Origin of the sequence: Chelativorans alearensis, from assembly GCF_010993735.1 — a bacterium.
In the GTDB taxonomy this organism is placed as follows: Bacteria; Pseudomonadota; Alphaproteobacteria; order Rhizobiales; family Rhizobiaceae; genus Chelativorans; species Chelativorans alearense.
Genome location: NZ_WQNI01000010.1, coordinates 1 through 230,686, shown reverse-complemented (window position 1 = coordinate 230,686; position 230,686 = coordinate 1). Strand labels below are relative to the sequence as shown.

Here is a 230,686-nt window from a genome sequence, read left to right as displayed (position 1 = left end):
TGCGGTTTTGACCAATGCAGCGGACGGCGCCACGCGCGCCGTCCGGGTGGTAGGGCATTTTGCAGCCTGGAGCGGGCTGGCGCTCGTGCTGGTCGTCGCCGGCAACGTGCTTGGCCGCTATCTGTTCGGACTTAGCAGTGTGGCGATGCAGGAAATGGAATGGCACCTGATGGCGGTCGGCGCGCTGTTCGGCATGGCTTACGGGCTCAACCAGGGCAGCGAGGTGCGCGTGGATGTATTCTACGACCGGTTCGACGCGCGGACAAAAGGCATCATCGACACGCTCTCGGCGCTCCTCTTGGCGCTTTCGGCGCTGGCGCTCGCCTGGCTGTCGATCGGATATGTCGAGCAGAGTTTTTCCATCAACGAGGGATCGCCCGATCCTGGCGGCCTTGCCTATCGCTACATCCTCAAGGCCGCTCTGCCAGTGGCTTTCATGCTGCTTTCACTACAGGCTGCGGCCCTTTTCCTGAAGCACATTGCCGGTCTGCTCGCGATCCCCACCGACGAAGCCCCCGCCTCCTCGGTCGAATCGGAATAGCCTGATGCCTTATACAGAGCTTCTGGCGCTGTGTATGATCGGCGCATTCTTCGTCATGCTCCTCGCGGGCATTCCGGTCGCTGTCTGCCTTGGTATGACGGGCTTCGTCTTTGGCTATTTGGGCTTCGGTACGAGCCTGTTCGGCCTTCTGCCGGCCCGCGTCTTCGGTGTGGTGACCAACTACACGCTTCTTGCCCTGCCGCTTTTCATCTTCATGGGGCTGATGCTTGAGAAATCGAAGATCGCCGAAGACCTGCTCGAAGTGATCGGTCTTGCCATGGGCGGGTTGCGCGGCGGCATGGCACTGGCCATCATCCTGGTCGGTGTGCTGATGGGGGCGGCCTCCGGCGTCGTCGGCGCCACGGTGGTCACGCTCGGCCTCATCGCGCTCGGGCCGATCGTCAACCGCGGCTACGACCGTGGTATCGCGAGCGGCGTCATCTGCGCTTCCGGCACGCTGGGGCAGATCATCCCGCCAAGCCTGGTCCTGATCCTGCTTGCAGACATCATGGGCGAGTCGGTCGGCACACTCTTTGCCGCCGCCCTCGTTCCAGGCCTCATCCTCGCGCTGATCTTCATCGCCTATGTTCTGGTGCTAGGCTTCGTTTCCCCGGACACGATGCCGGCCATCCCCAAGCAGGAGCGCGATCTGGTGTCGGGTCGTGCGCTTGCGGGCAAGCTTCTCAGGGTCGTCTTTCCGCCCCTTGCCCTCATCTTCCTGGTGTTGGGCTCCATCATCGGAGGTGTCGCCGCTCCGACCGAGGCCGCTTCCATGGGTGCACTCGGCAGCATCGTCCTGGCGCTCCTCGCAGGCCGCCTCGACTTTACGACCATGCGCGATGTCGTGCGATCGAGCTTTGCGACGAGCGCCATGGTATTTCTCATTCTTATCTTCTCCCAACCATTCGCGCTCGCCTTTCGGGGCCTGGGCGGCGAGCGTCTCGTGCAAGATGCCTTCGCGCTTGTGCCAGGCGGCCTCGACGGCCAGATCCTCTTCCTTATGCTCCTGATCTTCGTGCTCGGCTTCTTCCTCGAATGGATCGAGATTTCCTACATTGCCCTGCCGCTTTTCCTGCCGATCTTCTCCCAGTCGGGCGTCGACATGGCATGGATCGCCATTCTGGTGGCGGTCAATCTGCAGACATCCTTCCTGACGCCACCTTTCGGCTGGGCCCTGTTCTTCCTCAAGGGCGTGGCGCCGGCGGAGGTCAGGACAAGCGACATATACCGCGGCGTCGTTCCATTCATCGGCCTCCAGGCCGCAACTCTCGTCCTCGTATACTCCTTTCCCTCTCTGGCGCTCTGGCTGCCGGAGGCTATCGGCTGGTAAATTGCATGATTCACACCGCACTGGGCTACAACGGCAGCATTTCCGCCCCTCATCGCGCTGCGGCGCTCGCCGGCCGGGACATTCTCGAAAGCGGCGGAACGGCGATCGAGGCGATGGTCGCCGCGGCGGCGGCGGTGGCGGTCGTCTATCCGCATATGAACGGCATCGGCGGCGACGGCTTCTGGATCATCCAACGCGCCGGCGAAGCGCCGGTCGGCATATCGGGCTGCGGGCGTGCGGCAGAACTTGCAACCGCCGACTGGTATGCGCATCGCGGCCATACCCATACAATTCCGCCTCGGGGGGCCGGGGCCGCCCTGACAGTGCCCGGCACGCTGAGTGGCTGGCAGCGTGCGCTCGATATGGTTCCACAAGCCCGGCGCATTCCCCTTGCCGACCTCTTGTCCGCAGCCGTCGGCTATGCGCGCGGGGGGACGGCCGTCACCGGCAACCAGTCCGGCTGCACGCGCGACAAGCTGGAATCGCTCGCCGGCGTGCCAGGTTTCGCGGACGCCTTTCTCGTGGATGGCAATCCGCCTGAAGCCGGTTACAGGCTGCGGCAGGCCGCGCTGGGGCGGACGCTGGAGACTCTCGCCTCAGAAGGGATTGAGGCGTTCTATCGTGGCGACATCGCCGCCGAGCATGCCCTCTTCCTTGAGGAGCATGGCAGCCCGCTGCGTTTCGGCGACTTCGCCCAGTTCACGGCTGAGACGGTCGAGCCGCTGTCTGCCACGACGTCCGACGGCGTTCTGTACAATATGACCCCGCCCACGCAGGGAATCTCGTCTTTGATGATCCTGGCGCTCTTCGACAGGCTCGACGTCACACAGGGCGAGGGGTTCGACCATGTTCACGGCCTCGTCGAGGCCACGAAGCAGGCTTTTCTCATCCGCAACAGCACGCTTGGCGATCCCGACACCATGGAGGAGCCGGCGGCCGCCTGGCTGGCGGCGAACCGGCTCGATGACCTCGCGGCAAGGATCGACCGCCGAAAAGCCCTCCCCTGGCCTCACCCGCCGAAGGACGGCGACACGGTCTGGATGGGAGCCGTGGACCGCGAGGCCATGGTCGTGAGCTTCATCCAAAGCGTGTTCTGGGAGTTCGGCTCCGGCTTCACGTGCCCTGCCACGGGTGTCGTTTTTCAGAACCGGGGCGCTGGATTCTCGCTCAAGCCGGGACCGAACCAGCTTGCGCCCGGTAAGCGCCCCTTCCACACGCTGAACCCGGCGCTGGCGAGGCTCGCCGACGGGCGGGTGATGGCCTACGGCACGATGGGTGGCGAAGGGCAGCCGCAGACGCAGGCCGCTGTCTTCACCCGCTATGCCCGGTTCAAACAGGATCTGCAGCAGGCAATCTCCATGCCGCGCTGGCTGCTCGGGAAAACATGGGGAGACACCACCACGACCCTCAAGCTCGAAAGCCGGTTCGACCCCTCGCTGGTTTCCGCGCTCAAGGCTGCCGGCAATGAAGTGGAGCTCATCGAACCATATTCGGACCTTGCCGGCCACGCCGGCGCCGTCGTCCTCCACGAAAGCGGCCTGATGGAAGCGGCAAGCGACCCGCGTTCCGACGGCGCGGCGCTCGCCTATTAGCCGTTACCGGGACAAAAGCCATTGTACACTGCATTGACGACCACCGAAATCATTGCCCTTACGGCCGGTATGGGACGCCTAGATCGACGTGAGGAAACGAGCGTTGCGTCGTCAGGCTTTTGAGCGGCCGGTGAGCACTGCCTTTGCGGCGCTCGTCAAGTGTCGCCGCAAAGCACGCTCGGCTTCCTTGGCGTTGCGATCCAGTATCGCAGAGATGATCGTCTCATGCTCAGCATCAGAGCGGCCGACACGCTCGGCCTGCCGAAGCTGCGAGCTTCGGAACGGCGCCAGCTTCAACCGCATCATCTCGGCGATTTCCATCAGATCTGCGTTATGCGTCCCGGCATAGATGGCCGCGTGGAACTTCGTGTTCACCTCGTCGTAGCTCCGGAAATCGCCGAGTTCGGCCATGCGCCTCATCTGCTGGTGCAGCATTTCCAGTTCAGTTCGCTCCGACATAGTCATACGCGTGGCGGCCAACCGCCCGCAGGTCGCCTCGATTTCGCCCATGGCCTCGAACATCTGGTCGATGCGCTCGCGCCCGACATCGACGACCACGACACCCTTGTAGGGAACACGCTGCGCCAGCGAACGCGAGACGACAATATGCAAGGCTTCGCGTATCGGCGTGCGCGATACACCAAAGCGTTTGGCAAGCGCGCTTTCGTCAAGCTTCGCTCCCACGGGCCAAAGCTGGTCGATGATCTCGCGCTCCAGCTGGGCGGCGATAAATTCGCTGTGGACCGTTCTCACATGTCCGCTCATGCGATGCCCCGCGAACCCGCCATCATCACTTCCGCCCGCGCCGTCACCATGCAACTTTGTATTCCGTACAGTCCCTTTGCTGGCGAACTGTATACACGGCGAGCATCACGGAAACCACGGGTTATGTCAGCCGCAAGGGATATATCGGAGTTCAAGGCAGCAGCCCCATGCCGTAAAGCCCGTACCAATTGCTCACAGCAATGGCACCCGACGACTCCCGCCATCCAGCGCGTGTTCGACGCCGGCGCCCGCTTCGTCGGCAAGACGCATACGGACGAACTGGCCTGGTCGCTCTACGGCATGAACCCGCATTTCGGCACGCCGGTGAACCCCGCCGCGCCAGACCGGATCCCGGGCGGCTCGTCTTCCGGGTCCGCCGTTGCCGCCGGCATCGCGGATATCGGCATCGGCACGGACACGGGCGGGTCGGTGCGCGCACCGGCCAGCTTCTGCGGCATCTGGGGCCTGCGGCCGACCCATGGCCGCATCCCCCTCAAAGGCTGCATGGAGCTTGCCGCCAGCCTCGACACTTGCGGCTTCTTTGCCCGCGATGCGGCCACCATGGAAGCGGGGCGCGGTGATGTTCGGAGAGGACACAGCCGTACTGCCGGAAGAGCCGCGCCTTCTGCTGGCCCTGGACATGGCCGAAAGGCTGGCGCCTGAGCCGAGAGCCGTATTCGACGCCGCCTTTGCACATCTGGGTACCGAATCCGCTACCGTCTATCCCAAGGGCGGCGCGGATGCGCTCTACGAGGCATTCCGCGACATCCAGTCGGCGGACTGCAACCGCTCGGTCGTGCCCTGGATGACGGCGGCCCGCATCCCGCTGGCGCGCGGGCTCGACCAGCGCTACGCCTATGCGCGTGCCATGACGGCGGAAAAAGAAGCCGCCGCCGACAGATTCCGTCAAAGGCTGCGGCGGAAACTGGACACACTTCTCGGCACTGACGGCGTCCTGCTTGCACCGGCGGTCCACGATGCACCATTCCGCCTGGATGCACCCGATGCCGTCTTCAACGGCTACCGGCACGAGGCAATGAAACTCCTGTGCGTTGCCGGCCTGGCCGGTCCGCCGCAGCTCGTGCTGCCCGCCGGTCGGGTCGATGATGCGCCTTTCGGCGTCTCGCTGATCGGGCCGCGCGGGTCGGACCGTTCGCTCATTGCGGCAGCGGCGCGCCTGATGCACGCTCGCCAATCAGAGAGCTGATGCGCCTTGCCGCGGCGGGAACCGGCTCGATGATGGGGATGGCGGAAACTCCGTGCAATTGAACCGCCGCCCTTGCCAGAGGGCCGCCACCAATAATGACGGCCTCGGCGCCTGAGCGCGCGGCGCGCTCTACCGCCACCTTCAGAAGTACGATCAGGCGTGCCTCTTCGGCGACGGCCAAAACGGGATCCGCCTCCGTGAAAACCGTGCCGGCGAACTGCGCAGCAAGGCCCGCCCGCGCCACCCGGGCGGCAATCGCATCTTCCAGTGCGGGTGTCGTCGTCGCCACGGCGAAACGCCGGCCACCGGCGGCGGCCTCATGGAAGCTGGCCTCGCCGATCCCGCAGACCGGCACAGTGAGGCGCCGCCGCGCCTCGTCGAGCCCAGGGTCTCCGAAGGCCGCGATGATGACGCCTTCCAAAGGTTCCCGCCGCGCGAACGCTTCCTCGAGCAGCGTCAAGACCGCCCTGGCGCCGGTGGCAAGCGCTTCCGGTACAGTGATCATGGATACACCGAAAGGCGCGGTGCGACCGGCGAAGTCCAGGCCGGTTCCCGCGGAAAGCGCGATCTCGACCATTGCTGCGGTTGTCGAACTGTTGGTGTTGGGATTGACGAGAAGCACGCTCATTCGGCGGCCCTAGTATTCACCGGAAGTTTTCCAAAATCCCTCATGCACGTGCGCCGTCTCCTCTTCGAGCAGCGGCCCGACCACCTCAACCTTTCGCTGACCGGCGGCGAAGACCTCCCGGCAGGGCAGATCCATCGTCAGGTTCTCCGGGTCCGGCCCGATCAACGCCTTCAACGCCTTTTCGCTCAACCCGTGCACCACGCGGCCCACGCCCGCCCAATAGGCAGAGCCAGCACACATGGCGCAGGGTTCGGCACTCGCATACATGGTGCATTCGGCCAAGAATTCGGACCCGTATTTCCGCGAAGCCTCGGTCATGAGATTGCGCTCCGCGTGGCCGGTGCGGTCTCCGACTGTTCCGCAGGTGTTCATCGCTTCCAGGAGAACGTTGCCCTCCGTATCCGCCAACAGCGCACCGAAGGGATGGTCGCCACGCGCCCGGGATGCCTCGGCGAGTTCGATCGTGCGGCGGAGGAGCGCGAGATCGTCTTCATGGTTCATGGTCATCTCGTACCTCGTGGAGATCGCTGCTGGCTGATGACTATCGGCTCCGCGCAAAAATTAGGCAAGCCGCGACAATGCATATTTTGTAGGCAGAGAGAGATGATCCCTTGCGCTTTTGCAAGGCGTGCCATGGTCAGGTTTGCGGCAAAAGCCCGGAATTTCAAAGCTTCGGGCAAATGGCACGCTTCCTGCATAACAAATGAAGAGTAGAAGCGGTCAGGGCAACAAGGCCCGGGACATTGCTCGGCACAAAGGATCTTCTTCAGGAGGCGCCAATGCCGAAGCCCTACTCACGAACATCCTCCCAAGATGGTCGTCAGCCCGCCGGTCCGAAAGGACCGGCGGGTTGCGATGTCCCTGGCCTGTTTAGAGGGAACACAAGAATGATAAGGAAAGTAGCATCGAGCCTGTTGGGCGTGGTGGTGGCGACGGGTGCGGCGGTCGCAACCGCCGAAGCCGCCGACAAAGTGGTTTATCAGCTCGACTGGCTGCCCGGCGGCGACAAGGCGCCGATCTATGTCTGCATCCAAAAGGGGTTCTGCGCCGACGCCGGCCTGGACGTGACGATCGAATCCGGGCGGGGCTCGTCGGAAGCCATCACTAAACTCGCCACCGGCAATTCTGACATCGGCTCGGCGGGGCTGGGAGCGGTCATGGCGGCGAAGGCAACCGAGGACGTGCCCGTGACCGCCGTCATGTCGATCTTCAACAAGGGCCCGCACGCCTTCTACACGCTCGCTGGCAATGGGATGGAAGAGATAGCGAACGTCAAGGGCAAAACCGTCGCCACCTCGCCCTTCACCGAATCCAACGTCTACCTGCCGCTGGTGCTTAAGGATCTCGGCCTGTCGGAGAGCGACATCACGCTCACCAAAGCCGATCCAGGCGCACTGGGCCCCATGCTGATGACCGGGGCCAGCGACGTTATCATCGCCTGGCTGACGGATCTCTCGCGCTACCAGGGGCAGGCGAGCCAGGCCGGCAAGGAACTCGTCGTGCTCCCCTGGTCGGCGGCGGGCCTCGACCTTTATTCCGCGTCGCTGGTGGCTTCCGACAAATTTCTCGAAGAACGGCCTGAGGTCGCAAAGCGCTTCATCGCCGCTTTCAGGAAATCGGTCGAGTTCTCGAGGGAAAATCCTGCGGAAGCCGCCGAGGCCGTCGCTGCCATGGTGCCCGAGTTGCAGGTAGAGAATGTGCAGGGCTCGCTCCGGGATACGCTCGTCCTCATCTTCAACGAAGTGACGGAGAAGGACGGGCTGGGCACCATCGAGCCGGAACGGCTCAAGGCTACATGGGAGCGCGTGGCCCAGGCTCAGGGCTTCGATCCGGCTGCGCTCGATCCCGAGACGGCGGTCGACCGCAGCTTCCTGCCGGAGAACTGATCGATGGCGAGTGGTGTCGCGGCCATCCGTTTTTCCGGCGTGGGGCAGGTGTTCGCAACCGGTGCCGGCACTCTTGAAGCCCTGTGCGGAGTGGAGACGAGCATCGCCCGGCACGAATTCGTGGCGGTGCTCGGCCCTTCGGGCTGTGGCAAGTCCACGCTGCTCAGGCTCGTGGCCGGGCTCCTCCGGCCAACGCGTGGCGCTGTGGAGGTGTTCGGCCTCAAGGTGACGGAACCGCGCGACGACATCGGCATCGTCTTCCAGAAGCCGACGCTGCTTCCCTGGGCGAATGTGGAGGACAACATCGTCTTCCCACTCCGCCATAAGATGGGCCGCGTGGGCGCACAGGACCGGGAGCGCGCCCGCGCTCTCCTTGCCAAGGTTGGGCTCGCGGGCTTCGAGGAGCGCCTTCCGGCGGAGCTTTCGGGCGGCATGCAGCAGCGCGTCGGCATCGGCCGGGCGCTGCTTATGAATCCCGACATCCTGCTCATGGACGAGCCCTTCTCCGCCCTCGACGCGCTGACGCGCGAAGACATGGGCTTCGAGTTGCTTCGTATCTGGGAGGCGCAGCCCAAGACCGTGCTCTTCATTACCCATTCGATCAGCGAGGCGGTGCTTCTGGCCGATCGCGTGCTGGTGATGAGCGAGCGCCCGGGCCGGGTGATCGAGGACTTGGCGATAGAGATCGACCGCCCGCGGGGCATCGATACGAGCAATGAAAAGATGATGCATGACTATGTCGGACACCTCCGAAGCCTCCTCCTCAAGCGCGCAGCGTGAGGTGGAGCTCACCTGGCGGCTGGCCGCAAGGCGGGCGCTCCACGCGCCCGGCCTGCTTCCGGCCACCACTTTCATCCTCCTCCTTCTCGTGTGGGAGGCTTCCTGCCGGCTCTTCGAAATCCCGACTTTCGTCCTGCCGGCGCCGAGCCGCATCCTCGGCGGCTTCGACAGCATCGCCGTCACGCGCTGGGTCGACCATGTCTGGGCGACGCTCCGCGTGGCCCTGATCGGCTACATTGCTTCCATTGCCATCGCCCTGCCGATCGCGGTCCTGCTCGCCCGGTCGGAGATCATGTCGCGGGCGATCTACCCTATCCTGGTGGTGGTCCAATCGACTCCGGTGGTAGCGGTGGCGCCGATCATCATCGTGGCTCTCGGCTCCGGCGACCTGCCGCGCGTCGTCATCACCTGTCTCATCACCTTTTTCCCGCTGGTGGTCTCCACGACGACAGGGTTGATGGCCACGCCTCCCGAACTGATCGAACTGTCGCGCAGCCTGCGCGCGCCGGTCATCCGCGAGATCACGCAGATCCGCTTTCCTTATGCCGTGCCCTATATCTTCTCCGCGCTCAGGATATCGGTGACGCTTGCCGTCATCGGGGCCGTCGTCGCCGAGTTTGTCGCCGCCGAAAAGGGCATCGGGTACTTCATCCAATTTTCCACTTCCATGTTCCAGGTGCAGCAGGCTTGGGCGGGGCTCGTGGTCCTCGTCCTTCTGTCGCTCATCCTGTTCCAGATCGTCACGCTGGCCCAGCGCATCTGGTTTCCCTGGAGCCTGCCGAAGGAGCGGACATGACCGACTTCCTCATCAAAGGCGCGCTCGGCATCCTGACCGGCCGATCGGGCGCGGCGGCACGTGCCGAAGGCGACATCCGCGTGCGTGGCGGCATGATCGCGGAGATCGGAAGCCTTGCCGCGCGTCCCGGTGAGCGCGTTGTCGATGCCTCAGGCGCGGTGGTCACTCCCGGCCTCGTCAACACCCACCACCACCTTTTCCAGAGCGTGCTCAAGGCCGTGCCTGCCGGCATGAACGAGGCGCTGGCGGCGTGGCTCCGGCTAGTGCCTTACACCTTTTGGGATCGCATCGACGAAGAGGCGCTGCGCGTGTCTGCCACGATCGGCCTTGCCGAACTTGCGCTTTCGGGCGCCACAACCGTCGCCGACCACCACTACTTCTTCTCCGACCGTTACGACTTCGATCCCGTCAATGTGCTGTTTGAGGCTGCCGAACGCTTCGGCGTGCGCTTCTTGCTGGCACGGGGCGGCGCCACCAAGGGGCGGTCCTTCGATGCCGACCAGACGGCACAGCTTCCCGTCGAGCCGCTCGACCGGATGATCGCGTCCGTCGAAGCTGCGGCAAAGCGATGGCACGACCCCTCCCCCGCATCCATGCGGCGCGTCGCCTTTGCCCCCACCACGCCGACCTTCTCGCTCAACGAGCCGGAGCTGAAGGAGGTCGCCGCGGCTGCCCGCGCCATGGGCCTCAGGCTCCATTCGCACTTATCCGAGAACATGGACTATGTGGATCACACGCTGGCTCACCACGGCAAGCGTCCGGTCCACTGGCTGGCCGAGCATGACTGGCTTGGCCCGGATGTCTGGTTCGCGCATCTGGTGGAAAGCGATGAGGACGAACTGTGCCTCCTCGCCGACACCGGCACGGCCATGGCCCACTGTCCGCAGGCCAATGCACGCCTTGGATCGGGCATCGCGCCCGCCGACCGGCTCCACGGACTTGGCGGTACTGTCTCGCTCGCCGTCGATGGTGCTGCGGCAAACGAAGCGGCCGACATGGTCTCCGCGCTCTACGCCGCCTTCTCGCTGCACCGTGCGCATAAGGGTGTCGGCGCCGCAGACGCCGAGACCATCCTCCACTGGGCGACCGCCGGCGGAGCCCGCGCGCTCGGCTTCGAGACGATCGGCACCTTAGAGCCAGGCAAGCAGGCCGATATCGCCATCTTCGACCTGAGCGCCCCGCGCTATCTCGGCCAGCACGACCGCGCGCTCGGCCTCATCGTCTCCGGCGGGCAGGCGCATGTCCGCGCAAGCTTCGTCGCTGGGCGCCAGATCGTGGAGAACGGCCGCCTGCCCTGGCTCGACATGGATGAGCTCGCCGCCGATGCGGCCCGCGTCGTGGCGCGCATCACAGCACCGCGGGAGGAAAGGAGGCTCCGGGCAAGTATGTGAGGGAGCGCCCGTCCCGCGACAGTTCGGGAGTAGAAGCAGTCAACGCCCAGAGCATTCTGCAGCCAGGTGGCAAGCACCCGGCGTCGCGCAAAATGCGGCAAAGCAGAGAGGCGCCGGTCATTGCTCCTTTTGGAAACTTGCGGCGTGGGCCGCGCTTCAACAAACGGAGTTGTCATGCAGACCACAGCAAAAGCCGACTACGGCCTTGCCGAGCTGAACAAGGAAACCACCTTCGGCGGCGAAGGGCGCGAAAAACCGCGCCATGTGCCGAAGATCGACATGAGCGACTACGAAGCCCGCAAGCTGGAGATCGCAGACGCGCTCTGGACGGCGGCAACGGAGATCGGTTTCTTCCAGCTCGTCAATCACGGCATCCCGCAGGCGCAGGTCGACGACGCCTTCGAAATGTCCGAACGCTTCTTCGCCCTGCCGGCGGAAGTGAAGGAAAAATATCCGCTCGCCGGCGGCACCAATGCCGGCTGGGAATACAAGGCGCAGGTGCGCCCATCTACGGGCACCGCCGACCACAAGGAATCCTACCAGATCACCCTGCCGCGCATGGGCGCGCTCTGGCCGAGTGGTGCAGAGCTTTCCGGTTTCAAGGCGGTGATGCTCGCCTTCGAGCGGGCGAACTGGGCGCTCGGCATGAAGGTGCTCGACTGCTTCCGCCTGAAACTCGGCTTCGCGCCGGACTTCTTCACCGACTGTCATGACCCGCAGTCGCCGGAATACCAGAGCACGCTCCGCCTCCTGCACTATCTCGGCATGGAGAACGCCAAGCCCGACGATTTCAAGATGTGGCGGGCAGGCGCGCACACCGATTTCGACTGCCTCACCCTGCTCCACCAGCGCCCCGGCCAGGGAGGGCTGCAGCTTTGCCCCGGCAAAGAAGCCGGTGAGCTCGAATGGACCGACGTCGAGCCCGCCCCCGGCGTCGTCACCTGCAACATCGGCGACATGCTGATGCGCTGGAGCGACGACAAGCTGCTCTCCACCTTGCACCGCGTCCGCATGCCCAAGCAGCATGAGAGCAAAGGCTCGCGCTATTCCATGGCCTTCTTCTGCCAGGCCAACAAGGACGCTATCATCCAGGGGCCGGAGAAACGCTACGACCCGATCACCGCGCACGAATACCTGCAGCAGCGCATTGCTGCAAACTTCGCTAAGCATTGAACGGTAGTGACGCCGAAGGCCGCCAGACCAGCGGCCTTCGGCGGCAGAAAACCCGCACTGCATTCAATCTTGGCACAGGCGTATCAGGCCTGATCGCGGCGACCGTCCGCCAGCGCTTTGGCCGCGATCGCTCCCGGTCGCATCCTCTGCTCATTGGCCCTTCCTGAGCGGTCCGGCCGAGAATTAACAAGCACCTCCATCCTGTTCGCCTGGTGGAATGAAGGCGTCCGCGGACGATCCGTTTTTCTGCCGGCCTCGAAGATATGGGGCTCACATGGGCGGATGTCGCGCAGGCGCTTTCGACAGCACGGCGATGATCAGGGCTTTGCCCGGATGGCTCGTGTGATGCGCTGCGAACTGTAATCGAAAAAACTTGACAAATTTCAGAAGCTTTATAGTTGGTTGCAGCGCGGCAGCCAGACGGAATGATCCAGCCCCCGCTCTTTTCCACGCAATGGGGGCATCTATGGCGATTGCTGACAGGAGCGGGCCACACTTCCAAATTTCCGCGAGAGCGGCATTCCTGCTGACAGCGAGCGCGCTTTCCACGGTTGCCCTCGGCGTACAGGCCATGCCGGCGGCGGCGCAGACTCCCGAGGAGCGCACGACGCGCCTGGAGCGGCTGGAAGTGCGCGGCCAGACGGGTGAAGCGGAGGACGAAGACAACGACACCGTCGCTCCCAAGGAAGCCAGATCGGCCACCAAGACGGAAACGCCGCTTGCCGAGACGCCGCGCTCGGTCTCGGTCGTGACGCGAAAGGAGATGGAGGAGCGAGGGGTCCAGGACATCATCCAGGCGGTGCGCTATTCGGCGGGCGTCACCACGGGCAGCTTCGGCTTCGATCCCCGTTTCGACCAGATCTATATCCGCGGCTTTAACCTCACGACGCTCGGCGACTACCGCGACGGTTTGCGCCAGCCTTACATGAACTACGGCACCTTCCGCACCGAGCCTTACAGCCTCGAGCGCATGGAGATCCTGAAGGGGCCGGCCTCGACACTCTATGGCGGCGGCACCCCCGGCGGGCTCGTCAACAAGATTTCCAAGCGGCCGACGGGCGGGGACCACCGTGAGGTCGAGCTGCAATACGGAACGGTCGACCGCTATCAAGCCGCCTTCGACGTCGGCGGCGCGCTCAACAAGGACCGCACGCTCCTCTACCGGATTGTCGGCGTGGCGCGCGATGCGGACACCAATTTCGACATGCATGACGACCGCCTGATGCTGATGCCTTCGCTGACATGGCGGCCGGACGACACCACGTCTCTGACCGTCTATGCACTTGGCCAGAAGGACAAGACGTCAGCCTCGGCCGCGGCGCTAAACCGCAACGGCGTGGCGCTCGACATACGGGCGAGCGATCCCGAATACGACCACCAGAAAGTGGAGCAGTACCAGGTGGGCTACGAGTTCGAGCACACCTTCGACAATGACGTGACCTTCAACCAGCACGTCCGCTACTCCTATCTGGACCTCGACGCCCGATATCTCTCCGGGGCATGGGACGCCGTCGACCCCAATATCTATCGCCGCGGCGCCCATGCCATCGCCGACCGGATGAACGTCTTCCAGACGGACAACCGCTTGTCGAGGGCATTCGAACTCGGAGGCCTGATGCATAATGTGCTGGCCGGCCTCGATTTCACCGATGTGGGGTCGGAGTTCAGCTACCGCACCGATGGCCTCAACCCGGACTACGACCTCGACATCCGTGACCCGGTGTCAGGCATCAGCGGGCCGACGCCTCAGACGCTCGTCCTCCACAGCGCCGCCGACATGCGCCAGATCGGCCTTTACGCGCAGGACCAGATCGAGGCTGGCCGCTGGCGCTTCACCCTGGGCGGGCGCCACGACTGGGTGAAGCAGAAGAATAGAAACCACATGACCGGAGCCGTGACCGTCAATGAAACGAACAGCGCGTTTTCCGGGCAGGTCGGTGCCCTCTACCGCTTCGACAACGGGTTCTCCCCCTATGCGAGCTTCGCAACCTCCTTTCTGCCGGTCACGGAGAAAGGCGCTAACGGAACAGTGCTCGATCCGCAGACGGCAAGGCAGTTCGAGGTCGGCGTGAAATACCAGCCGGAGGGATCGCCTTTCTCTATCGCCGCTGCCTTCTATCACATCACCGAAACCGACAGGCCGGAGTTCGTAGGCATCGAGAACGGCCTGTTCATTTACGCTCCGGTCGGCGAGGTGACGACGAAGGGCGTGGAGATCGAGGCGCGCGCCTCGCTGGCCGCGGGCTTCGACGTGGTTGCCGCCTACACCTATAACGATGCCGAGATCACGGGCGCTGCCGACACCAGCCTCGTGGGCAACCGCCCCGCCGTCACCCCGGAGCATGTCGCATCCCTGTGGGGCTACTATACCTTCGACGAGAACACGCCGCTTGCCGGCCTCTCGCTCGGTGCCGGCGTGCGCTATCTGAGCGAGACCTTCACCAGCAGCGCCAACACCTCGAAGAACGAGGCCGTCACCTATCTCGACACGTCAGTCGCCTATGATTTCGGCAAGGGGCGGCCCGAGTGGGACGGGCTCTCGCTCTCCGTCTCCGCGACCAACCTGACGGACGAGCGACCGGCGGTCTGCAACGAGGGCTATTGCTATCTGGGGCAAGGGCGCAGCGTGGTCGGATCGCTGAAATACAGGTGGTAGACGATGACAGCGGCCGCAGCACTTTTCGAGCGCAGCAAGGCCGGGACCGACGAGCGGCCGCCGTCCCCCGGCTTCGCTGTCGAAAGGGCGGTGGTCCGCGCCGAGGGGCGCACGCTTCTCGACATTGAGGGTCTGTCTTTCCGCCCTGGAGAACTGTGCGGTCTCATCGGGCACAACGGCTCGGGCAAGACAACGCTCCTGAAGCTCCTGGCAAGGCAGATCAAGGCGGACGAGGGGACGATCCTCTACGGCGGACAGGCGCTTTCCGATTTCGGCGCGCGGGAATATGCCTGCCAGGTGGCCTGGCTTCCCCAGGCGCTGCCGGCGGCAGAGAGCCTGACGGTGGCCGAGTTGGTGGCACTCGGCCGCTATCCCTGGCACGGAGCGCTGGGGCGCTTTTCGGCGGAGCATCAACGGGCCTGCGACAAGGCCATTGCAGCGACAGGTATCGAGCCCTTCGCCGACCGGCTGGTCGATACGCTTTCGGGCGGCGAGCGGCAGCGGGCATGGCTGGCCATGCTGATAGCCCAGCAGCCGGAATGCATGCTTCTCGACGAGCCGATCGCGGCTCTGGACCTCGTTCACCAGGTCAGTGTGATGGAGCTCGTACATTCGTGCGCGCGCGAGCGCGGCATGGCCGTTGTCGTCGTCCTGCATGATGTAAACATCGCCGCACGCTTCTGCGACCGCATTGTCGCCCTCAGGGGCGGCCGTGTCATCCAGGACTGCGCCCCCGCCGAACTGATGACGCCGCAAGTGCTGGAGGAGGTTTACGGCCTCCCCATGCGCGTGGTCACGCATCCCGACAGCGGCGCTCCGTTGGGCTTTGCTCGCTGATGAAGCTTCGCGGCCTTCATAGCGGGCTGTCGCGGCGCACTTTTCTCACCGCCGCCGCGTCCGCCTGGCTGCCGCATGTTTCGGCCGCCGCCGTCCCGCGAGTTGTCTCCCTCGACTACGCCGTGGCCTCCACCATGATCGAGATGGGCGTGCCCCCCGTTGCCGTTCCCAGCACGCCCGATTGGGATGTCTGGGTGGTGGAGCCGCGCCTGCCGCCTGAGACGGTCAATCTCGGCTCCATGAACGAGGTGAATTTCGAGGTACTGCAGAGCCTTTCGCCGGATATCATCTTCTCTTCCCCCTATCTGGAGGCTCTTCGGCCACATCTGGAACGCATCGCGCCGGTAAAGAGCTTTGCCGTCCACAACACTGGCTCTTCGCCCTTTCCCGAGATCGTCAAGGCGACGCGGGAGATCAGCCAATTGCTGGGCAAGGACGCGGCGGCCGACACGCTGATCGAACGCACGCACGAAACCTTCAAAACCGCGGCGGCGCGCGGCGGCGCGCTCCGCGACCGCCGCCTCTTCTTCGTCAGCTTCATGGATCCTTATCATGTCCGCGTCTATGGCCGGAACGGCATCTTTCAGGACGTAATGGACCGGATGGGGCTCACCAATGCGTGGGATCGCCCCACCAATGGCTGGGGTTTCGCAACCATCGGCGTGGAGCAACTGGCGGGCGTCGAGAACAGTCATCTTTTCTACTTGGACCCGGTGCCGCCGGACGTTCTCGAAAGTCTCGGGCGTAGCCCGCTGTGGCAGCAAATGCCCTTCGTGCGCAGCGGGCGGATCGATCGCTTTCCCTCTGTCCTCATGTTCGGCGCCTTGCCGGCCATGAGCCGCTTCGCCAACCTTTTGGCCGAGTTCGGAGAACGCGATGCAGCCTAGGTTTCGCCTGGCATCGATTTCACTGCTTCTGTTCATGCTTTTAGGCGGCCTGCTGGCGACCGTCGTGGCAGGTTACCTCTCCTCGGGCGGTTATTGGGAAGCGCTTGTCGCGCCAGATCCTTCCTCGGCAAGCGAGATGCGGGTGCACTACAGTGTACTGCCACGGCTTGCCGTCAGCCTGCAGGCGGGCGCGGCGCTGGGGCTTGCCGGTGCGCTGCTGCAGCAGGTCTTGCGCAATCCCCTGGCATCGCCCTCCACACTCGGCATATCGGCCGGCGCCCAGTTTGCGCTGTCGCTGGCATTGCTGTGGGCACCCTCGCTCATCGAGGCGGGGCGTGATTTGGCCGCGGTCGCCGGCGGAGCGGCGGCCGCAGGCATCGTGCTGGCGCTCTCCTGGCGGCGCGGGCTGGAGCCTTTCTCCGTCGTGCTTGCAGGGCTGGTGGTCGGGCTTACCCTTTCGGCTGCGAGTGCCGCGCTCGTTTTGCACAACGAGCGCTATCTCGAAGGGCTGTTCCTGTGGGGCAGCGGCGCGCTGACCCAATATGACTGGCATATAGCGGGCGTGCTGTGGCCGCGCCTGCTTCTCGCCTGTTTCTGCGCAGTCCTCATGCTGCGCCCGCTCGCCATGCTCGATGTCGATACGGTCGCTGGCGCGCTCGGCGTCAATCTCCTTCTCACGCGCCTTGCCGCGCTTGCCGTCGCCGTTGCGCTGACGGCGGTCGTGGCAGCCCATCTCGGCGTCATTGGGTTCGTGGGGCTGGCTGCACCCGCCTTCGTGCGTGCTGCTGGCGCGAGACGCTTTTGGGAGAGGCTCGTATGGGCGCCCATTGCCGGCGCGCTGCTCCTGACGGTGACGGATCTCGTTGTGCAACTCCTCTCGGATCGCATCGGCGTCTTCCTGCCGACGGGTGCTGTTACCGCCTTCCTCGGGGCGCCGGTGCTCTTGTGGCTCCTTCGGGACTTCAAGGCGCGGGGCATTCCTCCGACGGCAAGCCGTGCTCCCGGCCGCCGAGCGATTGCCGGATCGTCGGTGCGAATCGCACTTATGCTGACGGCCTTCGGCCTTATGGCCTGGCTCGCGCTTTCCCTTGGCCGCACGCCTGACGGCGGGTGGGAGCTTGCCAGGGGGCTGCTCTGGAACGAGCTTCTGCCATGGCGCTGGCCGCGTGTTCTCGGCTCCACCTCCGCCGGCGCCATGCTGGCGCTCGCCGGCGTTATCCTGCAGCGCTACACGGGCAATCCTATGGCTAGCCCGGAAGTCCTCGGCATCACGTCGGGTGCCGGTCTCGGCCTTGTCGCTGCACTCTTTGTTACTGCGGAGGCTGGCTTTGTATCGCAGACGCTGTTCGCTGTTCTTGGAGCCGGGCTCTCTCTGGTGCTTATCCTTTGGCTCTCCAGCGGTGCCCGGCGCAGCCCTTCGCAGTTTCTGCTCGTCGGTGTCGCTCTCACAGCTTTTCTCTCCACCCTTTTTGCCGTGCTGATGGCGACGGGCGACCCACGCATGCTGCGGCTTCTCGCCTGGATGTCGGGTTCCACCTACGACGTACTGCCGCAGGAAGCGGTGCTTGCGTCGGCTGCCGCCGTCTTTTTCCTCTTCGTCACGCCGTTTGTCGCGCGCTGGCTCGACATCCTCCCTCTCGGTGCGGAGGCCGCGCAGAGCCTGGGGTTGCATCTCCAGGCAAGCCGCATCGTCCTGCTCGTGCTTGCGGCAGCCATGACGGCGGCGGCGACCTTGCTGGTCGGTCCGCTTACCTTTGTCGGCTTGATGGCTCCGCATCTTGCGCGGCAGATGGGCTTCGTCCATGCGCGCCCGCAGCTTCTGGCGGCGGCGGTCCTCGCGGCGATGATGATGCTTGCGGCCGACTGGCTGGGGCGCACGATCGACTTTCCTTGGCAGTTGCCGGCGGGGCTCATCGCCACGCTGCTGGCCAGCCCCCCGCTCATGTGGCTGCTTGCGAGGCGGACGGAATGAGCGGCACGTCTTCCGTATATCATCGGCAGGTCCATGACCCGCTGTTTGCAGCCCTGCCGGCGCACACTAGGGACAAGTTCTCGTATTGCAGCGAACGCATCTTTTCGCAGCAGCCCGCCGGGACCATCTCCATGACGGGAATGGATCTGACCGATGCCAGGTGCTTCGACGGGATCCTCGCGCCTTTTGCAGCCGCCTATCCCGACGCTGACCGGCGCGCAGTCATCTCGATGTGGAGCCTTTATTATTTCAGCACCCTGGTCATACCGGCGACCGTCTTCGCGCTGGTGCTGGGGATGCGCCCGCCTCTTGCGCTCGATGAGACACGCATCGTCTTCGATGTGGCGAAGGGCACGCCGAAAAGCTTCATTATGTCCGATACGCCACGCGCCGGCGGAACCACCGGCATCCACGACCGCATGTGCCCGGTGATACGGGGCCATGCACAAGTTCTCATCGACTTCCTACAGGGGCACGCAGGGCTGAGCCCGAAACTTCTGTGGAGCAACGTCGCCTCCTATCTCTCGTGGGCGGTCGAAGAAGCCGGCCGGCACGTGGACGGGCGCCTAGAGGCGGAAGGGCGGGTGCTGCTCGATGAGCCGCACCTTGCCGATGGCAGCGTCAACCCACTGTCCGGACTTCTGTGCAACGTCGAAAGCCAGGGACACATCCACCGGCGGCGACGCCTGTGCTGCCTGCGTTACATGCTGCCCGGCGTCGGTGGTTGCGGCGTACTCTGCCCCGTTCCTGAGGAACGTCTGGCGCGGGAGAGGCAACGCGCAGCGAAAGCACTGTAGATGGCAGCTCCGTCGAAGATGCCTGTGATTTTTCCTGGAATAAGGACCCCGTTTTCGTCCTAAAAAGCCCCCGCGACACAGGGCATCAGACTGCATCCGACCACGGATGCCTGAGAAAAACTGCTTGCCGCGCTGCGTCCCGGTTTCGGGCAGATCGACGCGCGAGGGTCACGCACCGGCGCATGGCTTTGCTGCGATGGCGCGGATCATGAAAAGCAGTCCGCCTCCCACCGCGTTGTTCGCCTCGACCGACTCGCTCGCCGTCGGCGCGCTCCACTGGTGCCGGGAAAACAGCGTGGCCGTACCCGGCGATTTGGCAATCGTCGGCTACGACAACACGGAAATTTCCCGGTACGGCACGCTGCCGCTGACGGCCGTCAACTATGCCGCGGACGAGATCAGCCGGATCGGCGTCGACCGGATCCTGAAGCATATCGGAAGCCGCGAATCCGGACACGCTCCCGATGTTAGACTGATCGAGCCAGAGCTTGTCATACGTGAGAGTGCGTAGACCACTTTAGATCAGTAACTCCCCGAGGCGATCACGTACTGAACATCCCTAGACTTCTTATGAGGAGCCGGTGCTTTCACCGCAGCTTTCGGGCTTAGCGCCAGCACCTCGGGCGTCTGTAAAGTCGTCCACTGCAGTCCAACCGAGGAAGGTGGCTTCGCGGGCGGCTTGATTACGCCTCGATCTCAGTCGCGGTAACTTTTGATTTCAGCTTCCATTTCCGCATAACCAATTGATGAAAAATGCATTTCCCCCAGATTATTGAATTTCCAAGGGATCGCGTTCCCTTCGAAACGCTTCAGAGATTTACCAGTTGTTAACCATTTCCTCGATACCACCGTGGCAACGAAAAATTTACGAAGATGACCGACGTGTTAACCCAACCCCGGCCGATCCGCCTGAAGGGGCGATCCTTTCTTGCGCTCGCACTGACCCCGGAGCCGCCCTTCGATGACTGGCTGGCGCGGCTCGACGATCTCGCTGCCCGTTCCGCTGGATTTTTCCTGCGCCGACCCGTAGTGCTCGATGTCGAAGGACTGGACATCGACCGTTCGCAACTTCGCAAACTCGTCGATCAGCTCGGCACCCGCAGTGTGCGGATCATGGGCATCGAAGGCGCGCGCCCATCGTTGCTCTGTTCCGACCTGCCGCCCGCGATGACCGACGGGCGCCCGGCCTCAGACTTCGAAGCGCCAATCGCGGAGCAGGATGATGAAGTCGATGCTGCCGAGAGCGTCGTGCCTTCCGACCCGCTGCCGACCAAAGCCACGCCTTCGATCATCGTCACACGGCCCGTGCGCTCGGGGCAGTCGCTCTTCGTGCCCGAAGGGGACGTGACGGTCGTCGGTTCGGTGGCATCGGGCGCGGAAGTCGTCGCCGGCGGATCGATCCACATCTACGGCACGCTGCGGGGAAGAGCGATGGCTGGCACGACAGGCGGTGCCTCGGCACGCATCTTCTGCCGCAAGCTCGAAGCGGAGCTGATCGCCATCGACGGTTTCTATAAGACGGCCGAGGAAATGGAGCCCGATCTGCGCGGGAAGGCCGTCCAGATATGGCTCGAAGGCGAAACGATCAAATTGGGAACACTCGGCTGAGCCGAGGGCGTGTCCGTACAAAGAGGAGAGGTCAATGGGCAAGGTAATCGTGGTTACATCGGGCAAGGGTGGGGTCGGCAAGACGACGTCTTCCGCCGCACTGGGCGCCGCCCTTGCACAAAATGGCGAGAAGGTCGTGGTCGTGGATTTCGACGTCGGTCTGCGCAATCTCGACCTCGTCATGGGCGCTGAAAGACGGGTGGTCTACGATCTCGTCAACGTGATCCAGGGCGAAGCCAAGCTGACTCAGGCGCTGATCCGCGACAAGCGGTTGGAGACGCTCTACCTGCTGCCGGCTTCGCAGACACGCGACAAGGACAATCTCACACCGGAGGGTGTCGAGAAGGTCATTACCGCCCTGAAGAGGGCCTTCGACTGGGTCATCTGCGACAGCCCGGCGGGCATCGAGCGCGGCGCGACGCTTGCTATGCGCCATGCGGACGTGGCCATCGTCGTGACGAATCCGGAAGTCTCCTCGGTGCGCGATTCCGACCGCATCATCGGCCTGCTCGATTCCAAGACGCTCAAGGCCGAGAACGGCGAGTGCATGGAGAAGCATCTGCTTCTCACGCGCTACGACCCGGCTCGCGCCGAGCGCGGCGACATGCTGAACGTGGACGATGTTCTCGAAATCCTGTCGATCCCGCTGCTCGGTATCGTACCGGAAAGCATGGACGTGTTGCGCGCATCCAATGTGGGCTCACCCGTCACACTGGCGGATGGCCACAGCGCGCCGGCGATCGCCTATTTCGATGCCGCACGCAGGCTCAAAGGCGAGAACCTGCCGGTCGCCATCCCGGGGGAAAAGCGAGGCTTCTTCGGCAAGATCTTCGGGAGGAAAGCGGCATGAACTTCTTTCGCCTCTTCTCTCGCCCCCAATCGGCCCCGGCCGCGCGTGAGCGCTTGCAAGTGCTGCTCGCCCATGAGCGTGCTTCGGCGGGCGATTCGGATCTCGTAACCAAGCTGCGCGACGAAATCCTGCGTGTCATCTCCAAGCATATGCAGATCGATGACGAGAAGGTCAGCGTCAAGATGGAGCGCGGCGCTCAGGTCACGACGCTGGCAGTCGACATCGAGATCCCGTTCGAGGCGGGCAAGAAGGCGGCCTGACAGCCGCCGCTCGTTGGAACGCCGTATGTCCCTGTGCGGACGTCGGTCTAACGCTTTGAATGAGCGTGGCGATCCGAAACCGGCTTCGTTTTTGGGTACGCGGGCCTTCAGTTCGGTCCGATGCTCTGAATGACCACTCCCCGATCAGCAAAGGAGGGATATCGTGACCCGACTCGCACTTCTGGAAAGGCTGAAGGAAGTCCAGCAGATGCCCAGATATCAGGGGCGTGACATCACCACCATCAGCGCGGTCTTGTCAAACCAAGCACTGGCGAGGCATGTGGAACTCTGCGAGGAAGCTGCGGGCGCTACGCCGCGGTTCGCCGGACAGGCCGGCAGCAAGGCGGAGCAGGTGCACACGGGCAGGGCTTGAGGCAACTTACCTGCTCCTTAGTAGCACCCCTGAAGCACGGAAACGTTGGCATAGGCGGCTAGATTGGCTTTCGCGCAGACGGCAAGGTCCAGCGAGAGCTCGATCGCCGTGACACATCCCAAATTCGTTGTCATTGTTCTTGATGATCTGCGACCGGACCTTACCTTGTTGCGGTCCAGCTTATGCCCCCTAACGGAGTACTTTCCTGGGAACTGCTGTACGGACTGAGCGACGTTGCCTTTCTGACGGCGAGGCCAATATTCCAAGGGGAAACTTCGCGCGAGAAAGGGACCCAGACAATGCGCATGGCACTCTTCGCCGCAAGCGCGGCATTGGTACTGGTCGGCTGTACGACAACAGAGCGGGATGTTGGTGTGGGGGCTGCCGCAGGCGCAATCATCGGCGGTATAGCAGGCGATACCGAAGGCGCGCTCGTAGGTGCCGGAGCCGGCGCGCTGGGCGGCCTGCTCGTTAGAAACCTTAGAAACGGCTATTGTCAGTATCGCGACCGCAACGGCCGCCTCTACACGGCTCGGTGTTGAATGTTGCCGTTTGCCGCCTGCCAGAAGGTCCGCGCCTGGCGGGCACAGGTCGAAGAAGGCCAACGCCGAGCGCTCAGATCAGCGATTTTCCGAATGGTGCTTGAGTGGCGACGATGACGTTGGCTGAACTGATGAAAACGCCTGTCCGGGAGCTGCTCGTCGGCGCGCTTCCCCAAGCCGGGAAACGATTTCTTCGCGTATCTGCTGGCAGACAAGATGCTGGCCTTAGGTAGCGCTCGTCGATGTGTACACCCACCTCACCGCGTCCGGACAGTTGTGTTTAGCAAGCAGGTAGCAGCGCGATTCTTCAAATCGGTATCCATCTTTGATCGTCCGCCTCACAAATGCGTGCTCGCTGGCGCTGTTCTCAACGCAGCCGGGCCAAAGCCGCCGCTGTCCAGAAGCCAATGCACAAGACGAGCGCGCCCACACCCACCGCGATCAGAACCGCGTCATATCCCCCCGTGGCTGACCATAGCCAGGCGGCCGCCAGCGGCGAGACCGCCTGCATGAGGTTCATCGGCGCGACCAGGATCCCGTTGATCGAGCCATAGGCTTCCCGGCTCACCATTTCCGGCACCGCCAGCCCACGCACGATGGTGATCATGCCGTTCGCCGCGCCGTAGCAGGCGGCGATGGCCGCGATAACGATCACTTCCGGCGGCGCCCAGGCGAAACCGATGACGGCGAGCGGAAAAATGATGACGATCATGGAACCGATGGAGCGGACGGGAGCGTGCGGGGCGAAGACCCAGATCAGGATACGGCCCGCGACCTGGGCGGGACCGATCACCGCCATCACGGTAACGACGCCGGCGGCGCTGAGCCCGCGCTCCAGAAATAACGGGTAGAGGTGGAAGGTCAGGGTGGAGAAAGCCGCGGCATAGGCGACGAAGGCCAGCATTAGCGCCCAGAAGACCGGACGGCGGACCGTCCATGCGACAGCTTTGCGCCCGGTCAGTGGCAATGGCTCGTGCGGCTCGCGAACGGGAACCGGATGGTCCTTCCTCGGGTCGATGGCGAAGAAGTAAAGGCCGCCGCAGACGATGATGTTGATGGCGCCCAACGTCATCAGCGCGCCACGCCAACCGAACACGTCGATCAGCAACTGGATGAGCGGGATGAAGACAGTGGAAGCAAAACCGCCCCAGAGCGTCAGGGCGGTAATGCCGCGCCGCGCCCCGCCCGCGCCCACGCGCCGGGTGATCACGGCGAAGGCCGGCTCGTAAAGATTGGCTGCCTGAAGGCAGCCGATCCCTGCCAGGATGACATAGAACAGGAGGATGTTCGAAACCTGCGACCAAGCGGCCAGTAGGAGGCCGGCCGCGACCGCCGCCGCGCCCATCACATAACGCCCCTGGCCACGATCGATCGCCGCACCGACCGGATAGGCAGCCAGCCCCGCCAGCGCCATGCCCAGCGTCGCCGCGCCATAGATCTGCGGCTTGGACCAGCCAAGGTCGGGACGCATCGCTTCGGCCAGCAGCGGAAAGCTGTAGTACAGCGAACCCCAGGAGCAGATCTGGGCGATACCGAGCGCCGTGATCAGCCAGCCGATCTTGGCATCGCGTGTTCGGGATTGGCCTTCGATGGCGCTTGTTGTCACGCGGCACTCCGGCAACAGGCGGCCCGAGGCGCCGATGCGCTCTCGGTCGGGGCCACATTTGTAGCGCAGCCGCGCCCCTCTTCGCCATGGGCCTTGGCGCCGGCATTCTTGGCACAGCATGCGTCCACGCCTTGTGAGAAGACGCGGCCATGGCCACAGTCCTGCACGGAAGCTCCACGCTCGAAGACGAGAGAGCGCAGACCACGCTGCACGAGATGGGCAACGGCGACAAGACCGACCGGCCCCGCATGGATGACGGCAATCGGATGATCTTGATGGGCCATGCTGTTCGCTTCTCGATACTTCCAGAATATTCGAATTATCAAAGCAAAAAAACTGGGCTTCAGGATGCTCCTGCGCGTGCAATGGTAGCGGGCGGGCAGGTTCCGTCCGCACAGCACTCGTCGGCAAGATAGCCTAACAGCGCTTGCATCGCGGCGTAGTTCGCCCGGCAGATAAGCGTCGTCGCCTGCCGCTCCTGCGTTACCAGCCCGGTCTCGCACAAGCGCTTGCAATGATGCGACAATGTTGAGGCAGGGATGCCGAGCTTCCCCTGAACCTGCCCAACGGACATCCCCTCCCCTCCGGCCCGCACCAGGATGCGGTAGATCTTGAGCCGGGTCGGGTTGCCCAGCGCTTCGAGTTGCTCGGCGGCTTCTTCGTATTTCATGGAAATAGCTTATGTGAGCGTTTTCGGCAGGTCAATCGAATTTCCATAAGCATGGAAATTGTAACGCTGGTCTGATTGTTGTTACTGTGATCGTTGGTTCACTCGAGTTGAAACCTCCTCCACGCTTTCTACCCGCTCAGAGTAGCGGTCCGTCAGGTAGCTGGTGCAGTCGCGCAGAAGCAGCGTGAACTTCATCAACTCCTCCATCACGTCGACGATGCGGTTGTAATAGGGCGACGTCTTCATCCGCCCCGCCTCGTCGAACTCCGCGAAAGCCTTGGCGACCGAAGACTGGTTGGGAATGGTGAACATGCGCATCCAGCGGCCGAGCACGCGAAGCTGGTTGACGGCGTTGAAACTCTGCGAGCCGCCGCAAACCTGCATGACGGCGAGCGTGCGCCCCTGGGTTGGCCGGACGCCACCCATGGAGAGCGGCAGCCAATCAATCTGCGCCTTCATGATGCCGGTCATCGAGCCGTGACGCTCCGGCGAGCACCAGACCTGCCCTTCCGACCATAGCGACAGCTCACGTAGTTCCTTCACCTTTGGATGATCGGCCGAGGTGGAGTCCGGCAGTGGCAAGCCGGCGGGATTGAAGATGCGCACCTCCGCCCCCAGGCGCCGAAGGATTCGCGCGGCTTCTTCCGTCGCTAAGCGTGAATAGGAGCGCTCACGCAATGAGCCGTAGAGCATGAGAATGCGCGGCGCATGCGTCGAACGGGGCGCGCCGAACAATGCCGCTGGATCGATTTGCCGGAACTTCTCGTCAACGATGTTGGGGAACGTATCCATGGGAAGAGTGGATTCGGTCATGCTTGTCCTTCTGGGCGCACGCATCGGGTGCACATTATCCATATTTCGACTTTTGTCGAATTATGGATAATGCCGCAAGGGTGCGCGGTCAACCCTATTTCGACAAGAGTCGAAGTTGTGTTTCAGCGCACCCGCCGCCCTTCCGCATCGATGACCACCTCACCGTCGTCCTTCGTGAAAGGACCGATGTCCGGATTTGGCAGGATGTCCAGGACGACCTCGGAAGGCCGGCACAGCCTGGTACCCAGCGGCGTGGCGACGATCGGACGGTTGATCAGGATCGGATGCGCCATCATGAAATCGATGAGTTCGTCATCCGACCATTTCGGGTCGCCAAGCCCAAGATCGCGATAAGGCGTGCCCTTCTCGCGCAGCAAGTCGCGCGGCGTGCCCCCCATTGCCGCAATCAGTTCGACGAGCCTTTCACGAGACGGCGGCGTCTTCAGATATTCGATGATCTCCGGCTCCTCGCCCGACTGGCGGATCATGGCCAGCGTATTGCGGGAGGTTCCGCAGTTCGGATTGTGATAGATGGTGATGGTCAATTGGCTTCCTTGCTATTTCAGGTATGGATTCTCATCAACGACTCCCTACTCCCCAGCCTTGTGCCGAGAAGGGAGCCAAGGATTGCCGCAGAGTTCCCAGCAGCACTGCATAACCGTAGCTTGCGAGATCGTGTGCCTCGTACTCCAAAGCCAGCCCCGCACCAAACAGCGTCGCCGACTGAAGATCCCGACCAAGGCGCGATCCATGAAAATGCCTAACCAGATCATCGGCACTCTGGTCGAACGGCCCTCTCCCCAGGACGAAGATCTCAGGTCGCCATATCATAGCGCCGTTGCAGAAGAATGCCCGCAGCGCTAACCAAACCACATCCGCCGCTTGTGTGGAAGAAGGCCGCGTAGCTTTCCGCGACGGCCATGACCGAAGATTAGATGTCCTTGAGAAGGCGGAGCGCATCATAGATTGCCGCATGCGTGTTGCGCGCAGATACGGCATCCCCGATCCGGAAAAGCTGGAACTCGCCTTGCGGGTTGCGAACGATCGACTGTGGAACACCGGCTATCAGCTGCTCGTGCGACATCTCGCCGAGGTTTGTGGAGGCGGGCTTGAGCTCGAAGTAAAGCTCATCCAGGGGGATCGTGCCGTGGTTGATCACCACCTGATCGAAGGTGCGCTGCTTCGCAACACCCCCATAGTCGCTGCCGACATGGGCTATCAATTGATTGCCGTCCTTCTCGACCGCTTCGAGGCGGTATGTAACCGTGAAGGTTACATCCAGCTTTTGAAGCGAGCGCATGTAAGGCACGAGGTTCATGGCCATGACCTCGGGCGCGAACGATCGATCAGGCGTCATGACCTCGACCTCCGCCCCGGCATTGGCGAGGAATTCGGCAGCCTGCAGCCCGGCATGATCACCAGCGTCATCAAACACAAGAACATTGCTGCCGGGCTTCACGTCGCCAGAAATGATATCCCAGGAAGAAACGACGAACTCGTTGCCCTTCGACAGCACCTCGGTGTGCGGCAGACCGCCCGTCGCTACGATCACGACATCAGGCGCTTCCGCTTGAACGGTCTCGACTTCGGCCCACGTGTTGAAGTGAAAGACGACGCTGAGGCTTTCGCACTGCGCCATGCGCCAATCGATGATACTGATCATCTCCCTGCGGCGTTCACTCTGCGCGGTCAGGCGAATTTGGCCGCCGGGGTCGTTTGCGGCTTCGAAGACGACCACCTCGTGGCCGCGCTCTCCAGCGACACGGGCGGCCTCCATGCCGGCCGGTCCTGCGCCAACAATGACAATTTTCTTTTTTACATCGGCCTTGGGTATCTCATGGGGCATGGTGATTTCGCGCCCCGTCGCCGCGTTGTGAATACAGTAGGCGGCACCGCCCTGATAGATGCGGTCGAGACAGTAGTTCGCGCCGACACAGGGCCGGATGTCGTCCTCGCGTTTCTCGATGATTTTCCGCACGATGTGCGGATCGGTCATATGAGCGCGGGTCATGCCGACCATGTCGAGTTTGCCCGAGGCGATCGCGTGGCGCGCAGTCGCCACGTCCGGAATCTTCGCCGCATGGAAGGTTGGGAAATTGGTGGCCGCGCGAATCTCGCCCGCGAAATCGAGATGCGGCGAATTGGCCATGCCCTGGATCGGAATGACATCGGTCAGCCCGGCATCGGTATCGATATGCCCCCTGACAACGTTCAGGAAGTCGACCATGCCGCTGTCCTTGAGGCGCTTGGAGATTTCCAGGCCATCCCCTTTGGCAAGGCCACCTTCGAGCATCTCGTCGCCCGTATAGCGAACACCGACGATGAAGTCGGGACCGACGCGATTGCGGATCTCTCTCAAGACCTCGAAGGTGAAGCGCAACCTGTTGTCGAGTGAGCCGCCATAGGGACTGTCGAGCTCGTTCGTCAGGGGAGACCAGAACTGGTCCATGAGGTGGCCGTAAGCCTGCAACTCAATGCCGTCCATGCCGCCGGCCTTCATGCGTTCGGCGGCGTCGGCGTAATCCTTGATGATCCGCTCGATATCCCACTCTTCCATCTTCTTGGGAAATGCACGGTGCGACGCCTCGCGGTGATGCGATGGTGAGACGACCGGCAGCCAGAATTCCTTATCCCAGCGCGTCCGGCGGCCAAGGTGGGTCAGCTGGATCATCACCGCGGCACCCTCTTCGTGCACCGCATCTGTCAGGTCCTTCATCCACGGCACTACCTCGTCCTTGTAGACGAGGAGATTGTTGAAGACCGGCGGGCTGTCTTTCGAGACAGCGGCGGAGCCGGCCGTCATCGTCATCGCGACCCCGCCCTTGGCGCGCTCCACATGGTAGGTCCGGTAACGCTCCTTGGGCATGCCGTCCTCCGGATAGGCCGGCTCATGCGACGTAATGATGATGCGATTGCGCAACGTGAGGTGCTTGAGCTGAAAGGGCTGAAGGAGTGGGTCGTTCGACATCTGCCTGGCTCCCGATTTAGACACTTATCGGCAGCATAATTTGAAATGTACACTAGTGTCAATCAGATGGTCATCTAAGTACCTTTCATTGACATAAGTGTACACACCCGATAGAAGGTAACTCATGGAGCAGAGATTGAACGATGGCGGCTGGCGCGGCTCTTCGGACCTTTGGCTGGGGGCGGCATACGAGACCCTGCTTGAATCCGGCGTCGACGCGGTCAAGATCATGCCGTTGGCAAAGAAGCTCAATTTGTCGCGAACGAGCTTCTACTGGTTCTTCAAGGACCGCGAGGAATTGCTTGGTGCCCTGGTCTCGCGGTGGCGCGAGAAGAACACGGGTAACCTTGTCAAGCAGGCAGGTGCATACGCAGAGACGATTGCCGAGGCGATGCTGAACGTCTTTGACTGCTGGCTAGACAGCAAGCTCTTTGACTCGAAATTCGAGTTTGCGGTCAGGAGTTGGGCTCTTCAGTCGCCGGAAATCCTGGTCGAGGTCCAGGAGGCGGATCAGCAACGCCTCGATGCTCTGATGCGCATGTTCGTGGGGTTTGGACAAAATGAAAGCCGGGCCGATGTCCGGGCACGCACGATCTATCTGGTGCAGATCGGATACATCTCGATGCAGACGGAGGAAGACATCTCCGTGCGCATGAAACGTATCCCGGAATATGTGGAAATTTTCACCGGGCAGGCGCCCGAGCAAAGAGAGTTGGACCGCTTTTTTGCGCGGCATGGCTATTCCGGATAGCGGGGCGAGGATGAGCGAGGATATGAAGATTGGGGTGATTGGCGCAGGCGGGTGGCTTGGTGGAGCCATCGTCGCGTCGATCCTCGATACCGGGCTGCCATCGCCAGAAAAACTCGCATTGTCGTATCGACGCGAACAGCCGGCTCGCTTTCCCGCGGGCCTTGCCGAGGCGCTCAAGCAGTCGGTGGACATGAGGCAGGGGTCCTGACCGTCCAAAGAGTCGGCTCGCGACGTCTGCCTCCATGGCATACGCCGTGAGCCTGTACCTCTATGCGTCAACTTTCACACGGCCGATCGGGTTGGAACAACAGGCCAGGATGTAGCCGTCATCGATGTCCTCGTCGGTGATGCCGCCATTGTGCACCATGTGCACCTGGCCCTCCGTTTTGAGAATCTTGCAGGTCCCGCATATCCCCATCGTGCAACCCGAGGGGATCACCAGACCCGCCGCGCGGGCGGCGGCCAGGATTGTGTCGGCCTCCGTGCAATTTGCCGTGATGCCGGAGGAGGCAAACTCCACAACAGCTTCGCTCGTCTCGTCCGGGAACTGGTCATCGGGAACAAGCTCTGTTTCCGGCAGCGGCGCGTGAAAGCTCTCCTGATGGTAGCGGTCCATGTCGTAGCCGAGACCGGCCAGCGCCTCGCGCACGGCCTGCATGAAGGGTTCGGGCCCGCAGCAGAAGACCTCGCGCTCGAGATAGTCCTGCGCCATGAGGCCCAGCATCAGCTGGTTGAACATGCCCTGATAGCCGGTCCACGGCCTGTAGAGGTCGGTCTCCTCGACCGCCCATTTCAGATCGATGCCGGTTACGCGCGAGGCTATGTGTTCGAGCCGTTCGCGGAAGATGATCTCGGAGGGGCGGCGCGCGCAGTTGACGAAGACGATATCCGGATCGCGCCCGGAATCGTAGAGGTAGATGGCCATGGACATCATCGGCGTGATGCCCGAGCCAGCCGAGATAAAAAGATACTTCTCGGCCGGGTGGTGCACGATGGAGAACCTCCCCCCTGGGCCCACCGCCCGTAGGCGCATGCCCGGGCGCAGATGGTCGAACATCCACCGCGTCCCGATAGAGTCGGCCTGCGCCTTCACAGTGACCGTCAAGGACGTCGGCCGCGAGGGAGACGAGGAGATCGTGTAGGTCCGGTAGATCGGCCCGCCCGGGACGGGCAGCTCCAATGTGAGGAACTGCCCCGGATCATAGCTGAACAGCGCCCCGGATGGCGACTGGAAGCAAAACGTCATGACATTCGGCGCCTCCGGAAGAAAGGAGACGCATTCGAGTTCCTCTGCGTCGGTCCAGAAGGCAAGCTTGGGCCTCGCGATCGCGTTCATCCCTCACTCCGCAGCAATTCGAACAGGGGTCAGGGAACGCTCGAGCCAGTGCGCATACCAGTCGATGAATTGCGACACGCCGCTTTCCTGAGCCGGCGAATACGGCCCGGGGACATAGGCGGGGGAGAATATCCCCAGCTGGTTGGTTTCGACGATCTCGCGATCCTCGTCGTTGGTTGCGATCCAGACCTCCGTCAGGCGCTTGAGATCGTAATCGACGCCTTCGACGGCATCCTTGTTCACGAGCCAGGTGGTGGTGACCTCGGTTTCGGTCGGGCTGATCGGCGTCACCCGGAAGGTCAGGGAATGGTCCGGCAGGAAGTGGTTCCAGGTCGTGGGGTAGTGGAAAACGAGCAGCGAGCCCGCATCGGGAGGAGCGACCCGACCGAGGTTCTTGCGAACTGCTGGCTTGCCGTCGAGCGTGTAGCTCACGGCGTTTTCCAGCAGCGGCATCCGCGCCAGGCGGAACTGGCCCTCACCGGCGAGCAGAAACCGTGCAGGCGCGCCGGCGGCTTCGCAACGATCGAAATGCGCCTGAAGGGATGGTGACGCCCCGCCATCCGCGGTCACGCCTCCTACTTCCGGGTCGACCGGGAAGGAACGGCAGAGCGACGGGTGGTTGCTGGAGCAGTGATAGCACTCGCGGTTGTTCTCCCACACGAGCTTCCAATTGGCCTTTTCGACAATCGTCAAGGTGTAGGCGACCTTCGCATTGCTGAGGTCATGGACCTCGAGATAGGGGCGCGCCTTCTCAGCGTAGTGCTCGAAATCCGGCGGCGTGTCGGACAGGCAGATGTAGATCAGGCCCTCGAGATTGCGCAGGTTTACAGGCTTCAGGCCATGCTTCGACGCGTCGAAGTCCGGCCCCATGTCATTCGCCCACAGCAGCCTGCCGTCGAGTTCGTAGGTCCACTGGTGGTAGGGGCAGACGAGCTTGGCCACGTGGCCTTCGCGCACCTTGCAGATCAGTGAGCCGCGGTGGCGGCAGGAATTGTGGAAGGCGCGGATTTCGCCATCGCGACCGCGAACGATGATCACCTCATAGGCGCCAACGCGCATCGTGACGTAGCTGCCCGCTTTCGCAAGTTGGCAGGCCGGAATCGCGTAGAGCCACTCCTTATGGAAGATGTGCGTCAGATCGAGTTCGTAGATTGCAGGCGAGGTGTAAAATGGTTGCTCGAGCGAGTAACCGGGGACGCGGCGCGCAAGCAGCTCCTGGATGGAGGGCGAGGAAACTGTCATAGGAGGAATCCATGCTCAGCATGTTCAACTGAGCTAAAATTGTCTTTCGCTCAAACCCCTTTGACAATAGCATCTTTTTTCATCCAGATTTATCTGAGCTAATCTCAGATCCACCCTGGGCACATCCCCGTGGCACAGAAAACGTCTGCGAAGAGGCGACGATGGCAAGACCGTACGATCTCTCCTCGATGACCGCCCTCATCTGCTTCGAGGCGGCCGCCCGGAATGCGAGCTTCAAGAAGGCCGCACAGGAAATGAACGTGACGCCTGCGGCCGTCAGCCATCAAATCAAGGCGCTCGAGACCGATCTTGGATGCAGCCTCTTCCTGCGTCGCAGCCGCGGCGTCGAGCTGACGGAGAAAGGGGCGTTCCTGTTCCTCGCGATACAGCGCGGATTTGAGGCAATTTCGGAAGCCGTTACCCAGATACGCGATCGCCCGGAAACGGTTGACGTGACCATCCGGACGACTACGGCGATCAGCTCTTTATGGCTCACACCGAAGATTGCAGCCTTCTGGAAGATCCACCCCGCCATCACCGTCTCGCAGATCGTCAGCGACGTATCCGGAATGACCAATCGTTGCGATTTGAGCATCCATTACGGCAATCCTCAGGAGCATGGCGTCGAATATCGCGACCTCTTTCAGGACCGCATCGTCGCCTTGGGAACACCAGGCTTCGCCGCCGAACACAGCATTGCTCGGGTGGAGGATCTTCTCAAGGTGCCGTTGATCCATTCCAGTAACGAGGAAGCCGACTGGACGACCTGGGCCGACTGGTTTCTGGCGCTTGGACGGCCGGCCCCAAAGGGCCGCAGCTTTTATGTGAACAACTACATGATCGCGCTTCAGGCCGCTCAGGACGATGTCGGAGCGGTGCTGGGCTGGGATGGGCTGGTTGAAAGCCTGATGCAAGAGGGGCGGCTCGTCCAACTCGTGCCTGACAGTATCCCCTCGCCCATGGCGTTTTATCTGAATATCCACAAGCGGGCCACGTCGAAGGCGCGCCTGTTTGCGGACTGGCTCGTCAAAAGCTCTTAGACTGGGACCTCGGCGGCTACGCCTGCCACCTTTTTTCGGAGTGCGGATCATTCCGTCTGTTGATTTCGCCTGTCGCGGGGATGGATGCCGTAGGCCAGTGGCGAGGTGGCAGAGATCACCCAGCATACCTGCAATCCCGTGAACTCGATCTGCATTGGCGGCGCAATGTCGTTTTCGCGCATCATGACTACGGAAAACGCACGGCAAGAACACGATGCAAACGGCGTAGTGACGTTGGTCCATCATCGGTTTGACGAATTGCCTCCTTGTGACGGCTGTTCGTCCTGTCCGGCATCAACATGCAACGCAAGGACACATGCAGCCTACTGGCCGCCTTGCGCCGCGAACGCTCCCGCGGAACCCGGATCGGCGCGCTGTGCTCGGGCGCCTATTCTGGCCAAGGCTGGCTTTCTCGATGGAATGCAGGCTGCAATTCACTGGGAATACCATGATAGTTTCATGGAAGAGTTTCCCGACGTGAACCTGGTGCGCAACGTGTTCGTCGCGGATACGAAGTTCATTACCGCATCAGGCGGCACGGCCACCGCCGATCTGATGCTTCACCTGATCGAGCGTGATCATAGCTATGACCTGTCGGTCGCGGTGGCCGACCAGATGGTTTACAATGCCGTGCGGAACGCCACGGCTGAACAGCGTGTCTCCCTTCAGTCCCGGAATGGCATACGCAACAAGCATCTCGCCAAGGCGATCGAGATCATGCGCAACCGGGTCGACAATCCGATTTCTTCATCGGTAATCGCGCAAGAACTCGGAATATCGACCCGCCAGATAGAGCGCTTGTTCGAACGATACCTTAATGCCTCACCCAAGAAGTACTTTACGGAGATGCGCCTGGAGCGGGCGCGCCATCTGTTGCTGCAGACCGAATCCGCAGTCACAGAGGTGGCACTTGCTTGCGGCTTTGAAAATTTTGGACATTTTTCCCGCCTCTACCGTGCCACCTATGGCGTATCACCGATGATGCAACGCGGACGCTTGACCTGATGCATGCATTTCGCGGGGGTAAGCAATACTGCTGCTTCTTCGCCTATGGGCGGTTCATTCTGCGGCCAGTTCGGCGCAGCCGGTTTTAAGAAGCGCAATCACATGCGGCGCGAAGGAGTGCCACATATCGAGGCGGAAGTCTTGCGCGCCGTCACGCCACAGCACGACTGTCGCACCGTCCATCAGGGTCCGGCGGCCTTCGCCCTCAGGGAGCGGGTCGATGTCGCGCGGGCAGCCGAGCGTCAGCAGCTCCGCCGCCTTCGAGCCTTCGATGCGCACCGTGATCTCTCGATCCGATATCTCGGTCAGGCTATGCGGCGCCTTCTCGTAGACGGATGCGGATTGTTTGATCAGCCGGGGCGCTTCGGCCTCGGCAACCAGGACCTGCCACTCGTCGGGGCCGAGGCACAGGACTTCGGTCGTGCCGGCACTTGCGCGGCCGCCGATCCTGCGCGGAAGGTCGACACCGATAGCTTTGGAAAGCGCGGGCAAATCCGCTTCGCGCGCGCGAAGCGAGAGCCGGCCGACGGGGGCTAGAAGCGTGACCGTCACCGCGCTACTTGCGGCGAGCGGGCCGGGCTTGAATGCATACATGTGAGCCGTCATCGCATCGTCTCCGCTTCTAGAGTTTCAGCCGTTCGCCTTGCGCGTCGTAGAACACGGTGCCCGTGATCTCGGCTTCTATCACCCGATCGGGCATTGGAACGAAGACGGTCTCGCCCGTCCGGTTGTGCCCATCTTCGACCAGCGCCAAAGCGATCGGTCTGCCGGCGGCAACACTGTTGTAGGATGAGGTGACGTGGCCCACCATCTTCATGGGCTTGGGCTGTTTTGGGTCGAGTACGATCTGCGCCCCTTCTTCCAGCCGGGTCTTGCCGTCCTCGGTCAAGAGGCCAACGAGTTGCTTGCGTCCCTGCGCGACAAGATCGGGGCGTGCAAGCCCGCGCTTGCCGACGAAATCCGGCTTGTTCTTGCCGACTGCCCAGCCCATTGCCGTGTCATAGGGTGTCACGGTGCCGTCGGTATCCTGCCCGACAATGATGAAGCCCTTTTCGGCCCTGAGCACGTGCATGGTCTCGGTGCCATAGGCGCAAATGTCGTATTGCTGTCCGGCCGCCCAGAGCTTTTCCCAGAGCGCGCGGCCATAGCGCGTCGGAACGTTCACCTCGAAGCCGAGCTCACCGGTGAAGCTCACGCGGAAGAGCCGCGCTGGGAAACCCGCCACAGTGCATTCCGCGATGGACATGTGCGGAAATGCCTCGTCCGAGATATCCAGGCCCTCGACGAAAGGTGCCAACAGGTTGCGCGCGTTGGGGCCGTTGAGAGCGATGGTGGACCATTGTTCGGTGATCGAGGTTAGCCAGACCTTGAGGTCGGGCCATTCGGTCTGGAGGTAGTCCTCCATCATGTTCAGCACACGGGCCGCGCCACCGGTGGTGGTGGTGACGTGGAACCGATCCTTCGACAGGCGCCCGATCACGCCGTCGTCGCGGATGAAACCGTCGTCGCCCAGAAGCAGCCCGTAGCGGGTGCGGCCCGGTGCCAGCTTGGTCCAGGGATTGGTGTACATGCGGTTCATGAACTCTACCGCATCTGGGCCCACGACCTCGATCTTTCCGAGCGTCGAGGCGTCGAAGATGCCGAGGCTCTTTCGCGTCGCCCGGCATTCGCGCGCAACGGCCGCGTCCATATCCTCGCCCGACTTGGGGAAATACCAGGCGCGGCGCCACAGGCTGACCGGTTCGAATACAGCGCCGTTTTCCTCGGCCCAACTGTCGATCGGCGTCTTGCGGGTAACCTCGAAATGCCCGCCTCGATGATAGCCGGCAAACGTGCCGAACGTCGTCGGTGTATAGGGCGGACGGAAGGTGGTCAGTCCGACCTCGGGCTGGCGCTTTCCGAGCGCATCGGAAGCAATGTTGAGCCCGTTGATGTTGGACATCTTGCCCTGATCGGTGGCCATGCCATTGGTCGTGTAGCGCTTGACATGCTCGATAGAGCGCATGCCTTCGCGCACGGCGAGGCGCAGGTCCTTGGCGGTCACATCGTTCTGGTAATCCACGAAAGCACGTGCCCGGCTTGGGGTTCGGTCGGTGGGCAGTTCCTTATGACTAGTGCCGGTGCCTGTGCGATCATTGGTGACGGCATAACGGACCGCTGCGGGATTCTTGCCCAGCTCACGAACAGCCGTGGCGCCCATCTCGGCACCGTCGTTCAGCGCCGCTTCGATTCCCCAGAGGCCACGGCCGGCTCCAGCGAGCTGGCACGCCTCGGTCTTGCAGTCAGGCAGGAAGGTCTGCTTCTCGTCGTCCCAGGCGAGCGTCCCCTTAGTATGTGAGAAGAGGTGCAGTGACGGCGTCCAGCCACCCGACATCAACAGGCAATCGCAGGCGAGCGAGCGGGCGGGTCCGACCCTGCCCCCCTGCACCGGATTGACCCGAACCGACTTGATACGCAGACGGCCCGTCGTGCCGGTGACCGTGTGGCCCGTTAGCACAGCGATTCCGCGTGCCTTTGCTTCGGCGAGCAAACCGGCTTGCGGCTCAACGCGGGTATCGACAATAGCTTCGATCTTCGTGCCCGCATCGGCAAGGTCAAAGGCTGCGTACCAGGCGCTGTCATGGCTGGTAACCACGACGGCCCGGTTGCCGACCCGCACGCCGAAGCGGTTGAGATAGGTTTGGGCTGACCCCGCCAGCATGACGCCTGGCCGGTCGTTACCGTCGAACACCAGCGGCTTTTCCAGCGCACCCTGCGCCAGGATCACTTGCCCGGCCCGTACCCGCCACAACCTCTCGCGCGGCGTGTCCGGGGGGGGTGACTGCAGATGGTCAGTCAGCTTCTGGCAAAGCCCCACCATGTTCTGGTGGTAGTAGCCGATGGCCGTGGTACGGGTCATGACACGCACACCGAGCGACTGCAGTTTCGCCAGCATGGCCGAAAGCCAGTCCCATGCAGGGACGCCGTCGATCACCGCCTGCGGCTCGCTCAGAAGCGTTCCGCCGGCTTCCGCACTCTCATCGACCAGCGTTACCTTAAGGCCCGACCGGGCCGCGCTCAGCGCGGCGGCCAGACCAGCCGGCCCGGCCCCCACGACCAGCACGTCCGTGTGCAGGTACCGCGAAGCGTAGGTGTCCGGATCTGCCTCTTTCGGCGAAACGCCAAGTCCGGCGGCGGCGCGGATGAAAGGCTCATAAACCTTGTCCCAGAAGCTCTTCGGCCACATGAAGGTCTTATAGTAGAACCCGGCCGAGAACAGCATGTAGGCGCGGTCGTTCACGGCGCCGATGTCGAATTTGAGGCTCGGGTATTTGTTCTGGCTGGTGGTCTCCAGACCGTTCCAGATCTCCTGCATGGTGGCACGGGTATTGGGCTCGAAGCGGCCCTTGCCGCGGCTGGTACCGATGAGCGCGTTCGGCTCTTCGGACCCGGCCGAAACGGCACCGCGCGGCCGGTGATACTTGAACGACCGGCCCATCAGATGCACGCCGTTGGCAAGCAGCGCCGAGGCGACCGTATCGCCAGCGCGGCCTTCGATCGTCCTACCGTCGAAGGTGAATGTCACCGGCCGGTTGTGATCGACCCGGCCACGCCCGGGAACGCGGAAGGCGCTCATTCCGCAGTCTCCTTGATAGAGGAAAGATCAGGACGCGGCTCGCCCGCCTTGTAGGTCGTCAGGAATCGGTCAGTGACCGTGTCCCGCACGGCGTTGAAGAAACGGCCGCAGCCATGCGCATGCCGCCAGCGTTCGTAATGTGGACCCCGGACATTGCTGCGTATGAACAGATAATCCCGCCATTCACCATCACTCATGGCGGAGGGATCGGCAGGCCGGGCGATATGCGCCTCGCCAGCATACGTGAACTCCAGTTCCGGCAAGATCTCTTCGCAGTAGGGGCAATGGATCAGAAGCATGTCCGTGTTCCTCAGTGCGCAACGGCGGCCGCGGCGGCTTCGTCGATCAAGCGGCCGGTCGTGAACCTCTCGAGGGTGAAAGGCGCGTTGGCCGGGTGCGGATCGTCCTTGGCGACGGTCCAGGCAAGTGTGTGGGCGGCGCCCGGGGTGGCCTTGAACCCGCCGGTACCCCAGCCGCAATTGACGTAGAGCCCCGGCACCGGGGTTTTGCCGACGATCGCCGAGCGATCCGGCGTCACATCGACGACGCCTCCCCATTTGCGCAGCATCCGCATGCGGTTGAAGATCGGGAAGATCTCGCAGATCGCCGCAACCGTATGCTCGATCAGCGGCAGACCGCCACGCTGCGAATAGCTGGTATACTGATCGGTGCCCGAACCGATGACCAGCTCGCCCTTGTCGGACTGACTGATATAGGCGTGCACCGTGTTCGACATCACCACGCAGGGGAAGATCGGCTTGACCGGTTCGGACACCAAAGCCTGAAGCGGGAAGCTTTCAAGCGGCAGGCGGACGCCGGCGCTATCCATAACGACCGTGGTGTTGCCGGCAGCCGACACGGCGACCTTCTTCGCCCGGATGAACCCCTTTGCGGTCTCGACACCGGTAACGCGGCCGTCAGAGCCACGGCGGATTGCCGTGACCGGGCAGTTTTGGATGATGTCCACACCGCGTGAGGCGGCGGCGCGAGCATAGCCCCAGGCCACGGCGTCGTGACGGGCGGTTCCCGCCCGTTTCTGCAGCGCGGCACCCATGACCGGGTAACGCGCCCTCGGCGAGATGTTGAGCGGCGGGCAGAACGCCTGCGCTTCCTGGGCCGTGAGCCAGCGGTTGTCGACCCCATTGAGGCGATTGGCGTGAATGTGGCGCTGGAAGCTCTGCACATCGTGCACGTTATGCGCCAACATCATGACGCCGCGCTTGGAGTACATGACGTTGTAGTTCAGCTCCTGGCTCAGACCGTCCCACAAATCAAGCGCGTGGTCGTAAAGCCGGGCACTTTCGTCGTAGAGGTAGTTGGACCGGATGATCGTCGTGTTGCGGCCGGTATTGCCGCCGCCGAGCCAACCCTTGTCGATCACCGCGACATTGGTGATGCCATGCTCCTTGGCAAGGTAGTAGGCCGCGCCCAGCCCGTGCCCGCCGGCGCCAACGATGACGACGTCGTATTCGGCTTTCGGTTGACTTTCGGGCCATTGCGGCGTCCAGCTCCTGTGGCCCGTGAGGGCGTTTTTCAAGAGCGACAGCGCGGAAAAATGCGTCATGTGAGGCCAGCTCCGACAGGTCCGGTTTCCGGCGTTCTAGTCGGACGGGAGCAGAGAAGACTGGAACAATGCGACGGCGGCATTGTATGACTGCGCCATGACATCCGTGCCTTCAGCCAACAGATCTAGCAAGAAGCGCCTGCGCGTCGCCTTCCTGCTTGCAGACCGCTTCACCCTGCCCGCCTTTGCCAATTTCGTCGACGTTTTGCGGCTTGCCGCCGACGAGGCGGACCGCTCGCCGTGTCGCCGCCACGAAGAGCCTGAGCATCATGATCATCGACGAGGCGATGGCCGGGGACGAACCTCAGCCCGGCTTTCGCAGCGATCTGACCGCGCGCGATCCGATGGTGCGCAAAGCGCTGATCCGAATGCAGCACAACATCGGCAACCCTGAGACGGTCGGGAAACTGGCGCAGGGTCTTGGCATCGGGCGGCGGCAACTCGAGCGCAAATTCCAGTCGGACCTGGGTCTTTCCCCTTCACGGGCGGAGCTTCGGTTGCGCCTCGATGCCGCGCGCCGGATGTTGGAGACCACCGTGCGGACCGTGACGCAGGTCGCTCATGCCACCGGGTTCTGCGATGCCTCGCATCTCATCAACACATTCAGGGCCGAGTGACGGCACTGTAGGAAGAAGTCCCCTTCCTCTCCGATCACAAGACTCCAAGCTTTTGTGGATTGCTCGGATTGAATCTATGCTCCTTGCTGGTGATTCGCGCCGACGTTGTGCAATAGAAGTCGGACTGACCGGCGCGTGACGCATTCCAGGAAGGAGATGACATGAAGCGAGGCTTGTACGGTGCTGCTGGACTTGCCGCCGTTGTAGCGGCGGCGGGTGTCTTGCTGCTCAGATACGGGCCGCTCTCTGCGCAGGAAGGCAGCCTGCAGACTCCTCCAGTGGATATCGCGATCAAGGAAAGCTTTGACCTGCCGGCTGTCGATGCAAAGACGGAGTCCATCGTCGCAGCGGCGGACGCGTTCCTCAACGGGTTGGGCGACCAACAGAGAGAGGCCGCAGTGTACCCGTTCTCCGACAACACTCAACGCTCTAATTGGTCCAACTTCCCGGACGGTCCCGTTCAGCGCGGCGGCGTGATGCGCGGCAACCTCTCCGACGAGCAGAACGCCGCCCTTAACGCCCTCCTAGGCGAGGTCCTGAGCGAGGATGGTGTGCGTAATATCGCCTATCAGCTGGCAGCGGAGGACATGCTGGATAGCGGCATCGGCGGCCCCAATTTCGGCAGCGATTTCTACTATGCCTCCTTCCTGGGCGAACCTTCGACATCCAAGCCGTGGATGTTTCAATTCGGCGGCCACCACCTTGCAATCAATGTTACGGTCTTCGGATCGGAGATTTCCTTCTCGCCGATGCTGACCGGCGGAGAGCCGCTGAACACTACCTATGAAGGACAGGACGTCTACATCACGGAAGCGGAGACCGCGGCCGCGCAAGCCCTCATGGACGCCCTCACGGCCGATCAGAAGGAAGCGGCCATCATTGACGACCAAGCGATCAACCTACTGCTAGGCCCCGGGGAATTCGGTACTGTGCTCGCACCGGAGGGAGTGAAGGGCAGCGACCTGACCGATGACCAGAAGTTGCTGCTTCTGGATGTCATCGAAGCGCGGCTCGGTTTCATCAACGACGACGATTTCGCGGCCAAAATGGAAACAGTCCGGAGCGAAATTGACGACACCTACTTCGGCTGGTGGGGACCTGTGGGGACCCTGGGCGCAGCTTATTTCCGCGTCACGGCGCCGTCGCTGGTCATGGAATACGCACCGCAAGACATGGATGGCGATCCCACCGATCACGCGCACAACATGTACCGCGATCCCAAAAACGACTATGGCGTGGCATGGATCGGGTCCCATTGATACGCGGGCTTTTCATCGCGGCGCTCGTTACGGTTCCCGTTGCGGCTGCTGCGCATCCGCACAGTTATACCGACCAGCAGGTGCAGCTTTCCGTTGGTCTCGAGGTCGTTGACTTGAGCGTTGTGATCGTACCGTCAACGGGAGACGGCGCCGCCATATTCTCCCACATCGATCTTGATGGGGATGGGGCAGTCTCGGACGAGGAAGCGCAGGCGTTTGGCGCGGACGTTCTTGCGACCGCTGAACTGACGGTCGACAGGCGGGTATTCGCCTTCACGAATGCTGCTGTTGCGGTCCCGAGCGCCGAAGAGGCCGCCAGAGGCACGGGTGCGATCATCGTCAAGGCGTCGACCCCAATCAGCCTCTCGGAGACCGAAGCGCATCAAGTGGATTTCGGTATTAGCTACGGGGCGTTCTCTCACGACTGGTTCATCCAACCGTTTTTCCATCCCGACCTGATCGAGAAAACGTCCTCGCGCTCAGTGGATCGGACGAAGGCCAGCGGCGACCTCATCATTCGTTTCAACAGAAAGCGTGTCGCAATCTGCATGCGCCGGAGCGTCAGACACTGCATCGGGCGTGACGCACGACATGGGTGAAGAGCGCTACCGCGACGTGCAAGCACTGCGAGCCGTGCTAGGCGCCGCATTACGGCTCGGTGCCACGCACCTCGCGCGCCACCCTTGCTGAGAGGTAGGCCGGGATCGCTGCCGCGACGGCGGCGAGGACAGCCAGTACGGTCCAGGCCACACCGAAACCATGGACTGACACTGTCCAGCCGAAGCCCAGCGAACCGATGACGGCGCCGATGAACAGCCCCGACTGCACAATGCCCGAGGCCCGCCCGGGGCCGCGGGATTGCCGCGAATAATGGCAAGGACCGACAGTCCGGCCCATCCCCATCCCATGCCGAAGGCAAGCGTCGTGGCCAGGACCAGCACCATCCAGCCGCCTCCCTGTGCGAAGAGCCAATAGGCCACCGCACCGCCAAGCATAAGCACGCTGACGGCCAGCAGAAGCGGCAGAGCGAACCTATCGGCGGCCGCACCCGGCAGGATCCGCACGGCGATCGACACCCCCGCCGCCAAGCGCTATGATGAACCCGCCTTGCCAACCGGGATACCTTGCGCCTCGACTGAGGTCACAAGAAAGGCCGCCATGGAATTCGCAGATCCGGCGCCAACACCGGACATGATCCCTAGCAGAACCAGAGTGCCCTGCGACCATCCCGGTTGCGGATTGCGCGGTTGCACCGCGGCGGGCGAAAAGGGGTGGCGAGGCAGGCCCAGAACCAGCGCTGACGGCAGCAAGGCCGCGACCACATAGGCAGTCCGCCACCCGCCGCTAAGCGCGATCATCGGAACGGCGAGGCCCGCCAGAAGCGAAGCCAACGGCACCGACGCCTGCTTGAGCCCGAAGGCAAAGCCCTGCCGCCCGGGCGACACCGCCCGCGACAACGCGACGTTGGTCGCGGGCTGGATGCTGCCGTTGGCCAGCCCCGCCAGCACCATGATGGGCAGAAAAAGCACGACAGACGGCACGAAAGGCACGATCAGGCAAAGCACGGCGGTTACCACCTGGGCAGCGCGCGCCACGGGCCATGGTCCGAACCGGTCGGAATGGCTCGCCAGCGCTCCCGAACCGAGCGCCGAGGCGGCGAAGAAGACGGCGAAGCTATAACCAAGGCTTGCCTCGCTCATGCCCAGATCGGCCCTCAGAAGCGGAAACAGTGTGCCCAGCAGAAAGACGGGCAGCATCGTCGCGATTTGTGCCGCCAAAGCGAAGCCAACGGCAGCAACGGGCGATCCGGATCGCGAGCCACTCATGAGTGCACCCCTCGCAGCGCCGATACCGGTCTGATCCGTCGCATCATCCGAACATTTGCCCAGCCAGCCCCTCCGGCGTCAGCGGCACCCGCAGACTGTCGAGCCCGAAGAGCCGCCGCACCGCCGCAGCCAGCGCCCCGGCAACCGGCCCCTGCGCGATTTCCCCCGCGCCGAGCGGCGGGTCGCGAGGATCGCCGGTCAACACCACCTCAATCTCGGGAATCTCGGAAAAGCGCAGGATCGGATAATGCTCCCAATCCGGGACGTCCGGCGCGCCGCCGACGATCGGCACTTCCTCTTTTAGGCTCCAGCTCAACGCCTGAATGGCGCCGCCTTCGACCTGCCCCAGAACGCCCTCACGGTCGATGACCTCGCCCACATCCGCCGCCGCCCATAGCCGGGGCACGGCCAACATCTCACCCGCGCTGACTTTCACCACCACGGCACAGTAGCCTGCCTTGTTCTTGTACCGGGCAAAGCCAAGGCCCATGGCAGTTTCGCCATCGGTGTCGGTGGTAAAGGCCGAGATCTCGCAGGCCTTTTCGATAACGCATCGAGCGCGCGCATCGTCGAGGTGGCGCAGGCGGAATCCTATCGGGTCCTCGCCGAGTTCGTCGGCCGCGGCCTCCATTGCCAACTCGATCGCAGCGATATTTGCATAGGCCCCCAGGGCCCGCATGGCAGAGGTGCGCAGCGGGACATCATATGCGATCCGCCGCGTGACTTTGAGAGCGCCGGTCCTATAAAGCTGCACCGCGTTGCGGTCGGCACCGCCGCCATTCGCGGGCAGAGGCTCCGTCGCCGGGGCAAGCGCCACGGCATCAGCCAGAAGAGGACCGGAGGCAAAATTCGGTTTGCCGGGGCCGGACCGGCGCTGGTGTGGTGCGCTGAGAATATCAAGCGACATCGCCGCGATCTCCCCGTCCTCTGAAAGCGTGACTTCGGCCCAGCTCGTCATCGCGGGGGCCAGCGCTCCGCGAGTCAGTTCATCCACTCTTCGCCAAGCAAGCCGCACCGGGCGACCAGAGCACGCCCGGGCCAGCAAGGCGGCCTCGAAAGCTACGTCATCCGCACCGTTATGGCCGTAGCAGCCGGCTGCTGGTTTATGAATCACTTCGATGGCCGTTTCGTCGAGATTCAGAGCTTGCGCCAGACCCGCGCGCAACTGGTAGGGTCCCTGAGCATGGTTCCACACGGTCAGGGTGCCGTCCTGCCACAGCGCCAGGGCACAGCATGTTCCAATCAAGGCATGGGCGAGAAACGGGCGCGAGAATTCCGCCGCGACCTTGCGATTCCCAGCCTTGGTCGGATCGCCAGTCTCCACCATCGTCTCAAGCTCAATGGCGCTGGCCAGAAGGTCTTCGGGCTTCTGAATGCCGCCGCCCGGCATTTCCCAGTTCGCCGTGGAATCTGCCCGCGCAACGGCGGACATGGCTTGCGCCTACATAGAAAATACGTCGATTGCGATTGCCTCACGGAGGAACGAATTCCAGTGCCGCGGCCAGAGAATCGATAACCGTGAGACGCTCGTGCACCATATCGTTGCGAGGTGCAAAAAAGAGCACGAAGGGAGGATTCAAGATGCCAGATGAAGCTGCTTTCATGAATCGCAGGGGCTTCTTCAAGATCGCTGGGAGCGTTGTTGCCGCATCGGCGATCGGTGGCGCGGCCGGCCAAGTTATCGCAGCCAACTATCCCAGCAGGACATTCGACGTCATCGTTCCCACCCGAGAGGGCGGAGGGGCGGATGGCCTGTCCCGCGCCTTCATCAATAGCTGGAAGGACAAGATCGGACAAGATTTCGAGCGTCAGTTCAGCCCTGGCGCGGCCGGGCAAGTGGGCTATGAACTGTACTTCAAGCAACGTGAAATGGACGGCAGCAATTTGCTCTTCGGCAATGTGAGCGCGGAGATGATCATGTACGCGCTGCAGAAGCCCGATTTCAGATTCCCCGAGGACATTTATTACTTCTGCGGGATCGATACGGACCCCTGCGGCATATGGGTTTCGGGTGAAAGCCCGTTCACGTCGGTGGAAGAGGTTGTCGAGACGGCCATGAAGCGGCCGGTGAGCATCGCCGTCAGCCGGTTGCCGCACCCGGGCACGATCGGGCTTCTGGCCTTGGCCGAAGCCACAGGGGCGCAGTTCAACATCGTCCCCTATGGCGGGGGCAATCCCCAGGTGGTGGCGGTGTTGAATGGGGAGGCTGAATGCGGCGGCGGTGGCACTGCAGGGTATATAGAGGGGGCGCGTATCCTGGGTGTCTTCGACCGCGAAGAGTTCGTGCTGGCCGAGACGCGCGGTGACGTGCCGCTGATCAACGAAGTTTTTGGGACCGATATTCCCAGCCTTTACTCGACCCGCTCCTGGGCGGTTCACCGCAGCTGGGCTGATGCCAACCCGGACGACTACAAGGTGCTCCAGGATACCTCGGCGGCCGTATTCGACGATCCCAGGTTCAAGGAAGAGATCGTTCAGAGCGGAGTGACGCCTTGGGACGGTGTCCGTTTTCGCGATCAGTCCACTTGCATGGCGCTTGCGCAGAGCATGGTGGAACTGGCCACGAAGTATGGAGATCAGCTGACCGCCGGTTAGGTGGCCAGCTGATGGCCGAGATCGCATATGGATAACCGTCAATCGCGCGAGACGAGCCCCAGCGCCCGGAGACAGGCGTCGGGTGCCGATCTGCTGATCCCTATCTTTGCGGGGCTTTTCGCGCTCTATTTCTTTTGGGACACGTGGGGCCTGAAGTGGGAAGCCCGCATCAACGGGATTCTCATCGGCGTTCCCCTTCTGGGCCTTATCGTGCTCAAGATCGCCTCCACGGTGATTGCGGTCGCCGAGGGAAAGGCTTCGATGCGCCTCGGGACTATCATCGCCTGGTCGCCTGATCAGCGGCAGCGCCTCCTCCTCTTCGCTGTGTTTACCGGTTTCGCGGTGCTGATCGGGTGGCTCGGCGTCACCCTGTCGCTATTCCTGGCTCTGCTTGCCAGCCTCCGGATTCTCGACGTTCGCAGCCCCGCCGTCCTGGCGCTTCTTCCAGCCGGTACGTCTGCGCTGGTCTACATTCTGTTTATCGCAGTCCTCGACAAGAGAATGCCCTACGGCCCGGTTGAAAACATGCTTGCACCTCTGCTGACTGGCGGAGGCATGTGATGTTGTCAGGCTGGGAGAACTACGGGACGCTGTTTATTGCATCCTTCACCCACCTTTGGATCATCATTCCTGCAGTTGTCCTGGGCATTCTCGTCGGCGCCATTCCGGGGTTCAGCGCCCAAAACACACTGCTTATCCTGCTGCCCCTCACCTTGGTCATGGATATCGACACCTCCATGGCATTCATGGTCTCGGTCTACTGCGCATCGCATATGGGTGCCGGCATTCCGGCAATTTTGATCAACATGCCCGGCACGGGAGGACACGCGGCAACCTGCCTGGACGGCTTCGCCATGACGAAGCAGGGACGCTCACAAGAGGCTCTCGCGATCTCGGCATTCGCCTCGGTTGTCGGCGGCCTCTTCACCACCATCCTGGCCATCGCGTTTCTGCCCCTTCTCTCCAGGATGGGCCTTTACCTGCACAGCGTAGACATGGTTGTGATCATGGTCTTTGGCCTTTGCCTGATCGCAATGATCGCCACCGACGACCTCGTGAAGGGGCTGATCGCCGGCTTCTTCGGCCTGCTTATGGGAGTGGTCGGAACGGACTTCATCTACGGCACACCCCGTGCCACGTTCGGGTTCATCGAGTTGTACGAGGGCGTGCCGCTGGTCCCTGCGCTTATCGGCCTCCTCGCCATCTCCGAAGCTATGGTGATGTTCGAGCGGGAGTCGGTTGCCTTGAGTTCGCAGGAGGCTCGTCAGAAGGTTTCGGGGTGGACCGGGACATTCGAGGGAATTCGTCAATGTATCCGGCAATGGTGGATTCTGGCGTGGACCTCCTTCATCGGCCTCTTGATCGGCATCGTTCCGGGCGCTGGAGCCTCGATCGCCTCGTTCGTCGCCTACGCGCAGGCGCGTCTGTTCTCAAGCGATCCGCAAAGTTTCGGCCGCGGCAGCCCGACGGGCCTGATCGCGGCCGAAAGCTCGAATAACGGCGTGACCTCGGGGACGCTGGTCCCGTTGCTCGCGATCGGTGTGCCCGGCGGCACGACCGCTGCGGTCATGGCTGTGGTGCTCCAGTACAACGGGGTCCTTCTGGGCCCGCGCCTTTTCACGGACCGTCCCGAAACGGCCTACGGCATCTTCTTTTCGATGCTCGCGGCCTACATCGTGATGGTCTTCCTTGTGCTGCCGCTCGCGCGCTATGTGGGCACCATCGTTCTCGTACCGACGCGCGTGCTCGTTCCGCTGATCCTGTCGCTGACCGTCGTCGCCTCCCTCGCCAACCGGGGCTACGTCTTCGACATTTATGTCGCGCTCGTCTTCGGCGTCATCGGCTACATCTGCCGCCGCACCGGCTACAATGTCATTGCCGTACTGATCGGCGTCCTCCTGGGACCGCTTTTCGAGCAATACCTCCTGCGCTCGCTCCGGTTGGGTCAGGGCGATCTCCAAATTCTGTTCTCATCGTCCATAGGCAACACGCTGTGGGGGCTGCTTGCGCTGTCCCTCGCGCTGCAGTGGTGGAAGGGGCGGAAGATGCGGCGGGCACTTCGCGACGGGCCTGCCGCCAAGGAAACTATCAATCCCTATTGAGCTATCATGCCAAACCAAACACAATCTAAGAACTTCAAGCATTTGGCCAGGCTGGATATCCCGGGCGGCGGGCAGGTGACGGTTGGGAACGGCTACGCTTTTGTCGGCCACATGAATGCTCCGCACGGGACCAGCATCATCGATGTCCGGGATCCAAGGCGGCCGAAACTTGTCCACACGATCATGCTGCCCGATGATCTGTCACACACCCACAAGGTGCGGGTGATCGGTGATCTAATGTTCGTCAACGTCGAACAGGCTGCCCGCCACCAGACGCGGCAGGCGGGCACGGCGATCGAAGCTGATCCGAATGCGACGGACGCCGAGATCGCAGTGCGCACCGGGCTGCCCGCTAAGATAGTCGCCAGCGCACGCTTCTACACATCCCGGCCCTACGATCTCGGCGGCTGCAAAATCTACGACATCTCGGACAAGGCACGTCCACGCGAGATCGCGTATATACGCACGCATGGGTTCGGTGCCCACCGCTTCGATGTGGACGAGAGATATCTTTACCTCTCAACCGAAATGGAAGGATATATCGGCAACATCCTCGTCATCTACGATCTTGCCGATCCGTCCCGGCCGAAGGAGGTCAGCCGATGGTGGATGCCGGGCCAGCACGTCGCGGGCGGCGAGACGCCTTCCTGGCAAGGATACGGCCACCGCTTGCACCACGCGTTGCGATCCGGGAATCGGCTCTGGGCCGCCTGCATGAAGGCCGGCGTGTATGTGATCGACTGCTCCGACATCACGCGCCCGCGGACACTAGGGAGTTACAATTACCATCCGCCCTTTCCGTCTCCCACGCACACCGTTATGCCGATCCGGGCACGGCACAATGGACGCCAGGTCGCGGTGGCGGTTGACGAAGAACATGATTTTGCCCCCGGAGAACCCCATGCGGGACTGTGGTTCCTCGATGTGGAGGACCCGGCGGACATACGGCCGATCTCGGTGTTTCATCTTCAGGAGCGCGCGAGCCCCCATGCCCTTTCCGGCCTTACCTTCGGCGCGCATCAGTACAACGAAACCATGCACAGCGACACGCTGTTCGTGACCTGGTTCAGCGGGGGGCTGCGCGCCGTCGACACGTCGAAACCGGCGCACCCGCGTGAAACCGGCCACTTTCTTCCACAGCCGCCGGACGGCTATCCGGCACCGATGAGCAACGACGTTTGCGCCGACGCTTCGGGCATCGTTTATTTGTGCGACCGCAATCGCGGCCTCGACATTCTTCAATTCGAGGGCGGGTGAGAACGGTGGCAACCCAGAGGCGCATTTTTTCCGGCCCCGGCGTAGCCGAGGCCGAGACACGGTCGGGCCGCGTATCGGGATTCATTGCCGAGGATGTCTATACCTTCCTCGGAATCCCCTATGGCGCCGATACTGGAGGCGTAAACAGGTTTCTCCCTCCACGGCCGCCGGCGTCCTGGGTTGGTGCGCGGCCCTGCCTGACGTTCGGGCCCGTATCCCCGCAACCGCCCCGTGCCGGGCCCGAGAATATGACTCGCGCGTACCAGGAGGAAGGCTTCCTTCTGCAATGGCGTGATGGCGTGCAGAGCGAGGACTGTCTCAACCTCAACATCTGGACGCCGACACTCGACCGCAAAGCCCGGCTTCCGGTTATGGTCTGGCTTCACGGCGGCCATTTCTCTTTCGGCTCGAGTGGGGAACTCCCGGCGACCCATGGAGAGGAACTCAGCCGACGCGGCGAGGTGATCGTCGTCAGCGTCAATCACCGGCTCAATATCTTTGGCTACATGCCGGCCCTCCCCTTGGGAGAAAATTACGCCAGCACGGGCAATGCCGGGATGCTCGACATCGTCCTGGCGCTTGAATGGGTTCGCGACAATATCGAGGCGTTCGGCGGCGATCCGGGCTGCGTGACGATCTTCGGGCAGTCCGGCGGCGGCGCGAAGGTAACGACGCTGATGGGAATGCCCGCAGCACGCGGCCTGTTCCACCGCGCAATCGTCCAGAGTAATATCGCGCTGCGTCAGTGCGGGGCCGAGCAGGCGGACCGTGTCCGCGCGGCCATTCGTGCCGAAATCGGTGGGGTAGATGCCGAACGACGGTTGCTGGAAATGCAGTCGGAGCGCTTGATGCGCTTCGGAATGACAGTGATGCAGCGTGTCGCGATTCCTGAGAACCCGGCCCGCCGAAACCGCCGTGTCCGGTGGGAGCCCGTGGTCGACGGCATCAACCTTCCTGGTCATGCATTCGATCCCGAGGCGCCCGAGTTCAGCGCGGAGGTGCCGCTGCTTGTCGGCACGACGCTTCACGAGTTCTCAAGCGGGATCGGCGTTCCCGATCCCGAAGGACTTACTGATCGTGCCGTGGCAGAAGAGTTTTCCCGCACCTTCGGCGAGCAAGGCCCTGCTGTGCTAGCTCTGTTCCGCTCCAAGTATCCCGACATTACGCCGTTCGAGCTTCGATCCCGCGCCTATGGCGCTACCGTTCGGGAATGTGCGGTCATCCAGGCCCGACGCAAGGCATGCCAAGGCCAGGCGCCTGCCTATCTCTACTGGTTCCGCTGGCGCACGCCGGCACTCGGTGGACGGCCGGGTGTATTCCACAATGCAGAATTGCCCTTTGTCTTCGCCAACGCCCACCGCTGTGTCGAGTGGACCACCGGCAGCCCGGAGGCGATCGGGCTGGCAGCCCGCGTCGCGGACGCATGGATTGGATTTGCCCGCAGCGGCGATCCGAACCACTCCGGCCTGCCCGAATGGCTGCCCGTTTCCGCGGCCGGATGCGAGACGATGATCCTCGACACTGATTGCACCCTGGATTTCGGTTCGGACCAAGACGAGCGGAATTTGGCCGGTCCTGCCTGAGACCGATTGGAATTCCTTCCGATATGCTATGATGCTTATCCAGGAAGAAATTCGGGGTTGGTTCCGCCGGTGACGCTATCGGTTCTCGAGCGCACAAAACATATCAGCATCCGGCATTTCCGCGCCTTCGAGGCAGCCGGCCGGTTGGGCAGCCTGAATCAGGCGGGCGACGAAGTCCACATGTCGCAATCGACCATGACCTATGCGTTGCGCCAGGTCGAGGAGATGTTCCGCGTCCGATTGATGGAGCGTGATGCGCGCGGCAGCCGCCTGACGCCGGAAGGGGAAGTCGTCCATGCCCGCATGGTGGCTTTTTTCGAGCTTCTCAACGATACAGTGGTTGCGGCGCTCCGCCCGCTCGGGAAACGCGCCGAGGCGGATCTAGGTCGTATAGTCGCTTCTATCTCTTGGCTCCACATCCTTGCCGTCGCAGCATTTGCCCGCCTCGGCGACGTCGATGCGGCAGCGCAAAAGCTTGGAATTTCTCAGGCCTCTCTGTTGCGGCGGTTGCGTGAAGTGGGCCGGTGCCTGGGATGCGATCTGCTCGTGCGGAACGCGGAGCGCCTTGTCCTGAACCGAACCGGAGAGGCATTTGCCATGGGCCTCAGCCTTGCGGCCAAGGAGCTCGACTATGCCGTCGACGAGTTGGCTTCATTGGACGAGAGCCATGTCAGCACCATCGCCCTGGGCTGCCTTGGCCTGGCGCGCACGGCACTGATCCCCAAGACACTGTCATGCTACCTGTCGCATCGCCCCACGGTCCGTGTCCGACTTGTTGACGACTCCTTCGATGTGGCTTTCGCGAAGCTCTGCAATGGTGAGCTCGACTACCTGATTTGTGCAAAGCGCGACGACATGGCAGCGCATGGCATTGTGGGAGACGAGCTGTTCAGCGCAAATTATGCCATCGCATGCCGGGCTGGCCATCCGTTGACCCGCGTGGACAAGGTTACGATCGCCGACCTCCTGAGGCACGATTGGCTGCTGCCGATCGAAGGTACTCCGCTGCGCCGAGCCTGCGAGCGGATCTTCGAAGGTGTCAGCCTTCCAAGCCATTCGGTGATCGAGACCCAGTCGGCGATGACGTCCTTCGCCATCCTTCGTTCCAGCGACCGGCTGATGATCTCTTCGTGGCACGACATCGTCTCGAACGGTCAGGACGAGTATCTTTCCGTCCTGCCCTATCCGCTGCCGATTGCTGCGCGCTCGATCTATCTCTATCGACGGCAGAGTTTTCGTCCGCCCCCGCTTCATTCCGAACTCGCCGCGCGCCTGAGACGCCGCGCGGCCAAGTTCCACGAAATCAGCTCTCCGTTGCCGGAGCTGCGACCGTTGTAAAAAGGCCGCAGCTCGTTTTTTACCTGACGAAGAGATCGCAGTTATGATCCGCGAGGTACTGGTCCTCGGGGACAATGCTGGTCTCGCCACCTGCGGAAAAGACAATGCGTTGCCGGCTGTCCGGCGTATAGACCGGCCATACGGCCTGGCCGGATACGGCCATGCCCTGAGGATTCGTTAGGCCGATCCAAGAAGCACGCATCAGTTCGGCCAGTTTCCGCTGCTCAGTGGTAAGCCCGTTCGGGACCGTGTCCTCACCCCAAAGATAAGGCAGCTCGGCACTGTGCGGAACACCAAGATCGAAGGACGATGGCACGCTTGCATAGGAGCGGATCGGCGCGGTCTCATCAGCGAACTCGTAGGCATAGGTCGGTGTCCATTTGCCCAGGGCGTCAATCGCCTTGTGAGTGCCGCAGATATATCGCTGATCCGTGTCGAAATCGCCCAGCGCCATGCCAGGGGCGGTTTCCTCCGCCTCCTTATACGCCGCAAGAACGACTTCGGCCTTGTCGCCCATGCGCTCCCGCACCGTCGATTCATACTTCGCGCGCGTAACCGGCTGCTTCTGCAGGTCGTTGCCCTCATAGATGAAGACGCGCGTCTCGTTGCGGGTGTTGCCGATGATGACGGGGACGCGGTTGAATTCGCCTGACCGGAAAGCTTCCAGCGGCGGCTTCGGTAACGCATAACCGCCATGGGTCGTCGGGAAACCAAGCCCCGAATCCGCCTGCGCGTTCAACACCTCGGCTGGCGACTTGGAGCGAAGGCAAGCGAGTGTGTTCTCGGCATCCGCGCAGCCGATCGACTCGACAAATTTGCTGCCCGCCTCGACCTGGTCCGCGTTTGAGGTGCTCGGGCATTCGCGCCCACTCTCCATCACCGCGCCGTGGAACAAGCCTGCTGCCTCGGGCGAGGCGAGAAGGAAACACACACCGCGCGCGCCGGCCGATTGGCCCGCTATGGTCACGCAGTCAGGATTCCCTCTGAAAGCCGAGATATTCTCCTTGACCCAGCGCAGCACCTGAACCTTGTCCAGATCGCCGTAATTGCCGCTGCTCAGGCCGTCCTTCGATTCGGCATTCAACGATTCGAGCGCCAGGTACCCCATCGCCCCCAGGCGATAGTTCGCCGTAACGACTACAGATCCGGCCTGCGCCAGCTCGCGCGGATCCCAGTCGGTCTTGGAGCCGTTGACGGAGCCTCCTCCGTGGAAACCGACGAAGACCGGCAGACTGTCTCCCCGATCGGCCGGCACATAAACGGTGAGCGACAGGCAGTCCTCGGTCCAACTTGCAGGACGGTCCGGACGCCAGAAGGTCGCAAACTGCACGCATTCATTGCCCGAACCCGTCGCCTCGAATGGCTCGGTGAACGGAGCTTTCGGCTGCGGAGGGCCCCAACGGAGATCGCCTACGGGAGCCTCGGCATATGGAATACCCTGGTAGACATGAAGTTCGCCGCTGCTGGTCCCATGGATGTCGCCGGCGGGCGCGGTCACCGTCTGAGCACCCGCTGGCGTGGCGGCCAACAGGCCTGCCGCGACAGCGAAACCCAGTTGCCGACTGAGCTGGTATAGGGTCGGTCGAAAACTCATATGTCTTCTCCTTGCAGGCTTGGAGGACGAGGGCGTTGAACCCTCATCCTCACAATGCGCCGTATTTACTGGGAAAGGTCGCCTTCGCTTACCTCGAACCGGTCGAACACTGCTTTGCGGTTCAGAGCATCACGGCTCGGATACGGCGTTGATTCCACGGCTTGGGCATAGCCGTCGGCGAACCGCATGAAGGCCGGCCCATCCATCGGCTGGGGCCACTCCGGCAGGTTTTCGCCGTTCGGATCGCCTGTCTTGATGAAGTTCGCCAGATAGGACGAGATGGTGTCGGCCATACGGTAATCCGCGTCGGTCCAGTGCCGCTGACCGGGCCACTCCCGCAGTGAGTTGAAGAAGTACCACAGGTCCGCCGAGTGGTATGCGCCGTAGAATTCGGAGTCCCGGCCAGGCGGCACCTGGTTGAAATAGTAGGCGAAGACATTGCTGTCGTTGTGTGCCTTCGCGTACTGGGCTGAAATGAGCGCCTTCTGGAACTCGAAGTCGGTGTCGGCCCTGAGCGACATCCGATATGCCTCCCGCGGATCAGACGGCTCATATATCTCCGCGTAGGCGTCGTTGCCGTAAATCTTCGTCATCGCAGCATCGAATTCGTCGTCCGTGAAGGTGCGGTCCGGACCGCCTCGTTGCGAGGTGCGTTCGTCGGAAGTTCCGCCGATCATGATATCGATGCCGTCGAGCGCGCCCGGACGCAGCAGGTCGATCGACTCCTGCGTCAGCGAGTAGCCGTCGATGATGTATTCACCGATCGCCCGGTCGAGTGCTTTGTAGAGGATATCATCTCCCACCATCTTCTGAGTAAACTCGGTTGTCGGTAACGCTCGGAGATCCCCAAGGCTCATCGGCTTCCCGAATATCTCCTCCAGCGCCGCGGCGTTGTCGGCTTCTGCCTGTTCCAGCGTCTTGAAGTCCAAAGGCAGAATGCCACCGAAGCCGCTTTGAATGACGGCACGGTGGAACAGTCCCTTCGCCAGCGGGCTCTTGAGCAAGGTGATGCTGTTTCGCCCGCCCGCCGACTGGCCTCCTATCGTCACGCGGTTCGGGTCGCCGCCGAAGCCTTGGATGTTGTCTTGCACCCATTGAAGTGTCGCAACGAGGTCGAGCAGGGCGTAGTTACCGGACGCGCCGTTCGGGCTTTCCTTGCTCAGTTCGTCAAGCGCAAGGAAACCAAGCGGACCAACGCGGTATTGCGTCTGAACAACGATGACCCCCTTTTCGGCCAGTTTCGATGCCCAGAATTCGATTTCCGAGGCATAGCCGTGATCGTTGCCACCGCCGTGAATCCAGACATAGACGGGCAGGTTGTCGTCTGTGCTTGCGGCGGGGGTATAGAGATTGAGCTTCAGACTGTCTTCGCTGGCCGGGGGTAGGAACTCACGATCGTAATAGAACTCGTCGCCCCAGAACTTTCCAACCGGATTGAGGTTGATGTCCTGAACCACCTGATCGGGCCATCTGTCTGCAACCGTGACCCCTTCCCAGGGCTCGACGGGTTGCGGAGGCTTCCAGCGGTTCGCCCCGGATGTTTGGGCGGCGAAGGGAATGCCCTTGAAGAGTTGGATGCCCGGCACATCCGTTTCGACGCCCTTCACTTTGCCGCCAGCGATCTCGACCACATCAACCGGGTCAGCAAGAGCGGCTGGTACGGCAGTGCTCAAAAGCAGACAGCCGGCCAACAGACTCCACGCCAATGACCGGCAGGTCGATGCCTTGCTAGTTACCATTTTCTCCTCCTCCTTTGATATCCCACCCCATCGGGCGGAAAGGCTGGGCCGCTCCTCCACCGACCAAGACGATGTCCGGCCAGCAAATTTCGGCTGTTCCTCGTTCAGTGCGCCGGCGTAATGCCGCCGGCACACTTCGTTGCTTGGTTGGAAGACAGGATCAGATCACGCCCGCGGCTTCGAGCAGCGGGGTATCGTGATGGAAGCGGACCTCGCTCTCATTGTCGAAGATCATCGTCGCTCCGTCCTCGACCGTGTAGGCAGGCCACTCGGGCAGGCCCCCATGGTTGGGGTTGCCCGTACGGGCGAAGGCGATCCAGGCATTGCTCACCCGCTCGGACATGGCAATTGCATCCGGTCCCCCGCCGGTGGCCGTATTGACGAGTTCAGCGTTCGCGAAGACATGCGGGATTTCCGCGCAATGCCAGGCCATGCCTATCCCCTCCAGCACCGGAGATTCCCAGCTGAACATGTAGGTGTAGACCGGTGCGCCGCCCTGTTCCGCCTTCATCTTGGCGTTGCGCAGGGTGCCTGGGCGCGAGCGCAGATCGACAAAGTAGGCATCGGCCAGCTTCTTGTCCGGGTATGCGGCTAAGAAGGCCTCCGTCACAGCATCAGCCTTGTCGCCAAATCGCTCGGTCAGCTTCTCCCGGGCATATTCCTCGGCCCATTGGTTCTTGTTGTCCGCCAGAAGGTCGGCGGGTTTGTTACGGATGACCGTCTCGCTTTCGTTCAGCACGTTGCCGATCAGAAGTGGGATGTCGCGCCCCTGGTCGACCCAGCCGTCGCCGCCGTTCTCGTCCTGCAGGACCTGGGCACCGTCGATGACGGCCCGCCAACCTGTGACGCCGGGAAAAGTACCTTCCTGTGACAGCGTCTCGAAAGCCTGGCTCCCCGCAGCGAGCAGGTCTTCGTATGAAACCTCGCGAATCTTGTCAGCCGTCTCCGCGGTTAGGCCCAGATTCCCAAGCGTGAGTTCGGCCACACGGCTCGCCGCTTCCTTCGGCATGCCTACCGCATTGGTGGCGCCGCTCTGGACGATAGCCTTGTGGAACAGGCCGTCCGCCGCCGGCATGCGCATCAGCGCACGCACCTTGCCGCCGCCGCCGGACTGCCCGAAGATCGTGACGTTGTCCGGATCGCCGCCAAACGCCTCGATATTGTCACGCACCCATTCAAGGGCAGCCACGATGTCCATCAGGCCTAGATTGGGCGTATCTGCATAGTCCGGCCCGTATGCCGAAAGATCGAGAAAGCCCAGAATGTTCAGCCGGTGGTTCAGCGTTACGACGACGACATCTCCCTTTCTTGCAAGATTTTCGCCGTCATAGGCCACCTGCTCGATCGCCGATCCATTAGTGAAGCCGCCGCCGTGCAGCCAGACCATCACGGGCCGATTGCCTCCGTCGTTCACCCCAGGTGTCCAGATGTTGAGGAACTGGCAGTTCTCGCTCATAGGAAGATAACGATGCGGATTGAAAAGTTCATCGTTGGCGACCTCGCTCATCGGCGGAATGAGACAGTTGTTGCCATAGGTCACGGCCGGGCGGATACCTTCCCAGGACTCCACCTTTTGCGGCACCATGAACCGCTCGGCAGTGGCGTACTGCACGCCAAGATACTGCAAGACGTCGTTGCGCTCGGCACCCAGCAGCTTGCCGGAGTCCGTAGCAACCAGCGCGCGGTCCGTGGCTGTGACATATTCCGATGCCTGAGTTCCGACCGCTGGCATGAACGTCGCGCCGATCATCGCCATCATGGGAATTGCGGCCAGGCCTGCGGACCGCGCAAGGCCCGACAGCGTGAGCCGTCTCGAGTTGGACATTCGTTCCTCCTCCTCCAACTGTCACTTCGAAATGGCCGGGCCTGAGGAAAGTCGAAAACCCGGCTTCCGCTGGCACGAGAGTACCTGCGGATTACAGGAGGATAGTTGGCCGTAAACTTTGAGGGTTATCGAGTTTGCAGTAAGCGCTATCAAAAAGCCGCCTTGCTTTCCGCTGGAAACCGATCGGACAGCCCGCAAGGAGCAAGCTATGCTAGCTTAATTGCATGTCCGAAAAACCGGCAGCAGGTCAAAAGATGCGTAATTCATCAAAGCTTTTCAGGTTGCGGGTGTACCTCAGATCGTTTGCGCGGCCCTAGCCAAACATAGAGCAGGCAAGCGGTCGCGATCAAAGCAGCCGCACTGACGGGCCGGGTGATGAAGACGGAAAAATCCATGTCGCTGACCGTCAGGGCGTTGCGCAGGTTCTTCTCAAGAATCGGCCCCAGCACGATTCCCAGCACGGCAGGCGCGGTGGGAAACTCCAGACGCACCATCAGGTAGCCGATCAAACCGAAGATCAGCACCAGCCGCACGTCAAAGGCATTGTTGCTGATCGAAAAGACGCCAATCGCCGCCATCATGCAGATTGTTGGGACAAGAATACCCGGAGGAATCTGCAGAACCTTCGCCGCGACCTTCCGGGCGCTCAGCCCGACCGCGACCATGAGTATATTCGATAGAAAAAGGAGCAGTAGGATAGAGACAAAAAGAGAGCCGTTTTGCTGAATAAGAAAAGGCCCGACGTGAACCCCCTGGATCATGAGAGCGCCAATCAGGATCGCTGTCACCGGATCGCCAGGAATACCGAGCGTAAGCAGGGGGACCATGGCCCCACCGGTGACTGCGTTGTTCGAGACCTCGCAAGCGATCACCCCTTTGACCTCACCCTGCCCGAATTTGTCATCAGGCTTTGCGGCACGCAGCGCATCGCTATAGCTGATCCATGAGGCGATGGCCGGTCCGGTCCCGGGCAGTACGCCGATCAGGCTGCCGATTACGGCGGATTTGAAGGTCACCCAGCGGTACCGCCACAGATCACGGAGCACCGCCAACTGAGACGCGGCTTTCTGCGTCGGAAGCACAATTTGATCCTGAGTGTCCTTTTTGGAAAGTAGCAACATTTGCGAGATTGCAAACAGGCCGATCAGCGCGGTGGTCTGTGGGATGCCGCCCATCAGGTTCGGCTCGCCGAACATGAAGCGCCCGACGCCGCTCACTGGATCGATCCCGACCGTGCTGACGAGAATACCGAAAAGCGCCGCAGCAAATCCCTTGGTTAAGGAACCCCGCGATATCCCCGCAACACAGACAATTCCTATGAGCGCGAAGGAAAAATATTCAACCGAGGTAAACGTCAGGGCGAACCGCGCCAATAGCGGTGCGATCGTCATCAGCAGGAGGAGCGAGAACAGACCACCGATGAGCGATCCCCATATGGCCGTCGAGAGCGCCCTGTCTCCCTCGCCGGCACGGGCCATGGCGAAGCCATCCAACGCGGTGGCCGCTGAACTTGGCGCACCAGGCGTATTGATGAGGATCGCGGGGATTGAGCCCGCGAAATAACCTGCGCAGTAGATGCCCATCAAGAGCGCCATTGAGGAAGTCGGCCCCATAGCATAGGTCACTGGCAGGAACAGTGCGATGGCGGCCGGTGCGGTCAGCCCGGGCGCTGCCCCAAATATCATCCCGATGACCACGCCGACGATCAAGAAGAAGACAATCCAAGGATTGGCGACCTGCACCGCGCCCTGCAGGATATCGGAAAACGCAATCAGATCCATGTCGGAAGTACCACCCTAAAACCCCAGCTGAAGGACAGATACAGGATAGCTGAGAGCGCGACCGGATAGAGGATCAGCATCAGCGGGGCACGTATGCCGAAGGCGAGCATGGTGGCGAGGGTGAAAGCCCAGACGCCGAAGCGGACATCGATCGCGTGAAAGAACCAGAGGTAGAAGACCAAGGCGATCATCACTATCGCGATTCGGCGGTCCAATATGGCGGGCATCCCCCCTTCCGCGCGCAACCCGCGCAGCAAGAGGAACGCGCCGCTGACCACGAGGCCCGCGGCACAGATTAGCGGCACGAAACTCGGCGTCAGAGTCTCGCCTCCCGCACCGGTGCCCATGTCAAGCGACATGGACACCACCAGCGCTGCAAGCGCGAGAAGGGCAGCCCCCGAAACGGTATCCTTATGCAGTATATTCATGACGGCCTCTTTGAGACGCGAGCAGCGTGCGGGAACGGGGTCAGTTTTTTAACAGCCCAATCTCCGCAAGGACGGGACGCACATTCTGCATGTCTTCCTTCACCAGCGCGTCCATCTCCGTTGGGCCGAGATAGGCGGCGTTGAAAAAGAACCCTTCGAGCCGCTGCGAGAACTCGGGGGTTTCGACCATAGCCTTGATCTTGCTGGAGAGCTCATCAACGATCTCCTGCGGAGCACCCGCAGGGGCCACTAGGCCGAACCACTGCGAATTCACATAATCGAAGCCTTGCTCGCGATAGGTCGGCACGTCCGGCATAAAGGGCCAGCGCTCCTCGGCGGCAAGGCCAAGGACGCGGATGTCACTTTGACCATCCTCGCCAAAGAGCGCAGGAAAGTTCGACCCGCCACCTGTCAGGAAATCGACCTCACCAGAGAGCAGCTTGACCAAACCGTCCTGGTTGGAGTCGGAGTTGACGAATGTCGCCTGTACCCTTTGCTGTGCGAGGAAGACCGCCATTGCAAGGTGCGGTCCGGAGGCAACGCCCGAGCCCGAATAGGCGAGGCGCCCGGTCTTGAGGGCCTGGACGAGATCATTCAGCGTCTCATAGGGGCTGTCCGCGCGCACGGCCACCCCGGAAGGGATCTGGACGAGCCGCGCGATCATCGTGAAGCTGTCGGCATCATACCCGGTTTCAGACATCAAAGGTCGTGCGCCAAGAGTCGAGTCCGAGCCGATCGCAACCGTATAGCCGTCGGGTCGTGCCTTGGTAAGATTTGACAGGCCGATCGCGCCGCCGGCGCCGGGTTGGTTTATGATGACAACCGGTTGACCAAGCGCTTCTTCAAGCGGCGCGGCCATCAATCGCGCAACCTGATCAGTTGCACCGCCCTGGCCAAATGGCACGATCATCTGGATGGGCTTTACAGGATATTCCTGTGCGGCGGCAGGACCGCCAATCATGGCCCCCATGGCAACGGCAATTCTCGCAAGCCGGATAATTTGCTTTTTGAACATGTTTTCCTCCCTTTTCGTATTCATGACACTGAACTTTGCGCGAACTTGGCCTCCAGGATTTGGACGAGCGTTCAAAAGGGCACGGCTTTGTTTTGTTCGGATCCGCCGGTCTGGAACACCGGCTGCGGATACCCACCCCTATAGCCCTGATGGCCCCGATGACCGGAGAATGGGTCAGGGCAAACTGTGCCCTTCGGTCAAAGCCATCATCTCCTCACCTGTACTGCAGTCCCCACCCAGTTCGGCCGAAAGCCTTTTCGCTCTATGAAACGCTCGCTTCAGTCACCTCCGCAATCGCCGCAGCGATGTTGTCCGGCCGCTCCACCAAGGTCAGATGCCGAGCATGCGGCAGAATGATCAACCTCGCGCCGGGAATTTCCCGCGCCAGATACTCCGAAGCTGCAACCGGGGTGGCGTAGTCATCTTCGCCGACGACGACCTGGACTGGTACCCTGATCCTGGAAAGGACCGATCGAAGATCGGCCGCTCCGAGCATGGCACAAGACGCGGCATAGCACTCCAGCTTATTGGCAATGAAGATGTCGACCACCTCAGCCACGCGTTTGGGATGGTCGGCTCGATAAGCCTCGCTGAACCAGCGTGTTGTCTGAAAGCCGCTCATCGAAGCCAGCCCTTCCGTCCGTGCCTTTGTGGCGCGCTTGGCCCATGAGGCTTGGGCGTTCGGCCCATACCAGCTGGTCGTGTCAACGAGGACCAGGCCTTGCAATCGCTGCGGATAGGCCCCGGCAAAGGCCTGCGCCACGCAGCCCCCCATGGAGCACCCGGCTACTATGGCGTTGGCCCAGCCGGCATGATCCATGAGATCGGTCAGATCGTCGGCGAATTGCTCGACGCTGTAAGGGCCAGGGCTCCGCTCGGACCGGCCATGTCCGCGGCAATCCGGCGCGATGATATCCATCCGCGCCGCCGCCAGCCGCGCCGCCACCGGCTTCCAAAGGCTACCGTCCAGTGCCAATGGATGAACGAGCAGAATTCGCCCACCTGAATTGCCAGCGCCCCAGCGGCGGTAGGTAACCTTCGCACCGTCACGCAGGTTTGCCGTTGTGATTTCTGCATTCACTGTTCACCTCCCGGCTTTGCGAAGCGGGCTCGTGCGCCTACTCGTCTCATACACTTGCCACTTCTGCCATTGTTGCTTCGGAAGCGTCGACCAGCGGCACGTTCCAGGCATCGTAGCCATAGAGCCAGGTCGGATCGTCATTGCCGCCGGACATCCAGGTATTCGCACTCGAAATGGCCTGGATTCGCGATGTGCGGGGCTTGCGATTTGCCTCATAATTGCGGAAGGCGCGCTCTATATCGTCACCTTCAACCGCGGAAATGCAGCGGGCGAGGATTGCCGCGTCCTCTATCGAGGTTGCTGCCCCCTGGGCCATATAGGGGGTCATCGGATGACAGGCATCACCCAGCAGCACCACACGACCGTCGCTCCAATGCGGCAAGGGTTCACGCTCCAGAATGGCCCATTTGTGGCAATCGGGGCAGGCATTTAGCACCATCTGCACTTCTGGATGGAATCCTGCATAAGCGGCGCGCAGCTCTTCGACATCCCCTTTGGCCGACCAGGATTCCTTGGTCATCCATTTTGCGTCTTCCGGTACGCTTGTGACAAAATAGAGATGGCTGCGGTTCGGTGTGGTGTAGTAGATAACGATATGCCGGTCTGGGCCCCACCATTTCGTGCGCGATGGTGCGATCTCGCCGTTCATCAGGCTGGCCTCCAAAACAGCGCGATAGGCGATGCGCCCCTTGTGCAAGGGCGCGTCGGGACCGACGATGATGTCGCGCACGAGCGAATGGACTCCATCCGCCCCGATCACGGCATCGGCACGAACTTTCGTGCCATCGGCGAAGCCGAGCTCGACGCCATCACCTACCGTGTCCAGCCCGACGAGCTTCTTGCCCAGATGCACTATCTCTGGTGGCAGGACGGAATAAAGCGCCTCATGCAGGTCAGCGCGGTGCGTGCAGAGGAAGGGCGCCCCGTAAAGATTTTCGGGCATCGGCAGCTCGCGCTTGATCTCGCCCGTATCCCAAACCCTGTTCAAATGGGAATAAGGCTCGAAAGATACTTTGCGGAGCCGCTCCTCGACCCCGATCCCGCGCAAAACACGCGATGAGTTAGGCAGCATCTGGATGCCGGCTCCGACACGCAGGAACTGCTCGGCCTGTTCGTAGACGTTCACCTCGACGCCAACCTGACGAAGCGTGGCGGCGACCGCCAGCCCTCCCATGCCGGCACCAACTACTGCGATGGATAGCTTCTTCTTGCTCATCGAATCCCCAGAGTTTGACGATTTATCCCTGGAAGGTAGTTGGGCTGAATATGTATGTAAAATATTTATAATATACTATGTTAGAACTTTATAGGTTTCAATTACGGTTTGGGCGAGCCGAAATCTTTCCTGAGACGACCGGCCCTCATTCGGCGGACATTTTCCTGCCCGCTGCATCCTTGGTCATGTCGGAGGTGACCTCGACAAATTTCCTTACCACGGCGAGCCGCTCATTCGTGCGAAAGGCGATATAGAGTGGCAGGGGCGGAATGACATCGCCTATCAAGGGACGATAGTGGACCGAAGCGCGATGCAGGATTCCCATCGAGGCGGGAACAATTGTCAATCCGCGCCCGGCAGAGACGAGGTTGATCGCCGCGATCATCCGACTGACCTGATCCGAAATGGAAATGCGGATCTCCGCCTGGTCGAGACATTTCAGGATGCCGTCAAATATCCCGGGACCATCAGGCCGCCGGTAGACGACAATCCTCTCGCCTGCCAACGCCCGGATATCGAGCGGACCTTCGCCCGATCGCGCCAGAGGATGACCGATGGGCATCGCAACGATCATTCCTTCCTGCCCGAGGGACTGGCTCGTCAGATTTTTGAAATCATCTGTTGCAACATGCAAAAAGGCGACATCGATCCTGCCGTTCTGCAAGGCGAGAACCAACTCATAAGTCTCGCTCTCCTCAACCGCAATCTGCACCAGGGGGAAGAGTTGCCGGAATGCGCCCAACAGCCTCGGAGTCAATGCATGCAACGAAGCGGAACTGGTGAAGCCCACTGACAACGTTCCGCTCTCGCCCATGTTGAAGCGGCGAATGTGGTCCACCGCCTCCTGTGTCCGGGAGAGGATCGCCCGTGCCTCATCAAGGAAAACCCGACCGGCAGCATTGAGGGCAATACGCTTGGGTGCCCGATCAAAGAGCTGAACGCCAAGCTCGGCCTCCAAGGCCTTCAATTGTTGACCAAGCGGCGGTTGCTGAATTCCAAGACGCTCCGCCGCGCGCGTAATGCTGCCTTCTTCGGCGACTGCAACAAAATATCTCAGATGGCGCAGTTCCATGATTGCCTCCCTGCAATGCCACGCCCAACCAAGCAATTCTGTCCACGTCAGGCGCCAGTCGCGAAAAGACAGCCCTCCTTCAGCTTTTGAGCCTGGCCCCTCGCGCGGCGGCCGTGTCGCGCAGCGCGGCGCGGATGTCTGCCTCGGGCAGGCGAGTGGCTGGCAGCGCACCCATCCTGTCCTGAATCTCGGCGATCTCTCGCGCCAGCCCCCCGCGCAGGCCGAGTGAATCCAAAGTAGCGGCGCTTTCGCGCATTTCCGCTGCCCGGCGCTTGCCGTGGTTCAAGGTCCGTTCGCATACGTAGGCGATATGCTCTGTCCAGTCGAACTGTGGATAGCTGCGTTCCAATGAACCGATGACCCTGTCGTAGACACCGGACGCGGCGGCCGCGAGCGCACATTCGACGGTGATGGCCTCCAGTCCTTTGACGAAGAGTGAACGCACCATCTTCACGGCCGTGGCCTGCCCGGCCCGGTCGCCGACGATATCAAAGGCAAAGCCAAGACCAGACAGTTCCGGCTCCATCGTGGCGGCACGTGTGCCGGCGATCAGCGTGGGCGTGGCATGGCCCTCGGGATGGACCGGCGCCATGACGGCCATGTCGAGATAGGACGCGCTCTGCGCCTCGATCCGTTCCGCTGTCTCGGCTTTGCGATCTGGCGAAACTGAATTGATGTCGATGAAGACTTGCCCTTGCACGAGATAAGGCGCGACCGAGACGGCAGCCGCAAGGCTCTGGTCAGCAGTCACCGCACTGATGATCCAGTCGGCATCGCTGACAGCGTCCCCCACCGAGCTTGCGGGGCGAACGTCGCGCATGGTCATTGCCTCCTGCATCTCGGCGGCGTCGACGATGTCATAGGCGGAAAAGTCCACGGCGTGACCCGCAGACCGCAGCGTATCGCAAAACGCGCGGGCAGCCTCGCCAAAACCGATAAATGCGATCCTCATCTTGTCCTCCTCGTTTCCTGAGCGCGAGGCGTGGCGCGGTTATCATGCCTGGTCGGGCCCCTCGCCCTCCATCAATTGCCCGTGGCTCCTGAGTTGCCGCAACCTGGTGCGCTGCGCGCTTTCAATGTGGGCGCGCATCATTGCCTCGGCGGCAGCCTCGTCCCTGCCACGCAGCGCATTGACTACAGCTTGGTGCTCTTCGACCGCTGCGCTGACGCGAGCCGGGTCCTCCATGGTTGTGGGACCAAGGATCAGCAGCGTCGTTTCGATCGCGCGAACCGACCGAACCAGATAGCGGTTGCGGGCCGCAGCAATCAGGGTGTTGTGGAACTGGCGATTGAGCGTGACCAATTCCTGCGGTGTCTGCCCTTCGCGGATCATCTCCGCGTTGATCTCGGCCAATTCCTCGATTTCCACCCCGGAGGCGCTACGGGCGGCCAGTCGTGCCGCCGTGCCTTCGAGCACCCAGCGCATTTCATAAAGCTCCATGACCTCGGGGTAGCTGAGCTGCCGCACCACGGCGCCAATACGCGGCAGGTAGGAGACCAGCCCATCGGCCTCCAACCGGCGGATAGCCTCTCGCACCGGTGTGCGACTAATGCCGAGCCGCGTTGCGATTTCGATCTCACGGAGTCGAGCGCCCGGAAGAAGGCGCCCGCTGCGAATATCCCCGAGAAGCTGCGCGTAGGCGCCTTGTCCCTGCAGCTTCTCGCCTTCTCCCGTTTTTCCGTCGGCTGGGCTCATCGTTACCGCTTGCATCCCATTTGAATTCAGAAGTATACATGAGGATACAATGCGTCAAGAACCGGACATTTCCCAGAGCACTTCGCGAGCAAGCCACGTTCACCGGTTGTTGACACTGGCGATCGCCGCAGCCGGCGCGGCGCTTTTCTGGGTGTTTGAACTCCCCCTGCCCTTTCTTTTCGGCACCATGACAGCCTGCCTCCTTGCGGCATTGGTGCGCCTGCCGCTTGCGAGCCTGCCGGTTGCATCCAAATTGGCGCGGACGGTGCTGGGCGTGGCTGTCGGAGCGTCCTTAACGCCCGAACTCATGGTCCGTCTGCCGCAGATGTTGGGCTCCATCGCATTTGTCCCACTCTATGTCGCGGTGATGGGCGCGGTTGGCGTCCCCTATTTTCACCGCCTGCTGAAATACGATTTCGCCACCTCCTACTATTCCGCAATGCCGGGCGGGTTGCAGGACATGCTCGTTTTTGGACAGGAGGCCGGCGCGAACCTGCGAGCACTCTCGCTCATTCACGCGACCCGGATCCTGTTGATCGTGACGATCGCGCCTATAGTCATCTCTATGTGGTTCAATGTTCCGTTGACCAGGCCGACGGGGGCCCCGGTCGCGGACATTCCCATCGTCGAATTGGCGCTCATGGCGGCCGCAGCAATTATCGGCTGGAAGGGCGGCGAGCGGATCGGGCTTTTCGGTGCGACGATCATAGGGCCTCTTATCCTCGCCGGCGTACTGTCGCTGACCGGACTGATTCACGCGCGGCCGCCAGCCCTGGCGATTCAGGCCGCGCAGTTCTTCATCGGCGTTGGGGTTGGGGTTGGCTATGTTGGGATTACATTATATGAAATCCGCCGCGATGTGCTTGCGGGCGCCTTCTATGTCGTGATCCTGGCCGTTCTGGCACTCATCGTAACCGGGATCGTGGTGCATCTGGGCTTTGCCAATCCGCTGGACGGCTTTCTCGCCTTCGCGCCGGGCGGCCAGGCCGAAATGACGGTGTTGGCCATCGTTGCCGGGGCGGATCTTGGCTTTGTCGTGGTCCATCATCTGCTGCGCGTGATTCTGATTATCGCCGGCGCGCCCTTGGTAGGCGCAATGATCGGACTGTCAAAAAGAACAGCCACTGAACCGGGAGGCGGCAAATGAAGGTTCATATCCTTGACGACTATCATGACACATTGCGCCATCTCCCCAGTTTCGGCATGCTCTCCGACCACGATGTAACGGTCTGGACAGACCGCGCCCCTGACGAGGAGACGCTGGCCCCCCGCCTCGATGACGCGGAGGCCTTAGTGCTGTTTCGCGACCGGACAGCGATCACCGAAAGCCTTGTCGAAAAGCTCCCGAACCTGCGGCTCGTGTCAATGCGGGGCACTTATCCGCATGTCGATGTGCCAGCGCTGACCAAACGCGGAATCGCCTTTTGCACCAACCTGCATTCGGGCAGCTTCTCCTTCGGCGCGGCGGAACTGACCTTTGCCCTGATGCTCGCGGCAATGCGGAACCTGCCGGAGCAGATCGCCTCCGTTCGCGCCGGCCACTGGCAGGCGGGTGTCGGGCGCAGCCTGCGCGGTCGGACCCTGGGGCTATATGGGTACGGACGGATCGCGCGCGCCGTGGCGGGCTTTGCCCGCTCGTTCGGAATGGAGGTCGTGTGGTGGGCGTCCGAGGACGGTCGTGCTCGCGCAAGCACGGATGGCGAGACCGTGGCCAATAGCCGGGAGGCCTTCTTCGCCGAGCCGGACATCGTATCGGTCCACCTGCGGCTGACCCCGGAAACACGCGGGATCGTGACGCGCGCCGACCTCGCCCGGATGCGGCCCGACGCGCTTTTCATCAATACGGCGCGAGCGGGTCTGGTGGAGAATGGCGCGCTGGTCGCCGCTCTCGATGCGGGACGGCCGGGCCGCGCCGCTGTCGATGTATTCCGCGGTGAACCGCTAACAGACCCCAAAGACCCGCAGATCGCTCATCCCAGGATCATCCCCACACCGCATATCGGGTTCGTCACGCAGGACGAACTCGATATGCAGTTCAGCGACATCTATCGGCAGGTGGACGCCTTTTGCAAAGGCGCGCCGATCAACCTGATCAACCCCGAAGCGCTGAGCTGAAGGTCAGGCAGGCAGTTTCAGCCGGGTGAAGACCCGCCGGGCGTTGCCTTCGAAGATCTTCGCGCGGTCCGCATCGGTAAGGTGCGGGCTCGCCTCGATATAGCGTTTCGTGTCATCGAACTGGTGGCCGGTTTCCGGATCGACCGCCCGCACGGCCCCATATGTTTCAGAAGCGAAGAGCACGTTTTCCACCGGCACGATCTCGGTCATCAGGTCGATGCCCGGCTGGTGGTAGACGCACGTATCGAAGAACATGTTCTGCCCCATCATCTGAGCCGGCTCCTTGCGGCCGCGGTCCATCGCGAGGCCGCGGTAGCGCCCCCAGTGGAAAGGCACCGCCCCACCACCGTGCGGGATGATGAACTTCAGCCGAGGAAAGCGATCGAACAGATCGCTGTCGAGGATCTGCATGAAAACCGAGGTGTCGGCGTTGATGTAGTGCGCGCCGCTATACTGGAAATTCGGGTTGCAGGACCCGCTGACGTGGATCATGGCGGGCACGTCGAGATCCTCCAGCACTTCGTAAAGTGGGAACCACCACGGGTCGGTCATCGGCGGGTCGGTCCAATAGCCGCCTGCGGGGTCAGGGTTCAGATTGCACCCGACGAACTCCATCTCCTCCACGCAGCGAAGCAGTTCCGGCACGACGCCTTCCGGCTTGCAGCCGGGCGACTGGGGCAGTTGGCAGACCGGCGCGAAATGATCCGGAAAGAGGTCGCAGACCCGTCGGATCAGGTCGTTGCAGATCCGGCTCCACTGCTGCGACATAGCTTCATCGCCGATGTGCTGCCCCATGGCCGCCGCGCGTGGAGAAAAGAGCGTGAGGTCGATGCTCCTTTCCCGCTGGGTGCGGATTTGCGCCCGGAGCAGGCTTTCGCGTATCTCGTCGTCGGAGATCACCGGTCCATCGGGCTCAGCCATGCGCGACCGGTCCCCTTTCGCATCGATCTGAGCGTTGCGCCAGGCGACAAGCTGGCCTGGCGCGGTGGTGTAGTGTCCATGACAATCGATAATCATGCTCTCTCCCCGGGGCTGGTTGACCAGGCTTGGAGCAGGTCGGCGATCGCGCCGGCGTCGTCCATGTCGAGCACGGCCCAGGTCCGCGCGATCAGCTTGTCCTGACCCATCTCGTCAAGCACGCCTTCGCAGCAGGAGCGCAGCTTGGCCTCGACTTCCTCGTCTGTTAGCGGGTTCTCCGGTCCGCCACGGTAACGCTCGTCGGCCCAGCCTGCTACCTCGCCGCCCGATTTCATGCGGACCGTGATGCGCGAGCGCATCTTGTCGAAACCCTTGGCCTCGATTTCCGGATCGAACTCGGTGGAGATGCGGCGCTGCATGTCCTGCATCGCCGCGCTGCCGACGAATGCATCGGAGAACTCGCGTTTTCCCGCTTTCCGCTCCAGGGCGATCATCGCGAGCGCGGCGGGAAGCGAGAATTTGGCTTGCAGGTGGTTTTTCGCGATGGGGTAGCGGATGGGCTTCAGGATGTTGGTCCCGGCATGGACGATCACGGCTTCGATATCCTCAGGGGCGAGGTCGGCCTCCGTCACCAGCCGCAGCATCAGGTCGATTGTCGGATGGGTCAGCACGCCACAGGGATAGGGTTTGATCGATACGCCCGGCTCCACGATGGTCCAAGTCTTGCCGAAGCCCTGCGAGAGCTTCTTGGGGCTGACGCCGCCGCCCTGCACGGCCATGAAACCCCATGGACCATCGAGCGCCTCCGGATCCGCGGTGTAGCCTCGCGCCGCCAGCAGCGCGGCGGTCACACCATTTTCGGCCGCGCGGCCGACGTGAAGCGGTTTCGTCATGGTGCCGAAGTTGCAGCGGATGCCGGCGGCGAAACTCGCCGCGATCCCCAGGCCAGCGCGCAGCTTATCCCCAGTCAGCCCCAACAGCTTGGCCGCCGCCGCGTAGGCGCCAAAATGGCCCACGGTGCCGCTGGAATGCATTCCCTGCATGTAGTGTCTCGGCAGCATCCATTCGGATATCTTGCACTCGACCTCGAACCCAGTGAGGAAGGCCAGCATGAAGTCGCGGCCCGAAACGGGCTTCATCTTCTGCGCCATGACCAGCGCTGCTGTAAGCGGCGGGATCGTAGGATGGGTCAAAAGCCCATAGATGTGAGCGGGATCGTGGCTCACCTGGCTGTCGTCCCAGTCATGGGCGTGGCCCGCGGTTCCGAGAACCCGTGCGGCCATGGGCGCGGGAACCCTTCGCGCGTCGCCGAGAAGTCGGGCATCCTCGCGCCCGCCGAATTCCCGCGCCTCGTCGGCAAGTATCCGGACCGACTGTTCTTCCGACCCGGCGACGTAGAGCCCGAAGGCATCGATCATGCAGCGCTTGCCGATGCGGATCGCTTCCTCGGGAATGTCGTGGAAAGTTACCGTTTCAATGAAGCGGGCGGCATCCTCCGTGATGTGCGTATTCCCCGGCATTTCAGCATAGACGTTGTTCTGGGCAGACACCGGTTCACTCTCCTCTCATGTCGGTCTTGAAAAACTTGCGGTCGAGCCGTTGCCAGACTGCCCCGGCCACCGCGTTGACGGTCACCCCGCGCACCGTCTGAAAAGCGGCAACGAGGGCAATATCCTGGTGCAGCACCTTGGCGGTCAGCACCATTTCGGCCATGCCGCCGATGGAAAAGGCAAGGATCAATGAAGGCAGATCTTGCGGCATCAGAAGTCCTGCCAGCGCTGCAAAGGCCGCCATCGCGACCATGATGAGCGCCAGTGTGGCCAGTCCGGCCGCCATCGCTCGCGGAATCGAAGCCAGCCGCCGGCGCTCGAAGCGCGCACCAAGCGTCAACCCAACGATGATCTGTGCCAGTATGACCAGCACCGGGTGTAGCTGCCCGCCGATGGCTCCGGTTGCGGCGACCGCGCCGACGGCAACTACAGCCCCCAAAAGCCAGGCTGCAGGCAGACCGATTTTCGAGCTGACCCAGCCGCCGAGGGCTCCGACAGCCAACGCCCCAGCCATCTGCAGCGCGCCGGCGGTCGGCGTTCCAGCAATGGCCGCCTGGTCGTCATGGGGCAGGAAACCGAGTAGCATCAGCGGCAGCAATCCCACCACCAGCCCCACGCGCACCGTATGCAGTGCGGCGATGGTCGTGCGGTCGGCGCCAAAGTCTTCCCCCACACGCGCCATTTCAATGATGCCGCCAGGCAGCAAAGAGAAATAGGCCGTGGCAACGCTTACCCGGCCCGCCCGAGCCAGCAGCGGCGCGCAGAGCGCAGCCATCGCAATGCCCAGCCCTGCGGCCAGCAACATCATTGGCGCCCACATCGTCATGCGGGCTGCGATTTCCGGCGTCAGGACCAGCCCGACACCCGAGCCGATCATGACCAGCCCTGCACGATGCGGCAGTTTCGGAACAGCGACCGGGCGGCCGGTCATCGCATAGGCCCCGGTGACGAGCGCGGCCCCCATCAGCCAACCCAGAGGCAAACCCGATGCGGACCAGATCGCTCCGCCGATTGCAGCTGGCACCAGGATGACGGCGAAACCGTGCGTCCCCGGCTTGTCGCGCAAGGCGGCAATCATCGGCGCCGCTCCATGCGGCACCAAGGCATTGGCGCGAAGAGGCGACAGGCAGGAACTGGTACTAGAGGCAGCATCATGTAGGGAGGTCCATTAGGACTTCACAATGATGAGCCCAAACCGAACTGTCAACAGTTAACTGTTGACAGTTACAAACTGGTCCGTACAGGTAAATCACAACGCCTTCCACGGCAGCGCCTTGCAGCAATCAGCCTGCGTCGGCAATCCGCTTGAAACCGTTCTCCACGTGGACGCGCATGGCCGTTTCGGCTGCATCGGCGTTGCGGGCGCGCAGTGCATTGACGATCACGCGATGCTCTTCATTCGAAATACGGATGTTGTGGGCCTGCACCAGTCCACGGCGCCGCATCAGCAAAAGCTGTTTCACAATACGCTGGTAGGTTGCCTGAAGAGCTGGATTACCGGCCGCGCCGATCAGCTTTTCGTGAAAATCAAGGTTCAGCCGGAAGTAGGTTTCGGCGTCGTCCTTCGACACCGCGACATCCATCTCGTCGACGAGAGCGACAAGGGCAGAGATATCCTCCTCGGTCCCACGGACGGCGATCAGCCGACCGGCCAGCCCAGCGAGGGCCGAGCGGAGTTCATACAGGTGCTGCGCCTCTTCCAGGCTGAGCGCCCGGACGAACATGCCCTTGTTGGTGACGCTGACAAGAAGCCCCATCTGTTCCAGACTGTGAACGGCTTCTCGGATGGGGCCTCGGCTGATGCCGAGGATCTCCGCGAGCTGACTTTCGTTGACCCGATCACCGGATTTAAGCGATCCATCGGCAATGAGGCGCTCGATCGCCTCCAAAGCAATCCGGCTCAGGGTCTGGATCGGGCGTATCGTGTCGCTGGATAGTCCAGCGTAAGGATCATTGGGCTGCCTCATCGCACCGGTTTTAACCGGACTTCCGAGAAGGTCAATCCAGCGGTCTCGGCACCTCCTCCTTGCCATTTGCGAGCGCTCGCAAGTCGTCAAGAACCCGACCTGGCACCGCGATGCCCTCGGTTTGCGCTCGACGCATCCGCGCCAATGCCCGGTCGCCGGGAAGACGCACGGGACTGTCCGGATCGACGGGCATTATAGAGGTAAGCATAGCCCTCGCCCGGTCCATCCGCTCGGCAAGCTCCGCCGCATTTAGCAAGCGCGATACGTCGATCAGGATAAAGGCGTGCCCAAGGTTTTGTGAGGCCCCCGGCTCACGAGACAGATCGGCTACGTCCGTAAGAAAAGCCGCCCCGGACAGAACCCCAGCCAGCATGTCGACAGCGAGCGCAAGACCGTAGCCCTTGTGCCCTCCGATCCCCATGAGCATCCCGCGCATCGCCGCCGCCGCATCCCGCGTCGGCTGGCCCTCGGAATCCGTGGCCCAGCCATCCGGTATCGGCTCTCCTGCTTCCGCAGCACGGCGAATATGGGAGCGGGCAGCGACCGAGATTGCCATATCGACGATGACGTGCCGCCCCTCAGGCCCCGGAAAGCCGAAGCCGATCGGATTGTTCCCCACGGCGGGAGTCCGCCCGCCGGTAGGCGCGATCAGCGGTGTCGTATTTGACATGACCATCGCAGCAAAGCCCGCCTCGCAGGCCTGCCAGCAATATGGCGCTACAGCACCGAAATGATTGGCCCCCCTGCAAAGCGTCACGCCTACCCCAGTCTCCCACGCCGATTCCATTGCGGTGGAGAGTGCTCGCGCTCCAACCGCCGGTCCCAGGCCGTTGCCACCGTCCAGTTGGACAAGCGCCGGAGCGATCCGCGTGCTTTCGATCCGGGCCCCGGCATCGATCCCGCCGGATGCGAGCCGCTTCCCATAGGTGGCGGCGCGGGCGATACCGTGTGTGGAGATCCCCATCATCTCCGCCAGCACGAGGACCTCGGCCGCCTGCCCCGCCTCCGCTTCGGGCACGCCGAGAGCGAAGAAGGCGCGGGCGGCCAAGCCCTCCAGCGCACCTTGAGCGATCCGTGCCTCAGACCCCGGCATCTTCAACCTCACTGACAGTAGCCTGCTTCAAGGCGCCTGCTCTGCGTCCAATGCGTTGCATGAGTGGCAGGACGAGAAGCAGGACCGCAGTGGTCACGATGATTCCGATCGACCCATTGCGTTCAAGGAAGATCCAGAAGGATCCGCGCGATATGGTCAGCGTCTGGCGCAGCGCCTCCTCAGCAAGCGGCCCCAGAACCAGCCCCAGAACCAGCGCGGCGGGAGAGAAGCCATAAAGCCGCATGAAGAAGCCGACGATCCCGGCGGTGAACATCAGGTAGACCTCGATCATCGAGCTGGAGACACTGAACGTCCCGAGCGTGCAGATGACCAACACGATGGGCGCGAGGATCCGGTATGGTACGCGGATGATCTGCACGAAGAGCGGGATTGCGAAGATATTGAGCGCCAGGAGTGCCATGTTGCCGAGATACATCGAGGCGATCAGACCCCAGGCGAATTCCGGATTCTGCGTCATGAAGAGCGGCCCCGGACGCATCCCCCAAAGAAGAAAGGCCGCCAGGAGAACCGCGGTGGAGGCCGAGCCGGGAATTCCCAACGTCAAAAGCGGGATCATCGCACCGGAGGAAGCGGCGTTGTTCGCGGCTTCCGGCGCCACCAGGCCCGCCATCTCGCCCTTGCCGAAGTTTTTCGGACGCTTGGAGAAGGAGCGCTCGAAGGAATAGGCCATGAGCGAGGCGATGGTTGCCCCCGCGCCGGGGATCACGCCCACCACGAAGCCAAGGATCGACCCGCGCACCAGCGTAAACTTCGTGTCTACCCAGTCGGCCATATCTGGCCAGAAGCCCTTTTTCCGGTCGTATTGCGCAATGGAGCCGGAACCGATGCGATGAAGGCCCTGATAGAAGGCAAAGTAGAGCTCGCCCAGACCGAAGAGGCCAATGGCGATCGGAATGAAGTGAATCCCACCGATCAGTTCCGCGGAACCGAATGTGTAGCGGCTCTGACCCGTTTCGAGGTCCACGCCGACGGTGCCTAGCGCGAAACCGATGAGGGCGGAGAGCACGCCGAGCTTCCAATTCTCCCCGATCATCACGATCAGGGTCAGCATCCCCAGAAGCGCCAGCAGGAAATATTCCGGCGGGCCGAAATTGCGGGCGACGTGAGAAAAGGCCGGGGCCAGGACGGTAATCAGGATGACGCCCACGGTGCCCCCGGTGAACGAGGCCACCGCCTGCATCACCAGCGCGGGACCCGCCCGCCCCTTCTGGGCCAGCGGATAGCCGTCGAACGTACTGGCGACAGTCGCGGATTCGCCCGGTGTATTCAACAGGATCGACGTGATCGTCCCGCCATACATCGCCCCGTAGTAGATCGCGGCGAGCATCATCACGGCGCCGATCGGGTCCATCCCGAAGGTGACGGGCAGGAGGATGGCCAGTCCCGCCGAGGGGCCAAAGCCGGGAATGACCCCGACGATCATGCCCACCATCGCACCGATCAGCAGATACACCAGATTGATGGGGCTGATCGCAACGGACAATCCCATCCAGAGGTCAGCGAAAACGTCCATGAAGGAAGGCTCCAGTATATCGGGTTATGCACCGGCGCGCGGAGCGTTTCAGAAGGGAAGCGGCAGTACGCCCTCGGGTATCGCTGCGTTCAGCAACCTGTCGAAGAGCACATAGATCGCGCCGGGCACCAGCAACGCGACCAGCCCATTCTGTAGAAGGCGGTCCCGGTTCAGCACCGACAGGGTGACAAAGAGGAAGATCACCGTGGCAGGAATGCCGCCGACCAAGCCCAGCGACAGAACGTAGGCCACGCCCAAGCTCATGATCAGCGCCACCTGGCCGGCGTAGCCGCCGACGTCGGAGCGCCCCTCGGCGGCACTCGGCCGCAATTCGGCGATCATGCTCCAGATGGTGAAGACCACCATCAAGGTTCCAATGACCCGAGGAAAGAATCCTGGCCCCAGCCGTCCGGTCGTCGTCAGAAAGTCCAGATCTGTGAAAGCCAGGTAGGAATACATGAGCCCCGTAGCGAGGATCACGACAAAGAAAATCATACGCATGTCAGGCTCCACGGGGCCGGGCTGCCGGCCGAACCCCGGCCGGCGCGCCCTGTCAGGTCTGCTTCACTTGATCGCGCCCTGCGCGCGCAACACCTTTTCGAACCCGTCCTGTGCATTCTTCAGGAAGGTCGCGAAGTCATCGCCGTACTTGATGTTCTCGGTCAGGAGATTCGTTTCGATGTACTTATCCCATTCCGGGGTCTCCACGATCTTCTCGACCGTAGCGCGCCAGAAGTCGACGGCCTCCTGCGGCGCGTCGGGTGCCAGGATCAGGCCGCGCGGCATGGACACCCCGACGCCCCAGCCCTTCTCATCCATGGTTGGGACATCGCCGAGCGCCGGCGGGGTAGTCTCGCCGCTGTAGATCAACGCCTTCATGTCTCCGGACTCCACGAGACCGACGATTTCACCCGGATTGCCGACCATGGCGTCGACGGCTCCCGACAGCAGCGCGGTCTGCATGTCGGCCATCGAGTTGAACGACACGTATTCGAACTCGAAACCAGCCTTTTCCGCGAAAAGCGTAGGCACGATGAAGTCCACGTTCACGGTGCCAGTGCCGGCCAGTGTCGGCGGCTTCTCCTTTGCGGATTCGATAAACTCCTCAATGGTGTCCCATTCGGAATTGCCGCTCACCATGATGGCGAGATCATCGGTCGCCAGCAATGCCAGCGGTACAAAATCGGAAGCCTTCCACGGGGTGTCGGCCTGCAGCGGCGTGGTTATGAGACTGCCCGAGGTGGTGGTAATATCGTACCCACTGCCGGCCTTGGAATATACATAGCCCCAGCCGACCGCGCCGCTGCCGCCGGCCCGGTTCTCCGCCCTGATATCCTGCCCATACAGGTCGTATTTCTGGATGATATCGATCAGGGTGCGGGCCATAATATCGTTTCCGCCGCCCGGCCCGAAAGCGATCGTCCAATCGAGATCCTTGCTAGGATAATCCTGCGCCAGCGCCTGACTGCCGGCGATGAGACCGAGAACGCAACCGGCGGCCAATCCGGTCCCACGCAGGCCCGTTCCAACAAGCGTGCTGATAACTTTCATGCTTTCCTCCCATTTGTGCGCGGTCCTCTCCCCGCCTTCCAATTCGTCCACCCGGCTGAAACCGGGCGCACGATGGTTCGACAACAGGCCTAGAGCGTATCGAGCCAGCGCCGTTTCCCATTTATGTGGTGCTGTTCGGCCGCCTTACGGGCAGCCGCCGCATCGCCGTCTTGGATCGCTCCGACGATCTGCTTGTGCTCCTCGTTCGAGAAGCGCATCGACTCCGTTCCTCGCAATACCCGCCGCCGCAGGAGCCGCACTTCCTTTCCCAATGAGGTATACAGCTCCAGGGTGCGCTTGCCCCCCGACAGTTCCGCGATGCGGTCGTGAAAGACGAGATTGAGTTCGAAGTAACGAGCCTCCTCCTCTGCGGTGATGCAGCGGTCCATCTCTTCCACCATCTCGCGCATCTCACGCTTTTCCACAGCGCTCGCCCGTTCGGCGAGCTGGGCACACGCATAGCCCGCAATGGCCGCGCGCAGGTCGTAAAGCTCGAGCGCCTCCTCGATCGAAAGCTGCCGCACGAAGGCGCCCTGGTTGGCAACCGAAGCGACGAGTCCCTCGCGCTCCAGCAGACGCGCGGCCTCGCGGATTGGACCGCGACTGACGCCAAGCACCTTTGACAGCGCCTGCTCGTTGAGGCGCGTGCCCGCCCCCAGTTCGCCCTGGAGGATCATCTGTTCGAGCCTGTCACGCACAATGGTGGTCAGCGACCTCTCGCGGCGTGCAGAAACCAAGGCCTGGGTGTCGTTCGAGATTTCCATGCCCGCTAAAAGAACGCCTCGTTTTCAAATTGTCAACAGTTTTCACTCTGTTGACAATCCTTCCGCTCCACTCCATCTTCCAGGGCTAGGAGGACCTTTCACGTCCCGGATATCTGCAGTCACCGCGCCGGATTGCGCGGCGTGAGGGCGGCGTGTGCGCGCGCCACGGCTGCGCGTGCGGAACGTGGCTGGCCAGAAACAACAGAATAGGACGTGGCATGACCGACAGACCGCTCGCTGGCAAAACCGCCTTCATCTCCGGATCGGGAAGAAACATCGGGCGCGCCGTCGCCGTGCAGCTTGCAGGCCTCGGGGCCAATGTGGTGATCAACGGCACGAGCAACCGCCAAGCCTGTGACGATACTGCCGGACTGGTTCACGCACAGGGCACCGAAAGCCTGATCGTCATGGGCGACATGGGCCGAGCGGAGGATATCGCGGCCATGTCGAAAGCAGCGCTCGACCGGTTCGGCACGATCGACATCCTCGTGAACAATGCAGCCATCCGGCCGCACAAGCCGTTCCTGGAAATGGACGAGAGCGATTGGCATTCCGTCGTCGACACAAGCCTTACCGCCGCCTTCCGGACCACGCAGGCCTTCCTGCCCGGCATGGTGGACAAGGGCTGGGGCCGGATCATCAGCATGACCGGAATGAAGGCGATCAAGGGCTACTTCGAAGGTGCGCCGATCTCTGCGGCAAAGCACGGGATCTGGGGTCTGACCAAGGCGCTCGCCACGGAGTTCGGGCCGCACGGCATCACTGCCAACGCGGTTTCCCCGGGCCAGACCCTGACCGAGGGGCGGGACGGGACGGACCCGAAGAAGCTGGCCCCGATTCCCGTGGGATTCATGGGCACTCCGGAAGACGTGGCCGCGGCAGTCACCTTCCTCGCTTCACCCGCCAGCCGGTTCGTCAACGGCCAAATGATCGGCGTCAACGGCGGTCAGGCCACGTGACGCGGGCAGGAGAGGACTGAGCATCGTGCGAATTTCAGACCGGCTGACCCGCCTGCAGCCTGCCGCCACCCGTGTGGTTTCCGAGAAAGCCGCTGACCTGCGACGGCAGGGCCGCAACATCATTTCGCTTTCCACCGGCGAGCCTGACTTCGTTTCGCCATCCGCAGTGATGGAAGCCGCCCGCCAGGCGCTGGACGCGGGCCACACCTTCTATACTCCCGCCGCAGGCCTGCTGGAACTGCGGGAGGCGGTTGCGCACTATTACAAAACCCGGTTCGACCTGGATTACGAGGCGCGGGAGGTGATGATCGGCGCAGGGGGCAAGCCCTTGCTCTTCGAAGCCTGCGCCGCGCTGCTCAACCCCGGTGACGAGGCGATCATAATCGCCCCGGCCTTTGTGAGCTATGTCGAGCAGGTTCGCTTTTGCGACGCCAAACCGGTGATCATCGAAACCGACCCACAGACGCTCGACTTCTCGCTTGACGACATCCGCGCGGCGATCACCGACCGCACGCGGATGATCATGCTCAACGCACCAAACAATCCTTCCGGCCGCATTTATAGTGACGACCTCGTGATTGGTCTTTGCGAGCTCGCGATCGAACACGACCTGACGATCATCAATGACGAAATCTATGAACGGATCGTGTTCGACGGGCTCACATACCGCAATCCACTGAATCTCTGCCCCGCGGCGCGGGACCGGATGCTGCACATCAACGGCGCATCGAAAAGCCTTGCCATGACCGGCTGGCGCATCGGCTTCGCCCTTGGACCTGTGGAACTCATCAAGCGGATGACAATGCTCCAAGGGCACAATACCTCCGGCCCGGGTTCCATTGCGCAATGGGCCGCACTTGGCGGATTGCGGAACGGGCAGGAGCAGATCGATGCCATGACTGCGCAGTATCAGAGGCGAAAGAATCTGATCACAGCGCGGCTCGGCCGGATGCCCTACCTGCGCTATATCCCGCCGCAAGGTGCCTTCTACATATTCGCGGACATTCGGGCCACCTACGGCAAGTCCATCGGCGGCATGACCGTCACCGACGATGTCAGCTTCTGCGAAGCGCTGCTTGAACATGCGGAAATCGCGGCGATTCCCGGTGCGGCTTTCTTGCAACCGGGCTTCTTCCGCATGTCCTTCGCTACCTCGGAAGACATCATCGAAACCGCCATGACGCGGATGCACGACTTCCTCGCCGCTCTCGCCTGAGCGCCGCGTCTCCACACAGGAACAGCCAAATGACCGACAAGATCATCGACGTGTCCAACGAGGTGCCGATCCGCCGCGTGGGCGACGGCAACCCCCACAGCTTTTTCGGCTACTACAACAAGACCAATTTCGGTCCCGGCGACGCCCGGCTTCTGGCCAACCGCACGCCGCTTTTCACCGGCGACCTGACAGGCCGTGAAGTGGCGGAGGTCGGCTTCTTCGATCTCACCGACGGCGACCGCTGGCACAAGCTTGGCGAAACCACCGCCTGGAACTGGCAGATGGGCTGTCAATTGCAGTGGCTGGGCGATACGGACCAGGTCATCTACAATACCCGCGCAACGACAGCGCCGGGACCGGACAACATCTATCCCGACTTCCGTTCCCGGGTGGTGGATCCCGCAACAGGCGAAGGTCGCGAACTTCCCGCACCCATCTACGTCATGGCGCCCGATGGTCGCTTTGCCCTGACGATCAACTATTCGCGTTTCATCAAGACGCACCGCACCATCGGCTATCCGGCCACGCACGCCGAACCCGAATTGCCGCTCGCTCCCGACGATGACGGCATCTGGCGCATGGACATTGAAACCGGCAAAACGGAACTCATCTGTTCCCTGCGCCGCCTCTTCGAATTCGACCATGTGCCTTCCATGGACAAGGCGATGCACTGGATCACCCATATGGAGGTGAATCCCTCCGGCACCCGCTTCCTGTTCATCCATCGCTGGACGGAGCGGCCGGACGACGAGTTCTGCTACCTGCATCGGCTGTTCACCATCAATGGCGACGGCACCGGCCTGCGTCTTTTGGAAGATGCGGACCATCCCCTGCCCCAGCTCGAGAAGGATTTCGACCCGAGTGCCCACGGCACCTTCGACTACGAGAAATCCGAATGGCAGATTTCCCATCCCCTCTGGAAATCCGACGACGAAGTCATCGTCTGGGGGCCGCATGAAGGAGAGATACACTACCTGCTCTACAACGACCGGACGGGCGACGTGCACGTTGTGGGAAACGGCATCCTCACGGAAAACGGGCACATGACTTATGGCCGAAACGGGCGTTGGATGCTGTCCGACACATATCCCGACGCCAGGACCCACGAACGCACGCTGTTCCTTTTCGACTGCGAGAAGGAGGTGCGCTACGATCTGGGTACCTTCTACACCCCCGCGGATCTGGGCAAGCACAACCGCTGCGACCTGCACCCGCGCTGGAGCCGGGACATCCGAGCCGTCTGCATCGATTCGGTGCATGAAGGCTCCCGGCAAATGTACCTGCTCGATATCGCAGCGCTGCTCGATCGCCTCTGAGAGATGCAGACGGATGTGATGCCGGCCGCTGATCAACGGGCAGCGTCGCCAGCAATATAACGATGAATGAAATTCATAGAACAATGAGATCATATAATTTTCCTAATGGATGTGCGTATGCAAACCTGAATTGCGCGGGGATTAAGACGAGATCTGGTCAATAACATTGATCGATAGCCGCTCGATTTCCCAGCCGTGAACGCTCGCCTCCACTGGGGGGAGGTAGGCACAGGGAGGATTAGTCATGAACCTTTTGAAAGGGAGCCGGTCGGCTCTTGGCAGAATTGCCGTTGCATTTCTGGCGAGTGGAATCAGCACGACTCCGACCCTCGCCCAGGACCTTGCCGAAAAGACAGCGGAATTCGTCATTCCCTTTGCCGAGTCTGGGGGATCGGCCAGATGGGCGAACTTCTTCGCGCCTCTTTTGAGCGAGCACCTTCCAGGTAACCCCGTCGTCGTCGTCAAATACCGTCCTGGCGCGGGCTCGACCGCTGGGGCGAATTGGTTCCAGGAGCAGACGACCAACGATGGCACGCTCATCTTCGGAACATCGGGTTCAACCCAGTTTCCCTATCTGCTCGGCGATCCGCGGGTACGCTATGAGTATCGCGACTGGAAGATCGTGCTTGCCTCGGGAACAGGCGGCGTTGTGTATCTGCCCCCCGATCTTGGCGAGCGCTTCGACGGCGATTTTGATGATCTCCAGGATGAACTCTACCTTTTCGGAACGCCAAGCGTAACGACCCTTGATCTGGTTCCGCTGCTGACATTCAAAATGCTGGGCCTCGATGTCGACGCCGTTACCGGAATCGAAGGACGCGGCAACGGCCGCCTGATGTTCGAGCGCGGCGAGGCCAATATCGACTATCAGACAACCCCGGCCTATCTGAAAAGTGTCGTGCCCCTTGTCGAGCAAGGGCTCGCGGTCCCGGCTTTCGCATACGGATTCCTCGATGACGAGGGAAATATCGTACGCGACCCGACCTTCCCGGATCTTCCCAGCTTCAAGGAAGTCTGCGAGGCCACCGCCGGATGTGAGACATCTGGTCCGGCATGGGACGCTTGGAAAGTGTTCTTTACGGCCGGATTCGCCGCTCAGAAGATGGTTTTCCTGCCCGGAACCGCCTCCCAGGAGACCGTCGACATGTACGAAAAAGCATTCAAGGAAATCGTTGCGCGCCCTGATTTCATGAAGGCTGCCGAGGTCGATCTCGGCGTCTACCCGCAAATGACGGGCAAGGCAGCGATCAAGGCCTATGAATCGGCGATCAACGTTTCACCGGAGGCCAAGCAATTCGTTCTCGATTGGCTCAAAGACGACTACGGCGTCGAATTGAAGTAGCCGCTCCCGCACCCCGGACATCCAGGGTGCGGGCACGTTTTCGGCCACGATGCTCTGGAGCCCCGCCCTCATGGAGTTTATTTCGACCGCCTTGCCTGCTTTCGGCGAGGCAATGCAGATCATCCTGCAACCGCAGCAACTTCTTTATCTTTTGACTGGTGTCCTGCTGGGGCTTTCCGTCGGCGTTCTACCCGGTCTCGGCGGCATTGCCGGCTTGTCGCTGGTACTGCCTTTCGTCTATGGCATGGATCCGGTTTCGGGATTGGCGCTCATGGTCGGCCTGATCGCCGTGATCCCGACATCCGACACGTTCTCTTCGGTCCTGATGGGCATTCCCGGCTCCTCCGCCAGCCAAGCGACCGTGCTCGACGGCTTCCCCCTTGCACGCAAGGGGCAAGCCGCGCGCGCACTCTCTGCGGCTTTCGTCTCGTCGTTGTTCGGCGGGCTCGTCGGTGCGGCGATTTTGACAGTTTCCGTCATCATCATCCGTCCGGTGATCCTTTCCTTCGGATTGCCGGAGATGATGATGATGACATTTCTCGGCATGTCGATCGTCGCCATTCTCGCCGGTCGGGTTCCTCTCAAGGGCGTGATTGCCGGCGGTCTTGGCCTGATGGCCGGTACCATTGGCGCGGCGGGACCGGGCGGTAGCCTGCGTATGGCGACATACGATCTTGCCTATCTGGTCGACGGCCTGAAGCTTGTCATTGTCGGCCTCGGCATCTACGCAATTCCGGAAATCGTCTCACTCTTGCGCCATGACAGTCCCATCGCACAGTCGGGCAAGTTGGGCCCCGGCTGGACGCAGGGACTGCGCGACTGGTGGGGCAACAAATGGCTGTCCTTCCGCACCGCCATTATCGGCGTGATCATCGGGATTATTCCCGGCCTCGGTGGATCGGTCGTCGATTGGATCGCTTACGGCCATGCGGTCCAGACGGCAAAGAACCGCGAGAGTTTCGGCAAGGGAGACATACGAGGCGTTATCGCGCCCGAATCCTCCAACAACGCCAAGGAGGGGGGCGGGCTCATCCCCACCCTCATGTTCGGTATTCCCGGCTCGGGATCGATGGCTGTATTCCTTGGTGGCATCGCGCTGCTCGGCCTGTCACCCGGACCGCATATGGTTCGCCAGGACATCGGCATCACTCACACCATCGTGTGGTCGCTGGCCCTGGCCAATGTAATGGGAACGGTTCTGTGCATCGCGCTGTCGCGGCCGATCGCCCAGATAACGACGATCCGCTTCACTCTGATTGCGCCATTCCTGCTGCTGGTCATTGCATTCGCGGCATTCCAGTCGCAGCAGACGCTTTGGGACCTCGTTGCCCTGGTAGGGATCGGCATACTCGGCATCTTCTTGCGCCGCTTCGATTATTCGCGGCCGGCCTTCCTTATAGGGTTTGTCCTGTCGTATCAGGCGGAGAATTTCACTAACCAAGTAGTTCAGGTCGCCCGCGTGCGTTTTCATCGCGGTATCGAGGTCGGTCTTGAGTATATCTTCTCACCGATCACCATGGTGCTTCTGGTCCTGACCGTCGTGTCGATCTTCCTCGGCATCCGCCAAGCGAAGAGCATACGTGAAAGCCAGGATACGCCGACAGGCACAAAGCGCGCGCCGGTCATCTTTCTTCTTGCAATCACCCTCTATCTTGCTTTCGCCGTCATCAATGCATGGACGATCACGCGGTTGAGCGATAAAATTTTTCCTCTTTCGGTCGGCATCGCTACCCTTTTGGCCAGCATTGCGCTTTTGATCCGAATGCGCGCCAAACCTGAGCATGATGATGTGTTCATCGATCACGAACAAGGCGCGGACGGAATGGCCGCACATGGCCTATGGAGTACGCTGGCCTGGTTCCTGGGGCTCCTGCTCCTGTCTGGCATCTTTGGCTTCGTGATAGCTCTGATCCTGTTCCTGCCCGCCTTCTTCTATGTTCGCGGCGGTGTGAGCTGGCTGCACAATCTGGCATACTCACTGGCAGGGATCGCCTTCATTATTTTCCTGGCCGGTCTGTTAGGCCGCGATTTCCCACCCGGTCTCCTGCAGTCCTTTACCGAACTCCCATGGCCGTTCCGATGATGGAACTGGCCTGGCGCTCGCAAAGATCTCTGGCGGCTGATGTATCAGCGATCATGAAATGAGCAAACGCAAGACCTACGAAATTCTGGCCGAAGCGTTCCGGCAGGAAGGTGTCGAAACCTGCTTTGCATTGTTGGGCGACGCCAACATGAACTGGGCGACCGCGCTTGCCGGGCTGGGTACGCGCATGGTCTATGTGCGGCACGAACATTGCGCCGTGGCCGCGGCCATGGCCTATGCGCGCAAGACCGGGGAGCCTGGTATCGCGACGGTCACGTGCGGGCCCGGCCTCACCCAGATACTGACCGCGCTGCCTGCAGCCGTGCGGGCTAATCTTCCGCTCGTGATTTTTGCCGGCGAGGCTCCACTGAAGTCGGGATGGTACAACCAGGCAATCGACCAGGCGCCGTTCATCGCGGCGGCTGGCGCGACCTATCGTCCGTTGCATCATGTGCCACTTATGGCCGATGCCATTCGGAATGCATTTCTGGAGGCCCGCATGACCTCGAAGCCTGTTGTGCTCGGGGTGCCTTTCGATCTTCAGGAACGCGTGTGGCCGGAGGAAGCGCCGCTGCCCTCGCCTTCAACCGATCTCTTGCCGCAGGTGGGGGCGATGCCGCCACATCTCGACGACATTGCTCGCGCCGCCGAGCGTATAAGGAAAGCGCAGCGCATCGTGGTAATGGCGGGAATGGGGGCCGTGAAAGCAGGCGCAGGACCCGCCTGCCGCCGCCTGGCTGAGCAGTGCGATGCGCTGCTCGCAACCACATTGCCGGCACGTGGTCTGTTCCATGACGATCCCTACTCCATCGGCATCGCTGGCGGTTTTTCCTCCACGGCGGGCCGCGAGTTGTTCACTCAGGCCGATCTCGTCATTGCCGTCGGCACCATCCTCGCCCATCACAATGCGGATGGCGGCAAGCTTTTCGGTCAGGCACATGTTCTGCAAATCGACGTAGAACCTGTTGCTGTCAGCCAGGGACTGGTTGCCGCGCAAAGCCATGTCCGCGCCGACGCCCGTCTCGGTGTCGAAGCGCTCGCAGCGGTGGTCGCGCCGCGCCCGGCGACCTGGCGGAATGAGGAGACGATACGCCTTGTGCGGGAGACCCCCTTCGATCCGCACCCCTACCCTGCCGAACCCGGTCTGCACGATCCGCGCGATGTCGTCGCAGCATTGGAAAAAAGCCTCCCGCCAGAGTGGGAGATGGTCAACTCGTCCGGCCACTGCTCCTACTATTTTGCACAGATGCCCTCCCGTCCCCAGGAGCGATTTCTGACAATCCGAGAGTTTGGCGCGATCGGCAACGGCATCTCCTTCGCCATGGGCGTGGCGGCAGCCTGCCCGGACCGGACCGTGGTCCTCTTTGATGGCGATGGCAGCCTTATGATGCATGTTCAGGAAATCGAGACCATTCGCCGGCACGGCATGAAGATACTCATCTGCGTGCTCAATGATGGTGCCTATGGGTCAGAGATACACAAGCTGCGCGCGGAGGGATTGTCGGATGAAGGTGCGGTGTTCGGCCGGCCGGATTTCTCCGCAATCGCGCGCGGCTTCGGCATCGGCGGAGAGAAAATAGAAGATCTTGCCGACTTGCCGGAATTGATGACCAAGTTCCGGCAAACGGGAGGGGCAGCGATCTGGGACTTCCCCGTTTCAGACAAAATCCTCTCGCCAGTCATTCGCCGCGGCCACCCTGCAAAGAAAGCGCACTGAAAAACGCTCCGCGGGACACAGGGTCACATGATCCGGCGCCCTGAACTCCGGAGACAGTCCGTGTTCCGCTCCAATCCGGCCAAGCGGTCACGGATCATCGAAAGCATGATGCTGGCAGGCGGCGACAGCGGAACCCCGCGACGCTGGACAGCAACGATGTTGCGCGAGAGACCTGCATCAGAAAAAGGCAGCCCGACGAACTCGTTCGGCACGAGGCGCATGGTGAGTTGCGGCAAGACCGTGATGGCGGCGTCATGAGCGACAAGGCTCATGGCGGTGGTCACGTTTTGCACCTCGAAGCGCCAGTCGAGTTGTTTACTCAGAGTGCCAAGGGAGTCTTCAATGACCTGCCGGTTGGTGGATTGCGTTCGGATACGAACGAGGCGCTCTCCAAGCAGGTCGCTTCTTGCCACGCTCTTGCAGCCAGCCAACCGGTGGTGCTTCGATACGAGTAGAACGTAAGGCTCCGTGCACAGGTGCTCGACTTCAAGGTCCCAGGGATTTGCGCCCTTTATTGTGATACCGAATTCTGCTTGGCCTTCCTGCACGAGCTTGACGATTCTGCCCGCAGGTTGATCAAGCAGGACCACTTCGAGATCTTGGTTCGCGTTGGAAAAATCCCTGATCAATTCCGGAAGGTGGAAGATCGAGACCGTGGGAAGGCAAGCGAAGACCAGCCTGCGCCGCGATTCGCGCCCGCTATCATGAACGGCGCTATAAAGCTCCGCCAGCGCATCCATTTGCTCGCGCACCTGCGGAAGGAGATTTTGTCCCGCGATGGTCAGCGAGACATCACGCGAGGTACGCACCAGCAGGCGCGTACCCAGGTCCGCCTCGATCTTGCGGATACGATGGCTCAACGCAGTCTGAGTTAGATTGAGCCTTTGGGCGGCTCGTGAGAAGCTACCCAGTTCGGCAACGGCAATGAATGCCTCAAGGCCTAGATAATCTACACGCATCCGGCTGATCCCCTCCGCTTAGGAAGGTGTCCCGCCCGGATAGGGCGGGAGCGCATTGCACCCTTCAGGCAAGATGTTTTTCGAGGAACCCGGCCGTGCGCTGATGCGCGAGCTCGGCAGCCTCGGCGACGTAGCTGGGCCGCGCGTCGTTGGCAAAGGCGTGCCCGGCCTCGTACATATGGACGATCATGTCCGGCAGATAGGCCTTGGCCTGATCCAGCATTTCCGGCGGAATGTGATCGTCCTTCGTGCCGAAATGACCGACCAGTGGCGCCTTCAACGGGCTGTCGAGATATTGCGGTAGCCGCGTGCCGTAGAAGGCAACGGCCGCAGCAATATCAAGTTTTTGTGCCGCGCGCAGGGCAAGACCTCCACCCCAGCAGAAGCCGATGACGCCGACCTTGCCACCCGTTGCAGCCAGCGCCTGGACGACCGCCTCGACGTCGCGCATGGTCTCCTCTAGATTGGCGGCGAGCATCAGATCGCGTCCACGCGGGCCCTGGTCGAAAGGAATGACTGCGCCTCTCTCCCCGCGATCGAACAGCGCCGGAATGGCGACATCATAGCCCAGCTTCGCATAGCGGGCCGCAACGCCTTTCAATTGGTCTGTGACGCCGAAAATCTCCTGCAGAATCACGATACCGCCACGCCGGGTTCCTTGGGCCGGTACCATCCAGCAGTCGAGCTTATGCCCATCCGACGCGGTCAGTTGTGTCATCATTCCTGTAATCCCTTCATCACTGTTGACGGCACGATCGCCGTTTTCGGCGCCAGCCCTCGACCGGCGCCGTTTCCGATATCGTCTCAATCGCCGACCTTGATGCCGGCCTCCTCAAAATAGCGCAGGGCGCCCGGATGGTAGGGAACTTTGCTCGCCGGAGCCATTGCCTCGGTATTGGCGCCGGCGAAAGCGCCGAACGACTCCGTGAGCGCCTTCTTGCCCTCGGCGACGGCCTTGGTCATGCGATAGACGAGGTCCTCGTCGACATCGTTGTTGGCGAGCATTATCCAGGGGATCTGCATGATGTTCGCGTCGTAACCCTGCAGACCGTTCACATCGGGGTTTTGGGGCAGCGAAACGATATTGCCGGCAGGCAGGAAATCCTTGAACGCCTTCGTGCGCTCCTCGGAATTGTCGAGCGAGATATAGCAGAGGCCGCCACGGTCCTGGAGCTTCACTGCAGCCTGCTGCCCCGCTCCGGCGTTCACGCTGACAAGCGCGATATCCACCAGCCCGTCCCCCAGCGCGTTGATGCCGGCCACAAAGCTCGAAACCGGAACGTTCTGGAAGTCTTCGTATTTGAGGCCGCCATTGGCGAGGCCGCCCTCGATGTAATAGGGAATGATGGTCGACGACGTATATTCTGAAGCGATGCGCAGCTCCCCCGCCTTCGCCTTGACATCGGCGATGGTCTTGAGCCCGAGATCGCATGGCGCCATCAGACCGGTTGTCAGCGGAAACATAGTGCCGACCAACATGAGGTTGGGACTTGCGCGATCGTAATTGCCGGTACCCGTGTAAGCAAAGGCGGCTTCAACGCCGTTCGAGAAACCAAAATCGACTTCGCCATTGCTGATTAGCGGAAGGTATCCGACGAGGGGCTGTGTTCGCGCCGTAATGCCAGCGTCGTTGGCAACCTTGGCAACCGCCTGGCCTGAATTATAGGCGAGAGACCCTTGTGCTCCCGTTGCGACGGTCACGACCTGGGCCGTGGCTGTCGCAATCATACCGTAAGCGGCAAAAGCGACCCCCGCGAGCAGAGTTTTCACATGTTTCATAATGTCCTCCCTGTTATGGACTGTTTGCCTTCAACGAGCTGCTTTTCGGACACCAACTCCGCCCTGGCGGAAACCGACAGAAACAACGCAATGGCGACCGCGCTCAAAGCAGCGATCCAATGCGCAATATCGGGAATTGAGAGGAACCCCAACGGCAGTGCCAGCGTACCTAGTCCAACGAGCGTGATACGAGCGGCCATCCGGAGCTTCCGGCCCCAATAGCCGACGATACCTGCGGTCACCGCAGTAATCCCGATGAGAGACAGGACCACGGCCGACAGTATCTCCAGCCAGCTGCCGTTCAGAAGAATGGCTGGCGACGCGACGAAGATGAACGGGATTATGAATGCCGCCCATCCCACGCGCATTGAGGCCAACCCCGTCGAAAGAGGGTTGTCCTTGGTGATCGTTGCAGCGGCGAAGGCCGCAAGCGCAACGGGCGGCGTAATCATCGACATCATGCCGAAATAGAGGATGAAGAGATGTGCCGCGATTGGCTGGATGCCAGCGTGCACCAGCGACGGCCCGACAAGCGCAGCAAGCAGCACATAAACGCCGGAGGTTGGCATGCCCATACCTAGAATGGTGCAGATGACCGCCGAGATCAGTAGCAGGGCGATAACGTTCGAGCCAACGGCGTCGATCAGCACCAGGGTCAGGGCAAAGCCGAGGCCGGTGATGTTGAGAATGCCGATCACAAACCCAGCCGCCGCCACGACAAGGATGAGATCTACCATGCTCGTCGCGGCATCAACCGTGACCTTGCCGAGCGAGCGCAGCGACAGGCGCTGACCGCGATAACCGCGCAGAAAACCCACGAGGATGATCGCAACCGAAGACAGAATGGCTGCGTCCTGCGGGTCCAGCCGCCACCAGAAAAGTCCTCCGAGGAGGATGGCAAAGGGCACGATGAAATGCCATCCCTCCGCAAGCACCTGCCCCACGGTCAATCCGTCCGTCTCGCTGGCGGTGATGTTGTCGCGTCCGGCAATGAGATCAACCTGAACGAAAACACTGAGATAGTAGAGTAAGGCGGGCAACAGCGCCGCGGCCGCGACGGCCATGTAGGGAATGTCGAGAAACTCGGCCATCAGGAAAGCCGCCGCCCCCATGATCGGCGGTGTCAGTTGGCCTCCTGTTGAGGCGACCGCCTCGATGGCGCCAGCATCACGTTTTGAGTAGCCGCCCCGTTGCATGAGGGGGATGGTTATGATGCCGGTCGTGACAACATTGGAGACCGCGCTGCCGGAAATGGAACCGAAAAGAGCGGAACCCACCACGGAAATCTTGGCGCTGCCCCCGCGAGACTTGCCTGTCGCAGCCATGGCGAGGTCCGTGAAGAAAGCGCCCCCTCCAGCGGCAAATAGAAGCTGACCGAAGAGAACGAACAGAAGAACGATGATCGTGCCCACCGCGAGGGGCATGGAGAACACCGCGTTCGGGTCGAACCCCACATACTGGACGAGACGTATCGGGCTGAGTTCCTTGCCAATGAGCCGGCCCGGAACTTGATCGGCCACCAGTGCATAGACGAGAAAAACGGCAACGATTGAAAAAAGCATCCACCCTGCGCGCCTGCGGATGCCTTCCATGACCGTGACTGTGACCACGGCGCCGACAAGCGTTATCTGCCAGGGCCTGTAGGCTTGCTCCTTCAGGAGCCATGAGTAATCCCAGGCGGCGTAGAGAAGGACGGCGAGCACGACCGCCGCTATCGCGCCGTCGAGAATGCCGACCCGCTTCTTCGCTTCTCCCCGCAAGCCAAAACGCAGATAGGTGATCGCCAACGCCATGGCGAGCTGAAGGGCCATATATTGCTGGGAGAGAACTGATATGCCGATACGGGTTGGAACCTCGAGATTCCACAGAACACAAGCCGCGCACATCAGCCCGGCGAACAGTGCAATGAGACGGTTGACGGCCGGGTTCAGCTTCTGCTCCTGCTTCATCTTCCCGCTTCCTCAGGCCAGTAGAGGCGCATCGGGTTGTCCACCAGAAGCTTGCGCTGCAACGCCTCGGTGACGGCGATACGCGGGATGAAATCGACCAGGCTTCCGTCGTCCGGCATGTGGGATTTCATATTTGGATGTGGCCAGTCCGTGCCCCACAATACGCGATCCGGAAACCGCTCGACGAGCGTTCTGGCGAAGGGGACGACATCGTCATACGGTGGCCCTGCCCTGGTCAGCCGTTCGGGGCAGGAAACCTTGATATGCATGTTCGGGTGTTCGTCGAGGAACCGGATGAACTGGCGGAATTCCGCGCTATCCACCCCCGCGGATACATCGGGCCTGCCCATATGGTCGATGACCACCATACCGGGCAACGCCCCAAGGAAGGATTTCAACCGGTCGAGTTCCTCAGCCTCGAAATACACGACAAGATGCCAGCCGAGGCGGGAAATGCGCGCGGCTATTTCGGTAAAGGTTTCAAGGGGGGTGTCGTCGACAAGCCGCTTCAGGAAGTTGAAGCGCACGCCGCGCACGCCTGCATCATGCAGAAGGACGAGTTCATCATCTTCCACCCCCGCTCCGACAACCGCAATGCCGCGCGCCGTGCCGTTGGAGTTCCGCAAGGCGCCCACGAGCGCGGCATTGTCGCGTCCATGACAGGTCGCCTGCACGATGACGCTGCGGCTCAGGCCCAGATGGTCGCGCAGCGCGAACAGCTTCTCCTTCGGCGCGTCGACCGGCGTGTATTTTCGCTCGGGCGCGAAGGGGAATTTCACCGCCGGACCGAAGACGTGGCAATGGGCATCCACGGCTCCCGCAGGAACCTGAAAGCGCGGGCTCGAAGGATTTGGATGGAATGGCAGATATGCGGATGTCATTCGGCAGCCCTTGTCAGCACAGGCACCTGTGGCGCGGGGAAGACAACGCCGTCCATCAGCTTGCGCGCAGTGCGCAATATGGCGGCGGATTGAATGGAGCCCGCTTCGTCCAGCGATGCAATGACCGTCATTTCGCCGGTCGGATGCTCAATGGAAAGGCTGCGCTCGCCGCCTTCTCCACGCGCAGCCATGTCGAAAGCGACGGAGCCCTCGGTCAGGCAGGCCGTGGCGACGCTGACCGCGCCCAGCACGCCGATCGCCTTGTGACAGCGATGCGGGATGAAGGTTCGCGTGGAAATGGCACCGCCCGATTGCGCCTCGCTAACCATCGTCATTTTCGGCACGGATTGCTCGGTCACGTCGCCGAGATTCATCATAGGGCCGCAGGCAAGCCGGATCGCCTCAAGCCTTTCGCGCAAGGCAGAATTGGCTTCCAGTTCGGCCGGCGTTTCACGTCCGGAAATACCCATGTCCCGCGCCGCCAGGATGACGCACGGCATGCCGTTGTCGATCATGGTGACCTTAACGCCTTCCACCGTGTCGGCGGCATGTCCGGTCGGCAGCAGCGCGCCGCAACTGGAGCCCGCCGTATCCTTGAATTCGATGGGAATTGGCGCGGCCTGGCCCGGCACGCCGTCGATATGCGCCACACCTTCGTAACACACGCGCCCGCCGGGCGTCGCAACCCGCGCGACCGCTACCTGACCGCTGTTTTCATTATATATGGTGACCGGCGTCTCGCCCTCCCGCGCCGCCACCAAGCCGCGCTCGATGGCGAACGGACCGACGCCGGCCAGAATGTTTCCGCAGGTCTGCGAGGCCGACACCACCGCCTGATCCACAAAGACCTGCAGGAACAGATAATCGATATCGACCCCCGGGCGGTCCGACCTGGCGATGACGGCGACCTTGGAGGTCAACGGATCCGCCCCGCCCATGCCGTCGATCTGGCGGGAATCCGGCGATCCCATGATCGAAAGCAGCAGGGCGTCGCGCTCGGCAGTGTCGGATGGAAGGTCGTCGGCAAGGAAATAGCCGCCTTTCGACGTGCCACCGCGCATCCACATGGCTCGAATGCCATCAGACATATTTCAGGCCCTTTTCGGCGAGGCGCCCGCGCATTCCGTAAATATCGAGGCCGAGCTCGCCTTTCTCGAAACGCGCGCGCTTCTCCGCCTCGTTGGCCTCTCGGGCGCGCGCTTTTTCCAGCACCACTTGTGCTTCCTCGCGCCGCACGACGCAAACGCCATCGTCGTCGGCGACGATGACATCGCCCGGATTGACAAGCTCACTCGCGCAAACCACCGGAACGTTGACAGACCCGAGCGTCTCCTTCACCGTGCCCTGCGCGAAGACTGCTTTCGACCAGACAGGAAACCGCATCTCCGTCAGGTCGCGCACATCGCGAACACCAGCGTCGATCACGAGACCTCGGCAGCCACGCGCCTTCGCCGAAGTGGCGAGCAGGTCGCCGAAATAGCCGGCATCAGACGGAGAAGTGGGGGCGAGCACCAGAATATCGCCTTCCCTGATCTGCTCGATGGCGACATGGATCATCCAATTATCGCAGGGCGGCGCCGAGATGGTGACCGCGGACGCGGCGATCCGCGCGCCGGAATAAATCGGGCGCATATAGGCGGCCAGCAAGCCCTTCCGGCCCTGCGCCTCATGCACCGTCGCTACCCCGCATTCGCCAAGGCCGTCGATGACAGCCTGTTCGGCACGCTCGATATGCTGGACGACGACGCCCGCTTCCGTTGTGGAACCGGCCATCAGAGCTCATCCACCGTTCGCGGAAACACCGACTGGAAGCCCTCGGCGTATCTTGCCGCCCGCCCGCCCGCCTGCCCGCCGGAATTGCGGCGGAAATGGTTGCCGCGATTCTCCGCTACATTCGTGTAGTACGCCCACAAGTGCTCCTGGCCTTCCATGCACTCGATTGCGGCGCGCTTCTTGTCCCACACCTCGGTGATGTCCAGGAACACGTCCGGCTTCCAGCCCATCTGCTCGGTCTGGTGTGGCTCGAACAGATAGAGCTGCGGCGCGCCAAGCACCTTCTCTCCCGGTTTATGCCCCCAGGCCTGCGCGACCATGCGGCACTCGAGCACGAATTTCGTCGTGTTCATATGGTCCGTATTGTACGGATCCCACATGGAATGGCTCATCATGAAGGCTGGCTGCACGGCCCGAATGAGATCCACCGTGCGCTCGCGTGCCTCCGCCCCGAGATCCAGCGGATAGTCGCCCAAGTCGAAGAATTGAATATCGTGGACGTCAAGCGCCTTGGCTGCTGCCTCGGCCTCCTTTTGCCGCGCGGCCTTGACCTTCTCCAGCGTAGTGCCTTCCTGCTTCCACAGCTTGGCGCTTTCCCCGCGCTCTCCAAAGGAAAGACAAGCCACGGTCACGTCGTAGCCCAGCTTTTGGTGCAATGCGATCGCACCTCCGCAACGCCAGACGAAGTCGGCCGCGTGGGCGCTGATCACCAATGCCGTTCTATTCGCAGTCAAGACGGTCTCTCCTCCAACAAAATACCGCTGCCTTTTCTCCCCTATCGTTGGCAATTGCCATTTCAATGGAAGACCAAGGCTATAAGTTTTTGCTACACTATGTTTGCCTCGATAAGGAAGGGACTGTCCTGTGACCCGTTTGAATCTCCGTCACCTGCGTGCCTTTGCCCAAGTCGCCGCTACCGGCAGTATTTCGGCCGCCTCGGGGAAGGTCTTTCTTTCGCAGCCAGCGATAACCCAGGCTCTGGCCAAGCTTGAAGAAGCGGTCGGCACACCGCTGTTTCTGCGGAAGAGCACCGGCATGTTCCCGACTGAGGCGGGTGAATTGCTGCGTGCCCGGGTGGATCGGGCGCTGTTTATCCTGGCACGTTCCGCGCGTCGCGCGGCGCGTTGCGGCGGGCGCTTGAAATCGGCAGGCTTTGCGAACTTCGATCATCTGCTGACGACGGTTCAACTCCGGTGTTTTCTGGCGCTTTGCGAAACCGGAAACTACTCCTGGGCGGCCAGGAACCTTGGTGTGTCCCGCCCCTCAGTGCACAGAGCCATCAACGACATGGAGCGCATATCCGGACTTCAGCTCTTTACCAGGTCTGTCCAGGGTTTCGAGCCTACTCACGCCGGTGACGCCCTGCGCCAGGGCGTATTGCTGGCGTTCGCCGAACTCAAACAGGGCCTGGAGGAAGTCTCCATGCTGCTGGGGCACGACACCGCACGGATCGTCCTCGGCACGCTTCCCCTGGCGCGCAGCTTCATTCTTCCCAAGGCGATCAACGATCTGTGCGCGTTGCGTCCGGAAGTCCGGATCAAGGTACGTGATGGCGCCTATAAAGATTTGTTGCACGCGCTCCGCTATGGGGAGATGGACGTTCTCATCGGCGCGTTGCGGGATCCCCCTCCGGTGGACGACGTCGTACAGGAGGAATTGTTTGTCGACAAGCTGGCCATAGCGGCACGGGCCGGTCATCCGCTTGCGGGCAGGAGGCGCCTCCGCGTGGATATGCTCGCGCAATTCCCTTGGGTGACACCGTCGTCGAACATCCCGACCCGTCAACATTTCGATGCGCTGTTCCAGAACGCGAAAGTTCCGGCGCCGGGCAGGATCGTGGAATCGAGCTCCCTGATATTAATCCGGGGACTACTGCTGGGTGGTGACCGCCTCACCATCATTTCCCGGCACCAGATCGCAAGGGAACTGGAAGAAGGCGTGTTGACGACATTGGACTTCACGCTCGATGGCTCCGACCGCCCCATCGGCATCACAACGAGGCGCGGCTGGTCACCGACCGCAACGCAATCGCTCTTTTTGAACATTTTAAGAAGGATATGCATCGAAAACGTATTCAGGATGCACCCAAGCGATCCTGTCACCACATAAAATGGCCTGACTTCGGGCTTTGATTATCTACCCCCTGCGCGGGGCATGTAAGCGCTGGCCGTCAGTCATCTGGCGATGAAATTCATTCCGGCTGGTAGCGGCTGACCTCGATCCCCGACCCGACCGGCAGGAGCACACTCGTAATGCCGGGCATTTTGCGCACGACCCTGCCGTAGTGCATGACATTTTCACCACCGGGCCGCAGCATATTGTCCGCGACGATGATCGCGCCGGGGTTCAGCTTTGGATAGAAGGCTTCGAGGCAAGGGACATACAGATCCTTCCAGAGATCGACGAGCACAAAATCCAGCCCCACTGCCAGGTCATCGATCAACTGAACGGCATCGCCGACTTTGAAGTCGACATAATCGGCAAGACACGCTTTGGCCGCCATGTCCTGCGCGAAGGCTGACTTATAGTCATGCATCTCCATCGTAATCAGCCGGCCTCCGGCCGCGCGCGCAGCTTCTGCCAGCCAGATGCCCGAGTAACCATAGGACGTGCCGAGTTCCAGAATATTCGGTGCTTTCTGGCTCCTGGCGAGAACGTTGAGCAGCCGCCCCGTTTGTGGTCCCACGGCAAGAAGCCGCCTATCCTCTCCCGTCTCAGGCCGCGCCTGCTGCGGGCTCTGACGTTGCTCCTGGATCAGCTCGTGGTAGGCGTCGAGCACCGCCGTGACCTTGTCATCCATTGAAGTCCCCGAGAAGCTTTTGGAGAATGGGAGTTTTCGGAGCCTAGCTTCGCACCCGGCGCCAGTCTATCCGCAAATCTTCGTGGTACGCGAAGGGCTCCAGATGGCGGTACCCGCGGCGCATGCCGCCCAGAACTCATCCCTTCCGCTTTGCTTCCTCGGCAAGCAGCGCCGCGATGCGGAAAAAGCCATGAACCATTTTCGTGTAGGGTAGCAGCAGGAACAAGGCCAGCACCGAACCCAGATGCAGCGCCAAAAGGCTGGACACCGCAAAGGTGCCGGTGGCTGCATATAGCGCCAGCCCGGAAGCCGCCACGAGACCGAGCAGCAGCACGAATGCCACCTCGCCTCCCCAAACCCGGCTTGCGCCAAGCTTGGGATCAGCCCGCATCTTAAGCCAAACAAGTCCGCTGGTGCCAATCACCAGCGCGATACCGCCTGGCACGCCCAAGAGCTTGGGCGGCGTGAACAGGCCGTAGGGCGCCTGCCAGTCAAGAAAGTAGTGCATGAGCGTCGCCACCGACGTCGCCGCGAAGCAGGCAAGGAAGCCGTAGAGCACGGCCTGGTGGAACCAGCGCCTGAGGTCGGTGTAGCGGTCCTCGCGCTCGAAATTGCAGCCTTGCCCCTGTCCGCCGTCGAGGTTCCGCAGTGTTGCAGCGCTGGCAAAGGCGTTGCCGATGTCGGGCAGCGTGATAGGCCCCGCACCGACGTCCCGCCAGTACCGGTACAGGCCGATGGCGACGGCAACAAGCGGCAGCAGGAATCCCGGGGTGAAAACCGCGACCATCGCGTTGTGCGACAGGTGCGCGTAGAACCCGTCGCCCGCACTCTCCGGCAGGGCGGCAATCAAGGCAAACAAGGCCGAGATGCCGGCGACCAGCATCCCCGCAATTGCCACGCCATGCGTATGGAACAAGCGCGAAAATGGCGCCGGCCAAACCAGCCGCTCCCAGCTTTCCTGACGGACTTCGGCCAGCGCCGCGGGAAGGTTCAGCGCGAATTCATGCGGCTCGGTGTACTGGCAGGCGTAGTAGCAGCCCCGGCAGTTGTGACAGAGGTTCGCCAGATGCGTGATGTCGCCGTCGGAGAACATCTTCTGGCGCGTCATCGCCGGAAACACGGAACAATAGCCTTCGCAATAGCGGCATGCGTTGCATATCTCGATCTGCCGCCGGGCTTCGGCAGTTGAGCCGGAATCGTCCTGGGAGAGTTCAAGCAACATCGGCAATTTCCCGATCATTGAGAGCGTGGCGAGCCGCTTCATGTCCCGCGATACGGCCAAAGACGGTGCCGATCGTCATGCCGAACCCGGCAAGGTAGCCCTGCCCAAGGATTGATCCGGCCATGATTTCGCCGGCCGCCCAGACATTTGAGAGAGCGCCGGAGGGCGTCTGAACGCGCGCTGTCTTGTCAACCTTGAGGCCGAGATAGGTGAAGGTGACCCCTGGCCGCAGTTGATAGCCATAGAAAGGCGGCTCCGTGACGGGTCGTGCCCAGTTGGTCTTGGGAGGATCAAGACCTTCCGTCGATAGCCCGTCCAGTTCCGTCGGGGTGAAGGCGCCAGGCTTGCAGGCGGCATTGAAACCGCCGACGGTTTTGGCGAGCTTTGCAGGATCGAGGCCGAGCTTTTCACCCAGTTCCTCGATGGTCTGCCCCACCACCGGACGAAAGACCGATGGCATGAAGAGATCAAGGGATGTGGAATCGATAATCGCGTAGGCTACCTGGTCCGGCTGTCCGGCGACGAGGCGCCCCCAGATTGCGTAGCGCTTGGGCCAGACATCCTCGCCTTCGTCATAGAAGCGCTCCGCATCCCGGTTCACCATGACCGAAAATGGCACGCAGTCGAGGCGCGTAACGATCCCGCCGTCGTATTGGGGTGCGCGGCCGTCAATGGCCACCGCATGGCACTGCGTTGGATCGCCGACGCTTTCACATCCCTGATCCAGCATATCGCGCAGCACCACACCGCGGTTGTAGGGTGTGCCGCGGATGAGAAAGTTTCTGGCGGCCGGCCCCCAGGCGCTTACCAGCCATTCCCGGTCGGCCTGGAAGCCCCCGGAGGCGAGCACCACCGCACGCGCCGAAATGCGCTCCACCGGCCCGCCGGAGAAACTCACTTCGATATGCTTGAACCTGTCCGCCTCAACGGCGATATGGCTGACTTGGGCTTCATAACGAACGGACACCCCCAGATCTTCGGCGGCGTTGTAGTAGGCGTTGACAAGCGCCTTGCCTCCGCCGAGAAAAAAGGCGTTGGTCCGGCTCAAGGACAGTGTGCCAGACAGGGAGGGCTGGAAACGAACCCCGCGGGCTTCCATCCAGGGCAGGCATTCCTCGGAGGCGCGGATCGTGAAGCGCGCCAGATCTTCATCGGTCTTGCCCTTTGTCACCAGCATCAGGTCTTGGAAATATTCGTCCTCGCCATAGGTGCCGGTGAGAACAGAGAGAGGCCCTTCATGCTTGCAGCGGAAGTTGCGGGTATGGCGCGAATTCCCGCCACGATAGGGTTTGGGCGCCCCCTCGAGCACGAGCACGCGCGCGCCCTCTTCGGCAGCGCAGAGAGCAGCGCAAAGGGCTGCATTCCCTCCACCCACAACGACGACATCCCATGAATGGCGCGGCGGCTCCAGCCGGTTCATAGCCCCTCCCCATCGATCCAGAGCGATTCTTCTTCGTCGCGATCAAGCGCCCGCAGGGCCTTGAGGCGCACGAGCTGTGCCGCCTCGATATGCGCGCGCATCTCCGCTTCCGCCGCCGCTCCGTCGCGCGCATGTATGGCGTCCAGGATGCGCTGGTGCTCACGGTAAGCTGCCTCCGCCCGCCCTGCATCGGTAAGCGTAGAGCGGCCGAGAATGAGCATTGTCTTCTGCAGAGCGCTGACGGACTTGCGCAAGAATCGGTTCTTGGCGGCATCCAGCAGAGTGGCGTGGAACTGGCGATTGACCTCGGCCGCCTGCACCTCGTTGTCGAGCACCTCGGCAAACTCTTCATTCAGGGCACACAGCTCGGCCAGTTCCACCTGCGAGGCCGCCCGCGCGGCAAGCCGCGCCGCCGTTCCCTCGAGAACAGTGCGCATCCCGTAAAGCTCCATGATCTCCGCATAGCCAAGCCTGCGCACCACGGCGCCAAGGCGCGGCTGATGGACAACGAGCCCATCCGCTTCAAGCCGCCGCAGCGCCTCACGCACGGGTGTGCGCGAGATCTCCAATCTCTCCGACAGCTCCATCTCGCGCAGTCGCGCGCCCGGCAACAGGTCGCCGCGGCGAATCTCGTCCAGCAGGCGAAAATAGACCGCTTGCCCGTGGTGAGTCGCATCTTGCTGGTTTGCCATGAGAACGTCAGCTTTTGTATACGATTGGATACCTCTGGAGACGATAGTTGTCGTCCCGCAGAAAGACAACTGGAATTTCGAGTTGACTTCTCACATTATCGGAATCTATTTCTAATATTGAAATTTTAGGAGTGGAGTGGCCTGGCCGACATCCAGCGTGGTCGCTGATGGACAGCCGCGCGATCGGGGAAGGATCATGAAAATCTACGAGCAGGCCGGAGGGATGTTCTGGCTGTTTTTTGCCGCTCTGGTGATGGCGGAGTCGATGCGGCTTGGACTGGGAACTCCTGCAAACCCCGGTGCTGGATTCGTGACATTCGTATCGGCGCTTTGTCTCGGCTTCCTGTCGCTGGTGCACATCGTCCGCACGACCTTCCAGGGTGTAGAAGCGACGGATGACGAGGTAGGTCCCCTCGCAGCGGTTCCAAGGGTACTGCCGAGCTTCATCGCGCTCGTCCTTTACGCGCTTGTTCTTCCGCTTCTTGGATACGGTCTCAGCACATTTGCGCTCATGTTCGTGCTGTTCTGGCTGGTCCAGCCGAAACGCTACGTTCTCATCACCCTTCTCGCCTTTGTCAGCACCGCACTGACCCAATTGATCTTCCAGTTTCTGCTGAAGAGCCAGTTTCCGGTCGGTCCTTGGGGCTTTTGACGGAGGCAGCGCCAGATGGACATCTTATCGAATATCGCCCTCGGGCTCGGCGTTGCCTTCCGGCCGGAGAACCTTCTTTTCTGCACGCTTGGCGTCGTCATCGGCACGCTGATCGGCGTCATTCCCGGCATTGGTCCTGTTGGTGCAATGGGATTGCTTCTGCCGGCCACGATGTATGTGTCGCCCGAGGCATCAATCATCATGCTCGCCGGCATCTATTACGGCGCCCAATATGGCGGGACGATCACCTCCGTCCTCGTGCGCATCCCCGGCGAGGCGACTTCGATCATCACCTGCATCGACGGCCATGAGTTGGCGCGCAAGGGCCGCGCAGGCGCCGCATTGGGCATTGCCGCTTGGGGATCGTTCATTGCCGGCACGGTCAGCGTGCTAATCCTCATGCTCGTCGCGCAGCCGCTCGCCTCGATGGCGCTCAGATTCGGCCCACCGGAATATTTCGCCATCATTTGCATTGGGTTGGTGCTTGTTACCCACCTCTCCCAGGGCTCGACGCTGAAAGCCCTGATGATGGCGTTCGTTGGGTTTATCCTGGGCGGGGTGGGACTTGACCTCGTCACCGCGCTGCCCCGGTTCACACTTGGCATCAACGAACTGAGCGACGGTATCGGCATCGTTCCCGTCGTCATGGGCCTGTTTGGCGTGGCCGAGGTTCTCGAGAATCTGGAAGGACGGGAAACGAAGGTACGCCCGACGGAAACTCGGGTGAAAAACCTCTGGCCGACAATGGCCGATTGGGCGCGCGCAAAGTGGCCGATCGTGCGCGGCACGCTTATCGGCTTTTTCATCGGCATTCTTCCCGGCGGGGGCGGCGTGCTCGCGACCTTCACGTCCTATGCCATCGAGCGCCGCATCTCCAAGCACCCAGAAGAATTCGGCAAAGGCGCGATCGAAGGCGTAGCCGGTCCGGAAACGGCCAATAATGCCGCGGCAAGTGGAGGTCTTGTCCCCCTGCTTTCCCTCGGCCTGCCCACCGGCCCGATCATGGCAATGCTCTTTGCGGCTCTGGTCATTCAGGGCGTTCAGCCGGGGCCGATGTTCATCAGCAACCATCCCCAGATTTTCTGGGGCCTAGTGATGAGCATGTATGTGGGGAACGTTCTGCTGCTCATTCTGAACCTGCCACTTATCGGCGTGTGGGTGCAAATCCTCAAGACGCCCGGCTGGATGCTCTACCAGCTCATTTTCCTGTTCTGCCTCATCGGGGCCTACTCGGTGAACAACTCTACATTTGACGTTCTTGTGATGCTTGTGTTCGGGGGCGTCGGCTATGTGATGCGGAAATTCCACTACGATGCCGGGCCACTCGTTCTGGCCTTCGTGCTCGGTCCGATCCTCGAACAGAATCTGCGCCAGTCTCTGCTGATCTCGCGCGGCGATTTCTCCATTTTCGTCACGCGGCCGATTTCCGGCGCCATCCTTCTCCTGGTGCTCCTCATCCTGATCTCGAACGTACTCCCGTATCTGCGCGCTAGGCGCCGTGCGCGGGGCCAGTTTCGCGGGGCCGAGTAGCCAGAATTGCAAGGGAACGATGCGCCATGCACCAACTTCAAATCAGGGAATACTGCATATGCAGATAAAGTACCCTCACCTTTTCGAACCACTTACGATTGGCAAGGTCCGCCTCAAGAACCGGATCGCCATGGCGCCCATGGGCTTCCCCGCCCTGCAGGATGAGGAGGGGCTGCCCACCCAGCGCTACGTCGACTATTTCGTAGAGCGCGCCAAGGGTGGGGCCGGCCTGCTGCACACGGGCATGCTCAAGGTCGAGGATGAGATCGAACATTCCAGCCGCAAGCGCGGTCCCGTGCGGGCAGCGTTCATTCGTCCAATCGCGGACCTGACCGAGGCGGTTCATTCGCTCGGCGCGAAGTTTTTCGTTCAGCTCTCTCCTGGCTTTGGCAGCCAGGCGCGCCCAGGCACCATCAGGGGAGGTCCCGTCGCGCCTTCCGCCGTGCCGAACTTCGGTGACCCGAAGATCACTTGCCGGGCGCTCAAAACCGAGGAGGTCGAAGCGCTTGTGAAAGCATACGGCCGCGCCGCTGAGATCGTTGCCCGCGCCGGTTGCGACGGCATCGAATTGCACGGTCATGGCGGCTTCCTACTCGACCAGTTCACCTGCTCCTTCTGGAACAGGCGCGACGACAAATATGGCGGCGATCTGTGTGCCCGCCTGACCTTTCCGTTCGAAATCCTGCGCGAGATCAAGAGCCGCGTCAGCGAGGATTTTCCCGTCACCTATCGCTATGGGCTCAAGCACTACATGAAGTCTCTGCACGATGCCGGCCTGCCGGGTGAGACATTCACGGAAGTGGGTCGCGACATCGACGAGGGGCTTGAGATGGCAAGGCTTCTCGAGGAGGCCGGCTTCGACGGGCTGGCCGTCGATGCAGGCGCGTTCGCGGGCCACTATTGGACCCACCCGCCGATCTATCAGGACCATGGCTGCATGCTGTCCATGTCGGCCATGGTCAAGAAAGTGGTCACGATACCCGTCATGACCGTCGGTCGTCTCGACGTTCCGGACATGGCGGAACGCGCCATTGCATCCGGCGAGGCCGATATCGTCGCAATCGGCAAGGGCCTGCTCGCAGATCCCTATTGGCCTAACAAGGTGCGCGCGGGCCATGTGGAAGACATCCGCCCCTGCATCGGCTGTCACCAGGCCTGCACGGAGGTCATCCATGGCCGCGATCTGAACTCATGCACCGTGAACCCTGCGTGCGGACGCGAGCGCACCCACACTCCCTCCCCGGCACTCGTCAAGAAGAAGGTGCTTGTTGCAGGCGGCGGTGCCGCGGGCATGGAGGCCGCACGTGTCGCTGCCGCGAGGGGGCACGAAGTCATTCTTTACGAGAAGGAGACCGAACTCGGCGGCCATCTGCGCGACGCGTCGGTTCCGGATGACAAGAAAGACGTTGGGCGGCTCAATACCTGGTATCAGCGGCAGCTCTCCAATCTCGATATCCCCGTCAGAGCCGGCACCGCCGTTACACCCGCGATCGTGGAGGCCGAAAGGCCGGATGTCATAGTTGTGGCCAGCGGCTCCACGGACATCATGCCAAAACTTCCGGGCGCCGACCTTCCGCATGTCGTGCCGAGCACGGGCGTACTGCTGGGCAGGTACGAGACAGGCGAGAACGTCATCGTCGTGGGCGCTGGAGAGAACGGCTGCGAACTTGCCCTGTGGCTCGCCAGGAAGGGCAAGCGCGTCAGGATAGTCGAACGGCTGTCGCGCCCGGTGGCAATTCCCGTGGCGCGCGCCAATCGTAACATGCTGCTCGACCTGCTTGCATTCCATCAGGTTCCGATCCTCACAGATACAGCTCTCGAAGAGGTGCGAGTGGGGTCGGTGGTGGTCAGCCGCGCTGATGGCGCCCGCGAGGAGATCGATTGCGACACAGTGGTTATGGCCGTCGGCGTCAAAGCCGAACCAGAGCTCTACGTCCAACTCGTTCAGAGCTTTCCTGGCGAAGTTTATTCGATCGGTGATTGCGACGGACCGAGGAACATCATGAAAGCCGTCTGGGACGGCTTCGAGGTTGGACGTTCGATCTGACGGGACCCTCCGTTCGGACCAGCAGGCCCGGCCGGAACACAACCCCTGGGAGGGGGACCGCCTGTTCAGCCGAAATTCCGGCTGGTGGGCTATCGACAGAAGGAGGAGTTGAAATGCAATTCAAGCTCAATGCTTTGGGCGCGGTCTTTGGCCTCGCGCTCAGTGCCATTCTCGGGGCCGCGCCCAGCGCAGCCGCACAAGACTTCCCCACCAAGCCGATCACGATTCTCGTCGGCTACAACCCCGGCGACAACATGGACGTCATGACGCGCCACCTCTCCGAATTGGTTGAGAAGAAGCTTGGCCAGCCGATCAATATCGTCAACAAGCCCGGCGTAGCAGGCGCTGTTTCGCTCGGCGTTCTGGCTCAGGCGGCACCCGATGGCTACACCCTCGCCTCGGTCGTCGACACGCCGCTGAGCCGCATGCTCACCATGCGAAAGATGGACTACACGCAGGAGGATTTTGCGCCTGTGATGCAGTTTTCGTCGGGCGTGACGGGCGTCGTGGTCAAGGCCGACTCACCGTGGCAGACTTTTGAAGAGTTCATTGCGGATGCCAAGGCAAATCCGGGGAAAATCACCTACGCTACTTCGGGCGCAGGTTCGACCATGCACGTGGCGATGCAGTATGTCGGCAAGGAAGCCGGTCTCGACTGGACCCACGTCCCCTATCCTGGCGCGCGCGATACCCTCGCCGCAGTGCTAGGCGGCCATGTTAACGCCGCAGTCGGTTCGACGCAGTGGGTAGAGGACGTCCGCGCTGGGAACATGCGCCTGCTGGCGGTGATTTCCGACACCCGCATGCCGGCTTTCCCGGATGTACCGACGCTGCCTGAACTCGGCTACGACTTCGACGCCCATGCGGTCAGCGTCATCGTTGCGCCTGCCGGCACACCGGAGCCGATCATAGCCAAGCTCGACGATGCCTTCCATGGAGCAATGGAAACACCGGAGTTCGGAGAAACCCTCACCAAGCTGATCGCGGCCAAGGAATATCGCGGCCACACCGAACTCACCGCCTATCTGAAAAAGGTCAAAGAAAACTTTGCCGGGATCATAGCCGATCTCGGTATTCCCACCGAATTGAATAAATGAAGTGCTCTGCTTTGCCCCCGGTCATTCGGATCGGGGGCTGCCCACGCCACTCGGTTTAAGCGCGTGACCCGATTGGCCGCATCGCATCCAGCCATCTCCGTCCGCGGTGGGCTCTGACGGCACCGAAACTCTGACAGAAAAACAGGCAACGGGAATGGACGAAATGAATTCCAAGACTGCAATCGTGTTCGGCGGCTCGCGCGGCATCGGCGCAGCCATCGTCGAAGCGCTCGCCCGCGACGGCTACGACGTCGTGCTCACCTACACTTCGGCCAAACCCGACCCGGTTCCCGGTGGAGCCCTGGCGAGGACATCCTGCTACGAGTGCGATATTCGTAGCCCCGAGGAAATCGAACGCATTTTCACACAGGCCGAAGCCGAATTCGGCGGAGCGCCGGCGTGCGTCGTCGCCAATGCCGGCATCAATGTGCCCCCGGCACCGGTCGGCACATTCCCGCATGAGCGGTTTGCAAACCTTGTCGAAGTCAACATCGTCGGTGCCTTCAACGTTCTTCACGCGGCAGCGAACCATGTCCGCGACGGCGGCACGATCATCGGCCTCACCACATCCATGGTGCGCATGGGTATCCCCGGCGTCGGTCCCTATACGGCCTCCAAGGCCGCCGTCGAAAGCCTGTTGCGCTCCATGGCCCGTGAACTCGCGCCGCGCAAGGTGCGCGTGAACGGCGTCGCGCCCGGTCCTGTCGACACCGACCTGTTCCGCGCCGGCAAGGATACCGCCGCTGTGGAACGGTCCGCGGCGATGAGCCCGTTCAACCGCGTCGGACGTCCCGAGGAAGTTGCCGCCGTCGTCGGCTTCCTCGCTTCCGATGCTGCGTCTTGGGTCCATGGCCAGATCGTCCAGCCGAACGGCGGCATGATCTGACGCCTGGCGATAATCACTGCATGGAGCTGACCGAGATGACACGAAAAAAAGGCGGAGAGATCATCACCGAATCTCTCATCAAGGAGGGAATCACCCATGTCTTCGGCATATGCGGGCATGGCAATGTGGGGCTTCTGGATTGCCTTTACGAACGCCGGGACGACATTGCGCTGATCTCGCCGCGCCACGAGCAGACCGCCGTTCACATGGCCGACGGTTTCTTCCGCGTCTCACACCAGCCGGCGGCCACGCTGACCTCAACCGGCCCCGGATCGGCGAACCAGATCATGGCTCTCGCGGTAGCCCAGACCGACAGCTCCGCCGTCTATTCCATCACGGCGAACGTGCCCACCAGCCAGTTCAACCGGGGACCGTTCCAGGAACTGAACCTTCATCATCACGCCGATTTCAACAGTGTTATCAAACCGGTGGTCAAGCGGAGTTTCCAACCCTCCCGTGTCGAGATGCTGCCGCTCGCCATGCGACAGGCTGCGGCAGCGATGACGACGGGCCGGCCCGGTCCGGTCAATCTCGACATCCCCTATAACCTCTTCCAGGAAGAAGCCGAGGTCGCGACCGAGCCGCGCGGCAATGCCTTCGGCCGGCGCCGCAGCGGCGCCAGCCTGGAGGACGTGAAGCGGGTGATGGACATGCTCCTCGCGGCGGAACGACCGGTGATCTTCATCGGCCACGGTATCGCCCTCTCCGAGGCCTCGGCCGAGCTCACACAACTGGCCCACAAGCTTTCGATCCCTGTCATCAGCTCGCCCAACGGCATGGGCTGCTTCGACATGAAAGATGTGCTCTCGCTTGGCTTTATCGGCCGCAACGGCGCCTATCAGGCGAACCAGGCCGGCCGTCACGCCGATTTTGTTCTGGCCATCGGCGCACGTTTCGATGACCGGTCGGCGTCGAGCTGGAAGCCCGGTTATTCTTGGAACTTCCCGAAGACCAAGCTCATCCATGTAGACGTCGACCACGCGGAACTAGGCCGGAACTACACGCCGGACTTGCCGATTGTGGCCGACGCTCGTGCGTTCCTTGAGCAGGTTCTGGGCGAACTGGAGGGCCGCGAGATCGGCGACAACCGTCTCGCCCCCTGGCTCGCGGAGATTGCTGGCTGGCGCGCAGAGTGGGAAGCATATGTCGCGCCGGGATTTGCCGAGCATGCAAGCCCCATTCGGCCGGAACGCATTGTCGCCGACAGCCTGAAAGTGCTGCCCGAGGACACCATCATCACGCTCGACTCCGGCGTGCACCACAATTGGTACATGCAGTTCTGGCAGGCGCGCCGGCCGCAGTCCATGCTCAACACCTGGGGCTATTCGGGGATGGGTTTCGGGCCTTCATCGGCACTCGGCGCCAAGCTTGCAGCGCCCGACCGGCCCGTGGTCTCGATCAGCGGCGATGGCGGTTTCACCATGGTGCCGCATGTGCTGTGCACAGCGGTTGAATATGACATTGCCGTCGTTTTCGTCGTCTGGAACAATTTCGCTTGGGGCGCGATCCGCGACCTGCAATACGGGTATTTCGGCGGCCGCGAATACCGCACTGCCTTCTATCACAACGCATCGGGTGCGAAGTACAATCCTGACTTTGCGGCATGGGCGCGGGCGAGCGGCGTCGTGGGCTATACGGTGACCCGAAGCCGGGACTTCGGGGGCACCCTTGAAGAGGCCGTGAAGCTGAACAGACCCGTTCTGATCGACGTACATGTGGACGCGGATATCCGTCCGCCGGCGACAGGCTCGTGGGAATTGCCGCCTCTGCCGCCCAAGGAGCCCATCTTCGGCAAGCCTTGGCAGCCTAATGGGGAAGTCAGATGAGCGAACGCAAGTCCTTCATCCGGCACATTGCCGAAGTGTCTTGGCAGCAGTATCCGGGACATTTCGGCTCCGCCCTCTCAAAGGGCCTTGTCACGCCCGAAAGCGCAGCTACTCAGCACATCGACTACCGCATCTCGACCTATCAGCCGATGGCCTATGTCGAGCGCCACGTCCACAACCTCCAGGAACAGGTCTATCATATCCTCGAGGGGGAAGGGCTGATGGAGATCGACGGCGAAAAGAGCGTCGTTCGCAAACACGACGTCATTTTCATTGCTCCGGGCACTTGGCACTCCATAGAAAACACCGGGCTTGGCGACCTGACTTTCATCGTCGTCACCGCGCCGGCGCGGGACGAGTGAGGAATATCCGATGGGAGATGGCTTTGGCCGTCTTCTCTTATGCGTTCGCCGGTTCTAACGCGCGGTGTCCGAGCGCCCGTGACAGTTGCTGCGCCGCCTCTTCGAGCTTTGGGACCCGCTTGCCGATCACATCCGGCGTCATCCGCCAGGCAGGGCCGGATAAGCCGATTGCAGCAGCACAGCGGCCGGTGAAATCCCAGACCGGCATGGCGATACAGCGCAGATCCGGGTCGAACTCGGCGCGATCATGGGCGATGCCTTCGCTGCGCACGATTTCCATTTCGCGGCGAAGTTTCCCGGGATCGGTGATTGTGTTTTCCGTAATGCGGTTGAGCGGCAGAGCCTTGATCAATTCGTCCCGCTCCTTCTCCGGCATATATGCCAGGAGCACCTTGCCCAGGGCGGTCGCATGCATCGGCCGTGTAATCCCGACGCGCTCGGACAATTGGAGGAGCCCTGCCCCTTCCGTCCGCGCCACAACGATCACGTCAGCGCGCTCCCTGACGGCGAGATGCGATGTCTCGCCCGTCAGCGCACTAAGCTGCTCAAGTACGGGCAGACCGAAATTGAGCAGGGTCCGCTCTCTGGACGCGCCGGAGGCAAGTCCGAACAGCCGGGTTCCGATACGGTATTTCTTGCCGTCTCCGTCCTGAGACAGAAAACCAAGCCCGACCAATGTCTTGACCAAGTGGAATGCAGTGCTGGTGTGGAGGCCAACGCGACCGCTGATCTCGGTAAGCCCCAAACCGTCAGGACTGCCGGCCACCGCATCAAGAATTGCGGCGCCACGCTCGAGGGATTGGATACCCGATCCGCGGACTATAGGCTTGCTGTCGCTTGTGTTCATCTTTTCCATCGGCGGTTTCGGCACCGTTCTTGCTTGCCGAAGCTCTAACACCACGCTCTGGGGTTTGACCAGATTTGAATCCTATGTCTGGGGACCACAACTGCTCAGGAAGCGATCGCCTCCGGAAAGAGGGATGGCTCCGGGAATACGCCTTCAAAGCCCGGCCAAATCTTGTCGGAGATTAACAAGCGCACGGTTTCACGCAGCTCGGCAACCACAACCGTGGCCGCAGGCGTCAGCTGTCCCGGAGGCAGAGTATAGAGGAAATTGCGCCGCCGGAAGACGAGGTCGCGAAAAGCCAGGTGCCGGAAGCGTCGCCCGCCGGCACTCTCCTTCATAATTGCACCCATTGGTTTGATCGTGGCACCCATCCCATCGTGAACGCAATCCATGACGAGCGACAAAGAATCCACCTGGGCCACGACACCAGCTGAAAGGCCACGATTCTCGAACTCTGCCTCAATCCGTTGCCGCAGGCCGTGGTCGCGCGTCGGCAGAATGAGGGGCAGCGCCGCTGCCTCGGCGAGTTTGACATGGTCGACCCCGCCAGGGACCAGCCAACTTTGCTCCGGCAGGATCAGGAAAAGCTCTTCCACCATCAGGGGCTCAATTATGGCTTCAAGCGCCGGCTCGCGACTGAAGAGCACCGCCATATCGAGCTGACCGAGCCGCATGAGTTGCCCGATATGCCCGCTCATCCCTTCAACGACATTGAGCAGGATGTTCGGGAATCGTTCGCGCAGGCGCTTCACCAGCGGCAAGCCGATCGCAGCGACTGTTGTTGCCGGCAGCCCCACCGTCACCACGCCCTGCACAGGCCCGGCTTCACCGCGCGCGATCTCGACGGACTGGTCGAACTGGCGCAGCATGAAACGCGCGTGATGATAGAGCGCCACCCCGTTGTCCGTCGGGACCACACCCTTGGAAGAACGGTTCAAGAGCGGCCTGTCCACCTCCGCTTCGAGTTTGGCTATTTGCTGACTGAGAGCGGGCTGTGCGACGTAGAGTTCACGCGCCGCGCGTGAAAGGCTGCCACAGTCCACAATATGAACGAAATAGCGGAGTTGGCGGATATCCATACATTTTCCTCCCATGGGAGAATGGGCCCGGAAGGATACTCCTGTCCAGCCATCCGCTCACATTATCGCAAATCTCCTCAGAATGCCGAATAACGCGTGCATTGCATACGCTCGGTCGCCGCCTCGCCCTCAAGCCATTTCGCAAGAACCGGTCGCCTTTTCCGCCAGTGGAGCTTGGGGTGCCGGAAGTCGAGATATTCGAGCGCGGCAGCAAGGCCGATCGTACCCATATGCAGCGTTTGGAGGTCTTCGGTCCTCGCCTCCAGACAATCGAGCGCGGCCTCGATGCGAGCGAACTGCGCCGCAGCCCAATCCTGCCAGACAAGGTTGCCGGGACGGATCGCCAGCTCGTACCGGGCAATCACCGCGGCATCCATGATGCCGTCGGCCAGCGCTTCGAGCCTGAGAATCGCCCAGACATCGGGGCCGGCATAGAGCCCTGCCCCCTCTCCTTTCGCATCAATATAGCGGCAGATCGCCCGGCTGTCATAGATCGGTCCCTCGGGAGCGATCAGCACAGGGATCTTGGCGAGCGGATTGAGGGCGCCAAGAGAAGCATTGCGCTTCGCAGGATCAACCTTCGCCTCTTCGAGCGCAAGCGGCACGCCGCGCACGATCGCCACCATGCGCACCTTCCGAGCAAAAGGTGAAGCCGGCGTTTGAAGAAGCGTCAGCATCCCGTCCATCACTAGACCGTAAAGCTTACCACGCGCTCTTCGCTCATCTCGCGCATGGCGTAATACGGGCCCTCGCGGCCGAAGCCGCTATCCTTTGAACCGCCATAAGGCATCATGTCGAGCCGCGACGACGACGTTTCGTTGACATGCACGCCACCGACTCTGAGGCGCCGGGCCGCCGCAAAAGCGGCGTCAAGCCGATTGGTGAATATGCCTGAAGCCAGCCCGTAGGGCGTGGAATTCACGCGCGCGATCGCGGCATCGAGGTCGGAGAAGCTTTCGATCCCGATAACAGGCCCGAAGACCTCTCGACACCCCACCTTCATGTTCGGCCCGACACCGGCGAGCAATGTCGGCGCAACCACCGCACCTTCGCGCTTGCCGCCGGCCAGAAGGCGCGCGCCGGATGCGGTTGCTTCGTTGACCCAGTTCTCGACACGCTTTGCATCGGCTAGCGAAATCATGGGGCCGGTCACGCATCCCTCGCCGGCGGGATCGCCGTATTTCAAAGCCATGACGCTCTCGGCCATGCGTGCTTCGACCTCGTCCTGCAGGCGTTCATGAACCATCAGAACCTGGACGGAGGTACAGACTTGCCCGGCCTTGCGGTAGCCGGCCCCGATCACCTTCGGCAGCGCCGCTTCGAGATCACAGTCTTCGGCAAGCAGCGTAAAGGCGATGGAGCCCAGCTCCATCTGCGTGCGCCGCAAACCCGCCTGCCCCTGGATGATCCTCCCAACCTCGGTCGATCCGGTAAAGGCGATGTAGCGCACCCGTTCATCCGCCATGGCGGCGGAGACCGCCGGGCCGCCCCCGTGGAAGACCTGCAGATAGCCCTCGGGTAGCCCCGCCTCAAGAAAGCAGTTGGCCAGCAGGCAGGCGGTGCGGGGCGTCTGGCCAGCCGGTTTGAGCACCACTGTGTTGCCGGCGGCAATCGCGGGCGCGAGCTTGTGTGCCACCGTGTTGAGCGGCGCATTGAAAGGCGTGACCGCCAGCACGACGCCGAGCGGAACGCGCAACGTGAAAGCCAAGCGCCTGCCCTGCCCCGGCGCGCCCGCCACAGGCAGCACATCGCCTGCGAGCCGGCGCGCCTCCTCGGCCGCCAGGCGAAAGGTCTGTACGGTCCGCCCGATCTCGCCCATGCAGTCCGCCGTCGCAAAGCCGGTCTCCGGCTGCATGACCGACACGAACTCGGCCTGGCGTGCCTCGACAAGCTCCGCCACCGCATCGAGAATCCGGCCGCGCTCGTGCGGCGTCAGCCGGTCTCCCTCAAAGGCTTCATGCGCGATTTCGATCATGCGCGCAATCTGTGAGCCCGAGCTTGCCGGCAACTGCCCAATAGGCGACAGACGGTACTTGTCGAGAATCTCGCTCGCAGCGCCCTCACCGGGAACCCAGCCGCCACCGAGGAGCATTCCGCAAACCGGCTGCGCCCCCACCTGACTGGTTTCGAAGCTGTAGGACATCAATCGTCTCCGACATGGACATCTAAGGAACAGGGCATGCGGCCATTCGACAGGCAGCGCTGCCAAAAAACTCAAATTATGCGGGCGATGCGGTAGCCCTCCTGCATCGCTTCGGCCACTTTGCGTGGCGCTACGCAATCGCCAATCGAAAACACCTCGGCCGGGCCGCTCTCCAGCGCCTCCACGATTTCCCGGCGCGGGCGGAAGCCCACAGCGAGAATGACTGTATCGGCACCGATCCGATGCTCAGCCCCTGAGTTGTCAGTGTAGCGGACACCGGCGTCATCGATTTCAAGCACGCTGGCCTCCGTGAGAACGCGGACGCCCTCGTCCTGGAGGAGTTTGAGCATATGCATGCGGTTGATGTAGTACATGTCGCCGCCAATCGCGCTCAGGCGTTCGATGATCGTCACCTCACGTCCTTCCCGCACCAGATGAAGCGCGGTTTCGCACCCGACGACGCCACCCCCCACGACCACCGCCTTCTGCCCGCATCCAGCCTTGCCGGTGAGAACATCATTGGCAGCGACGACATGGTCTCTCTCAACGCCCGGGATCGGCGGCACGATGGGCGCGGAACCCGCGGCAACGATCACGATGTCCGGTAAAACTTCCGCGACATTCTCTGCCGTAGCCTCCTTGCCCAACACTACGTCGACGCCTTCCTTTCCCATCTGATGGACGAGATAGGCTGTCAGGCGCTGGTAAATCTCCTTGAAGGGCGGGGACGAGCCTGGCCCGATGTTGCCGCCCACCCCGCCTTCCTTTTCCCATAGCGTGACACGGTGGCCGCGATGGGCGGCCACGCGCGCCGCTTCCATGCCGCCGGGTCCGGCACCGATCACCAGAACCCGCTTCTTCTGCTCTGCTGGGGTGAGACGCATTTCACGCTCGTTGCCCGTCGCCGCGTTCACCGCACAGCCGATCCGCTTGCCGTCGTGGATGTATTTGTGACAGCCCTCGAAGCAGTCGACACACGGCGCAATGTCGAGAAAACGACGCTCGCGCACCTTATTAGCCCAATGCGGATCGGCAATCAGCGTGCGGCCGAGGGCGATGAAATCTGCCTTGCCGGAGGTTAATGCCGCCTCGGCTATCTCGGGATTGCCGAGCTTGCCCACCGCGATCACCGGGATGTCCACTGCCTCGCTGACCATATGCGCGAGATCCAACGTGCAGCCTTCAGGCAGGAATTCGGATGGCAGCGTCCAGTATTGCGTTTCACGGCAGCCGGCATCGATCATCAGCCCGTCGACCCCGGCTGCTTCCAGTGCGCGCGCGATCTCGACCCCTTCCGGCGCCTCTCTGCCTCCGGGAAGATAGTGGTCGAGCGCATATTTCACCGTCACCGGGAATTTGCTGCCCAAAACACCCTTGAGCTGCTCCACGACCTGCACGATCAGCCGCAGCCGGTTCTCCAGGCTCCCGCCGTATTCATCCTCTCGCTTGTTCCAGAGCGGCGTCATGAACTGGTCGAAGAGATAGCCGGCGTGGCAGTTCAACTCGACCATGTCGGCCCCGCCGACTTTGATGAGGCCTGCCGCCCGCTCGAAATCATCGAGCATCCGGTTGATGTCGTCCTTGCTCATCGGGCGGGTCAGCCGCTTGGGGTCGTTGAGGCAGGGTATAGCGGAGGCACCATAGGGCTGAATGCCCTTCATCAGATCCGGCTTGCTCATGCAGCGCCCGAGCCCCGGCGCCAGCTGGACGCACAGCTTCGTGCCGTAGTCGTGCACTGCCTGGCTGAGTTCATGCACCCAACGGGTATAAACCTTGTTGTCCAGCATGAGGGAGGTCTGGATCGGGCTCAGCGGATCCTTCTCGAAATGGCGTGATACGCGGACCGACCCTGTGGTGATCATTGCGGTGCCGCCGCGGGCGCGCTCGACGAAATAGTCGATCCCGCGCTGCGAGAGGCTTCCGTCGGTGTCAATCAGCGCGCCGATGCCCGCACCCGACATAATCACGCGGTTCTTGAGCTTGCGGTTTCCGATCCAACCCGGTTCAAAAAGCTTCATTCGTTGGAACCTCTTTGGTGCGTGGCCTTCGTGTGTTGAGACCCGCCAATCAGATGGCACGCGACCTGCCGCCCTGCGCCCACATCGACAAGCTCGGGATCGACAGCGCTGCAGACCGGCATTGCTTCGTCGCAACGTGGGCAGAAACGGCATCCCTTCGGAATATCGAGCGCCGAGCCAATTTCTCCGCGCAGGCTGGGCGCGCTCTTTTTCCGGTTCGGATCGGGCAGTGGCATCGCCCTGAAAAGAGCCTTTGTGTAGGGATGCAGGGGTCGCTCGTAGATCTCCTCGGTGTCCCCGATTTCCACGATCCGCCCCAGATACATCACCGCCAACTGGGAACTCACATGTCCGAGCGTCGCTAGATCATGGGAGATCATGAGATAGGTCAGGCCGTAGCGGTCCTGGAAATCGGAGAGCAGGTTCAGAACCTGCGCCCGGATCGATACGTCGAGCGCGGAGACGGGCTCGTCGAGCACCAGCATCGTCGGTTCGAGGATCATCGCCCGGGCGATCGCCACGCGCTGCTTCTGCCCCCCGGACAGCTCGTGCGGATAGTTGTCCATCACACGTTTGGGCAGGCCGACCTGCGCCAGCATGTCCTCGACCTTCTCGCGGATTTCGGCCTTGCCCAAGCGGTTTGGACCGGTGCGCGCATGAATTTCCAGCGGTTCGGCGACAATGGCCAAGATGCGCATCCGCGGGTCGAGCGAACCTGAAGCATCCTGAAAGACGGCCTGCACGCGGGTCCGATACCAGGCGTCCCCCTCGGCATCGAGCTTGCCGATGTCGCGACCCTCGAATTCGATCGCGCCCCCGGTGGGACGGTCGAGGCGCAGGATGAGCTTGCCCATTGTCGACTTGCCCGACCCCGATTCTCCCGCAATGCCGAAGCTGGACCCGCTGGCGATTGAGAAGCTGGCTCCGTCGACGGCCTTGAGCGGCTTCTCGCCGCCGCCGCCCACCCAACCTCCTGAGCGGATCCCGAAGTATCTCTTTACGTCGCGCAGTTCGAGAATGGTTCCCACTACTGAACCTCCCCGGCTTCGAGTGCGAGGCACGCCGCTTGTCGCCCATCGGAAAGCCTCTTGATCGGCGGGCGGGCGTTCTTGCATGCCTGCATGGCACGATGGCAGCGCGGCTCAAACGCGCAGCCGGCGGGAGGATCGAGCAGGTTGGGCGGCTCCCCAGGTATCTGATAGAGCCGCTTCTGCCGCGTCCCGGGCACCGGAAGCGCTTTCAGCAGGGCCTCCGTGTATGGATGGGCGGGTGATCTGAGCACCTGTCGTACATCGCCGAATTCGACGATCTTGCCGGCATACATCACGGCGACCTTGTTGCAGGTCTCGGCGACGATCCCCAGATCGTGCGTGACCAGAATCAGCGCCATGCCCGTCTCTTCCTGCAACTCCCGCAGGAGTCTCAGAAACTGGTCCTGGATCGTCACGTCCAGCGAGGTGGTCGGCTCGTCCGCGATCAAGAGGCCCGGACTGCCAGCCAGCGCAATCGCGGCAACCGTGCGCTGGCGCATGCCGCCACTGAACTCGAACGGATACTGGCTCAGCCTTGCCTCAGGTGAAGGGATATGGACCTGCCGCAGCACATCCAGCACCTTTTCGCGCAGATCCGAGCGGCTCTTCGCCGCGCCGCGCAATCTAAAGGGCTCGCCTACCTGATTGGCGATCGTGAAGACCGGGTTCAGCGACATCAGCGGATCCTGAAGGATCATCCCGATTTCCCGTCCGCGCACGGAGCGCATCTCGCGCTCGGAAAGCGTGAGCAGGTCACGCCCGTCCCAGAGCACACGCCCGCCGACGGTCCGCGCGGCGGGCCTGGGCAGAAGGCGCAAGATCGAGTTGCAAGTCATGCTCTTGCCGGAGCCGCTTTCCCCGACAAGGCCGAGCGAATCCCCGCGCTCAAGCGCAAAACTGACACCGTCCACCGCCTTCACAACGCCGGCGCGCGTGTAGCAGTAGGTCCGCAGATCCTCGACCGAAAGGAGGGGTGCCTGTGTCATCTCTCTCCGGATCCTCATGTGTTCCGCAGGCGAGGATCGAGTTTATCCCGAAGCCAGTCGCCGAACATGTTCGTGCCGAGGACGGTCACTACGAGCGCGACGCCCGGGAAGAAGGGCAGCCACCAGGCCGTCGCAAGATAGAGCTTAGATTCCGCGATCATCTTGCCCCAGGCAACGGCAGGCGGCTGTACGCCGAGGCCGAGGAAGGACAGCGAGGCTTCGAGCATGACGGCAGCGCCGAGCTGCAGCGAAGCGACCACCAACGCGCTGTCGATCACATTGGGCAGGATGTGCCTTCGAATGAGCCTTACGTCGGGGCATCCAAGCACCCGCGCCATCGCAACATAGTCGCGTGACTTGACGCTCAATGTCTCGGCGCGCACCACGCGGGCGTAGTTCGTCCAGAAGACGATGGCGATCACGGCAATGACGGTCACCAATCCCGAGCCGAGCGCAGCGGAAATCAGCAGCGCGAGCAGGATTGCAGGCATCGACATCTGGATGTCCACGAGCCGCATCAGAACCGTGTCGAGCCAGCCGCCGAAATAGCCGGATATCAGCCCTACGGTGATGCCGACAATTCCGGCGATGCCGACGCCGAAGAAGGAGACGAGGAGGGAGGCCCGCGCGCCCGCGATCACCCGGCTGAAAACGTCGCGGCCGAGATAGTCTGTCCCGAACAGGTGGGCCAAACCGTCTCCCGTCAGCCATGAAGGCGGCCTGAGCGCCACGGCGGGGTTTACCGCCGACGGATCGTAGGGCGAAATCAACGGGCCGAACACGCCAAAGAGGATGATCGGCAACAGCAGGATGATGGGCAGGATCGGCCAGTCCCCGAGGGTGCGGAAAAAGGCTGCCCGGCGCGGTCCTGCCTCCGCGCTCAAGTTTTCCGCTGGCATATCGACGTGGTGTTCAGTCATATCGGATCTGTGGATCGAGCAGGCCGTAGGTAAGGTCCACGGCCAGGTTGAGGATGATGTAGGCGGCGGCCACGACGCAGATCGCAGCCTGCACCACGGCGAAATCCCGGGCAAAAATCGCGTCTATGATGAGCTTGCCGATGCCGGGCCAGGCGAAGATGGTTTCGACAACCACCGTATTGCCGATCATGTTTGCAAGCTGGATGCCCGCGAGGGTCGCCACGGGGATCGCCGCATTGCGAAGCCCATGCTTCCAGACGACGCGCGCCTCCGAGTTTCCCTTCACCCGCGCCATCTTTATGTAGTCGGCGCCAAGGACGCCCAGCATCGCCGAGCGGGAGAGCCGGCTCATAGCCGCAGCCGGATTGAGCGCCATCGTCACGGCCGGCAATATCAAATGCGCGAAACTTCCGCGCCCGCTGGTCGGGAACCACCCGAGGTCCACCGCAAAGACCATGATGAAGATCAGGCCGACCCAGAACACCGGCACCGCAAGGCCGAGCGTTACACAGAGGCGCACGCCCTGATCGAAAACGGAGCCGCGCGTCGTCGCCGAAGTCACGCCGCTCAAAAGCCCGATCGCCACAGCGATGGAGAAGGCAAGGCCGGCAAGTTGCAGCGTCGCCGGCAGACGCGCGAGCACAAGCTCCATCGCCGGCATCTTCCAGCGCGTTGACATGCCGAAATCGCCCTGAACGGCGTCCGTCACGAAGATCGCATACTGCACCGGCAGCGGCTTATCGAGCCCAAGTTCCTGGCGCAGTTCGATCCGGTCCTGGTCGGTGGCATCGTCCGGCAGCAGAAGAAGCGTCGGATCACCCGCGAGCCGCATCGCCACGAAGATGATGATGCTCACGCCGACGAGGCAAAGGAGCCCTACCCCCAGCCGCTTGAGCGCATATCGCAACATGCCCGAGCTCTCCGTTCAGTGGCCGACCCTGCCAGCGCAGGGCAATAGCGGCACCCTCGCCGGGGAACTCCCGTTCCCTCGGCGCTTGATGGCGAAAGAGCGGAGCACACAGCCGCCCGCTTCGACTTGAATGAAGTCCCTGACCAGCCGGTCAGGTGAACGACATGTCCTTGACCAGCACCAGGTCGAAATTGAAGCCCTGGGTCGGCACGAAGTTCACGTTGCTCTTCATCGCGTAGACAGCAAAATTGTTGTAGATCGGGAAGCTCGGAACTTCTTCGTGAATGAGGCGAACCGCCTTCTTGATCAGCTCGCCTCGCTTTTCCTCATCCATGGTAGCGGTCGCTTCGGCGTTGATCGCATCCAGTTCCGGATTGTTGTAGATGCTGATCGGGCCGCCCGTACGGAAGAACAAGCCCAGATTGTAAGTCGGATCGGGGCTGCCCGCGCGGCCATGGGTGAACAGGGCAACATAGGACGAGCCCGGTTCCTTGGCTGCATTGTACTTGGAACGGTAGGCCTCCCATTCCTCGCCGACCAGCTTCGTGCGCACACCCACCGCCTCGAAATAGGCCGCAACCGCTTCCGCCACTTGCGGGTTCATCTGAACGCGGCCGGTGATGGCGTAATTCAGCTCCATCTCGAAGCCGTCGGGATAACCGGCCTCAGCCAGAAGCGCCTTCGCCTTCGCGAGATCGTAGGGGTAGGGCTTCAGATCGGGATCGTAGCCGACCTCGTAAGGCGCAAGGAACGCCAGACGCTGCGGAACGCCGAACAGGACACCGTTGATGATCGCATCGGTATCCACTGCGTGTGCCAAAGCCAGCCGCACCCGCCTGTCGTGCCAGGGGTCTTCCGGATTCTGCGTGCTGAACACGATCGACATGGTCGGGTGATTCACCGGCAGCTTCACGGTCTTGAAGTCGCCCACGGCATCAAATCCCTTCACCGCGTAATAGGGGCAGGCCATGATGAGATCGGTTTCACCTGCCTGGAGCGAGGCGACGCGCGTCGTTTCCTCCGGCACGAAGATGAACTTTGCACGGGCGATCGGCGGCACCGCGCCCCAGTAGTCGTCGAAGCGTTCCACCTCGACATATTCCCCGACCGCATAGCTGGAAAACTTGTAGGGACCGGTTCCCACGGGATTGCGCGAGAATTCTTCCTCCCCGACGCGATCGAAATAAGCCTTGGAGGCCATCATCGCCGCTCCCCGGTTCGGCAGGAACGTCACGTCCGGATTCTTGAAATGGAATGTCAGGTGATAGTCGTCCTTGACCTCGATGCGGTCGAGAGACCGCAGACGGTTTGCCACCGTCCGGCTCTCTTCCATGCCGCGCTCATAGCTGAACACCACGTCAGCCGCGGTGAACTTGTCTCCGCTGTGGAAAGCGACGTCGTCGCGCAGCGCCACATCGAGCGTCTTGCCGTCCTCGGAATATTTCCACTCGGCCGCCAGGCCGGGCACAATCTCGCCGCCTGTATCCCGCGGGAAAAGGTATTCCGCATAGTTCTCGATGGTGTTGTAGTCGACACCCGTCCAGGCAACAGTCTGGTCAGAGGTGGTCGGTTCGTCGCCGATGGCGATCGTGATGCTGTCCTGCGACTGTGCAAAGGCCACACTCGGCAGTCCGACGGCCGCCGTGGCCAAGGCCGAGCTGACAAGGAATTCCCTTCTGGTCTGCATGGTCTGTCTCCTCCCTCTTCCGGCGGCGGTCATTCAGCCGTGCGCCGCCTTTGCGCGGGAACGTGGCTTCAGATGGTCCTCCCGACCTCAAACCCGTCCCAAACTGCTTTCATGATGTTCTTGGGTTCCTGACAGTCGCCGATCTCGTACATCGGCCCTGCGAAGAACGCATTCAGCGATTGGTAGAGCCGGTTCTCCGGTTTCATCCCGACAGAGAGAACGACCGTGTCGCAGGCAATTCTCCGCTCCTCGCCCTGGCGCGTTTCCACGGTTACGGCACTGTCATGGATTTCACGGACTGCCGTCTCGAGCAGCATCGGCACCTTCGCCTGAGCGAGCATGTCGAGAAGCATATTGCGGTTGGCGTTGGCGACCGGGATGGCGATCGGCTTTGACTGCATCTCGACGATCGTGACCTTGCAGCCCTTTCGATGGAGCCACAATGCCGCCTCGCAGCCGTTTTCGCCGGCGCCGACTACGACCACTTCTCGCCCGGGTGATCTATGGCCCAGCAACAGCTCGGTAGTGGGGATGACATGCGGCTTGTCGGCACCAGGGATGGGAGGCACGACGTCGCTTGAGCCGGTCGCCAGCACCACGACATCGGCCTTTTCATCGGCAACCAAGTCCACCGTGACATCGGTGTTCACGCGCACGTCGATGCCGAGCAGATCCATCTGGCGCTTGTACCAGGCGTTCAGCCGCTCCACGTCTTTCTTGTCTTCGGGAACACCTGCCTCGATCAGGTGCCCCCCGAGTTCGACCGACCGCTCACAGAGCGTCACCTTATGGCCACGGCTTGCGCTCACGCGCGCGGTTTCCATACCGGCAACGCCGCCGCCGACAACGAGCACGCGCCGGCTTTCCCTTGCGGGTGTCAATTGATGAGAGCGTTCGCGTCCACAGGCGGGGTTCACCGTGCAGGAGTTGAGATAACGCCCGTTGAACTGTTCCGAGCAGGCCTGGTGACAGCCGATACAGGGGCGGATGTCTTCTATCCGGCCCTCGGAGACCTTTTGCGGCCAATAGGGATCGGCCAGTAGCGCCTTGGCCAGCGAGATGACATCTGCCTTGCCTTCCGCAATCGCGCTATCGGCAAGTTCGGGAATATCGAGGCGACCCACGGCAATAACCGGGATCGTGACGAGTTCCTTGACCATCGCCGAAAGGTCCAGCATGCAGCCATGGGGCTGATAGATCGGCGGATGCGCCCAATAGTGGCCAGTTGCGGTGCCCGCGTCGACCGCAAGTGAATCGAACCCGTGGTCCTGTAACATCGCTGCGAGTTCCAGACCTTCTTCGATGTCGCGGCCCACCTCCACGAAGTCTTCCCCCGGCAGAGCCGAAGCGTGGAACGATTTCATGTAGTGTTTCAGGCCATAGCGGTATTGCACAGGGAAATCCGGACCCAGCCGGCGCTTGATTTCATCGAAGATCTCGAACGCGAACGTCATGCGCCCGCGCAGGTCGCCGCCGTAGCGGTCGCTTCGCCTGTTCCACAGGCTGTGCGAGAACTGGTCGAGCAAGAAGCCCGCGTGACCGTGGAGTTCGATGCCATCCACCCCGGCCGTGAAAAGGATTTCCGCCGCGTCGCCATAGGCGCGGACCATCTGCTGGATTTCTTCTGCCGTGAGCTCGCGGCATATGACGTCTGGAGCGGCGAAGCTCGGAATTGGAGACGGCGCGACAGGCGTGCCCACCACGTTGTGTGGACGCCCCTGGTAGCCAAGACCGGGCGAAAGCTGGACGAAAATCTTTGTGCCTAACGCATGGATCTGTTCCGTGAGATCCGCGAACGGCTTGATGAACTCCTTGCTGACAGGCCCGCGCCGCGCACGCAGGGTTTCGATCTTGTCCTCGACCTTGAGCATACCTGTCATGAGCAGGCCGGCCCCGCCCTTTGCGCGCTCGGCGAAATAGTCAATGTAGCGTTGCGTGGGGATGCCCCGATCGTCGCTGAGTGCACCGAAGCCCATCGGCGCCATGGCGATGCGGTTCTTCAGGCGCAGTTTGGCGATCTGGAGCGGCTGGAAGAGATGGGGGTAAGGTCGTTGCATTTAGGCGGGGTCCGTCTCAGGTTCACGCGCACACATTAGGTACTGCGACTCTACCGCGGAAATACTGTTTCCTTATGGGTTCATAAGTCTCAGGAATGTGGCATAATATGATGATTTTAAACGATATTTCCCTGCTCTATCGCTCATCGACGATGTCTCCCCGCGTCTCCGCCGCTGCCTAGGGACGCCGGCATTTTTGCAATAGATAAGAGTGGCTTTATTGGCGCCGCTCCGTGCGCTTCGAAGACAGGCTACCGCAGGATTGACCCCGGCCCTCCACTCTCCATGAACAGCAGCTAGGTGAGCGATGCAGCCAAGGTCAGGACCAGTTCACTGTTCACAGAAGCAATGAACTGATCCAACCAATTCCGGACGAAAAATCGACTTCCATGTTTTCCTGGAATTGCTTGTCTTTAGCGGCCGAGATCGGCCTCGGTCAGCCCTTCGGCTGCCATTACAGCCGCACGGTTGAGCGTATCGCGCGCCGGATAGGGCGTTTCCTTGGAGGGATAGGCATAACCCTGGTGGAAGCGCATGAAGTCCCCTCCGTCAACCTGCGACCAGTGAGGGAGATCACTGCCATTCGGGTCGCCCGTCTTCACGAAGTTCGCGACATAGGTGCTGATGGTGTCGGCCATACGATAGTCAGCTTCGGTCCAGGGCCGGTTGCCACGTCCTTCGCGGATCGAGTTGAGAAAATACCAAAGGTCCGAGGAGTGATATGCGCGATAGAATTCCGAGTTCCGTCCCGGCGGGAAGTGATTGAAATAGTAGACGTAGATGTTGCTGTCCGGGTTGTATTTCTTGGCGACCTCTGCAGAGACAAGCTGGTTCTGGAACCGCAAGTCGGCCTCGGCGCGGAGCGCGATGCGATAAGCGTCGGTAGGATCCGAGTATTTGTAGACGGTCTTCCAGTCCTCACTGTAGCCCTTGGCCTGCATCTCCTTGGCGAACTCCTCGCCGATCATGGTTCCATCAGGATCTCCGGCCGTCGACGTGCGCTCGTCCGAGACCGAGCCTATCAAAATATCCTTCCCGTTCAGCGAGTTCCTTCTGAACAAGTTTACCGATTCATCGGTAAAGACCACTCCGTCGATCGTCTTTGAAGGTCGCGCGATGCCGCCACCGATCAACGCGGTATAGAGGTTCTCATCGCTGCCGGGTGCGGTGCCGGTCGCGAAATCCTCGGCGGGGATCGCCCGCAGATCGGCCAGGGTCATCGGCCGGCCAAATACCTTCTCAAGGCTGGCCGAAACCGTCTCCAACCTTTTTTCGAGCGGCCAGTACGGTGCGTGAAAAAGGCCACTGCTGTTGCTCTGGACAATTGCACGGTCGAACAGGTCTGCGGCGAGCGGTGACTTCAGAAGTCCGACAGTATTGCCCGCCCCGGCGGACTGCCCGCCAACCGTCACGCGGGTTGGATCTCCTCCAAAACCGGCGATGTTGTCCTGCACCCATTCGAGCGCTTTGATGAGGTCGAGCATGGCCCAGTTGCCATTCGCTCCCATGGGATCTTCCTGGCCAAGCTCATCCATTGCCAGAAAGCCGAAGATGCCGAGACGGTACTGCACCGAGACGACGATGATCCCTTTCTCGGCCAGTTTCGTCGCCCAGAACTCCATCTCCGAGCCGTAGCCGTGATCGTTTCCACCACCATGAATCCAGACATAGACCGGAAGGTTTCCGTCAGTGTCGCGCGCCGGCGTGAAGAGATTGAGGTATAGCCCGTCCTCGCTGACATCCGGATTGAATTCCGGATCGTAGTAGAACTCGTCATACCAGAAGCTGCCCTTCTCGAAGAGATCAGGCTTTTGCATCGACTGGTTCGGCCAGGTGTCGGCAGTCTTAACACCTTCCCACGGTTCGACCGGCTGCGGCGCCCGGAAGCGGTTCTCTCCGGCGGTCGTGGCAGCATACGGGATTCCCTTGAAAACCTGGACACCGGGAACGTCGGTGGGAACGCCCTTCACCTTGCCGCCCTCGACCTGCACGATGTCCACGGGCGCAGCGCTTGTGCCTGTTACGAGCATTGGGACTGCGCAGGCGGCTGCAAGTAGCGCACCCACCAATTTTGAGCGTGAAGACATTCCTTCCTCCCTTTAACTGAAAGTCCAAGTGGTCAAGTCGGAAACAAGATGCTCTTTCGAGGCAGCGCCCGGCGTGGCATCGAACCGGCTCGGAATGTCCCGCGCGGCGGCCGGGGCGCGCGGGACAGACCTTACGATCAGCCGTCGAGATCGGCCTCGGTCATCTGCATGCCTTTGAGAATTCGCTGCCGAAGATATTCATCGCGGTCGGGATGGACGGTGTTGGTACGCATCTCGACCTCGCCCTCATGAAAGCGCAGGAATTGACCGTTCGAGACCTGCCCCCAGCGTGGCACGGAATGGCCGTTGGGATCGCCGGTCTTGATGAAGTTGGCCAGGTAGGTGCTGGCGATGCGCTTCATTTCCAGGTCCGGCCAGGTCCAGCGCCGCTGGTCCGGGTTGTCCTTGCGGATCGCCGCGTTGAAATACCAAAGGTCGGCAGCGTGCCAAGCGCGGCGGAAGCCCTGATCCTTGCCCGGAGGCCAGTGATCCCAGTAGAAGAGGTATACGTTGGCGTCGCTGTGGACCTTGGCGTGCTCTGCCCCGATCTTCACATACTGGAACATGAAGTCGTTGAGCATGCGCAGGGACAGTCGGTACCGCTCTACCGGGTCGTCGCTGGCATAGAGCGGGAAGACGCTCTCATCGACACTGCCCGCCTGATAGGGGCGGATGGCAGACAGCATGGCTTCGTGCTGCTCTTCTTCGGTCATCTCCCGGTTGGCCGGGCGCAGGCCCGTATATTCATCCGCGGTCTGGCCGATGATGATGTCGAGCCCGTCGAAATCACCCGGCTGCAGAAGGTTCACCGAGTCCTCAGTCATCGAATAGCCATCGACGGTATAGAACTGGTTGGTCGCCGCCGCTCGCGCCAAAGTGTTATAGAGCGAGGAATCGGTATCCTTCCACTTGGCCTTCCAGGTCTCGGCGTCGATCTGGCGCAGGTCCTCGAGCGAGGTCTCCTTGCCGAAGATCTCATTCACCGCCTCCTGGTTCTGGACGGCCTTCTCCTCGAACGGGACCACTTTTCCAGGCAGGAAGCCGGTGAAGCTCGACTGGATGAAGGCGCGCTTGAAAAGGCCCTTGGCCAGCGGCGTGCGCAGCAGCGCGACCGTGTTTTCACCACCCGCCGACTGGCCGCCAATGGTCACCAGTTCCGGATCGCCGCCAAAGCCTGCAATGTTGTCCTTCACCCAGTGCAGCGCTGTGACGAGATCGAGAATGGCGAAATTGCCGGCGAGGCCGTCGGGATTCTCGTCCTTCATCTCGGGCAGGGACAGGAATCCCTGGGCACCCAGCCGATACTGGACGGAAACCACGACCACGCCCTGTGCAGCCAGTTCTGACGCGTTGAGGAAATCCCAGGCGCTTGCCGAACCGAGACGGTTTGCGCCGCCATGGATCATCATATAGACCGGCAGCCGGTCGTTTGCGCTATTCGCCGGTGTCCAGACCGCCAGGTTCAGCCCCTCATCGCTGGAGTTTTCCTCGTCCTGCAACATCGGGTCACCCCACTCGTCCGCGGTCAGGACGTCCTCCCATGGCTCGACAGGGGGTGCCGGCTTCCAGCGGTTCTCGCCGCCCACATTTCCGGCAAAGGGAATCCCCTTGAAGACCTGCACACCCGGTGTGTCGCTCGGCACGCCCTTGACGAGCCCGCCTTCCACCTTGACTACTTCCACCGGACTATTCTCCGCACCGGCAGCGGATTGCGCCGCAGATGGATGCGGCATGCCGGCCAAGCCGTACAAGCCGAGGACCAGCAGGGCACCTCGCAGAGCTGTGATCATCTTCGAAACCCTCCTCCATTAACCGCGGGCAGTTCCTGCCCGCCTCCCGAAAGCTCCGGCCCCACTCCGCCGGTGCAAAATCCTTTTGCCGGCGTCAGGCCGGCGGTACGACCACGCCGGCGTGGCCATTGCGGGCCAGCGCTTCTTTCACGAAACCCGATGCCTTCATTTCCTTCACGAACGCCCTCACGTAGCGAGCGGCAGTCTGCTTCCTCGCGCTTACGCCCACCGCTTGTTGAATGGTCATGAACGCCTCCGGCATCAGCTGAAAATCGGAATGGGAATTGGCCACCCTCTGCATGGCCTGCCGGACGCCCGCGAGCCCGTCGATGTCCCCGCGCCCAAGTGCGGCGATCGCTTCGCCCAGGCTCAGGAACCGTGTGAGCCGGCCGCCCTTGCCTGTCCGCGACAGGTGCAGCTCGTAGGCGCTGCCTCTGACGGCGCCAATCTTCACCTGCTGGCGGTCGACGTCATCGGGCGTTTTCGCCGGCGAATCCTTGCGGACGAGAAAGGCCCCTTCGATGAGGACATAGGGATCGCTGAACGCAATTTTTTCGGCTCGCTTCGGATCGACGGCCAGGAAGCAGATGTCCCACTCGTCGAGGCCTGCCCCGTCGGAGACCGCTTCCGCCTTGTCGTAATGCCTGAAATGCACCGGCAGCCCAAGCCTGCGGCCCAGCTCGTGCGCCAGTTCGACAGTTATTCCGCTCGGATTCCCGTCCGCCTCGCCCCGCCGCACCAGGACGATATTGCCGTGATTGAGGGCGCAACGCAAAGTGCCGGACGGTGCCAAATCTTTGCGTACTTGCTCCAGATCAAACTCCTGGTCAGACGTCATTCACAGGCCCTCTCGAAGGTCAGGTTCAGATCGATTTCATCCACTCGTCCTCACGAGGAAACTGCGTGACCATGACTTCCAGCCCCGCTTCACCGGCTGTCAGGATCGGCGCCTCATCGACGGCGCGCACGAAGACGAGCGAGTAAGGCTCGTAGCTCTTGCCATCTAGCAGCAGACTGCCGTTGAGCACGATGAGATACTGTCCGCTGGATTCGCTCGGATCAGGCGATTGGGCGGTCATGTTTGGGCCAAGGCGGATGACCTTCACGTTCATGCCGTCGTCGCCCGGTTCCTCGTCGATGACGGACTCGATCGAGATGCTGTCTCGATTGCGCAGCACGGGATCGGTCGACAGGGTAACCTGTGGCGAAACACGATGCCGCCGCTTCGTCGGCTTCAGCTTTTCCCGAACGTTCGGCGTGCTGAGATAGACCAGACCGGCATCCGTCTTGCTGCGAAGCGTCAGGTACGAAAGCCCCTGAGCGCTGGCGATCAGCGGGCCGTAGCCCGTATGGTGGTCGGCGTAATGCACCGTGACGAGCTGGACCTGGTTGCGGCCGATGGTTCCGCTGCCGGCGATGAAGACCTGGAACTGATCCACGATATGGAAATGGGAATCGAGCTTCTGGTGAGCATTGAGGTCCAGCCGGAACGCCTGCAGGTCCGGAGTCGCGATATCCGAGTTCTTGCCGAAGAGATTGATCTTCCACGATTGCCCGCGGCGGAACCGGTCGGGTTCCTTCTCCACGTAAGAAGCGGCCTGCATCGAATTCCTCCTTGTCTTATTGCCTGCCCCTTCAGTGGTGATGGGGCAGCGGAAATTCCCAATCAAGCTCGGCACTAAGACGATCTCGGTCCGTGCCGATCAACTGGTAGAGCTGCATGAACTGCCGCGGCGCGTTGACCGTCTGAACGGCAATGAGCCGGTCATCCTGAAAGCCAAGCACGGAGAATGCACCGCTCTCGGGCGCCTTGAGGACAAACTCCTTCGTCGCGCCGTGGACATCTCCGGCCATCTGCAGGTTCATGGCGCCCTGGTGGGTCCAGTAGCGGGGAACCCCCAGTGCGGGCACCGGCCGGCCCGCGATCGCCGCGGCAACCATTTTCGCCTGGTCCTGCCCGGGGTTCACGGCCTCGTATCGGACATGACGCCGCGATACCGGGTCTAGCCAGGCAGCGCAGTCACCGATCGCAAAGACCGCGGGGTCGGTCGTGCAGCCCTGTTCCGATGCAAGAATGCCATCGGCGACCGGCAAGCCTGCTTGCCGCGCGAGCCCGTCATTAGGTGCGATCCCGATCGCGACCACGGTGAGATCCACGGCGAGGGTCTCCCCGCCCTCCAGGACGACAACATCGCCCTCCCCGCCTGCTTGACGTTCCATCGAAGCCAAGGTCGTGCCAAGCCTCAGGTCGAGCCCGTTGGCGCAATGCCGGTCCGCCAAGTAGTTCGAAATTGACCGGCTGACGGAACGCTGCATGATGCGTTCACCCGCCTCCAGCAGGGTAGTGCTGACACCCTTGGCGAGCGCAACGGCTGCAACTTCCAGGCCGATCAGTCCGCCGCCGACGACCGCCATCGAGCGGGCGGAGCAAAGCCGCGCCTTGAGCGCCCGCAGATCATCGAAGTTGCGGAGATAGAGCGCGCGCCGCCCGGGGTCGACCGCTTCCGGAAGCCTCCGCGGCGAGGCACCGCAAGCGAGGATCAGCGTCTCGTAATCATGGCACTGCCCATTGGCGTCCACGACGCAGCGATCCTTCAGGTGAAGTTGCGAGGCCGTCGCGCCGCGAAGGAGCATAAGCCCATTTTTCTCATAGAAGTTTTCGGGCCGCAGTGGTTGGGGAGTGAACACATCCTCCCGGAGGGCCTCCTTGGAAAGCTGCGGCCGGTGATAGGGGAGCGCCGGCTCCTGTGCGATGATCTTGATCGCACCCGAACAACCCTCTGCGCGGAGGGCTGAAGCTGCCGCAACACCGGCATGGGAGCCTCCGACAATCAAGATACTCGACATGGATTTCCCCTGGCTCAGCCGACCACCACCATGTCGAACTCGCTCTTGCGCGCGCCGCATTCCGGACAGAACCAGTCGTCAGGCACATCCTCCCACCGCGTACCGGGCGCTATGCCGCCATCGGGATCGCCTATCGCTTCATCATATCGAAAGCCGCAGAGTACGCATTCCCAGATCCTGGAGGCGCCGTCCTGCACGACATCTGCTGACGCACTCATCACCAGTCCTTGTCCTGATTGCCGTAATTCGGCTCGAGGCTAATTCAGTGGCTCCCATATCGCCAGCCGCTGGTTTAGACTATCAGTCATGCCAAAATGGCATATGCCAGAAGGGGGTGGGATGGATATCCGCCAGCTGAACTATTTCGTGAGGGTTGCGGAGCTCGGAAGCTTCAGCCGCGCCTCGGCTTTCCTGCACGTTGCCCAGCCGGCACTCAGCCGTCAGATCCGCAACCTGGAGCTGGAACTGAAGGAAACGCTTCTTATCCGCAACGGAAGAGGCGTGGAGCCGACAGAAGCCGGAGAACGACTCCTGACCAATGCACGCGGCATCATGCGGCTCATGGAGCGGACCTACGAGGATGTCGAGAACGCGCGAACCGGCAAATCCGGGAAAGTGGCGATAGGCATGCCCGCCACGATTTCGATGGCCATTGCCACCGCACTGATCCGACGGTTGCGCGAGGAACTGTCGGATGCCCGCGTCACATTGGTTCACGGGCGATCGCGCCAGCTGCAGGAATGGGTGCTGTCCGGCAGTCTTGATGGGGCGATCATGTTCGACGCGCCCTCCTCCCCCATGCTCGAAATCGACGAACTCATTCGAGAACAACTGTATCTGGTCGGCCCGGAGTCCGCATTTGACGATCTAGGCCCCATCCCGCTGGAGGAGCTTTCTTCCCTTCCGATGATCATCGCTGTTCGCCCGAACAGCGTGCGCGTTCTGGTGGATTCCGAGTTGGCGAGGCTCGGCCAGAAACTGAACATCGTTTTCGAGCTGGAGCCGCTGGACGCGATGCTGGATCTCGTCCAGGACGGCTATGGCTTCACCGTGGCTTCGCGACGGACGTTGAAAGCGAAAGGGCGCGGCGAGGGACTGGCCATGCGGAAAATCGTCGGTCCCGAGCTGGTTCTCCCCGTTCAGATCGTGCTGCCCACACGAAGGCATAACAATCGCCTTCAGGAAGCAGCGTTCCGGATTCTAAAGGAACTGAGCCTGCAAGTCCTCAAGAGCGAAGATTAGGCCGGATCACTCGAATTTCCGTCGCTCCCACAATTCCGACCTATGCCAATGCAGCATATCTGAAAGTGAAACAATCAACGTTGCGATAGAAAAGCCGATAAGCGATGCTCATGGCATAAACACCGTCTGCCTGCCGAATGACGGGCTCGCGGTGGCGGGGGCGGCAGGCCCGTCGCCCGCCAATGGCGGATGCGGAGAGACGGTCCGATTTGTCCGCACAGGAGCTAAAGAGATACGATGACATCACCGCGAACATGGAATGTTACACTGGCCGGCGAATGCATGGTTTGCCGGCCGTTCATGCTCCACGACGAGCCGGAATTCACCGGTGTCATCAATCTTCTGACAGACTCGGACATCACCTACGCTCACCTCGAAATGAACTTCGCCGATTATGAAGAACTTCGCTGGCCGGCCCGTGGTCAGGGTATCGGCAGCTTCATGATGGCCGATCCCGAAATCGCCATGGATCTGAAGTCCGCCGGCATCGATATCGTGTCGACTGCCCACAACCATAGCTTCGATTTCGGGGCCGAGGGGCTGCTGGCAACCAAGAAGCATTGCAAGGCAGCCGGGATTGCATCAGCGGGAACCGGCGCGGACCTCGAGCAGGCCAGCGAGCCGGCCTATCTTGAGACGAAGAAGGGGCGCGTGGCGCTTGTCTCGACCAGCTCCGGCAACCAGCATTTCATGTGGGCGGGACTTCCGAAGGGAGCGCTTCAGGGGCGCCCCGGCGTAAACCCACTCCGCATCTCGTATGAGTTCGTCGTGGACGAGAACACGGCCGCCAATCTCAAGGAGTTCGGCCGCAACCTCAACGTGCTCAAGCCGGTCAAGAGTGAGAAGCCGGGCGCCTTCGGCATCCTGATGCCCGGCACGCAGCAATGGGGCGACGTCAATACCTTCGTTGAGGGCGACCGCTTCGACATCGTCAGTCGCTGCCACCAGCGGGACCTCGAGCGCAATCTGCGCTCGATCGAGGAAGCAAAGGCAATGGCTGACCTGGTGCTGGTCGCGCATCATTTCAGCGTGGCGGATGGCCCACGTGGCGACACCCCGCCGAAGTTTGTCCGGGAATTCGCCCATGCAGCGATTGACGGCGGGGCCGACATCTATGTCGGGCATGGGTGGCACAAGACACTGGGCATCGAGATCTACAAAGATAAGCCGATCATCTACGGGATCGGCAACTTCTTCGCCCAGTCCGAATTCATCCAGCGCGTTCCTTACGACAGCTATGACGCATGGGGGCATGATGTCGACCGCCTGCCCACGCTGACGCCGGCGGCGCACCCGCTCCATCCCGGCCTAGACACGCCGTCGGACACCTGGTGGAGCTCGGCGATCATCAAGGTCGAGATGGAAGATCAACAGCTCAAGCGCATTCACCTCCACCCGGTGGAGATGGGCCGCGAGAGCACACCGGATGCCCCCCAGACCCGACGCACTGGAAGCGGCGAGCATGCCTTCACCGAAGGAAGGCCGATGCTGGCAAAGGGGGACGATGCGCTGCGAATCCTCGAACGCTTTCAGCGTCTGTCGAAGATGTATGGCACCAACGTCGAAATCTATGGCGGCGTGGGCACAATCGATTTGTCCAGTGCCGAACCGGCCGCACTGTCGGCCTGAACATAAATCCGGCCGACGAGGCCGCAAGATACTTCGCCGGCGGCCTACCTGCCGGCGGCGATAAGAAGAAAACAGGGAGGAATTCGAGCCATGAGCGTGGCGACTCCGGCACTTGAGGTGGTCGGCGCGGGGCACGTGGCGCAACCGAACCATCCGCGGCTGTTGCGGGTATCTTCCCTCAGCGTGTCGTTTCCAGGCGCGGAGGGGCGCGAAAGCGAGGTCGTGAGCGAGCTCAGCTACGAGATCGCCCAGGGGGAGACGCTCGGCGTGGTCGGCGAGAGCGGCTGCGGCAAGACAATGACTTCGCTCGCCATCATGGGACTGCTGCCAAGTGGTGCCAAAGTTTCCGGATCGATCGAGTTCGACGGCAAGGATCTGACAGCCTTCAGCCCCAGGCAATGGCGGAGCCACCGTGGCCGAGAGGTGGCCATGGTGTTCCAGGAGCCAATGACGGCCATGAATCCGGTCATGAAGGTTGGGCAGCAAATCGCGGAAGTTCTCGTCAAGCACGAGAGGCTCAGCAGACGGGCGGCCTTCGGCCGCGCAGTAGAGCTCCTCGCCAGCGTCCATATCCCCTCGCCCGAGCGGCGGGCGCAGGACTATCCCCACCAGCTCTCCGGCGGGATGAGACAGCGCGCCATGATAGCCATGGCGCTGGCGTGCCGCCCGAAGCTGCTGGTGGCGGACGAACCGACCACGGCGCTCGACGTGACCGTCCAGGCGCAGATCCTCGATCTGATGCTTGAGTTGCAGGAGACATACGGAACGGCAATACAGTTCATCAGTCATAATCTTGCGGTGGTCTCCGAGGTCGCGCACCGCATCATGGTCATGTACTCGGGACGTATCGTCGAGTACGCGCCGGCCGAGGACCTGTTCTCCAATCCGCTTCACCCCTACACGCAGGGGCTGATCAGGACGCTGCCGGACATCGCCCAACCGATGGCTGAACTCTACACGATCCCTGGGTCCGTCGGCGGAAAGCGACCGTCCGGCTGCCGCTTCTCCAACCGGTGTCCGCTAGGCGACGCGCGGTGCCGCGAAGCCGAGCCAGCTTTGCGTGAGGTCATGCCGCGCCATCACGTCGCTTGCTTCAAGGTGAACTGATGAACGCTCTCGTTGAAGTCGACAACCTGAACCTGCACTTCCCCATCGACGGCGGATTCTTCAAGGAGAAGCTTACGCTCAGGGCGCTGACCGATGTTTCCTTCTCGGTCGAAGAGGACGAGACGCTGGCGATCGTAGGCGAAAGCGGAAGCGGCAAGACCACACTCGGCTACGCAATCTCAGGGCTCCTCTCCCCGACCTCCGGACGGATCAAGTTCGGCGCGGGTTTGGGTGGCCATTCACAGGAAAGTCCGGTGCAGTTGGTCTTCCAGGATCCCTTTTCCGCGCTCGACCCGCGGATGATGGTAGGAGATATCGTTGCCGAACCACTGCGCCTGCAGGGGGTGAGCCGCGCCGAGCGGCTCCAACAGGCCGATGACGTGCTGGAACAGGTGGGCCTACCCGCCGAAAGCGCGCGGCGATACCCGCACGAGTTCTCGGGTGGGCAGCGTCAGCGCATCGCCATAGCGCGCGCACTGATTGCGAAGCCCAAGCTCATCGTCGCCGACGAGCCGCTTTCCGCGCTCGACGTCTCGATCCAGAGCCAGATCCTGAACCTGCTCAACAAGATCAAACGCGACCGCACGATCAGCTATCTGTTCATCAGTCACGATCTCGGCGTAGTCCATCATCTCGCCGACCGGGTGATAGTGCTCTATCTCGGCCGCATCATGGAGATCGCGTCGCGCCAGGATTTGTTCGCGACGCCAAGCCACCCCTACACCCAGGCGCTTCTGGAGTCGGTCCCTCGCATCGGACGTGGACGGCGCAAGCCGGGCCAGGCGCTCAAGGGCGAGATCCCGACACCGTTGTCACCGCCGCCAGGCTGCGTCTTCCACACCCGGTGCCCCAGGGCGCAGGAAGACTGCCGCCACCATGTCCCAGAGCTATTGCCGGCACCGGGACGCCCCGAACAGCTCTCCGCCTGCCATTTCAAGGACTGATGCCATGCTGAGATACACATTCTTCAGACTGGTACAGGCCGCTTTCGTCCTGCTCGTGATGACATTTCTGCTCTTCATGCTGATCGGCATGATGCCGGGCGACCCGGTCGAGAACATGCTGGAGGGCAATCCGGCGCTAACCCCCGAGCTGGCGCGGCAGATGCGCGAGCTCTACGGTGTGGGCGTTCCCCTGCCTGTTCGCTACTGGCACTGGCTGACTGCGGCATTTCAGGGCGATTTCGGCTTTTCCAGTCTCTACTTCCGGCCGGTGCTGGAAATCCTGGGCCCCGCGCTTCTGCAGACGCTGAAGCTGATGATCGCGACAATCGTGCTGTCGATCCCCTTGTCGTTGCTGTTGGGTGCCATCGCGGCTCTGCGACCCGGCGGTTGGATGGATACCGTCATCAGTTTCTTCGCCTTCGCAAGCATTTCACTGCCCAACTTCTGGCTGTCCTTGATCCTCATCATCGTGTTCGCCGTGCAGTTGGGTTGGCTGCCGGCCAGCGGCACGCCGCTTGCCGAAAACCCCTCCCTGGGACTCCAGATCTACCATTCGATACTGCCCGTCACAGTACTCACCATGTTCTTCGTCGGCCCGCTCCTGCGCTACGTGCGCGCGTCCATGATCGAGACCATGAGTTCCGACTACATTCGCACGGCACGGGCCAAGGGTCTCTCTGAGACGACGGTCATCGTCAAGCACGCGTTACGCAATGCGCTCATTCCCATGGTGACCGTGCTGGCTCTTGGCTTTGGAATGCTGTTTTCCGGCGCCCTGGTGGTGGAGACCATCTTCGGCATTCTCGGTATGGGCAAGATGATTTTCGACGCCATTCGCTATGTCGATTTCAACCTCGCGCTCATCGGTCTTCTGCTGGCCACCATCGTCACGCTGGTATCCAACCTTCTGGCAGATCTCGCCTATGCCTGGCTCGATCCGAGGATCACACTGAAATGAGCGCGATCGACACAGAACTCGCCGGCATCCCCTCGGCTCCTCGCCAGACGATCTGGCAGCTCCGGCGCAAGCGCTTCCTGCGCAACAAGCCGGCGGTAATTGCGCTCGCAATACTCGTGGTGCTGGCGGCTCTGTGCGTGCTGGCCTACCCGTACAGTCTCCTCATGGGCCTCGATCCCAACGAGACCAACCTTCTGATGCGCTTCCGTCCCCCCTCTGCCGAGCACTGGCTGGGCACGGACTCGCTCGGCCGAGACGTGCTGCTGCGCCTGATGTATGGCGGTCAGGTGTCAATCGCCGTCGGCGTACTGGGAACCTTGCTGACTGCCCTCATCGGCGTCCTGATCGGCGTCTGGGCCGGCTTTCTTGGCGGCAAGGTCGATGCATTCCTGATGCGGTTGACTGACGTCGTCATCGCACTGCCGATGACGCCCGTCCTTATCGTGCTGGGTGCCGTGGATCTGTCGAAACTCGGGCTGTCTCAGGCGCTCGCAAGTTCGCCCGGAGTGGTTTTCCTGCGCATCGTGATCATTATCGCTCTGGTGGACTGGACAACCATCGCGCGCATCACGCGTGCGGCGACAATCGAGGTGCGACAACGCGAATATGTGAAGGCGGCGACGGTGAGCGGCGCCCGGCATCTCTACAACGTCCTGGTCCATGTGCTGCCCAACATCACCACGCCGATCACGGTGGCGGCAACGCTGTCGGTGGGGCGCATTATCCTGTTCGAATCCACGCTGAGCTTCCTCGGCTTCGGCATCGTTCCGCCTACGCCGTCATGGGGCAACATGCTTACCAATGCGCAGGAACTCGTCATTTCAGCGCCGGCGCTGGCCGTCTATCCCGGTCTGCTGATCTTCCTGACCGTAATTTCCGTGAATTTCGTGGGGGATGGGATCCGCATCGCGTTCGATCCTCGCTCGGAAAAATAGGTCCGGATCCCCGGACCTCCATCAAAGTTCTCTAGGGAGGAAGACTGAGATGACTAGACTGAAACTTCTACCGGCCCTGGCCGCGCTAGGGCTCATGACCGCGCCTGCGGCATACGCTCAGGCCGACGACGAGCAACTGGTGCTTGGAGCCCGTCAGTTCCTGACGAACTTCCACCCGCTGGTCCAGGTCAACAACACCAAGAGAAACCTGATCAATTTCTCGCTGCGGCCGCTCACGGCGTTCTACCTCGACGGCGACAACGTCTGCGTCCTCTGCGAGGAACTGCCCACGGTGGAGAACGGCGGCGCCAAGATCGTCGAGAACGCCGACGGCAGCAAGGGCATGGAAGTGACCTTCAAGTTCAAGGAAGGTCTTTCCTGGGGCGATGGCACGCCAGTGACGAGCGACGATGTGATATTCACCTGGGAGATGGCGAACGACCCGAATATCGGCTTTTCCAACTACAACCCGTGGACCCGGGCTTCCGATATCGAGGCGATCGACGAGCGCACCTTCGTCATCCGTCTGCCGGAAGTGATGCAGAGCTACAATTCGTGGGATCAGGTCATTCCGGCCCATCTGGAACGTCCGATCTACGAAGCCAATAAGGATCTGGAGAGCTACACACGCCAGACGCTCTATAATCGCGAACCCGACAACCCGGGCCTTTGGAACGGCTCATATATTCTGAGCGACTATGCGGTCGGCCAGCGCGTGGGCTTCGGGGTCAATCCGCACTGGCCTGGCAAGACTCCGGACATTGAACGCATCGTGGTCAGCTACCGCGACAACTCGTCGGCGCTGCTTCAGGCTGTACTGGCCGACGAGATCGAGACCATCGTGGTCAGCCCCGGCGGCATCAGCTTCGAGCAGATGCTCGAGTTGCGCAAGCAGCACCTGGATCGCTTTCAGTTTTTCGTGCGGGACGGCACCAATCTCGAACGCATCGCCGTCAACTTCGACAATCCGGCTCTCGCCGATCTCAAGGTGCGGCAAGCGCTGATGCACGGCATCGACCGCCAGGCGATCACTGACGCGCTGTTCGAAGGGCTGCAGGCTGTGGCGCACACCTTCGAGAGCCCGGTGAGCCCCTACTACAATCCCGACGTGCGCAAATACGAATTCGATCCGGAAAAGGCGAAACAATTGCTGGCGGAAGCGGGCTGGACGCCGGGTCCTGACGGCATCTGTGTGAACGACAATGGCGATCGGCTCTCATTCGAGTTCGTGACCACGGCCGGCAATACGACGCGCGAGCAGCTTGCGCTGGTCATCCAGAGTCAGCTCAAGGAGATTTGCGTCGAGACGCAGAACAAGTTCGTCGGGCTGCAGGAATATAATGGCGAGTACGCGCGCAAGAGAGGTTTCTCGGGCATGATCCTGTCTTCGATCCAGTTTTCGCCATCCACCTCGCCGCGCATAGCCCTTGGCTCGGACGCCATCCCGACTGAGGAAAACGCCTGGGTGGGCAACAATTTCTCCGGCTATGCCAGTGAACACATGGACGAGGCGGTCGCTGGCTTCGAGCAATCGCTCGAACAGACCGGGAAGGCGAAGTACTCCGGCCAGGTGCAGGAGATATTCGCGGAGGACCTGCCCATGCTGCCGCTCTACTTCTACGCAGCGGCCTACGTGGCCATCCCGCAAGTCGGCAATTTCAACTCCACGCCCTTCGACGTGAATGCAATCTGGGCCGAGGAATGGACGCTTAACTAGTTCCTCGACGTCCCACGGGGGTTGGGGCAGACCCGCGGGCCTGCCCCTTTCAATGTTTGAAGCATCGGGCCAAAATATGCGCATCGCCATTCTCGACGACTATCTGGAAATTTCGCAGCAGGTCGCCGACTGGTCTGCCGTAACGTCAAAAGCCGAAATCGTGGTCTTCAACCGTCCGCTGGCAGTGCCCGACGAGGCGGCCGAGGCGCTGAAGGACTTCGATATCATCTGCACGCTGCGCGAGCGGATGCCCATCCCACGCCGTCTCATCGAACGCCTCCCTCGGCTCAAATACATTCTCGTGACCGGCAAACGGTACGACACCATCGATGTGGAGGCGGCCGCCGAGCAAGGTGTCCTCGTTTCGAACACCAAGGTCGATGGCCGTGGCGGTGGTTCGGTCACAGAGCTCGTTTGGGGCCTCATCCTGGGGCTTGCCCGCAACATCCCGCTAGAAGACCGGCTGATGCGACAAGATGGCTGGCAGCATTTCGCCGGCACCACCATCCGCAATAAGACACTGGGAATCATCGGTCTCGGCGGGCTAGGGCGGCAGGTGGCAAGCGGCGGCAGGTTCTTCGGCATGGACGTCGTTGCGTGGAGCCAGAACCTGACGCCCGAGCGAGCTGCGGAAGCCGGTGCACGCTATGTCAGCAAGGACGAACTTTTTAAAACCAGCGATTTCGTCACGGTGCATGTCGCTTGGAGCGAACGAACCACCGGTCTTGTCGGCGCCCGCGAACTCGGCCTCATGAAGCCCAGTGCCTACCTGATCAACACCGCGCGAGGCGCCATAGTGGACGAGGCAGCGCTGATCGATGCGCTGAAAAACAGGATGATCGCCGGGGCAGCTCTCGATGTCTATCAGACCGAACCCTTGCCGGCCGATCATCCGCTGCGCGGCCTCGACAACGTCATTCTCACACCTCATCTCGGCTACTTCACGCGGGAGATGCTGGCGATCTATTACGGCGATGCGGTCGCCGCGATCTCGGCCTTCATGGACGGCACGCCGATCGGCGTGGTGAACGGGGCGACACGGAATGGTAAGTGAGCGCCTTGACCACCGCCCTGGTCTCCTCCATCGCTTGCGCAATATAGGGCATCTGCGCCTGCTGACGCAGAGGCGGTTCGGGCTCTATACCCTCGGGAACGGCATTTCGCTCACCGGGTCCTGGATGCAGCGGATCGCGTTGATCTGGCTGGTGTGGGAGATGACGGGCTCGGGCTTCTGGCTCGGCATGCTCGCGACGGCCGACATGCTGCCTATCCTCGTGGTGGGGCCTTTGGCCGGCGCGGTGGCCGATCGGACGAACCGTCTCAAGCTGACGCGCTTGTGCCAATATGTCCTCGCCGGCATCGCCGCCCTTTTGGGCATTCTGCTGTTCTTCGACCTGCTCAACCTGCCCATGCTCATGGCGCTCGCCGCGGCCAACGGTTCGATGATCGCGCTCAGCCAGCCTGCGCGCATGGCGCTGGTGCAAAGCCTGGTCTCCCGCGAAGACGTGGGGTCGGCGGTTGCCCTGAGTTCGGTCAACATCAATCTCGCGCGGCTTACCGGACCGGCAATCGCCGGTATCATGATCGTGCATTTTGAGGTCGAACTGATCTTTCTTGCCAACGCGCTCTTGACCATTTTCTTCGTCGCGCTGCTTGGGCTCATCAAAATCGATCCGCCACCTGCCCGGCAACCGGAAGGAACGGTGTTCACGCAGATTCGCAGCGGTGTGATCTTCGCTTTCGGCGACCGGGGAATCCGATTGCTGCTCATCCTGCTTTTCCTGGGCGGTGCCGGGGTGCGATCCGTACAGGAGCTGTTCCCCGCCTTCGCCGAGAACAATTTTACATCGGCGGCGACCGGCCTCGCCTTTCTAACCTCGAGCATGGCCGTAGGGGCGATCGCGGCCGGGCTCACGTTCGGCGTCGACACCTCGCTGAACGGACTCGTGCGGAAAGTAGCGACGTCATGGGCGCTGGGGGCCGCGGCACTGGCAGCGCTCGTGGCAAGCGGTTCCGCAATGCTCGACACTGCACTGGCGCTCATCATCGGGTTCTTCGTGACCCGTAGCGTGATCGGGACACAGACATTCGTGCAGTTGCGGGCGCCCGACTCCATGCGCGGGAGAACGCTCAGCGTGCATGGCCTTATCTCGCGGGGCAGCCCGGCACTGGGGGCGCTGGGCACAGGCTGGGCCTTCGACCATGTGGGTCTTACCCTCCCCGTGCTTTTGGCTACGGGATTGGTGCTTCTCGCGGTCATCGCCACCATACCGGCAATGCGCGCGCTCGGAGATATCGGGCCGGGAGACGGCTAGCTAGCTGGTGCTTGCTGGCGCAGAAAGGCGCGGTCTTTCAACGCTGTCGCTCAATCGAGCGCAGCATCTCAGTACCACCTCTCAGCAAATTCTATGGCCGGAGCGGGTTTCCCAATTTCATAGGGCCACGGTACGAGACCTAGTCTTCAGAGTAAATCGCCCCGAGGTATCTCGATCTGGAATTGGCCATTGCGTCCGCGGTGGCACGGGCCGGTAAGCACGCAAGAGGAAGGCTCCGCATACATGATCATCGACTGTCATGGACATTTTACAACCGTCCCCACCTCGCTGCGCGAATACCGCAAGATGCAAGTCGCTACCTGCGAGGCCGGGCAAACCAGTGACTTCGCACCACCGCCTGACTTTTCGGATGACGAGCTGCGCGAACGTCTCGAAAACGCTCAACTCGGGCTGATGAAGGAACGCGGTATCGACCTGACGCTTTTCTCGCCGATCGCAGGTCTGATGGGGCATCATCAGGGCAACGAAGCACTCAGCAGGCACTGGTCGCGTATCTGCAACGACCTGGTCCACCGCGTAAGCAATCTCTATCCCGATCGCTTTGCGCCGGTGTGCCAGCTGCCGCAATCGCCCGGAATCCCCCCGCAGAATTGCATCGAGGAGCTCGAGCGCTGCGTCAGCGAACTCGGTTTCGTCGGCTGCAACCTCAACCCCGACCCGAGTGGCGGCCACTGGACCGATCCGCCGCTCACCGACCGCTGGTGGTACCCGCTTTTCGAGAAGCTGGCTGAGCTCGAGGTGCCCGCCATGATTCATGTCAGCGGCTCGTGCAATCCAAACTTTCACCACACTGGCGCGCACTACCTGAACGGCGACACGACTGCCTTCATGCAGTTCCTGCTTTCAGATTTGTTTAGGGATTTCCCGACGCTGAAGTTCGTCATTCCGCACGGGGGTGGCGCTGTGCCCTACCACTGGGGGCGCTATCGCGGCCTCGCGCAGGATCTCAACCGTCCACCGCTGGCCGAACTGCTGATGGAAAACGTCTTCTTCGACACCTGTGTCTATCATCAGCCGGGCATCGACCTGCTGACGGAGGTGATCCCGGCAGAGAACATTCTATTCGGGTCCGAGATGGTTGGCGCGGTGCGCAGCGTCGATCCCGAGACAGGCCATTACTTCGACGACACCAGGCGCTACGTCGAAGCTCTGACAGGCTTGAGCGAAGTGGACCGCAAGAAGATCTACGAAGGCAACGCTCGGCGCGTTTATCCGCAGTTGGACAAGCGCCTTCGGGAACAGGAAAAGATTACCACGCCGGCCTGAGGCCGTACGGCAGACATCCTCAAATGTGCGCTGGGGGAGGCGCCGGTTCGGCCACGGCTACCGGCGCCTTATCCTCCTGCGGTTTGCCCAGTTGCGAGACTTCTCGCAGTTCGGGAAAGACACGATACCACACGCCGCAAATGCCCAGAGCGACAATCGCTCCGCCCGCAACGGCCAAGACCGGGCCGAACAGCGCCGCCGTGGTGCCGGCGCGGAAGCCGCCGACCTCGTTTGATGCCCCGATGAACACCTGATTGACCGCGTTGACCCGTCCGCGCAGGTCGTCGGGCGTGTGGAGCTGGATCAGGGTGCTACGGATCAGAACGCTGACCACATCGAAGGCCCCGATAAGGATCAGGCAGAGGACCGAGAGCCAGACTACCTCCGAAAGAGCAAAGACGAAGGTGAACACGGCAAAGCCCGCCACGGCGGCGAACATGATCCGGCCGGCGTTGCGCGTGATCGGATGGCCGATCAGGAAGAGACCGACCATGACGGCGCCCAGCGCCGGAGCCGCTCTCAGAAGGCCCAGCCCCACCGATCCGATATCCAGCACGTCGCGCGCATAGACCGGGAGGAGCGCGATCGCGCCGCCCAGAAGAACGACGAATAGATCGAGCGAGATTGCCCCAAGGATGATCCGCTTCTCCCGAATGAAGCGGAAGCCCGCTGTCATTTCCGACCAGTCGCGCCGCGCCCGCGATATCTGCTGGCGAATGCGCGGTAAATGAGTGATCAGCACGGCGGCGACAAGGAGAAATGCGAAGGCTACGCCGTAGGCGGCCACCGGGCTTATCCCATAAATGAGCCCTCCGGCCACGGGACCGCAGATCGTCGCAATCTGGTGCGCACTGTTATTGGTAGCCAATGCCCTCGGTAAGTGCTCCGGCTCAACGATGTTGGTCACAATGGACTGCCGCGCCGGATTGTAGAAGGCCCGAACAGCCCCGAACATCAAGATGAGGGCAAAGATGGGAAGCGTGGACTTGTTGCCGATCCAGGCGAGATAGGCGAGCCCGCCGGCGACGAATGCCATCATTGCCAGGCAAGTGCTCATCACCAGACGACGCGGGAGCCTGTCCGAGACCGCGCCTGTAAACAGGACGAGCGCGAGTGCGGGGGCGAACTGCGACAACCCCACAAGACCCAGTTGGAACGGGTCGCCCGTCAGGTCATAAACCTGCCATCCCACGGCGACCGTCTGAATCTGGATGGCGAAGCCGCCCAGGAACAGGGCGGCCACCAAGGACGGGAAACCCCGGCTCGCGAAGACAATGAGCCGCGACCGCAGGCTGCTCATTCCGCCCGACCGGCGCTCATTTGAGCCCGATCGTGGTATCGTCGAACAACTCCTCGACGGACATCCTGCGACGGACCAGCCCTTGCTGGTGGCAGTACTCGATTGCCAGTTCCAGCCCTGGGCGCAGCGCCTCGAACCCGTAGGGGCGCATGTCGATCTCGCCTTTCACGCCGGCGCGCGCCTTGCTCTCCTTCAGCAGGCGGAAAAGCTCGGCCACCACGTCGGGACGGTCCCGCGACAGGTCCGAGCGGACCACGAACATGTGGTTGACCGAGACCGCGCGATGCTTCTCGTACCACGCCCGGGCGGCCGCTTCCGGGTCGGGAACCACCGTGCGCAGGCGCGGGTCGTCGGGCATATCGCTGCCCAGCATGGCGGCATCGAGTTCGCCGTCCAGCAGCATGTCCTTGAGCTTCTTGTCCGGCGGCGCGATGATCACATTCGGCGGGTTCTCGTATTCGGCCACATGCGCGTCCTCGAAGGTAAGCCACGTCACCTTGCTCAGATCGACACCGAACTGGTTCTGCAGGATGCCGCGCACCCACATGCCGGTGGTCTGGGTATAGGCGCGGACACCAACCCGCTTGCCGGCCAAATCCTGGGGACGCAGCTCTCCGCGTTCGATGTTGTAGGCGATGCAGTGGTGCTGGAACCGTCCCGAGATGGTCGCCGGCAGCAAAGTCAGCGGCTTGCCCCAGTCCTTGGCCTGCAGGAACGTGGCGATGGCCAGTTCCCCGGCGTCGAATGCGAGTTCGCGCACCATCGGCTTGAAAGCGTGGTTCGAAACCTCATAGGGCGCGAAATCGAACGCAATCAGATCCGAACCGATCTCCCCCGTCCGCAGCGCATGAGTGACGGGATAATCCGCCAGCAGGGTGTGGAGACGCATGGGAGCGGTCATGACGCGACCTCCTCGTCGGCCAGTGCGGGATAGAGGATCTGCGCGGTTCCGGCCAACACCATGTGGCTCTGCTCGTCCGGCAGGCACGACAGCACCGACTTCGCCCTTGCGACGATGCCGGGCAGATCGCCTTCCGAGGACGGGTAGTTCGACCCGAAAGCCATCCGCTCCGCGCCGAAGACGCTGACGAGCCTAGGGAAATAGGTCTCCGCCGATGCCTTGCCCTCTAAGACCTGGTCGAACGTGCGCGGCGTCACCTTGAGATAGACATTCGGCAGGTCGGCCAAGACGAAAAGCACCTCGCCCTCCTTGTAAGGCGGGCCGTCCGCCACGGGCGCGCGGGCTAGATGGTCGATCACCACCTTGACCTTCGGAAACCGCCTGGCCAGTGACCCGGCCTTGGGCAGTCCGACCGGGCGGGTCTGGATGCTGATCGCCATGCCATGCTCGCCCGCGGCCTCCCAGGCAGGATAGGTCACCGGGTCGTCGAGCCAGTCCACATTCACTTGAATGGTGCTGCCGCCGGTGAACAGGCGCAGGCCCTGGATGCCGCGGCTGGCCAGGTCGGCGATGGCCGCCGGCGCATCCGCTGCGGTGACGTCGACGCAGCCGACCCCGCAAACGCGCTCCGGCAGCTTGGCAATGGAATCGACGAGATAGCTGTTATCGTAGCCGTAGCAGGTGGACGACTGCACGATCGCCGCCTTATCGACTCCCGCCTCGTCCATCGCCTGTACGAACTGCTCGAAGGTGACAGGGCGTTCCCTGGACCAGGTCGACTGCTTTCCGCCCAGAGGCGAATGGGGATAGGCCGTCATATCGTTGGAGATAATATGAGGATGAATATCGATTACTCGGCTCTTCATTGCGTGTCCTTTGGCCCTTTTCCTCAGAAAACCAGTGTCGGCAAATATTCGGTACGGGCCGGTTTTCACGCCAATCCAATCCCTTTCCCTCACCATTGGAAATTTGATCTAGCGTTGGCAGCCGCAAACCGGGACACACGGACAAATCTATGGGTGCCGGCGCAGAACCTATTCGCACATCGCGGGTGTCCGGATTTCAATTGGCCTAGCCCGCCTTCGGGACGGGCTAGGCAATTGCAAGCTGGGAGCCTCTGGATGACCACCGACACCGATCTGTCGCTCATGACCTGCCTGCGGAACTATCCGCACACTCAGGCCCTCAAGACCGGCGCCATGGGCGTTCCCGGTGTCAGGCTCGACTTCGTCGACGTTAAGCCGCACATCGCCGCCTTCCGCCGGATGGTGCGGGATCTGGAATTCGACGTGGCGGAGCTCGCGCCCACTACCTACATCATCGCCCGCGCCTACGGCGTGCCCATCATCGCGCTCCCGGTGTTCTTCTCGCGTCGGTTCCACCACGCCGGTCTCGTCGTGCGGCCCGATTCCGGAATCACCGAGCCCACGGATCTGGAGGGCAAGACGGTGGGCGTGCGCGCCTATTCGGTAACGACCGGGGTCTGGACACGTGGCATCCTGCAGGAAGAGTACGGTGTCGACCTCGACAAGGTGACCTGGATGGTCGACGACGAGGAGCATGTCGAAGCGCTCAGGCTTCCTGAAAACGTCGTCCATGTTCCCGAGGGAAAGTCCCTTGCCGGGATGATCGCGGCCGGTGAGATCGATGCGGGGTTCCTCGGCAACGCCGGAATCGGCCGCCAGGGGGCCCCTAAAGAGAACTGGAACAAGAACGTGCCGGTGAAGTCGCCGGAGCTGCGCGAGCTGATCCCCGATGCCGAGGCGGCCGAACGCAGCTATTACGAGCGCATGGGCATCTATCCGATGCACAGCACGCTGGTCCTCAAGGAGGAAGTGCTGATGGCACGGCCGGCGCTGGCAAGGGACATCTTCGATGCCTTTGCGGCCGCCAAGGACGCCTATCTGGCCGAGCTGCGTGCCGGCACCGCCGCGGGTACGGATGCGGAAAAACATCGTGCGCTGGCAGAGATCGTCGGGGAAGACCCTCTGCCCTACGGGCTGGAAGCCAACAGGGCCTCGATCGAGGCCCTGATACGCTACGCCCACGGGCAACGGCTCATCCCGCACATAGTACCGGCCGAAGATGTCTTCGTCGACTTGTAGGGGCCGCCTGGCCACTCCCATTGGATCTGCCGGTTATGCGAACATGACAGGGAAAAAGCCTCATGCCACAGAAAGAAATCGGAAGACTGAACAACGTTATCGACGCCCTGGAACGGGGTGGTCATGCCTTCATGGCGTTCGCCAGGGCAGAACGCGAAGAGGCCATCGCATTCGCTGCCTCGCCGCTGGACGGGGTGCTGTTCGAGATGGAACACAGCCCTTGGGATGGCGCCAATCTCCGGGACGCTCTCCAATACATGCTGGACCGGCGCCAGATCGCTTCATCTGGAACCTTGGCGCCATCGGTCGCGCCCTTCGTGCGCATCCCCGCAAATGGGGCGGAGATGAACCAGTGGCTCGCCAAGCAGGCGCTCGATAGCGGCGTCTACGGCGTCGTCTGGCCGCATGTGAGCACGGTGGAGCAGGCAATGAACGCCGTGACAGCCTGCCGCTATGCACGCCCACCGGAGGACGGGCTTTCCCATCCGGTCGGCCGGCGCGGCGACGGCCCCAAGGCGGCCTCGCGCTACTGGGGGCTCAAGCAGGCCGAGTATTATGCGCGCGCCGACGTGTGGCCCCTCAACCCCGCAGGAGAGATCCTCTGCATGCTCATGATCGAGAGCGTCGAAGGTATGAAAAATCTACGCGAGATGCTTGCCGAGGTGCCTGGGATCGGCGCCATCATGATCGGCGAGGGCGACCTATCCCAAGCGCTTGGTCATTCACGCGACTATGAGCATCCAGTTGTCCGGGAGGCAATGACCGAGATACTGGCGCGCGCCCGCGAGGCCGATGTGCCGGTCGGGCATCCGCATGTCTCAGCGGCCAATGCGCAGAAGGTCATCGAGGAAGGCTACCGTATCCTCTTCACCACGCCGCAGCGCAGCTATGCCGCCTACGAAAGCGCGCGGACGGCCCTGGGCGTGAATTGATGCGCCTTTTCAGGACGCAATGGCCAACTCGGCAGGCCCGCGCTGCTCCTTTTCGCGCATGGCAGGCGAGGTGGCTGCACGCAGACAGTCGATGAAATCAAGATGCGCCTCCGTTGGCAACCAGCCCGACCGCGTAGTAAGCCCCTTGGGCGGCATAGGACTGAGATACCGGCAGGGCAAGCTGATCAGCATCCCGGCACTAACGTCGAGCGTCATCTCGCCGCGCGTCATCACGGTAATCATATCGCTTTTGGACAGCAAGGCGCGCAGGGTGGCCAGCGAGCTCGTCTCGATCCCAAAACGCGGCTTCCGGGGAATGTCCTCGAACAGCCGGTCGATCTGTTTGCGACGCGGTGTGCCGGCGGCCGGCACAACCCAGTCGTATTGCGTCAGTATCTCCGGCGTTATGTCGGGCACCTTGGTTAGGGGATGGCCGCGGCGGGCGGCAATGCAGTAGGAATCGCGGAAGAAGATTTCCTCCTCAACATCCGTTGCCCATTCGGGGCGTCGCAGAAGCCCGAAGATCATGTCGATGCGGCAATTCTCCAGATCGTCCAGCAGGCTGTGGTAGTCCCTTGTCAGGATCTGCACGCGCGCCTCAGGTCTTTGGGCCAGCAACGCGCATATGGCGGTCGCCAATTCGCAAGAACCCGCCATAGGCAGGGCGCCGACCACGATCTTTACGTTGCCGGTGCCGGTGACGCTCCGGACCTCGCCGCGCGCGAACTCGATCTCGCGCACGGCACGCCGCATCCGGCGCGCAAGGTATTCACCTGTCTTGTTACAGACCTGACCATTCGCCGTGCTGATGAACAGGCGGTGGCCGATATGACGTTCCATCTCCCTGACAGAGCGATACAGCGTGGACGCCGAAACGCCAAGCTGCGAGGCCACCTCATTGACGGTCGACGGTTCCGAAGTGACGATCAGCGCTCTGATCTGCGTGGCGGTGATCAGGCGCTCCACCGGCGGCGCCAGGCGTTCCGAGGCGCCGCGGACTGCCGCCATCGCGTGTTCCAGGATGTCGAAGAACCGGTCGATGCGCCGCAGGAACAGCCGCCCCACTTTGGTCGGGTAGGTTCCCGTGGCCCGTCTTTCGAAAAGCTCCGCGCCCAGCTCGGTTTCCAGGTTCGAGATCGCCTGGGTAACCGCAGGCTGCGATGTGTTGAGCGTGCGCGATGCACAGGTAACGCCGCCGAGTTGTCCGATCATCTGGACCATCCGGAGATGGCGTATGTTGGGTATATCCAGGCAGTCGTTCATGTTTGTGTCTCTTGGTGAAACTGCGTCCTGCCGCCCGATACCTTACATTGAAGGTACCCAGTTGGCGAGCGCCGGGAAGATTTCGCCCAGAATGGTACTCGGCCAAGGCACGGAGATGATCCTGTCGAAGACCAGGTAGACGAAAGCCGTGACGAGGACCGCATAGCCCAGGCAGACCGGCCAGCGCTCCCGTCCCTCAAGATACATAAAGGCGACGATGAAGAGCGGCGTCGTGGGGATCAGGCCGATCACAGCCATGGAAGCCATGAAAGCCAGGAGCCAGCCGAAGAACTGCGCGCCGCGCAGAGCGACCGCCCGTGGCGGCAGATCGCCAATCTCGGAGGCCAGATCCATATGGATGCCGCTTTTTCGAGTTGATCTCGCTTCAACCGCCGCGTCGCTGCGGGCGAAGATCACGAAGAACAGGCTGATGGCGGCGAAAATCATCATCGCCGTGCCGATGACAACCGGCCCGACCCGCGCTCCGAAAGGCCAGTCGAGCGCCTTGTATACAAGCAGACCGGCGAAGATGAGGAAAAAGGCATACACAAGGTCCTCGAGTCGGAAGGACGGACGCCCCCGCGGCACGAGATTGCCTACGCCGATCCGTCGGATTTCGGCGATCATCGGCCTGAACAGAGCCAGCAGGGCCAGTATGAGCAGGATCATGACCAGCGGGCGCAGCAGCCACTCCCATTCGAAGCGCAGGATCGAAATCTTCATGTAGCGCTCGATGAGACCGCCGAGGACCAGGCCGAGGATGACCGGCGGGCGCGGCCAGCGCAGACGCTTCATCGTCCAGCCGATGACACCGAATATCAAGAGCGTGTAGAGGTCGCCCCAGTTGCGTGATCCTTGGAAGGCGCCAACGTAGACAATCGCCATGATCGCCGGCAGCACCAAGGTGTAGCGCAGTGTCGAGATCTTGGCGAACTGCCCGCTCAACGCGAAGCATAGGCCGGCACCCACTATGTTTGCGACCGCGATGCTCCAGGCCATGGAATAGGTGACCTCGAGATTACGCGTCAGCATGTCCGGTCCTGGAACAAAGCCGTGGACCATCAGAGCGCCCAGCAAAATCGCCATGCTCGCGCTGCCGGGGACCCCGAAGGCGAGCGTCGGGATCAGCGCGCCGCCGTCGCGGGCATTGTTGGCGGATTCCGGTGCGATCACCCCGCGGACGTCCCCCTTCGAGAACGTCTCCGAAGCGCCCTTCTCGGTACGGATCGCATGGCCGTATACCAGCCAGTCCGTCACCGAGCCGCTGATCCCCGGAATTGCCCCAAGCAGGGCGCCGAGCCCACTGCAGCGCAGAATCAGAAACCAGTTCTTGACGCAGTCTCGGGCGCCCTGAAGCATCCCGTCGCGGGGGTTGAAGGCGACTTTGTCGCTCAGCGCGCCACGCCGCACGGCGAGGTCGGCCAGCTCCGGCAGTGCGAAGATCCCCAGCAGGATCGGCAGCAAGGGCACGCCATCCCACAGGTACAGAACTTCGCCGGCCCAGCGGAGAGTACCGGTTTGTTGTTCCGTTCCGATCATCCCGACCATGATGCCGAAGCAGGCTGCGACCATGCCGCGCAATGGTGTGTTTCCCGACAGCGCCGCGACCATGGCGATACCGAAGACGGACATGGCAAGCAGCTCCGGCGAGCCGATAGCCAATACGAATGGTCGGACGATCGGGATCGTGAGGCCGAGGATCAGCGCACCGAACACACCGCCGGTGAGCGAAGCGACATAAGCCGCACTCAGCGCTCGCCCCGCCTCACCTCTTCGCGTCATCGGCAGGCCGTCCAGAACTGTGGCCTGCGATGATGCCGTACCAGGCACGCCGAACAGCACCGCCGGAATCGTGTCCGATGTCGCCGTGACCGATGCCATGCCCAGCAGCATTCCGAAGGCTGCTATCGGCTCCATGGTGTAGGTGAACGGAATAAGCAAGGCGAACCCGGTGTGGCCACCAATGCCAGGAAGCAGCCCAATGGCCAGGCCGACAAAGACGCCGATGCATATATAAAGAAGACGCTCCGGCTGCAGGATCGTCTGAAACGCGTCCATGGCAGCCTGCAGCACATAGAAGTCGCCTAGCCCGTCCATTCTAGTTGGAACCCCATTTGTGTTGCTGGGAAGACACCATCTTGACGCGGTTCATCGCAGCTTGTCCCCGTTCGCAGCTCCTGTCTCCCGCAGCGGAGCCATGATCGGCTCAACCGGCCCTGCCCCAAGGCAAAGGATGTTCCCGACCAATCTGCGGGCCCATTCTTCGGGCATGCGGCGGATCGCGATAGCCATGAACTTCTCGACCACCACAGCCTCGTCGAGCCCCCGCTCGGGGAAGGAATGGCCGGGATCGTAAAGACATTCCTGCACTTCTGTGCTGCCGTCACCGAAGGTCACGCGCACCCGGCTGGGCATGCTGCCGGGCGCGCGTTCTGCAAAACCGCGCTCGACCCGCAGTTCGGTAACCTCGATCAGCCGCCGCATGTCCGGCGCTTCCCAGCGCTGGTCGCGGAACTGGTGATCTGTCATTGCGCCTTCGACCATCGCGACTGCGGGCAGGAAGGTGAAGCTGTGGTCGGCCGCTTCTCGGGTCTTCGGGAACCGGCGCTCGATTTCACCCTGCTGTTTCCGGATCATCGGCAGGTCGGCCATGATGACCTCGATCCGGCTGATCGCGTCGACGCGGGAACGAACCCGGGGATGCAGATCCAGCCCCGCCTTGATGGCGGTTTGCGCAGTGCCGATGCAGGCAAAGGGTTTGATGTTCGAGGTCATAATGAAGGGAGGCTGCTCGATCGGCCCCCATAGCCTCTCAAGCTCCAGCGAAGGGTCGAACACCTGGTGCAGCCCGCCCCTGTGGTCCAAGACCTCCAGCGGACCGGTGATACCACGCTCGGCCAGCAGTGCGCCCTGCACGCCGCTCTGCGCGATCATTGAATTGGCCAGGTTCTTTACTCCAGACAGCCTGCCCCAGCGCACCACCGAGGGCGTCGCGCAGCGAGCCGCACCCAGGGCTAGCGCGTTTGCCTGCCGCGCAGGATCGAGCCCGGCGAGGCGGCCGTAAATCGCTGCGGCGACAAGACCCGAAACCGAGGTGCCATCCCAGGCCGAGCTGAACGGCATCAGCTGTCGCAGTCGGCGGAAAAGCTCGTAGCCCATCGCAAGGGCCGCAATCATATCCGTTCCGGTCGAGCCGAACCGCTCTGCGGCTGCCAACGCGACTGGAATATTGTCGCTGCAATGGCCTGCGACGCTGAGTTCCCCTTCCTTCAGGAAAAACTGCACGTCGTTGTAGTCCAGCGACCGCACAAGTGCGCCGTTCAGCAAGACGGCCGACAGTATCGACGATTTCTGCGCCCGACCGATGAGTGTGCACTGGGGAGAGCCTCCCATCTCCTCAAGCATCGCAGCGACATTCACGGGCGTACTCACATCGAGCGCCGCGACCGCACAGGCGATGGAATCGGCGATCAGAAGCCGCGCTTGACGGGCAACGAGCGGGTCGGACCACAGCGGGTCGTCGGAGAGGGTCCATCGCGCAAGGTTGCGAATGGGCGCGGCCGAGTCGTTGCCCTCGTCGAAGGTATTCAGCAAGTTCTTCCTCCCATAGGGCGGGCCCATACAGCAATCGCCGGATGGCCCTCCCAACCACACCAGCATTCGATATCCTTCCGGAGATGCCCAATTGGAAGACGATATCGGCCCATAAGAAACATTACTGCACCCAGGGGCAATCTTCCTCACAGAAGATGACAGTCCAAAGCTGATCGCGCTCTCGCCAAGTCGTCAAAGACTGGGGTTTCTGGCAACGATTGAATGGGGCGGCCGCCAAATCCAATAGGTCTCGCACCGGTGAAGGCAATTACATTTTTGGTGCCGGCGATCAGCAAAGAGCCATAGGGAGGCGCCATGGCCGACAACCAAGCCATTTCTCCAGGGCAAGCCATTTCTGCAGGGCTTGCCGAATATATTCGGAAAGCCGCACACGAGCAGCTACCCGCCGAGGTAGCCAAACAGGGGCGCTTGCATCTGCTTGACACGCTTGCGGCCATGGTCTCGGGCAGAACGCTGCCCGCAGGCCGGGCGATCATCCCTTTCACGCGCGTCGCAGGCGGGCCGCAGATGGTATCGGTGCTGGCAACAGATATTCTGACTGGCCCAGCGCAGGCGGCAATGGCGAACGGGATGCTTGCCCACGCTGACGAAACGGACGACTCCCACGCACCCTCGCTGACCCACCCCGGATGCGCTATCGTTCCTGCCGCGCTCGCCGCCGCAGAGTGGCTGGCGCGGGACGGTGCCGCGCTCGTCCGCGCAGTCGTGCTCGGCTATGACGTCGGTACGCGGATGTCGATGGCTTTGGGCGGGAGCAAATTCGCCGACACCTATCACCTGAGCTCCCACGCCTGGGGCGGAGCTTTCGGCGCCGCGGCCGCTGCAAGCGCTTTGGGGCGCCTGTCCCACGAGCAGATTGTGTATGCGCTCTCGTATGCGGTGCAAAGCGCCTCGGGCAACCGCTGCTGGCTGAGGGACCCGGATCACGTGCAGAAAGCCTTCATCTTCGGCGGCATGCCCGCCCGCACGGGGGTTGAAGCCGCGAGCTTCGCCGCGGCGGGATTTACCGGCGTGAGCGACGCGATCGAGGGAACGCCCGGGCTCCTGGCCGCTTTCCCGCTGACGGCGGAACCCACGCGCCTCATGGACGGGCTGGGCAGCCGGTTCGAGGTCATGCGGACCTCCATCAAGAAGTGGTGCGTGGGCTCTCCCCTCCAGGCTGCTCTGGACTGCATCGAGGAAGCGGTGCGCGAATTGAAACTCGCCGAACCCGAAGTCGAATCGATCGTCGTGTCGCTACCTGAACAGCGCAGCCTGGTTGTGCAGAGCGATATGCCCGACGTGAACCTCCCGCATGCTCTTGCACTCTACCTGGTTGACGGCTCGGTCGGTTTCGCCAACCTGCACGATCACGCCCGCATGGCCGATCCCGAGGTGCGCCGCGTTACCCAACGCATTCGGGTGGAGCCACGCCCCGGTGCCAAGCGGAGTGAACAGGCGCACTTTACTCTGCGGACACGGGACGGCCGCCGCTTCTTTCGAGCGCCGGAACATGTGCGCGGCCAGCCGGGAAATCCAATGACCTCGGCGGAGGTGGCCGACAAGGCGCGCGACCTCTTCAGTCTCGTTCTTGGAGAAGCACGCGCTAGCGAACTAGTTGACATGGTGCTCTCCATCGAGTCCATCGCCGATGTGCGGGATCTGCGCCGCTTGTGGAGACGTGCATAGATGAATCGTGACGCTATCCGTGGGAACCTCTGGAAAATAGATAATTTCCGCTCCAGTCCTGGAGGAATTCTATATCGGGCGAGCCAAAATCTATTTCCTTGAATCCTCGAATGGTCCGAATTCTAGAGAAGCTCGATCACCTGCCGGAACGAAATCCGCGACAGGTGTTAGTCCGACCCGATCAGGCGGACCAGCAGAGGGAGGAAAAGAAATGAAAATCAATGCAATCTGGAAGGCGCTTGCCGTCGCCTTGGTCGTCATGGCCGGAACCACGAACACACAAGCGCAAAGCGTTGAAGAGTTCTACAGCCAGAACGACATAACGATGGTGGTCGGAACCGCTGCGGGCGGCTCCACCGATTTCTTCGCCCGGACGATGGCGCCGTACCTATCAAAATACATCCCGGGCAACCCGGATATCATCGTCCAGAACAAACCTGGCGCCGGCGGGCTGATTACTGCAGCAGAGCTTCAGACCACGATGCCGAGCGACGGTTCCTATATAGCCACCCTTCAACGCAACAACTTCACCGATCCGCTGCTCAGCGACGAACGAGTGGATTTCGACGCGCGCGAGGTCAAGCACATCGGCAGCGTTGGTAAGGAGATCTATGTCATCTTTCAGCATCCGGACGATCCGGGAACAACCACAGTCGAAGAGGCTCTGAATCACGAGATGATCCTGGCCGCAACCGGATCAGGCAGTGCCAACTACACCTACCCCCTGCTGGTGAATGAACTTCTCGGCGGTAAGCTCAAACTCGTCCCGGGTTATTCCGGCAACGAGGAGCAGGCGCTGGCGATCGAACGGGGCGAAGCCGACGGGCGCGCCGGCACCTACAGCATGACCCAGCGTGGCCAGCTGAAGCAATGGCAAGAGGATGGAAAGCTGCATTACGTCCTCCAGTTCGCTTTGGAGGACCATCCCGACCTCGCTGGGGTGCCGAATGTCTTCGATGCCATCAAGGACGATGAAACGCGCAGGATCTTTCGTTTCATGCTGATCCCCCAAGGCCTCGGCCGCATCTTCTCCGCTCCCGGAGATATTCCGGAAGACCGTCTTGCCGCATTGCGTGAGGCTTTCGTCCAGGCAGCCGAGGATCCCGCCTTCATCGCCGAGATGGAGCGCAGCGGGGCCGAGGCTGAATACACGACCGGCGAGGAACTCCAGGAAATGGCCGAGGAACTGATGGGTACGCCACCGGCCATCGTCGACCGGATCAAGACATTGATCTCGGGAAGCTGAACATTTCGCCCTTTCCAGCACCGGCCGCCCGTCAAGAAGGGGCGGCCGTCCATCTCGGCCCACGCAGGTTCGCCCAGCTCTATCGACGACCGGATGCATTTGCCGGATTTCTCGGCTGCGAGATTTCTCGGCGTGACTGATGAGGGGCCTGCCCCTTCCCCATGGGCGGCGCGAGAGCGGTGCTCTCCGCAACAGCCGGGGTCCGGTGGGGCGATCTCAATTCTCGCGGAGGCTGCGCCGCGCGCTGTCGAGGATCGGGCCGAGAAGATAGGCGAATGCGCTCTGCTCGCCGTCCATAAGCATCACTTCGGCAGGCATTCCTGGGACGAGCCTCACTTTGTCCAGGCTTGCGAGGTCTTCGGGAAGCACTTCCACCTTTGCAAGAAAATAGGACGATCCCGTACGTTCATCGGCCATCGCATCTGCCGAGACCGAGCGAAGCCTGCCATGAATCTGCTGCAGATTTCGCTGCCGGTAAGCCGTCAAGACCACGCGAGCGGACATGCCGGGCCTGATGCGCTCGATGTCCGTAGGTCGAACCCGGGCGTCGATGACCAGTTGGCTGCCGTCGGGCACAATATCGAGTAGCGGCTGCCCGGCGCCCACGACACCGGATACCGTATTGACCCGCAGGTTCATCACCGTGCCGTCGATCGGTGCGCGAATTATCGTGCGCTCCAGAATGGCCTCGCGCGATGGTAACTGGCCTTTGATCTCAGCGACGATCCTGCGAATATCGGCGAGTTCTGCACCGATCTTCTCCTGGCGCTCTTCGTTCAGGGTGAGCAGTTGCAGACGCGTTTCTCCGATCGCCTGTGCGTTCTCGGCGATCTTGGCGCGGTTCGCAGCTTTCGTGGCCTCAATGTCGGCGCGCCCGCGCTTCAACGCCAGAAGCCGCGGTTTCCGTGCTAGGCCTTGATCCAGAAGATGTTGGGCGGCCGCTATTTCTTCATCGACCAGTGCGATCTGCTCCTCCTCGGCGGCAAGCATCCCGTGATATCCAGCATTCTGCTCCTGCAGTTGCCGAATTCGGGCCTCGAGAATCTGTATCCGTCCCTTGTGCGCCGCACGCCGGCTGAGAAACAGCTGCTGCTGGCCTTGCACGACTTGCTGCAACCCCTTTGAATCTTTGAGGAAGAGCTCGGGAAAGCTGATTTCGGCAGCATCAGTCCGCTCTGCCTCGAGCCGCGCTTCGATGGCGAGTAGATGCAAGAGCCGCTCGCGCAGTTCCGCATCCAAAGCCTTGGCCTTGGTATCGTCGAGCGTGACCAAGGGCGCTCCAACCTCGACCGTCTCGCCCTCCCGCACGTGGATGGCTTGTATGATGCCGCCTTCAAGGTGCTGGATGGTTTTTCGATATCCGTCGGGGCTGATTATCCCGGGGGCGAGCGCCGCACTGGCCAGTGGAGCCAACGCGGACCAGCCGCCGAGCACCGATACAAACAGGACCGCCGCCACAATGCCCAATCGTCGCGGATACCGCGTAATGTCCCGGAGTGTGTCGGGATGCGTTGCCTTCCGATGCAGCAGGGCCGAGCGAAACAGCTGCGCGAAAACCAGCACCACAACCAACGTCGCTCCGCCGATCGCGGCGAGAATGGTGGCCTCACTCGCCTCCATTCCCCTGAGCGCCAACTGATCCCGGATCACGGCGATAAGAAACGTGTAGCCCGCTTGCAGCGCCTCGATCGCGCGGGAAAGCTGTGTTTCGACCCAAGCGGCCGTGAGATTGAGCGTATCCGGCATCTCGGACATGGTTCACTCCGCAGCGGATAGTCGGTCTTCGTGAGGCTTCGGCGCGTTTCGTCCCGGCTGGGCGGCCTGCGAAGCCACCGCCGCGGATGCGGCTGGTTGGACAGGCCTTATCAATTGATCGCGCGGGCCGAACGCGGCAACGGCACCACCGTGGAGGGCCACAACCTTGTCGGCGGATTTCAGCACCGAGGCGCGATGAGTGACAATCATCACCGTGGCCTTGCGCTGCTTGAGAATGGCCAGGGCTTCGATCAGTGCCCGATCACCGGCTTCATCCATATTGGCATTCGGCTCGTCCAGCACCACGAATGCAGGGTCGCCATACAGCGCGCGTGCAAGACCCAGCCGCTGCCGCTGTCCCAGCGAGATGAGCTGCGAGTGCAGGGCGATCTCGGTTTCGTAGCCGTCAGGAAGGGAAAGGATCAATTCATGCACGCCGGCAAGTCGCGCAGCCCGGATCAACGCGTTGCTGTCAACCTCACGGAAGCGGGCGATGTTCTGCGCCACGGTCCCCGGAAGGAACGCGACCTGTTGTGGCAGATAGCCTATATGCGGTCCGAGATCATCGGGATGCCAGTCGAACACGTCCGCCCCGTCGAGGCGCACATGGCCCTTCGCGAGTTTCCAGGCGCCCACTGCTAGGCGGCAAAGGGTCGACTTGCCGGCCCCTGAGGGGCCCAACACGGCGCAGTTTTCGCCCGGCTCGAGGGCGAAGCTGACGCCGTGGAGGATAGGGTCGCGGCTGCCCGGCGGAACGTAGAACACTTCCTCGAAGACCAGCCTTCCGGTGGGACGCGGCAGCGAGACGCGTTCGCCCTCGCCACGCCCGGCGCGGGCGAACAGTTCCTTCAGATTGGCGTGCGCGCTTCTTGCCGCGACGAAGGAGCGCCAGGCTCCGGTCGCCCGCTCGATCGGCGCCAGCGCACGCCCCAGTATAATCGAGCCCGCAATCATCGCACCGGCCGTGATGGCCCCCGCAAGAACATAGTAGGCTCCAACGGCCAGGATCGCCACCTGGAGCGCGATGCGGATGCTGCGGGAAAGGGAAAGGATCGTCGTCGTCCTGTCGCGGAGCGACTGTTGCTCGGCGCCGATCCTGGCGTGGCCGAGGCGCCAGCGCTCGAACACTTGCCGCGCCATGCCGAGCGGACCGATCGTCTCGCCGGCGTCGACGAACCGGACAGCGTTCTCATGGCTCTCGCGCATGTCGGCTTCGGCCCGCTTCTGGCGGGACCGTGTCAGCAAGTCGTTCGTGATCGCCAGTCCCAGGAGCAGAACGGCTCCGGCCGTGCCGACCAGCCCGATCGCCGGGTGAAGCGCCCACATGAAGGCCAGAAAAATGATGCTCCAGGGAGTATCTAGAAACGCCAGCGCGGCATCGCCCGCATAGAAGTTGCGCAGATTAGCGACGTCGCGGATACCGGCATTGCTGTTCTCCCCCGCCAGCCGCGCCTCCATCGCGCGCTTCAGCATGGGGGTATTCAGCTCCGTGTCGATCCAGCCCGCCGCCCGGCCAAGGATCATCCGCCTGGATTGTTCGAGCGCGCCGTAGATGGCGGCGGCGAAGAGGGCAATCACCGTCAGCCACAGAAGCGTGTCGAGCGAGCCGCTGGTGAGCACGCGATCGTAGACCTGAAGCATGTAGATTGCCGCCACCAGAAGAAGCAGGTTCAGCAGACAACTCAGCCCGACGAGCAGCGGTATCTGCCCGCGCACGGCGCCCATGACTTCCGTAAGGCGGGTGGTGTTGGTCTGCCGAGGCATCGGTTATGGATCCGCGAGAAAAACTAGCCGGGAAAAGGCGGGCCCGCCTGTGGGCGGGCCCGCATCCTGTCAGACGACAGCGTCGTCGAGATCGACCGAGAACGCGTCCTCGCTGCTGTCGGTATCACCATCGAAGAGCGTTGCCGTAAGGTCGAGGCGGAGCGGCTCGGGATCGAACGTCTCCGAGGTGGTGAACTCGATCGTCGGGATCTTGATGACGCCCGTGCCCATGTAGAGCTGGACCGCATCGATGTCGTTCGACCCCTCGGGATCACCGACCGTGAAGGAGACCAGGCCCTTCCCCGCGGCCGTAAGATCGCCCGCGAGGACTTTGACAGGCGCACTGACCGTGCCGTCGGCGTAGTAGATACGATAGAAGAGGTCCTCGTTCGCCGGGGTGTAGCCACCGTTCGTCTGGTCGTTGATGATCACGGTCATGCTGCTGACCATGGTATCCGGGTCGATAACGAAGCTCTCATCGAACTTGCCGCCCTGGGTTATGTCACCGTCGATCCCGGCGTTCGCGTTTCCGTCGAACAGATTATTGCCGAGTCCGATTCCCGCGGTGCTGACATTCATCTCCGCCGAGCTGAGATAGGTGGCGCCGGCCTCGATCGCTGCTTCGCCCGCATCGAGGAAGACCTTGATGTCATTCGGATCGGTCGTGGCATTCACCGCTGAGAACACGATATCGATGCCATCGACGGTCAGCGTGCGCACCGGATCCGGCCCGCCCGCGTCGAGGCTTCCGTCTTCGGTCGAGAACGTGGTCGTCGACTCCGGCGGAACCGTAACCAGGAGCTGGTAACTGTCATTGTCCGGATCGAAGGTCAGCGTGAATTCCACGGTGTCGTCGATGCCGTCACCGTTGAAGTCGTCCGTGATCGACCCCTCGAAGGCGAAGGCGCCCGTCTTCGTGAAGGTGCTGTTGGCTGCACTGGTCACGACAGTACCGTTCTCGTCGATCTCGTAGCTGTCGAAGGTCACACCAAGAGAGTCGAACCCGTCGCTGCCGGGATCGTCGAACCAGTCACCTTCAGCACCCGCGGCGTATGTGCCGGTCGAGTTGTCGACCGTAACGTCCGGCCCGTCATCCTCGAACCCGATCAGGCTGCCAAGCTCGATCTTGTCCGAGGCGGTGTCGGTGTCGCCGTCGGTCAGCACTGCCTCGAGCTCGACCAGGCCCGCGGCCATGCTCACCGCGCTGTCGTGGTCGTTCAGGTCCGCGCCGTGGTCGAGCGCCCGGTAGAGCGTCGTCGTGACGTCGCCCGTCGAGCCGTCGACCGCGATGGTGAACACGAGGTCGTTGGTGCCCGAGGTGCGGCCCTCGACCACGCCGCCATTGTCGACCAGCACCACGGCTTCGCCGGTGGCGGTGTCGGTGAGGCCCGTCGCCCCGGCATTCAGAACCAGCGAATAGAGCTTGCTGGCCTCGCCGTCCTCGCCCGCATCCGCGGTCTCGGAGAACAGTGCTGCCGCGGTCGTCACCGCATAGCCGATGGCGCCCGCCGGCGCACCGGCGGCGGTCTCGTCGTCCGGCTGCGCGTTGCCGGGTTCGTCCTTGCTCGAGCCGGCGGTGCCGACCGACTCGTCGACCGCGATCGTCGGCGACAGCGATGTCAGGTCGATTGCAGGCCCGTCATCCTCGAACCCGATCAGGCTGCCAAGCTCGATCTTGTCCGAGGCGGTGTCGGTGTCGCCGTCGGTCAGCACTGCCTCGATCGTCGTCCGGCTGCGCGTTGCCGGGTTCGTCCTTGCTCGAGCCGGCGGTGCCGACCGACTCGTCGACCGCGATCGTCGGCGACAGCGACGTCAGGTCGATCGCCGGCCCGTCATCCTCGAACTGGACGTTCGAGCCGACCTCCACGGCGTCGGTCGAGACCTGGAACAGCGTGAAGCCGCCGAGATCGAAGCTGATGTTCGAGCCTTTCCCCGATGTCGGCTGGGCATTCTCGATCAGCACGCGCTGATGATCGCTGTCGGTCGTGAAGCCCACGACGTCCCCGGACTTCACGCCCGAAACGATGACGCCATCCCCGTCGACGGAGAACGCGGCGGCCACGCCATTGATCGTGACGCCCGTGATAGTCACGGCGGCATCGTCCGCATCGCCGAGGCCGTCGACGAAACCGGTACTCGGTTCGTAGTCCGTCGTGTAGGCGGTGATCTTGATGCTAACTGTCGTCGAGGCGCTGCCCGGGTTTACCTGCGAGACGGTGAATTCGCCTCCCCGAGCGTCGACCAGTTCCGCAAAGGTGATGTTCGCCTCAACATCGGCCTCGGTCTGGCTGAGGTTCGGGACGATGAAATCGTTGTCAGGAGTGGAGGTAGAGCCGCTGACATACGTAAAGTAGAGCCCCTCTCCGGCCTTGACCTGCTGGCCGTTGGTCCCGAGAGCGGTATCGGCCGTCCCACTCGTATTCACGGTATCTCCGGACGAGATGTTCTCGCCCTCGGACTGATTGGCCGGATCCCGTCCTGTCACGACGATCGCCGCGTCGAGGCTGCCGAACCACATGAAGAGGTTATTGCCCGCCGGGGCACCTGCAAAGCTGAAGTCGGTCTGCGAGGTCGCCGCCACGTAGAGCTTGTTCGTCAGGTCAAGGGAATCGTCATGATCCTCGCCGTCGGGATGCTGCAGCGTGTAGCCGTCCATGAGCACGGTCCACATCTTGGCGCCGGTGACCTCGCCGCTGCCGTTCTCCACCTCCTCGAGGTAAATGGCAAAAACAATGTCCGTTCCGTCACCGGATGCGGTGTTCCCCGCCACACCATAGACGATGTTGTTGTCGGTCGGATCGGCGAACAGGAATATCTCCGTGCCGTCCACCGTGAAGAGCCCGCTGGAGAAGGTTGACGTGATCCCGCTCGCATAGCCCGTGAATGGATCTCCGTCCGAATTGGCTGCAAGCGAAAGGTCGGTGATTTCCACGCCCGGGTCGGCCGAAACGTCGACGATGTTGTCACCTTCGTCATCCGCCGCATTGGCCCCGTCGCCATAACCGCTCAGCGCGGCCTCCTCCAGCGTCAGGCCATAAAAGGTCAGCCGAGCCGAAAAAGCGGCTGGCAAGCGGCTATCCGAAATATCGTTATCGTCAGCGTCACCGGCGACGACGGTCGTGAAGCCATTTTGCAGATCTTCGGTCTCATCGAGGACCACCAGTTGGCCCGTCTTGGTAATAGCCATGATCTTTCCTCCCACCGTTCTCCTTGTATCGGTCGGACCGCGATATCCGCCGCTGGTCCGCCTCTCGGAGTGGCACAGACTTCACCGCATGCGCGGGCAGCTTCCCGCACATCAGCAAAATCCAGGTGTTGGCATTTGAATACAGCGTGTTTACAGGGGGTGGACGAATCTGGAGCGCGCCGCTACGGCTTCAGCTCTTCACCCCATCAGGCATTTCCACAGCAAATTTCCATCACTGTGCTGTAAGCGCTGCAATGTTGGAATCTTCCCGGCATGCAAACACTCCCCAAAACAGTTTGAATGCAAGCGGACCATATATATTATAGAGAAAACAACCAAAAACAATAAATAAAACATCATTCAAAGGACTAGAAATAACGAAAATTATTCATTCATATTATGTATATACATTATTTAGATGGCCTCCGATAAATCATTTGAATTAGCCTCGCACCTCCTTTCGGCCGATACCGCACCTTGAGCGGCAGCATCTCGGTGATGGATTACGGAAGGGCCAAGTTCTAGCCGATCCTCAACAATGCGAAGATCAGGGACATTCTTTCTGACGTGCTCCTCCTCGGGTTGAGGCCCGGATCGCGGGAAATCCTGTCGAGAGCCTCGGCGCAGACGACATCGAATCGACGTGCTCGTGCATCTGACAGGAACTGGCTTATCCCCGTCCTTCTGCCGGGCAGGAAGCGCGGCGAGGTGCATGCCGAGCTACGTGGCGAGCTGATGGTGCATCCTTGGGGACGTTAGGACAAAGGTTGAAGCCGCCCCCGCAACCAAAAGCACAACAAAAAACCCCGCTAAACAAATCGGTTAGCGGGGTTTTGTTTTGGCTGCTCACAGGTCGGTTCAATCAACGACTTAACTTTGCGGGTTCAAATCGGGGGCGCGTACCTCGCAAACCAATAACGGTTCGTAGAAGGGTGGCAAGGCGGCGGGAACGCCACCTCGGAGAAAAGAGGCGGGCAATGAGTACCTGGTCGCTGAACCCGGTTGGAGACCGGCAATCACCTCATTAATCGTTTGCTACGGTCATCATGCCACTGCTCCTTGGGCGGCTACTCATAGCGATCGTGGCGGCGCACCCAGTCCATCCCCTCGGTTTCATTGCGGCCCTTCGAAGCGAGATCGAGCATATTGTAGGTGCCCATCATCACCTCAACGCCGCGCCCATAGGTGGAGTAGGTGCGGAAAACCTCGCCCACGTCGTTCTTAAAGAACGCGCTGACGCCGGGCCATTCCTCGCCGGTCTCCGACCATTCGCCGAAATTGTAGTCGATCTCACCCGTGGCGATTTCTTCCGGTGTAAAGCTGACGCGGAAATCGTAGTTGAAGTCGTTGCCGAAGGACGACACCCATTTGAACTGCCAGCCCATGCGCTTGCGGTAGCGCTCGATCTCGACAAGCGGTGCGCGCGACACGGCGATCATGGTGACGTCGTGATGCGCCAGATGCATGTTCATGCCGTCGGTGTGATCGGCCATGAAGGAGCAGCTCGGGCAGCCTTCCTTCCATCCCGGAGCGAACATGAAATGTTGCACCAGAAGTTGCGATCGGCCGTCGAAGAGATCAGCGAGCGTGCGCGGGCCATCCAGCGTGTCAAACACGTATTCCTTGTCGATGCGCACCCATGGCAGGGCGAGCCGTTCTCGCGCGACCTTGTCGCGAAGATGCGTGAGTTCCTTCTCCGCCTTCAGCAGGTCCCGGCGGGCGGTCAGCCAGTCATCGTGTGAAACAACAGCGTGTTGCATTGTCAGTCTCCTTCGGTTTGGGTGACGGGAATGTCGCGGCGCTGCGAACGGGCGGGTAGGAGTTTCAGCCACGGCGACAGGTGAAAGAAGATCATCAGCAGGTACATCAGGGCCATGTCGTTGATCGGCAGGGAAGTTGAGGCGGCAGAGCACATCGTCATGCTAGGCGAGCCGGCGGCGGAAATCCCGGCCATCAGTGCGAAGATCGGGGCAGCGGCGAGCCCGAGCCAGCCGGTCACACCGACCGCTGGCCCGAGCAACGAATCGACCTTCCCTGTCACTGCAAACTTGCTCATTTCCGGCCCTCCGGTCGAGTTCACCGTTTCCAACGGTTGGGATACGGAGACGCTATCTCGGACGGAGGGCCGGATGGGAGTTACAAGTGTGGCGGGATTTCGATGGACTCGCTGACCACTGCCGCGTGCAAACTATGCTCGACCAAGTTTTGTCCGCGCAACGGATTTTGCGCCCGTTGCCGGGCTAGCTATTCAAAGTGTTTTCGCAGGAAACTTCCAGTGTTCGTATAGTGCGCCACAAGCCGTTGAACCGCACGGTCCGCATCGCGGGCGAGCACGGCATCGGCGATGCCCTCGTGCTCTGCGCGCACGTCGCGCTCGGGATAGGCCACCGAGCTTGCTGCTTTGCGGTACCGCACATTCTGATCGTAAAGCTCATCGCAGGAATTAAGCAGGAAACGCGAGCCGCAGCGCGAGATGAGCGTCAAGTGGAAATCCTTGTGCAGCTTCTCCCACTCGTCATTGGTGGCGACTGGGTTGCCGCCCGAGTTGCGGGGCGCGCGAGAGAGGCGATAGGCGGCGATCACGAGCTCCTCCTCCCAGCGCTTATCGCCATGCGCTATCGATTCGCGCAGCGCGCGCTCCTCTAGCCAGCACCGCGTTTTCAGCAACTCATCGAACTCCTCGAGGCTGATAGACGAGACGCGGAAACCGCGCTGGTCGAGCCGCTCGACGAGCTGATGCGAAGTGAGCAGGCTGAGTGCCTCCCGAATGGGGCTAGCCCCGGAATCGTAGCGCTGGCGCAGATCTTCGATCTTGAGCTTTGCTCCCGGCTCCAGAACGCCGGAAATGATGTCGGCTCGAAGCCGCGCATAGATGCGACTCGTCAGAGAGGCGGGGCCTCCCTCCGTCTCAGATTCTTCACCAGAAGCCGACTTTGTCGATTTTATCCTGTCGAGCATGGCTGTTTGAGAGCCTCCTGCGGAAGGTAAGGCGCAGGAACCATGAAGAAGCCGAACAAACCGTACCCGCGCCATTTGTTGCAGATATAGCGGAGCGTAAAGGACAGCACAATCGCTATCCTGGCTTGCAGGAAGAAAATTGATTTTTCGATTTACAGAGCAAAAAAATCGATTATTACGAGGGCAAGGTTGAATGGAGAGGATTTCAGGATGAGGACGAATCATATCGAGGACGGCAAATGGTGGGTCAGCCCGTACAATTTCATACCCGAAGTGTTGAAGATGCTCGACTTGCCGCAGAAGGTGGAAATTCACGACGCGACGCTCCGAGACGGCGAGCAGACGCCGGGCGTGGTTTTCACGGTCGATGCTAAGATCCGCATTGCCCAGAAGCTCGATGAGGTGGGTGTCGATCGGATCGAGGCGGGCATGCCGGCCGTCTCGCAACAGGACCGCGAGGCGATCAGGGAGATTTCAAAGCTCGGGCTGAAGTCGCGCATCTTCACCTTTGCCCGGGCCATGAAGCAGGACATCGACCTAGCGCTCGAATGCGGCGCCCATGGCGTCATTATCGAGGTGCCGATCGGCTACCCCAAGCTCAGAACCCAGTTCGGTTGGACCTGGAAGGACGTGCTGGAAAAAAGTGCGCCGGTCATCAACTATGCGCGCGAGCAGGGCCTTTACGCCGTGTTCTTCCCCTACGACACAACGCGGGCGCGTCCGGAAGACCTGTCGGACCTGTGCAAGGGCATCATGGACCTCTCGCCGCCCGATTCCATCGGCATCGTGGATACGATGGGCTGCGCCACGACCGAGGCCGTCAAATATATGGTGCGCTGGGTCAAGGAGATGACGGGCCTGCCGATCGAAATCCACACGCACAACGATTTCGGTATGGGCGTCGCCACCGAAATCGCCGCGGTGGCGGCAGGGGCACAAGTAGTGCATAGCGGCGGCAACGGGCTCGGTGAGCGCACGGGCAACGCCGCGCTGGAAGAGCTCGTCATGGTGCTGCACATTCTCTACGGCTACGACACGCCCTATAGACTCGACAAGCTGACGGAACTCGGCGATCTCTTGTCAGAGCTTTCCAACGTTCCCATTGCGCGCAACAAGCCGGTTCTCGGCTCGGCGAACTTCACCCGCGAGTCCGGTATCGGCATCAACTTCGTCGTGCACGATCCTCTCATCATGTTCGGCACGCACCCACAGCTTACCGGCCGCAGGGGTGAGGTGGTTCTGGGCAAGAAGAGTGGCAAGGCTTCCATCCACTACAAGCTCGAGGAATTGAAGCTCGGCGAGGCAAACGAGGATGAGGTCGCCGAAATTCTCGATACGGTGAAGAAGAAGGGCATCGCCAAGCGCGACATCCTGACCGACGAGGAATTCCGGCAGATCGTTGGCGGCGTTTTCTCCGCTCGCGCGGCCTGACCGGAGTCTGCAAGATAGCACAACGTCATAGCCCGCTGGGCTTGGCGTGGGAGGTGAGGATGGGCGTGAAGCTTGATGAACATCATTTGGCGCGCGGTGAGACCCACTCACCTTTGATACGGGACCGGGCCTTCATCGCCGGCAATGGTTCGCCGAGGAGGCTAAGCGCGCCTATGCGAGGTGATCCCGCACCGTCCAGTGACCGCAGACTCGTCGTCGTTAAGGAGCCTGCGGGCGTCGTAGCGCTGGTCACGCCCTGGAATTTCCCGCTGGCACCTATTGCGCGCAAGATTGCCCCGGCGTTGGGTGCCGGATGCACCGTGGTCGCCAAGCCTGCAGAGGATACGCCCCTTTCCGCCCTTGCGCTGGCGCAGTTTGCAGAGGTGGCAGGAGTTCCCGCAGGTGTCATCCCGAGCTGATGCTGCTGCGGCCTTAAGAGACCGTGCGTCCAAAAGGACGCTGCACAAGCACGTTGCGCTGGAGAACCTCGCCGGTGCTACTCGAGCATGCCTACCGGAACGCGCGGGCTCGCTTCTCCTTTGAGGCGCCGCTTTACAGCAGGAGACGCAATCACCGCGCCCGCGCTTGCGAATGCCTCGTGGTTCTTCTCGATGTCATCGAGGGGGTAGAGATAGTTGACCATCAACCCGTGGGACTGAGCTAGGCCCTTCGCGCTGACATCGCCGAGGAAATTGAGCCGCTCCAGCCGCGCACCATTGCCGAGGTGGAAGCGGGCGACCGGGTCGAGCGGGCGCCCCTTGCCCGATCTCGCCTTCAGAAAATACCACGCGGCAGCGGACAGGAGCGGCCGGCGCAGACGCTCCGTCTTTTCCTCGTCCGCATACCAGCCTTGCTCATCGAGCAGGCGGAGCGCCTCTTTCGTCTCATCGTCAAGAGCATCGGACCTCTCCTGGGCACGCTCGGCATCGAGCCAGCGCGCGTAGCCCGGGACAGGCGAGAGGGTGACGAAGTTCTTCAGACTCGGCAGTTCTTCCTTAAGCAGGTTGACCACCTGTTTGATAAGAAAGTTGCCGAACGAGACACCGGCGAGCCCCTTCTGGGTATTGGAAATGGAATAGAACACCGCCGTCGTCGCCTCGCGCGCCCGGATCGGCGTGCGGTCCTGCGCCAGTAGAGGGGCGATGGCCGCAGGAATTTCGGAGGTCAGCGCCACTTCCACGAAGATCAACGGCTCATCGATCAACTGCGGATGGAAGAAAGCAAAGCAGCGACGATCCTGCGGCTCCAGGCGCCCGCGCAGATCGTCCCAGTCGGAGATGGCATGCACCGCCTCATAGCGGATGATCTTTTCAAGGATGTGCGCCGGCGTTGTCCAGTCGATGGATTGCAGCAAGAGAAATCCCCGATTGAACCAGGAGGAGAACAGATCGGCGAAGTCCACGTCCACGGGCCTCAGTTCCGGGTTGGACCCCAGATATGCCAGAATATCCTCGCGCATGCGCACGAGTGCTGCCGTGCCCCCATGCGCCATATTCAGGCGCCTGATGAGCTCTTGCCGGCGCGGTTCGGTGGCCCGGTGAAGCGCGTTGAGAGCGAGGGCATCAGGCTTGGCGCACCAGGCCTCGATTGCGGTTCCCACGCCGCGCTCGTCTGCGCCGAAGTGCTTCGCCAGCGCGGTCAGGAAGGCAAGCCGCGCTTCCGGGCTGGCCCCGGCATAAATATCGAGCACCAGTTGCGCCAAGGCGGCGCTTGAAGCCTCGCCGCGGCCGGACAGGAGTTGCTCGCTGAGGGAAACCAGATTGCCGGAGCTTGCCCCGCGCGGACGGCCGAGCATGGTTATGCCCCGCTCGCTGAGTTGGCGCAGAAATTCGCGGAAGAGCGAGCTTGCCATGTTTGCCGATCCCTAGACCGCTCCCTGCCGCGCCACGGCGTCCACCAGCACGAAGGCGATCTGGCAGGTCTCGGTTCCGCGGTTCGACCAGGCATGATTGGTGCCGCGCTGGACGACCACGTCGCCCGTCTTGAGATGCACCTCCGTATCGTCCAGCAGCATGGTAATCTCGCCGCTGAGGATGATGGCATAATCGACGCTGTCGGTGCGATGCATGAAGGGGTGCCGCGCGTTCTCCACGATGTTGGCGGCCGCACCCATCTCCGCAAAGGCAGCCTTGCCGTCAAGACGCGCCAGCACCTCCGGGTCCTCCGGCTCGAACTCCACGACGCGGAAGACCGTCCCGCCCTTGGGCGGGTGCAACACGAGCGGACCTTCCACCGTCTCCTCGGGGCCGTCGAACTCCGCTGGGGAGGAGGTCGTCTGCCAGAAATTCGTCAGCGTCACGCCGGGGCGGTTGGGCCGCTGGAGGATGTTGAAGGCTTCCTTGTCGGAAACTACCACCGCTTTGCCATCGTCGTTGTGACCGGTCACCACGCGGCGGAACTTTCGTGCCATGTCTATTTTCTCCGTTGATTGCGAAAAGGGTCAGTCTTTGGGTTGCGCGGCGGGAGAAGTTGGGTCCACCGCGGCGGGCGCTGCCTGCGCACCGGCGAGAAACCATGCCGCCAGCAATACCGCGACACCGGCCACATCGGTGATCAGCCCGGGCTTCATCAGCACCACGCCGCCCGCAAACAATATTGCCCGCCAGAAAGGCCCGAGCGGGGTGCGAAGCTGGCCCACCACCGCCGCCGCGATCGCCAGCACGCCGAGCAGTCCACTTGCCGCCGCGCCGATGATCTCGCCTGCCTCGCCCTGCATCATTATGGCAGGGCCGAGAAAGAACATGAAAGGGAGGAGATAGCTGGTGATGCCGTAGAAGAAGGCGGTCCAGCCCACCTTGTTGATATCCGCGCCGGCAATGCCGGCGGCCACGTATGACGCAAGTGCGACCGGCGGGGTGATGGTGGACACGCAGCCGAAGAAGAAGACGAACATATGCGCGGTAAGCAGCGGAACACCGATAGTGACCAGCGAAGGCGCCACTACGGTGGCGAGGATGAGGTAGGCGGCGGTCGTGGGAAGGCCCATGCCTAGAACGATCGCGGTCAACATGGTGAGCACCAATGCGATCAGCGGTTCGCCGCCGGCGGCGGTCACGATCATGCCGGCGATCTTCGGGCCGAGCCCGGTGATCGAAAGCACACCTGAAATGATGCCGGCAGCCGCACAGGCGATCGCGATGGGCACGGCGCCTTCCACACCGCTGATGATGGCGCGCGCGACACGCGTGAAGAAATCGCGGTCGAGTCGCCGCCGCACGACGATATCCGCGAGCACAATGACGACAATGGCGGCGAAACACGCCTTGAAAGGCGAGTAGCCGGAGACCATGAGGCCGAGAAGAGTAAAGAAGGAAAGCAGGAACGGCGCGCCACCGACCAAGAGGCGCCACCCGCGCATCTGTTCCACGGCGTGGGGCAATGCGATGCCGGCGCCCGGTTTCAGCCCATTCTTCACCGCCTGCAGGTGAACGACGAAGAGGATGGAGACGAAGAAGAGAAGCGCAGGCAGGGTGGCCGCCTGCATGATGTCCACGTAGGGGCGGCCGATCAGCTCGGCCATGACGAAGGCGGCTGCGCCCATCACGGGTGGCATGATCTGCCCGCCGGTCGAGACTACCGCCTCAATGGCACCGGCCTGGTGCGGTGCGTAGCCCTCGCGCTTCATCATCGGAATGGTCATGGAGCCGGTAACGGCGACATTTCCGGCGGCGGACCCGGAGATCATCCCGATCAACGCGGAGAAGATGACCGCCGTTTTCGCTGAGGCCGCGCGCATGGAACGGGTGAGCCGGCTAGCCAATGCAAGGAAGAAGTTGCTCGCGCCGAATTGCCCGAGGAAGGCGCCATAGATGGCGAAAAGCACTATATAGCTGGCCGATACGCCGATCGGGATGCCGTAGATTCCCTCGCTGGTCGTCGACAGGAATCCGGAAAGCCGCTTGATGGTGTAGCCGCGGCCTTCGAGAAATCCCGGCAGATGGGGCGAGACAAGCGGATACACGAAGAAGGCAGCGACGATCAGCGCAAGCATCAAGCCCACTCGCCTGCGTGCTGCCTCGAGGACGAGAACGAGGAGCACGAGGCCCACCATGGCGTCGCGTGCGGTGCCCGTCCCTCCGGAGAGAGCGATCGCCTGCCAGCGCCAGTAGAGATAGAGACTTGCCGCCGTGGCCACCGCAGCTAGGGCAACACCGAAGGCCTTATCCAGCCGCGAGGCGTCAAGCCGATGCAATGTTGGCGTGGAAAGATAGACGATCGCCAAGGCGCCCATGAGATGGACAATGCGCACGTCCTGTGTGGACAGCACTATCACTCCCGCCACGTTGAGCAGGTGAAAGGTGCCAAGCAGGAAGGCGATGGCGCTTATAAGGACCGGCAGGCGGAGCGGCATGTTTTTGACCGTCGATGGATACTGCGGAGATCAGCCCCTCCCGAGCGGCGGCTGCCGAATTTATCGGGAGAGGCCTGGGGCGCGAAAGGTTTTGAGGGCTATTTGCCGTCGAAGTAGCGTTTTGCACCGGGATGCAATGGGATCGGTAACGATTTCGACTGCGCTGGGTCGATCTGCTTGGCCACGGCGTTTTCGGCAGCGAACTCGTCCATGTGGTCGAATACCGCCTTGGTGATGGCGTAGACCTTGTCGGCATCCATGTCCGCATTGACGATCAGCGCATTGTTCACGCCAATCATCGTCGCAGAGTCATTAGTTTTGTAGGTCTCCGCCGGAACGCTGATCGAAGTGTAGTAAGGATGCTCCGCGACCACGGCACTCAGCTTGTCCTCGGCAATCGGAACGAACCTGATATCCTTCGTTGCCTGAATCTGGGTGACAGCGGAGGTGGGATAGCCCGCGAGTGCCAGGGCGGCATCCACATTGCCGTCGCCCAATTCGCTGAAGCCATCTGCATAGGACAAGAAGCTCGCCGTGATATCGTCGAGCGACATGCCGTAGGCGGCGAAGAGATCGCCCAGCACGCTCACCGTGCCGCCACCAGCAGGCCCGACCGCCACGCGCTTGCCCTTGAGGTCCCCAACATCTCGAATGTCGGACCCTTCCAGCGTCACGATGTGCAGCACGCTGGGGTGCAGGGCGGCTACACCGGCAATCGGCAGCTTGCCGTCCTCGTATGGCCCCGTACCGTTGGCGGCGAAATAGGCAAGGTTGTTGTTGGTAATGCCGATGTCCACCTCGCCATCGGCAACCAGCCGTGGGTTCTGCAGCGCTCCCTGGGTGACGATCGGCACCATTGTGGCGCCTTCCACATACTTCGAGACCAGATTTGAGATGGCCTGCCCTATCGGATAGAAGGCGCCGCCCTGGCTGGCTGTTCCGATGCGCAGTTCCTCCGCCCGCGCGACACCCAACGCCAGCCCAAATGCCGCAGCGATCACGGCAATCCTGCCGAGAATCCGTTTCATATATTCCTCCCTTTTGCCAGCCTAAGATCGAAAGGCATGGCCAGCATCATGGCGATAAACGGGCCGCTGTCAATATAATATCGATTTTTCTGTGATATTCGCCACTATGATCGATTATTTTGATTTCGGGATACCGAAGTCGTGGCTGAGATTGCGTCGAGAGTTGCAATTGTGCGAGGTTCAGTCGAACGCGGCGCGCTGAATGCCGCCTGTGCAGAAATCACCAGCACCCCGGTAGCCGAGTGCTCCATAAACGCAGCCTGCGCCGGTTCTAAAACCATTTGAGATCCCGCGGCGTTCCCCCTCTCGCATCAGTGTGTTCGGGGCCCTTACAAAGCGCCTTGTTCGATACGGTTCCGGCGGCTACCTGTCGGCTTTTCCCGATGCCCGTTTGAGCTGAAGCTGGATGATGGGCACCACCTCAACCGTTGAGCACTTTGGGTCGTCCCGGCCAAAAAACCGTCACCCGTCCAATCCGGCTCACGGTTAGCCTTTATCCGGTCTGGACAGAGGTAGCCTTACTCCGCTGCGTCGCGCTGAGGCCCGTCCGCCACGTCGGGGTGGCCGGGGGCGGTCTCGCAGCCGAGGTCCGGGAAGGCGAGCACGCGGTGCCCATGAAAATCGGTGCGAGCGACAAGCAGGCCGCGCTCCTCGAAATAGGCGAGCAGACGCCGCGCCCGGCGCGGCGAGTGGCTGCCATAGGCACGCGCCAAAGCGGCGTCGGAGGGGCAGGGATCCTTGTTGATCGCAGCGCGGGCGACCATCAAGAATATGCCCTGAAGATCCTCTGGCAATGTTTCAGAGAGCGACAGCGCCATCGCCCAGGCTTCGCCACCAGAGCTTTCATCGACGCCGGCGCGGGCTATCACCAGCCGCCGGCGGAAGGTGGAAAGCGGCAGCGGCTCTCCGGGCACGCGGTGGATACGGCAGCGCACTTGAAAATCCTGATAGAGCACGGCATCGGAGCGGAAAGCCGCATCGGGGTCTTCTAGGATCTCGCGCAGCACCGCGTCGATGCCGGCATCGCGCTCAGCCTCGTCGATGACGGTGAAAGCCGGCTCGGCCGGCGGTTCCGGCGCTGGCCTGGGCCGCGACAGTAGCGTCAGAAGGTCGGCTGTCGGAATCGGTTTGGGCGGCGGTTTGCGCACCACTGTAGAGGCTTCTTCGGGACCGGGCGTGAGGATCAGGTCGCGGGCGTCCTCCGGCGCCTCAGGCAGCGGCATGAGTTTCGGGCTGGTCGAGCGCGCAGAGGTTTCGACAGGCCCGATGGTGATCGCCAACGGTCGGCGCGACAAAGCCGGGCCCAGCGCGATGAAGTTTCCGCGTTGAAGTTCGCGGAACATCTCAGCTTGGCGACGGTCCATTCCAAGCAGGTCGGCGGCGCGCGCCATGTCGATGTCCAGGAAGGTGCGGCCCATCAGGAAATTGGAGGCTTCCGCCGCGACGTTCTTCGCCAGCTTGGCCAGGCGCTGGGTGGCGATGACGCCGGCCAGCCCGCGCTTGCGGCCGCGGCACATCAGATTGGTCATGGCGCCCAGCGAGAGCTTTCGCGCATTGTCCGAGACTTCGCCGGCAACGGCGGGCGCGAAAAGCTGCGCCTCGTCGACCACCACGAGCACGGGATACCAATGGTCTCGCTCAACATCGAACATGCCGCCGAGGAAGGCGGCTGCGGCGCGCATCTGCTGCTCGACCTCGAGCCCCTCGAGATTGAGCACGACGGAGACGCGGTGCTGACGCACGCGGCCGGCGATGCGCGTGAGCTCCGCCTCGGAGCGGGCGGCGTCGACCACTTGGTGGCCGAATTCTTCCGCCAGCGTGACAAAATCGCCTTCGGGATCGACGATGCATTGCTGCACCCAGGGCGCACTTTGTTCCAAAAGGCGGCGCAGCAGATGCGACTTGCCGGACCCGGAATTGCCCTGCACCAGCAGGCGGGTCGCGAGCAGCTCTTCCAGATCCAGCTCCGCCACGGCGCCGCCGGCCGTGGCGCCCATGTCGATGTTGACCTTCATCCGGCACCCTTTCGAGCACCGTCCTTAGCATTTGCTGCCACGCAGCGCGAAGCATTGCCGCAGGGATTCCCACAGGCACGATCGCGCGGATGAAGGTGGCCGATTTTGACCTGCCACGGGTAATTTCCTCCAGTTTTGATTAGAGTCCGGCCTCATTTGAAGGACGGACGGATGAAGCGAAAGCGGTTTACGGAAGAGCAGATCATCGCGGTTTTGCGCGAGCAGGAAGCCGGTGCGAAGGTGGCGGATGTCTGCCGCAGGCACGGCATTTCCGATGTGACCTATTACAATTGGAAAGCCAAGTATGGCGGCATGGACGTCTCCGATGCCAAGCGCCTGAAAGCGCTCGAGGAGGAGAACGCCAAGCTGAAGAAGCCGCTCGCCGAGCAGATGCTGGATGCGACGGCACTGCGCGAGCTTCTGTCAAAAAAATGGTAAGGCCCGCTGCAAAACGCGACGCCGCTGCACATCTGAGGGCCGCCATGGGCCTATCGGAGCGGCGAGCCTGCACGATCTTGTCGGCGCGGATCGCAAGATGATCCGCTATCGCTCCTGCCGTACGCTGGAGACGGCACTGCGCGGAAGACTGCGCGAACTCGCCAACGAGCGCCGGCGCTTCGGCTACCGGCGGCTGTTCATCCTGCTCCGGCGTGAGGGCGAGTTGTCGGCACTCGGGCCCCGATCCTAGTCGAGGCGCGGCCGAACGCGCGCTGGTCGCTGGATTTCGTCCATGACCAGTTCACCCGCGGCCGCAGGTTCCGCGTGCTCAACATCGTCGACGACGTGACACACGAATGCCTGGCGGCAGTGCCCGACACCTCGATCTCCGGCCGACGTGTCGCGCGAACTGACCGATCTGATCGGCCGTCGCGGCAAGCCGGGATGATCGTCTCCGACCATGGCACCGAGTTCACCTCGAACGCGATCCTCGCCTGGTTGAAGGATCACAGGATCGACTGGCATTACATCGCGCCCGGCAAGCCGATGCAAAACGGCTTTGTCGAGAGCTTCAACGGGCGCATGCGCAACGAGTTGTTGAACGAGAGCCTGTTCTTCGGCCTCGCCCACGCCCGTAGCACCATCGCGGAACGGGTGGACGATTTCAACACCGCGAGGCCGGCAGGCGCTTCCGCTATGCGGGTAGCGATCTCGGCCTTCTGCCGTTCCAACTCGTCCATCCGGGCCTTCATGGATGGCTGATACATGCCGTCCTCGATGGCCGAGACGATCCCCGCAATGGCGCGCTCGATCTTCGCCAGGGCGCGACGGTCGGTTTCGTGCTGGGCACGGCGCTGGTGGTCAGCCGGTTGGTTTCCTCAACATAGGCGCGCACGGCCTCCTCGACCGCTTCGGCCGAAACCAGTCGCTCCTGCAACCCGGTCAGCACCCGTGCCTCCAGCTTCTCGCGCAGGATGGTGCGGTTGTTGGTGCAGGTGCCGCGCCGGTGATGGTTCAGGCAGCCGAGACGGTCGGAGAGGATGATGCCGACCTTCCCGCCGCAGCAGCCGCAGGTGAGAAGGCCAGAAAGGAGGGAACCAGGCCAGTTCGCACAATGCAGGCGCTTCGCCCTGGCCTAGTCGCGGCTGATCCGGTCCAGCGCCTCGGCCAAGAGGACGTTGAACTCACCATGCTGCGCGTCTCGCATGAGCCGCTGGATACCAGGCCGCAGGATCGTGCTTTGATCCCCACATCGCCGCATCCTCGTATCCTCGTATGAACCCACGATCTGCCACCACTCCCGCCGCGCATGTTCGCGGCAAAGCCGAAACTGGTCCTCGATGGACGCCTCGCTCTGGTTGTCCGATAAATAGCGAGCGTAAAGGGCTGCGCGGGTCATTGCTGATCTTCTCTCAATTCTGCCGGGATTTACGCTCCCTTTCCCGGCCATCTACCTCTTCGGCCTTTCGGGTTCGGAGCTTCCAGTGCCGAGCGAATATCGGTCAGGCCAAAATTGTTGCCGATATAAAGCAACGGGGCCGAATGCTGTCTTGCCAGTGCGTAGGCGAAGCAATCACCGAAGTTCAGCCCGCCGCGCGTGCCGAGCCCCTGACCGTATTCGATCCTTGCCTTCATCGCCGCGCGGGCCAGACGATCATCGACCGGGGCAATGCCGATGCCCAGCATGGTCAGAAACTCGTCCAGAATTCCGATAGCCTTCGACCGCCTCACCCCGGTGAAACGACCAGCCAGAACCGTTCCCGTCTCCACATAGTTGACAGCGGAAATCAGCCGGGCAGACGCACCCTCAAGGACCTTGGTGCAATCGGGGCCTTCCGGCTCATCGAACAGAATGGCGATGATGGCGGAACTGTCCACCACCATCATTTCGGCAAGCCCAACTGCTCAGGCGTGTCTCCGACGGCTTCATCCCATTCTTCCTTCGTGACGGGACGACGGTCGAACAGATGGGCACGCTCACGCACGAAAGCCTGTACACGGGCGGTATAATCACCCTGCGCCTCCCGCTCGGCGCGCAAACGCTCCAGCCGCTCGCGCATGGCCTTGGTGATGGCGTCGGTCATTGTCTCGCCGGTAAGGCGGGACAACTCTCGCGCCAGCCTGTCGGCTTCCTCGGTCTTGATGCTGAGGCCCATAGCAGTACTTCTTTCTAGATCATTTTTCTAGATAGCATATGGGCAGCCTGAGTTCAAATGCAAAGGCCGCTTCCGGCCTACCTCAATCATCATCAGCACCGTGATAATCTTCCCGCGCGTCAGTCTTTCCTGCTGGATCGCTATTATCGTTGGCGGCGCGCATAGCCTTCTCGTAATCTTCGCGCGCCATGTGCCTGCCGATCAGCCGGGCAAAGGACAGCACCACCGCATCTAGCCGCTCGAAAGCATCGGCATCGCTCCCGGCATTCCGCCCATCCGGCGGGTGGTTGTCGTTCGCCGGCCCTCGGTGATCTTGCGGTAGATGGTGGAGCGGGACAGGCCGGTGCGGGCGAGGACGGTGGGCTAGGCCCGCCAGAATGGTCTCTGTCTCAGTTGTGGCTGCACGAAGGGGGCGCGCAGCCGTCGATGTCAGCAGGGCCTTTTCCAAGCGGCGGCATGACCGGCCAAGATAATCAAAGCTGGCTCCCGACAGCTCGTTCCGGAGTACGCAGCCCTTTGGGAGCCTTTGGGAAGCCGGGCGTGGCATGGATCGAAGCACCGTCGACCATGTCCGAAAATGACAGCCGTTATGTCCGGAACCGGCAAAGACACGTCCTCCACCGGACGCTACGCTCCTGCGGTGACGGAAACCCACCAGCGGCGTCCGTTCGACGGAGGAGGGATCCATGACCAAACAGACAGGTTCCGAGTTCTGGCGAGACATCAAGCCGATCGAGAAGGTCTTTCAGCCCGACGCCCAGCCGGAAGTGTACATGAAGAACATCGCCGGGGACGACGAGCGATACTACGTGCCGTTCACCGAGACGGTCTCGTCGAAGCCGGTCTGGATATCGCCGTCGCGCAACATGTGGTGCGACGTTCTCTATGCCAAGGGTCCCGGCCTGGTGAGCCGGCACTACCACCCGCACGAGGTCTTCGCCTACACGATCTCCGGCAAGTGGGGTTACCTCGAGCATGACTGGATCGCGACGGCCGGCGATTTCATCTACGAAACGCCCGGCGAGGGCCATACGCTGGTGGCCTATGAGCACGAAGAGCCGATGAAGGTGCATTTCAAGGTCACCGGCCCACTGATCTGGCTGGACGAGAATGGCGATCCCGACGGCTTCTTCGACGTGCACATGTATATCGACCTGTGCAAGACGCACTATGAGAAAGTCGGTATCGGCGCGAAATACGTCGAGTCCCTGTTTCGCTGACATCGACGGTTTGGCACGCAATGGGTTTCGCCGACCAAATATTCTCGAACCGGGTCGTCGCCGTGACCGGCGGCACCTCCGGCATCGGCGCGGCGACGGCACTGCGCTTCGCCGGGTTGGGCGCGCGGGCCTTCGCGCTCGGGCTGAACGCGGGCGGAGCGAACGCGCCCCGCCACGACCGCATCGAACGCGTCGAGTGCGATCTCCGCGACCGCGATGCCGTGAAACGGTTCTTCGACGGACTGCCGCGCCTCGACGTACTGGTCAATTGTGCGGGCCTCAGCCGCGACCGGGACGAATGGGAGGAGCCGCACTTCGACGACGTCATGGACGTCAATCTTGCCGCCGCCTTCCGCACGAGCCAGGCGGCCCGCCCGCTCCTGGCAGCAGCCGGCGGCTCCATAGTCAATATCGCGTCCATGTATTCGACCTTCGGCGCGGCGGACCGGCCGGGCTATGCCGCCAGCAAGGGCGCGCTTGTGCAACTCACCAAGTCGCTCGCGATCGAATATGCCGGCGCGGGAATAAGGGTGAACGCCGTCGCGCCGGGCTGGATCGACACGCCCCTCGGCGAGGGCCTTCTCGACGACCCCGTGGCATCGGCCCCGATCATGGCGCGCCTTCCTATGGGGCGCTGGGGACAGCCGACCGAAGTGGCCGACGCGATCGCCTTCCTTGCATCACCGCTCGCTGGCTACGTGACAGGCGCGATCCTGCCCGTCGATGGCGGCTATCTGACCCTATGAGTGTCGGGACCACCCACGGCAAGCCCTCGGCAATGCCGCCCGCCCCCCTTGCGCCTTGGGCAGCGGGCGCATGCTGTAGTACCATCGCCTCCAGTCTGCAACGATAGGGAGGATCGTGGCCAGATGGATTGCGTACTGAGAAAATCCTTCGACACGCGCAGCGTGTTGAAAGGCGAACGGCTCGACTACTGGGAGGAGCGCTGCTCGATAGATGTCGTCGGGCTGAAATGCTCCACCGCCGAGGAGGACGGCTTCCAGGCCAAGTTCGACCACTACAATTTCGGCAGCTTCTCGGTGTTCGACATCGCGGGGCAGCCGCACGTCATCTGCCGCTCGGCGGAGACGATGCGAAAATACGATAAGGACTCCGTCTTCCTGACACTTGTGATGGGAGGGACGATCTTCGTGAACCGGCGGGAGCGGTGTGACGTGCTGACGGCGGGGGATCTCGTGCTCTACGACACGAACACCCCATACATACACGGCTTCGCCGACCGGGCGCGTCAGGTCGTTTTCGACGTGCCGGGCCGTGAGTTCCGGGCGCGTTTCCCGGGCTGGGACCTGCGCGATGCCGTACGCATCGACGGCAACAGCGGCCCCGGCGTGGCGGTCGCGCGCGCGGTCCGCAAGACCTATTCCGACGTGCGGGCACGCAAGTACCTTGCGCCGGAGCCCGCGTTGGTACACGACATCTGGTCGGCGCTTGAGGTCTCGCGCGACCTGGTGTTGGGCGACGGCAGGATGACCGCCTACCACCTGGGCATCATCCAGCGCGTGCGCAGCTATATCCGCGCCCGGCTCGAAGACCCGCATCTGAACACGGAGCAGGTCGCCGAGGAGATCGGCATGAGCTCGCGCCAGCTCAATCGCATCCTGGCGCTGCACAGGCTGACGGTCAAAAAGCTCATCCTTGCCGAACGGCTCGAGCAGGCGCGCCGCCTGATCGAGCGCTCCGGACCGGGCGGCGTGCACATGGCCGAACTTGCCTACAGCTGCGGGTTCTCCGGTCCGTCGCATTTCTCGAAAAGCTTCCGCAAGCACTTCGGCAGCGCGCCGAGCGAGGTCAGGGACGCGAGTGACGGAACGCAGCACTAGCGATGCAGGCGCCCTGCGGCGTCTGCCAACACGGCGGTACGCCGCGAACAAAGGGAGCGAGCCATGAACAGGGTGGACAACATCACCAGGCTGCCGGAGGAAGCCTACGAGGACACAATCCGGAAGTTCGCCCGCGAGGGAGCTCACATACCGGGCGACGACGGCACCAATCCTTGGGTTCCCTTCGGCGATGCCGCGTCGATCAAGCACTTCTGCTTCGACGTGCGCACCAACTCGGTCGCCAACATCCTGTGGGTGAAGGGGGGCGGCAGGATCGGCACGCACAAGCACCGCGGCGTCGTCTCCGCGATCACGCTCGAGGGGTCCTGGGCCTATTACGAATATGACTGGGTCGCGCGGCCCGGCGACTTCGTCTACGAGCTCCCCGGCGCAGCCCACACGCTCTATTCGGACGAGGGCATGAAGGCGCTGTTCTGGATCAACGGGCCGATCGAGTTCTACGACGACAACGGCAAGTTCGATTTCACCGCCGACGTCTTCTGGTTCATCGACCACTATACGAAGTACTGCGAGGAGAAGGGGCTGCCGATCAACAGGGAGATGTTCATCTGACCGCCTGCCCACATTCGCGAAGAAAAAGCCCGGATCGTTGATCCGGGCTTTTTTGTCGGGAAGGCAAGCGCAAAGCCGCCTCAGGCGGCGGCCTCGATGAGGACCTTGCACTGCGTGGTGCGCCGGCGCAGCGCCTCGAACGCCTCGGGAACGTCGGAAAGGCCGATCCGGTCGGTGATCAGGTTCTGCGGGCGAAACGGGCCTTGCGAGGCCAGCGCATCGAGCGCCAGCGCGAATTCGTGCATGTCGAAAAAGGCAGCCATGACGATGGTCAGTTCCTTGGACAGCACCGCGAAGGGATCCCATTCGTCGCCGCCCACGCAAAGGCCGACGCCCACGACCGTGCCGTGCACACGCGCCAACCGGCACGAGAAGTCGATCAGGCCCTTCTTGCCGACGCATTCGAAAACGATGTCCGGCGGACCGCCCGCCATGTCCTGGAACGCATCCGCAAGGCCCGGCCCCGAGATCGCGAAGCCCGTTGCGCCCAGGGCTTCGGCGCGCTCCTTCTGATAGTCGTTCAGATCGGCGACCACGACGTGGCGCGCGCCCATACGGCGCGCCCAGAAGGCGACCAACAGCCCGATGGGGCCGGCGCCGAGGATGAGCACCGTATCACCCGGCTTCAGCCCGGAGCGCATGACGCTGTGAAGGCCGATCGCCGTCGGCTCGGCGAGCGCGCCTTCCAGCAACGGCACGCCCTCGGGCAGCTTGCGGCACTGACGCGCCGCCACGGCGCTGAACTCGGCATAGCCGCCGCCGATCAGCTTCATCTCGGCGCACCAGGCCGGATCGCCCGCGCGGCAGCGCGCGCAGTGCCCGCAGCCCCACACCGGGGCGACGGCCACGCGGTCGCCCTTCGCCAGGCCGGTGACATCGGCGCCGAGCTCCACGATCTCGCCGGCGAACTCGTGACCGAGGACCGCGCCCTGCCCGATCCCGAAGGTCGCCGGGTCTTCCGTCATGTGCAGATCGCTTCCGCAGATGCCGCAGGCGGCGATCTTCAGAAGAACCTCGTCCGCGCCGGGCCGCGGGTCGTCCACGCCGTCTATGCGCAGCGGGCGGCCCACGGTATCGAACAATGCAGCCTTCATTCGCCGCCTCCTGAAACCAGGATGCGCCTGGTCGGAAACCACGGCGCGTCCACCACCTTGTTGACGAGACCCCAGAGGCCGCCGCGGGCGAAGAGCGCGACAAGAAGGGTCAAAACACCCAGCACCACGAGATAGGTGGCCCCGAACTCTCCGAACCAGCGATCCGCGAAGAAATAGATCAGAGCCCCGATGAGGACGCCTTCGATGCTGCCGATGCCGCCGATCATCACGATGAAGATGGCGACCGTCGCCCATTGCGGGCCATATGCGGCCTCGGGCGTGATGCGCAGCTGCGCCATGAAGTAGATCGCCCCGGCAAGTCCGGTGCCGACGGCGGCCGCCACGAAGATCAGGAACCGCAGGCGCGGCACGTTCACGCCCTGGCTGGCGGCCGAAACCGGATTGTCGCGCATGGCGGTGAGCGCCAGGCCGTAGCGCGATCTCAGGAGCCAGTAGGTGCCGCCCACCGTGACCAGCAGCATGAGGGCGCACAGGAGGGTCACCCCGATGGCGCGTTCGTGGGCGCTGTACTGCGTCATCACCCGCAGGCTCATGCCGGCGCCGGCGTTCACGTAGCTGAAATTGGTCGTCAGGAGACGCACGACCTCGGCCACCACCCAGGTCCCGATGGCGAAATAGGGGCCGTCGAGCCGGTGAAGCAGGGCATAGGTGGGCACCGCCAGGATCGCCGGGGCGATCAGACAAAGAGGCACGGCGAGGAAGGGATTGAGGCCGAGATTCTGGGCCAGCGCGAACATCATGTAGGCGGCGACGCCGCTGAAGGCCTGCTGGCCGACCGAGACGAGGCCGCCATAGCCGGCAAGCAGGTTCCACATCTGGGCGATGGCGATGTAGCAGCATAGCTCCACGACCGAGCGGATGGTGCCCTGCCCGGCCCACCAGGGCATCGCGACCAGCCCGACAAGGAGCGCGATCCCGATGATTATGGCCACCGTGCCGGACAAGGTCTGCCTGCGGACCGTGACGGCGGGAAGGTCGCCGGAGGCGCTGATCGACGCTGTCATCTCACGACCTCCCGAAAATGCCCTGCGGGCGCACGGCCAAGACGGCCAGGAAAACGAGATGCCCGGCGAGAATGCCGAAGCCAGGACTGATGCGGAACCCGATCGCCTGGCTGATGCCGAGCACCATCGAGCCCATGAACGCACCCCAGACCGATCCCATGCCGCCGATAATGACAGCCTCGAAAGCGTAGATGAGCTGCGCCGGGCCGTCGGACGGGGCGACCGTGGAGCGCAACCCCTGGAAGACCGCCGCGAAGCCGAGGATGCCGACGGCCAGCGCCGTCGCCCAGGCGTAGACCGCCTTCGGGTTTATGCCGGTCAGAGCCGCCGCCTCCACGTCCGCCGCCGAGGCGCGCAGCGCACGGCCGAACTTCGAGAAACGCAGCACCGCGTCGAGCCCACCGGTCAGCGCCGTTGCCACGACGAGAACGATCACCGGAAGCACGCCGATGAAGATCGGCCCCACCTGCCACGACGCCTGCTCGATGCCGCCGCCGGGGATGGAACGCGTGTCGGCGGACCAGATCTGAAGCATGGCATTCTGCATCGCGATGGAGAGCCCGAAGGTGGCAATAATCGACGGCAGCGGATCCTGGCTGACCACCCGGTTGAGCACCGCGTGCTGCAGCACGTAGCCGATGGCCGCCGCGATCGGCACCAGAAGCACCAGCAGGACGAACGGCCCGAGGCTGAAGGAAACCGCCAGCGACACCCCGACCAGCGCGAGCAGGATCATCAGGTCGCCATGCGAAATGTTCACGATCCGCATGACTCCGAACATGAGCGCCATGCCGAGCGCGTATTGCGCGTAGAGCCCGCCCAGCAGGACCCCCTGTATCAGCGCATCAAGCCACTGCATGGCCGGCTCCGAAATAGGCGGCGGAAATATCTTCTCTCGAGACGTCGGCCGACTTGCCCGTCAGTGTCACCTTTCCCTCCAGCATGCAGTACAACCGGTCGGACGCCTTCTTGGCGAGCCCGACGTCCTGCTCGACGAGGACGATGGCTGTGCCGGCGTCCGAGATCGACGGGATAGCCGCATAGATCTCGTTGATGACCTTCGGCGCCAGCCCGAGCGATATCTCGTCGCACAGAAGCACGCGCGGCTGGTTCAGGAGGGCGCGCGCGACGGCCACCATCTGCTGTTGCCCGCCCGACAGGCTCTGCACGAGATCGCGGCGCTTGTCCTTCAGAATCGGGAACAGCGCGTAGACCCGCTCCAGCGTCCAGGCGTCATTGCCCCCTGCTGAATGATCGATGGCCACGCGCAGATTGTCCTCGACGGACATGCCGGTGAACAACCGCCGGCCTTCGGGCACGATGCCCACGCCCTTGGCCACCATGACATGGGGTGCGGCGCCACCCGTCGGCGCGCCGTCGAGCCTCACCATGTCCGGCGCGACGCGGATCGCGCCCATGATCGCGTTCAGAAGCGTCGATTTGCCGGCGCCGTTCGCGCCGATGAGCGCGACCACCTCACCGGCCGCCACCTCGAAATCGATCCCGAAGAGCGCCTGGAAATCCCCGTAGAAGGCCTGCAGCCCGTGGGTGGAAAGCAGCGGAGCGCTCATGCCTCGATCCCCATATAGACGCGCTTGACCTGCGGATCCTCGATCACCTGCTTCGGCGGTCCCTCGATGATCTTCTCGCCGAAGTCCAGAACCATGACGCGGTCGGCCGCGGCCATCAGCGCATGCAGGACGTGCTCGATCCACACGATCGTCACGCCCTGGTCCCTGATCCTGCGCACCAGCTCGACGAGGTCCTTGCCCTCCTCGTCGGTCAGTCCGCCGGCGATTTCGTCGAGCAGCAGCAGCTTCGGCCGCGACGCGAGCGCGCGCGCCAGTTCCAGCCGCTTGCGGTCGAGCAATGTCAGCGTGCCGGCCATCTTGTTGGCCTTGCCGGCAAGCTCGCACTGCTTAAGCACCGCGGCGCAATGGTCGTAGGCCGCGCGCTCGCTCTGGCGGCCGGCGAAGCTGGCCGACACGAGCAGGTTCTCGAAGGTCGTCATCCCGCCATAGGGCAACGGAATCTGGTAGGTGCGGCCGATGCCGCGTTGGGCCCGGCGGAAGGGCGGTTCCCTGCCCAGTTCGACGCCGTCGAAGCGGATCGTGCCCGCGTTCGGGCGAAGATCGCCCGAAATCAGGTTGAACAGCGTCGTCTTGCCCGCCCCGTTCGGTCCGAGAATTCCCAGGACGTCGCCGGGACGGACTTCGAAACTGACGTCGTGAAGGACGCGGTTGGCGCCGAACGACTTGCCGAGCCCGATGCCTTCCAGCAGTGCCGCCTTGCCGGCCGCCGTTTCGATCGCCGATGCCTTCATGTCCACCGTCGGCATCAGCGGCTCATTGCGCCCATGGCAGGATCTTCATCTGCTGCTCGGGCTTGAACAGCTGGTTGACCGAGTTGTCGACGATCTTCAGGTCGTACATCCACTTCTCGCCCGGCACCCACTGGCCGCCGAAGATCGGCGTGGTGGAGACGTTCGGGTGCGGTCCGGTGGAGAAATTGACCGGGCCGATGAGGGTGTCGAGGTTCGTCGCCTTGATGGCATCGCGCACGGCTGCCTTGTCCTTCGGATTACCCGACCGCTTGAACGCGTCGAGCGCAACCTCCCAGACAGCATGGCTGTAGCCGAGCGGCTGGGTCCACTGCCGGTTGGTCTCGGCCTCCCACTCGTCGGCGATGTCGCGGCTGACCTGGCCGGTGAGCGACGACTTGAACGGGAAGGCCGGCGTCCACCAGACCTCCGAGGACATCCCGTTGCCGAGATCGCCCAGTGCCTCGACGCCGGACGGGAAGAGCAATGCGGCGGCCATGGTCATCGCTCTGGGATGATAGCCCTGCTGATTGCACTGATTCACGAAGGTCTTGAAGTCGTCGACGAAGGCGATGCCGCCGACGATATCGCAGCCGTCCTGCTTGAAGGTCGCGATCTGGGCCGTGAAATCGTTGGTTCGCGGTTGGAAATAGCCGGGCTTGACCACCTCGTAGCCCGCTTCCCGCGTCGGCGACGGCAGGCCGTACTCCTCGTTGCCCCACGTCTCGCCATCGATGTTCTGGGGGAACAGCATCCCGACCTTCTTGTTGGTCTCGATCGTGTTCCAAAGTCCGACGAAAGTGTTGAGGGCCTCGTCCAGCCCCCAGAAGAAGTGGTAGGTCCAGTTGAATGGATTGTCCTGTCCGCCACGCGGGAAGATGATCGCCTGCCACGGCGCAGCACAGGAGATGCAGGGTATCTCGTACAGTTCCGCTTGGTCGGCGGCCGCGGTGATCGTCGGCGTGGTCGATGCCGGGATCAGCATGTCGATCTCCTGGTCCAGGATCAGATCGCCGGACACCTCCGCGGAGCGGTTGGAGTCGGATTGGCTGTCCTGGACGAGGATATCGACGTTGTAGCGCTCGCCATTGACCTCGAGCCCGCCGGCAACAAGCTTCTTGATCCGCTCCACGGCGAAGCCGTCGGTCTCGCCGAACAGGGCCATCGGGCCGGTCGCCGGCGTCACGTAGCCGATCTTGATCGTGCCGGCCTGGGCGCGGGTTATGTTCGGCATGGCCAACGCCGCAGCACCCGCTCCCATGCCCTTAAGGACGGTGCGTCTCGATGCCCCGGCGGTCAGATTGGATTTGTATTTGATCATGGTTTCCTCCCGATTTTCTTGCTGAGCTTCGACATGCAATGGCGCACCGCCTCCCCGCGGATGCACGACCCGCCGATCAGGCTATTCGCAGACGCGACCCCCCATCGATCACGAACTGCGCGCCGGTCACGTAGGACGCGGCCGGCGAGGCAAGGTACAGCGCCAGCCCTTTGATGTCTTCGGGATCGCCGATCCGGCCGATCAGCGACTGGGCCTCGAAGGCCGCCCTGTCCGCCGGGTTCTTGAGGCGCCCGCCGGCGATGTTGGTCATGAACGGCCCCGGCGAGATGCAGTTCACATGGATGCCGAAGACTCCAAGCTCCATCGCCGCGTTGCGCACGAGGTGATCCACGCCGGCCTTGGCCGGCATGTAGGGCAGGCCGACGATGGCCTCGTTGATCTGCGCCGCCACCGACGACGTGACGATGATCCGGCCGCCGCCGGTCCTCTTCATGTGACGCGCGGAGAGCTTGATGGTCGTGTAGACGCTTGAAAGGTTGACCTCGATGACCCTGTCCCAGTGGGCATCGTCCATGACGTCGATGGCGCCGTCAGGATTTCGCTCGCCCTCCGGCGTCATGAAACCGGGGCCCGCGTCGATGCCGGCATTGGCGAACACGACGTCGATGCGCCCGTGTTCGGCGGCTACCTTGTCGAACGCATCGGCCATCGCCGTGCGGTCGGCCACGTCGGCCGTCTGGCTCCAGACATCTCCGCCCGTCCCGCGAATTGCCGCGACGGTTTTGTTCAGACCCGATGCGTCTATGTCGAAGATGCAGACGCGTGCGCCGTGCTCAGCCATTATTTCCGCATAGGCGCGGCCAATGCCGCTGGCGCCGCCTGTAACGATTGTCGACTTGCCCCGGACATCGAACATTTCGTCAAGCGCTGCCAATTCGCCCCTCCCGAACAGTCGGCTTTCCGCCGCCGATCCGCACGCTTCTCAGGTGCGTCAGTATATGGCTGGTCTAGCCTCCCCCTCGCCCAAGGCCTTGTCGTGATCCTTCTCGCCGTCGCCCAGACTGTGACACTCGCGGTCTTGGCAGCTCGGAATTCCTCAGCGCCAACCTTGCGGTTTCGGGCGCACAACCGCAACTGTATGCGACAACCATAGCCAGCGGCGTCACGATAGTCGTTGTCCGGACCGGACAAATCACTTGTCTTTTTCGGACATGCTCGATCTTCGGACTCAGGTGCTCATTCCGCCGTCGACCATGTGCAGCGTTCCGGTCACAAACGCGGCTAAGGCCGCTGCCAGATAGAGCGCGGTGCCGGCAGGATAAAGCAAGGTCGCAATCCAGCCCGTTCCTGGCGTCTCCAGCTCGATGCGAGCTTCGAAATCACGACACTGGCGCACCGGCTCTCATGGGCGCACCACGGCCTTGATCAGGCCCTCGCGGTCGGCGGCAAGCGCGGCGAACCGCGACGGCAAGTCCGCGAGCGCGACCTCCGCCGAGAGGAGCGCGCTGGTGTCGATCCTGCCTTGCCGGATTGCCTCCATCACCCGCTCGAAGTCGGACTTCAACGCGTTGCGGCTTCCGACGATGCAGGGCTCGCGTTTGTGGAATTCTGCATCGTCGAAGCCGATGCGGTCCTTGACCACGCTGACCAGGATATAGGTCGAGCCGTGCGCCAGCAGCCGAAAGCCCGCCTCCATGGCCTTGGCGTTGCCGGTGGCATCGAAGACCGCGTCGAAGCCGTCCGCCAACTCACCCTCCAGGATACGCTCCGGGTCGTTGTGGAGGAGGTCGAAGCCGAACTTCCGGCCCGCCAGTGCCGTTCGTGTGGCGCTGAGGTCGAGCAGATGGACCTCCGCGCCTTCCAGCCTGGCGAAAAGAGCCGCCCCGAGGCCGATCGGGCCGGCGCCCGTCACCAGAACGCGGTCGCCAGACTGAATGCCCGAGCGCGAGACCGCATGTGCGCCGATGGCCAGGAACTCCACCATCGCCGCCTGCAACTCGTCGAGCCCGTCGGCAGGATAAAGATTGGAGACGGGAACCGCGATGCGGCTGCACAACCCGCCGTCCCGGTGGACGCCGAGAACCTCGATGCGCATGCAGCAATTCGGCTTGCCGCGCAGACACGCGCGGCAAGACCCGCATGACAGATAGGGATTGACCACGACCAGCGTGCCGGCCGCCATACCGCCTTCTGAAGCCACCAGGCGGCCGCTCAGTTCATGACCGATGACGCGCGGATATTGCAGATAGGGGTGTTTGCCCTCGAAGATATGGTAGTCTGTGCCGCACAAACCCACCGCGCTGATGTCGACCAAGGCCCAGCCTTGCGGCACCTCCCGTGGCACGGCGGCTTCGCGCAATTCGAACCGACCCGGCTCGACACAGGTACCGGTCGGCATGGTCGCGGCGCCGGACCCGAATAATTCAGCAACATTCACTGCACTCTCTCCGCTTCACGCGGTACCCAGCCGCCGGGCAGTTCGCCCTTGATGATCAGGCTGAGCACATCGTCCTTGGACACCTCGCTCACGCTATGGGAACCTACCTTGCGCCCGCGGTTCATGACCACGACGCGGTCGCAAAGCTCGAACACGTCATGCATGTCGTGACTGACCAGAAAGATGCCGATGCCTTCCTGCTTCAATTGCCTGATCAGTTCGCTCACCATGGCCGTCTCCGCCGGACCGAGGGCTGCCGTCGGCTCGTCCATGATAAGTATCTTGACGTCGAAATAGATCGCCCGCGCGATCGCGATGACCTGCCGCTGGCCACCCGACAGGCGCGACACCGGATCGCCGAGATTGCGAAAATTCGGGTTCAGCCGGGCAAGCACCTTGCGCGCCTCCTCCAGCATCCTCCGCTCGTCAAGGTTGCCCCAACGCGTCCGCAACTCGCGGCCGAGAAAGAGGTTAGCCGGTGCATCGAGGTGATCGGCCAGCGCGAGCGTCTGGTAGATGGTCTCGATCCCGAGGCCGCGGGCGGCATGCGGAGAATCGATGTTCGCTTCCGCGCCGCCGACGCGGATGGTGCCGGCGCTGGGTGCCATCGCGCCCGAGAGAATGCGCATGAGGCACGACTTGCCCGCGCCATTGTGTCCAAGAACGCCCACGACCTCACCTTCACGAAGGTCGAGCGAGACACGGTCCACCGCCTTTATGCCACCGAAGTGCTTTTCGATGTCGATCATTTCCACAAGGGGAGACATTGAGGGCCTCAAACGTCGATGCAAGAATTCCGGCGCGGCAACTGACACCACCGCGCCGGTAGAACTGGTCAATAGAGGACGTTTTTCGCTTCGTCGGCGTCAATATTGTCCTTGGTGACGAGGACAACGCCGGTATCGATCTGTGCTTCGACAGAGTTGCCGGCGATCAGGTCGAGGACTGCATTCACTCCGAGTTCACCCATCTGGAACGAACCCTGAACCAGCGTCGCGTCGAGCGTGCCGTCGCGCACGAAGGCCTGCAGATCCTCGTTTCCGTCGAAGCCGATGGCGACAATGTCGCCGGCCTTTCCGGCCTGCTGAATGGCGCGGCCCATGCCGACCGCTGTCGGCTCGTTGGCACCGAAGATACCCTTGAGGTCCGGGTTGGCGGCAAGAACGTCGGTGGTCTGGTTCAATGCCGTCGCCATCTGTGACTGCGAATAGTAGGGGCCGACGATCTCGAGCTTGGAATTTGCCTTGATCTGCTCGACGAAGCAGCCGACACGACCAATCTCCGAGCCGACACCCGCGACATAAGACATGACGGCGATCTTGCCCTCGCTGCCGGCAAGTTCGATCATCTTGTCGGCTGCGAGTTTGCCGGCCGCGCAATTGTCGGTGGAAAGGAAGGCCTGATACGTGCCTTTTCCGCCTTCACCGAGCGCGGAATCGATAATCGCGACCGGGATGCCCGACTCGTTGGCCCGCTTCACGGCGGGAATGAGCGATTCCGGGTCGGACGGTGCGAGAACGATGCCGGCCACGCCGCGGTTGACCGCATTGTCGACAAGGTTGACCTGGTCGGCGATGGCCGACTCCGAGGCGGGACCGTCGAAGGTCATCGTATGTTCGGACTGGCCTTCGATCGCGGCACTCGCCCCCTTGTTGACGTTCTGCCAGAAGTTCGAGTTGGTGGTCTTGACGATCACCGCGATCTCGCCGGCTGATGCCAGGGCCGGCAGGGCCATTGCGACGCCGACTGCGAGCAGGGTCTTGAGAGAAGTCTTCACGTGTTCCTCCACTTGTTGCTGGTTGGTCGCACTCACCGGCGGCTTCGAAGCTGGTCGACAAAGACCGCTGCTATGACGACGAAGCCGATGATGATCTGCTGGATGAAGGCGGATACGCCGGCCATGTTCAGGCCGTTGCGCAGCACACCGATGATGAAGGCGCCGATCATCGTGCCCGAGATCGTGCCCACGCCGCCCATCAGCGAGGCACCCCCGATGACCGCCGCCGCAATCGCATCAAGCTCGTACATGACGCCTTCGTTCGGCTGCGCGGTGACGAGGCGCGACATCAAAACATTACCGGCCAGCCCGGCGAGCGCGCCCGACATGACATAGGCGGCAATCTTGGTGCGATTGACGTTGACACCGGAAAGCCGGGCCGCCTCCTCATTCGAGCCCGTTGCGTAGATGTGGCGTCCGAGCGGGCGACGCTTGAGCAGGAACGCCGCCATGAGTGCAACGACCAACAACAGGATCGCAGGATAGGGAATTCCGGGAAAGGCGACCTTCGACAGGCCGTTGGGCTGCTGCTCGACGATACGGAACAGCGCGCCATTGCCCAGCCTGCCGAACGCCTCGCCCAGTCGCGAGACCGGGGCGGCCCCGGTAAGCTGGAGCGCGGTTCCGCGCGCGATCATCATCATGCCGAGCGTGGCGACGAATGGTGTGATGCGCAGCTTGGTAACGACGAGGCCGTTGATCAACCCGCATAGAGCGCCGACGCCGACCCCACCCGCCATGGCGAGAGGTACAGGCACACCCGCCTTGACCATCAGGCCGGTGGCCGTGCCCGACAGGGCGAGCACAGCACCGACGCTGAGATCGATACCACCAGTGATGATGACCATCGTCATGCCGATGCCGAGGAGGCCGATGACCGAGGTCTGCAGCAGGACGGTCAGCCCGTTGTTCACCGACAGGAAGGCAGCGTTCCCGAAGGCGAAAATGCCTATCAGGATGCCGAGCGTGGCGAGCGCCGACAGCTTGTGGAGTGTCTCGGCGTTGGATTGCCCCATGCCTCCCGTGGCATATGCGCTGCCTGCGGCGGCCGACATACCCCTCCTCCCATGACGGTTCAATATTATTAAAAGCAAAGTGGGCAGATCGAGGTGCTATGTCAATTGTTTTTAATTATTGTCGTCATACGAGCCAGCGTGATAGGCCTGTGCAGCCATCGGGAGAACGAGAAATTGGCGCGAACGGACGAACGGTTCAGGACAGCCTTCAACGCGCTGCTGGACTATTGCGGTACGTTGAAACGGGGCGACGAACTCCCTTCCGAGCTGGCGCTCGCGCGCCATCTGGAGGTCAGCCGAACCGTGGTGCGGTCCGCGTTGGACCGCCTTCGAGACGAAGGCATCATCGCGTGGATGGGCCGAAACAAGTCGCTGCTTCGCACGCCGAAAAAAAGCGACCGCCTCGTCGTCCAGTCTGACCAGATCTCACAGGAGGAACTGGAGCGGCAGTTCCTCGACTGGATACTGCGCTTCGACGTTCCGCCGGGCACGAGCCTCAACGTGACCGAGCTTGCCCGCAAGTTCCGTGTGCCAGCCTACGGATTGCAGGAGTTCCTCGCCTCTCTCAGCAGGTTCAGCCTCGTCAGCCGCCGCCCACGGGGCGGCTGGGAACTGGTCGGCTTCACGCTCGACTATGCACTGGAGCTGTCGGACTTCCGCCTCATGCTCGAGCTGAACGCTGTTTCGCATCTGATCGCCCTCCCCGACGACCACGCCATATGGAAGCGGCTCGCGGAACTCGCCGACGAGCATCGCCGGCTCGCCGAGGACATTGACGAGCGCTATCACGATTTCTCGGGGCTCGACGAGCGGTTCCATACGGCGATCGGCGGTGTGGTGCGCAACCGCTTCGTGGCCGAGTTCCAGAAGGTCATCACGTTGATCTTCCATTACCACTACCAATGGGACAAGACCGACGAGAGAGAGCGCAATCTGGCGGCGATCGGCGAACACCTCCGCCTGATCGAGGCGCTCCAGGCCCGCGACGAAGCGGCGGCGACAAGCGCCGCCCGTGACCATCTTCTCACCTCGAAGCAGACGCTCGTATCATCCCTGCGCAGCCACGCGCTGGCCTAGCTGCTGAAGCTCTCCGCCTGCCGGACGGTGTGCGATAATCGAGGCTGCCGCGTCGCCACGCCCAGTGCCGCGCTCCATTCGAGCAGGGCGCCGATCCTGCGGAAGACTTTCTCCTTGTGGTTCTGGGCGATATCGGAGAGGCGGTGCGCCAGATATGGGTTGGCAAAGCGGTCGAGCGTAGTCGCCGCATAGGCTGGCGCCGCGTCGCCATAGCCCGCCGCCGCGAAGACCGGCAGCACCTCGCGATCGTAGAGGTCCTCGAGATCGGCGCGAATTGCCGGGTCTGCCATCCGGTCCCGCACCAGCGGCGATCCTTCTCCGCCCCGCTCCAGCCAGCCGGCGACAAGATAGCTGTGCCCAAGGTTGAGGATATGGAGCTTCTGCCGTTCAATCCGGTCTAGCGAGGCAACCACCTGAACCGCCGGATGGCGGCACGGAAGGACGAGGCCGGGGCAGTCCTCGATTGCCCACAGCGCATAAGGTTCGGCGACGGCGCCTGCCGGATGCAGCGGCTCCGACACGATACGATCGACGAGCGAATTCACAAACACCACCCGCTCCGCGACCCAGTCCGCGAAGGTGGATCCGAAGCCGGGAGCAAGCGCGAGCACCCGCGCCCGCAATTGCTCGCCATTACGGGCCACCAGTTCCGTCGGCATCACCTGGATTGGCCGGCCACCCGTATTGAATCGGGCGAGCAGAAGCTGTGTCAACTTCGCCGGGTAGGACATGCCCTGCCGGAAGACAGGCTCGGCGTCGTCGGCCCGCTCCGTCCACCCGGCGTCACCGGTGTTGGATAGGATAATCTCCGCCTCGGCGGCTGCAATGCGAGCGATCTCCGGCCAGTCCTGTTCCGTCGTCAGCGCCCGCGCAATCGAGACGCCGCGCACCTCCCGCATCACCGGCACACCGCCCTCCAGCCCCTCGATGCGAACCGGATAGCCGCCCGGCGCGGCAAGCGCCTCCAGGCGTGCGCGCCGCGCGGGATCGCCGCTCGACTGCACCACCGTGACCGGTCCGAGCGCCTGCCCGGACGCCAGCGCCTCGGAAATGAACAAATCCGCATGCGCCTGAAGGAAGCGGCTGGTGCCGAATTGCAGGATTGGGGTCATTGGATCTGCCATCTCCTCCGCAAAAATGTTCTTAATGATAATATACATTCTGTAGGCCGTCCAACGATGGGTATGAGCGGCGGCGGACAGGAATATGTAGCGACGCGGTGCCAAAGATCTTTGAGCAGACAACCGTCGATATCAGCAGGGTCTTTTCAGCCGGCGGCCAACCGCATCGCGGCGTAAAAGTTGAAAAAGCTGGGCGCGATCATCACGAAGCTGAGGCGAAGAGAAGTTCCAGGAGGGCAAGGGATGCTGCGTCATTCCAAAAGGGCTGACTCAGTCTCCCGGGAAATAGCGTTACCAGTTCGCGATGCGTCCGTCGGATAGAATAGCGTCCAAGGCAGGGATCTGTTCCTGCTCGAACGGATAGCGAGCGGCAGCTTTCTCGTCCACCTCAATGCCTAGACCAGGAGCGGTCGGCACCTGCCACGCCTTTTCCTCGAGCGCGAGGGGATAGCTCGAACATATCTCCTCGAACCAAGGAACAACACCCACCGCCTCTTCCTGGATCACGAAGTTCGGTGTCGCAACGTCGAAGTGCAGCGCTACCGCCCCCGCCACAGGCCCCATCGGGTTATGAGGAGCCACGCCCATGTGCGCCGCCTCTGCTATAGAGGCGATTCGACGCCCGCCAGACAGGCCGCCGCAATGGGCCAAGTCGGGCTGTACGTAGGCGACCGCGCGTTTCTCTGCTACGTCCAAGAACTCGCGCGGCGTAAACAAGCGCTCACCGGTTGCGAGCGGGCAGTCGACGCGGCGGGCGAGGTCGGCCATCGCCGATGCATCACCGGGCTGGATCGGCTCCTCGACGAAGAGCGGCCTGATCGGCGCGATCGCGTCGATATAGGCCTTGGCCGCGTCGAGGCTGTCAGGCCGGCCATGGAAGTCGGTCATTATATCGACGCTCTCGCCTACCCGTTCACGCACGACCGCAGCGAGCTTCTCGACGTGGCGGATTGAGGGCAGCGGAGCGTCGTAGCCGGTGTAGGGCACGAAGCCGAGCTTTATCGCGTCGTAGCCCATCTCGACCGTTTCCTGCACGGCGTCGCAGAAGGCAGAGATGTCGCCGGTACCGACGAAGCCATCGACCCTGCCGCGACGCAAATGTGTGTAGATCCGTACACGGTCGCGGACGCGGCCGCCAAGAAGTTCCCAAACCGGGACGCCCAGCGCCTTGCCCTTGATATCCCAAAGCGCCTGTTCAATTCCCGACAGCGCGCTCATACCGATAGCGCCAAGCGGCCAGAAACTGAAGCGCGCCATTTTGGCAGAGAGGTGCTCGATCCGCATCGGGTCCTCGCCGACGACAAACGGCGCGAGATCTTCGACGGCGCCCGTCACCGCGCGCGTCTTCCATTCCAGCGTCGCCTCGCCCCAGCCATGCAAGCCCGGCTGATCGGTCAGAACCTTGACAAAGATCCAGTTGCGCATGACGGCATTGACGACAACGGTCTCGACGGCGGTGATCTTCACAGCAGCACCTCTTACGGGTTCAAAAGCTTGGGCAGCCAGGTGGAGAAGCCCGGCACGAGGCAGAGCAGCGCAACGGCGCAGAGCTCGGCGATCAGGAACGGCATAAGCGCCTGCAGGAGCGGATACATTCCGATCCGACCGATCCGCATGACGACGAATAGCACGACACCAACGGGGGGAGTCACGAGGCCGATAGCGAGTGTCAGCATCACCACCATGCTGGCCTGGAGCGGGTCGATACCGAGCTCGCGCACGGCGGGCATTAGCAGCGGAATGAAGATCAGGATCGCCGCGCCGATGTCCAGGAAAGTGCCGAGTATCAGCATCAGAAGCGCGATGGCGAAGAGGAATAGTATTGGCTGTCCCTCGAACGTCTCCGCGGCAGCGGTGACCCAGGAGGTGACGCCGAGCAAATTCAGCGCGTAGGAGAGTACCGTCGCAGCCGCAACCAGTAGATAGATCGTGGCAGAGATGCGCGCGGCCTTCATGAAGGCGCGCCAGAGCCCGGCGAGGTCGAGTTCGCGGAAGACAACGGTGGCGAGGAAGAGGGCGTAGGCCACTGCCACGCCGCCCCCCTCTGTCGCGGTGTAGGCACCGACCACCATGCCACCGACTATGACAACCGGAAGCGTCGCCACGGCGAGGCCGGACAGGAACATCCGTAGAGGCGATTCATCGGCAGGCGCTGGCGCGGGGCGCGGGATGCGTCCGCGGAAGGCATCGATCGCGACGACGCCGGCGCAAGCGATGCCGAGCAACAGCCCGGGAATGACGCCTGCAAGAAAGAGGTCGACGACCGAGATGCCCGCGACCGCGCCTAGGATAATGGCGAGGCCCGAAGGTGGGATGATCGGACCGATGATCGAGGACGCCACCGTGACAGCGGCGGCGTACGGCTTGGTGTAGCCCTCCTTCGGCATCTCGCTGATGAACACCCGGCCGAGCGCGGCGGAATCGGCCACGGCCGAGCCGGAGATGCCTGCGAACAGGACCGACGAGCCGATATTGGCGAAGGCCGTCCCGCCGCGCAGCCATTGCGTTGCGTGTCCCGTAATGCGGATGAGGCGGGTGGTGATACCGCCCTGGCTCATGATCTCGGCCGCGAGGATGTAGAACGGAACAGCGAGGAAAACGAAGCTGTCAACGCCCGCGAAGATGCGCGTTGCCACTATGCTGAGGGGGATTCCGGCAAGCCAAACGCCCACAAGGCCCGCTAGGCCCAGCGCGAAGGCAACGGGGACGCCGATAAAGAGCAACCCGAGACCGGTGAAGGCAACCCAGATCATGCAGCGCCGACCCCCTCGTCCTCGTCATGGTCGGGCTCGAACCCGGAGATCCAGCTGAGCGCAATCTGCACCAGCATCAGCGCCGCACCGACCGGCAGCGCCATGTATGGATAGATCATCGGGATTTGCGATGCCGGCGCGAGTTGGCCTGCATTCCTGAGTGCCAGTGGCCATCCATAGAGCAGCAGGAACACGCAGAAGATCGACGCGATGGTGTAGAGCGCGGACTTCACGAGCTGCGCGTGCCTACCGGCAAGGCTCTCCAGCGCCTCGATCCCCATATGCTCGGCGCGGTAGATGCAGGCGACCGAACCAAGCATCATCAGCCAGATCATGCCGTAGCGCATCGCCTCCTCGGTCCAGCTGAAGCCGGTGTTGAAGAGGTATCGCCCGCCCACCTGCGTGAGATTGAGCGCAGTTACCGCGACCATCAGCAGGCAGGCGAGCGTCTCGGTCGTCCGGGCGAGAAGGCGCGCAAGGCGCCGGGCGATGGCGTACATAGTGAAAATCTCCGCAACCGCCGCCCGGGACGACGGCAGTCGCGTTGAAGGTCAGTCGTAGAGTGCGTTTTCGGCTTCCTCGACGGCAGCGAGAAGCTCATCGACCAACTCGTCCCCGACGTTCTCGCGGATGAACTCGGTGACCGGGCCTTGTGTCAGCTCCTTGAAAGCCTCCTTTTCCTCCGGAGTGGAGACATGGATCTCCATGTCGAGTTCCTCGCGAAGCTTTTCACTGAAGCGCCAGTCGCCTTCGGTCTTCTGCAGGTTCTCAGTCCAGGCCATGAGTTGGGCGGCGTCCATGATGACACGCTGGTGGCCGGGATCGAGCGACTCGAACCACTCGTTGTTGGCGATGATGACGTGCAGGCCGAAGACGTGCTCGTTCAGCGTGTAGTACTTCTGCACCTCCCCGAGTCCGCCTCCGTAGACCACCGCGGGCGGGTTCTCCTGCCCGTCGACGACACCCTGGCGCAGTGACATCAGCACCTCGGCGCCGCTGATCGGCGTTGCTGTGGCGCCAAGAGAGTTCACGAGCTCCATGAAGACGGGGCTCTCCATCGTTCGGATCTTGAGACCTGAGATGTCCTCGGGATTGATGATCGGGCGGACATTGTTTGTGAATGAGCGGAACCCGTTCTGAGAGAAGGCCAGCGCCCTCATTCCCGTTTCTTCGAGGATGTCGGAGCGCATTTCATCAGCGAAATCACTGTTCATGACCCTCCAAGCGACGGGCGCACTCTCGAAAAGATACGGGATCGACCAGACCTGCATTGGCTGGTAATACCCTGCCATTGCCCCGTCAGCTGGAAAAGTCAGTTCGAGGCTGCCCTGCTGCACCTGTTCCAGCATCTCGCGCTCACCGCCGAGTTGGTTGTTTGGAAAGAGGCGAACGGTGAGCTCACCATTGGTCTTGAACTCGACGTATTCCTTGAACCTTACAAGCGCGTTGTATTCGGGGAAGTCCCCCTCGGGAATACCGATGCCAAACTTGATCTCTTGCTGGGCAAACGCTTGGGACGAGGTGACCGCCCCCAAGGTCACGGATAGCGCGGCGATCAAATGCTTGAATCTCATCTTATCCTCCCTTCAAGATGGCCAGATGACGGCCTGCGCGGGCCGACAGGGAACCTGTGTTGCCACCGCCCCGGCCACAAACCGTACTGTGCAAATCTTTAGATCATATGTAAAGGGAGAAAAATGAGAGATCCACGGGCCGTCGGCAGCCGTCTGCGCCTGACGATTCCATTCGAAACCGATCCCTCCCTGCCCACCGGCGCAACCCGCGTGGCGGTCGAGACACTCGGGCACCGCATAGCCAGCGACATCTATGCCCAAGGGGAAATCATGCCGACCGAGCTGGAACTCGCAGCCTCGCTCGGCGTCAGCCGGACCACGGTGCGCGACGCGATCAAAGTGCTGTCGGGCAAGGGTCTAGTACGCACCGCTCGGCGCTATGGAACCCGCGTCCGGCCTGTGGAGGAATGGAATTTGCTCGATGCCGACGTCGTCGGCTGGCACGAGCCCACCCATCCACGCCTAAGCCTGATGTTCGCCGAAACGACCGAGTTGCGCTGCATTCTCGAGCCCGAGGCTGCGGCTTTGGCCGCCGAGCGTGCCACAGACGAGCAGCGGCAGATTATCCGCGAGGCGGCCAATGCAATGCATCCCGGGCAGGACGATTTGCAGGCGCTGTTCGAAGCCGACTGCCGGTTCCACGCGACGTTGCTCGAGGCGACGGGAAATCTCATGATGCGGCAGATGCGCCGGATAATTCTGGCGATGCTCCGGATCTCTTACGAATATGGCGTCCTTGCGATTGACGGCGAACTGGTGACGCGAAGAGGCCATATCCTCGTTGCTGAAGCCATCGCTGACGGCAACCCCGCGGCGGCACGTAAAGCGATGGCCGAAATGCTTGAGAAAAACAGGCAGACTGCCCGGCGCACAGGCGGAATGCCCGGCGCCACGCCTCGCACAACTTCGGCAATCGGTGCTGGCGATTCCGGCAAGGTAGACAAGTTCGGTCGCCGGCATTCTCAGCCTGGCCTCGGGCAAAAAAAAACCCGCTCATCCTAGGGATGAACGGGCGCTGTTATCGATGGTTGCGGGGGCGTGCTTCGACCGTTGTCCTAACTTCTCCAACTTGTCCGCCCTCGCCGGGATTGATTGCGGCAATCGTAATTGAACCAATCATGGCTTCCGGCGGTATCGTCGTCCCCTCCTACGGTTATCTCACCGATGTCGCACAGCTCGCAAAAAAAAGGACCGGCGCGCTCCTGGTGATGGACGAGGTCACCACCGGCTTTGGCCGGACCGGCAAAATGTTCGCATTCGAGCATGCCGGTATCGAACCGGATATAATTGCGGTCTCGAAGGGCTTGACCAGTGGCTATCTACCGCTTGGCGCAGTGATCGCGAGCGACGCGCTTTACGACGGATTTCTGGGATCAAATCAGTCCGGACGGGCATTTTCGAACGCCTACACCTATGGGGGCCATCCGGTTTCCTGCGCTGTGGCGCTTGCGACACTAGATGTCATGGAAGAAGAGGCTATCCTTGACAACGTCGGTGCCGTCGGCGGGCATCTCTACCGAAAACTCTGCGATCTCAAGGATTCGACCAGCAGCATCGGCGATATTCGCGGCATGGGTTTGCTGTATGGTATCGAGCTCGTTGATCGCAACGGCGTGCCGGTTCCCGGCGAGACCGGCAAGGCGGTGTCTGCCGCAGCGCTCGCCGACGGCCTTATTGTCCGGGCACTCGGCAGCATGAGCCACGTCCTCGTCCTCGTTCCGCCTTTGATCCTGGATATCCAGGGAGCCGATCGCATTGTCGCCAAACTGGGTGCGGCAATCGACAGGGTCATGACCAGCAGGAACTGAGGACGAGCCGGAATACCGGGCTCAAGCGAGCTCGGGTTGAGCTGGCAATGCAGCGCTCAGCATGTCCAAGAAGACACGTTCCGCAGGTCGCAGATCGGCCTCGGGATTCCTTACGAAATAAGCGTCGGCCCCCAACGCTCCGTTCAGCGTCGACAGAAGCCACAATTGCTCGCTTTGCGGGGCAACTCTGACTGCGTCTGTCGGCAGGATGCCGATACCGAGACCTGCTGCGATCAGCCGCCTGACCTCCTCGACATTCGGGCTGCTACCTACCGTACGCCTTCCAAGGCCGGCGCCGTCGCGCAGATAATTCATCGGCTCAAGCCCGCCGCCGTCCTGGCTGCAGGCAAGAGCGATAAAAGCTTCTTCCCTTAGCGACTGGATCGGTACGTCCCGGCGCCCGCTCATCCGGTGATTAACGCTGCAGTAGATGCCGAATTGCTCACGGATGATGAAGGTAGAGTCGAGCGCTGCGACGGGCTTCGGAAGAAGGCAGAAGCCGAATGGCGCCTGCTTCTGTGCGATTGCCCTGACGATATCCTTGCTCTGGCCGACCTCAACGCGGACGCTGACGGAGGGATGGAGTTGATGCAGTTTGAAAAGCGCTTCGTCGAGCGCAGGGACGACCAGATGTGAAATGGTCATGATCCGGATTTCGCCCGTCAACTTGTCGGTGTCGGAGACGATCGCCTCGAAGATCCGCTCGACCCTCTGGAAGATTTCAAGGCATTCCTGACGCAGCAGTTCCCCGCTGCTTGTCAGAACGAAACGGCGGCTGTCGCGCTGGATTAGTTGGGCTCCGAGGGCTTCTTCGAGCTTTTGCAGCGCTGCTGTTACGGAGGGCTGGCGAACGAGAAGTTTGTCTGCGGCTCTCGTTATGCTCTTTTCCTCGGCAATGACGAGAAAAGTCTTTAAAAGATTCCAGTTAAGGTTCTTGATGCGGCGATAGAGAATGGTCAAAACGAACCCTACAAAGCTAAACGTGTGAATCTTGCCGAAGTTTGCGCAAAAAACAATAAGGCGGCTGACCGCGCGAGCGTTAGTTCGTAATCAATGGTTGATTAAATCGGACGACCACTTCCTGCGCGGTTACGCGCCGGACTGACGGGTGGCGCGGCATGTCAGATCTCTTGGATATCCTTGGCAAGCTCGTCCCGGCTGGCCGTCAGGTAGATTTCTGCATTCCTGGCGAGAGACGGCCCCAGATAGCCGCCCTCCTGAATAAGCGCCGTAGGCAGCCGCAGCCGCACGATCTCGCGTGCCATCGCGGCAAAACCCTCGCCCGTCATCTTCACCTCCGACAGGGGGTCGTTCTCCGCCATGTCGAAGCCGAGCGAGACGACGAGTGCCTCGGCGCCGAAGGCGCGGATGGCGGCGAGCCCTTCCGCGAAGCGCTCCAGGATCGTTTGCACACCCGCGCCCGGTGACAGAAGAAGGTTCAGCGTCGCACCCTCCCCCTCCCCTTCGCCGCGTTCGTCGGCATAGCCCAGATAGTAGGTCGGATAGTTGGCGGGGTCGACATGAAGGGAGCAAAAGAAGACGTCTCCACGCTCGTAGAAGATGTCGAGCGTGCCATTGCCCGTATGGGTGTCGATGTCGAGGATGGCGACCTTCGAAAACCGCTCCCTCAATTTCTGTGCCGCGATCGCCGCATTGTTGAAGGCGCAGAAGCCATTGGCGGCGTCGGAGAGCGCGTGGTGGCCGGGTGGGCGGCACAGTCCGTAGACCATCCGCTCGCCGCTCATCACGCGCTCGGCGGTCTCCGCCGCTGTCTGGGCGGACCAGTAAACTGCCTCCCAAAGGCCTTGCGTCAACGGTACGGAGGTATCGCTGACATACCAGCCGAGCTGGCCGAAAATCTGCGAGGGCCGCCGGCCCGCCCTGCGGCCGGGATGATAGTTCGGTATCGGCTCGGCATCGCCGGCCGCCGCGCGCCAGCGGGCATAGGCGTCTTTCAGGAAGTCGACATAGGCCGCGTCATGCACGGCCTTGATGGGCGCATCGCCGAAGTCGCGCGGGCGCTCGATCGGGAAACCGTTGCGCTCCAGCATGTCGCGGATGAGGATGGCGCGCTCGGGCTGCTCGGGGTGCGGGATATAGGCGCCGCGTCGGAAATAGCGCTCGGGCTTGTGGAGAAGCTGCCGCTCGTCGAAAATCGCTTTCACGCCGATCCTTTCCATTCGTTCAGTAGCCGTTCGCCCGGTGCACCGCCGTCTCGGGCCTCATTCCCGCCACCACGTCGAGCGCGGCCCGGCAAACCTGGGCGGCGACGAGGACGGGTGAACAGTCGCTCGCCTGGTGCGGCGTGACCAGGATCCGCGGATCGCGCCACCAGGGATGGTCGGGCGGCAGCGGTTCGCGGCTGAAGACGTCGAGCGAGGCACCGGCAAGCTGGCCGCTGGCGAGCGCATGGTTCAAATCCTCCTCCACCAGATGCTCGCCACGCCCGAGCTGGACGAGCGCGGCACCTTTCGGCATCGCGGAAAAGAGCCGGGCGTTCAATATGCCGTGCGTGGCCTGCGTCAGCGGCAGGACGTTGATGAGGATGCGCGAGCGCGCCGCGGTCTTCACGATGGCGCCCTCCCCGGCCTCGAAGGTGACGCCGTTTGCCTGTTCCGGCGGCGCGGTGCGCACCGCCGCCGTGACCGGGAAACCCATCGCCGTCACCGCCCTAGCGATCGCCTTGCCCATGAGACCGTAGCCCAGAAGGCCGACGGGGAAATCGCGCGGCGGGATATATTCATCGACGCTGCGTCGCGTCCATTCGCCACGCGCCTGATGATCGATGTGGAAGCGCATGTTGCGGTGGTGCCAGATGACCTGCCAGGCGGCAAAGCCAGCCATCAGGTCGCCCTGGTTTTCGTCGCGCACGCGCGTCACGACTGCTTCCTCCGGCAGGCTGGGGCAATGGACGATGCTGTCGACGCCAGCCGCGATGGAGGCGGCGAGCCGGAGGTTCGGATAAGGCCGGAAGGCATCCGCCGCCGGCAGCCACGCCAGTGCGAAGCGCACCTCCTCCGGCCGCTCGATCTCTTCTGGACGGCGCAGGCGCACGCTGTCCGAATGGGCGGCGAAATAGCGCCCGAACAGCGCCTCCAGGTCGAACGCGCCGCTGAGATAGACACCCTCGATAGGGCGCCCGTCAGTCATGGCCGGCCTCGACGGGTTCCAACCCGCACCACTCGGCAATGAAGAGCGCGATGGCGCCGGTCACGCGTTTGATGGAGGCAAGGCTCACCCGCTCGTCGAAGCCGTGGATGTTCTCCGTCACCGGGCCGTAGACGAGACAGGGCATCCCGGCATAGATGACGAAGACCCGCGCATCCAGATAGCCCGGCGTGACGAAACTCTCCAACGCGCTCGACGTCGCCCGGCGATGCGCTTCGGCAAGTGCGGCTTCCGCCTCCCCGCCTTCCTCCAGTACGTAGCCGCGGGCGAAAAAGCCGTTCCAGGTGATCTGCGGCGGGCGGTTGCCGAGGAAGGCATCACCGGCGAGGTCCCGGGCAAGATGCTCTTCGATCCGTCGTGCGCGCTCGGCAGGATCGTCGCCGGGATAGATGGCAATGCGGCAGGAAAGCCTGCACCATGCCGCCACCGTGGAGGCCCAATCGCCGCCCTTGATCTTGCCGACGTTGAAATTGATGGGATGGTCGAGATCGGCGAAGTAGGGATAGTTCGCCTTTTCCGCGTTCCACACCTCCGTCATCTTCTTCAGGCTTTCGATGACGCGGAAGCTCGCCTCGATGGCATTCGCCCCGGTGCCGGCCTCGCGTACATGCACCGGATGGCCGGCCACATGGACGTCGAACCACAAGACGCCGCAATTGGCCCGCACCAGCTTCTCGTCCTCCGGCTCGGGGATGATGGCGGCATCGGCCGTATAGCCCTCGACCAGGCAGGCAAGCGCGCCATTGCCGGTGCACTCCTCTTCCACCACGCTTTGCACATGCACGCGCGCCGCCGGCTGAAGGCCGAGCCGGCGCAGCGCGTCCAACGCGAAGATGTTGGCTGCAATCCCTGCCTTCATGTCGCCGCCGCCCCGGCCATAGAGCCAGTCCCCTACCCGCTTCGGCTCGAAGGGAGGTGTGACCTCCCACATCTCGTGCGGTCCCTCCGGCACCACGTCCATGTGGCCGTTGAGGATCAGGGATCGACCCGTCTCCTCGCGCGGGCGGTGCGTGGCGACGACGTTTACGGCATTGGAATAGTCGACGGTGACCGGGGAGAAACCCGGATGGTCGCGGATCTTATCGACATCGATCGTGAAGGTCTCGACGGCGTAGCCACGCTGTTCCAGCGCTTCGTGGACAAGGTCCTGCGCCGGCTTTTCCTTCCCGCGCAGCGAGGGAAGGCGGATCAGGTCCTCGGTGAACGTGATCTGATCTTCAAAACCCCGTTCGACCGAAGACAGGATCTCTTGCGCCAGTTTTTCGTCCAATGGTTTTTCCTCAAATCCTTGACCAGCAGCTTGTCGCCGCATGAGCCACTGCCTCTTCAACCCGCCGTCGCCAGCTCCTTCTCACGGCCAGGGATGGCCTCGATCAAGGTACGGGTATAGGCATTCCGCGGGCGGTTGAAGATGTCATGCGCAGGCCCGGTCTCGACCAACTCGCCCTTGTGCATCACGGCGATACGGTCGCAGATCTGGGCGGCGACCCGCAAATCGTGGGTGATGAAGATCAAGGCAAGGTCGAGTCGTTCCTTCAGGTCCGCAAGCAGGTCCAGCACCTGCGCCTGGATGGAGACGTCGAGCGCCGAGACGGCTTCGTCGGCGATGATGACGCGCGGCTCGAGCGCCAGCGCCCGTGCAATGCCGACGCGCTGGCGCTGGCCTCCGGAAAACTCGTGCGGGTAGCGGTTGATGGCCGAGACATCCAGCCCGACGAGTTCGAGCAGCCGTGCCGCGCGCTCATAGGCCTCGCGCCGCGCCACGCCATGGGCCATCGGCCCCTCGGCGATGATGCGGCCAATCCTCGCGCGTGGATTGAGCGATGCATAGGGGTCCTGGAAGATCATCTGGATCGAGCCGCGCGCCGCGCGCAGGCGCTCACCCTTGAGATGCGCCATGTCCCGGCCGGCAAGCCGCACTGTGCCCCGATCCGGCTCCATCAGCCGCACCAGGCAGCGCCCAACGCTCGATTTGCCGGAGCCGGATTCCCCGACAATGCCCAAGGTCTCCCCCTCGGCAAGCTGCAGGCTCACATCCTTCACCGCTTCCACGACACGCGGCCTGGAGAACAGGCCGCCGCCCGTACGATACGTCTTGGAGAGGCTTTCGACCTCCAGAACCGGCGGCTTTTCCTTCCGCGCCGGCGCCTGGCCGGCGGCGAGCCTCGGAATGGCGGCGATGAGCTTGCGCGTATAGGCATGCTGCGGATTGTCCAGCACGGCGTCGGCCGTTCCGGTCTCCATGAGCTTGCCGAGCTGCATCACGGCCACCCGGTCGGCGATCTCGGCCACCACGCCGAAATCGTGGGTGATGAACATCACCGCCATGCCGCGCTTGCGCTGCAGGTCGCGAATGAGCTTCAGGATCTGCGCCTGTGTCGTGACATCGAGCGCCGTGGTGGGCTCGTCCGCGATCAGGATCTCCGGTTCGAGCGCCAGCGCCATGGCGATCATGACGCGCTGGCGCTGGCCGCCGGAAAGCTGGAACGGATAGGCCTCTGCCGCCTTTGCCGGATCGGGGATGCCCACTTCCGTCAGGAGTTCCACGGCGCGGGCAGCCCGTGTCTTCGGGCTCAGAAGCCGATGCGCCTCGTAGACCTCGGCGATCTGGTCCTCCACCCGCATGAGCGGGTTGAGCGCCGACATGGGCTCCTGAAAGATCATGGCGAGCTTGCGCCCGCGCAGGTCCATCAGCTCGGCTTCCGTCTTGTCGAGAAGATCGACCCCGCCAAAGACGATCCTGCCGCCTACCGGACGTACGAGATCCGGCAGCAGCCCCATCATGGCGTTGGCCGACATGGATTTGCCGGAGCCGGATTCGCCGACGATGCAGAGGATCTCGCCGGCGAAGAGCTGCAGGCTCACACCATCGACGGCGAATGCCCGTTCCGCCCCTTCCGGCAGGGCAATGGTCAGGTTTTCGATGCTGAGGACCGGTTCCGTCATCGCCATATCCCCTATTTCCCCCGCCGCGCCAGGCGGGGGTTCAGCGCATCGTTCAGCCCCTCGCCGATGAGGTTGAGCGCCAGCACCGTCAAAAGGATCGCCACGCCGGGGAAGAAGGATAGCCACCAGGCCTGCCGGATAACCGTCCGCGCGGCCCCGATCATGTAGCCCCACGACATCATGTTCGGGTCGCCCAGCCCCAGGAAGGAGAGCGAGGATTCCAAGAGAATGGCCGTCGCCACCATCAGCGAGGCAAGCACGATGATGGGCGACAGGGTATTGGGCAGGACCTGCCGCCAGATGATCGCCGCGCTCGTCTGGCCGGATAGGATCGCCGCCTCGATATATTCGCGCGAGCGCAATGACAGCACCTCGCCGCGAACCAGGCGAGCCACGGGCGGCCAGCTCACGATGGCGATCGCGGCGATGATCGACTGGATGTTCGGCTCGAAGATCGCCACCAGCACGATGGCCAGCGCGAAGCTCGGCACCGTCTGGAAGAATTCGGTGAAGCGCATCAGCACATCGTCCGCCGCCCCGCCGAAGTAGCCGGCCAGCGCGCCAATGGGGATGCCGACCAGGAGAGCCGCGACTGTCGAGACGATACCGACGAGAAGCGAGACCTGGGCGCCATAGGCAAGGCCTGCCAATACGTCGCGGCCGAGCGCGTCCGTCCCCAGCGGATACTGGTTCATGGAAAGGGGCGGCAGGAAGGGGCGCTGCACCATCCGCCAGGGCGATTGCGGAAAGAGCATGGGTGCGAGGATCGCCACCAGCACGACCACGGCCAGGATGACGATCCCGATCACCGCGCCGCGATTTCGGCTGAAGCGCTTCCAGAAATCGCTCATGACGCCACCCTGATCCTGGGATCGACGACCCGGTAGAGGATGTCGGTGATGAGATTGAACAGGAGCACCATCGCCGCCGAGACGAAGAAGATGCCAAGAAGCAGGTTGTAGTCGCGCTGGGCCAGCGCCTCGAACATCAGCCGCCCGATGCCGGGCCAGGCGAACACCGTCTCCGTCAGCACCGCCCCGCCGACGAGCTGGCCCGCCTGGAGGCCCGCCAGCGTGACCACCGGCAGCATGGCATTGCGGAAGATGTGCCGGCGCTGGATGATGCCCGGCTTCAGACCCTTGGCCCGCGCGGTCTTCACGAAGTCGAGCCGGCTCACCTCCAGCATGGAGGCCCGCGTCATGCGCATATAAACCGCCATGAAGAAGAGCCCCAACGTGGTGGCTGGCAGGATGAGGTGCTGAGCGATGTCGAGTGCGCGCCTGAAGCCGGTATGGTTCGCACCCACCGTCTCATAGCCGAAGCCCGGCAGCCAGTTGAGGAATACCGAAAAGACGAGCACCGCCATCAGCGCCACCCAGAAGAGCGGCGTGGCGTAGAACAGGAGCGCCAGCGTCGAGATCACCGTGTCCGACCACTTGCCCACCCGCGCCGAGGCCAGAACGCCGGCCAGCGTGCCGAGTACCAGCGCGATGACGAAGGCCGTAAGGGTAAGGAGCAACGTGGCCGGCAGCCGGGCGAAGATGAGATCCGCCACCGGCATCTGCTGGCGGTAGGAGTAGCCGAGATCGAGCTGCAGGACGCCGCCCAGATAGATGCCGAGCTGAGTGAGGAGCGGCTTGTCGAGACCGAACCGCTCGCGCAGTTGTTCGATGAATTGCGCGTCGGCCGCCCCCGCCTCTCCCGCCAGAACCGCGGCCGGATCGCCGGGTGCCGCGTGGATGAGGAAGAAGTTCAGCGTGAGGATTGCGATCAGGATGATCGCCGCCTTCACCAGCCGCATGAGGATGAAGCGTAGCATCGGACCTCTAACGTACAGCGTGCGAATGGAAAGATCGCTCAGGCCGCGCCCAACACCTCCCACATGCGCAACCTCGCTCCCCTCCCCCTTGTGGGAGGGGCTTGGGTGGGGTCGACGTGAAGCGCCACAAGATCAGCGGTTCGCGCCTATTTCTCGATATACGCATCCTTGAAGCCGTCATTGACGCCGATGGCCGTCGTCACGAGATCCTTCACATTGCAGCGGTAGATGGTCGGAAAGCCGAGCTCCAGCAGCCATGCCACGGGCACCTCGTCGGTCAGCACCTGCTGCACCTTGGTGTAGAGCTCCTGCCGCTCCTCGGGCGTCACGGCGACGGCGGCCTGGTCGAACAGCGCGTCCACATCCTCGTTGACGTAGCCTTCGACATTGTTCCACTGCGAGCCCTTGGCGATGTTGGTCGAAACGTAGGTCCGCGCAACGCCCAGCGCCGGATCGCCGTACTGGTAGAGATAGGTGAAGGCGATGTCGTAGTCCCACTCGGCCAGCTTCTGGTTCCAGCCGGCGACGTCGGTAGCGACGATCTCGACCTCGATGCCGACCTCGTCGAGGTTCTGCTTCACGGCCTCGGCCCAGCGCTGCCAGGTCTCGCCATAGGGCAGCGGCAGAAGGCGCACCGGCGCACCGTCATAGCCCATCTCTTCCAAGAGGGCGCGCGCCTTGTCCGGGTCGTAGGCGTATTCCGTCACGTCGTCCGTGTGGAACCGCGTGGACGAGGAGACGGGGCTGTTGGCGATCTTGCCGAGCCCGTTCCACAGCGCGTCGCGGGCGAATTCGCGATCCATGGCATACATCACCGCCTTGCGGAAACGCACGTCCGAGGTCGGTCCCTCGCGGTTGTTGAGCCACATCCAGGAGTGCGGGCCGAAATACTCCCAGCCCTTGTCGGTGATGCACGTGTTCTCCATACCGGCGATGCGCTGCACGTCGAAATTCTCGATCGAGCCGCCGGGCAGGACGTCGACGACGCCGGTTTCATAGGCGACCGCGCGCGAGGCCGCGTCGGGGATCACGTGCCAGTAGATCTCGTCGAGATAGGGCTTGCCCTCCTCGTAATAGTCCTCGTTCTTCGTCAAGAGGATGTGAGAGCCCTTTTCCCATTCCGCGAATTTGAAGGGCCCGGTGCCGATGGGCGTGTTGTTGGCGGGGTTGTTGGCGAAATCCGTGCCTTCATAGATGTGCTTGGGGATCATCGGCATCGTGCCGACCTCGAAGATGCCGATGAAGGGCCCGAAGGGTTGCTTCAGCTTGAAGACCACCGTGTGGTCGTCCGGCGCGCTGATCTCCTCCACGTGCTCGAGCGAAGCGCGCAGGCGCGGGTGGGTCTCGCGCAGGAAAACGTCGGCCGAGAACACCACGTCCGCGGCGGTAAAGGGCTCGCCGTCATGCCATTTGACGTTCTCGTGCAGGTGGAAGGTGTAGGTCAGCCCGTCCTCGGATACCTCCCAGGACGTGGCGAGCTGCGGCATCGGCTTCAGGTCCGTGTCGTAGCGCAACAGGCCCTCGTAGATGTTGCCGGCCACCATCTGCGTGGGTCCGTTCTGCACCAGCCCGACCATCAGGCTCGGCGGCTCCGGCTGGATGACGACATTGGCGCGCCCGCCCGTAACCGGCTCGGCATGGAGCGCCGTCGAGATGAAGAGCGCGGCGGCAAGTAGCGACAGTCGTTTCAGCATGGCTTTCATGTTCCCCTTGGTTTCGCGGGCGGCACGGGCCTTCGCCTCTTCTTCCGCCGATGGCTTTGCTGTGTTCCTGCCTGGCCCCCCGTTCAGTCCAGGAGGTCGGGATAATGCTTGATGGCGAGACGCTGGAAGGCGTCCCATTGCGGGTCCGGCTTGTTGCCCGCGTGATGCTTGTCCCAGCCTTCGCACTGGCGGGCGGTCTTTTCCGCGAGTTCCCGGTCGATAGCCCGCGGCGCGCCGCCCGACGACATGATGGCGAGCTGCGCCCGGCACGCGCGCTCCATATTGAACATCAGCGCGAACGCCTCGCCCACCGTGCGCCCGCAGGTCAGAAGACCGTGGTTGCGCAGGATCATGACCTTGCGGTCGCCGAGATCGCTCACCAGGCGCTCCCGCTCCGAAAGGTCGAGCGCGATCCCCTCGTAGTCGTGGAAGGCTATGCGGTTGAAAAACTGCAGCGACCATTGGTTGAGCGGCAGGATGCCCTCCTCCATGGAGGAGACGGCAACACCCGCCACCGTATGCGTGTGTAAGACGCAGTGCACGTCGGGGCGGGCGGCATGCACGGCGCTATGGATGGTGAAGCCGGCCTTGTTGATGCCGGCGCCGTATTCGTCGCGCAGGATGGCGCCATCGATGTCGACGGTGACGAGGCTGCTGGCCGTCACCTCGTCGAAGCGCAGACCGAAGGGATTGATGAGAAAGGCATGCTCCCCCTCCTCTGCCGGCGCGCGGCTGGAGATGTGGGTGAAGATGCTGTCGTCCATATGGTAATGCGCGATCAGCCGGTAGGCCGCGGCAAGCTCGACGCGCTCGCGCGGCTGTCCGGCGGCGCCGGCCGTATCGGTTCCAAACTGCGATTGAACTCTCATCGACTTTCCCCTGCCCGCCGCGACCGCTGTCGCGCATGTGGGCGTTCTGCTTCGTGATTGCCCAGCCCATCGGGCCGAGTTTGACGTTGCGACAAGCAACCATAGCATCACATAATTGTCAATTTGTCGACAATCGGCACCGCTCCTGCAATAATGATCCTTCAGTGGAGCTCTGGCCGGCAGATTTTTGAGAAGGCCACTGACAAGGGAAATCATGGCAGAAAGCATGTTCTCCGAAATCTCAACCACCGATCTGGTGACGCAGATCTCCAGACAGATCACCGAAGCCATCGTCACCGGCCGGCTGAAGCCGGGCGCGCGCTTGACGGAGCTGCAATTGTCGCGCGAGTTCGGCACTAGTCGCGCACCTGTGCGCGAGGCCGCCCGCCTTCTGGAAAGCCAGGGCCTCGTCGTCTTCAGCCCGCGTCGGGGCTTCTTCGTTCGCACGCTAACTGCTGTCGATCTGCGTGACATTTATGAATTGCGCATCGGCCTCGAACTGCATGCAGCTAGTCTTGCACTAGAGCGAATCGGCCAAGCGGAGGTTGCTGGGCTCGAGCGGCAGATCGAAAAGCTCTACCGGCTGGCCGATGCGGGCTCCGCGGAGAGTCAGATATTCGAGGACTTCGCCTTCCACCGCATGTTGTGCGCGGCAAGCCACAATGCCCGCCTCGTCAAGGTTTATGACGAACTCGCCACCGAGATGCGCGCAGGTATTACGCTGATCGGCAAGCTCTATGATGATCCGCATCGGATTGCCAAAACCCACGAGCCCATTGTGGCGGCGTTGAAAAGGAGCGACCGCAAAGAATTGCTCGGAGCTCTACGCGACCACATCACGGTGGCGCAGGAGGCGGTCGTGGCTTTGTTCCACGGGATCGAGAAAGACGCCACCGACGCCCAAAATGGCCCAATCTGGCACTGCGGTTGAGCAGCGCAGGGAGCGGTAGGGCCACGCGCTTTTTCCCATCTATTGCCCGGTTCTGGGGCCACTGCATGATCCCTTGCGGAATGGCCTTTCAGACTGCTTCGTCCTGGTGGGGGGCCGAGATGGTCGAGGATGCCGAAAAGGTTTTCGCTGATCGTTCCAATCGCTTTGATCCGCATAGAGGAACCGAACACGCCAAGCACGACACCGTGTAGCATTCGGCCAAGGAATATGCCCGCTTCGAAAACGGCACCGTGGTCCACACCTACACGATTGAAAACGTGACGCGGCCGGGCGCTCATGTGGGAAATGCCCAGCTTCTTCAAAAGGGTCGACACATGGCGCTCGTGATAGTCGACGCCGAAGCGCTCCTTGATAACCTTCTGCAGATCGACGCGCCGCCAGCGCCTGAAAACAAGTCTTGAGAGATCGCCGCGGTGGTCGCGGTGAAGTTCGTAATCTCCTTGGCGGCGGTCGGACGCAAAACACCGATGAATCGGCGCTTGACAGCCGCAAAGTCCACAGGAATCAGATCGACGCCAGAGCCAAAAACAACAAAGACTGCTGCCGGCAGCCTAAGTAATTGTTATATATCACATTTTATTGAATTATGACGAAAGTGGTTGCGGGGGTGCGCAACCAAATACGCTCACTTGCGCTGACGGCTTTTCTTGTGCGCCCTCCTACATCATCATACTCTGCGTGCATCACAGCCCCTGCGACCGTTTGATGAACTGGCCCTTGCCGCGTGACGCTCGCGGATGGCAGCGAGGCGGCGTGAAAAATCGGCGGCGGCTCCCTGCTCCCCGACAAGCTGTTTGAGGTCGGCGAGCAAGGCGGTGGCGCGGTCGTAGCCAGAAGCGTTGCGGATCGCGCCTGCGTCAGATTGTCTTCCTGCGGATCGCGTTGTCCCCCGGCGGCCAACCCTGCCCCGCCCGGTAAGCGTGTCCTGGAGCCCTGGATCGTCCCAGCCCCTCATGCAGGCCGCGATGGTTGCGGAAAAGGCGTCATGGAATTCATGCAGAGTTTCTCCCAATGGGCGCATTCGGGATCAATAGTCGGCCAGCGCTCCGGCCACCGGCTTCAGGATCGCCAACGCATCGGCGCCACGTCCCACGGCAAGAAAGGGTTCCGCCGCGCCAATCAACTCTTCGAGCGCGGCTTCATCGACACTCGCGTCCCATTCGTCCCAACGCCGGCGGCCGCGCTTGTAACCCCCTTCGGACAAAAGCGCTTCGGTGCGGCGGCGAAACGGTTCCGGATTGAGCGGCGCACGGGCCTCGTTCAGGAATGTAGCGGCAGGCTTGGCATCGAGCCAGAGGCACCGTCTTGTCATGGTCGTACAGGACCATGCCGCAGACGAATTTGTCGCCGCACGCTGCCTGGAGTTGCTTTAAACCTTTGAAATCCGCCGCCGCCACGGTGGCCAACACTTTGACCTCCACGCCGACTACACGCCCGCGCGTCTCGCCCTGATCGGAACGGCCCTTAACTTGCATGACATCGGCCCGGCGCAGAAGCGCAGTCACGGGTTGGGAGGAGTCGGAAAAAACTTATAACGACGAACCCTTGGCGCAGAAATCTGCAGACCACTGTTCAATGCAGACCGCTACCATCTGCGGCGCGACAATCAAGGTGAGACGCGTGATCTCATCCAGATTGCCGCTCTATAACCATCGGAATCCTCGATCTAAAAGGTGCGGTTGCGCGCCATCACCAGTCATTCACAGCGCGCCTCGTTAGGGGGGCCTTCGACCAGTTTAACGCTATGCCGATCTTGCGGAGCGCACCGACGTATGGCTGCACATTGACGGAGCTTTCGGGCCGTGGGCGCGGGCTACACCGGATCTCAAAATGCCGGCCGCCGGCGCCGAGCGTGCCGACTCCTTGGCCGAGCGAGATCAGGGGGTTGGTTGCTGCTGATTTCTGCCTAATCGTCAGTTCGGGCGCTGACTTCTTCGCACGGAGACTCAATGCTTCCGCGCCTGCACCAGATAAGCTTCAATCTCGGCTTCGCCGAGCCACTTCATGGCTTCGAGCCGATGCAATCCCTCGACCAGCACATAGCGTTTGCCGTCGCTACGCAACTGGATCGGCATTTTCATTCCGTTCTCCAGGACATCTTCAGCGAGCAGCCTCACCGTCTCTGGATGCAGCGTCCTCCGCCGCGCGGTTGGCACATAGATGTCGTCGATCCTGACTTTATGAATGCGGAGCATGAGTCTCTTCACCGGTAAAGCGCCCTCGCCCGTGGATAGCGCGTTCAGACTACGCAGCGCTGGTATTATCTCTGGCTCGTCAGCTTTCTCCGAGATGATCTTTCTTCGGTCCCTCCATGGGCTCGCTCGGACGATCCTCAACGAGGAACTTCGATCTTACCCATTCCGAGAACTTGCCCTGCTTGATGCCATTCTCAGCGGTGCAGTCACTGGGGCCTGATTCGACATACAGAGACTTTCCATCGAAGCACCCTGCCGCCTTTTGGCGTGAAACCCGCGACCAGCCGTTGGATGTTTCGAGAACCGGTAGGGTCTCTCGAAAGAAGAAACGGCCGACGATCCCGCACTGTGTTGAAGGGCATGTGAAGCGTCTCAGGTCTTCAACTGCGACCCACATCCGCGAATCTGCCAATGCGGGAAATGCGCCAGAAACAACTGCCGCCAACCCAACAGCGCCATAGGCGAATGATAGTTGGTTTCGCATAAACTCGATCCCGGGTTCGTGTGCTGCAGGAGCATACATGGAACCCTCCGCAGTGCACAGCATGCGCGAAAACTGTCTTTACCTCCGCCCCCATTTCCATCAAAAATCAAAGATCTCGCCGAGCAGCGATTTCTTCTTCTTGCGGGGATGCTGCGAACCGTATTGGCGCTCGTCGTGATGTCGTCCCTCGTCGCGATCACGTGACCGCTGCTCAAATTGCCCAGGCAATGCTTCATTGGCGGAGCGCTCAATAATCTTGTCAAGCTCTCCGCGATCGAGCCAGACGCCGCGGCACTTCGGGCAGTAGTCAATCTCGATGCCCTGACGTTCACTCGAAACCAACTCAGATCCGTCGATTGGGCACTGCATTTGTGTTTCCTTCTGATGAGCATCGGAGGAGACCACACATGGGCCCTTACCGACAACAGCGCCACCTCGTCGATGAATACTTGATCGCCAAGCATGTCTAAGGAACGCCGCAGAACCGCCTAATAGGCGAAGGCGTGGAAGCTGGCACTCCACACCCCGCCTCGATTGGCTAGCGCTAGCACGTCAGTGGACCTGGCCCACTATTGTCCATGTGGCGGCACTGGTGCGGCGTTTGTTCTGTCATTGCTCTTGCTATCGAGCCGCTTCCGACCGCGGGGCGGATTGAGCAGCCATCCTATCAGATGGGGACCGCGGCTCGCAGCGTCGATCATCAGCGTCTCGGCAGCCAGCGGCCAGGGGGCACGACCATGGACGCCTGTGAGACTGTCTCCTCTCCATGACACCGCCGGTGCGGTTTCCTGGAGACCACGAGGCGCTAGTGAACCTCCTCGATGAACTGGTGCTGTTTCCGACTAGCCTGTCGCCCGCGCTTGCCGAAACGAGACAAGGCGTTTGGTGCTTTCATCCCACAGCACCAGTTTGACGCAGCTCAGGCTCTGGAGAAAGGTGATGCGGCCCATGTCGCGCAGATCGGGATGGTCTCGCAGCACCTCCGGCAGACGATAAAACGGTACCTTGGCCGATAAGTGGTGCACATGGTGGATGCCTATATTCCCTGTGAGCCAGCGCAGCGGGAACGGAAGATCGTAGTGTGAACTGCCGTGCAGCGCTGCGTGCTGAAAGTTCCAATCGTCGCCCTCGGACCAGTGCGTTCCCTCGAACTGATGCTGAACGTAAAACAGCCAGACGCCCGCTGTGGCCGCCATCAGCGTGATCGGCACCTGCACCAGGAGAAAGGGGCCGACCCCAACAAGCCACATCAGGCTCGCGACCGGGAGAGCGACACCGAGGTTGGTGGCGATCGTCGACGTCCACGGCTGTACTCCGGCGCGCATGAGGCCGAAAGGCAATCGATACTGACAAATGAACAGCCAGGCGGGGCCGAGACCGAACATCACCAGGGGATGGCGATAGAGCCGGTAGCGTGCGCGGCCCCACCAGAGCAAAGCACGATATTCCCGGACCGTGAGGGTGTTGACATCGCCGATCCCCCGCTTGTCGAGATTGCCTGCCGTTGCATGATGGACGGCATGAGTGCGACGCCAATAGTCGTAGGGCGTGAGCGTAAAAACGCCGATGACGCGACCGATCCAGTCGTTGATGCTGCGTCGGGCGAATAAGGTGCCGTGGCCGCAATCGTGCTGCAGGATGAAAAGACGGACCAGAAAGCCGGCTGCCGGGATCGTCAGCAAGAGGCCCCACCAGTAGCCGTGCACGACAGCGACCGCTGCCAAAGCCCATAAGGCGACAAAAGGGAATGCCGTGGCGGCTATTTCGACCATGCTCCGGGCCGGGCTCGGTTGTCTGTACTGTGCGAGAACCGCAGTCCAGGAGCGCCCCTTCCGCTCAATGGAGGCGCCATTGGCAACTTTACTTTTCACAAGATCTCCAAGGTTAGATATGCGCCCGGGCAGGACGCGTGTTAACAATCAGGAACGTATGCGGTGCTCAGGCTGCACGGCGGGAAGCGAACCCTTCCGGCTGAAAGCAAAAAGGCCGGGCAGAAGCCCGACCTCTCTTCTCGTCTCGACGATCCGTGCCAGGTACATCCGTGGGCACGGCTCGAAGACGAATGCTTATGCAGCCTGCAGGTTTTCCGCGGCGCTCTTGCCCGAGCGGTTGTCCCTGACGACGTCGAAGCTCAGCTTCTGGCCTTCCACGATAGTGCGCATGCCGGCGCGCTCGACGGCGGAGATATGAACGAAGACGTCCGAAGCGCCATCATCGGGCTGGATGAAGCCGAAGCCTTTGGTGGCATTGAAGAACTTTACGGTTCCGATGGTCATGACGATTTCCTTTCAATCGGTCTCGGTTTAATGCCCGCCACGCCGAATGCGCGATGGTGCATTTGAGTCGATTTTGACAGGAAGATCGCCATCGGCGCGGCTTCCGCACCGCAACAAAGTTCGGCAATCAAGATCGATGCTGGCTAGATAGGCACCGCCAGTGTTCAAAACAAGGCGCCGGGATTGGAATCTCTCACGTGGGTCGATCGACGATCACGTGCTGCGGAAATCGGACCGTCAATGGCGCCACTCGGATTGCGGCGGCGGGTTGCCTGCGACATCGGCGTGAGCAGCGTCACTGGCCGCAGGCAGATGCTTTTCCGAGAAGCGAAGGCGGAGCCCGTCATCGGTCAGGAGATGGAGATCCTCGCGCCCGAATACCTGCCGCAGCGTGTCGGGAGGCATGCAGATTTCGCCGCTGCTGATCACTTCCCCCCGGCTCCTTCGGGAAACAGTCAAAATCATAGTTCGCACGGGCAAGTGTTTTGCTCCCGCATTTCAAGGCGCCGGCTCCGTGAATTCCACTAAGATACTCCATGAACGCCTATTCCTTGAGCGATCGGCATGTGAGTGCATCCGCGTCCAGAGCCACGGTCAATTCCTCCGGGTCGACTTCGACGACCTGATGTCGGCCGCTTTGGACGGAAATCGCCGGAGTGTGCAGCATCGTAGCCGTGCGCCGGTAGGCAAGAAAGGAAAGACCCAAGATCTCCTCCTCCTCAATTACGAGGCGATAGGTTCCTGCAGCCTGCCGAGCGTCAAAGGCGCTCAACATGAACGGTTGCCTGAACGTGACCTCTGTATCGGTGGTGCGAACGGTCATGGCAGAATCCATTGCTTCTTTCGTGTTCTCGTCGGGGAGGTCTGGGAGCCACCGGCTTACCGGAAATCCGCTGCCGTTAACACATACACGGTCCTGCGGGCGCTCCCGTATATTTCACGCGCGACATCGTGGATCATGGCGCGCGCTGCATCGAACGCGGCCAGATAATGCACCTCGCCGGCGGCTGCGGTGGAGAGCGCATCAGTCTCGACGAAGAAGGGCACCTCGAACATTCCATCATGGCCGATGAAGCGAACGCGCTGCCCGGCTTCGTCATAGCTGCGGCTTCTATTGGGAAAAGTGAGCGTCATGATTGTGTATCTCCATCGCGTAGGCAGTGGGGCGTCAACGGCTCGTAGGTCCTTGGCACGCCCTGTGAGCGGGCTGGATATGGCGCCACAGCGTAACGTCCCGGCGCTTCACACCGGGGCCTAGCACCGTAACCCACCGACCCGAAGGCCTTCATCCATGTGCGTGTGGTGGAACACGGCGGACACAGCGTAAGCCTTATTTCTTCGCCTTACCGCGCAATGCGCTGCTGGTCGCCTGCTTGACCTGAGAGCCAAGAGGTGTGTCCACCTTCACGGCCGCCTTTTCCTTCTTCGGCTTTCTCGCTTCGCGGTTGCTGCGTTGCTGTCCTTTGGCCATGTGTAAATTCCTTCTAGTCGTGTGCAGCGTCGCCGGAGGCTTGCTGTACTTTTATCTCTTCGAGACTATCTTCTGTCGTCACACGGTCGTGACGCTCGTCGTCGTTGCGGATGCGGTATTGAAGCGAATTGTCCCTCGCCGGCAGGGTTGCGGTGATGTGATAGATTTTGGCCGTGTCGGGTGAAAGACTGAACCTGTTGCTCATACGGACATGTTGTCCGATGGCGAAGCGGTGGCTTGACATGTTTCTCACCTGACATGCCCTCTGTCCGTAGATTAACCTGTCCCAAACGGGCGGGTGCATATTGCTGTTCATGGCAATCCGGCCATTTCCGGCCGATACCGTGCTGCTCAGTAACCCATTCCACCCATATTGCCCCCGCCAGCCATGACCGGGGCGTCCTTCTGTGGAATGTCGGCAACCATCGCCTCGGTCGTGACCAGAAGTGCTGCGATGGAACCGGCATCCTGCAGGGCCGTACGAACGACCTTGGCCGGATCGACGATGCCAGCCTCGATCATGTCGACATAGAGTCCGGTTTGCGCGTTGAAGCCCATATTGGGATCCTTCGCGTCCATCAGCCGGCCGACGACGATCGAGCCTTCGACGCCGGAATTATCGGCGATCTGCCGGACAGGTGCTTCAAGCGCCCTCAGCACGATCGAAATGCCTGCGGTCACGTCGGCATTTGTTCCCGTGAGGCCGGCCAGAGCTGCCTTGGCGCGCAGAAGCGCCACGCCGCCACCAGGCACAACACCTTCCTCCACCGCAGCGCGGGTGGCATTCAGCGCATCGTCGATACGGTCTTTCTTTTCCTTGACCTCGATCTCGGTCGCGCCACCGACGCGAATGACCGCAACACCGCCGGCAAGCTTGGCGAGCCGCTCCTGGAGTTTCTCCTTGTCGTAGTCCGAGGTGGTCTCCTCGATCTGCGCCTTGATTTGCTGGATACGGGCGGCAATATCGGCTTTCTCGCCAGCACCATCGACAACAGTTGTGGTGTCCTTCTCGATCAGGACGCGCTTGGCGCGGCCCAGCATGTCGAGCATGACATTCTCAAGCTTGATGCCGAGATCCTCGGAGATCATCTGACCGGCTGTCAGCACCGCGATATCCTCCAGCATCGCCTTGCGGCGGTCACCGAAGCCCGGCGCCTTGACGGCGGCAACCTTCAGGCCGCCGCGCAGCTTGTTGACGACGAGCGTGGCGAGCGCCTCGCCTTCGACGTCCTCGGAGATGATAAGGAGTGGTTTGCCCGTCTGCACGACGGCTTCGAGGATCGGCAGCATCGCCTGCAGATTGCCGAGCTTCTTCTCGTGAATGAGGATGTAGGGCTCTTCGAGTTCCGCCCGCATCTTCTCGGCATTGGTGACGAAATAGGGAGAAAGATAGCCGCGATCGAACTGCATGCCTTCGACGACGTCGAGTTCGGTCTCGGCGGTCCTGGCCTCCTCGACCGTGATCACGCCTTCGTTGCCGACTCTGTCCATCGCCTTGGCGATCATCTCACCCACGGAGGCATCGCCATTCGCGGCGATCGTGCCGACTTGGGCGATCTCGCCGGAGGATTTGACCTTCTTGGCGCGATCCTCGATATCCTTGACCACGGCGGCGACCGCAAGGTCGATACCGCGCTTCAGATCCATCGGGTTCATCCCCGCAGCCACCAGCTTGGCGCCCTCGCGGAGGATGGATGCAGCAAGCACCGTCGCCGTTGTGGTGCCGTCGCCGGCGAGGTCGTTGGTCTTCGAGGCCACTTCGCGCACCATCTGCGCGCCCATGTTCTCGAACTTGTCCTCGAGCTCGATTTCCTTGGCGACGGTCACCCCGTCCTTTGTGATGCGCGGGGCGCCATAGGCCTTGTCGATGATGACATTGCGGCCTTTGGGGCCGAGCGTCACCTTGACGGCGTTGTTCAGAAGCTCGACACCGCGAAGCATTCGATCGCGCGCATCGGTGCCAAACTTGATTTCCTTGGAAGACATGACTTTCGATCCGTTCGTTCTTGAAACTGCGTACGTGGAAATCGCCCGGTCAGGCGGCCTTTTCGGCCGCCACCGTCGTCTCAATGATGCCCATGATGTCGGCCTCCTTCATGATTAGGAGATCTTCGCCTTCGACCCTGATCTCGGTGCCGGACCATTTGCCGAAGAGAACAGCGTCGCCTGCCTTCACGTTGAGCGGAATGAGCTGGCCGCCTTCGTCGCGGAGGCCCGGGCCGACGGCGACCACTTCGCCTTCCTGTGGTTTTTCCTTCGCGTTATCGGGGATAATGATCCCGCCCTGGGATTTGTCATTGCCTTCGGCGCGCCGAATGACGACGCGGTCGTGAAGGGGCCGGAATTTCATGGAGGGTTCTTTCTGCGGCCGGGTATAGGGGGCCACACCTTTTATATAGACTCTTTGGCAGTCGAATAACAGGAGTGCCAAAAACAATCTTCTCGGCAGAAAAAACTCCGAGCGTTCCAGCAAGCCCTCGATCGATAATTTCTCAGAAGAATTTCAATAATTCGGGCGTCGATTCACAATGAAGGAAGAGATCTCTCTCACCGCACGAGCATAGGTTGGAACCAGTATGCTATCGGATTTGTCTCGCTTGCCATTGTATTTCCAGCCTTGTCTCCGTATTCATCGCCCGAACAGAGGAAGGATTCAGCATGGCACGAGCACCGAATTATAATCACGAGCGCAAGGAACGCGACCGCATCAAGGCAGCGAAGAAAGCCGAGAAGCTGGCAGCCAAGGCGGCCGCAAAAGAGCGCCCGGCCCAGACGGAACAGAGCGAAGCTGAAGGCTCGAACTAAAAGTCGGTAAAGCTAGCTCTCGAAGAGTTCGGACGCTCTTTCTTGATAGATCAACGGCAGCTTTCCATTCCGGGTACACGTATGCGCGAAGGTCCGCTGTCGATAACTTTCAGGGACCGCTGGCACCTCACGAGGATCTTTCGCGATCCCCTGCTTGTGTAGGGACCACCGTTGCCGTCCTGCCCCGGTCAATAACCCGTTTTTAACGCGCAAATGGAACGCGTCACGATCAGCCTCCGGCGAACTTTTCTCTGTGGCGACACCAGAGTCAGGCAACGAGGATCGCCCTTTAGCAGCCTAAGTGCTTGCTAGATCTCACATTTTATTGAGTTATGACGAAAGTGGTTGCGGGGGCCTGCAATCATCTTTACTTGCGATCATCGCAGCTATCCAATGCTCTACTGAAAATTCTTCTCACGTACGGTCGCAACGGACTATTTCGTACTGCCGCGTAGAACTTTATAGCCAGAATACGCACAAGGCTTAGAGCAGGCTCAAAAGCGGACCGGGAAGCATAGTGCTGGCATGCCCAGGCGCCTATCACCTCATCCTACTGGCCCTGATCAAAATCCGGCGGCTGCGTCTCCGCCTCACGTGAGGCCTGTGGTAGCGCGCCCTCTAGCGATGGTTCCCAGCAGCGCCGAATGGGCACACCATCGCCTTGAGGGATACGAATGAACTATCGGCTTATACCGGGCTACGTCTATTCCCAGCAATTTCCGAAATTTACTAAATCTAATTGACAATTTAGTAAATCATGAGAAGCTCGATCCAACTCCGCAGCGATAGGATCAGATCATGGATAGTGACGCCTTGGTACAATTAGCACTTGCCGCGCAATCGTGTTCCCAAAAAGACCTTGCCGCACTCCTCAAGGTTTCCCCGACGCAGATCAGCAAATGGAAGAAGGGGGAGCATATCTCATTGGATATGAGCGATCGATTGCGCGCGCTGGCTAAGATCGGCGATTTGGATCCCTCATTTGTCCTCTGGTCCGGATCCACCGAAAAAGCAAGAAAGTGGAACAGTCTTCTTCATTTTCTGGCTCAGCTAATTTCGGAGAACGCCGAAACTGGCTACGACACGGCGCCATTGGCCGATGACGATTTAGGGCTACTGGGATGGCAGACATTTCATACCCTTCGGGAGATGGGAGTAGCCATTCCTCAAGATTTCCCGAAGGAATTAGAGTTTGATTATAATGTACGGTTTTTCGAAAAAGATGAAGATGATGAAAAAAGAATAGAAGCTCTCGAAGAGCATACTTTCACTTCGCTCATTAGAGCGATCTACCATGCCCTCAACGATGTGTATGGTTTCTACGCAGCCTACGTAGACGAACTGATTATGGACGAAGATCTCGATCTTTTCGATTCTCCAGCCGGAAATATTGAGCCATGCCTTATGGATCTCGCTGCGACCAAGATAGAGGTAGATCCGGCGTTCGCTCCTAAATTTAATGAGTTTCGACATCGTACACGAAAGGAATACCGGAGCTGGTTAAACCTTGTTAAACATAAGGCAATCCGAGCAGGCGCCCCTCTTCGAGCGGAACTGTTAGACTTGGTTTATTTTCCCCATGAGGATCTAGGGCGCATGGCAGAACTTGAAAGTCTCGGGCGGAATTCCGTTCGTCTACACCCAGATATTTACATGAACGAACTTTTGTGTGGTATGCGCGCCATTCACAAAATCATGCCTATAATACTGGAAAAGTTAGGAGTATCTGAAGAGATCAGCATTGACTCCGCTGTTTTTACGGTCGAGAGAGTAGATTAATATGCCGGGCATGATCGACATTGTCAGGATGACAATGCAAGCTAGATTCGGTTGCCCATTAGGGAGACCACCTGATCGTTCTTGGAATTTTGAAGTTGGACCGCATCATCGGACCGATAAGGTCGTTCATTTGCTGGCGCGGCAGTTGCTGACTATGAGGTGAGCTCGGCTCGTGAAGGATTTCAGCTGCCGACGGGCAAAGGATCGGTCCCCTCACTGAGGATCGCAAGATAGCGTCGGTAGCTGAACACCCGCCCCCGCTTGCGCCCGGTGATCTCTTCAACAATGCCCATCTTCTCCAGGTCGGCCAAGGCCGCATTGACTGTCGGCGCCGACAAGCCCGTCTGCTGGACAAGCTGGTTGGAGGTCAGGAACGGGTTTTGCTGAAAGAGGTCGTGGATGCGGAGTGCCGAGCCTGCACGGTCACTTTCGTTCGTGATCCGCTCGCGATCTTCCTTGAAGAGGTCGACAATCCGGGTGGCCGCCTCGAAAGCCTGGTTCGCCGTTTCGGCTACACCCGCCAAGAAGAAGTCGAGCCAAGCCTCCCAATTGCCGTTTTCTCGCACCTCCTGGAGCAGACGATAGTAGTCGGCACGATGCGTCTTCAAGAACAGACTGAGATAGAGCAGCGGCTTGCGGAGCACCCCGTTGACGCAAAGATACAGTGTCACCAGAAGGCGGCCGATACGGCCGTTCCCATCAAGGAACGGGTGGATGGTCTCGAACTGGACATGCAGCAGTCCGGCCTTGATCAGCGCCGGCAATTGCGATCCGTCTTCGTGAATGAAACGCTCCAGAGCATCCAGGCAGGCATCGAGTTCGGTGACGGGCGGTGGCACATAGAGCGCATTGCCGGGACGTGAGCCACCGATCCAGTTCTGCGAACGGCGGAAGTCACCCGGGCTTTTGGTGCCGCCGCGTCCGCTTTGCAGCAGCCGAGCATGCATCTCGCGGATCAGGCGCAACGACAATGGCAGCTCTTCCAGCCGTTCCAGCCCGTACATCATCGCATCAACGTAGTTCGACACTTCGCGGATGTCGTCGATCGGCTCCCCGGTCTGGGCCTGGTTCTCGAAGCGCAGAAGATCAGTCAGTGTGGATTGCGTCCCCTCGATCTGGGACGAGAGCACCGCCTCCTTGCGCACATACATATAGAGGAAGAGTTCCTGGCGTGGCAGCAGCATGGTAATGCCATCCAGTCGCCCGAGCGCGCGCTCGGCGAGGCTCAGTCGTTCCAGAAGAGCCAGCACGTCGATCTGCGGCTTCGGCGGCAGAGGCGGCGGAACGAAGGCGCGCACGATCTCGCCCGCGACAGGGGTTTCGACATATCGGCCAAGGCGCTGATCTGCGTCGGAATCGGTCATAGCGCCATCTTGGCAGCGTGGCGCTATTTAAACAATCCCATCGACACTTAAATAACGGAGATGCTAACGTAAGCGCGCTTAAATAGGCTCGTCACTCTCGGCCTGCTCCATCAGAAGCATAAAGCCGTCCGATCGGCAGTGCCAGCGTATTGGCAAGGAGATTAGGCATCCGATGCGACGAATCGGATAGGACCGCGACCTTCGTCAAACGTCGTGGACAATCTTCATAGCCTACTCACATGCCTGACCTTCCGCATACCAAACTGCTTGCCCGCAAGATCTCCGATTTCTGCCGCCTCCGTGTCGATCCCGCATTGCCCCCGCGGGACAGCACACGGATCAAAGAATTTCTCCTCGGTCTGATCGCCCAGTCGCAAATGCCGCCTCGCAAGGTGCGCGGCTACGATTGGGACGAAATCGCCCTTCAATGCGGCCTCGACAGGGACGCTATTCGGGGCGCGAGGGCGGTGATTGAACCAGCTCTGGATGCGATTGTACGGAACACTCAAAGTCCGGCTGATCGCCCTTCGGCCAAGATCCGAAAGGCTCGCGATTCCGAGCCACGTCCGCGACGCGACCGTCCTCCGCGGCAGCCTAAAGAAAAGCCGGGCACTGCCCTGCGAATTGGCCCTAGGGAGCAATCGGAGCCAAGACCTGCGTCGACACGGCAGAAGCCCGGCGCCAAACCTCGCATCATCGAGGAATTTCCTAAGCCTTTATTTGAGGAGTGGCTCGACCCGCCAACCCTCCGGGAGGCGCTGGACCTGCACATGCGCCGCCATGGCGACAGCTATTGGCACCTACACCGCGCCGTCGTTCGCGAAGACGAAAAGCTCGACCATTCGACCATCCGCCACTGGCTGCAAGGATCGAAGGCGCCCCGCAGCGTGGCGAGCATGGAGGTTCTCAGTCGCATCGAGCGCCGCTATCGCCTCCCGGCGGGATACTTCAAGGCGAAGCTCCCGCATCAGACGCGGTCAGCCTCGGGCCACGTCCTCGACGATATCGCCCCGGCCGAGCGACGGAGGCTCGCCTGGCATCTGCCCGATGATTTCAACACACGCCCCCGCCAGGAACAGGAGGAGATCCTCGCATGGGTTCAGCGCGTCATTATCAGGGGCTCGACCGACTACAGGCGGTTCCAAGCGGCCGCGATGAAGCAGCGCTACGCAATCCGCTTTCCAGGGGTCACATACGGTCAATCTGACGCTGCGCAGGACAGCCATCGAAACAGATACGACGAGCCGGACGAAGACAGCACTTCCTTCACCGATCCAGACCTGCGATCCGGCGTCATCGACGCTCCGCCTGTCCTCGCCATGGAAATGGCCGAACTCATCCGCTTCAAGACCGCGACGCTCACCGCATTCGGCCTGCAACGGAACGGTGTCTGGGGCGAGGAGACGGCGTCTCAGAAGGTGGAGCATCTCGGTCTGATGTTCGGGGCATTGGCCGCCCATCCGCGCGGCCCGGTCCGCGGCTATGGCGTGCCGCTGCAGCACCTGACCTTCGGCCTGCTCGTCTTCCCCTCGATCTGGGACTGGTATGTGCAATGGCGCGAGAGGCGGCGCGGCTTCTATACGGCCTGGGAAGTGGACATGCTGCGCATTTCGCTTGCCCTCACCCGGAAGGAAACGGGCTGGCTACGACAGCACCCTCGTCTCGGATCACGGCTCCGGCCGATCGACGGACTGGTTACACAGGCGGACATCGACCGCGCCTGTGCCGACTGGGACGATGCCTGCGACGTTTATTTCAAGCATGCCTCCTCCCGCGTGAAGGAGATCCAGCGCGTCGCGCGGGTCCATCGTGACCCGTTCGAGCCGATCATGCCGGTATTGGAGGCCGAAAGCCCGGTCGGTGAATATCGAAAGATCACTGAGGAGATTCTCCGACTCATGCCGGACGAGCGGCTCTATCGTCGCCCGGCGGCGGAAGCCGTCCGATCGTTCCTGATGCTGCGCTTCGGGCTGCACCTTGGATTGCGGCAGAAGAACCTGCGCCAGCTGATGGTCTGTGAACGCGGACGGCTGCCGCGGTCCGAGCGCCAACTCGCCGACATGAAACGCGGCGAGATCCGATGGAGCGAACGCGACAAGGGTTGGGAGGTGCTGATCCCGTCGGTGGCCTTCAAGAACGCCAATTCGTCCTATTTCGGGAGCAAGCCGTTTCGACTGATCCTGCCTGATCTCGGCGGCCTCTACGATCACATTGAGGCTTATATCGACCGGCACAGGCGTGTGCTTCTCGGCGGAGCCAAGGATCCAGGCACGTTCTTCGTCAAGACAGTGAAGACGACGAGCAGGGACGCTTCCTATGACCAAAACACGTTCTATGAAGCCTGGCGCCTGACGATCCAACGATATGGGATCTACAACCCCTACACAAAACGGGGCGCGATTCCCAGTCTCCTCCCTCACGGCCCCCACAATGTCCGCGACGTGCTGGCAACGCATATCCTCAAACAGACCGGTTCCTATGAGCAGGCGAGCTACGCCATCCAGGACACCCCTGACATGGTCGCGCAGCACTACGGTCGTTTCCTGCCGCAGGACAAGGCAGCTCTCGCCGCTCGGATTTTGAACCAGGTTTGGGAAGCGGCGTAAGCAAGGTGGACGGTAAGCAGCAGCACCGCATACGAAGAACCGCCTCGAACATTGAAGCACGGTCATCGGGCTTCGTCACTTATCGGCGGTGTGTCCCGATTCCCACGGCGCAGGCCGGTTTGCCAATTCGATCATTTCCGGAATTGGTGTGCCCGGCGCGTATATAGCCGAGCAGAAATCCGAGAACCCTTCAGGACTCATGGCAATCAGTCGACCATCTCCTATTTCGCTAGCGGTTCGCAGGACAGCGCTACGCACAAATTCCGTAAGCGACTGACCGGATTTTTCGGCGGCGCCTTCAATAATCGCGATATCCGATTTCGATAGCCGTACCGATATGACGTCTTTCGAGTGTTCCATGCTTTGAGCCGACTGCCACCGTAACGCTTATTCCATTTACAGCACTGCATACGGGGATGGCCATCATCTCGGCAGGAGATGATTCAGAAGACCGGGATCACCCTAGAGCCACGCAGTGAACACGATTGGGACAAGAAACGCACTGCCTGGAAAGCCGATCTTAGCCGATTTCTAAAGAACTTGGCCAAGCCGACCAGCGTGACGGCGGACCAGCACGAAACACTGAAGGCTGAGTTCGAGGAACTGAAGCAAGAGCTCGAGAGCCTGCAGGAGAGCTATCAAGAGGCGTCATGCCGCCGCGCGCAAGGGCTCAAGGATGCCGCAGGCACCGCCGTAGGCGTTGACCTGCCACCGAGTTTTGCTCAAGCCGCGCCACACGGCGTACGAGAGACGATCAAAGCTTTAATCGCGGTGGATGATAGTTCAGTGGCAGGTCAGCGTGCCGATTGCAGACCGGAACAGAGAATGGCGCATCGCCTCCAGCAGGTCGAACAGAGAATGCTGGGCAGAGAAGGGCCTACCACTTCCCTTCAAACATGAAACGCAGATCGGCGTGCGCCCGGAGCGCTTCCATCAACACGGCGATGGCCTCAGCAACCAAGAGGTTGTTTCGGTCAGAGTCTTTGTCGCCCGACTTGCCGCCGTGCACGAGATTGTTGCGGACGCGGCGCACCGCACCGATAAGCGACTGAATATCAGATGGCGGTGCGGTGGCTTCCCAGTCAAGCGAGCTTCCATTCAGAATCTGCCGGCTGGGTGGGTTGCTGAGGATGGTTGGGGCGATGTTATTTTCTCGAACGTGTTTCAAGAAATCGGACGTCAGTTCTTTGTTCGCGAACTCGTCCCATTTGGCTTCAACGGCTCCGCCAGCTCCCATCTTCCCATAGCCGATCTCCTTCAGCGCATACTCGAACCGCGTTACCACGCGCATCAATTCTTCGCCGCGCGCGGGCAGCCTGTTCGCCGCCGCCATGTCGATGGGTAGCGCTCCACTTATTCCAGATTTCTCAGCCACTGTTGCCCCTCTGAACCGTGTAATTGAATTGCTAGACACGAATCGCCGCCTGTAGCCGACCCCTCCGACGTCTCCGCGCACCAGGTCCGCTCTTAGAACGCTAACCGGCTGCCCGCTAGTCCAAATGAGGCGCGTTGCGGACAGCCGCGATCGGGCCGGCTAACGGACTGGCCGCTCTTGGTGCGGTCAGCACAAGAGCAGACATCTGATGTTCAGCCGGCGATGTCCTGTATGTGGCCCGAAGCGGGCATCGTAGATTAGAAGCTGGCCGGGGTTGTCTTCCGAAGCACAACGCCACGTCCGGGGCTAGATGGAATTCAGTATCGTGGGTGGCCGCTTGTCTACCTAGCCGCATCAGCTGCAAGTCCTTGCCCCAAGCATAGGCATGTTTCGCGACGACACTGTCTAACAACGACGACATGCAGCGCATTCTCGACAAGGTTGGAGGTAGGCGACGATGTCCTTGAAGCCCAATAAAAATTCTGGTCGTTTGCCATACTTACTGACTGTGGCATGATTTCGGAATCGGCGCGAGTTCCCTATCGAGCCTCCGTCTGAGCATTGGAGTGAACCGTGCCAACGAACTACGCAGCCGATTACGGTGGAGCACGCGGATCAAATGCTGGCGACCAGTTTCACGAACTGTGGGCGCTACAGCAGATTCTCGGTCTACTGAAACCTCGATCCACGCTCTCGGCGGTTACCGTCGAAGGTATTCCCTTTGCCGAGCCCCAAACGACGATCGACGCGCCAACGTGGGACGGAGTCGATTGCGCCCTCTTGCATGGTGACCGCGTCCTCGACAAGGCCGCTCGCGTCGAGCTCGTGCAATTGAAGTACTCGGGATCATCACCCTCCACACCATGGACCATCGCCCGTCTCTGCGCCAGCACAAGAACGACCGGCAACAACTCGGTGCTGCGCCGATTGGGCGATGACTTCGCACACGCGCGTAGCCGTATGAAGCCGGAGGCCCAGCTTGTTGTCCGGCTCGTCAGCAATCAGCCCGCAGGTAGCGATATTCTTGCATTGTTGCCGGGGAGCGGTGCTTCTGCGGTGCCCGAAGAAGATCGGTGCAAAGTTCAGCTTGCTACCGGTCTCGACAATGTCAAGTTCGCTGATTTCTTGAATTGTCTGGACCTAGGCGAATGCGGCTCGCTATCAAGATTCGGCCTCGACGACAAAGTCACTGAGGACGTCATCGCCTTGCTCGGCGACGATGTTCGTGGCGAAGTCGAGCACCTGCAAGCTCAGGTCCGCACGCTCATGCTTCCCGAGCGCCTGCGCGAGCTCGTCGACGAGCGCAAGCTCCTCGTATGGTTCGGGCTTGGCGGACGACAAGGATTATTTCCCTGTCCGCCAGCAATCGAAGTGCCCAAGAGCACGATCGAACGCGTCGGCACAAGGGAGGTTCTGCAAAAGCTCGAGGCTGGTGTTCGGACTGTTCTCGTCCATGGCGAAGGAGGGTGTGGGAAGACCACGCTTACCCAACAGCTCGCATCGAGACTGCCCCATGGATCGGTTGCGGTCACTTACGACTGCTACGGCGCGGGCAGCTACATGCACTCTGAAGACAAGCGACATCTCCCCGAGCGCGCCTTCCTCCAGATCATCAATGATGTTGCGGTCGCGACCGAACTGCCTCTGCTGCTGCCCAGGAGTGGCACCCATCCGACGACGATTGAGACCTTCCTCCAGCGCATGACCATGGCTGGTAGGGCGCTCGAACTTTCATCGCCGGGCGCCATACTTCTCGTCATTGTTGACGCAGCAGACAACACGGTAACTGCCGCTGAATCTGCTGTTCCGGTCGAGCGTCCGTTCATCCACGACATTGCTGGCGCCGATCTCAACAAGCTGCCAAGCAATGTCCGCTTCGTTGTTTCCGCTCGAACCGCGCGAAAGAGCGGTCTCGGCTTTCCCGTGACAACGGATGAAGTCTTGTGCCGTCCGTTCACCGAAACGGAGACTCGGCAGCACCTGATCGGCGTGTTCCCCGATGCGTCGAACGCATCCATATCCTCATTCCACGATCTCACAGGTGGCAACCCACGTGTCCAGTCGTACGCCTTGAAGGCGTCCGGAGGAAATCTCGATACATTGTTTGAGGCCTTGCTTCCGAACGGCCGGACGCTGGCAGACGTGATTGATGCATCATTCACCCTCGCACTGAAGAAGCTCGGGCGCCAAACGGACTTGGACCGTCTCACCGCGGCGTTAGCATTCTTGCCGACGCCTGCATCCGTTTCGGCCGTCGCCGCCGTCAGCGGCACGAACGACCAACTCGTCCGAGATTTTGCTGCCGATCTCGCACCCGGAATCGGGCTGAGCGGTAGCCAACTGACAGTGTCTGATGAAGACTTTGAAGATCACATCGCAAAGCGCAGCCAGGCCGCTCAAGCGGACACCGTTTCACGCATCGCCGAACATTTTTGGTCGCACTATCGCAGTGACCCGTATTGCAGCACGTACGTTGTCGACTTTCTTGTAAAGGCCAGTCGCATCTCCGACATCTTCACGGTGCTCGACGTGGATGGACCTGTCGCGGCAGTGGGAGATCCACTGCTACGACGCGAGATTCAAATTCGGCGTCTGACCCTTGCGCTTGCGACATGCCGAGAAGCTGGCGACATCGTCAAAGCGGTACAAACCATTCTCATCGGAGCCGAGGCCCAGCACGACGAGGGAGCTTTCTACGATCTCGTCGACAAGGAAGTGGACCTTTCGGTCGAGTTTAGCGGCCCTTCACTGCTACGGCGAACGCTCCTTGATCGCGACCGCGCTCCTAGCCACGGGTCAGTTCTAGCCCACTCCGCGCTGAGCGCCAGTTTGAAGGATGATCGCGTCGGCACCCTTCACTATCTTCGGATGTACGATGCTTGGATCAGCAAGCGCCCGCGGCGCAAGGATGGAGAATTTCAGGGACGCCACGTCGAATGGAAAATTGAGGACCGTGACATAGCGGCCTTAATTGAAGCGGTATTCCGTATCGCCGGGGTCGATGCGGCGATACGCGATTTGCAGCGCTGGACGCCGCCAGAGGTTAGGCTGCGTGTCGGGCTTGATGTTGTGTCTCGTCTCATCGCTGATGGTCACGGCCAGACCCTGCTTGAATTCGCCGCAGCAGCATCCCCGCTAGGACCGTGGCGTTTGCTGATCACGGTTCAGCTTGCCTTGGCGGGTCATGACATCGATCATGCGCAACTTGCGCGCGACGTCGGCAAGTTGCGTGCGAAGTTCATCCCGTCACACGAACTGGGCATCTCCTATACATCGTCCTCCTGGTCCACTGAGTGGCTCCGCTTGATCGTCGCCGCGACAGAAATCTTGTATGTCGGTGGACAAGCGGACGCTGTGCGGCGAACCGCGCTGAAGCTTCTTCGGGTGCTAACCAAGGACATCATCGCCGTGCGCTCATCGGACGCTTCTCGCGTCGACGCGATTATGAGGTTGTGGATGCTGCAGGCCAGTTTGGACGGCAAGCCAACCACGGCAGATGCTTTCCTTGAGTATGCACATGGGATAGGCGCGGAGGGGCGGTCGGTGCCCAAGCCCTCCAAGGGCAAACGAGCGAAGAAGCCCAACACCTATGAACAGGACCAGGAGCAGCAACGGACTGATCGCAAGCTGCGTGTCCTCTTTGGCGTGTACCATGGCCGGCTAGACGTGATGCAAAAGGCTGTGGCAGGAACGCTGCTGGCTGACGATCTAGCGTCGCTCGGGAGCACGACGCACTCGTACGAATTGGATTCAGACTACGAGGCTGTCTATCTCCGTCAGGTCGCGGCGCGCAGCATATCGGAACTTCTATTTCTGCGAGGCATCCAGGTTCCAGCCCTCTGTGAAGCGGCATTGCGAGCCGCCACTAAGGAATTTGGAACCTATCACGGTCGCGAAACCACCCTGTTGTCGAGTTTCAGGTTGCGGCGGGAGTTTCATTCTGACCTGCTGACGATCCTTGCCATCGCCAGGAACAATGCCAAGGCGCGGCGTGCGCGCGCCTCCGAAAAAATGGCCGAGCTCGTTGCGCTTGCACGCTTCGTCTTTCCCTTTAGCAGACCCGATGCCGAGGCGTTCTTCAGTGATGCTGTGACTATCGCAAAGGAGATCGATGAAGAAGCAATCGACCAGATAGAGTTCGTTGCGCGTGCTTCCAAAGTCGCGAGATCAGCAAGCTCAGAGGGTGATGATGATGCTGCGGGCAAGTTTGCCGCCTTCGCGGCTGCTGCCTCGGTTCGATTGGATGGGTATGACGGCTTTAGTTGGGATGACGTTGTGCGCGGACTCACTAGGCTTCATGCTCCCACCGCTTTTGCCTGCACTGCGAGGTGGATGGATGACGGAACGACCCGACTATACAACACCTTGCCGCCGCTTCTTCAAGAAATGCTCGCCCTCGGTCAACTCGAGCCTACGCGTGCAACAGCGCTGTCCATGCTGGTCGACGGTCCAGACGCCGAGCTTATCAAAGCCGTTGCTGCCCACGGCATCCTGTCGCGAGCCGATGGCAACAGACTTGCTGAGGAATTGGCACGCGCCTCCTTACTCGCGGATGGTCAACTCGTGCGTATCGAGCAAGCAAAGGTGTTGCTCGATGCCGTGGGTGAGTCCGGAACCGGATACTGGCTCGCGCAAGCACGTCAGCTCGTCGCTTTCGATGCGACTAGACCAGCAGCCAAATCAGAGAAAATGGAGGACAGAACACCTCACTTACGGGGCACCGATGAAGTTAGCGAACAGGCGAACCGTCCATTCGCTCCTGCCAATGGAATATCGTGGCGGCAGGCACTCGAAGATGCAGTTCGAGCGGCCTCAAAGAACGAAAAGTACCGTTACCCATCGACTACTCTCACCGACATCAGCAACAGTCTCCGCGCACCAAGTGATCGCGTTCCCTTCCTAGACGCGCTGACCTCGATCGATGAGGAAATTGCCGATTCCTCGGATTGGTCACTCATACTTTCTCGCGTGCTAAAAGAGTGGGAGGGTACGCCTGCGGTGCAGCTTTGGTGTCGGCAGAAGCTTCCCGCGGTTATCTCGGCACATTTGGCCGCATTCAGCCGCTGGCTTCGCTACCGGCAAAGCAATCTGGATGAGCTGCTGGAACGAACGGAAGCGGACGGGGTTCAAAGGACCGCGCTCCTGCTTGACGGCATCGCCGAGTCCGGAGCGCGGATGGGCAGTGCGGCGCTATTCGGCGTAGCCTCTCGCATCGTGGACGCCGTCAATGCCGTCCAGGCAAGAGAGATCCTCGACTGGTATCTTGATCGTCTTGTCTCGCGATTGCCAGCGGAAGACCGCGACACGCTGACCCCGATCGATGTTCCAGCTACGCTACCGGAAGCCCTGTCGCGATTGCTGTACGGTTTCTTTTCAGACATCGACACCCGCGTGCGATGGCGGACAGCGCATGCTGCCCGGTGTCTGGGGCGTCTTGAGGACGTGAGCGCGGTGACGGAGTTGTTCGCTCAGTATGGGCGAACATCCGATCGAGCGTTTCGTGATCCGAAATCGCCGTTCTACGACCTAGGCGCGCGCCTCTGGCTCACGCTTACGGCTTATCGACTGAGCGAAGAAAATGCCCATCTCTTGACCGGTTCGAAAGACGTACTCATGCAGGCAGCGCTCTCCACTGACCTGCCGCATGTCGTCATCAGGGAATACGCCAAGCGCGCACTGCTTGCTGCCTATGAAGGAGGTGCGCTTTCCCTGACTAGAGCACGTCCGTTGAACTCCGAGTCGTAGCGTTGATGACACGGATTGGGTTTTATGATTCACCGTCGCCGTTGCAGGAGATGGCG

General features: G+C 61.9%; 210 protein-coding genes and 4 pseudogenes (1 of these 214 cut by a window edge). 80 read left to right on the top strand and 134 right to left on the bottom strand.

From position 1 onward, the window contains the following. The 3 genes in view from GPJ75_RS17040 to GPJ75_RS17030 are tightly spaced (at most 5 nt apart) and all read left to right on the top strand, a layout consistent with a single transcriptional unit that may run on beyond the window. Positions 1–541, top strand: the 3' portion of a protein-coding gene (locus GPJ75_RS17040) for a TRAP transporter small permease subunit (protein WP_163269528.1). The gene continues 5 nt to the left of window position 1, outside the view; only the last 541 of its 546 coding nucleotides appear in the window; its start codon lies beyond the left edge, outside the window; its stop codon occupies positions 539–541. A gap of 4 nt (positions 542–545) precedes the next feature. Beyond that, complete coding sequence (locus tag GPJ75_RS17035) at positions 546–1,871, top strand: TRAP transporter large permease (RefSeq protein ID WP_163269527.1); 1,326 nt, start codon at positions 546–548, stop codon at positions 1,869–1,871. Positions 1,872–1,876: 5 nt separating this feature from the next. Then, positions 1,877–3,463 (top strand): gamma-glutamyltransferase family protein, encoded by a 1,587-nt coding sequence (locus GPJ75_RS17030; RefSeq protein WP_163269526.1) that lies wholly within the window; start codon positions 1,877–1,879, stop codon positions 3,461–3,463. Between the two features lie 111 nt (positions 3,464–3,574). Here the strand turns inward: GPJ75_RS17030 and GPJ75_RS17025 are convergent, their stop codons facing one another. Beyond that, positions 3,575–4,228, bottom strand: a complete 654-nt coding sequence (locus GPJ75_RS17025) for a GntR family transcriptional regulator (protein ID WP_163269525.1) — start codon at positions 4,226–4,228, stop codon at positions 3,575–3,577. A 123-nt stretch (positions 4,229–4,351) separates the two neighbouring features. On the opposite strand from GPJ75_RS17025, the gene GPJ75_RS27610 reads away from it, so the two are divergent. Continuing rightward, a complete protein-coding gene (locus tag GPJ75_RS27610; protein WP_281354819.1) occupies positions 4,352–4,891 on the top strand; it encodes an amidase family protein in 540 nt (179 codons plus the stop codon). Continuing rightward, positions 4,809–5,435, top strand: coding sequence for an amidase family protein (locus GPJ75_RS17015; protein ID WP_163269523.1), 627 nt, complete (start codon positions 4,809–4,811; stop codon positions 5,433–5,435). The genes GPJ75_RS27610 and GPJ75_RS17015 overlap by 83 nt, the downstream gene beginning before the upstream one ends. Here the strand turns inward: GPJ75_RS17015 and GPJ75_RS17010 are convergent. Together GPJ75_RS17010 and GPJ75_RS17005 are read right to left on the bottom strand one after the other, a co-directional pair. Beyond that, on the bottom strand, positions 5,386–6,063 hold the full coding sequence (locus tag GPJ75_RS17010) for an aspartate/glutamate racemase family protein (protein ID WP_163269522.1): 678 nt from the start codon (positions 6,061–6,063) through the stop codon (positions 5,386–5,388). The two genes, GPJ75_RS17015 and GPJ75_RS17010, sit on opposite strands and share 50 nt — an antisense overlap. 9 nt (positions 6,064–6,072) lie before the next feature. Continuing rightward, positions 6,073–6,570 carry a nucleoside deaminase gene (locus GPJ75_RS17005; RefSeq protein WP_163269521.1) on the bottom strand — a complete coding sequence of 166 codons (498 nt, stop codon included), beginning with the start codon at positions 6,568–6,570 and terminating at the stop codon, positions 6,073–6,075. A gap of 380 nt (positions 6,571–6,950) precedes the next feature. Here GPJ75_RS17005 and GPJ75_RS17000 point away from each other — a divergent pair, with 380 nt between their 5' ends. The 16 genes from GPJ75_RS17000 to GPJ75_RS16925 all read left to right on the top strand — a co-directional run bounded on the left by GPJ75_RS17000 (position 6,951) and on the right by GPJ75_RS16925 (position 22,871). Then, the gene (locus GPJ75_RS17000) at positions 6,951–7,949 is read left to right on the top strand and encodes an ABC transporter substrate-binding protein (protein WP_163269520.1); all 999 of its coding nucleotides are present in this window, start codon (positions 6,951–6,953) and stop codon (positions 7,947–7,949) included. Positions 7,950–7,952: 3 nt separating this feature from the next. Continuing rightward, positions 7,953–8,729, top strand: a complete 777-nt coding sequence (locus tag GPJ75_RS16995; protein ID WP_163269519.1) for an ABC transporter ATP-binding protein — start codon at positions 7,953–7,955, stop codon at positions 8,727–8,729. Further along, positions 8,680–9,525 (top strand): ABC transporter permease, encoded by an 846-nt coding sequence (locus GPJ75_RS16990; protein WP_163269518.1) that lies wholly within the window; start codon positions 8,680–8,682, stop codon positions 9,523–9,525. The genes GPJ75_RS16995 and GPJ75_RS16990 overlap by 50 nt, the downstream gene beginning before the upstream one ends. Next, complete coding sequence (locus GPJ75_RS16985; RefSeq protein ID WP_163269517.1) at positions 9,522–10,916, top strand: amidohydrolase family protein; 1,395 nt, start codon at positions 9,522–9,524, stop codon at positions 10,914–10,916. The genes GPJ75_RS16990 and GPJ75_RS16985 overlap by 4 nt, the downstream gene beginning before the upstream one ends. 174 nt (positions 10,917–11,090) lie before the next feature. After that, positions 11,091–12,089 carry an isopenicillin N synthase family dioxygenase gene (locus tag GPJ75_RS16980; RefSeq protein ID WP_163269516.1) on the top strand — a complete coding sequence of 333 codons (999 nt, stop codon included), beginning with the start codon at positions 11,091–11,093 and terminating at the stop codon, positions 12,087–12,089. A gap of 466 nt (positions 12,090–12,555) precedes the next feature. Continuing rightward, complete coding sequence (locus tag GPJ75_RS16975) at positions 12,556–14,745, top strand: TonB-dependent siderophore receptor (protein WP_163269515.1); 2,190 nt, start codon at positions 12,556–12,558, stop codon at positions 14,743–14,745. Between the two features lie 3 nt (positions 14,746–14,748). Further along, positions 14,749–15,582, top strand: a complete 834-nt coding sequence (locus GPJ75_RS16970; protein WP_163269514.1) for an ABC transporter ATP-binding protein — start codon at positions 14,749–14,751, stop codon at positions 15,580–15,582. Next, the gene (locus GPJ75_RS16965; protein ID WP_163269513.1) at positions 15,582–16,469 is read left to right on the top strand and encodes an ABC transporter substrate-binding protein; all 888 of its coding nucleotides are present in this window, start codon (positions 15,582–15,584) and stop codon (positions 16,467–16,469) included. Before GPJ75_RS16970 ends, GPJ75_RS16965 begins: the two co-directional genes overlap by 1 nt. Further along, entirely contained in the window at positions 16,459–18,441 is a 1,983-nt protein-coding gene (gene fhuB / locus GPJ75_RS16960) for a Fe(3+)-hydroxamate ABC transporter permease FhuB (protein ID WP_163269512.1), read from the top strand. Before GPJ75_RS16965 ends, fhuB begins: the two co-directional genes overlap by 11 nt. After that, positions 18,438–19,238, top strand: a complete 801-nt coding sequence (fhuF, locus tag GPJ75_RS16955; RefSeq protein WP_163269511.1) for a siderophore-iron reductase FhuF — start codon at positions 18,438–18,440, stop codon at positions 19,236–19,238. Before fhuB ends, fhuF begins: the two co-directional genes overlap by 4 nt. A gap of 106 nt (positions 19,239–19,344) precedes the next feature. Continuing rightward, positions 19,345–19,749 (top strand): substrate-binding domain-containing protein, encoded by a 405-nt coding sequence (locus tag GPJ75_RS16950; protein WP_281354818.1) that lies wholly within the window; start codon positions 19,345–19,347, stop codon positions 19,747–19,749. Positions 19,750–20,111: 362 nt separating this feature from the next. Beyond that, positions 20,112–20,846: a septum site-determining protein MinC gene (gene minC, locus GPJ75_RS16945; protein ID WP_163269509.1), complete on the top strand. Its 735-nt coding sequence runs from the start codon at positions 20,112–20,114 to the stop codon at positions 20,844–20,846. 34 nt (positions 20,847–20,880) lie between these two features. Next, positions 20,881–21,696 carry a septum site-determining protein MinD gene (minD, locus tag GPJ75_RS16940; protein WP_163269508.1) on the top strand — a complete coding sequence of 272 codons (816 nt, stop codon included), beginning with the start codon at positions 20,881–20,883 and terminating at the stop codon, positions 21,694–21,696. Continuing rightward, on the top strand, positions 21,693–21,956 hold the full coding sequence (minE, locus tag GPJ75_RS16935) for a cell division topological specificity factor MinE (protein WP_163269507.1): 264 nt from the start codon (positions 21,693–21,695) through the stop codon (positions 21,954–21,956). The genes minD and minE overlap by 4 nt, the downstream gene beginning before the upstream one ends. A gap of 163 nt (positions 21,957–22,119) precedes the next feature. Further along, a complete protein-coding gene (locus GPJ75_RS16930) occupies positions 22,120–22,329 on the top strand; it encodes a hypothetical protein (RefSeq protein ID WP_163269338.1) in 210 nt (69 codons plus the stop codon). A gap of 299 nt (positions 22,330–22,628) precedes the next feature. Beyond that, positions 22,629–22,871 carry a YMGG-like glycine zipper-containing protein gene (locus GPJ75_RS16925; RefSeq protein WP_163269506.1) on the top strand — a complete coding sequence of 81 codons (243 nt, stop codon included), beginning with the start codon at positions 22,629–22,631 and terminating at the stop codon, positions 22,869–22,871. A gap of 367 nt (positions 22,872–23,238) precedes the next feature. On the opposite strand, the gene GPJ75_RS16920 is transcribed toward GPJ75_RS16925, so the two are convergent. The 6 genes from GPJ75_RS16920 to GPJ75_RS16900 form a co-directional block, all read right to left on the bottom strand. Continuing rightward, positions 23,239–24,477, bottom strand: coding sequence for an MFS transporter (locus tag GPJ75_RS16920; protein WP_246249101.1), 1,239 nt, complete (start codon positions 24,475–24,477; stop codon positions 23,239–23,241). Next, the gene (locus GPJ75_RS27425; protein ID WP_246249100.1) at positions 24,474–24,761 is read right to left on the bottom strand and encodes a hypothetical protein; all 288 of its coding nucleotides are present in this window, start codon (positions 24,759–24,761) and stop codon (positions 24,474–24,476) included. Before GPJ75_RS27425 ends, GPJ75_RS16920 begins: the two co-directional genes overlap by 4 nt. Positions 24,762–24,820: 59 nt before the next feature. Continuing rightward, the gene (locus GPJ75_RS16915; RefSeq protein WP_163269504.1) at positions 24,821–25,147 is read right to left on the bottom strand and encodes an ArsR/SmtB family transcription factor; all 327 of its coding nucleotides are present in this window, start codon (positions 25,145–25,147) and stop codon (positions 24,821–24,823) included. An 81-nt stretch (positions 25,148–25,228) separates the two neighbouring features. Further along, positions 25,229–25,960 (bottom strand): arsenical resistance protein ArsH, encoded by a 732-nt coding sequence (gene arsH, locus GPJ75_RS16910; protein ID WP_281354817.1) that lies wholly within the window; start codon positions 25,958–25,960, stop codon positions 25,229–25,231. Between the two features lie 122 nt (positions 25,961–26,082). Continuing rightward, positions 26,083–26,505: an arsenate reductase (glutaredoxin) gene (gene arsC, locus GPJ75_RS16905; protein WP_163269503.1), complete on the bottom strand. Its 423-nt coding sequence runs from the start codon at positions 26,503–26,505 to the stop codon at positions 26,083–26,085. A gap of 386 nt (positions 26,506–26,891) precedes the next feature. Next, complete coding sequence (locus GPJ75_RS16900) at positions 26,892–28,928, bottom strand: NADH:flavin oxidoreductase (RefSeq protein ID WP_163269502.1); 2,037 nt, start codon at positions 28,926–28,928, stop codon at positions 26,892–26,894. A 124-nt stretch (positions 28,929–29,052) separates the two neighbouring features. Here GPJ75_RS16900 and GPJ75_RS16895 point away from each other — a divergent pair, with 124 nt between their 5' ends. Both GPJ75_RS16895 and GPJ75_RS16890 read left to right on the top strand, forming a co-directional pair. Beyond that, a complete protein-coding gene (locus tag GPJ75_RS16895; protein WP_163269501.1) occupies positions 29,053–29,679 on the top strand; it encodes a TetR/AcrR family transcriptional regulator in 627 nt (208 codons plus the stop codon). A 10-nt stretch (positions 29,680–29,689) separates the two neighbouring features. After that, positions 29,690–29,833: pseudogene (locus GPJ75_RS16890) on the top strand (pyrroline-5-carboxylate reductase); the annotation flags it as partial. Positions 29,834–29,947: 114 nt separating this feature from the next. Here the strand turns inward: GPJ75_RS16890 and GPJ75_RS16885 are convergent. Continuing rightward, the gene (locus GPJ75_RS16885; protein ID WP_163269500.1) at positions 29,948–31,015 is read right to left on the bottom strand and encodes an FAD-binding oxidoreductase; all 1,068 of its coding nucleotides are present in this window, start codon (positions 31,013–31,015) and stop codon (positions 29,948–29,950) included. A gap of 3 nt (positions 31,016–31,018) precedes the next feature. Continuing rightward, positions 31,019–32,257, bottom strand: coding sequence for an aromatic ring-hydroxylating oxygenase subunit alpha (locus tag GPJ75_RS16880; protein WP_163269499.1), 1,239 nt, complete (start codon positions 32,255–32,257; stop codon positions 31,019–31,021). A 161-nt stretch (positions 32,258–32,418) separates the two neighbouring features. Here GPJ75_RS16880 and GPJ75_RS16875 point away from each other — a divergent pair, with 161 nt between their 5' ends. Both GPJ75_RS16875 and GPJ75_RS16870 read left to right on the top strand, forming a co-directional pair. Beyond that, positions 32,419–33,297 (top strand): LysR substrate-binding domain-containing protein, encoded by an 879-nt coding sequence (locus tag GPJ75_RS16875; protein WP_163269498.1) that lies wholly within the window; start codon positions 32,419–32,421, stop codon positions 33,295–33,297. Positions 33,298–33,402: 105 nt separating this feature from the next. Next, positions 33,403–34,302 carry a GlxA family transcriptional regulator gene (locus tag GPJ75_RS16870; protein WP_205602562.1) on the top strand — a complete coding sequence of 300 codons (900 nt, stop codon included), beginning with the start codon at positions 33,403–33,405 and terminating at the stop codon, positions 34,300–34,302. 54 nt (positions 34,303–34,356) lie between these two features. Here the strand turns inward: GPJ75_RS16870 and GPJ75_RS16865 are convergent, their stop codons facing one another. The 5 genes from GPJ75_RS16865 to GPJ75_RS27420 all read right to left on the bottom strand — a co-directional run bounded on the left by GPJ75_RS16865 (position 34,357) and on the right by GPJ75_RS27420 (position 39,753). Beyond that, complete coding sequence (locus GPJ75_RS16865; protein WP_163269497.1) at positions 34,357–34,908, bottom strand: sarcosine oxidase subunit gamma; 552 nt, start codon at positions 34,906–34,908, stop codon at positions 34,357–34,359. A gap of 16 nt (positions 34,909–34,924) precedes the next feature. Then, the gene (locus GPJ75_RS16860) at positions 34,925–37,918 is read right to left on the bottom strand and encodes a sarcosine oxidase subunit alpha (RefSeq protein WP_163269496.1); all 2,994 of its coding nucleotides are present in this window, start codon (positions 37,916–37,918) and stop codon (positions 34,925–34,927) included. Next, complete coding sequence (locus tag GPJ75_RS16855; RefSeq protein ID WP_163269495.1) at positions 37,915–38,217, bottom strand: sarcosine oxidase subunit delta; 303 nt, start codon at positions 38,215–38,217, stop codon at positions 37,915–37,917. The genes GPJ75_RS16860 and GPJ75_RS16855 overlap by 4 nt, the downstream gene beginning before the upstream one ends. A gap of 11 nt (positions 38,218–38,228) precedes the next feature. Next, positions 38,229–39,482 carry a sarcosine oxidase subunit beta family protein gene (locus tag GPJ75_RS16850; protein ID WP_163269494.1) on the bottom strand — a complete coding sequence of 418 codons (1,254 nt, stop codon included), beginning with the start codon at positions 39,480–39,482 and terminating at the stop codon, positions 38,229–38,231. A 112-nt stretch (positions 39,483–39,594) separates the two neighbouring features. After that, positions 39,595–39,753 (bottom strand): hypothetical protein, encoded by a 159-nt coding sequence (locus GPJ75_RS27420; RefSeq protein ID WP_246249099.1) that lies wholly within the window; start codon positions 39,751–39,753, stop codon positions 39,595–39,597. Between GPJ75_RS27420 and GPJ75_RS16845 the strand changes: the two genes are divergently transcribed. The 3 genes from GPJ75_RS16845 to GPJ75_RS16835 all read left to right on the top strand — a co-directional run bounded on the left by GPJ75_RS16845 (position 39,752) and on the right by GPJ75_RS16835 (position 41,957). Further along, positions 39,752–40,099 (top strand): helix-turn-helix domain-containing protein, encoded by a 348-nt coding sequence (locus GPJ75_RS16845; protein WP_246249098.1) that lies wholly within the window; start codon positions 39,752–39,754, stop codon positions 40,097–40,099. The genes GPJ75_RS27420 and GPJ75_RS16845 overlap by 2 nt on opposite strands. A gap of 161 nt (positions 40,100–40,260) precedes the next feature. Next, positions 40,261–41,358: a DUF3500 domain-containing protein gene (locus GPJ75_RS16840; RefSeq protein ID WP_163269493.1), complete on the top strand. Its 1,098-nt coding sequence runs from the start codon at positions 40,261–40,263 to the stop codon at positions 41,356–41,358. After that, positions 41,355–41,957, top strand: a complete 603-nt coding sequence (locus GPJ75_RS16835; RefSeq protein ID WP_163269492.1) for a DUF1007 family protein — start codon at positions 41,355–41,357, stop codon at positions 41,955–41,957. Before GPJ75_RS16840 ends, GPJ75_RS16835 begins: the two co-directional genes overlap by 4 nt. 49 nt (positions 41,958–42,006) lie before the next feature. Here GPJ75_RS16835 and GPJ75_RS16830 read toward each other — a convergent pair whose 3' ends face one another. The 3 genes from GPJ75_RS16830 to GPJ75_RS16820 all read right to left on the bottom strand — a co-directional run bounded on the left by GPJ75_RS16830 (position 42,007) and on the right by GPJ75_RS16820 (position 44,616). Next, the gene (locus GPJ75_RS16830) at positions 42,007–42,255 is read right to left on the bottom strand and encodes a hypothetical protein (RefSeq protein ID WP_163269491.1); all 249 of its coding nucleotides are present in this window, start codon (positions 42,253–42,255) and stop codon (positions 42,007–42,009) included. Positions 42,256–42,449: 194 nt separating this feature from the next. Beyond that, positions 42,450–43,184, bottom strand: coding sequence for an MFS transporter (locus tag GPJ75_RS16825; RefSeq protein WP_163269490.1), 735 nt, complete (start codon positions 43,182–43,184; stop codon positions 42,450–42,452). Between the two features lie 43 nt (positions 43,185–43,227). Beyond that, positions 43,228–44,616 carry a molybdopterin cofactor-binding domain-containing protein gene (locus tag GPJ75_RS16820; protein ID WP_163269489.1) on the bottom strand — a complete coding sequence of 463 codons (1,389 nt, stop codon included), beginning with the start codon at positions 44,614–44,616 and terminating at the stop codon, positions 43,228–43,230. 149 nt (positions 44,617–44,765) lie between these two features. Between GPJ75_RS16820 and GPJ75_RS16815 the strand changes: the two genes are divergently transcribed. The 6 genes from GPJ75_RS16815 to GPJ75_RS16790 are packed head-to-tail and all read left to right on the top strand — an operon-like array spanning position 44,766 to position 52,059. Beyond that, complete coding sequence (locus tag GPJ75_RS16815) at positions 44,766–45,779, top strand: tripartite tricarboxylate transporter substrate-binding protein (RefSeq protein ID WP_163269488.1); 1,014 nt, start codon at positions 44,766–44,768, stop codon at positions 45,777–45,779. Between the two features lie 27 nt (positions 45,780–45,806). Beyond that, on the top strand, positions 45,807–46,340 hold the full coding sequence (locus tag GPJ75_RS16810) for a tripartite tricarboxylate transporter TctB family protein (protein ID WP_163269487.1): 534 nt from the start codon (positions 45,807–45,809) through the stop codon (positions 46,338–46,340). Continuing rightward, positions 46,340–47,881 (top strand): tripartite tricarboxylate transporter permease, encoded by a 1,542-nt coding sequence (locus GPJ75_RS16805; RefSeq protein WP_163269486.1) that lies wholly within the window; start codon positions 46,340–46,342, stop codon positions 47,879–47,881. Before GPJ75_RS16810 ends, GPJ75_RS16805 begins: the two co-directional genes overlap by 1 nt. A 6-nt stretch (positions 47,882–47,887) precedes the next feature. Next, on the top strand, positions 47,888–49,138 hold the full coding sequence (locus GPJ75_RS16800) for an LVIVD repeat-containing protein (RefSeq protein WP_163269485.1): 1,251 nt from the start codon (positions 47,888–47,890) through the stop codon (positions 49,136–49,138). After that, on the top strand, positions 49,090–50,721 hold the full coding sequence (locus GPJ75_RS16795) for a carboxylesterase/lipase family protein (RefSeq protein ID WP_343036253.1): 1,632 nt from the start codon (positions 49,090–49,092) through the stop codon (positions 50,719–50,721). The genes GPJ75_RS16800 and GPJ75_RS16795 overlap by 49 nt, the downstream gene beginning before the upstream one ends. Before the next feature lie 57 nt (positions 50,722–50,778). Continuing rightward, complete coding sequence (locus tag GPJ75_RS16790) at positions 50,779–52,059, top strand: LysR family transcriptional regulator (RefSeq protein WP_163269483.1); 1,281 nt, start codon at positions 50,779–50,781, stop codon at positions 52,057–52,059. A 19-nt stretch (positions 52,060–52,078) separates the two neighbouring features. On the opposite strand, the gene GPJ75_RS16785 is transcribed toward GPJ75_RS16790, so the two are convergent. From GPJ75_RS16785 to GPJ75_RS16735, 11 genes are all read right to left on the bottom strand, one after another. Further along, positions 52,079–53,653, bottom strand: a complete 1,575-nt coding sequence (locus GPJ75_RS16785; protein WP_163269482.1) for a carboxylesterase/lipase family protein — start codon at positions 53,651–53,653, stop codon at positions 52,079–52,081. 65 nt (positions 53,654–53,718) lie between these two features. Then, on the bottom strand, positions 53,719–55,392 hold the full coding sequence (locus GPJ75_RS16780) for a carboxylesterase/lipase family protein (protein ID WP_163269481.1): 1,674 nt from the start codon (positions 55,390–55,392) through the stop codon (positions 53,719–53,721). A 160-nt stretch (positions 55,393–55,552) separates the two neighbouring features. Further along, entirely contained in the window at positions 55,553–57,151 is a 1,599-nt protein-coding gene (locus GPJ75_RS16775) for a carboxylesterase/lipase family protein (protein WP_246249097.1), read from the bottom strand. A gap of 332 nt (positions 57,152–57,483) precedes the next feature. Then, entirely contained in the window at positions 57,484–58,998 is a 1,515-nt protein-coding gene (locus GPJ75_RS16770) for a tripartite tricarboxylate transporter permease (RefSeq protein WP_163269479.1), read from the bottom strand. After that, the gene (locus GPJ75_RS16765; RefSeq protein ID WP_163269478.1) at positions 58,989–59,426 is read right to left on the bottom strand and encodes a tripartite tricarboxylate transporter TctB family protein; all 438 of its coding nucleotides are present in this window, start codon (positions 59,424–59,426) and stop codon (positions 58,989–58,991) included. Before GPJ75_RS16765 ends, GPJ75_RS16770 begins: the two co-directional genes overlap by 10 nt. A 40-nt stretch (positions 59,427–59,466) precedes the next feature. Then, entirely contained in the window at positions 59,467–60,441 is a 975-nt protein-coding gene (locus tag GPJ75_RS16760; RefSeq protein WP_163269477.1) for a Bug family tripartite tricarboxylate transporter substrate binding protein, read from the bottom strand. A 262-nt stretch (positions 60,442–60,703) separates the two neighbouring features. Then, positions 60,704–61,522 carry an alpha/beta fold hydrolase gene (locus GPJ75_RS16755; protein WP_163269476.1) on the bottom strand — a complete coding sequence of 273 codons (819 nt, stop codon included), beginning with the start codon at positions 61,520–61,522 and terminating at the stop codon, positions 60,704–60,706. A 46-nt stretch (positions 61,523–61,568) separates the two neighbouring features. After that, on the bottom strand, positions 61,569–62,738 hold the full coding sequence (locus tag GPJ75_RS16750; protein WP_163269475.1) for an FAD-dependent monooxygenase: 1,170 nt from the start codon (positions 62,736–62,738) through the stop codon (positions 61,569–61,571). 145 nt (positions 62,739–62,883) lie between these two features. Next, a complete protein-coding gene (locus tag GPJ75_RS16745; protein WP_163269474.1) occupies positions 62,884–63,810 on the bottom strand; it encodes a LysR substrate-binding domain-containing protein in 927 nt (308 codons plus the stop codon). Positions 63,811–63,889: 79 nt separating this feature from the next. Then, positions 63,890–64,762, bottom strand: coding sequence for an NAD(P)-dependent oxidoreductase (locus GPJ75_RS16740; protein WP_163269473.1), 873 nt, complete (start codon positions 64,760–64,762; stop codon positions 63,890–63,892). A 42-nt stretch (positions 64,763–64,804) separates the two neighbouring features. Beyond that, a complete protein-coding gene (locus GPJ75_RS16735) occupies positions 64,805–65,506 on the bottom strand; it encodes a GntR family transcriptional regulator (RefSeq protein WP_163269472.1) in 702 nt (233 codons plus the stop codon). Between the two features lie 49 nt (positions 65,507–65,555). Here GPJ75_RS16735 and GPJ75_RS16730 point away from each other — a divergent pair, with 49 nt between their 5' ends. Together GPJ75_RS16730 and GPJ75_RS16725 are read left to right on the top strand one after the other, a co-directional pair. After that, the gene (locus GPJ75_RS16730; RefSeq protein ID WP_163269471.1) at positions 65,556–66,653 is read left to right on the top strand and encodes an AbrB family transcriptional regulator; all 1,098 of its coding nucleotides are present in this window, start codon (positions 65,556–65,558) and stop codon (positions 66,651–66,653) included. Next, the gene (locus GPJ75_RS16725) at positions 66,650–67,621 is read left to right on the top strand and encodes a D-2-hydroxyacid dehydrogenase family protein (protein ID WP_163269470.1); all 972 of its coding nucleotides are present in this window, start codon (positions 66,650–66,652) and stop codon (positions 67,619–67,621) included. Before GPJ75_RS16730 ends, GPJ75_RS16725 begins: the two co-directional genes overlap by 4 nt. 3 nt (positions 67,622–67,624) lie before the next feature. Here GPJ75_RS16725 and GPJ75_RS16720 read toward each other — a convergent pair whose 3' ends face one another. The 9 genes from GPJ75_RS16720 to GPJ75_RS16680 all read right to left on the bottom strand — a co-directional run bounded on the left by GPJ75_RS16720 (position 67,625) and on the right by GPJ75_RS16680 (position 76,998). Continuing rightward, complete coding sequence (locus tag GPJ75_RS16720; RefSeq protein ID WP_163269469.1) at positions 67,625–68,638, bottom strand: amidohydrolase family protein; 1,014 nt, start codon at positions 68,636–68,638, stop codon at positions 67,625–67,627. Next, entirely contained in the window at positions 68,635–70,089 is a 1,455-nt protein-coding gene (locus GPJ75_RS16715) for an MmgE/PrpD family protein (RefSeq protein ID WP_246249096.1), read from the bottom strand. Before GPJ75_RS16715 ends, GPJ75_RS16720 begins: the two co-directional genes overlap by 4 nt. Before the next feature lie 4 nt (positions 70,090–70,093). Continuing rightward, a complete protein-coding gene (locus tag GPJ75_RS16710) occupies positions 70,094–71,167 on the bottom strand; it encodes an AbrB family transcriptional regulator (RefSeq protein ID WP_163269468.1) in 1,074 nt (357 codons plus the stop codon). A 205-nt stretch (positions 71,168–71,372) separates the two neighbouring features. After that, a complete protein-coding gene (locus GPJ75_RS16705; RefSeq protein ID WP_163269467.1) occupies positions 71,373–72,056 on the bottom strand; it encodes a GntR family transcriptional regulator in 684 nt (227 codons plus the stop codon). A gap of 31 nt (positions 72,057–72,087) precedes the next feature. Next, the gene (locus GPJ75_RS16700) at positions 72,088–73,149 is read right to left on the bottom strand and encodes an Ldh family oxidoreductase (protein WP_163269466.1); all 1,062 of its coding nucleotides are present in this window, start codon (positions 73,147–73,149) and stop codon (positions 72,088–72,090) included. Then, a complete protein-coding gene (locus GPJ75_RS16695) occupies positions 73,136–74,683 on the bottom strand; it encodes a tripartite tricarboxylate transporter permease (RefSeq protein WP_163269465.1) in 1,548 nt (515 codons plus the stop codon). Before GPJ75_RS16695 ends, GPJ75_RS16700 begins: the two co-directional genes overlap by 14 nt. A 48-nt stretch (positions 74,684–74,731) precedes the next feature. After that, positions 74,732–75,184 carry a tripartite tricarboxylate transporter TctB family protein gene (locus GPJ75_RS16690; RefSeq protein ID WP_163269464.1) on the bottom strand — a complete coding sequence of 151 codons (453 nt, stop codon included), beginning with the start codon at positions 75,182–75,184 and terminating at the stop codon, positions 74,732–74,734. 63 nt (positions 75,185–75,247) lie between these two features. Then, complete coding sequence (locus GPJ75_RS16685) at positions 75,248–76,234, bottom strand: Bug family tripartite tricarboxylate transporter substrate binding protein (RefSeq protein WP_163269463.1); 987 nt, start codon at positions 76,232–76,234, stop codon at positions 75,248–75,250. Between the two features lie 89 nt (positions 76,235–76,323). Continuing rightward, a complete protein-coding gene (locus tag GPJ75_RS16680; RefSeq protein ID WP_163269462.1) occupies positions 76,324–76,998 on the bottom strand; it encodes a GntR family transcriptional regulator in 675 nt (224 codons plus the stop codon). Positions 76,999–77,216: 218 nt separating this feature from the next. Between GPJ75_RS16680 and GPJ75_RS16675 the strand changes: the two genes are divergently transcribed. From GPJ75_RS16675 to GPJ75_RS16650, 6 genes are all read left to right on the top strand, one after another. After that, complete coding sequence (locus GPJ75_RS16675; RefSeq protein ID WP_163269461.1) at positions 77,217–77,957, top strand: SDR family NAD(P)-dependent oxidoreductase; 741 nt, start codon at positions 77,217–77,219, stop codon at positions 77,955–77,957. A 25-nt stretch (positions 77,958–77,982) separates the two neighbouring features. Continuing rightward, complete coding sequence (locus GPJ75_RS16670; protein ID WP_163269460.1) at positions 77,983–79,173, top strand: pyridoxal phosphate-dependent aminotransferase; 1,191 nt, start codon at positions 77,983–77,985, stop codon at positions 79,171–79,173. 29 nt (positions 79,174–79,202) lie between these two features. Beyond that, a complete protein-coding gene (locus GPJ75_RS16665) occupies positions 79,203–80,489 on the top strand; it encodes a hypothetical protein (RefSeq protein ID WP_163269459.1) in 1,287 nt (428 codons plus the stop codon). A gap of 244 nt (positions 80,490–80,733) precedes the next feature. Then, entirely contained in the window at positions 80,734–81,831 is a 1,098-nt protein-coding gene (locus GPJ75_RS16660; RefSeq protein ID WP_205602561.1) for a type 2 periplasmic-binding domain-containing protein, read from the top strand. 112 nt (positions 81,832–81,943) lie between these two features. Beyond that, positions 81,944–83,914, top strand: coding sequence for a tripartite tricarboxylate transporter permease (locus GPJ75_RS16655; protein WP_246249095.1), 1,971 nt, complete (start codon positions 81,944–81,946; stop codon positions 83,912–83,914). A gap of 58 nt (positions 83,915–83,972) precedes the next feature. Next, on the top strand, positions 83,973–85,631 hold the full coding sequence (locus tag GPJ75_RS16650) for a thiamine pyrophosphate-binding protein (protein ID WP_163269457.1): 1,659 nt from the start codon (positions 83,973–83,975) through the stop codon (positions 85,629–85,631). 23 nt (positions 85,632–85,654) lie between these two features. On the opposite strand, the gene GPJ75_RS16645 is transcribed toward GPJ75_RS16650, so the two are convergent. The 8 genes from GPJ75_RS16645 to GPJ75_RS16610 form a co-directional block, all read right to left on the bottom strand. Then, a complete protein-coding gene (locus GPJ75_RS16645; protein WP_163269456.1) occupies positions 85,655–86,590 on the bottom strand; it encodes a LysR family transcriptional regulator in 936 nt (311 codons plus the stop codon). Positions 86,591–86,654: 64 nt separating this feature from the next. Further along, complete coding sequence (locus GPJ75_RS16640; RefSeq protein ID WP_163269455.1) at positions 86,655–87,311, bottom strand: dienelactone hydrolase family protein; 657 nt, start codon at positions 87,309–87,311, stop codon at positions 86,655–86,657. An 83-nt stretch (positions 87,312–87,394) separates the two neighbouring features. Beyond that, on the bottom strand, positions 87,395–88,369 hold the full coding sequence (locus GPJ75_RS16635) for a TAXI family TRAP transporter solute-binding subunit (RefSeq protein WP_163269454.1): 975 nt from the start codon (positions 88,367–88,369) through the stop codon (positions 87,395–87,397). Continuing rightward, positions 88,366–90,318, bottom strand: a complete 1,953-nt coding sequence (locus tag GPJ75_RS16630; RefSeq protein ID WP_163269453.1) for a TRAP transporter permease — start codon at positions 90,316–90,318, stop codon at positions 88,366–88,368. The genes GPJ75_RS16635 and GPJ75_RS16630 overlap by 4 nt, the downstream gene beginning before the upstream one ends. Continuing rightward, complete coding sequence (locus GPJ75_RS16625) at positions 90,315–91,199, bottom strand: amidohydrolase family protein (protein WP_163269452.1); 885 nt, start codon at positions 91,197–91,199, stop codon at positions 90,315–90,317. Before GPJ75_RS16625 ends, GPJ75_RS16630 begins: the two co-directional genes overlap by 4 nt. Then, positions 91,196–92,287 (bottom strand): 4-oxalomesaconate tautomerase, encoded by a 1,092-nt coding sequence (locus GPJ75_RS16620; RefSeq protein ID WP_163269451.1) that lies wholly within the window; start codon positions 92,285–92,287, stop codon positions 91,196–91,198. Before GPJ75_RS16620 ends, GPJ75_RS16625 begins: the two co-directional genes overlap by 4 nt. Beyond that, on the bottom strand, positions 92,280–92,972 hold the full coding sequence (locus GPJ75_RS16615; protein WP_163269450.1) for a 4-carboxy-4-hydroxy-2-oxoadipate aldolase/oxaloacetate decarboxylase: 693 nt from the start codon (positions 92,970–92,972) through the stop codon (positions 92,280–92,282). The genes GPJ75_RS16620 and GPJ75_RS16615 overlap by 8 nt, the downstream gene beginning before the upstream one ends. Beyond that, positions 92,972–93,706 carry a PIG-L deacetylase family protein gene (locus GPJ75_RS16610; RefSeq protein ID WP_163269449.1) on the bottom strand — a complete coding sequence of 245 codons (735 nt, stop codon included), beginning with the start codon at positions 93,704–93,706 and terminating at the stop codon, positions 92,972–92,974. The genes GPJ75_RS16615 and GPJ75_RS16610 overlap by 1 nt, the downstream gene beginning before the upstream one ends. 130 nt (positions 93,707–93,836) lie before the next feature. Here GPJ75_RS16610 and GPJ75_RS16605 point away from each other — a divergent pair, with 130 nt between their 5' ends. Continuing rightward, positions 93,837–95,081: a LysR family transcriptional regulator gene (locus tag GPJ75_RS16605; protein WP_163269448.1), complete on the top strand. Its 1,245-nt coding sequence runs from the start codon at positions 93,837–93,839 to the stop codon at positions 95,079–95,081. Between the two features lie 82 nt (positions 95,082–95,163). On the opposite strand, the gene GPJ75_RS16600 is transcribed toward GPJ75_RS16605, so the two are convergent. From GPJ75_RS16600 to GPJ75_RS16585, 4 genes are all read right to left on the bottom strand, one after another. Further along, on the bottom strand, positions 95,164–95,772 hold the full coding sequence (locus GPJ75_RS16600; RefSeq protein WP_163269447.1) for an O-methyltransferase: 609 nt from the start codon (positions 95,770–95,772) through the stop codon (positions 95,164–95,166). Positions 95,773–95,908: 136 nt separating this feature from the next. Continuing rightward, positions 95,909–96,994 (bottom strand): tricarballylate utilization 4Fe-4S protein TcuB, encoded by a 1,086-nt coding sequence (tcuB, locus tag GPJ75_RS16595; protein WP_163269446.1) that lies wholly within the window; start codon positions 96,992–96,994, stop codon positions 95,909–95,911. Further along, a complete protein-coding gene (tcuA, locus tag GPJ75_RS16590) occupies positions 96,984–98,414 on the bottom strand; it encodes an FAD-dependent tricarballylate dehydrogenase TcuA (protein ID WP_163269445.1) in 1,431 nt (476 codons plus the stop codon). Before tcuA ends, tcuB begins: the two co-directional genes overlap by 11 nt. Next, positions 98,411–99,106 carry a GntR family transcriptional regulator gene (locus GPJ75_RS16585; RefSeq protein ID WP_163269444.1) on the bottom strand — a complete coding sequence of 232 codons (696 nt, stop codon included), beginning with the start codon at positions 99,104–99,106 and terminating at the stop codon, positions 98,411–98,413. Before GPJ75_RS16585 ends, tcuA begins: the two co-directional genes overlap by 4 nt. A 196-nt stretch (positions 99,107–99,302) precedes the next feature. On the opposite strand from GPJ75_RS16585, the gene GPJ75_RS16580 reads away from it, so the two are divergent. From GPJ75_RS16580 to GPJ75_RS16550, 7 genes are all read left to right on the top strand, one after another. Next, complete coding sequence (locus GPJ75_RS16580; protein WP_163269443.1) at positions 99,303–99,758, top strand: tripartite tricarboxylate transporter TctB family protein; 456 nt, start codon at positions 99,303–99,305, stop codon at positions 99,756–99,758. 15 nt (positions 99,759–99,773) lie between these two features. Continuing rightward, positions 99,774–101,288, top strand: a complete 1,515-nt coding sequence (locus GPJ75_RS16575; RefSeq protein ID WP_163269442.1) for a tripartite tricarboxylate transporter permease — start codon at positions 99,774–99,776, stop codon at positions 101,286–101,288. 58 nt (positions 101,289–101,346) lie between these two features. Then, the gene (locus tag GPJ75_RS16570; protein ID WP_163269441.1) at positions 101,347–103,335 is read left to right on the top strand and encodes an oxidoreductase; all 1,989 of its coding nucleotides are present in this window, start codon (positions 101,347–101,349) and stop codon (positions 103,333–103,335) included. Positions 103,336–103,448: 113 nt separating this feature from the next. Further along, positions 103,449–104,432: a Bug family tripartite tricarboxylate transporter substrate binding protein gene (locus tag GPJ75_RS16565; protein ID WP_163269440.1), complete on the top strand. Its 984-nt coding sequence runs from the start codon at positions 103,449–103,451 to the stop codon at positions 104,430–104,432. A 154-nt stretch (positions 104,433–104,586) separates the two neighbouring features. Continuing rightward, positions 104,587–105,318, top strand: a complete 732-nt coding sequence (locus GPJ75_RS16560) for an SDR family NAD(P)-dependent oxidoreductase (RefSeq protein WP_246249094.1) — start codon at positions 104,587–104,589, stop codon at positions 105,316–105,318. Positions 105,319–105,353: 35 nt separating this feature from the next. After that, positions 105,354–107,144: a thiamine pyrophosphate-binding protein gene (locus GPJ75_RS16555; protein ID WP_163269439.1), complete on the top strand. Its 1,791-nt coding sequence runs from the start codon at positions 105,354–105,356 to the stop codon at positions 107,142–107,144. Then, positions 107,141–107,506: a cupin domain-containing protein gene (locus GPJ75_RS16550; RefSeq protein WP_163269438.1), complete on the top strand. Its 366-nt coding sequence runs from the start codon at positions 107,141–107,143 to the stop codon at positions 107,504–107,506. Before GPJ75_RS16555 ends, GPJ75_RS16550 begins: the two co-directional genes overlap by 4 nt. A gap of 37 nt (positions 107,507–107,543) precedes the next feature. Here GPJ75_RS16550 and GPJ75_RS16545 read toward each other — a convergent pair whose 3' ends face one another. From GPJ75_RS16545 to GPJ75_RS16465, 17 genes are all read right to left on the bottom strand, one after another. After that, positions 107,544–108,362, bottom strand: coding sequence for an IclR family transcriptional regulator (locus GPJ75_RS16545; RefSeq protein WP_163269437.1), 819 nt, complete (start codon positions 108,360–108,362; stop codon positions 107,544–107,546). A 95-nt stretch (positions 108,363–108,457) separates the two neighbouring features. Beyond that, positions 108,458–109,432, bottom strand: a complete 975-nt coding sequence (locus tag GPJ75_RS16540) for a LysR substrate-binding domain-containing protein (protein ID WP_163269436.1) — start codon at positions 109,430–109,432, stop codon at positions 108,458–108,460. A 77-nt stretch (positions 109,433–109,509) separates the two neighbouring features. After that, entirely contained in the window at positions 109,510–110,109 is a 600-nt protein-coding gene (locus GPJ75_RS16535; RefSeq protein ID WP_163269435.1) for a glutathione S-transferase family protein, read from the bottom strand. 11 nt (positions 110,110–110,120) lie between these two features. After that, a complete protein-coding gene (locus tag GPJ75_RS16530) occupies positions 110,121–111,575 on the bottom strand; it encodes an aldehyde dehydrogenase family protein (RefSeq protein ID WP_163269434.1) in 1,455 nt (484 codons plus the stop codon). Between the two features lie 71 nt (positions 111,576–111,646). Further along, complete coding sequence (locus GPJ75_RS16525; RefSeq protein ID WP_281354820.1) at positions 111,647–113,593, bottom strand: oxidoreductase; 1,947 nt, start codon at positions 113,591–113,593, stop codon at positions 111,647–111,649. After that, positions 113,590–114,621: an ABC transporter ATP-binding protein gene (locus GPJ75_RS27415; protein WP_246249092.1), complete on the bottom strand. Its 1,032-nt coding sequence runs from the start codon at positions 114,619–114,621 to the stop codon at positions 113,590–113,592. Before GPJ75_RS27415 ends, GPJ75_RS16525 begins: the two co-directional genes overlap by 4 nt. Continuing rightward, on the bottom strand, positions 114,621–115,610 hold the full coding sequence (locus GPJ75_RS16515; protein ID WP_163269431.1) for an ABC transporter ATP-binding protein: 990 nt from the start codon (positions 115,608–115,610) through the stop codon (positions 114,621–114,623). The genes GPJ75_RS27415 and GPJ75_RS16515 overlap by 1 nt, the downstream gene beginning before the upstream one ends. 14 nt (positions 115,611–115,624) lie before the next feature. Continuing rightward, positions 115,625–116,494, bottom strand: coding sequence for an ABC transporter permease (locus GPJ75_RS16510; protein WP_246249091.1), 870 nt, complete (start codon positions 116,492–116,494; stop codon positions 115,625–115,627). 28 nt (positions 116,495–116,522) lie between these two features. Continuing rightward, complete coding sequence (locus GPJ75_RS16505) at positions 116,523–117,440, bottom strand: ABC transporter permease (RefSeq protein WP_163269430.1); 918 nt, start codon at positions 117,438–117,440, stop codon at positions 116,523–116,525. 151 nt (positions 117,441–117,591) lie between these two features. Then, complete coding sequence (locus tag GPJ75_RS16500; protein WP_163269429.1) at positions 117,592–119,127, bottom strand: ABC transporter substrate-binding protein; 1,536 nt, start codon at positions 119,125–119,127, stop codon at positions 117,592–117,594. A gap of 68 nt (positions 119,128–119,195) precedes the next feature. Then, positions 119,196–121,184 (bottom strand): oxidoreductase, encoded by a 1,989-nt coding sequence (locus GPJ75_RS16495; protein ID WP_163269428.1) that lies wholly within the window; start codon positions 121,182–121,184, stop codon positions 119,196–119,198. A gap of 413 nt (positions 121,185–121,597) precedes the next feature. After that, the gene (locus GPJ75_RS16490; protein ID WP_163269427.1) at positions 121,598–123,271 is read right to left on the bottom strand and encodes a carboxylesterase/lipase family protein; all 1,674 of its coding nucleotides are present in this window, start codon (positions 123,269–123,271) and stop codon (positions 121,598–121,600) included. A 137-nt stretch (positions 123,272–123,408) separates the two neighbouring features. Next, on the bottom strand, positions 123,409–125,061 hold the full coding sequence (locus GPJ75_RS16485; RefSeq protein WP_163269426.1) for a carboxylesterase/lipase family protein: 1,653 nt from the start codon (positions 125,059–125,061) through the stop codon (positions 123,409–123,411). A gap of 94 nt (positions 125,062–125,155) precedes the next feature. Next, positions 125,156–125,899, bottom strand: coding sequence for a transporter substrate-binding domain-containing protein (locus GPJ75_RS16480; protein WP_163269425.1), 744 nt, complete (start codon positions 125,897–125,899; stop codon positions 125,156–125,158). A gap of 25 nt (positions 125,900–125,924) precedes the next feature. Further along, on the bottom strand, positions 125,925–126,665 hold the full coding sequence (locus GPJ75_RS16475) for a hypothetical protein (RefSeq protein ID WP_163269424.1): 741 nt from the start codon (positions 126,663–126,665) through the stop codon (positions 125,925–125,927). Between the two features lie 31 nt (positions 126,666–126,696). Beyond that, positions 126,697–127,908, bottom strand: coding sequence for an NAD(P)/FAD-dependent oxidoreductase (locus GPJ75_RS16470; RefSeq protein ID WP_163269423.1), 1,212 nt, complete (start codon positions 127,906–127,908; stop codon positions 126,697–126,699). Positions 127,909–127,922: 14 nt separating this feature from the next. Then, positions 127,923–128,126 carry a rubredoxin gene (locus GPJ75_RS16465; protein WP_163269422.1) on the bottom strand — a complete coding sequence of 68 codons (204 nt, stop codon included), beginning with the start codon at positions 128,124–128,126 and terminating at the stop codon, positions 127,923–127,925. Positions 128,127–128,247: 121 nt separating this feature from the next. Between GPJ75_RS16465 and GPJ75_RS16460 the strand changes: the two genes are divergently transcribed. The 10 genes from GPJ75_RS16460 to GPJ75_RS16415 all read left to right on the top strand — a co-directional run bounded on the left by GPJ75_RS16460 (position 128,248) and on the right by GPJ75_RS16415 (position 140,042). After that, entirely contained in the window at positions 128,248–129,150 is a 903-nt protein-coding gene (locus GPJ75_RS16460) for a LysR family transcriptional regulator (protein WP_163269421.1), read from the top strand. A gap of 237 nt (positions 129,151–129,387) precedes the next feature. Next, positions 129,388–130,779, top strand: coding sequence for a CapA family protein (locus GPJ75_RS16455; RefSeq protein ID WP_163269420.1), 1,392 nt, complete (start codon positions 129,388–129,390; stop codon positions 130,777–130,779). Positions 130,780–130,869: 90 nt separating this feature from the next. Continuing rightward, the gene (locus GPJ75_RS16450; RefSeq protein ID WP_163269419.1) at positions 130,870–131,886 is read left to right on the top strand and encodes an ABC transporter ATP-binding protein; all 1,017 of its coding nucleotides are present in this window, start codon (positions 130,870–130,872) and stop codon (positions 131,884–131,886) included. Then, positions 131,886–132,830: an ABC transporter ATP-binding protein gene (locus tag GPJ75_RS16445; protein WP_163269418.1), complete on the top strand. Its 945-nt coding sequence runs from the start codon at positions 131,886–131,888 to the stop codon at positions 132,828–132,830. The genes GPJ75_RS16450 and GPJ75_RS16445 overlap by 1 nt, the downstream gene beginning before the upstream one ends. A gap of 4 nt (positions 132,831–132,834) precedes the next feature. Further along, positions 132,835–133,788, top strand: a complete 954-nt coding sequence (locus GPJ75_RS16440; protein ID WP_163269417.1) for an ABC transporter permease — start codon at positions 132,835–132,837, stop codon at positions 133,786–133,788. After that, on the top strand, positions 133,785–134,723 hold the full coding sequence (locus GPJ75_RS16435; RefSeq protein WP_163269416.1) for an ABC transporter permease: 939 nt from the start codon (positions 133,785–133,787) through the stop codon (positions 134,721–134,723). Before GPJ75_RS16440 ends, GPJ75_RS16435 begins: the two co-directional genes overlap by 4 nt. Before the next feature lie 49 nt (positions 134,724–134,772). After that, positions 134,773–136,440 carry a peptide ABC transporter substrate-binding protein gene (locus GPJ75_RS16430; protein ID WP_246249090.1) on the top strand — a complete coding sequence of 556 codons (1,668 nt, stop codon included), beginning with the start codon at positions 134,773–134,775 and terminating at the stop codon, positions 136,438–136,440. 76 nt (positions 136,441–136,516) lie between these two features. Continuing rightward, a complete protein-coding gene (locus GPJ75_RS16425; RefSeq protein ID WP_163269414.1) occupies positions 136,517–137,494 on the top strand; it encodes a D-2-hydroxyacid dehydrogenase family protein in 978 nt (325 codons plus the stop codon). Continuing rightward, a complete protein-coding gene (locus tag GPJ75_RS16420) occupies positions 137,484–138,755 on the top strand; it encodes an MFS transporter (protein WP_163269413.1) in 1,272 nt (423 codons plus the stop codon). Before GPJ75_RS16425 ends, GPJ75_RS16420 begins: the two co-directional genes overlap by 11 nt. Positions 138,756–138,998: 243 nt before the next feature. Further along, the gene (locus GPJ75_RS16415) at positions 138,999–140,042 is read left to right on the top strand and encodes an amidohydrolase family protein (RefSeq protein WP_163269412.1); all 1,044 of its coding nucleotides are present in this window, start codon (positions 138,999–139,001) and stop codon (positions 140,040–140,042) included. Positions 140,043–140,061: 19 nt separating this feature from the next. Here GPJ75_RS16415 and GPJ75_RS16410 read toward each other — a convergent pair whose 3' ends face one another. From GPJ75_RS16410 to GPJ75_RS16400, 3 genes are read right to left on the bottom strand one after another with little or no spacing between them, the layout of a single operon-like run. Continuing rightward, entirely contained in the window at positions 140,062–141,342 is a 1,281-nt protein-coding gene (locus tag GPJ75_RS16410; RefSeq protein ID WP_163269411.1) for an MFS transporter, read from the bottom strand. A gap of 16 nt (positions 141,343–141,358) precedes the next feature. Beyond that, on the bottom strand, positions 141,359–142,243 hold the full coding sequence (locus GPJ75_RS16405; RefSeq protein ID WP_163269410.1) for a substrate-binding domain-containing protein: 885 nt from the start codon (positions 142,241–142,243) through the stop codon (positions 141,359–141,361). Continuing rightward, complete coding sequence (locus tag GPJ75_RS16400) at positions 142,240–143,109, bottom strand: amidohydrolase family protein (RefSeq protein ID WP_163269409.1); 870 nt, start codon at positions 143,107–143,109, stop codon at positions 142,240–142,242. The genes GPJ75_RS16405 and GPJ75_RS16400 overlap by 4 nt, the downstream gene beginning before the upstream one ends. A 255-nt stretch (positions 143,110–143,364) precedes the next feature. Between GPJ75_RS16400 and GPJ75_RS16395 the strand changes: the two genes are divergently transcribed. Both GPJ75_RS16395 and GPJ75_RS16390 read left to right on the top strand, forming a co-directional pair. Next, on the top strand, positions 143,365–144,348 hold the full coding sequence (locus GPJ75_RS16395; RefSeq protein ID WP_163269408.1) for an ABC transporter substrate-binding protein: 984 nt from the start codon (positions 143,365–143,367) through the stop codon (positions 144,346–144,348). Between the two features lie 62 nt (positions 144,349–144,410). Continuing rightward, positions 144,411–145,280 (top strand): HpcH/HpaI aldolase family protein, encoded by an 870-nt coding sequence (locus GPJ75_RS16390; RefSeq protein ID WP_163269407.1) that lies wholly within the window; start codon positions 144,411–144,413, stop codon positions 145,278–145,280. 9 nt (positions 145,281–145,289) lie between these two features. On the opposite strand, the gene GPJ75_RS16385 is transcribed toward GPJ75_RS16390, so the two are convergent. From GPJ75_RS16385 to GPJ75_RS16375, 3 genes are all read right to left on the bottom strand, one after another. After that, positions 145,290–146,543, bottom strand: a complete 1,254-nt coding sequence (locus GPJ75_RS16385; RefSeq protein ID WP_163269406.1) for a LysR substrate-binding domain-containing protein — start codon at positions 146,541–146,543, stop codon at positions 145,290–145,292. Between the two features lie 42 nt (positions 146,544–146,585). Next, a complete protein-coding gene (locus GPJ75_RS16380; RefSeq protein ID WP_246249089.1) occupies positions 146,586–148,616 on the bottom strand; it encodes a tripartite tricarboxylate transporter permease in 2,031 nt (676 codons plus the stop codon). 75 nt (positions 148,617–148,691) lie between these two features. After that, on the bottom strand, positions 148,692–150,137 hold the full coding sequence (locus GPJ75_RS16375) for an MmgE/PrpD family protein (protein WP_163269404.1): 1,446 nt from the start codon (positions 150,135–150,137) through the stop codon (positions 148,692–148,694). Between the two features lie 315 nt (positions 150,138–150,452). Here GPJ75_RS16375 and GPJ75_RS16370 point away from each other — a divergent pair, with 315 nt between their 5' ends. Beyond that, positions 150,453–151,826, top strand: a complete 1,374-nt coding sequence (locus tag GPJ75_RS16370) for an MmgE/PrpD family protein (RefSeq protein ID WP_163269403.1) — start codon at positions 150,453–150,455, stop codon at positions 151,824–151,826. Positions 151,827–152,085: 259 nt separating this feature from the next. Further along, a complete protein-coding gene (locus tag GPJ75_RS16365) occupies positions 152,086–153,072 on the top strand; it encodes a Bug family tripartite tricarboxylate transporter substrate binding protein (protein WP_205602560.1) in 987 nt (328 codons plus the stop codon). A 216-nt stretch (positions 153,073–153,288) separates the two neighbouring features. On the opposite strand, the gene GPJ75_RS16360 is transcribed toward GPJ75_RS16365, so the two are convergent. From GPJ75_RS16360 to GPJ75_RS16330, 7 genes are all read right to left on the bottom strand, one after another. Further along, a complete protein-coding gene (locus GPJ75_RS16360; RefSeq protein ID WP_246249088.1) occupies positions 153,289–154,827 on the bottom strand; it encodes an HlyD family type I secretion periplasmic adaptor subunit in 1,539 nt (512 codons plus the stop codon). Between the two features lie 3 nt (positions 154,828–154,830). Further along, positions 154,831–156,591 carry a type I secretion system permease/ATPase gene (locus GPJ75_RS16355; RefSeq protein WP_163269401.1) on the bottom strand — a complete coding sequence of 587 codons (1,761 nt, stop codon included), beginning with the start codon at positions 156,589–156,591 and terminating at the stop codon, positions 154,831–154,833. A gap of 69 nt (positions 156,592–156,660) precedes the next feature. Continuing rightward, positions 156,661–158,304: a DUF5801 repeats-in-toxin domain-containing protein gene (locus GPJ75_RS16350; protein WP_163269400.1), complete on the bottom strand. Its 1,644-nt coding sequence runs from the start codon at positions 158,302–158,304 to the stop codon at positions 156,661–156,663. Next, on the bottom strand, positions 158,231–159,778 hold the full coding sequence (locus tag GPJ75_RS16345) for a hypothetical protein (protein ID WP_163269399.1): 1,548 nt from the start codon (positions 159,776–159,778) through the stop codon (positions 158,231–158,233). The genes GPJ75_RS16350 and GPJ75_RS16345 overlap by 74 nt, the downstream gene beginning before the upstream one ends. Before the next feature lie 1,067 nt (positions 159,779–160,845). Next, positions 160,846–161,538 carry a DUF899 domain-containing protein gene (locus GPJ75_RS16340; protein WP_163269398.1) on the bottom strand — a complete coding sequence of 231 codons (693 nt, stop codon included), beginning with the start codon at positions 161,536–161,538 and terminating at the stop codon, positions 160,846–160,848. A gap of 2 nt (positions 161,539–161,540) precedes the next feature. Beyond that, positions 161,541–161,834, bottom strand: a complete 294-nt coding sequence (locus tag GPJ75_RS16335) for a hypothetical protein (RefSeq protein ID WP_163269397.1) — start codon at positions 161,832–161,834, stop codon at positions 161,541–161,543. Between the two features lie 188 nt (positions 161,835–162,022). Further along, the gene (locus GPJ75_RS16330; protein WP_163269396.1) at positions 162,023–162,736 is read right to left on the bottom strand and encodes a GntR family transcriptional regulator; all 714 of its coding nucleotides are present in this window, start codon (positions 162,734–162,736) and stop codon (positions 162,023–162,025) included. A 210-nt stretch (positions 162,737–162,946) separates the two neighbouring features. On the opposite strand from GPJ75_RS16330, the gene GPJ75_RS16325 reads away from it, so the two are divergent. Together GPJ75_RS16325 and GPJ75_RS16320 are read left to right on the top strand one after the other, a co-directional pair. Then, positions 162,947–164,167, top strand: a complete 1,221-nt coding sequence (locus GPJ75_RS16325; RefSeq protein WP_163269395.1) for a 2-isopropylmalate synthase — start codon at positions 162,947–162,949, stop codon at positions 164,165–164,167. Positions 164,168–164,309: 142 nt separating this feature from the next. Next, positions 164,310–164,574: pseudogene (locus tag GPJ75_RS16320) on the top strand (aldehyde dehydrogenase family protein); the annotation flags it as partial. 89 nt (positions 164,575–164,663) lie between these two features. Here GPJ75_RS16320 and GPJ75_RS16315 read toward each other — a convergent pair. From GPJ75_RS16315 to GPJ75_RS16295, 5 genes are all read right to left on the bottom strand, one after another. Then, on the bottom strand, positions 164,664–166,019 hold the full coding sequence (locus GPJ75_RS16315; protein WP_163269394.1) for a malonyl-CoA decarboxylase: 1,356 nt from the start codon (positions 166,017–166,019) through the stop codon (positions 164,664–164,666). Between the two features lie 12 nt (positions 166,020–166,031). Beyond that, complete coding sequence (locus GPJ75_RS16310; RefSeq protein ID WP_163269393.1) at positions 166,032–166,577, bottom strand: cupin domain-containing protein; 546 nt, start codon at positions 166,575–166,577, stop codon at positions 166,032–166,034. Between the two features lie 30 nt (positions 166,578–166,607). Beyond that, complete coding sequence (locus GPJ75_RS16305) at positions 166,608–168,518, bottom strand: TRAP transporter permease (RefSeq protein ID WP_163269392.1); 1,911 nt, start codon at positions 168,516–168,518, stop codon at positions 166,608–166,610. Between the two features lie 98 nt (positions 168,519–168,616). Continuing rightward, complete coding sequence (locus GPJ75_RS16300; RefSeq protein ID WP_163269391.1) at positions 168,617–169,546, bottom strand: TAXI family TRAP transporter solute-binding subunit; 930 nt, start codon at positions 169,544–169,546, stop codon at positions 168,617–168,619. A gap of 518 nt (positions 169,547–170,064) precedes the next feature. Next, positions 170,065–171,561 carry a helicase HerA domain-containing protein gene (locus GPJ75_RS16295; protein ID WP_163269390.1) on the bottom strand — a complete coding sequence of 499 codons (1,497 nt, stop codon included), beginning with the start codon at positions 171,559–171,561 and terminating at the stop codon, positions 170,065–170,067. 171 nt (positions 171,562–171,732) lie between these two features. Between GPJ75_RS16295 and GPJ75_RS16290 the strand changes: the two are divergent. Continuing rightward, a pseudogene (locus GPJ75_RS16290) lies at positions 171,733–172,680 on the top strand (transposase); the annotation flags it as partial. A gap of 67 nt (positions 172,681–172,747) precedes the next feature. Here GPJ75_RS16290 and GPJ75_RS27750 read toward each other — a convergent pair. The 5 genes from GPJ75_RS27750 to GPJ75_RS16270 all read right to left on the bottom strand — a co-directional run bounded on the left by GPJ75_RS27750 (position 172,748) and on the right by GPJ75_RS16270 (position 174,378). Continuing rightward, on the bottom strand, positions 172,748–173,041 hold the full coding sequence (locus tag GPJ75_RS27750) for a hypothetical protein (protein WP_425483168.1): 294 nt from the start codon (positions 173,039–173,041) through the stop codon (positions 172,748–172,750). Between the two features lie 93 nt (positions 173,042–173,134). Next, complete coding sequence (locus tag GPJ75_RS27200) at positions 173,135–173,398, bottom strand: recombinase family protein (protein ID WP_205602559.1); 264 nt, start codon at positions 173,396–173,398, stop codon at positions 173,135–173,137. A 29-nt stretch (positions 173,399–173,427) separates the two neighbouring features. Beyond that, a complete protein-coding gene (locus GPJ75_RS16280) occupies positions 173,428–173,886 on the bottom strand; it encodes a type II toxin-antitoxin system VapC family toxin (RefSeq protein WP_163269389.1) in 459 nt (152 codons plus the stop codon). Beyond that, on the bottom strand, positions 173,883–174,155 hold the full coding sequence (locus tag GPJ75_RS16275; protein ID WP_163269388.1) for a type II toxin-antitoxin system VapB family antitoxin: 273 nt from the start codon (positions 174,153–174,155) through the stop codon (positions 173,883–173,885). Before GPJ75_RS16275 ends, GPJ75_RS16280 begins: the two co-directional genes overlap by 4 nt. Before the next feature lie 82 nt (positions 174,156–174,237). After that, entirely contained in the window at positions 174,238–174,378 is a 141-nt protein-coding gene (locus tag GPJ75_RS16270; RefSeq protein ID WP_163269387.1) for a hypothetical protein, read from the bottom strand. Between the two features lie 463 nt (positions 174,379–174,841). On the opposite strand from GPJ75_RS16270, the gene GPJ75_RS16260 reads away from it, so the two are divergent. The 4 genes from GPJ75_RS16260 (at position 174,842) to GPJ75_RS16245 (ending at position 177,789) form a co-directional block, all read left to right on the top strand. Beyond that, entirely contained in the window at positions 174,842–175,375 is a 534-nt protein-coding gene (locus GPJ75_RS16260) for a 2,4'-dihydroxyacetophenone dioxygenase family protein (RefSeq protein ID WP_163269386.1), read from the top strand. A gap of 20 nt (positions 175,376–175,395) precedes the next feature. Next, positions 175,396–176,121 carry an SDR family NAD(P)-dependent oxidoreductase gene (locus GPJ75_RS16255; protein ID WP_163269385.1) on the top strand — a complete coding sequence of 242 codons (726 nt, stop codon included), beginning with the start codon at positions 175,396–175,398 and terminating at the stop codon, positions 176,119–176,121. Positions 176,122–176,244: 123 nt separating this feature from the next. After that, on the top strand, positions 176,245–177,216 hold the full coding sequence (locus GPJ75_RS16250; RefSeq protein ID WP_163269384.1) for a helix-turn-helix domain-containing protein: 972 nt from the start codon (positions 176,245–176,247) through the stop codon (positions 177,214–177,216). 63 nt (positions 177,217–177,279) lie between these two features. Next, entirely contained in the window at positions 177,280–177,789 is a 510-nt protein-coding gene (locus tag GPJ75_RS16245) for a 2,4'-dihydroxyacetophenone dioxygenase family protein (RefSeq protein ID WP_163269383.1), read from the top strand. Between the two features lie 80 nt (positions 177,790–177,869). Here the strand turns inward: GPJ75_RS16245 and GPJ75_RS16240 are convergent, their stop codons facing one another. The 12 genes from GPJ75_RS16240 to GPJ75_RS16185 all read right to left on the bottom strand — a co-directional run bounded on the left by GPJ75_RS16240 (position 177,870) and on the right by GPJ75_RS16185 (position 188,779). After that, on the bottom strand, positions 177,870–178,883 hold the full coding sequence (locus tag GPJ75_RS16240; protein ID WP_163269382.1) for a zinc-dependent alcohol dehydrogenase: 1,014 nt from the start codon (positions 178,881–178,883) through the stop codon (positions 177,870–177,872). Further along, entirely contained in the window at positions 178,880–179,908 is a 1,029-nt protein-coding gene (locus GPJ75_RS16235) for a branched-chain amino acid ABC transporter permease (RefSeq protein WP_163269381.1), read from the bottom strand. Before GPJ75_RS16235 ends, GPJ75_RS16240 begins: the two co-directional genes overlap by 4 nt. Before the next feature lies 1 nt (position 179,909). Beyond that, positions 179,910–180,767 carry a branched-chain amino acid ABC transporter permease gene (locus GPJ75_RS16230; RefSeq protein WP_163269380.1) on the bottom strand — a complete coding sequence of 286 codons (858 nt, stop codon included), beginning with the start codon at positions 180,765–180,767 and terminating at the stop codon, positions 179,910–179,912. Continuing rightward, the gene (locus GPJ75_RS16225) at positions 180,754–181,479 is read right to left on the bottom strand and encodes an ABC transporter ATP-binding protein (protein ID WP_163269379.1); all 726 of its coding nucleotides are present in this window, start codon (positions 181,477–181,479) and stop codon (positions 180,754–180,756) included. Before GPJ75_RS16225 ends, GPJ75_RS16230 begins: the two co-directional genes overlap by 14 nt. Then, positions 181,476–182,246 (bottom strand): ABC transporter ATP-binding protein, encoded by a 771-nt coding sequence (locus GPJ75_RS16220; protein ID WP_246249087.1) that lies wholly within the window; start codon positions 182,244–182,246, stop codon positions 181,476–181,478. The genes GPJ75_RS16225 and GPJ75_RS16220 overlap by 4 nt, the downstream gene beginning before the upstream one ends. Before the next feature lie 7 nt (positions 182,247–182,253). Next, positions 182,254–183,549 carry an ABC transporter substrate-binding protein gene (locus GPJ75_RS16215; protein WP_163269378.1) on the bottom strand — a complete coding sequence of 432 codons (1,296 nt, stop codon included), beginning with the start codon at positions 183,547–183,549 and terminating at the stop codon, positions 182,254–182,256. 76 nt (positions 183,550–183,625) lie between these two features. Next, positions 183,626–184,444 carry an SDR family NAD(P)-dependent oxidoreductase gene (locus GPJ75_RS16210; protein WP_163269377.1) on the bottom strand — a complete coding sequence of 273 codons (819 nt, stop codon included), beginning with the start codon at positions 184,442–184,444 and terminating at the stop codon, positions 183,626–183,628. Positions 184,445–184,738: 294 nt separating this feature from the next. Then, complete coding sequence (locus GPJ75_RS16205; protein WP_163269376.1) at positions 184,739–184,906, bottom strand: hypothetical protein; 168 nt, start codon at positions 184,904–184,906, stop codon at positions 184,739–184,741. A gap of 6 nt (positions 184,907–184,912) precedes the next feature. After that, positions 184,913–185,908, bottom strand: a complete 996-nt coding sequence (locus GPJ75_RS16200; RefSeq protein ID WP_163269375.1) for a zinc-binding alcohol dehydrogenase family protein — start codon at positions 185,906–185,908, stop codon at positions 184,913–184,915. Positions 185,909–185,943: 35 nt separating this feature from the next. After that, positions 185,944–186,714 (bottom strand): ATP-binding cassette domain-containing protein, encoded by a 771-nt coding sequence (locus GPJ75_RS16195; protein WP_163269374.1) that lies wholly within the window; start codon positions 186,712–186,714, stop codon positions 185,944–185,946. 68 nt (positions 186,715–186,782) lie between these two features. Beyond that, the gene (locus tag GPJ75_RS16190; protein WP_425483167.1) at positions 186,783–187,724 is read right to left on the bottom strand and encodes an ABC transporter substrate-binding protein; all 942 of its coding nucleotides are present in this window, start codon (positions 187,722–187,724) and stop codon (positions 186,783–186,785) included. A 32-nt stretch (positions 187,725–187,756) separates the two neighbouring features. Further along, positions 187,757–188,779 carry an ABC transporter permease gene (locus GPJ75_RS16185; RefSeq protein ID WP_163269373.1) on the bottom strand — a complete coding sequence of 341 codons (1,023 nt, stop codon included), beginning with the start codon at positions 188,777–188,779 and terminating at the stop codon, positions 187,757–187,759. A gap of 135 nt (positions 188,780–188,914) precedes the next feature. Between GPJ75_RS16185 and GPJ75_RS16180 the strand changes: the two genes are divergently transcribed. Continuing rightward, positions 188,915–189,817 (top strand): GntR family transcriptional regulator, encoded by a 903-nt coding sequence (locus GPJ75_RS16180; protein WP_163269372.1) that lies wholly within the window; start codon positions 188,915–188,917, stop codon positions 189,815–189,817. Here the strand turns inward: GPJ75_RS16180 and GPJ75_RS16175 are convergent. The 5 genes from GPJ75_RS16175 to GPJ75_RS16155 all read right to left on the bottom strand — a co-directional run bounded on the left by GPJ75_RS16175 (position 189,814) and on the right by GPJ75_RS16155 (position 195,250). After that, a complete protein-coding gene (locus GPJ75_RS16175) occupies positions 189,814–190,929 on the bottom strand; it encodes a mannitol dehydrogenase family protein (protein WP_205602558.1) in 1,116 nt (371 codons plus the stop codon). The two genes, GPJ75_RS16180 and GPJ75_RS16175, sit on opposite strands and share 4 nt — an antisense overlap. Before the next feature lie 300 nt (positions 190,930–191,229). Continuing rightward, positions 191,230–192,405 (bottom strand): galactonate dehydratase, encoded by a 1,176-nt coding sequence (gene dgoD, locus GPJ75_RS16170; RefSeq protein ID WP_163269371.1) that lies wholly within the window; start codon positions 192,403–192,405, stop codon positions 191,230–191,232. An 11-nt stretch (positions 192,406–192,416) separates the two neighbouring features. Then, positions 192,417–193,691, bottom strand: a complete 1,275-nt coding sequence (locus GPJ75_RS16165; RefSeq protein ID WP_163269370.1) for a TRAP transporter large permease — start codon at positions 193,689–193,691, stop codon at positions 192,417–192,419. After that, entirely contained in the window at positions 193,688–194,191 is a 504-nt protein-coding gene (locus GPJ75_RS16160) for a TRAP transporter small permease (RefSeq protein ID WP_205602557.1), read from the bottom strand. The genes GPJ75_RS16165 and GPJ75_RS16160 overlap by 4 nt, the downstream gene beginning before the upstream one ends. A 51-nt stretch (positions 194,192–194,242) precedes the next feature. Then, on the bottom strand, positions 194,243–195,250 hold the full coding sequence (locus GPJ75_RS16155; RefSeq protein ID WP_205602556.1) for a TRAP transporter substrate-binding protein: 1,008 nt from the start codon (positions 195,248–195,250) through the stop codon (positions 194,243–194,245). Positions 195,251–195,388: 138 nt separating this feature from the next. Here GPJ75_RS16155 and GPJ75_RS16150 point away from each other — a divergent pair, with 138 nt between their 5' ends. After that, positions 195,389–196,267, top strand: coding sequence for a FadR/GntR family transcriptional regulator (locus GPJ75_RS16150; RefSeq protein WP_163269368.1), 879 nt, complete (start codon positions 195,389–195,391; stop codon positions 196,265–196,267). 2 nt (positions 196,268–196,269) lie between these two features. Beyond that, positions 196,270–197,073: an aminotransferase class III-fold pyridoxal phosphate-dependent enzyme gene (locus GPJ75_RS16145; RefSeq protein ID WP_281354813.1), complete on the top strand. Its 804-nt coding sequence runs from the start codon at positions 196,270–196,272 to the stop codon at positions 197,071–197,073. A 21-nt stretch (positions 197,074–197,094) separates the two neighbouring features. Here the strand turns inward: GPJ75_RS16145 and GPJ75_RS16140 are convergent, their stop codons facing one another. The 9 genes from GPJ75_RS16140 to GPJ75_RS16100 form a co-directional block, all read right to left on the bottom strand. Next, the gene (locus GPJ75_RS16140; protein WP_163269366.1) at positions 197,095–198,033 is read right to left on the bottom strand and encodes a LysR family transcriptional regulator; all 939 of its coding nucleotides are present in this window, start codon (positions 198,031–198,033) and stop codon (positions 197,095–197,097) included. Positions 198,034–198,194: 161 nt separating this feature from the next. Next, positions 198,195–199,238: a histone deacetylase family protein gene (locus tag GPJ75_RS16135; RefSeq protein WP_163269365.1), complete on the bottom strand. Its 1,044-nt coding sequence runs from the start codon at positions 199,236–199,238 to the stop codon at positions 198,195–198,197. 19 nt (positions 199,239–199,257) lie between these two features. After that, positions 199,258–200,223: an NAD(P)-dependent oxidoreductase gene (locus tag GPJ75_RS16130; protein WP_163269364.1), complete on the bottom strand. Its 966-nt coding sequence runs from the start codon at positions 200,221–200,223 to the stop codon at positions 199,258–199,260. Further along, positions 200,216–201,511: an ArgE/DapE family deacylase gene (locus GPJ75_RS16125; RefSeq protein ID WP_246249086.1), complete on the bottom strand. Its 1,296-nt coding sequence runs from the start codon at positions 201,509–201,511 to the stop codon at positions 200,216–200,218. The genes GPJ75_RS16130 and GPJ75_RS16125 overlap by 8 nt, the downstream gene beginning before the upstream one ends. A gap of 56 nt (positions 201,512–201,567) precedes the next feature. Next, complete coding sequence (locus GPJ75_RS16120) at positions 201,568–203,187, bottom strand: ABC transporter ATP-binding protein (protein ID WP_163269362.1); 1,620 nt, start codon at positions 203,185–203,187, stop codon at positions 201,568–201,570. A gap of 11 nt (positions 203,188–203,198) precedes the next feature. Then, positions 203,199–204,038 (bottom strand): ABC transporter permease, encoded by an 840-nt coding sequence (locus tag GPJ75_RS16115; protein WP_163269361.1) that lies wholly within the window; start codon positions 204,036–204,038, stop codon positions 203,199–203,201. Continuing rightward, the gene (locus GPJ75_RS16110) at positions 204,035–205,006 is read right to left on the bottom strand and encodes an ABC transporter permease (RefSeq protein ID WP_163269360.1); all 972 of its coding nucleotides are present in this window, start codon (positions 205,004–205,006) and stop codon (positions 204,035–204,037) included. The genes GPJ75_RS16115 and GPJ75_RS16110 overlap by 4 nt, the downstream gene beginning before the upstream one ends. A 146-nt stretch (positions 205,007–205,152) precedes the next feature. Further along, positions 205,153–206,700: an ABC transporter substrate-binding protein gene (locus GPJ75_RS16105; protein ID WP_163269359.1), complete on the bottom strand. Its 1,548-nt coding sequence runs from the start codon at positions 206,698–206,700 to the stop codon at positions 205,153–205,155. Positions 206,701–206,792: 92 nt separating this feature from the next. Beyond that, positions 206,793–207,578, bottom strand: a complete 786-nt coding sequence (locus tag GPJ75_RS16100; RefSeq protein WP_163269358.1) for a class II aldolase/adducin family protein — start codon at positions 207,576–207,578, stop codon at positions 206,793–206,795. Positions 207,579–207,792: 214 nt separating this feature from the next. Here GPJ75_RS16100 and GPJ75_RS16095 point away from each other — a divergent pair, with 214 nt between their 5' ends. After that, positions 207,793–208,509, top strand: coding sequence for a GntR family transcriptional regulator (locus GPJ75_RS16095; RefSeq protein ID WP_163269357.1), 717 nt, complete (start codon positions 207,793–207,795; stop codon positions 208,507–208,509). Between the two features lie 257 nt (positions 208,510–208,766). Here the strand turns inward: GPJ75_RS16095 and GPJ75_RS16090 are convergent. From GPJ75_RS16090 to GPJ75_RS16025, 14 genes and pseudogenes are all read right to left on the bottom strand, one after another. Then, positions 208,767–208,913, bottom strand: a pseudogene (locus GPJ75_RS16090) (helix-turn-helix domain-containing protein); the annotation flags it as partial. A gap of 644 nt (positions 208,914–209,557) precedes the next feature. Beyond that, positions 209,558–209,842, bottom strand: a complete 285-nt coding sequence (locus GPJ75_RS16085) for a hypothetical protein (protein WP_163269356.1) — start codon at positions 209,840–209,842, stop codon at positions 209,558–209,560. 634 nt (positions 209,843–210,476) lie between these two features. Further along, positions 210,477–210,725 (bottom strand): ParB N-terminal domain-containing protein, encoded by a 249-nt coding sequence (locus tag GPJ75_RS16080; RefSeq protein WP_163269553.1) that lies wholly within the window; start codon positions 210,723–210,725, stop codon positions 210,477–210,479. Between the two features lie 79 nt (positions 210,726–210,804). Beyond that, positions 210,805–211,248 (bottom strand): hypothetical protein, encoded by a 444-nt coding sequence (locus GPJ75_RS16075; protein WP_163269355.1) that lies wholly within the window; start codon positions 211,246–211,248, stop codon positions 210,805–210,807. 60 nt (positions 211,249–211,308) lie between these two features. After that, entirely contained in the window at positions 211,309–211,578 is a 270-nt protein-coding gene (locus GPJ75_RS16070; RefSeq protein WP_163269354.1) for a TFIIB-type zinc ribbon-containing protein, read from the bottom strand. Positions 211,579–212,051: 473 nt separating this feature from the next. Beyond that, the gene (locus tag GPJ75_RS16065; protein WP_246249085.1) at positions 212,052–213,080 is read right to left on the bottom strand and encodes a fatty acid desaturase; all 1,029 of its coding nucleotides are present in this window, start codon (positions 213,078–213,080) and stop codon (positions 212,052–212,054) included. Positions 213,081–213,275: 195 nt separating this feature from the next. After that, positions 213,276–213,485 carry a cold-shock protein gene (locus tag GPJ75_RS16060; protein WP_163269352.1) on the bottom strand — a complete coding sequence of 70 codons (210 nt, stop codon included), beginning with the start codon at positions 213,483–213,485 and terminating at the stop codon, positions 213,276–213,278. Positions 213,486–213,722: 237 nt separating this feature from the next. Then, positions 213,723–213,914, bottom strand: a complete 192-nt coding sequence (locus GPJ75_RS27405; RefSeq protein ID WP_246249084.1) for a hypothetical protein — start codon at positions 213,912–213,914, stop codon at positions 213,723–213,725. Between the two features lie 115 nt (positions 213,915–214,029). Next, complete coding sequence (locus tag GPJ75_RS16050) at positions 214,030–214,308, bottom strand: hypothetical protein (protein WP_163269351.1); 279 nt, start codon at positions 214,306–214,308, stop codon at positions 214,030–214,032. Positions 214,309–214,364: 56 nt separating this feature from the next. Then, entirely contained in the window at positions 214,365–214,619 is a 255-nt protein-coding gene (locus tag GPJ75_RS16045; RefSeq protein WP_163269350.1) for a DUF1488 family protein, read from the bottom strand. A 196-nt stretch (positions 214,620–214,815) separates the two neighbouring features. Continuing rightward, entirely contained in the window at positions 214,816–214,956 is a 141-nt protein-coding gene (locus GPJ75_RS16040) for a hypothetical protein (protein ID WP_163269349.1), read from the bottom strand. 13 nt (positions 214,957–214,969) lie between these two features. After that, positions 214,970–215,200: a hypothetical protein gene (locus GPJ75_RS16035; RefSeq protein WP_163269348.1), complete on the bottom strand. Its 231-nt coding sequence runs from the start codon at positions 215,198–215,200 to the stop codon at positions 214,970–214,972. A 107-nt stretch (positions 215,201–215,307) separates the two neighbouring features. Next, positions 215,308–216,942 carry a chaperonin GroEL gene (groL, locus tag GPJ75_RS16030; protein ID WP_163269347.1) on the bottom strand — a complete coding sequence of 545 codons (1,635 nt, stop codon included), beginning with the start codon at positions 216,940–216,942 and terminating at the stop codon, positions 215,308–215,310. A gap of 49 nt (positions 216,943–216,991) precedes the next feature. After that, the gene (locus GPJ75_RS16025; RefSeq protein WP_163269552.1) at positions 216,992–217,306 is read right to left on the bottom strand and encodes a co-chaperone GroES; all 315 of its coding nucleotides are present in this window, start codon (positions 217,304–217,306) and stop codon (positions 216,992–216,994) included. Between the two features lie 308 nt (positions 217,307–217,614). Here GPJ75_RS16025 and GPJ75_RS16020 point away from each other — a divergent pair, with 308 nt between their 5' ends. Further along, positions 217,615–217,761, top strand: a complete 147-nt coding sequence (locus GPJ75_RS16020) for a hypothetical protein (RefSeq protein ID WP_163269346.1) — start codon at positions 217,615–217,617, stop codon at positions 217,759–217,761. A 798-nt stretch (positions 217,762–218,559) separates the two neighbouring features. Beyond that, entirely contained in the window at positions 218,560–219,540 is a 981-nt protein-coding gene (locus GPJ75_RS16015) for a helix-turn-helix domain-containing protein (protein WP_163269345.1), read from the top strand. 182 nt (positions 219,541–219,722) lie between these two features. Here the strand turns inward: GPJ75_RS16015 and GPJ75_RS16010 are convergent, their stop codons facing one another. Next, entirely contained in the window at positions 219,723–220,904 is a 1,182-nt protein-coding gene (locus tag GPJ75_RS16010; RefSeq protein WP_163269344.1) for a Fic family protein, read from the bottom strand. Between the two features lie 239 nt (positions 220,905–221,143). Between GPJ75_RS16010 and GPJ75_RS16005 the strand changes: the two genes are divergently transcribed. Further along, a complete protein-coding gene (locus tag GPJ75_RS16005) occupies positions 221,144–223,510 on the top strand; it encodes a hypothetical protein (RefSeq protein WP_163269343.1) in 2,367 nt (788 codons plus the stop codon). A gap of 75 nt (positions 223,511–223,585) precedes the next feature. Here the strand turns inward: GPJ75_RS16005 and GPJ75_RS16000 are convergent, their stop codons facing one another. Then, positions 223,586–223,870, bottom strand: coding sequence for a type II toxin-antitoxin system TacA family antitoxin (locus tag GPJ75_RS16000; RefSeq protein WP_163269342.1), 285 nt, complete (start codon positions 223,868–223,870; stop codon positions 223,586–223,588). Between the two features lie 78 nt (positions 223,871–223,948). Between GPJ75_RS16000 and GPJ75_RS15995 the strand changes: the two genes are divergently transcribed. Next, a complete protein-coding gene (locus tag GPJ75_RS15995; RefSeq protein ID WP_163269341.1) occupies positions 223,949–224,410 on the top strand; it encodes a hypothetical protein in 462 nt (153 codons plus the stop codon). Here GPJ75_RS15995 and GPJ75_RS15990 read toward each other — a convergent pair. Further along, positions 224,388–224,843: a hypothetical protein gene (locus GPJ75_RS15990; RefSeq protein WP_163269340.1), complete on the bottom strand. Its 456-nt coding sequence runs from the start codon at positions 224,841–224,843 to the stop codon at positions 224,388–224,390. The two genes, GPJ75_RS15995 and GPJ75_RS15990, sit on opposite strands and share 23 nt — an antisense overlap. 615 nt (positions 224,844–225,458) lie before the next feature. Here GPJ75_RS15990 and GPJ75_RS15985 point away from each other — a divergent pair. Next, on the top strand, positions 225,459–230,630 hold the full coding sequence (locus tag GPJ75_RS15985) for a P-loop NTPase family protein (RefSeq protein WP_163269339.1): 5,172 nt from the start codon (positions 225,459–225,461) through the stop codon (positions 230,628–230,630). Positions 230,631–230,686: the final 56 nt, after the last annotated feature.

Bases quoted from the DNA above. Each gene is read 5' to 3' on its own strand.
- GPJ75_RS16120 (WP_163269362.1), bottom strand. From the start codon at position 203,187: ATGACGGAACCGGTCCTCAGCATCGAAAACCTGACCATTGCCCTGCCG.
- GPJ75_RS16165 (WP_163269370.1), bottom strand. From the start codon at position 193,691: ATGATCTGGGTTGCCTTCACCGGTCTCGGGTTGCTCTTTATCGGCGTC.
- GPJ75_RS16550 (WP_163269438.1), top strand. From the start codon at position 107,141: ATGAGCGAACGCAAGTCCTTCATCCGGCACATTGCCGAAGTGTCTTGG.
- GPJ75_RS16435 (WP_163269416.1), top strand. From the start codon at position 133,785: ATGAGCGCGATCGACACAGAACTCGCCGGCATCCCCTCGGCTCCTCGC.
- GPJ75_RS16310 (WP_163269393.1), bottom strand. From the start codon at position 166,577: ATGGCACGAAAGTTCCGCCGCGTGGTGACCGGTCACAACGACGATGGC.
- GPJ75_RS16410 (WP_163269411.1), bottom strand. From the start codon at position 141,342: ATGAGCAGCCTGCGGTCGCGGCTCATTGTCTTCGCGAGCCGGGGTTTC.
- GPJ75_RS16770 (WP_163269479.1), bottom strand. From the start codon at position 58,998: ATGGATCTGATTGCGTTTTCCGATATCCTGCAGGGCGCGGTGCAGGTC.
- GPJ75_RS17015 (WP_163269523.1), top strand. From the start codon at position 4,809: ATGTTCGGAGAGGACACAGCCGTACTGCCGGAAGAGCCGCGCCTTCTG.
- GPJ75_RS27420 (WP_246249099.1), bottom strand. From the start codon at position 39,753: ATGATGCTCAGGCTCTTCGTGGCGGCGACACGGCGAGCGGTCCGCCTC.
- GPJ75_RS16970 (WP_163269514.1), top strand. From the start codon at position 14,749: ATGACAGCGGCCGCAGCACTTTTCGAGCGCAGCAAGGCCGGGACCGAC.
- GPJ75_RS16050 (WP_163269351.1), bottom strand. From the start codon at position 214,308: ATGACCGTTCGCACCACCGATACAGAGGTCACGTTCAGGCAACCGTTC.
- GPJ75_RS27610 (WP_281354819.1), top strand. From the start codon at position 4,352: ATGTCAGCCGCAAGGGATATATCGGAGTTCAAGGCAGCAGCCCCATGC.
- GPJ75_RS16405 (WP_163269410.1), bottom strand. From the start codon at position 142,243: ATGACCGCTCCCATGCGTCTCCACACCCTGCTGGCGGATTATCCCGTC.
- GPJ75_RS16685 (WP_163269463.1), bottom strand. From the start codon at position 76,234: ATGAAAGTTATCAGCACGCTTGTTGGAACGGGCCTGCGTGGGACCGGA.
- GPJ75_RS16490 (WP_163269427.1), bottom strand. From the start codon at position 123,271: ATGTCTTCACGCTCAAAATTGGTGGGTGCGCTACTTGCAGCCGCCTGC.
- GPJ75_RS16235 (WP_163269381.1), bottom strand. From the start codon at position 179,908: ATGACAGCGTCGATCAGCGCCTCCGGCGACCTTCCCGCCGTCACGGTC.
- GPJ75_RS16965 (WP_163269513.1), top strand. From the start codon at position 15,582: ATGAAGCTTCGCGGCCTTCATAGCGGGCTGTCGCGGCGCACTTTTCTC.
- GPJ75_RS16085 (WP_163269356.1), bottom strand. From the start codon at position 209,842: ATGACAAGACGGTGCCTCTGGCTCGATGCCAAGCCTGCCGCTACATTC.
- GPJ75_RS16075 (WP_163269355.1), bottom strand. From the start codon at position 211,248: ATGTATGCTCCTGCAGCACACGAACCCGGGATCGAGTTTATGCGAAAC.
- GPJ75_RS16865 (WP_163269497.1), bottom strand. From the start codon at position 34,908: ATGACGGCTCACATGTATGCATTCAAGCCCGGCCCGCTCGCCGCAAGT.
- GPJ75_RS16095 (WP_163269357.1), top strand. From the start codon at position 207,793: ATGGCAGAAAGCATGTTCTCCGAAATCTCAACCACCGATCTGGTGACG.
- GPJ75_RS16480 (WP_163269425.1), bottom strand. From the start codon at position 125,899: ATGACGTCTGACCAGGAGTTTGATCTGGAGCAAGTACGCAAAGATTTG.
- GPJ75_RS16360 (WP_246249088.1), bottom strand. From the start codon at position 154,827: ATGTCCGAGATGCCGGATACGCTCAATCTCACGGCCGCTTGGGTCGAA.
- GPJ75_RS16660 (WP_205602561.1), top strand. From the start codon at position 80,734: ATGAACCTTTTGAAAGGGAGCCGGTCGGCTCTTGGCAGAATTGCCGTT.
- GPJ75_RS16585 (WP_163269444.1), bottom strand. From the start codon at position 99,106: ATGGCAAACCAGCAAGATGCGACTCACCACGGGCAAGCGGTCTATTTT.
- GPJ75_RS17030 (WP_163269526.1), top strand. From the start codon at position 1,877: ATGATTCACACCGCACTGGGCTACAACGGCAGCATTTCCGCCCCTCAT.
- GPJ75_RS16020 (WP_163269346.1), top strand. From the start codon at position 217,615: ATGGCACGAGCACCGAATTATAATCACGAGCGCAAGGAACGCGACCGC.
- GPJ75_RS16255 (WP_163269385.1), top strand. From the start codon at position 175,396: ATGGGTTTCGCCGACCAAATATTCTCGAACCGGGTCGTCGCCGTGACC.
- GPJ75_RS16445 (WP_163269418.1), top strand. From the start codon at position 131,886: ATGAACGCTCTCGTTGAAGTCGACAACCTGAACCTGCACTTCCCCATC.
- GPJ75_RS16720 (WP_163269469.1), bottom strand. From the start codon at position 68,638: ATGATTATCGATTGTCATGGACACTACACCACCGCGCCAGGCCAGCTT.
- GPJ75_RS16750 (WP_163269475.1), bottom strand. From the start codon at position 62,738: ATGAGCAAGAAGAAGCTATCCATCGCAGTAGTTGGTGCCGGCATGGGA.
- GPJ75_RS16975 (WP_163269515.1), top strand. From the start codon at position 12,556: ATGGCGATTGCTGACAGGAGCGGGCCACACTTCCAAATTTCCGCGAGA.
- GPJ75_RS16460 (WP_163269421.1), top strand. From the start codon at position 128,248: ATGGATATCCGCCAGCTGAACTATTTCGTGAGGGTTGCGGAGCTCGGA.
- GPJ75_RS16885 (WP_163269500.1), bottom strand. From the start codon at position 31,015: ATGAACGCGATCGCGAGGCCCAAGCTTGCCTTCTGGACCGACGCAGAG.
- minE (WP_163269507.1), top strand. From the start codon at position 21,693: ATGAACTTCTTTCGCCTCTTCTCTCGCCCCCAATCGGCCCCGGCCGCG.
- GPJ75_RS16250 (WP_163269384.1), top strand. From the start codon at position 176,245: ATGGATTGCGTACTGAGAAAATCCTTCGACACGCGCAGCGTGTTGAAA.
- GPJ75_RS16570 (WP_163269441.1), top strand. From the start codon at position 101,347: ATGCAGATAAAGTACCCTCACCTTTTCGAACCACTTACGATTGGCAAG.
- GPJ75_RS17000 (WP_163269520.1), top strand. From the start codon at position 6,951: ATGATAAGGAAAGTAGCATCGAGCCTGTTGGGCGTGGTGGTGGCGACG.
- GPJ75_RS16850 (WP_163269494.1), bottom strand. From the start codon at position 39,482: ATGACGCATTTTTCCGCGCTGTCGCTCTTGAAAAACGCCCTCACGGGC.
- GPJ75_RS16040 (WP_163269349.1), bottom strand. From the start codon at position 214,956: ATGGCCAAAGGACAGCAACGCAGCAACCGCGAAGCGAGAAAGCCGAAG.
- GPJ75_RS16080 (WP_163269553.1), bottom strand. From the start codon at position 210,725: ATGCTCCGCATTCATAAAGTCAGGATCGACGACATCTATGTGCCAACC.
- GPJ75_RS16465 (WP_163269422.1), bottom strand. From the start codon at position 128,126: ATGAGTGCGTCAGCAGATGTCGTGCAGGACGGCGCCTCCAGGATCTGG.
- GPJ75_RS16280 (WP_163269389.1), bottom strand. From the start codon at position 173,886: ATGATGGTGGTGGACAGTTCCGCCATCATCGCCATTCTGTTCGATGAG.
- GPJ75_RS16260 (WP_163269386.1), top strand. From the start codon at position 174,842: ATGACCAAACAGACAGGTTCCGAGTTCTGGCGAGACATCAAGCCGATC.
- GPJ75_RS16725 (WP_163269470.1), top strand. From the start codon at position 66,650: ATGAAGGTTCATATCCTTGACGACTATCATGACACATTGCGCCATCTC.
- GPJ75_RS16305 (WP_163269392.1), bottom strand. From the start codon at position 168,518: ATGCCGCTCCGCCTGCCGGTCCTTATAAGCGCCATCGCCTTCCTGCTT.
- GPJ75_RS16220 (WP_246249087.1), bottom strand. From the start codon at position 182,246: ATGCCGACGGTGGACATGAAGGCATCGGCGATCGAAACGGCGGCCGGC.
- GPJ75_RS16810 (WP_163269487.1), top strand. From the start codon at position 45,807: ATGGATAACCGTCAATCGCGCGAGACGAGCCCCAGCGCCCGGAGACAG.
- GPJ75_RS16240 (WP_163269382.1), bottom strand. From the start codon at position 178,883: ATGAAGGCTGCATTGTTCGATACCGTGGGCCGCCCGCTGCGCATAGAC.
- GPJ75_RS16825 (WP_163269490.1), bottom strand. From the start codon at position 43,184: ATGAGTGGCTCGCGATCCGGATCGCCCGTTGCTGCCGTTGGCTTCGCT.
- GPJ75_RS16390 (WP_163269407.1), top strand. From the start codon at position 144,411: ATGCCACAGAAAGAAATCGGAAGACTGAACAACGTTATCGACGCCCTG.
- GPJ75_RS16710 (WP_163269468.1), bottom strand. From the start codon at position 71,167: ATGATTGCCGCCTTGCGCGACAAGCCGGGGACGCACGGTTTCGCCGTC.
- GPJ75_RS16580 (WP_163269443.1), top strand. From the start codon at position 99,303: ATGAAAATCTACGAGCAGGCCGGAGGGATGTTCTGGCTGTTTTTTGCC.
- GPJ75_RS16740 (WP_163269473.1), bottom strand. From the start codon at position 64,762: ATGAGGATCGCATTTATCGGTTTTGGCGAGGCTGCCCGCGCGTTTTGC.
- GPJ75_RS16560 (WP_246249094.1), top strand. From the start codon at position 104,587: ATGGACGAAATGAATTCCAAGACTGCAATCGTGTTCGGCGGCTCGCGC.
- GPJ75_RS16400 (WP_163269409.1), bottom strand. From the start codon at position 143,109: ATGAAGAGCCGAGTAATCGATATTCATCCTCATATTATCTCCAACGAT.
- GPJ75_RS16230 (WP_163269380.1), bottom strand. From the start codon at position 180,767: ATGCAGTGGCTTGATGCGCTGATACAGGGGGTCCTGCTGGGCGGGCTC.
- GPJ75_RS16675 (WP_163269461.1), top strand. From the start codon at position 77,217: ATGACCGACAGACCGCTCGCTGGCAAAACCGCCTTCATCTCCGGATCG.
- GPJ75_RS16015 (WP_163269345.1), top strand. From the start codon at position 218,560: ATGGATAGTGACGCCTTGGTACAATTAGCACTTGCCGCGCAATCGTGT.
- GPJ75_RS16115 (WP_163269361.1), bottom strand. From the start codon at position 204,038: ATGAGCGATTTCTGGAAGCGCTTCAGCCGAAATCGCGGCGCGGTGATC.
- GPJ75_RS16335 (WP_163269397.1), bottom strand. From the start codon at position 161,834: ATGAGCAAGTTTGCAGTGACAGGGAAGGTCGATTCGTTGCTCGGGCCA.
- GPJ75_RS16505 (WP_163269430.1), bottom strand. From the start codon at position 117,440: ATGTTGCGATATGCGCTCAAGCGGCTGGGGGTAGGGCTCCTTTGCCTC.
- GPJ75_RS16430 (WP_246249090.1), top strand. From the start codon at position 134,773: ATGACTAGACTGAAACTTCTACCGGCCCTGGCCGCGCTAGGGCTCATG.
- GPJ75_RS16145 (WP_281354813.1), top strand. From the start codon at position 196,270: ATGAACGGGCGCTGTTATCGATGGTTGCGGGGGCGTGCTTCGACCGTT.
- GPJ75_RS16175 (WP_205602558.1), bottom strand. From the start codon at position 190,929: ATGACCCCAATCCTGCAATTCGGCACCAGCCGCTTCCTTCAGGCGCAT.
- GPJ75_RS16530 (WP_163269434.1), bottom strand. From the start codon at position 111,575: ATGTCCTACAGCTTCGAAACCAGTCAGGTGGGGGCGCAGCCGGTTTGC.
- GPJ75_RS16915 (WP_163269504.1), bottom strand. From the start codon at position 25,147: ATGAAATACGAAGAAGCCGCCGAGCAACTCGAAGCGCTGGGCAACCCG.
- GPJ75_RS16110 (WP_163269360.1), bottom strand. From the start codon at position 205,006: ATGCTACGCTTCATCCTCATGCGGCTGGTGAAGGCGGCGATCATCCTG.
- GPJ75_RS16395 (WP_163269408.1), top strand. From the start codon at position 143,365: ATGACCACCGACACCGATCTGTCGCTCATGACCTGCCTGCGGAACTAT.
- GPJ75_RS16425 (WP_163269414.1), top strand. From the start codon at position 136,517: ATGCGCATCGCCATTCTCGACGACTATCTGGAAATTTCGCAGCAGGTC.
- GPJ75_RS16800 (WP_163269485.1), top strand. From the start codon at position 47,888: ATGCCAAACCAAACACAATCTAAGAACTTCAAGCATTTGGCCAGGCTG.
- GPJ75_RS16415 (WP_163269412.1), top strand. From the start codon at position 138,999: ATGATCATCGACTGTCATGGACATTTTACAACCGTCCCCACCTCGCTG.
- GPJ75_RS16130 (WP_163269364.1), bottom strand. From the start codon at position 200,223: ATGACTGACGGGCGCCCTATCGAGGGTGTCTATCTCAGCGGCGCGTTC.
- GPJ75_RS16730 (WP_163269471.1), top strand. From the start codon at position 65,556: ATGCGTCAAGAACCGGACATTTCCCAGAGCACTTCGCGAGCAAGCCAC.
- GPJ75_RS16555 (WP_163269439.1), top strand. From the start codon at position 105,354: ATGACACGAAAAAAAGGCGGAGAGATCATCACCGAATCTCTCATCAAG.
- GPJ75_RS16200 (WP_163269375.1), bottom strand. From the start codon at position 185,908: ATGCCGACCGGTACCTGTGTCGAGCCGGGTCGGTTCGAATTGCGCGAA.
- tcuB (WP_163269446.1), bottom strand. From the start codon at position 96,994: ATGTTGCTTGAACTCTCCCAGGACGATTCCGGCTCAACTGCCGAAGCC.
- GPJ75_RS16440 (WP_163269417.1), top strand. From the start codon at position 132,835: ATGCTGAGATACACATTCTTCAGACTGGTACAGGCCGCTTTCGTCCTG.
- GPJ75_RS16025 (WP_163269552.1), bottom strand. From the start codon at position 217,306: ATGAAATTCCGGCCCCTTCACGACCGCGTCGTCATTCGGCGCGCCGAA.
- minD (WP_163269508.1), top strand. From the start codon at position 20,881: ATGGGCAAGGTAATCGTGGTTACATCGGGCAAGGGTGGGGTCGGCAAG.
- fhuF (WP_163269511.1), top strand. From the start codon at position 18,438: ATGAGCGGCACGTCTTCCGTATATCATCGGCAGGTCCATGACCCGCTG.
- GPJ75_RS16365 (WP_205602560.1), top strand. From the start codon at position 152,086: ATGGCCGGAACCACGAACACACAAGCGCAAAGCGTTGAAGAGTTCTAC.
- GPJ75_RS16880 (WP_163269499.1), bottom strand. From the start codon at position 32,257: ATGACAGTTTCCTCGCCCTCCATCCAGGAGCTGCTTGCGCGCCGCGTC.
- GPJ75_RS16215 (WP_163269378.1), bottom strand. From the start codon at position 183,549: ATGATCAAATACAAATCCAATCTGACCGCCGGGGCATCGAGACGCACC.
- GPJ75_RS16275 (WP_163269388.1), bottom strand. From the start codon at position 174,155: ATGGGCCTCAGCATCAAGACCGAGGAAGCCGACAGGCTGGCGCGAGAG.
- GPJ75_RS16925 (WP_163269506.1), top strand. From the start codon at position 22,629: ATGCGCATGGCACTCTTCGCCGCAAGCGCGGCATTGGTACTGGTCGGC.
- GPJ75_RS15990 (WP_163269340.1), bottom strand. From the start codon at position 224,843: ATGGCGGCGGCGAACAGGCTGCCCGCGCGCGGCGAAGAATTGATGCGC.
- groL (WP_163269347.1), bottom strand. From the start codon at position 216,942: ATGTCTTCCAAGGAAATCAAGTTTGGCACCGATGCGCGCGATCGAATG.
- fhuB (WP_163269512.1), top strand. From the start codon at position 16,459: ATGCAGCCTAGGTTTCGCCTGGCATCGATTTCACTGCTTCTGTTCATG.
- GPJ75_RS27425 (WP_246249100.1), bottom strand. From the start codon at position 24,761: ATGGCCCATCAAGATCATCCGATTGCCGTCATCCATGCGGGGCCGGTC.
- GPJ75_RS17035 (WP_163269527.1), top strand. From the start codon at position 546: ATGCCTTATACAGAGCTTCTGGCGCTGTGTATGATCGGCGCATTCTTC.
- GPJ75_RS16420 (WP_163269413.1), top strand. From the start codon at position 137,484: ATGGTAAGTGAGCGCCTTGACCACCGCCCTGGTCTCCTCCATCGCTTG.
- GPJ75_RS16045 (WP_163269350.1), bottom strand. From the start codon at position 214,619: ATGACGCTCACTTTTCCCAATAGAAGCCGCAGCTATGACGAAGCCGGG.
- GPJ75_RS16005 (WP_163269343.1), top strand. From the start codon at position 221,144: ATGCCTGACCTTCCGCATACCAAACTGCTTGCCCGCAAGATCTCCGAT.
- GPJ75_RS16700 (WP_163269466.1), bottom strand. From the start codon at position 73,149: ATGCCGGGGTCTGAGGCACGGATCGCTCAAGGTGCGCTGGAGGGCTTG.
- GPJ75_RS16245 (WP_163269383.1), top strand. From the start codon at position 177,280: ATGAACAGGGTGGACAACATCACCAGGCTGCCGGAGGAAGCCTACGAG.
- GPJ75_RS16760 (WP_163269477.1), bottom strand. From the start codon at position 60,441: ATGTTCAAAAAGCAAATTATCCGGCTTGCGAGAATTGCCGTTGCCATG.
- GPJ75_RS16195 (WP_163269374.1), bottom strand. From the start codon at position 186,714: ATGTCTCCCCTTGTGGAAATGATCGACATCGAAAAGCACTTCGGTGGC.
- GPJ75_RS16330 (WP_163269396.1), bottom strand. From the start codon at position 162,736: ATGCTCGACAGGATAAAATCGACAAAGTCGGCTTCTGGTGAAGAATCT.
- GPJ75_RS16575 (WP_163269442.1), top strand. From the start codon at position 99,774: ATGGACATCTTATCGAATATCGCCCTCGGGCTCGGCGTTGCCTTCCGG.
- GPJ75_RS16815 (WP_163269488.1), top strand. From the start codon at position 44,766: ATGCCAGATGAAGCTGCTTTCATGAATCGCAGGGGCTTCTTCAAGATC.
- GPJ75_RS16780 (WP_163269481.1), bottom strand. From the start codon at position 55,392: ATGGTAACTAGCAAGGCATCGACCTGCCGGTCATTGGCGTGGAGTCTG.
- GPJ75_RS16060 (WP_163269352.1), bottom strand. From the start codon at position 213,485: ATGACCATCGGAACCGTAAAGTTCTTCAATGCCACCAAAGGCTTCGGC.
- GPJ75_RS16340 (WP_163269398.1), bottom strand. From the start codon at position 161,538: ATGCAACACGCTGTTGTTTCACACGATGACTGGCTGACCGCCCGCCGG.
- GPJ75_RS16655 (WP_246249095.1), top strand. From the start codon at position 81,944: ATGCAGATCATCCTGCAACCGCAGCAACTTCTTTATCTTTTGACTGGT.
- GPJ75_RS16600 (WP_163269447.1), bottom strand. From the start codon at position 95,772: ATGGATGACAAGGTCACGGCGGTGCTCGACGCCTACCACGAGCTGATC.
- GPJ75_RS16540 (WP_163269436.1), bottom strand. From the start codon at position 109,432: ATGGATATCCGCCAACTCCGCTATTTCGTTCATATTGTGGACTGTGGC.
- GPJ75_RS16450 (WP_163269419.1), top strand. From the start codon at position 130,870: ATGAGCGTGGCGACTCCGGCACTTGAGGTGGTCGGCGCGGGGCACGTG.
- GPJ75_RS16525 (WP_281354820.1), bottom strand. From the start codon at position 113,593: ATGAAGCTTTTTGAACCGGGTTGGATCGGAAACCGCAAGCTCAAGAAC.
- GPJ75_RS16160 (WP_205602557.1), bottom strand. From the start codon at position 194,191: ATGTACGCCATCGCCCGGCGCCTTGCGCGCCTTCTCGCCCGGACGACC.
- GPJ75_RS16315 (WP_163269394.1), bottom strand. From the start codon at position 166,019: ATGGCAAGCTCGCTCTTCCGCGAATTTCTGCGCCAACTCAGCGAGCGG.
- GPJ75_RS16985 (WP_163269517.1), top strand. From the start codon at position 9,522: ATGACCGACTTCCTCATCAAAGGCGCGCTCGGCATCCTGACCGGCCGA.
- GPJ75_RS16990 (WP_163269518.1), top strand. From the start codon at position 8,680: ATGACTATGTCGGACACCTCCGAAGCCTCCTCCTCAAGCGCGCAGCGT.
- GPJ75_RS16035 (WP_163269348.1), bottom strand. From the start codon at position 215,200: ATGTCAAGCCACCGCTTCGCCATCGGACAACATGTCCGTATGAGCAAC.
- GPJ75_RS16765 (WP_163269478.1), bottom strand. From the start codon at position 59,426: ATGAATATACTGCATAAGGATACCGTTTCGGGGGCTGCCCTTCTCGCG.
- GPJ75_RS16150 (WP_163269368.1), top strand. From the start codon at position 195,389: ATGAGAGATCCACGGGCCGTCGGCAGCCGTCTGCGCCTGACGATTCCA.
- GPJ75_RS16455 (WP_163269420.1), top strand. From the start codon at position 129,388: ATGACATCACCGCGAACATGGAATGTTACACTGGCCGGCGAATGCATG.
- GPJ75_RS16855 (WP_163269495.1), bottom strand. From the start codon at position 38,217: ATGCTTCTGATCCATTGCCCCTACTGCGAAGAGATCTTGCCGGAACTG.
- GPJ75_RS16805 (WP_163269486.1), top strand. From the start codon at position 46,340: ATGTTGTCAGGCTGGGAGAACTACGGGACGCTGTTTATTGCATCCTTC.
- GPJ75_RS16860 (WP_163269496.1), bottom strand. From the start codon at position 37,918: ATGAGCGCCTTCCGCGTTCCCGGGCGTGGCCGGGTCGATCACAACCGG.
- GPJ75_RS16535 (WP_163269435.1), bottom strand. From the start codon at position 110,109: ATGCTGACGCTTCTTCAAACGCCGGCTTCACCTTTTGCTCGGAAGGTG.
- GPJ75_RS16980 (WP_163269516.1), top strand. From the start codon at position 11,091: ATGCAGACCACAGCAAAAGCCGACTACGGCCTTGCCGAGCTGAACAAG.
- GPJ75_RS16300 (WP_163269391.1), bottom strand. From the start codon at position 169,546: ATGAAACGGATTCTCGGCAGGATTGCCGTGATCGCTGCGGCATTTGGG.
- GPJ75_RS16325 (WP_163269395.1), top strand. From the start codon at position 162,947: ATGAGGACGAATCATATCGAGGACGGCAAATGGTGGGTCAGCCCGTAC.
- GPJ75_RS16830 (WP_163269491.1), bottom strand. From the start codon at position 42,255: ATGGGCCGGACTGTCGGTCCTTGCCATTATTCGCGGCAATCCCGCGGC.
- GPJ75_RS16995 (WP_163269519.1), top strand. From the start codon at position 7,953: ATGGCGAGTGGTGTCGCGGCCATCCGTTTTTCCGGCGTGGGGCAGGTG.
- GPJ75_RS16615 (WP_163269450.1), bottom strand. From the start codon at position 92,972: ATGGCCGGTTCCACAACGGAAGCGGGCGTCGTCGTCCAGCATATCGAG.
- GPJ75_RS16840 (WP_163269493.1), top strand. From the start codon at position 40,261: ATGAAGCGAGGCTTGTACGGTGCTGCTGGACTTGCCGCCGTTGTAGCG.
- minC (WP_163269509.1), top strand. From the start codon at position 20,112: ATGACCGACGTGTTAACCCAACCCCGGCCGATCCGCCTGAAGGGGCGA.
- GPJ75_RS16820 (WP_163269489.1), bottom strand. From the start codon at position 44,616: ATGTCCGCCGTTGCGCGGGCAGATTCCACGGCGAACTGGGAAATGCCG.
- GPJ75_RS16565 (WP_163269440.1), top strand. From the start codon at position 103,449: ATGCAATTCAAGCTCAATGCTTTGGGCGCGGTCTTTGGCCTCGCGCTC.
- GPJ75_RS16785 (WP_163269482.1), bottom strand. From the start codon at position 53,653: ATGAGTTTTCGACCGACCCTATACCAGCTCAGTCGGCAACTGGGTTTC.
- GPJ75_RS16000 (WP_163269342.1), bottom strand. From the start codon at position 223,870: ATGGAACACTCGAAAGACGTCATATCGGTACGGCTATCGAAATCGGAT.
- GPJ75_RS16950 (WP_281354818.1), top strand. From the start codon at position 19,345: ATGCCTGAGAAAAACTGCTTGCCGCGCTGCGTCCCGGTTTCGGGCAGA.
- GPJ75_RS16345 (WP_163269399.1), bottom strand. From the start codon at position 159,778: ATGGCTATTACCAAGACGGGCCAACTGGTGGTCCTCGATGAGACCGAA.
- GPJ75_RS17005 (WP_163269521.1), bottom strand. From the start codon at position 6,570: ATGACCATGAACCATGAAGACGATCTCGCGCTCCTCCGCCGCACGATC.
- GPJ75_RS17010 (WP_163269522.1), bottom strand. From the start codon at position 6,063: ATGAGCGTGCTTCTCGTCAATCCCAACACCAACAGTTCGACAACCGCA.
- GPJ75_RS16625 (WP_163269452.1), bottom strand. From the start codon at position 91,199: ATGACATCCGCATATCTGCCATTCCATCCAAATCCTTCGAGCCCGCGC.
- arsH (WP_281354817.1), bottom strand. From the start codon at position 25,960: ATGACCGAATCCACTCTTCCCATGGATACGTTCCCCAACATCGTTGAC.
- GPJ75_RS16620 (WP_163269451.1), bottom strand. From the start codon at position 92,287: ATGTCTGATGGCATTCGAGCCATGTGGATGCGCGGTGGCACGTCGAAA.
- GPJ75_RS16475 (WP_163269424.1), bottom strand. From the start codon at position 126,665: ATGCAGGCCGCTTCTTACGTGGAGAAGGAACCCGACCGGTTCCGCCGC.
- GPJ75_RS16385 (WP_163269406.1), bottom strand. From the start codon at position 146,543: ATGAACGACTGCCTGGATATACCCAACATACGCCATCTCCGGATGGTC.
- GPJ75_RS16735 (WP_163269472.1), bottom strand. From the start codon at position 65,506: ATGAGCCCAGCCGACGGAAAAACGGGAGAAGGCGAGAAGCTGCAGGGA.
- GPJ75_RS16495 (WP_163269428.1), bottom strand. From the start codon at position 121,184: ATGCAACGACCTTACCCCCATCTCTTCCAGCCGCTCCAGATCGCCAAA.
- GPJ75_RS16845 (WP_246249098.1), top strand. From the start codon at position 39,752: ATGATCATCGACGAGGCGATGGCCGGGGACGAACCTCAGCCCGGCTTT.
- GPJ75_RS16105 (WP_163269359.1), bottom strand. From the start codon at position 206,700: ATGCTGAAACGACTGTCGCTACTTGCCGCCGCGCTCTTCATCTCGACG.
- GPJ75_RS16515 (WP_163269431.1), bottom strand. From the start codon at position 115,610: ATGACACAGGCACCCCTCCTTTCGGTCGAGGATCTGCGGACCTACTGC.
- GPJ75_RS16100 (WP_163269358.1), bottom strand. From the start codon at position 207,578: ATGAGAGTTCAATCGCAGTTTGGAACCGATACGGCCGGCGCCGCCGGA.
- GPJ75_RS16895 (WP_163269501.1), top strand. From the start codon at position 29,053: ATGGAGCAGAGATTGAACGATGGCGGCTGGCGCGGCTCTTCGGACCTT.
- GPJ75_RS16470 (WP_163269423.1), bottom strand. From the start codon at position 127,908: ATGTCGAGTATCTTGATTGTCGGAGGCTCCCATGCCGGTGTTGCGGCA.
- GPJ75_RS27200 (WP_205602559.1), bottom strand. From the start codon at position 173,398: ATGACCCGCGCAGCCCTTTACGCTCGCTATTTATCGGACAACCAGAGC.
- GPJ75_RS16630 (WP_163269453.1), bottom strand. From the start codon at position 90,318: ATGAAGCAGGAGCAGAAGCTGAACCCGGCCGTCAACCGTCTCATTGCA.
- GPJ75_RS16295 (WP_163269390.1), bottom strand. From the start codon at position 171,561: ATGAAGGTCAACATCGACATGGGCGCCACGGCCGGCGGCGCCGTGGCG.
- GPJ75_RS16650 (WP_163269457.1), top strand. From the start codon at position 83,973: ATGAGCAAACGCAAGACCTACGAAATTCTGGCCGAAGCGTTCCGGCAG.
- GPJ75_RS16645 (WP_163269456.1), bottom strand. From the start codon at position 86,590: ATGCGTGTAGATTATCTAGGCCTTGAGGCATTCATTGCCGTTGCCGAA.
- GPJ75_RS16635 (WP_163269454.1), bottom strand. From the start codon at position 88,369: ATGAAACATGTGAAAACTCTGCTCGCGGGGGTCGCTTTTGCCGCTTAC.
- GPJ75_RS16355 (WP_163269401.1), bottom strand. From the start codon at position 156,591: ATGCCTCGGCAGACCAACACCACCCGCCTTACGGAAGTCATGGGCGCC.
- GPJ75_RS16640 (WP_163269455.1), bottom strand. From the start codon at position 87,311: ATGATGACACAACTGACCGCGTCGGATGGGCATAAGCTCGACTGCTGG.
- GPJ75_RS16010 (WP_163269344.1), bottom strand. From the start codon at position 220,904: ATGACCGATTCCGACGCAGATCAGCGCCTTGGCCGATATGTCGAAACC.
- GPJ75_RS16680 (WP_163269462.1), bottom strand. From the start codon at position 76,998: ATGGAAATCTCGAACGACACCCAGGCCTTGGTTTCTGCACGCCGCGAG.
- GPJ75_RS16665 (WP_163269459.1), top strand. From the start codon at position 79,203: ATGACCGACAAGATCATCGACGTGTCCAACGAGGTGCCGATCCGCCGC.
- tcuA (WP_163269445.1), bottom strand. From the start codon at position 98,414: ATGAACCGGCTGGAGCCGCCGCGCCATTCATGGGATGTCGTCGTTGTG.
- GPJ75_RS16690 (WP_163269464.1), bottom strand. From the start codon at position 75,184: ATGCGTATGATTTTCTTTGTCGTGATCCTCGCTACGGGGCTCATGTAT.
- GPJ75_RS16900 (WP_163269502.1), bottom strand. From the start codon at position 28,928: ATGTCGAACGACCCACTCCTTCAGCCCTTTCAGCTCAAGCACCTCACG.
- GPJ75_RS17025 (WP_163269525.1), bottom strand. From the start codon at position 4,228: ATGAGCGGACATGTGAGAACGGTCCACAGCGAATTTATCGCCGCCCAG.
- GPJ75_RS16745 (WP_163269474.1), bottom strand. From the start codon at position 63,810: ATGGAACTGCGCCATCTGAGATATTTTGTTGCAGTCGCCGAAGAAGGC.
- GPJ75_RS16545 (WP_163269437.1), bottom strand. From the start codon at position 108,362: ATGGAAAAGATGAACACAAGCGACAGCAAGCCTATAGTCCGCGGATCG.
- GPJ75_RS16775 (WP_246249097.1), bottom strand. From the start codon at position 57,151: ATGATGGCGATGATCGGCGCGACGTTCATGCCAGCGGTCGGAACTCAG.
- GPJ75_RS16070 (WP_163269354.1), bottom strand. From the start codon at position 211,578: ATGCAGTGCCCAATCGACGGATCTGAGTTGGTTTCGAGTGAACGTCAG.
- GPJ75_RS16185 (WP_163269373.1), bottom strand. From the start codon at position 188,779: ATGTCGGCCGCCGCAGGCAGCGCATATGCCACGGGAGGCATGGGGCAA.
- GPJ75_RS15995 (WP_163269341.1), top strand. From the start codon at position 223,949: ATGATTCAGAAGACCGGGATCACCCTAGAGCCACGCAGTGAACACGAT.
- GPJ75_RS16875 (WP_163269498.1), top strand. From the start codon at position 32,419: ATGGCAAGACCGTACGATCTCTCCTCGATGACCGCCCTCATCTGCTTC.
- GPJ75_RS16485 (WP_163269426.1), bottom strand. From the start codon at position 125,061: ATGATCACAGCTCTGCGAGGTGCCCTGCTGGTCCTCGGCTTGTACGGC.
- GPJ75_RS16370 (WP_163269403.1), top strand. From the start codon at position 150,453: ATGGCCGACAACCAAGCCATTTCTCCAGGGCAAGCCATTTCTGCAGGG.
- GPJ75_RS16705 (WP_163269467.1), bottom strand. From the start codon at position 72,056: ATGAGGCAGCCCAATGATCCTTACGCTGGACTATCCAGCGACACGATA.
- GPJ75_RS16695 (WP_163269465.1), bottom strand. From the start codon at position 74,683: ATGGACGTTTTCGCTGACCTCTGGATGGGATTGTCCGTTGCGATCAGC.
- GPJ75_RS16225 (WP_163269379.1), bottom strand. From the start codon at position 181,479: ATGAGCGCTCCGCTGCTTTCCACCCACGGGCTGCAGGCCTTCTACGGG.
- GPJ75_RS16500 (WP_163269429.1), bottom strand. From the start codon at position 119,127: ATGCAGACCAGAAGGGAATTCCTTGTCAGCTCGGCCTTGGCCACGGCG.